Below are 221,453 nucleotides of genomic sequence, written 5' to 3' on the forward strand. Positions count from 1 at the left end.
GGGCAGCCCGGCGCGCTCGACCGACTTCGTCTCGTTGCTCTTCTACCGCACGGCCTTCGACTCCGGCGCGACGGACTCGATCGGCACCTCCTCGGCGCTTGCGACCGTGCTCTTCCTCGTGATCTTCGGCGGGGCGATGCTCGCGACGTCGGTCCTGCGCCGGCACGAGCGGAGGATGCGCGCATGAGGGGCCGCGCCGTCGGGGGCCCCGTGGCGTCGGTCCTGCTGTGGACCTACGCCGCCCTGGCCCTGCTGCCGCTCGTCATCATGCTGCTCAGCAGCTTCCGCACGAACGGCGACCTCATCCGCGACCCCATCGGGATCCCGTGGCCGCTGTCCGTCGAGAGCTACAAGGAGGCGTGGACCACCGGCAGCTTCGCGACATACTTCGGCAACAGCCTCGCCGTGACCATCGGCGCGGTCGTCGTCTCGACGACGGTGAGCACGATGGCCGCCTACGGGCTGGCGCGCTCGCGCTCGCGGGTCATGCAGGCCGTCGAGTCGCTCTTCATCTCCGGCCTCATGCTGCCGATCCACCTCGCGCTGCTGCCGATCTTCTACCTCTTCGACTCGGTGGGGCTCGTCGACTCCCGTCTCGGCCTGTCGCTCATGTACGGCGCGTCGGGCATCCCCTTCTCGATCTTCGTCCTCACGACCTTCTTCCGGCAGCTGCCCGAGGAGCTCGAGGAGGCCGCACGGCTCGACGGGGCGAACGCCTGGCAGACCTTCTGGCGGATCATGGTGCCGCTCGTCAAGCCCGCCGTGGCCACCGTCGCGGTCTTCCGCTTCGTGCCGATCTGGAACGACTTCCTCTTCCCGCTGGTACTCCTGCGCGACGAGGCGAAGTACACGCTCCCGGTCGGCCTGACCCAGTTCTTCGGCGAGAACGCGACGAACTTCGCCGCGGTCTTCGCCGGGCTGGTCATCACGACGGTGCCGCTCATCATCCTCTTCCTCGTCGCGACGAAGCAGATCGTCGCCGGCTTGACCGCCGGCATGAGCAAGTGATCCGCTGCGCGCCATGAGGTGCCTCGCGGTCGACGTCGGCGGCTCCGGCCTGCGGGTGACGTGGGCGGGGGAGCGCCGTGGACCCGTGGGCCGGTCCGGGGGAGTGCGGCTCGGCCCGACGGGGATCGACTCGGCCGACCTCGTCGAGCGCGCCCTGGCGCTCGCCGGCGATGTCGACGACGGACGGGGCGAAGGGGTGGACCGCCTCGTGTGGTCGACCCGCGGCCTCATGCTCCAGGACCCCGGACCGCTGCGGGAGATGCTCGTCGCCCGCACCGGGTGCGCGCACGTCGCGATCGTCAGCGACGCCGTCGGCTCGCTCGTCGGTGCTCTCGGGGCGGTCGAGCCGGGCGCGGTCGTCGCCGCCGGCACGGGTGCGGTCGCCTTCGCGACAGACCTCGACGCGACGTGGCGCCGGGTGGACGGCTGGGGGCACGTGCTCGGCGACGAGGGCTCCTCCGCGTGGCTCGGGCTGGCCGGGATGCGTGCGGCGCTGCGGGCGGTCGACGACCGGCCCAGGGGCTCCCGGGCCCTGCTCGACGCCGCCCGCGAGCTGCTCGGCGAGCCCGCGACCTGGCCCCGCCAGACGATGACCGGACCCCACGCCCCGGCGCTGCTCGGCTCGATGGCGCCGGCCGTCACGGCTGCGGCGGACGGGGGTGACGAGGTCGCGGCCGAGCTGTGCGCCCGGGCCGGCACCGCGCTCGCCTGCTCGCTCCTCGACGCGGCGGCCGGGCTGCCCGACGTGCCCCTCACGGCTGTGGGCGGGCTGCTCGGCGCCGCCCGGGTCCGCGCCGCCCTCGAGGAGGAGGTGGCGCGTCACGGACGGGTCCTGCGACCGGCCGCCGGTGACGCCCTCGACGGGGCGCGGCTGCTCGCCCTTCGCTGGCGGACGCACCAGCTGCCGCACCACGAGGCGCACCTGCGCTCCGCGGGCGCGCCCCCCGGCCAGGTGGCACGATCGGGGTCGTGACGACGACGCGGACCTCGTGGGCGGCCCGGTGCGCCGCGGCCATCCTCGTGGCCACGGCGGCCCTCGGCGCGACCGCGTCGGCGGGCCGGGCGGTGGAGGACGTCCCCTGGACGGGGCAGACCTGCGAGGCGGCCTTCGTCAGCCGGCACGCGGTGAGCGTCCTGCTCGAGGACGACGTCTACGGCCATCCCGCCGTCCTCGTGCCCGAGGCGCTCGTGACGAGCGACGTCGACTGGCAGACCAAGGCGCGCAAGCGCGACCACCGGCTCGCGCGCTCGGTGACGACGCGCACCGGTGAGCACGAGCTGCGGCCTGGGCGTGTCCTCTCGGTGATGATCCCGTGCGCCCTCACCCGCAGCTGGGTGACGCCGGCGGGGATGCTCGCCCGCTCGAAGCTCTACGTCTCGGCGACCGGCGGCTCCGCGGCCACCCCGGTGTGGGGTCGGGACCTCTACCCGACCTCCTCGCTGGGGGTCGTCAAGGTCGCGACGACACCCCGCGGCGACGCGCTCTACGAGATCGGCTGAGCCCGCCCTGGAGGACGCCCGGGCTCGATTCGGTCGCGACGCGAGGGTCGGGTACCCTCCCCGGTGGAGGATTCGCATAGTGGCCTAGTGCGCACGATTGGAAATCGTGTTGGGGATGAAACCCCTCATGGGTTCAAATCCCATATCCTCCGCCACCAGCTCCCCGAGCCCCTCCAGGGCCGGGGAGCTCTTCGTTGCCCGGGCCTGGCCGTCTCGCTCAGGCCGCGCGGGCCCGCCGTCCCCGCAGCCGCACGAGCGCGAGCAGCGTGCCGCCGGCGACGAGGCCCCAGAAGGCGCCGCCGATCCCGGCGATGCTCACCCCCGACGCGGCGACCGCGAGGGTGAGGGCCGCGGCCTCGCGGTGCTCGGTCGGCCCGAGGGCGGCCGCGCCGGAGGCGGCGAGAGTGCCGAGCAGGGCGAGCCCGGCGATCGACTCGAGCAGCCCGGCGGGGGAGGCGGAGGCGACGGCGACGACGAAGGGGGTGAGCGCCCCGCACACGAGATAGGTCACGCCGCACGCCACACCCGCGGGCCAGCGTCGACGGGGGTCTGGCCCGGCCTCGGGGCCTGCGGCCAGGGCGGCGGAGATCGCCGCGAGGTTGATGGCGTGGGCGCCGAAGGGGGCGGCCGCCGCCGTCGCGGCGCCGGCGTAGAGCAGGGGCGGGCGGGGGTCGGGCTCGTAGCCGAAGGAGCGGAGCACGGCCAGGCCGGGCAGGTTCTGGCTCGTCGTCGTGACGACGACGAGCGGCACGGCGATGGCGAGCAGGGCGCCGGGGTCGAGCACCGGGGTGGTCCAGGTGAGCACCGGGGTGAGGTCGTGCAGGCCGAGGTCGCCGGGCGACCCGGCGACGAGCACGACGACGACCGCGGCGACGAGGGCCAGGGGCACCGCCCATCGGCGCACGAGCACGAGGGCGAGCGCCCACACCACGACGACGGGGGCGATGACGGCCGGGTCGGCGGCGAGGGCGCGGAAGGGGGCGACGCACAGGACGAGCAGGACCCCGGCGAGCATCGCGCTCGCGAGCTCGGTGGGGATCGCCGCGACGAGCCGGGCCAGCGGGCGCACGAGCGCGAGCAGGGCGAGCAGCAGGCCGGCGGCGAGGAAGGCCCCGACGGCTGCCGGCCACCCGCCCGCAGGGACGGCCGCGCTGGCCAGGAGGGCGGCCCCCGGGGTCGACCAGGCGAGGGTGATCGGCATCCGCGTGCGCCAGCTGAAGACGACGCAGCCCAGCCCCATCGTCAGCGAGAGCAGGGTGAGGCCGGAGGTCGCCTCGGCGGGGCTCGCCCCGACCGTGCGCAGACCGGCGAGGACGACGGCGAAGGAGCTCGTGTAGCCCACGAGACCGCAGACGACGCCGGCCACGAGGGCGTGGCTGCGCGTGGTCTCGGCGGCCTCGGCGGCGGGTGCGGTGCCGGTCATGCGGGCAGTCTCGCGCGTGCGGCGCGGGGGAGGGGCACGCGTCCGGCCGGTCGTCCGCCTGGTCGGGCGCCCGGCCGACGATCAGTCGAACACGTGTTCGACCGGGTGTGGGAGCATCGGGCGATGAGCAGGGCGCGGTGGCACGAGCAGTGGCCCCCGCAGCGCCCCCGGCACGTGTGGGTCCGCCCCTCCGGCGAGCCGGGGGCGCAGCCGCGCCAGGGGCTGCTCCTGCGGTGGGAGCGAGACCGCCCGCGGGGCAGGTGGCTCGCGCTCGTCGTGGTCGTCGACGGGGGCGAGCTGCGCCTCGTCGTCGTCGCCGCCGACCGCCTCGCCCCGGTCGAGTCCGACCCGAACCGCGTGCTGTCACGGGATGCCGCCGTGGTGCGCGGCCTGCGCCGACCGGGCCGGTGACGGGGCATGTCGGCGTGGGTGGTGGATCCTGGCGACGAAAAAGGTGGGCCGAGGGGGTCCCGCACGACAGCCGTCCTGTCCTATCTTTGTCCAATCCTTTCGTGGGTGCTCACGAGCCGACCTGCGGCGGGACCCTCCCCCCGGGAGCAGGTGGGCCCGTGGCTCGACACGGGCCCACCTGCTCCGCGGTCAGCCCCGGGCCGGGGCGACGTCAACCACCCAGGTGACCCCGAAGCGGTCGGTGAGCATCCCGAAGCCGGGGCTCCACGCGGACTCGGCGAGGGGCTCGATCACCTCGGCTCCCTGCACGAGCGCCTCCCAGCACGTCGTGATCTCCTCGAGCGTGCCGCCGCGCACCGACTGGAAGAACGTGCGGTCGGTGACGGTCGCCCCGTCCTCGCGCGTCGTCGTGCCCGCCGTCGGCGCGACGTCTGTGCTGTCCTGCCCGGGGATGTCGTACGCCATGAGCCGCACGGGCCCGTCGAGCTGGCCGAAGACGACCTTGTCGGCGCCAGGTGCCCCTACCGGCATCCCCGTGTCGGCGTACGTCGCACGGGTGACCTCGCCGCCGAAGACCTCCTGGTAGAAGTCGAGGGCCTGGCTCGCGGTGCCCCGGAAGTTGAGATGGGTCGTGGTGGTGAGGGTCATGCCCGTCCTCCGTCTGGTCGTGGTGGCGGCGACCTGCCGCCGAGGACGACGGTGCCAGGGGTAGAGGTCAGATCCGGTCCGCTACCTGCGCGAGGATGGCGTCATGACCGCGAGCCCCTCTCGGATGCTGTCCCTGCTCTCGCTGCTCCAGACCCGTCGCGACTGGTCGGGGCAGGCGCTCGCCGAGCGGCTGGGCGTCACCCCTCGCACGGTGCGTCGCGACGTCACCCGGCTGCGCGACCTCGGCTACCGCATCTCCGCGACGAAGGGGCCGGACGGGGGATACCGCCTCGCAGCGGGCTCTCAGATGCCGCCGCTGCTCCTCGACGACGAGCAGGCCGTGGCCGTCGCCGTGGCCCTGCGCGCCGCCGCCACGACGGGCGTCGACCTCGAGGAGGCCGCTGCCCGCGCGCTCGCGACGGTGCAGCAGGTGATGCCCGCGCGGCTGCGCCACCGGGTGGAGGGCATCCGCTTCGACGGTGTCGGGCCGGGTGCGCAGGTCGCGCCCGCGGTGCTCGAGGCGGTGAGCGTGGCCGTGCGGGAGCAGCGGGTCCTGCGGATGCGGTACCGGGGTGCGCTGGAGGGCCGGCGTGTCGAGCCGCACGCGGTCGTCATCCGGGCGAGCCGCTGGTACCTCGTCGCGTGGGACCTCGACGTGGCGGGCTGGCGCATCTTCCGTCTCGACCACCTCGAGCCCCGCTCCCCGGCGGGTGCTCGCTTCGTGCCGCGCGCGATCCCCACCGGCGACGCCTCGACCTTCGTCCAGGCCCGGGCGAAGGGGGCGCAGACCGAGGACGTCTGGCCGTGCAGCGGGCAGGTCCTCGTCGACCTGCCGCTGGCCGCGGTGGCCCGGTGGGCGGGCGACGGGCAGGTCGAGGCGGTGTCGCCGACACGCACACTGCTCACCGTCGGGTCGTGGTCGTGGACGGGTCTGCTGGCCCACGTCCTGAAGTTCGACGCCCCCTTCGCCGTCGTCGGTCCCGAGCCGCTGCGGCTCGCCGCGGCCGAGCTCTCCGGGCGCCTCGCGAGCGCGTCCTCGCCGCCCTGAGCGCCCCCCTTCGCGAAGGGGGTCCGCTCAGCTCTTCGGGACCGGAGGGCCGACGAGGAGCAGGACCGCGGTCACCGCGGCGATGCCGACGAGCGCGACGACGAGACCCAGGAGGGGGCGCGCCAGCGCGGCGGCGAGGACCCGCTCGGGGGCGGAGGTCGGGCGCTGGCCGCCCGCCCCGAGCCGCCACTGCTGCCCGACGAGGTGGTCGCGCTCGACGCGGCGCTCGAACCACAGGGTGAGCCACGGCGGGATCGCACTCGCGAGCGCCGTGAGGGCGGTCCGGGGGCTCCACCGCTGGTCGACCCACAGGGCCACGCAGGTGAGGACGTAGGCGATGAAGACGACGCCGTGGAGCATCCCGCCGACGCGCACGCCGAGCTCGGTGGTCTTCGTGACGTACTTGAGCACCATCCCGACGACGAGGAGGGTCCACGTCACCGCCTCGGCGGTCGCGACGATCCGGAAGAGGCGCAGGGGAGAGGGCAGGTGCACGCCCCCATCCTCCCGGACCGCCCCTGGCCGACGGCGGCTGGGTCCTCGCGGCCCGCTCGGGTTAGAGTGGGCGCGGCACCCCACGTGGTGGTACCTCACTGAACTCCCCCAGGGCGGGAACGCAGCAAGGGCAGGTGAGCTCTTCCAGGTACGTGGGGTGTCTTCTCATGTCCGGGGACGTCCGCCGGGGGCTCGGGTGGGTCACGTCACCCTGGGCGGAGCCCGAAGGGGGAGCGCGTCACCGCGCGACATCGCCGCGCGGCGCCTAGTTTCTCCCCTATGACGGCTCTCGCGCCGGGAGCCAGCGCTCTCCGGCCCCTCGACTCCCCGGCGCGGCCCCGGTACCTGCCGCTGTGGTCCTGGCCGGTCGTCGCGCTGCTCGTCGTCGTGGCCGGTGTCGTGGGGGTCGGCCTCGCCCCGCAGGGCAGCCGCGTCGCGGTCTGGTGGCCGGCTGCCGGGATCGCCGTCCTCTTCCTCGTGCTCACGCAGCCCCGGCGCCGGTGGGCGGGGCTGCTCCTCGTCCTCGGCGCCACGGCTCTGGCGAACGCGATCGGCGGGCGCCCCCCGCTGGCCGCCCTGTGCTTCGGGGTGGCCAACGCGGCGGAGGCCTTCGTCGTGACGGCGCTGCTGGCCCGCCGCAGCCGGCCGCGCTTCGAGCTGCGCAGCCTCGCCTCGGCGATCTACTTCTGCCTCGCCGTCGTCGCCGGCGCCGTCGTCGTCGGCCTCCTCGCGGGCGCGACCATCGCCGGCCTGGAGGACGGGGCCTTCTGGTCCACGGCGGCGTACGTCGCCGCGTCCCATGCCGCGGCGGTCGTCATGATCGCCCCCTTCGCGCTCTTCCCGCGGCGGGTGCCGGTGCGGGCCGGCCCGCTCGAGCTCGCCCTGCACGTCGTCGCCCTCGCGGCCGTCATCGCCCTCGTCTTCCGCGACGGCGCCGACCTGCCGCTGGCCTTCCTGCCCTACCCGGTGCTGGCCTGGGCGGCCTTCCGCTTCCCCGTCCGGGTCGTCGCCGTGCAGACGCTGCTCGCGTCGTGCGCCATCCTCGCGCTCACGATCGCCGGCGGCGGGCCCTTCAACCACGAGGGGCTCGACCTCGCCGTGCGGGCCGCGCTCGCCGAGACCTTCCTCGTGACCTTCGCCGGCTTCTCCGTCGTCATCAGCGCTGCTCAGTACGAGCTGCGCGACGCGACCCGTCGGCTTGCCGCGACATCCCGGCTCCTCTCGGGCAGCCTCCTCGAGGCGTCGGTCGGGCTGGCCATCGCGCAGCGGCGTGCGGACGGGCGGGTGCGGGTCGGGTGGTCGAACCCGACGGCGGCAGCCCTCGTGGGCGAGGGAGCCGACAGGTCCTGGCAGGGCCCGCTCGCCGATGCCGCGGACGAGGCCCTGCGCTCGGGCGACCCCGTGACGGTCGAGCTCGACGATCGCACCCTCACCGTCGCCGCCAACCTCGTCCCCGACGAGCCCGACCACTTCTCCGTCCAGCTCGTCGACGTCACGGAGCCGCTGCGGATGCAGGCGGCGACGCTGGCGGCCGAGCAGGAGCAGCAGGCCGCTCGGGTCACGCGGGCGGACCTCGAGCGCCAGCGCGAGGACTTCGTCGCCACGACGAGCCACGAGCTGCGCACCCCGATCGCGAGCATCGTCGGTTACGTCGAGCTCCTCGAGGACTCGCCAGGGCTGACCGAGCGGGAGCGGGGGTGGCTCGAGGTCGTCACGCGCAACGCCGACCGGCTCTCGGCCCTCGTCGAGGACCTGCTCGCCATCGGGCGGATCGAGGCGGACCGCGACGGGGTCGAGCCCCGGGAGATCGCGCTCGGGCCCTTCGTCACCGAGGTGCTCGGCAACGTCCGGGTGCTCGCCGACCGCAAGGAGATGACGCTCGACGTCGCCGGGTGCTCGGGGACGGCGTACGCCGACCCCGACGACCTCACGAGGATGCTCACCAACCTGCTGGCCAACGCGGTGAAGTTCACCCCGCCCCACGGGCGGGTGACGACCCGCACCGTCGAGCACGAGGACGGCACGGTGGGCGTCGTCGTCAGCGACACCGGGCCTGGCATGGCACCCGACGAGCTCGAGCACGCCTTCGACCGCTTCTACCGCGCCCCGGTGGCCGAGCGGGACGCGGTGCCGGGCACCGGGCTCGGGCTGGCGATCGTCTCCGAGCTGGCGGCCCGCAACCACGGCTCGGTCGCGCTCGTGTCGCCCGAGGGCGGCGGGCTCGTCGCCACGCTGACCCTTCCCGGTCGAGCTGGCGCGGGGGTGCCTGAAACGGGGTGACGCTCGCCCGTCCTCGGGGGTCCCTGCTCGTTAGCGTGGCAGATCACGAGGTGGCCGACCGGCCACCCAGGACGGAGCAGGTCATGAAGTGGATCCTCATCGGGCTGGCGATCCTCGCCGTGCTCGTCATCATCGGGTTCGTCGTCTCCAGCGCGAAGAAGAAGCAAGCCGAGTCCAAGCGTCACGAGGCAGCCCGCATCCGGGATCGGGCCGCGGACCAGGAGATCGACCTGCGAGAGCAGCAGGCCGCTGCCGCGCACACCCAGGCCCAGGCCCAGGCGGCTCGCGCCGACGCCGAGCTCAAGGCTGCGGAGGCCGAGCGTCAGCGCGTCGAGGCCGAGCGTCTGGAGGGTCGCGCCGCAGAGGAGGGCGACCGTCACTCGGTGCTGCAGGACTCCCGCGACGAGGAGCTCCGCCGGGCCGATGCCCTTGACCCGGACGTCCGCACCGACAAGCACGGCAACCGTGTCGACGACGGGGTCGCCGACGAGCGTCACGACGGCGACCGGGACGGCGACGGCTACCGGGACGGGGTCGTCGAGAGCGAGGACTCCTACGCCGACGACTCCTCGTCCGACTCCACGTCCCACCGGGCCGACCTCGCCGACGACCGCCGCGGGCCGGGTGCCGGCACGGCCGGCGCCGCCAGCGTGACGGGCGTTGCCGCGGGCCCGACCGGCGCCGCGACCGGCGAGTCCGGGCCCGACACCTGGACCGCCGACCACGAGCAGCGCGTCGACGGCCCGCCGGTCCAGGACAGGGCCGCAGCCCAGGACGGCCCGCCGCCGCCCGCGACTCATGACGTGCCCCCGCCGGTGCAGGACGGCCCGCCGCCGCCCCCGCCCGGCCAGGGCGAGGCGCCGCCGCCCCCGCGCGAGGAGGGCTACGACGTCACCCGCACGAGCGACGCGACGGCTCCCTCGGGCACCCCCGCGGACCACGACCTCGGCCGCGACGAGCACGACCTGCGCCGCGACGAGGACGGTCTGCGCCGCGACGAGCACGGCCGGCACGCGGCCGACGGGCACGACGACCGCGGGCTCGGCGAGCGCATCAAGGACGGCGTCGACGACCTGCGGCACCGCGACGACGGCACGCCGCGCTGATCCCCCTTCGCCCTCGGCCCGCCGCCCACCCGCGGCGGGCCGAGGCACGTCCGGGGCCAGGTGGGCCCACCCCCCGGTCCTGCGGCACGATGGCCCCACCAGCGACGCGGCGCACCGCCGCAAGGAGGCACGGATGAAGATCGGCATCATCGTCGGCAGCACCCGACCGGGTCGGCTCGGCGCCCAGGTGGCGCAGTGGGCCTACGACACCGGGCAGGCCGCCGACCTCGGAGACGTCGAGCTCGAGCTCGTCGACCTCGCCGACTACGACCTCGACCTGCTCGACGACCCGGCCGTGCCCGGTGGCGCGAAGCGGCAGTACGCGAGCGAGAAGACGCGTCGGTGGAGCGAGAAGATCGACTCGCTCGACGCCTTCGTCTTCGTCACCCCCGAGTACAACCACGGGGTGCCCGCCGCCCTGAAGAACGCGGTCGACGTCATCTGGCCGGAGTGGAACCACAAGGCCGCGGGCGTGCTCGCGTACGGCTACGACGGCGGCACGCGTGCGGTCGAGCAGTGGCGCACGATCCTCCCGGCGGTCCACGTGCACGTCGTGCGCTCGCAGATCTCGCTGTCGCTGCACGGCGACTTCGAGGACGAGCAGACCTTCGTGCCGGCGGAGCGCCGCGCGAAGGAGCTGCGCATCCTGCTCAAGGCCGTCGCCAAGCTCGGCGCGGCCGTCTCCACGCTGCGTGCATGAGCCCGCGGCGCTGACGGCCCGCCCGGATAGCCTCGCCCTGTGAGCACCGCCCTCTACCGCCGCTACCGGCCCGAGACCTTCGCCGACGTCATCGGGCAGGAGCAGGTCACCGAGCCGCTCATGCAGGCGCTGCGCACCGGCCGGGTCAACCACGCCTACCTCTTCTCTGGCCCGCGCGGCTGCGGCAAGACGACGAGCGCGCGCATCCTCGCCCGCTGCCTCAACTGCGAGCAGGGCCCGACTCCCGAGCCGTGCGGCGAGTGCGACAGCTGCGTCGCGCTCGCCCGCGGGGGAGCGGGCACCGTCGACGTCATCGAGATCGACGCGGCGAGCCACGGCGGCGTCGACGACGCCCGTGACCTGCGCGAGCGGGCGTCCTTCGGGCCGGCGCAGAGCCGCTACAAGATCTACATCATCGACGAGGCGCACATGGTGACGCCGCAGGGCTTCAACGCCCTGCTGAAGATCGTCGAGGAGCCCCCGGAGCACGTGAAGTTCATCTTCGCGACGACCGAGCCCGAGAAGGTCATCGGCACGATCCGCAGCCGGACCCACCACTACCCCTTCCGCCTCGTGCCGCCGGCCCGGCTGCAGGACTACCTCGAGCACCTCTGCGAGCGCGAAGGGGTCCGGGTCGAGCCCGGCGTCCTGTCCTTCGTCGTGCGCTCCGGTGGCGGGTCCGTGCGCGACTCGCTGTCGGTGCTCGACCAGCTCATCGCCGGCTCCGGTCCGGAGGGGCTGACCTACGAGGGCGCGTCCTCGCTGCTCGGCTTCACCGACGTCGAGCTGCTCGACGCGGTGGTCACCGCCTTCGGCGCGGGCGACGCGGGCGCGGTCTTCCGCCACCTCCACGACGTCATCGAGACCGGTCTGGACCCCCGCCGCTTCGTCGAGGACCTCCTCGAGCGCCTCCGTGACCTCATCGTCGTGCTCGCCGCGCCCGAGGGCGCACGGGCGATCCTGCGCGGGCTGCCCGAGGACCAGGTCGAGCGCATGCGCACCCAGGCCGCGGCCTTCGGCGGCGCGTCGCTCACCCGGGCGGCCTCGATCGTCAACGAGGGCCTCACCGAGATGTCCGGGGCGACCTCGCCGCGGCTGCAGCTCGAGCTCATCGCCGCCCGGGTGCTCCTGCCCGGCGCGGCGGGGGAGAGCGGCTACGCCGCGCGGCTCGACCGCCTCGAGCGTCGGATGGACGTCGGCGGGGTCCCGACCCAGGCGAAGGGGGACGCCCCCTCCCCGGTCGCCGCAGCAGTCCCGCCGGCACCGGCACCCGACCGATCGGCGCAGCCGCAGCGTCAGCCCGAGCCGCAGCGCGCCCCAGAGCCGCAACGTCAGCCCGAGCCGCAACGTCAGCCCGAGCCGCAGCCCGAGCCCGAGCCCGAGCCCGAGCCCCAGCGTCAGCCTGAGCAGCGGCGCGAGCCCGAGCGACCCGCCGCCGCCGCGCGGGAGAGCGCACCCGCGGCCGCTGCGGCACCTCCGGCCGCCGCACCTCAGGCGCCCGAGACCCCGACCCCGGGCACGATCGACGTCGAGGCGCTGCGTCGGTCGTGGCCCGACGTCCTCGGCCGGATCTACCAGATGCGCCGGGCGACGTGGACCTTCCTGTCCGAGCACGGGCAGGTGCTCACCTACGACGGGCGCCGGCTCGTCATCGGCATCAGCACGGTCGGGCTGGCCAACGCCTTCCGCGCCGGCTCGCACGCCGACGTCGTGCGCCAGGCGCTCATCGACGCCCTCGGCGTCGAGGCCATGGTCGAGGGCATCCCGACCCCCGAGGGCTCCCCGCCGGTGCAGGCCACGCCGCCGCCGTCGAGCGGCGGGTCCGGCCTCGGCCCGGCACCCACCCCGGCGCCGGCCCGCGCGGCCCAGCGACCCTCGGCTCAGGACCCCGCTCCGTCTCGCGCCGCGTCGGCCGACCTCGGCGTCCCCTCCTCGGTGCCCGCCTCGGACGGCCGACCCGACTGGTCGAGCGCCCCGGCCGACCCGTCGTCGGCGCCGAGCTGGGCGACTGCCGACCCCTTCGGCCCCGGTGGTGGTGCACCTGCGCCCGCCCGTGACGACTCACCCGCCCCCGACCCGACCTCAGGCGCCTCGTCGCCGGTCGGCGTCGAGACGCGCGAGGAGGTCTCCGAGGCCGCCCACGCGCCGCGCCCGCCGCTGCGCCGGGGTGCGCTCGACGAGTACGGCGTGAGCGAGGACGACGAGGACATCGTCGAGGCGGGCGACGCCGGGCCCGCGGTCGTCGAGCGGATCCTCGGCGGCACGGTCATCCGCGAGGACCAAGCCTGACGGGCGGTGCGAGTAGGTCGCGCCCGTCTTCGGGCGTAGGGTCGCTGACGTGTACGAAGGCGTGGTCCAGGACCTGATCGACGAGCTCGGCCGCCTCCCCGGCGTCGGGCCCAAGAGCGCGCAGCGCATCGCCTTCCACCTCCTGCAGTCCGACCCGCAGGACGTCGCCCGGCTCGTCCAGGCCCTCACCGAGGTCAAGGCCAAGGTGTCCTTCTGCGAGACGTGCGGCAACGTCGCCGAGGGCACCCAGTGCCGGATCTGCGCCGACCCGCGCCGCGACCAGAGCGCGATCTGCGTCGTGGAGGAGCCCAAGGACGTCGTCGCCATCGAGCGCACCCGCGAGTTCCGCGGGCGCTACCACGTGCTCGGTGGGGCGATCAGCCCGCTCGACGGCATCGGGCCCGACGACCTGCGTCTGCCCCAGCTCATGGCGAGGCTGTCCGGCGGAGAGATCGGCGAGATCATCATCGCCACCGACCCCAACCTCGAGGGCGAGGCCACCGCGGCCTACCTCGCCCGGCTGCTGCAGCCCTTCGACCTGCGGGTGACGCGCCTGGCTTCCGGCCTGCCCGTCGGCGGCGACCTCGAGTACGCCGACGAGGTGACCCTCGGCCGCGCCTTCGAGGGGAGGAAGCTGCTCAATGCCTGACACCACCGACCCGACCCGGCTGCTCGCCGACGAGTGCGCCGCCGAGGCCCGCACCTTCGTCGAGACCGTCGCCGGTGTCGCCTCCGGGGCCGCCCCGGAGTCCGCGATCCCGTTGCTCCTGCTCGCGACGAGCCAGGTCCAGCTCATGGGTGCGCGGCTCGGCGCGATCGCCGACGTCCTGCCTGCCGAGCGCTTCGAGCCCGACATCGGCCCGGAGGTCGAGGTGGAGCCCCTGCGCGAGGGCATCGGGCGCCTCTTCGACGGGCTCGACTCCTACGTCGACCTCCAGGACCCCGTCACCTCCGTCGAGGTGACCTCCGGCAGCCTCGCCGACGACCTCGCGATCATCACCGAGTCCCTCACCCACGGCCTGGCCCACCACGCCGCCGGTCGCACGACCGAGGCGCTGTGGTGGTGGCAGTTCAGCTATCTCTCCGCCTGGGGCGAGCGCGCCGCGATGGCCGTCCGCGTCCTCCACGGCCTGCTCGCGCACGTGCGTCTCGACGCCGACGCCGACGAGGTCGCCGAGGCGGAGTTCGACGCCCTCCACTCCTGACCCCTTCGCCTCGCCCGGGTCACAGCTTTCCCGCCCAGGGCGGGAAAGCTCGACCTCGGGAAGGAACATTGCCTTCCCGAAGTCGAAGCTTCTTTCCCGATGTGGTCGTCAGGCCTCCCGGACGGGGATGCCGGGCGGCTCGGTGCGCCGGTGCCCCGTTCGCCTGCCCGGTGCCACACCTTTCCCGCCCTGGGCGGGAAAGTTCGACCTCGGGAAGGAACATTGCCTTCCCGAGGTCGAAGCTTCCTTCCCGAAGTGGTCGCCAGCCGGCCGAAGGGGGAGTCCGGGCGGGTCGGTGACCGCAGGCCCCCTTCGCCCGGCCCCGGGTCAGGCGATGCGGGTGCCCGACGGCAGCCGGCGCACGGGGGTGCGGGTGCGCTGCACGGCGACCGCGGTCGCGCCCCCGCCGATGAGCACGAGGAAGGCGATGCCGTAGGGCCAGACCGGCCCGGCGTCGTCCGCGCCCTCGGTGAGCGAGTCGGCCGGCATGGCGTCACCGGTCCAGCACTCGTCGATCGTCTCCTGCGGCCCGGCCTTGGCCAGCCGGGCGCCCTGGGAGATCCAGCGCAGCGGCGTGAAGCCGCTCATCCCCTCGGCCTCGTCGTCGCCCTGCGGGGCCGCGTCGGCGACGATGACGAAGGGGTTGAGGGCGAGCACCGGCCAGATCCGCTCGGTGTGGACCGTCTCGCGGACCTCGGTGCGCGTGGTGCACCGGGGCTGCGTGTCGGACACGCTGCCCTCGGTGATGTAGTCGACGCCGTAGACCTGACGCTCCTCCTCGCCGGAGACGAGGAAGGCGAGCATCCCGAAGACGATCGTCGTGAGGAAGCACAGGCCCGCCACCGTGAGGTAGGTGAGGACCGCCGACCCGACGGGCCGCGCGGTGAGGGTGCTGAACATCAGGCCGAGGGCGCACACGACGGCGAGCACGACGACGATGACGACGAGGGAGCGCAGCGCGCCGAGCAGGTCGACCCCGCCCTTGACGTAGCCGAAGAGCAGGAAGGGCAGCGCGGTGGCGAGGAAGGCGAGGGCGATGAGCCACGCGGCGAGCAGCTTGCCCAGGACGATGTCGGCCGCGCTGAGCAGGGTCGTCTGCAGCGTCGCGAGGACGCCCTGGTCGCGGTCGCCGTTGACCGACGTCGACGTGAGGGCGGGCATGACGAGCATGCCGAGCCCGAGGACGAAGAAGAGGACGACGTCGTAGACGGTCGAGCCGAGCTGCTCGTCGCCGGCCTTGCGCAGCCCCAGCCACGACAGCCCGGTGACGCCGGCGATGACGCACACCCACGCGACGAGCACGACGACCCAGCGGGCGCCGCGCACACGCTGGAGCAGTTCGAGGCGGGCGATGGTGAGGACTCCGTGGACGCTCATCGGCGGTCCTCCGTGACGGCGAGGTAGGCGGCCTCGAGGGCGCCCTGGGCGGGGGCGAAGGCGGTGAGCGGCACGTCGGCGCGCACGAGCCGGCGCAGGAGGTCGGTCGCGGCGCCCTCGCCGGCGACGTGCACCTCGACGCCGGTGCCGGCCCGGGTGCTGCGCACCCCGAGCTCGGTGAGCGCGGACATGAGCGCGGCGGGGTCGGACGACGCGAGCCGGTAGGCCGTCGACGTGGTCGCGGGGGAGAGGGTCTGCCCCTCGATCGTGCGGCCGCGCGCGACGATGACCGCGCGGTCGGCGATCTCCTGCAGCTCGGTGAGGATGTGGCTGCTCACGAGGATGGTCCGGCCCTGCGCGGCGAGGTCGCGCATGATGTCGCGCAGCTCGATCCGGCTGCGGGGGTCCAGGCCGTTGGCCGGCTCGTCGAGGACGAGCACGGACGGGTCGTTGACGAGCGCGCGGGCCAGGCCGAGGCGCTGCTTCTGGCCGCGGGAGAGCACGCGGGCCGGGCGGTCGGCGAGGTCGTCGAGGTGGACGAGCCGCAGGAGGTCGGCGATCCGCTGCTGGGCGGCGGTGCCGCGCGGCCCGTAGGCGCTGGCGATGATCTCGAGGACCTCGCGCACCTTGAGGGCGTCCCACGTGCCGAAGCCGTCGGGCATCCAGCCCAGCCGGGCCCGGACCTCGCGAGGCTGGGTCACCGGGTCGTAGCCGTCGACGCGCACGCTGCCGCTGTCGGGCACGAGGAGGGTCGCGAGCATGAGCATGAGGGTCGTCTTGCCCGACCCGTTGGGGCCGATGAGCGCGGTGATCTCGCCCGGCCTCGCGTGCAACGTCATGTCCTCGACGGCGAGCACCTGGCCGAAGGCTCGGCGCACCCCCTGGACGACGACCCCGCCGACCGGCGGCCCGCTCCCCGGCCCGGGCGCGCCCGGACCCCCTGACATCCCCACCTGCTGCGTCATGGTGGGCAGGCTAGCCCGCGCGGTCCCCCTTCGCTGAGACGCCGACCGGTGCCTGCGCGCCACCGACTACCCTGGGCTGCGGTCCTCGCCCGGTCCCGACCGGGCGTCCTGCCTCGTCCTGTCAGGAGTGTGTGGTGAGTCTGGTCGTCCAGAAGTACGGCGGGTCCTCCCTGTCCGATGCCGAGAGCATCAAGCGGGTGGCCCGTCGCATCGTCGACGCGCGCAAGGCCGGTCACGACGTGTGCGTCGTGGTCTCGGCCATGGGCGACACCACCGACGACCTCCTCGACCTCGCCAACGAGGTGAGCCCGCTCCCGCCCGCGCGCGAGATGGACATGCTGCTCACCGCGGGCGAGCGGATCTCGATGGCCCTCGTCGCGATGGCGATCGCCAACCTCGGCAGCACGGTGCGCTCCTTCACCGGCTCGCAGGCCGGCGTCATCACCGACGACACCCACGGCAAGGCGCGGATCATCGACGTCACGCCGGGTCGGATCACCTCCGCGATCGCCGAGGGGCACATCGTCATCGTCGCCGGCTTCCAGGGCGTGAGCCAGGGGAGCAAGGAGATCACGACCCTCGGCCGCGGCGGCTCGGACACGACCGCCGTCGCCCTCGCCGCGGCGCTCGACGCCGACGTCTGCGAGATCTACACCGACGTCGACGGCGTCTACACCGCCGACCCCCGGATCGTCCCCGCCGCCCGTCAGATCGGCCACATCTCCCACGAGGAGATGCTCGAGCTCGCGGCGTCCGGCGCGAAGATCCTGCACCTGCGGTGCGTCGAGTACGCGCGCCGCTTCGACATGCCCATCCACGTGCGCAGCTCCTTCTCCCATCAGGAGGGCACGTGGGTCGGTGGTAGCAACCCCGAAGGAGACAGCGTGGAAGACCCGATCATCGGCGGCGTGGCGCACGACCGCAGCGAGGCCAAGATCACCGTCGTCGGCGTGCCCGACAGCCCCGGCAAGGCGAGCGAGATCTTCCAGGCCGTCGCCGACGCGCAGATCAACATCGACATGATCGTGCAGAACGTCTCCGCGACCGAGACCGGGCTGACCGACATCTCCTTCACCCTGCCGAGCACCGACGGCCAGACCGCGATCCAGGCGCTCACCCGCCTGCAGGAGGGCGTCGGCTTCACCCAGCTGCAGTACGACGACCAGATCGGCAAGGTCAGCCTCGTCGGCGCCGGGATGCGTACCCACCCGGGTGTCTCCGCGACCTTCTTCCGTGCTCTCGCCCAGGCCGGGATCAACATCGAGATGATCTCCACCTCCGAGATCCGCATCTCCGTCGTCACCCGCGGCGACCAGCTCGACGAGGCCGTCCGCGCGGTCCACAGCGCCTTCGGGCTCGACTCCAGCCAGGGAGAGGCGGTCGTCTACGGCGGCACCGGCCGCTGAGACCCGCATGACGACCTCGCCCCCCGACGCGCGCACCCACGACCGCCCCACGCTGGCGGTCGTGGGCGCGACCGGGCGGTTCGCGCGGGCGCTCGTCGCCGCGATGGCGCTGCACGACGACCCGTGGGGCGAGATCCGGCTGCTCTCCCCACGGCTGACGACGAGCACCCTGCCCGTCCGTGGGCGTGAGCAGCAGATCGACGTGCTCACCGAGCACTCCTTCGACGGCGTCGACATCGCGCTCTTCAACCTGCCGACCGACCAGACCCGGCCGTGGTCGCGCTGCGCGGTCGCGGCCGGCGCGACCGTCGTCGACGCCAGCGGCGCGCACCGTCTCGACGACGACGTGCCGCTCGTCGTGCCGGGCATCAACGACGCCGCGCTCGCGCACCGCCCCACCGGGGTCGTCGCGATCCCGGGCCCGATCACCTGGGCGCTCGTCGACGCGGCGCACGTCCTCCACCGGGCGTGGGAGCTGCAGCTGCTCACCGTCACCGGCCTCATCGCGGCCGACAGCCGGGCCGAAGGGGGAGTCTCGCGCCTGCGCTCGGAGCTCTCGGCGCTCGCCGACGCGCCGAAGGTGGGCCTGTCGCCGGGTGACGTCCGGGCGGCCACGAGCGACCTGCCGCCGACATCGCCCTTCCCCGCGCCGCTGGGGATGAACGTCATCCCGTGGGTGGGCCGCCCGGCCGGCGACGGCTGGACGACGGCGGAGCGCGCCCTCGAGGCGGAGATCCGCAAGATCCTCGACATCCCCCACGTGCCGGTCATCGCCACGCTCGTGCAGGTGCCGGTCGTCTCGGCGCACTCGATGTCGATCCACGCCCGGCTCGCCCGACCGGTCCACCCGGACAAGGTCGCCCGGGTCTTCACCGAGGCGCCGGCGCTCGTCGTCGTCGACACCCCGGTCGGGGGAGAGGTGCCGACCCCGGTCGACGTCGTCGGGATCGACCCGCGCTTCGTCGGGCGGATCCGCCAGCCGGAGGGCCTGCGGCACAACGTCGAGCTCTTCCTCAGCTCGGACACGGTGCGCCGCGGCGCGGGGGCGATGCTCGACATCGCCGGTCAACTCGCGGTGACCGGGCCGGCGGCGTGACCGCCCGCCGGTCGTGACCGATCGGTGACCCCGACGTCAGCAAGCGGACACCTGCCTGCGGCGTCATGAGCGGGAGAGGGCCGGACAGCGATGCCCTCTTGTGACAAATGTGACTCATGTGACGACTGTGGTTCGTGTGACAATCTGGGGGACAGCTGATGACCGGGCGTGAGGAGCTCGAGATGGCCGATGGGGACGGGCGCTGGACTTCACGTCCGGCGGCGGGGTACGAGGTGCTGCGCGTCGACGAGCTCGACGACGACACCCGACGGGTGCTCGCGCGGCGACGACGTCGACGGGCGATCCTCTTCGTCACCCTCCCCGGGCTGCTCCTCGGCACCGCGACGGTGGCCGCTGCCTACAGCGCGAACCTCATCGGCGCGCCCGAGCCCGTGTGCATCCCCGAGCGGGTCGAGGCCCCGCAGCGCGACTCCTTCGAGATCGACCTGCAGAACTCCAACAGCACCGCGGGCCTGGCCCGCGACGTCGGCCGCACCCTCGAGGAGCGCGGCTTCGTCATCGCCGACATCGGCAACGCCGACGACCGCGTCTACGTCAAGAGCGCCGCGACGATCTACTACGGGCCGGACAGCCGCGACAACGCGCTGCTCGTGCAGCAGCAGATCCCCGGCTCGAAGATGTGGTCCGACGGCCGCGGCGGCAAGGACGTGCAGGTCGTCCTCGGCTACGGCTACAAGGACCTCAAGGACGAGCCGGAGCCCCCGCCGCCCGCGCCGAGCGAGATCCGGGTGTCGGTCTACAACACGACCTTCCGCGAGGGGCTGGCGGCGGACGTCGCCGCCGACCTGCGCTCGCGAGGCTTCCGCACCGGCGAGACCGGCAACGACCCCTCGGGCGCCTTCCTGCCCGAGGAGGCCGCGGTCATCCGCTACGGCCCGGACGGGCAGAAGGCCGCGAAGCGCCTGGCCGACCACGTCGAGGGCGCCGAGCTGCAGCGCGTCGAGGGTCGCAAGGGCATGAGCGTCGACCTCGTGCTCGGCAATGAATACAGTGACCTCGTCCCCGCCAGCGACATCCCCGAGGTCACGCCCTACGTGCGACCCGCGGACCACATCGAGAGGCCCTGCGAAGCCCGATGACAGTGCAGACCGTCGCCATGCTCACCGCGGGCGGTCTCGCCCCGTGCCTGTCCTCAGCAGTCGGCGGCCTCGTCGAGAGGTACACCGAGATCGCGCCGGACGTGCGCATCATCGGCTACCTCGACGGCTACGCCGGCCTGCTCACCGGACGCTCCGTCGAGGTGAGCGAGCAGGCCCGCCGTGAGGCCTCACGCCTGCACCACCTCGGCGGGACGCCGCTCGGCAACAGCCGGGTCAAGCTGACCAACGTCGAGGACGCGGTGCGCCGCGGGCTCGTGCCCGAGGGCTCCGACCCGCTGCAGGTGGCCGCCGAGCAGCTCGCCAGGGACGGCGTCGACGTGCTCCACACGATCGGCGGCGACGACACGAGCACGACGGCGGCGGACCTCGCGGCCTACCTGCACGAGCACGGCCACGAGATGCGCGTCGTCGGGCTGCCGAAGACCATCGACAACGACATCGTCCCGGTGCGGCAGAGCCTGGGGGCGTGGACGGCGGCGGAGCAGGGCGCGATCTTCGCCCGCAACGTCGTCGCCGAGACCTCGTCGAACCCGCGGATGCTCGTCATCCACGAGGTGATGGGTCGGCACTCCGGCTGGCTCACCGCCGAGACCGCCCGGCGCTACCACGCGTGGGTCGCCGAGCAGGACTGGGCGCCCGCGATGGGCGCCGACCGCCGACGCTTCGACGTGCACGCGGTCTACGTGCCCGAGCGGCACGTCGACCTCGCCGCGGAGGCCGAGCGGCTCCGCGCGACGATGGACGAGATCGGCTGCGTCACCGTCTTCCTCAGCGAGGGGGCGGGCCTCGAGGACGTCGTCGCCGACCTCGAGGCGACGGGCGCCGAGGTGCCGCGCGACCCCTTCGGCCACGTCCAGCTCGACAAGGTCAACCCCGGGCAGTGGTTCGCCGGACGCTTCGCCGAGCTCGTCGGCGCCGAGAAGGTCATGGTGCAGAAGTCGGGCTACTTCGCCCGCTCGGCCGCCGCCGGTCCCGAGGACCTCGCGCTCATCCGCGAGTGCGTCGAGCTCGCCGTCGACACCGCCCTGTCCGGGGGTTCCGGGCTCGTCGGCCACGACGAGGAGCGCGGCGGCGAGCTGCGCGCCATCGAGCTCGACCGGGTCGCCGGCGGACGCCCCTTCGACGTCGAGGCGCCGTGGTTCGCCGAGCTGATCGACGACCTCGGCCAGGTCAGCTGATCCAGCCCCACCGCAGCAGCGATACGTCGAGCTCGTGGCCCTTGGTCACGGCGCCGTAGATCTCGACGCGGTCGGCCGTGCGGATGTCGCCGTCCACGGGCGACGGGGTGAAGTACGTCCCCTTCGAGCCCTCCCGCAGGACGAAGGTGGGCCGCGCCCGCTTGGGGCGGTGCTCCTGCGGCTTCCAGCTCCAGCGGGCGACGGCCTCGCCGTCGCGGGTGAACTCCACGGAGATCTTCTCGACCTGCTCCGGGTGGGGGACCTCGAGCTCGAGACGCACGCCGAGCGTGGGCCGGTGCTCCGGCGGGATGGGGAAGGCCAGGCCGAAGTACTGCGGGCCGGTGCGGTCCGGGCGCGGGGTCCCGGTGATGCGCAGACCCCTGACGTCTCCGAGCTCCTCGTCCTCGGAGACGACGTGCTCGGTGCCGAGGTCCATCCGCTTGTTCCAGATGCTCTTGACCTGCTCGAGGTCGTGGGGGTCGACGTTGGTCACCCGGCGGGCCCGGTAGGGGTCCCGCTCCTGGACCGCGGTGGGGTCGGTGACGGCGGCAGCAGCCGCCCGGGCCCGCGGGGAGGGCGCCGTGCCGCGTGAGGCGAGGACGAGCACCCACGTGTTGTCGACGGCCTCGACGTGGTGGGCGACGAGCCCGGCGGATTCGATCATCGCGCGCAGCCGCTCGACGCCGAAGATCGCCGTGTGCCCCCAGATGCCCTCGAGGCGCCCGAGGAGGGGCGTGGAGAAGAGGAGGTCGGCGCCGTCGGGCAGGGCGTCGGCGAGGGCCCGCAGGGCCGCCTCGGCGTCGGGGACGTGCTCGATGACCTCGCAGCAGATGACGAGGTCGGAGTCGCCGACCCGCTCGCGGGTGAGGTCGTAGAGGTCGAGCTCGGTGACGTCGGCGCGGTCGCCGAAGCCGTTGACCCCGAGCAGCTCGCGGGTCGTCCGGGCGTACGCAGGGACGAGCTCGCCCCCGCGGTAGCCGCCGACCTGCCCGTCGCGCAGGAGCAGCGTCGCGAGGAAGCCCTTGCCCGTGCCGACCTCGAAGACGCTCTCGCCCGGGGTGATGAAGTCCAGGGTGCGGCGGAAGCGGGTGATGTTCGACGGCGACTCGTACATCGCCCGGAAGGAGCCGAGCAGGCCCTCGTCGGGCGGGGAGACGAACCACTCCTTGGCGCGCGCCCGCTCGGCGTCCCAGCGGTGCGCGAAGAGGCGACGGGCGGCCCCTTCGCGAAGGTCCTCGAGGTGCTGCACGTCCTGCCAGCCCCGGCGCACGGCGGCGCGCTCGTGGGGGTCCTCCGCCTCGCGGGTGGTGATGGTGGTGTCTGTCATGGCCGTCCTCGTCCTCGTGGGGTCGGCTAAGGATATGGCAGAGACCTCGCCGGTGGCTGGGAGGCGCGACGAAGGGGGCGTGCGGCCGGGTCAGGGTGAGGAGACGACGAGAGCCCCCGGACCGGTGGTCCGAGGGCTCTCCTCGCGGTGGTCGGGGTGACAGGATTTGAACCTGCGGCCTCTTCGTCCCGAACGAAGCGCGCTACCAAGCTGCGCCACACCCCGTGGCTGACGCCGTCTCGAGGACGGCGACACGTGAGGATAACTCAGTCCCCGGCGCTGCCCACAATCGGGCCCGAGGACCGGCTGCCGGTGGGTCGTGGAGAGGGCGTCTGCGTGCCCGTGCCGGGGTCCTGCGTGCCCGGGTCGTCGGAGGTCTGCGTCGGGCTCGTGCTCGACGGGTCGGGCTCCGGGCTCTCGTCGGGCGTCTCGTCGACGGTCGGCGGAGGGGTCCAGGTCGGCGTGGGCGTCCACGTCGGCGTCGGGGTCCAGGTGGGCTCCGGCGTCCACGTCGGTGTCGGGGTCCACGTCGGGGTCGTCGTCGTGCTCGTCGGCTCCGGCGTCCACGTCGGCTCGGTCGTCGTGGGGGTGGGTGTCTGGGTCGGGAGCGGGGTCGTCGTGCTGGAGGTCGTCGTCGAGCTCGTCGTGCTGGTGCGCGTGCGGGTCGTCGTCCGCGACGTCGTCGACGAGGTGGGGGTGGAGCTCGTCGTCGCCGGCGCGGGCACCGCGACGGGCTCCTGGCCCAGTCCGAGCGCGACGACCGAGGTGCCCGTGGCGAAGATGCCCGCGAGGGCCAGGGCCACGCCCTCGACGACCCTCATGCCGCGCGCCCGACGGCGGGGACGAGCGTGAGCAGGCTGGCCTCGGGGCGGCAGGCGAAGCGCACCGGGGCGAAGCGGGAGGTGCCCAGCCCGGCCGACACGTGCAGCCAGGACGCGTCCTGCAGGGCCTCCACGTCGGGACGGTCGGCCGCGCCGGGCCACCAGCGCGACACCCCCTTCGCCCGACGCCGGTCGAGGTCGCAGTTGGTGACGAGCGCCCCGTAGCCGGGCACGCAGAGCTGGCCGCCGTGCGTGTGGCCGGCGAGGACGAGCGACGCCCCGTCGGCGTGCATGGCGTCGAGGACGCGCTGGTAGGGCGCGTGGGCGACGCCGAGGAGCACGTCGGCCCCGTCCGCGCGCGGTCCGGCGACGTCCTCGTAGCGGTCGCGGCCGATGTGCGGGTCGTCGACCCCGACGAGGTCGAGCGCGAGGTCACCGACCTGCAGCGTCGTGCGGGCGTTGTCGAGATCGGCCCAGCCCCCGGCGAGCATGCCGTCCCGCAGCTCGTGCGTCGGCAGCTCGACACGGGTGCGGGGGGCCTCGCCGTAGCGCGGGGTGAGGTAGCGCGCGGGGTTCTTCGGCGCCGGCGCGAAGTAGTCGTTGGACCCCATGACGAAGGCGCCCGGCAGCTCGAGCAGCGGGCGCAGCGCGTCGAGGACGCCCGGCACCGCTCGCTCGTGGCTGAGGTTGTCACCGGTGTCGACGACGAGGTCGGGGCGCAGCCCGGCGAGGTCGCGGATCCATCGCGCCTTGCGCTCCTGGCCGGGCACGAAGTGGATGTCGCTCACCTGGAGCACCCGCAGCGGGCGGGCACCCTCCGGCAGCACCGGCAGGGTCCACCGTCGCAGCGTGTAGAGCTGGCGCTCGACGACGCCGGCGTAGGCCAGCGCACCCGCTCCGGTCGCGGTCAGGGCGAGGGCGCTGCGCGTCAGGGGGTGGGTCACGCCGCCATTGTCGCCCACGGCCTGCGGGATACCTGGTCGCCCCCGCCGGGGAGGCGGGGGAGAATGTCACCATGACCGACACGCTCAAGGCCACGATCCAGCACGACCTGCACGACTCGATGCGTCAGCGCGACCAGGTGCGCTCCTCGACGCTGCGCATGGTCCTCGCCGCGATCACCACCGAGGAGGTCTCGGGCGACACCGCCCGCACGCTCTCCGAGGACGAGACGCTCAAGGTCGTGGCCAAGGAGGCCAAGAAGCGCCGCGAGGCGTCCAGCGCCTACACCGACGCCGGTCGCCCCGAGCTCGCCGCGAAGGAGGACGCCGAGCTCGAGGTGCTCCAGGGCTACCTGCCCGAGCAGCTCGACGACGCCGCCCTCGCCGCGATCGTCGACCGCGCGATCGCCTCGACGGGTGCGACGGGCATGGCCCAGATGGGTCAGGTCATGAAGGTCGCCCAGGGCGAGGTCGCCGGGCGGGCCGAGGGCGGTGCCGTCGCCGCGATGGTCAAGGCGCGCCTCGGCTCCTGATCGCCCGAGCACGACGAAGGGGGTGACCCACCAGCTGGTGGGTCACCCCCTTCGTCGGTCGGCTGGGCTCAGCCGTCGTTCTTCTTGGGCTTGTCGCCGGTGTTCTTGGGCTTGCCGTTCGTCTTGGGGTTCTCCGGCCCCTTCGTGCGGGTGGGCGCCGCGCTCGTCGACGTGGAGGTCGGCGAGGGCGGGGCCGCCTGGGCCTGGGTGGTTGTGCTCGGGGGAGCCGCCTGGGTCTGGGTGGGCGCCGGGGGCGCGGTCACCGGTGCGACGCCGTTGGAGACGTAGTACTCGACGAGGCCGCCCTTGATCGCCTTGCCCGAGGGCGAGGTGCTCGCGACGGTCCCGGCCGGTGCGGTGCTGGAGGTGACGCCGGCGTTGCGCGGGTCGAAGCCGGCGCCCTTGAGGATGGAGTCGGCCTCGGCCGGGGTCTTGCCGATGACCGAGGGGATGTCGACGTAGTCGCCGTCGACGACCTTGCCGCTGGGGGCCTGGAAGGCCTTCTTGGGCATCTCCGCGCTGGCGTCGTCCATGATCTGCTTCCACAGCGGTGCGGCGATGGTGCCGCCGAAGACGCTGGGGTAGTACTGGCCGCCGATGGTGATGTTGTCCATCTCCATGTTCGGGCCGTCGCCCAGCGGCGTGCCGACCCAGACGGCGGTCGCGAGCTGCGGGGTGTACCCGGCGAACCAGGACTCGCCGTGGTTCTCCGTCGTGCCCGTCTTGCCCGCCGCGACGCGGCCGTCGGCCAGGCGCTGGGTGGCCGCGGTGCCGCCCTGGTCCTCGAGGGTGCCGCGCAGGAGGTGCGTCACGCCCCGGGCGACGCCGGTCTCGAGGGCCCGGGTGCACTTCGGGGGCTTGATCTTGATCTGCTTGCCGTTGGCCTTGGTGATCGACTCGATCGGCGTCGGAGGGCAGTACATGCCGTCGGCGGCCAGGGTGGCGTAGCTCGAGGCGAGCTGCAGGGGCGAGGTCGAGTCCGAGCCGAGGACGATGTTCGAGATCGCGTAGTCGTCCTTGATCTTCTTGCCCGTGGAGTAGTCGATCGACAGCCCGTAGGTCTGGCCGTTGCCGTCGGACAGGCCCATCTTGGCCATGACGCCGGGGATCTTGCATGAGCCGATGTCGGAGGCGAGCTGGGCGAAGGCGGTGTTGATGGACTGCGCGGTGGCCTTGCGCAGGGTCATGACGCCACCGGTGAGGAAGTCGTTCTGCACCTTCCAGGTGGGCTCGCCGACGGTGCAGCCGGGGTTGAACGCGGTCTTGGGGAACGCGTGCTGGTTGCCCGGGGCCGCGGTGGGGGCGTTGACGGTGCCGTTCATCGGCTTGCCGTTGGCCAGGGCCGCGGCGAGGACGTACATCTTCGCCGTCGAGCCGATGGCGAAGCCGTTGGTGCCGCCGTAGCGGGTGGGGTAGGTCCAGGCCTGCTCGGAGTAGGTCGTCGTCGCCCGGTCGAGGCCGACCTTGTAGCGCGAGGTCTGCGCGATGGCGCGCACCTTGCCCGTGCCGGGCTCGACCATCGCGGCGCCGGCGCCGACCTTCGGGTCGCCGTTGGGGACCTTCTTCGTCAGCTCCTCGTGCATCTTCTTCTGCCAGTCACGGCGCAGCGTGGTCTTGATCTTCAGACCACCGGTGTTGACCGCCTGGAGCCGGGCGTCGGGGTCGGGCCCGAGCTCCGGCATCGTCTTGAGGTACTCCATGACGTAGTTGCAGAAGTACGGGTCGACGGCCTTGGTGCAGGTGCCGCCCTCGCTCTCCTTGATCCGGAGCATGTCCGAGACCTTCTGCTTCGTGTACTTCTTGTGCTGGCCCGGGGTGATGTCGCCGAGCGACAGCATGCGGTCCAGGACGAGGTCGCGGCGCTCCTGGACCTCCTTGGGGTTGGTCCGGATGTTCAGCCGGCTCGGCGACTGCACGACCCCGGCGAGGGTCGCGGCCTCGCCGACGGTGAGCTTGCGCGCGGAGGTCGAGAAGAAGTGCCGGGCGGCGGCCTCGACGCCGTAGGCCTGGTCGCCGTAGTAGACGAGGTTGAGGTAGTTGTTGAGGATCTGGCCCTTCGTGTGCGTCTTCTCGACGTCGAGGGCGTACTTCATCTCCTGCAGCTTGCGGCTGTAGGTCTGCTCGACCGCTTCCTTCGCCGCCTCCTGGTCGTCCTCGCGGATCGCCTTCTCCTGCAGCATGATCTTCACGTACTGCTGGGTGATCGACGAGCCACCCTGGGTGGCTCCGCTGGAGATGTTGGAGAAGAAGGCGCGGCTGGTGCCGCGCAGGTCGATCCCGCCGTGCTCGTAGAAGCGGCTGTCCTCGATCGCCAGCTGGGCGTTGATCATGTTCTTGCTGATCTTGCTCATCGGGACGATGATCCGGTTGGCGTCGTAGGGCGTCGCCAGGACCTTGCCGTCGGCCGAGTAGATCTTCGACTGCTGCGCCAGTGAGATCGCGGTGAACTCGCCGTCGAGGTCCTCGAAGGCCCCGACGGTGCCGCGTGCGGCGCTGCCGGACGCGCCGGCGAAGGGCATGAGCAGCCCGGCGCTGATGAGCCCCATGCCCACCGCGACGGCGACGAAGGCCCCGAGCAGCCGGACGAGGTTGGGCATGGCAGATCGCGACATGTCCTCCAGGGTAACGGCGCCCCCTGAGAGCGCCAGGGAGGCTGACGAAGCGGCCCGTCGGGGTCCGCGGAGGACGGCCGTCGGCGGCTCAGTTAGGCGTTGGTTCAGGTTTGGTCAAGAAATGGTCAAGAAGTAGTCCTTTCGGGCCATGTATCTCGGACCGTTCCGGTGCCTACCATGAATCCGGCTCGTACCGGGGAGTAAGAGCCAGTGTGAAGTCAAGGAGTGGGGATGACCGTCGCAGCGCAGCGAACGATGAGCTGGACCGACGACTGGGCGAAGGAGGGTCGGTGCCGGGGGATGGACCCCGACGCTCTCTTCGTCCAGGGCAAGGACCAGCGGGCCGCCAAGCTCACGTGCCGGGGATGCCCCGTCGTGGCGGAGTGCCTGGCGGATGCTCTGGACAACCGGACCGAGTTCGGTGTCTGGGGCGGGATGACGGAGCGGGAGCGCCGCGCGCTGCTGCGTCGTCGCCCGGATGTGGCCAGCTGGTCCGACCTCTTCCAGAGCGCAGCTCGGGGGGCCGCCGTCAGCCGGTGATCGACCGGCTCCGATGACGTCCAGGACCCCGACGGGTCAGCGCACCAGGTGGTGAGCGAGCTCGTCGAGGGCCTGGACGTCATCTGCGTCGTGGGGGGAGTCGGGGACGACGACGACCGGCACCTGCTCGTCCGCGACGAGGTCTCGCAGCGTGCGCAGGACGCTCGCGTGGCGCCGCGCCCTCCGGGTCCGCTCCACGTGGACCGCGAGGGCGGCCCGGCCCAGATCGGTCTCGACCGCGTCAGCGGCGGCGAGCGCCTCTCCGGTGCCCACCGTCGAGGTGGCCCGCACGACCCGGTTGACGACGAGAGCCCGCGGTCGCACCTCGTCGTCGGCCAGCCGGGCGAGCAGGCGGCGGCTCTCGACGACGGAGGCGTCGTCGGGTGCCCCGACGACCACCCAGGCGGTCGTCGGCGAGGTCAGCGCCGCGTACGTCGCGTCGGCGCGCTCGCGGAAGCCGCCGAGGACCGTGTCCAGCGCACCGAGCAGGGTCTGCACGTCACCGACGAGCGAGGGGCCGAGCACCGCGGAGACCACCCCGCGTCCGAGCGCGACGCCCTGCCCGGCGACCTTCCGGCCGAGACGGCCGCCGGCTCGCGCGGGGGCGGACAGCACCCGCAGCAACCGGCCGTCGAGGAAGCGGCCGAGCCGCGCGGGCGCGTCGAGGAACTCCAGCGCGGAGCGCGACGGCGGGGTGTCGACGACAAGCAGGTCCCAGCGCCCGGTACGCGTCATCTCCTCGCGCAGCTGACCGATGCGCTCGACGGCCATGTACTCCTGCGTGCCGGCGAGCGAGGTCGACAGGCTCTCGTAGAGGGGGTGGCCGAGGATCGCGGCGGCACGGTGAGGTCCCGCGTGCTGGCGCACGAGGTCGTCGAAGGTCCGGCGCATGTCGAGCACGAGCACGTCGAGGCTGCCGGGGGAGCCGTCGCCCACGAGCCCGGCGACCGGGTGCGGCTCGCTGCTCGAGGGGTCGGCGCCGAGGGCCTGGGCGAGCCGTCGCGAGGGGTCGATGGTCAGCACGACGACCCGACGTCCCTGCCGCGCCGCCCGGACGCCGAGGGCGGCGGCGGTCGTCGTCTTGCCGACGCCGCCGGCCCCGCAGCACACGACGACGCGCACCGACGGGTCCTCGAGGACGTCGCCGAGGGGTCCGCTCACGTCAGCCCCTCGAGGTCGTCGGCCAGCCGGTCGAGGTCGTCGCGCTCGACCTCCTCACCGAGATGACGAAGGGGGATCACCTCGCGCCCGAGGTCGTCGAGCCGGGCGCGCAGCGCGGCCCGGTCCTCGTCGCGCTCGACGCGGTCGAGCAGCTCGCGGTGCAGGGCGCTCACCGCGCCCGTCCCGAGGTCGAGACCTGCTCGGGAGAGGTCGTCGGCGAGCTGGCCCACGGCCGCGTCGGACCGGGCGGCGGCTCGTCCTGCGTCGTCGAGGGCCGGGTCCTGCCAGCGGGAGACGAGCACCGAGCCGAGCGGCCAGCCCGCGGCGGCGAGCTCGGCGCCGGACTCGAGGCTCTCCTGCACGGGCAGCTCCTCGAGCAGGGCGACGAGGTGCACCTGCGTGCCCGGGCCGCGCAGCCAGGAGAGCACGCGCTCGGCCTGCCGCCGCACCGGGCCGCTGCGCACCATGACGGTGGTCTGCCCCGGTGCGCCGAGGAAGCGTGCGACGCGGCCGGTCGGCGGGGCGTCGAGGACGACGACGTCGTAGTGGGGGCCGTCGCGACCCGCCAACTCGCGCCCGGCCGCCTCGTGGATCGCGCCGAGGACGAGCACGTCGCGGACGCCGGGGGCGACCGCGGTCGCGAAGTCGACCGCCCCGACCGCGGTGAGCACCCGCGCGGCTCCGGGCACCCGCACCTTGAGGCGGAGGTAGTCGTGCAGCGCGGTGCGGGCGTCGACGTCGAGGACGTGCACCGACCCGCCGGCGCCGGTCGTCAGCGCCGGACGTTCGCCCTCGCCGGGCGGCACGTCGAGCAGGCGGGCCAGGGCGTCGCGCCCCTCGACCTCGACCGCGAGGACCCGACGACCCCCCTTCGCCAGGGCGAGAGCGAGGGCTGCGGCGGTCGTCGACTTGCCGGTGCCCCCCTTGCCGGTGACGACGTGCAGGCCGACCTGAGGTCGCTGCGGTCTCGAGGGCACCTCCGCAGCGTAGACGGCGCGAGGGCGTCGCTAGGGTGGCGGCATGACCCAGTGGGAGTACGCGACCGTGCCGCTCATGATCCATGCCACCAAGCAGATCCTCGACCAGTGGGGCGAGGACGGCTGGGAGCTCGTCCAGGTCGTCGCCGGCCCCGACGGCAACGGTCTCGTGGCCTACCTCAAGCGACCCAAGGGCCAGTGATGGGTCGGGTCGCCGACCGTCTCGCCGAGCTCGGCATCGACCTGCCCGAGGCGGCGACGCCCGCCGGCTCCTACCAGCCCGCCGTCATCAGCGGCGACCACGTCTACACCTCCGGCCAGCTGCCCGTCGTCGGCGGCGAGCTGCCGCAGACCGGTCAGGTCGGCGAGGGCGCCGGGCTGGTCAGCCCGGCCGCGGCGCAGGAGATGGCGCGCACGTGCGCGATCAACGCCATCGCCGCCGTCGCCTCGGTCGTCGACCTCGACCGGGTGCAGCAGGTCGTCAAGGTCGTCGGCTTCGTCTCGAGCGATCCCGGCTTCACCGGGCAGCCAGGGGTCGTCAACGGCGCGAGCGACCTGCTCGCCGAGGTCTTCGGCGACGCCGGGCGGCACGCCCGGTCGGCGGTCGGGGTCGCCGTGCTCCCGCTCGGCGCCAGCGTCGAGGTCGAGGTCTGCGTGCGCATCTCGTGAGCCGTCGATGACGACCCGGGACTTCCCCTTCGCCGCGGGTCGCGAGCTGCTCGAGGTGCCCCTCGACCCGGCCCCGGTGCGCCAGGCCGCGACCGTCATGCTCCTGCGCGACGGCGCGCACGGGCTCGAGGTCTTCATGCTGCGGCGGGTGAGCACGATGGCCTTCGCGCCGTCGATGCACGTCTTCCCCGGGGGCGGGGTCGATCGGCGCGACGCGACGGACGACCTCCCGTGGGCCGGCCCGGACGTCGACGACTGGGCCCGCACGATGGACTGCCCGCCCGACGAGGTGCGCGCCCTCGTCGCGGCCGCGGCGCGCGAGGTCTTCGAGGAGACGGGCGTGCTCCTCGCCGGTGACGACGAGGGGTCCGACCCGGTCGAGCTGCTCGGCGGCACCGACGCGGCGGCCCGGGCCCGCCAGGCCCTCGTCGGGCGCGAGCTGAGCTTCGCCGAGCTGCTCGGCGGGGCCGGTCTGCGGCTGCGCTCAGACCTGCTCGGCTACCGCGCGCACTGGATCACGCCCGAGATCGAGCCCCGTCGCTACGACACCCGCTTCTTCGTCGCCGAGGTGCCGCCCGGGCAGGAGCCCGACGGCGAGACGACCGAGGCCGACCGCGCCGAGTGGGTGCGACCGCAGGACGTCCTCGCCGCCGCCGAGGCGGGCGATGCCCGGCTCATGCCGCCGACGATCGTGTGCCTCGAGCAGCTGCAGGCCGCGGGCTCGGTCTCGCGCGCGCTGGAGGAGCGGCCGGCGATCGCGCCGGTCATGCCCGTGCTTGTCGACACCGGCGCCGGGACCGTCATGCGCGCCGAGCTGCCGTGAGCGCCACCGCGCCGCAGCCCTCTGCCCCCTTCGGGCAGTGGGCGGGCGGCCAGGTGAGCCCGCACGCGTACTGCCTGCTGCAGGGCAACCCCGGGCCGATGACTCTCGACGGCACGAACACCTGGGTCGTCATGGCGCCCGGGTCGAGCAGTGCGCTCGTCGTCGACCCCGGTGAGGACGACGCGGCCCACCAGCAGCGCGTCGTCGACCACGTCGCCGCGCTCGGTGCCCGGATCACGCAGGTCGTGCTCACGCACGGCCACCACGACCACAGCGAGGGGGCGCCGCGGCTCGCCCGTCTCACCGGAGCGGGGGTCCGGGCGGTCGGGAGAGGGCACGACGACCTCGCCGACGGAGACGTCCTCGACGCCGGTGGTGTCGAGCTGCGCGTCGTCGCCACCCCCGGGCACACCTCGGACTCGGTGTCCTTCGCCCTCGCGGCCGATCATGCGCTGCTCACCGGCGACACGGTGCTCGGCCGGGGCACCACCGTCGTCGCGCACCCCGACGGCGAGCTCGAGGCCTACCTCGGCTCGCTCGAGCGGATCGCCGCGCTCACCGGCGGGGGAGCGGTGACCTCGATCCTGCCCGGGCACGGGCCCACGGTGCCCGACGCGTCGGCGATGGTCGACTTCTACCGGGTGCACCGCGCCGAGCGGCTCGACCAGGTGCGGGCGGCGCTCGCCGACGGGGCGGACGGCGCCGACGCGGTCGTCGAGCGGGTCTACGCCGACGTCGACCGGTCCGTGTGGCCCGCCGCGCGGATGTCGGTGCTGGCTCAGCTCGCCTACCTGCAGGGGCGGTAGCGCAGGGCTGATCCCCTTCGCCCCGCTCGGGCTCGCCGGACCCCACCCCCTTCGGTCACGAAGGGGGCGTCAGCGGGGGTGGCGAAGGGGTGCGAGCGGGCGACGTGGTCTCGAGGCTCCTTCGTCGCACCTCGACCAGCGAAGGACTCGTCGCACCTCGACCAGCGAGGGACGACCGATCAGCGGGCGCGACGCTTGAGGCGCTCGACGTCCTGGAGGAGGACGGCGCGGGCCTCGAGACGCAGCCAGCCGCGGGAGGCGAAGTCTGCGAGGGCCTTGTTGACCGTCTCGCGGGAGGCGCCGACGAGCTGGGCGAGCTCCTCCTGGGTGAGGTCGTGGGCGACCATGACGCCCTCCTCGACGGGGCGGCCGAAGCGCTGGCTCAGCTCGAGCAGCGCCTTGGCCACGCGGCCGGGCACGTCGGTGAAGACGAGGTCGGCGAGGTTCTCGTTCGTGCGGCGCAGCCGGCGGGCGAGCGCGGCGAGCAGGGTCACCGCGATGCGCGGGTGGTTGCCGAGCAGCTGGCGCAGCTGGTCGTTGCCGAGACCGATGAGCTGGGTCTCGGCGACCGCCGTGGCCGTCGCGGTGCGGGGGCCGGGGTCGAAGAGGCTGAGCTCGCCGAACATCTCGCCGGGGCCGAGGATCGCCAGGAGGTTCTCGCGGCCGTCGGTGCTCGTGCAGCCGAGCTTGATCTTGCCCTCGGTGATGACGTAGAGCCGATCGCCCTGATCGCCCTCGTGGAAGAGGACGTCGCCGCGCTCCATCCGGAACGCGTCCATCGAGGACATGATCTCGCGGGCTGCCTCGTCGTCGAGGGTCGCGAAGAGAGGGGCGCGTCGCACTGCTTCGAGGTCCACACCGGGCAGTGTGCCATGCACCGTCGGTGGCGGCCCGTAGTGTGCGAGATGTGTCTGCGCCCCTCGAGACGCCCCTCGCCCGGACCCGCCGCGCGCGCAAGGGGTACCGCCTGCTCCACGACCGATACCCCTACGCCCACTGCGAGCTCGACTTCGAGACGCCGCTCCAGCTGCTCGTCGCGACGATCCTCTCGGCGCAGACGACGGACGTCGGGGTCAACAAGGTGACGCCGGTGCTCTTCCGTCGCTACCCGACCGCCGCCGACCTCGCCGCGGCCGTCCCGGAGGAGATGGAGGAGATCCTGCGCCCGACCGGCTTCTACCGGGCCAAGACGCGCTCCGTCATCGGTCTGGGCCAGGCGCTCGTCGCCGACCACGGCGGTGAGGTGCCCGGGCGGCTCGACGAGCTGGTCAAGCTCCCGGGCGTGGGGCGCAAGACCGCCAACGTCGTGCTCGGCAACGCCTTCGGGGTGCCGGGCATCACCGTCGACACCCACTTCGGCCGGGTCGCCCGGCGGCTGGGCTGGACCGACGAGAGCGACCCCGTCGTCGTCGAGCAGGAGATCGGCGCGATCTTCCCCCGGCGCGACTGGACGATGCTCAGCCACGTCCTCATCTTCCACGGCCGGCGCACCTGCCACGCCCGCAAGCCCGCGTGCGGGGCCTGCCCCGTCGCGCGCATCTGCCCGTCCTACGGCGACGGCGAGACCGACCCGGCGAAGGCGGAGAAGCTGCTCAAGTACGAGCTCGCCCCGAAGAAGGACGCATGAGCCGGCCCCCCGCATGGGTCGAGCAGATCGTCCCGAGCATCCTGGACGACCTGCCCGAGTGGTTCACCCGCTTCGCCCCGCCGGACGACCCCGGCCGCAGCTCGGCGGTCCTCATGCTCCTCGGCCCGCGCCCCGGCAGCGACCCCGACGACCCGGTCGTCGAGGTCGTCCTCACCGAGCGCTCCGCCGAGCTGCGGTCGCACGCGAGCCAGGTCTCCTTCCCTGGCGGGCAGGTCGACCCCGGCGAGGACGCCCCGACGGCGGCCATCCGCGAGGCGCAGGAGGAGGTCGGCCTCGACCCCGCGAGCGTCGACGTCGTCGGCACCCTGCCCCCGCTCTACCTCACGCCGAGCCGCAACTCCGTGACCCCGGTGCTGGCCTGGTGGCGCGAGCCGCACGAGCTGCACGTCGCGTCCCCGGTCGAGGTCGCGAGCATCGAGCGCGTCGCCGTCGCCGACCTCGTCGACCCGGACAACCGCTTCACCGTCCGGGTCGGCGACGAGTACGAGGGCTTCGGATTCGGCGTGCACGACCTCTACGTGTGGGGCTTCACCGCGCACCTGCTCGACATGCTCCTCACGGCTGGCCGGCAGACCCGTGACTGGGACGCCGAGGTCGTGCGCCCGCTGCCGTGGAAGTACCTGCGCCCCTTTGTCGAGCGCCGCGCCTGACCTGATCCGAGGCCCGGGACCTCGGGCTCAGACGGGCTCGGGGTCAGGCGGGCTCGGGCGGGCGCACCGTGGCCAGCCAGGACAGCAGGGTGGCGGTCAGCTCGGCGGGCCGCTCCTCGTGCACGAAGTGCCCCGCGCCCGGCACGGTGACGAGCTGCAGCGGCCCGCGCACGAAGCGGGCGCTGTCGTTGGCGAGCGAGGGCAGGACCGCGGGGTCCTCCTGCCCGTGCACCGAGAGCACCGGCACGGTGATCGGCGCCTTGATGCGGTGCATGTAGCGCCAGCCGTTCGGCGTGACCCGTGAGCGCACCATCCACGAGTGGTACTCGTCGGCGGCGTGCTCGACGAAGGGCAGGGTCATCATCTCGGCGCACCGGGAGACCACCTCGTCGTCGAGCCAGTCCTGCTGCGGACCGGACCACTGGCGCAGGTGCTGCTCGACGGTCCGGGTGCCCGAGATCCACCGGTCGGGGGCGAAGGGGGAGCCGAGCGCCCGGGCGTAGATCGTCGCCTGGCGGTGACGACCGATCCGCCACGCGGCGGCCCGGAAGACCGCTGGGTGGGGCATGCCGAGGGAGGCGACGGCGGTGGTGACGCGGGGGTGCATGCCCGGCATCGACCAGGCCATGCTGCCGCCGAGACCGTGACCGACGACGACCGCCTCCGACGCCCCGAGAGAGCGGATGACGGCCGCGACGTCGTCGCACACGGTGAGCGGGTCGTACCCGCCGGGGGGCTTGTCGGAGGCGCCGAAGCCGCGCAGGTCGAGCGCGGCGACGCGGTACCCGGCCTGCGCCAGCGCCGGGATCTGCGCGCGCCAGGCCCACCAGAACTGCGGGAAGCCGTGCAGGAGCAGCACGAGGGGCCCGCGCCCGGCGACGGCGAGGTGGAAGCGCGCGCCGTTGGCGGCGACGAAGCGGTGCTCCCAGGGACCCTCGACGAGAGCCGCCTGGGAGTCGGGCGTGCTCAGCGCCCCGGCTTGATCGCCTCGACGGTCTCCTGGGCGTTGCGGATCGCCTTCTTCGGCACCGGCTTGGCCTTGGTCACCGTCTTGTAGCCGACGAGGCCGAGGACCCCGGCGACGACGAAGAGCAGCGCGGTGGTGATGAGGTAGCCCGCCCACACCGGCAGCCAGATCGCGATGACCTGGGCGATGGTGTGGAAGAGGAAGATCAGGCCGAGCAGTCCGATGAAGGCCGCCGCGCCGAGCAGACCGGCGCCCTTGCCGCCGATCTTCAGGCCGGCGGTGACCTCCGACTTCGCGAGCTGGATCTCGTTGCGCACGATGGCGGAGACGTCGTGGCTGACGTCGGCGACGAGCTGGCCGACGGTGCGCTCGCCCTCACCGGGGGCGGGCTCGCCGACGAGTCGACGCGCCGAGCGGTCGATGGTCTCCTGGCGGTCGTGGTCCATGCGGTCGAGGGTGCCCAAGGCTCTCTCCTGGCGTGAGGTCGTGCGTGCGACGGACCGGGGTCCGTCCTGTCTTCGGCGCAACCCTACCCGCGAGCCCCCACCTCGTCGGGCCAGCCGATCCGGCCTTCTCCCGGCCACGACCCGCGCTCGATCATCACCTCGCTGAGCACGTCCGGGCGGTCGCTGATGAGCCCGTCGACACCCATGTCGAGCAGGTGGTGCATCTGCGCGGGGTCGTCGACGGTCCACACGACGACCCGCACCCCGAGGCGGGCGGCGCGGCGCACGAGGGCGGCGGAATGCACGGGCACCCGGCCGAGGTGGAGCGGCACGTGGGCGAAGCGTCCCTGGACGAGCCGGGCGGGGACCGGGGCGCCCGCGCGGCTCGTCGAGATGAGCGTCGTCAGCGAGCGCCACCCGAGCGCGGTCTGCACGTGCGGCGCCTGCGAGCGCAGCAGCTCGAGCCAGCCGTCCCAGGCGCCGGCGACGCACACGCGCCGCCCGTAGTCCTCGCGCCGCAGCAGCCGCGCCATCGGCGCGATCGCCGCGCGGTCCTTGAGGTCGACGGTGAAGCACGCCTCGGGGAAGGTCTCGAGGGCCTCGGCCAGCGAGGGGATGGGGGCCAGGGTGCCGTCGGCGCCGCGGACGAGCACCGCGTCGAGCTCCGCGCGGGTGCGCTGGGCGAAGGGGCCGGAGCCGGTCGTCACGCGCTGCAGGCCCTCGTCGTGGAAGCACATGAGCTCGCCGTCGGCGGTGAGCCGCACGTCGGTCTCGAGGTAGCGCACGCCGAGCACGACGGAGCGGCCGAAGGCGGCGAGGGTGTTCTCGGGGGCCAGCGCGGCGCCCCCGCGGTGCGCGATCGCCAGGGGGGCGTGCTGATCTCCGTACCGAGGGACAGGGCCGCTCATGGCACTCATGCTCCCGGGCGCGAAGGGGGAGGCGCCACCCCTTCGCCCCCGGGCACCGAGGAGTTCACCCAGGGTTCGGCGGCTGCTCGCACGGACCACCCCGCACGGGCGGTGGTTGACTGACGAGACCACCCACCGACGGCAGGAGAGCCCCATGAGCGAGCGCCCCGAGCAGCACGAGACCGCCTACTCCGAGCACGCCGACGACACGGAGGCACCCCAGCCGCCGCAGCCGGGTCCGGGCGAGGACCAGCCCACCCGGGCCGAGACCTCGTACTCCGAGCACGCCGACGACGAGAGCGCGCCGGAGGGGCCCGAGGCCCACCCGTCCTGACCCGCCCCCGAGCACCCGCGAGGTATGGCAGAAGGCCCCGATCCGTCGCCGGATCGGGGCCTTCTGCCATACCTCGGCGAGGCTACTTCTTCAGGCCGTCCTGGATCTGGCCCATGACCGAGGAGTCGGCGAGGGTCGTCACGTCGCCGACCTCACGGTTCTCGGCGACGTCCTTGAGCAGGCGGCGCATGATCTTGCCCGAGCGGGTCTTGGGCAGCTCCGGCACGACGAGGACCTGGCGCGGCTTGGCGATCGGGCCGATCTCCTTGCCGACGTGGTTGCGCAGCTCCTGCACGAGGGCGTCGCCCTCCTCCTCCGCGCGCTGCGCGGCGTCGCCGCGCAGGATGACGAAGGCGACGGGAGCCTGGCCGGTCGTCTCGTCGTTGGCACCGACGACCGCCGCCTCGGCGACCGCGGGGTGGGAGACGAGCGCCGACTCGATCTCGGCCGTCGAGAGGCGGTGGCCGGAGACGTTCATGACGTCGTCGACGCGGCCGAGCAGCCAGATGTTGCCGTCCTCGTCGTACTTCGCGCCGTCGCCGGCGAAGTAGTACTTCGGGCCGAAGCGGCTCCAGTACGTCTCCTTGTAGCGCTCCTCGTCACCCCAGATGCCGCGCAGCATCGACGGCCACGGCTTGGTGAGCACGAGGTAGCCGACCTTCTCGGGCTCGGTGAAGGGCTTGCCCTCGTCGTCGAGGATCTCGGCGCTGATGCCGGGGATCGGGCGCTGCGCCGAGCCGGGCTCGAGCGAGGTGACGCCCGGCAGCGGGCTGATCATGATCGCGCCCGTCTCGGTCTGCCACCACGTGTCGACGATCGGGGCCGAGCCGCCGCCGATGTGCTCGCGGTACCAGCGCCAGGCCTCGGGGTTGATCGGCTCGCCGACCGAGCCGAGGACGCGCAGCGAGGACAGGTCGTACGTCGCGGGGATGTCGTCGCCCCACTTCATGAAGGTGCGGATCGCCGTCGGCGCCGTGTAGAGGATCGAGACGCCGTACTTCTGCACGATCTCCCACCAGCGGCCCTGGTGCGGGGTGTCCGGGGTGCCCTCGTAGATGACCTGGGTCGCGCCGTTGGCGAGTGGGCCGTAGACGATGTAGCTGTGGCCGGTGACCCAGCCGATGTCCGCGGTGCACCAGTAGACGTCGGTCTCCGGGTGCAGGTCGTGGACGACGGAGTTCGTGTACGCCGCCTGGGTGAGGTAGCCACCGGTCGTGTGGAAGATGCCCTTCGGCTTCCCGGTCGTGCCCGAGGTGTAGAGGATGAAGAGCGGGTGCTCGGAGTCGAAGGCCTGCGCCTCGTGGGTGTCGGCCTGGCGCTCGACGAGCTCGTGCCACCACACGTCGCGGCCCTCGGTCCACTCGACGTCGCCCTTCGTGCGCTGGACGACGAGGACCTTCTCGACCGGGCTCTCGTCGTCGCCGTGGTCGATCGCGGCGTCGACCGCGGCCTTGAGGGGAGCGGGCTTGCCGCGGCGGAACTGGCCGTCGGCGGTGATGACGACGCGGGCGTCGGCGTCGGCGATGCGGGTGTGCAGGGCCTCGGCGGAGAAGCCGCCGAAGACGACCGAGTGCGGGGCGCCGAGACGCGCGCAGGCGAGCATCGCGAAGACGGCCTCGGGGATCATCGGGAGGTAGATCGCGACCCGGTCACCGGTGCCGACGCCGAGCTCGACGAGGGCGTTGGCGGTCTTGGCCACCTCGCGCTGGAGGTCGGCGTAGGTGATAGTGCGGGTGTCTCCCCCTTCGCCCTCGAAGTGGATGGCCACCCGCTCGCCGTTGCCCGCGTCGACGTGCCGGTCGACGCAGTTGACGGAGGCGTTGAGCTCGCCGCCGACGAACCACTTCGCGAAGGGGGCGCCGCTCCAGTCCAGGGTCTGGTCGAAGTCCTTCGACCAGGTGATCCGCTCGCGGGCCTGCGCGGCCCAGAAGCCCTCGAAGTCGGCCTCGGCCTGATCGAACAGGTCCGCCTGCCCGTTGGCCTGCGCGGTGAGCTCTGCGCTCGGTGCGTAGCTGTCCGACACGTGTCCTCCTCGTTGAGTCCCGTGCCCGGTCGGCACGGCGTCAGTGTGCTGGCCTCACCCTGCCGCGCCTCCCGGCGAGCGCACAACACGGTCTCGGCCCCGGGCGACGGGCGGACCGCCCGGCGCGCCCAGCGGCCCAGACCGCCGGGCAGGGGGGGCCTCTGCAGGCACATCTCGACCATGTGACCGGGGGGTTGCCACTGGCGTGGACTCGAGGTGACGCGGGTCACCCTGTGGTGCACCATGTCCCGCATGCCTGGACAGATAGCGCGACGCAGCCTCCTGCTTGCAGGACTCGCTGCGCCGCTCGCGGCGTGCGGGGTCACCCGTCGCGAGGAGGGCGGCCCCGAGCGGCTGCGGATGATGATCCCCAACAAGCCCGGAGGCGGGTACGACGAGACCGGTCGCGCAGCGGTGAAGACCCTGGAGGACGCCGATCTCACCGCGCGCTTCGAGGTCTTCAACGTCACCGGTGCCTCCGGCACCGTGGCGATGGCCCAGCTCATCAACAACGCCGAGGCCACCGACCTCATGATGACGATGGGCCTCGGGGTCGTCGGTGCGGTGCGGACGAACAAGTCCGACGCGACCGTCGGTCGCGCCACCCCCATCGCCCAGCTCATCGAGGACGCCGAGGCCATCTACGTGCCGGCGGACTCCCCCTTCGCCACCATCGACGACCTCGTCACGGCGTGGACGAAGGACCCGGGCAAGGTCAGCGTCGGCGGCGGCTCCTCGCCGGGTGGCCCGGACCACCTCTTCCCGATGCAGCTCGCCCAGGCGCTGGACATCCCCGCCCGCCAGGTGAGCTACACCCCTTACGACGGCGGCGGCGACATGCTCCCGGCGCTGCTCGGCGGCAAGGTCGACATCGCGGCCTCCGGCGCGACCGAGTTCGACAAGGAGGTCGAGGAGGGGCAGCTGCGCGTCCTCGCCGTCTCCGGCGCGAAGGCCGTCGAGGGTCTCGACGCCCCGACCCTCAAGCAGAGCGACATCGACCTCGAGTTCACCAACTGGCGCGGCATCATCGGCCCGCCCGGGCTGCCCGCCGACCGCCAGGCGGAGTTCATCGAGCTGCTCACGACGATGCATGACGAGCCCGCCTGGGGCGAGGTGCTCAAGCTGCGTCAGTGGACCGACCGGTTCGTCACTGGCGACGACTTCGGCACCTTCCTGCAGGAGCAGGACACCCGCGTCGAGACGACCCTCAAGGAGCTGGGGCTGGTATGAGCACGAACGACCCGGCGGACGTCACGACGACGTCCGAGCAGCCCGCGCGGACGGGGGAGCGTGACCTCGGCCAGCTCGTCGTCGTGGCGGTGCTCGTCGTCCTCGGTCTGTACATGATCATCAGCACCTGGGACGTCGTCGCCGGCTTCGAAGGGGGAGACCCCCTCGGCCCGCGCTTCTTCGCCCTCTTCGTGGGGATCGGCCTGCTCGTGCTCGCCGCCCTCTACACGGTCTCGATCCTGCGCGGCGAGCGCGGCGAGGAGGAGGCCGGTGAGGACGTCGACCTCGAGGGCGGTGCGCACTGGCCGACGGTCGTCCAGCTCGTCGCCCTCGTCGCACTCAACGTCCTGCTCATCGACTTCCTGGGCTGGGCCATCACCGGCGCCCTGCTCTTCGCCGGCGGTGCGTGGATCATCGGGTCCCGCACGCCGGTGCGTGACCTCGCCATCGGAGCCGTCCTGTCGGTCGGCTCCTGGTACGCCTTCTACGTCGGGCTCGGGGTGCCGCTTCCCCCCGGTGTGCTCGACGGGATCCTCTGACAGGACGCCGCATGGACACCCTCAACCTGCTCATGGACGGCTTCAGCACCGCGCTGACGCCCCAGAACCTCATGTACGCCGCCATCGGCGTGCTCCTCGGCACCGCCGTCGGCGTGCTCCCGGGCATCGGCCCGGCCATGTCGATCGCGCTGCTCCTGCCGGTCACCTACTCCGTCGCGCCGGAGAGCGCGCTCATCATGTTCGCCGGCATCTACTACGGCGGCATGTACGGCGGCTCGACGACCTCGATCCTGCTCAACACCCCCGGTGAGTCGAGCTCGGTCATCACCGCGATCGAGGGCAACAAGATGGCCAAGGCCGGCCGCGCCGCCCAGGCCCTGGCGACCGCCGCGATCGGCTCCTTCCTCGCCGGCACGATCGGCACCCTGCTCATCGTCCTGTGCGCGCCCTTCATCGCCCGGGTCGCGGTCAACCTCGGCTCGCCCTCGTACTTCGCGCTCATGGTGCTCGCGATGGTCGCCGTGACCTCGGTGCTCGGCGCGAGCAAGCTGCGCGGGATGACCTCGCTCTTCCTTGGTCTGTCGATCGGGCTCGTCGGTGTCGACAAGCTCACCGGCCAGTCGCGCATGACCCTCGGCCTGCCCCTGCTGAGCGACGGCATCGACATCGTCGTCGTCGCGGTGGCGATCTTCGCCGTCGGCGAGATGCTCTGGGTCGCGGCCAACCTGCGCCGGGCGCCGGCCGAGATCATCCCCGTCGGGCGTCCCTGGATGGCGCGCAGCGACTGGGCGCGCTCGTGGAGGCCGTGGCTGCGCGGCACCGCCTTCGGATTCCCCTTCGGCGCGCTGCCCGCCGGTGGCGCCGAGGTGCCGACGCTGCTGTCCTACATCACCGAGCGCAAGCTCTCGAAGCACCCGGAGGAGTTCGGCAAGGGCGCCATCGAGGGCGTCGCCGGCCCCGAGGCCGCGAACAACGCGTCGGCGGCGGGCACGCTCGTCCCGATGCTCGCGATCGGCCTGCCGGTCAACGCGACCGCGGCGATCATGCTCGGCTCCCTCGAGAGCTACGGCATCGAGCCGGGGCCGGGGCTCTTCACCTCGAACCCGACGCTCATCTGGGGCCTCATCGCCTCGCTCTTCATCGCCAACACGATGCTGCTCGTGCTCAACCTGCCGCTCGCGCCGGTGTGGGCGAAGCTGCTGCGCACCCCCCGGCCCTACCTCTACGCGGGGATCCTCTTCTTCGCCTCGCTCGGCGCATACGCGGTCAACCTCCAGGCCTTCGACCTCGCGCTGCTGCTCGTCTTCGGTCTGCTCGGGCTGCTCATGCGCCGCTTCGGGCTGCCCGTGCTGCCGCTCATCATCGGCGTCATCCTCGGCCCCCGCCTCGAGCTCGAGCTGCGCAAGTCGCTGCAGCTGAGCGGTGGCGACTGGGGGACGCTCGTCGGCGAGCCCGTCGCGGTCGTCGTCTACATCGCCATCGCGCTGCTGCTCGTCATCCCCGTCGTGCTCAGCCGCCGTCGTCGTCCGACCACCGAGGCCTGAGGAGGCCCCATGCCCACCATCGTCGTCGCCTACACCCCCAACGAGCAGGGCGAGGCCGCCCTCGAGCGAGGCATCGAGGAGGCCGGGCTGCGCTCGGCCCGCCTCGTCGTCGTCAACGCGACGAAGGGGGAGGCCCTCGTCGACCCGCGCTACCTCTCCGACAGCGACGCGCCGCTTCTCGACGCCCGGCTCGCCGAGGCCGGGGTGGAGCACGAGATCGAGCGCGACCTCTCGGGCGACCCGGCCGACATCGTCGTCGACCGTGCTCGCGAGCTCGAGGCCGAGCTCGTCGTCATCGGCCTGCGCCGGCGCACCCCCGTCGGCAAGCTCGTCCTCGGCAGCGTCTCGCAGCGCATCCTGCTCGACGCGACCGTGCCGGTGCTCGCCGTGCACGTCTGAGGTCGCAGAGCGCGAGCTACGGCGCAGTACTGGTCGTGATCACGACCAGTACTGCGTGGTAGCCGGCACGCGACCACGCCCGGACCCGTCGCAGGCAGGACCTGCGGCGGGTCCGCGCGCGTCCGGGCGCGCACGCCGCCCGGCCTGGTCACCGTGACCAGCCGCGATGGCTCCCCCTTCGCCCCACCCTGGTCAACCTGACCACCGATCTCGCGCACACTCGCGCAGATCGTCCAGGAGTGGCACGGTGCACCCCACCGATGAGGTCACGACGGCGTGACCGGCGAGGAGGACTGCGATGTTCGAGGACGGCCAGCTGTACTCGCCCGTGACGATGCACGACGACGGGAGCGTCGAGGTCCACCTCGCCGACTCGCACCCGGGCAAGGACGACCCCGAGTACCTGCGGCGCCGTGGCGAGATCGCCGCCGCCGCGCTCACCTGGGACCGGGCCGGCGGTGCGCCGCTGCCCACCATCGACTACACCGACGCCGAGCACGAGATCTGGCGCGTCGTGAGCGCCGAGCTCGCCGCGAAGCACGAGCATCACGCGCACTCCGAGTACCTCTCGGCGAAGTCCGCCCTCGGCCTGCCGACCGACCACGTGCCCCAGCTGCACGAGGTGGGGGAGCGACTCGAGCCGCTCACCGGCTGGTCCTACATCGCCGCCCCCGGTCTGGTGCCGCTGCGCGACTTCTACGGAGACCTCGGTCGGAGCACCTTCAGCTCGACGCAGTACCTGCGGCACGCGAGCCGCCCGCTCTACACGCCCGAGCCGGACATCATCCACGAGGTCATCGGTCACGGGAACCAGCTCGCCAGCCCCCGCTTCGCCGCGATCACGCAGGCGGCCGGCGCGGCACTGACGCGCATGGAGAGCGAGACCGCGGCGAAGCTCGTCGCCGACGTCTTCTGGTTCTCCATGGAGTTCGGGGTCATGCACGAGGACGGCGACCTCAAGGCCTACGGCGCCGGGATCCTGTCGAGCTACGGCGAGATGGACGAGTACGCGCACATGGAGATCCGCGAGCTCGACCTCGCCGACATGGGCACGCTGAACTACGACATCACGGCCTATCAGCCGGTCCTCTTCGCCGCCCACGACCTCGGTCACCTCGAGGACGTCGTCGGTGCCTTCTTCGACAGCGCCGATGACGAGGCGTGCGAGCGGCTGCGTGCAGAAGCCCGGCGCCGAGGCCTGCTCGGAGAGGTCGCGCACGCCTAGGTTGGTGCTATGACGAGCGCCGAGGACCGCCCCGACCCGCAGCACGAGCGGCCGGAGGGCGTCGACGACGCGACGGTCTCGGCCCTGGGCAAGATCTCCGAGGCGCTCGAGGCCGTCGAGGTGGCTCGCGGCCACCTCTACACCTTCCACCGGATGAGCGGCACGGCCGACCTCACCCTCGGCGAAGGGGTGGACGCGCTGCGCGAGGCCGGTCATGGCGAGCTCGCCGACCGGGTCGAGCGCGAGATGGTCGGGCGCAACGTGCTCCACGGGCGCTGGAGCTTCCAGATCGTCGAGGAGTACGACGACGGCTACTACGAGACCTTCCGCCGGGTCGAGCGCGAGCTGCGCGAGGAGCTCGTCGGTGGCCGGCGACACCTCTTCGAGGCGGAGATGAAGGAGGACCGGCGCACCCACGGGAAGGCCGGTCACGAGGCCCGTCCCGTCGAGGGCGACGAGGGCGATCAGCCCGGCTGAGACCCGCCCGGTCGGCCGTCCTCGGCCAGCGCCCGCACCCCGGCGAGGACGATGCCCAGGCCGGTGGCGAAGTCGGCGGGGGTGTCGGCCGTGACGATGCCGGCGCGGGCCGCCTGGGCTCGGGACTGCTCGTCGTAGGCGTGCCCGTAGACGAAGTGCAGCACCGTGCGCCCCGCGGTCGTCACGTGCTCGGGCGGCACCCCCGCGGACTCGAGCAGCGCGTCGACCTCGGCGACCGGGGAGCGCCCACCCAGGCCGAAGGCCCACATGCTCATGACGACGTCGGCGCCGTCGGGGTAGGCGAGCACCGCCGCCCGGACGTCCTCGCAGCGCAGCCGCAGGGCGTCGAGCGGTCCGTCGTCAGCGCGTGGGCGCCGACGTGGACCGCGGGCGAGGATCTCGTCCGCGACGGCTCCGAGGAGGGCCTGCTTGCTCTCGACGTGGTGGTAGATCGCGCTCTGCTGCACCCCGAGCTCGGCGCCGAGAGCGCGCATCGTGAGATCGGGCAGCCCGACCCGGGCCAGGAGGTCCAGCGCCGCGGCGACGACATCGGCACGTCGGCGGACCGGGCGTCGGGTCGCTCCGGGCACGGGTCCCCCTTCGGATGGGTCGCGGGCGGGTGCGCGCCGCGTTGACGCCGCGCTCCGGTGACTCTAGCCTGAACGCCGTTCACCCCCGACTGAACGCCGTTCAGCCAACCGACAGGCAGATGATGACCACCCTCTCGAAGTCGCCGGTGCAGGCGCGCTCCACCACCGTCGACCTGGCGCTCGTCGCCTCCTTCGCCGCGCTCGTCGCGGTGTGCTCGATCCTCCCGGCGATCAACGTCTCGACCTTCGCGCCGATCACCCTGCAGACCTTCGGGGTCCTGCTCGCCGGTGCCGTGCTCGGGGCCCGGCGCGGTGTCCTCGCCGTCCTGCTGTGGATGGCCGTCGGCGCGATCGGCATGCCGGTCTTCGCGGGCGGCAAGGCGGGGCTGGGGGTCTTCGCCGGGCCCACCGGCGGTTACCTCGTCGGCATGGTCCTCGCCGTCGCGACCTGCGGTCTGCTTGTCGAGCGCCTCGCCCGTCGCGGGCGCGCGACCCAGCCGGTCCTCGTCGCCGCCGCGGGGATCCCCGCCCTCGTCGTCCTCCACGTCCTCGGCATCGTCGGGCTGCACCTGCGCGCGGACCTCTCCTGGTCGGCCGCCGCCGCCGTCGACGTCGTCTTCGTGCCCGGCGACCTCGTCAAGCTCGTCGCGACGGCGCTCGTCGCGGCCGCCGTGCACCGCGCCTTCCCGGCGCTGCTGCGCCGCGGCGCCTGATGGCCCGCATCACCCTCGACGGGGTGAGCGTGCGGCGCACGACCGCCGACGGCGAGATCGTCGCGCTGCACGACACGAGCGTGGTGCTCGCCGAGCGCCGGGTAGCGCTCGTCGGGCCCAACGGCGCCGGCAAGTCGACGATGGCGCGGCTCGTCAACGGTCTCGTCCCCGCGAGCAGCGGCACCGTGCGCGTCGACGACCTCGACGTCGCCGAGCACGGCCGCGAGGTGAGGCGCCGGGTGGCCTTCGCCTTCACCGACCCGCGGGCCCAGCTCGTCATGCCGACGGCGGGGGAGGACGTCGCCCTGTCGCTGCGCCGCTCGCACCGCGACAAGCACGCCCGGGCCGAGGCGGCGCGCGAGGCGCTGCGCGGCTTCGGTCTCGAGGACCTGCACGACCGCAGCGTCCACGCCCTCTCCGGGGGCCAGGCCCAGCTGCTCGCCCTGGCCAGCGTCCTGGCGACCCGGCCCGACGTGCTCGTGGCCGACGAGCCGACGACCCTGCTCGACCTCGGCAACGCCCGGCACGTCGCCGAGGTGCTCCTCGGCCTGCCGCAGCAGCTGCTGCTCGTCACCCACGACCTCGAGCTCGCCGCGCGCTGCGACCGCGCCCTGCTCGTGCGCGACGGGCGGGTCGCCGCCGACGGCGAGGCGGCCGAGGTCGTCGAGCACTACCGGCGCACCGCGTGAGCACTCTGCTCCTCGGGGCGCACCGCCCGGGCCGGACCGTGCTCCACCGGACCCCGGCGGGCGCGAAGCTGCTCGCCCTGGTCGTCGTCAGCCTCGTCCTCGCGGTCGTGCGCAGCTGGCAGCTCGCGGTGGTCACGCTCGTGGTCGCGCTGGCCCTCGCCGTGCTCGCGCGCACCCCGCTGCGCGAGCTCGGGCGCAGCCTGCGGGGCCTCGTCCTCGTCGCCGTGCTGCTCGGTGGCTGGCTCGTCGTGCAGTCCGGGTGGCCGCGCGCGGTCGAGACGGTCGGCGACCTGCTCGCCCTCGTCGTCCTCGCCGGGGTCCTCACGACGACCACCCCCGTCGACGCGATGCTCGACACCCTCGTCCGGGTGCTGCGCCCCCTTCGCCCGCTCGGCGTCGACGCCGAGCGGGTCGCCCTGGCCTGCTCGCTCGTGCTCCGGGCGGTCCCCGCGACCGTCGACCTGGCCCACGAGACCCGCGACGCCGCCCTCGCCCGCGGTCTCGAGCGCGACCTGCGCGCCCGGCTCACCCCCTTCGTCGTCCGGGTCGTCGCCGACGCGCACGCGACCGGCGAAGCCCTCCACGCGCGCGGCATCGGCGACGACTGACCCGCCCGACCTGCCGCGGGCACGACGAAGGGGGAGGCCGTGGCCTCCCCCTTCGCCCGTCCGATCAGGGACGATCAGTGCTCGATCGCCTCGGCCACGCCGTGACCGGTGAGGCTGCGCACCTCCATCTCGGCGTACTTCGCGCGGTTGAACTCGCGGCTCGTCACCGTGCCCAGCCAGCCGAGGAAGAACCCCAGCGGGATGGAGACGAGGCCCGGGTTGTCGAGCGGGAAGAGGTGGAAGTCGACGCCCTGGAGCATCGACGGGCTCTTGCCCGTCAGCGGGTCGACCGGCTTGCCGGAGACGACCGGGCTGAAGACGATCAGGCCGATCGCGGAGATGAGACCGCCGTACATCGACCACAGCGCGCCGCGGGTGTTGAAGCGTCGCCAGAAGAGGCTGTAGAGGATGGTCGGGAGGTTCGCGCTCGCGGCGACGGCGAAGGCCAGCGCCACGAGGAAGGCGACGTTCTGGTCCTTGGCGAGCATGCCGCCGAGGATCGCGATGATGCCGCCGCCGAGGGCCGCGTAGCGCGCCACCTTGACCTCCTGCTCGGAGGTGGCCTTGCCGTTCTTGAAGACCTGGTTGTACAGGTCGTGGGCGAAGGTCGCGCTCGTCGTGATCGTCAGACCGGCGACCACCGCGAGGATCGTCGCGAAGGCGATGCCCGAGACGATGCCGAGCAGGACCGATCCGCCGAGGGCGTTGGCGAGCAGCGGTGCCGCCGCGTTGGCCTTGCCCGGGGCGTTGGCGATCTCCTCCGGGCCGACGAGGGCGCCGGCGCCGTAGCCGATGACGAGCGTCAGCAGGTAGAAGCCGCCGATGAGCCAGATGGCCCACTCGACGGACTTGCGGGCCTGGCGGCTCGTCGGGACGGTGTAGAAGCGCTGGAGGACGTGCGGCAGACCGGCGGTGCCGAGCACGAGGGCGAGCGAGAGCGAGATGAAGTCGATCTTCGTCGTCGTGTTGACGCCGTACTTCAGCCCCGGGGTGAGGAGCTTCTCGCCGGCCGCGGGGTTGCGGTCGACGGCCTGCTGCATGAGCGAGGAGAGGTTGAAGCCGAACTTGCCGAGCACCCAGACGGTCATGATCGCCGTCGCGGTGATGAGCAGGACGGCCTTGATGATCTGCACCCAGGTGGTGCCCTTCATGCCGCCGATCATCACGTAGGCGATCATCACGACGCCGACGACGGCGATGACGATGTTCTGCGCGGCCGCGCCGTCGACGCCGAGGAGCAGCGAGACGAGGCCACCGGCGCCGGCCATCTGCGCGAGGAGGTAGAAGAAGGAGACCGCGAGCACCGAGGTGGCGGCGGCGACCCGGATGGGGCGTTGGCGCAGGCGGTAGGACAGGACGTCGGCCATGGTGAAGCGTCCGGTGTTGCGCATGAGCTCGGCGACGAGCAGCAGCGCGACGAGCCAGGCGACGAGGAAGCCGATGGAGTACAGGAAGCCGTCGTAGCCCTGCAGCGCGATGGCGCCGGCGATGCCGAGGAAGGACGCCGCCGAGAGGTAGTCGCCGGCGATGGCGATGCCGTTCTGGCGACCCGAGAAGGACGCGCCGCCGGTGTACATCTGCCCGGCGGTCTTCTTGCCGCCGGCGACCTTGATGACGATGGTCAGCGTCACGAGGACGAAGACGGCGAAGATCGAGATGTTGAGGGTCGGGTTGCCGACCGAGGTGGCGGCGACGGGGGTCAGTGCGATCACGGTGCTCACCTGCGGTCCTTGTCGTCGAGGCGCTCGGCCTCGAGCGCGCGCTCGACGTCACCCGGGGCCCAGTCGCCCGAGCCCTCGAAGTCGCGGCTCGCGCCCTGCTCCATCATCGCGCCGACGGCGTCGGCCTTCGGGTCGAAGGTGCGGTTGGCCCAGCGGGCGTACGCGAAGGTGATCGCGAAGGTCGTGACGAACTGGAGCAGGCCGAAGATCAGGCCGATCGTCACGTTGCCGGCGACCTTCGTGCCCATGAAGCCCGGGGCGAAGATCGACAGGAGCACGTAGGCGAAGTACCACGTGATGAAGAACGCGGTGACGGGGAAGACGAAGCCTCGGAAGCTGCGCCGCAGGTCGGCGAACTCCTTCGACTCCTGGACGGCGATGTAGCGCTCGCCGAGATCATGAGCCTCGTTGCTCATGGGGGATCACCTCCGGGTGTGGGTGACGCGCGCACATCGGCGTGCGCGGCTGGGCTCACCCTGACGGCGAGGGCAGGTCCGTGTCTCCTGCTGTGGCGCGTGGCGCGCCCGGTGGGCGCCGCCGCACGCCGTACGGCTGGTGGGTCGGCGACGAGCGGTCGGTCCGACGCGCTCAGCGGTCGGGGAGCACGGCCTCGGGGGTGTGCAGCCGGGCCATGACCGACGCGGTCGCGGCCGGCACCGAGCGTGGTGTGGCCAGCGAGACGCCGATCATGACGACGACCGCCAGCGGCGCCGACCACGCCGCGGGCGCCTCGAGCAGGGGGGCGGACCAGCCGCTCGTGCCGCCGCCGAGGATGTTCAGGCTCGCCGCGCCGATCGAGCAGACGCCGCCGACGAGGATGCCGGCCGCCGCGCCGGGCGGGGTGAGCCGGCGCCACCACACGCCGAGGATGACGAGCGGCGCGAAGGTCGAGGCGGCGATGGCGAAGGCGTGGCCGACGGCGAGCGAGATGCCGACCGGGTCGACGAGCTGGCTGATGACGAGCGGCACGAGGACGCCGACGACCGCGGCGACGCGGAAGGTCTGGACGGGGTGCGCGTCGCCGGCGGTGCGCCGCAGCACGACGCGGCGCAGGACGTCCTGGTCGAGGGCGCCGGCGACGGACAGGGCGAGCCCCGATGCGGTGGAGAGGAAGGCTGCGAAGGCCCCGCCGGCGAGCATCGCGGTGAGCACGTCGGCGCTCAGCCCGGGGACGACGGCCTGCGGCAGGCCGAGGACGACCTCGTCCGCGCGCACCCCGCCGGCCGGCAGGTACACGCGGCCGAGCACGCCGTAGACCGGGGGGAAGACGTAGAAGAGGCCGAGCAGGGCGAGCACGGCCACGGTCGTGCGGCGGGCGGCCCGGCCGTCGGGGTTGGTGTAGAAGCGCACGACGATGTGGGGCAGACCCATCGTGCCCAGGCACAGGGCGAGCAGGGTGCTGTACGTCGTGTAGAGCCGGTGGTCCTCGCGCGGGCCGGTGAGCGGCTCCCACCAGTGGTCGTCCGCCACGGGGGAGGGGGCGCCGTCGCGCAGCCAGACGAAGACGAGGACGAAGGCGGGCACGGCGATCGCCGAGAGCTTGATCCAGTACTGGAAGGCCTGGACGAGGGTGATCGAGCGCATGCCGCCGCCGACGACGCCCGCGGTGATGACGGCGGCGACGACGACCCCGCCGACCCACGTCGGCAGCCCGCTCACGTGCTGCAGCGCGAGCCCGGCCCCCTGCATCTGCGGCAGGAGGTAGAGCCAGCCGATGCCGACGACGAGACCGGCGCTCAGCAGGCGCACGGGCTGGGAGCGCAGCCGGACCTCGGCGAAGTCGGGCAGCGTGTAGGCGCCCGACCGGCGGAGGGGGGCCGCGACGAGGACGAGGAGGACGAGGTAGCCGATGGTGTAGCCGACCGGGAGCCACAGCATGTCGGCGCCCTGGGTGTAGACGAGACCGGCGACCCCCAGGTAGCTCGCGGCCGAGAGGTACTCGCCGCCGATCGCGCTCGCGTTGCGCCACGGGCTCACCGCCCGCCCCGCGACGTAGAAGTCGCTCGTGCCGCGGGCCAGGCGCATGCCGAGGACGCCCAGCGTCAGCGTCGCGACGCACACGAGGACGATGGCGCCGACGCTGGGCAGGCTCGCCCCCGTCGCCACCTCGGTCAGGCGCACCGCACCACCCCGTCGCCCCCGCTCACCGGTCGGCGACGACGTCGGCGAACTGCGCCTCGATCCGCTCCGCGGCCCGCGTGTACTGGCGCGCCGAGAGCACCGCCGCGGGGTAGACGAGCAGGCCGAGGACGAGCCACGGCAGCGGCAGACCGGCGACCTGGGCACCGCGCACCGCGGGCACGAGGGCGAAGAGAGCCGGCAGCAGGCCGAGGACGAGCGCGAGGCTGGCGACGACGGTGAGGGCCAGGCGCAGCTGCGCGCGCACGAGGGAGTCGAGGTAGGCGGCGCCGAGCGGGCTCTGCTGCCCGATCTCCTCGTGGAGGGAGGGCCGGCGCGGTCGGGTGGTACCCGTCCGGGTCCGGGTGACCCGGACCCGTTGAGGAGGATGGGTCACGGTCGCTCGCCGAGGCGCAGCAAGGTCGAGCGCAGGGCGCGGGTATGACGTCGTGAGACCTGCAGCTCGACGTCGCCGTCGACGACGACGGTGCACCGGCCCTGGTCCATGCGCACCTGGGTCACGTGGCGGGTCGAGACGATCGTGCTGCGGTGGATGCGCACGAAGCCGGCCTCGGACCAGCGCTCCTCGAGCGAGGCGAGCGGCACGCGCACGAGATGCGAGCCGGTCGCCGTGTGCAGCCGCGCGTAGTCGCCGTGAGCCTGGACGTAGCGGATGTCGGCCCGGGAGACGAAGCGGGTGACCCCGCCGAGCTCGACGGGGATCGTCTCGTCGTCGTCCTCGCCCGTGCGGTCGGCCCGCTCGATGCTCACGAGGCAGCGGCGCACGGCCTCGCCGATCCGCTCCTGGCGCACCGGCTTCATGACGTAGTCGACGGCGTCGAGGTCGAAGGCGTCCACCGCGTGCGCGTCGTGGGCGGTGACGAAGACGACGGCGGGCGGGTCGGCGAAGCGCTTGATGACCCGCGCGAGCTGCATGCCGTCGAGCCCGGGCATGGAGATGTCGCTGAAGACGACGTCGATGCTCTCGTGCTCGAGAGCCGCCAGCGCGGCGGTGCCGCTGGGGGCTGCGAGCACACGGGACACCCGTGGGTCCTGGTCGAGGACCCACGCGAGCTCGCCGCGAGCAGGCGCCTCGTCGTCGACGACGAGGACGACGAGGCCGTCGCCAGGTGCTTCGCTCCCTCCGGCCATGGGTGTCACCCTAGGACGAGCCGGTGACGGCCGGGGAGAACTTCGGCACCCGGAAGGACACGCGCATGCCGGCACCGGGGGCCGTCTCGACGACGAGCCCGTAGCCCTCGCCGTAGACCTGGCGCAGCCGGGCGTCGACGTTGCCCAGGCCCACGGAGTCGCTGCGGCTCTGCCCGTCGAGGATCTTGCGGATGGCTGACGGGTCCGCCCCGACCCCGTCGTCCTCGACGCTGATCTCGGCCTCGGAGCCGAGGTCGGCGACCGACAGGGTCACCGTGCCGGGCCCGTCCTTGGCGGCCAGGCCGTGCCGGACGGCGTTCTCGACGAGCGGCTGGATCGCGAGGTAGGGCAGCTGGACCGGGAGCACCTCGGGGGCGACGCGAAGGGTGATCCCCAGGCGCTCGCCGAAGCGTGCCTGCTCGAGGACGAGATAGCGCTCGACGTTGCGCAGCTCCTCCTGCAGGGTCGTGTACGCGCCACCACGACGCAGCGCGTAGCGGGTGAAGTCGGCGAACTCGAGGAGCAGCTCGCGTGCCCGGGCGGGGTCGGTGCGCACGAAGGAGGCGATGGCGGCCAGGGAGTTGTAGATGAAGTGCGGGCTGATCTGGGCACGCAGCGCACGCAGCTCGGCCTCCATCGCCCGCGTGCGCTCGAAGGAGAGCTCGGCGAGCTCGACCTGCGTCGCGACCCACCCGGCGAGCTCCTCGACCGCGCGCGTCAGCCCCGCGGAGGTGCGGGGCGCGTACACCGCGAGGGCTCCGACGACGCCGGTGTCGAGCTGGATGGGGGCGATGACGGCGGCCCGGACCGGGCACTCGGTCGAGGTGCACGTCACCTCGTCGGGCCCGAGGACGACGGTGCGCCCGGACAGGGCTGCCGCGGCCTGGTCGACGACGGCGGGCAGGTGATGACGGCCCTCGCCCTCCCAGACGATGACGGAGGTCCGGTCGCAGATCGCCAGGGCAGGGGTGGCCATGAGCGCGCGGAGGAAGGGCGCGGCCCGGGTGCAGCCGTCGTCGGTGAGGCCGTCGGCGAGATGACGAGCGGCCAACGAGGCGGTGTGGAGGGTCTCGTACGTGGCCTGGTCGCCGACGGAGATGAAGCCGCGGGGCTTCGAGCGGGCGCGGTACAGCGTGACGAGCGCGACGAGCGCGGCGGCCGCCGCGGCCACCACGAGCGCCGTCGGCAGGTCGAGCCCCGTCATGGGCGGACAGCCTACGGGCGAGCCCACCGTAGGGTGTGCGTCGTGCCCGAGATCGTCTCTGCCCTGCATCGTCTCGCCGAGCTCGAGGACGTCGCGGCGGCCAGCGAGCGCGCCCGCGAGGCGTGCACCGCGCTGCGCTGGCACGAGGGCCTGCGCCGTCGCACCCCGGAGGCCGCCGCCGAGTCGCGGGTGCGCGGTGCCTGGGCGAGCGCCGAGCTCGACGGGGCGCGGTCCAGCGCCACGATCGTGCGCGACCTCATGCGCGGTGCCCGGGAGCGCTCCCCGCACCCCGACCCCGCCGAGCGCGTCATCCACGGCGCCATGGCCGCGACCGCGGAGACCGAGCACCTCGGCTCGCTCGCCCTCTCCGCGCCCGGTCAGGTGCTGGCCCGTCTGCACACCGTCGCCGCCGCCGAGCTCGTGACGGACCGCGAGCAGCTCGGCCGGCCGCGGCGCGCCGACGAGGGCTGCGACGAGCTCGTCGATCTCGGCCCCGCCCCCCAGGGGGAGGAGCTAAGGGTGCGCCTGGCGGGCGTCGTCGAGCTCATGAGCAGCGCCGACCAGGCGCCCGCGCTCGTCGTCGCCGCGGTGGTCCATGCCGAGATCGCGACGATCCGCCCCTTCGTCGTCGGCAACGCCCTCGTCGCCCGCGCCGTCGAGCGGGTGCTCGTGCGGGCCACCGGGCTCGACCCGACGGGGGTCGCCGTGCCCGAGGCCGGTCACGGCTCGCAGGGCGGGCCGGCCTACCTGGGTTCGCTCACCGGCTACGCCCAGGGCGGCAGCGACGGGGTGCGCCTGTGGCTGCGCCACTGCGGCGACTCGATGGTCGAGGCCGCCCAGGAGGGGGCCCGGGTCGCGGACTCCGTGCGCGCGGGTCGCCTTGTGTGACAGCGGCTTTACCAAAGCCTTACAAACGGATTGTGCCCCTCTCTGATGCGGATCCTTCTGCGAATGTAGAGTCGATGACGTCGCTCCCTCCTCGGAGGTCGCAGCGGCGAGCGCACCAGAGCTCCCTCCCCCCGGGGTCTGGCGCGTGAGGTGGCCCCGGTCGATCCCCCCCGACCGGGGCCACCGCTATGTCTGCCCCCTGCCGACGTGCCGCGTCTTCGACCGGCTCGTCCACAGGGGCGACGGCGCCGTGTCCGCCGTCCACAGGCTCGGCGGCGGGCGCGCGGGGCCTGCGGCGGCCGGGGGAGCGTGTCGGGCATGCATCCCGTCCTGCTGCTCATCGGCGCCTCGGGCGGTCTGGGCGCCTCGACGCTCGCGGCGGTCCTCGCCGAGCACCTCGACGGCACGCTCGTCGACGGGCTGCTCGACGGGTCTGGCGCCGACTCGACCCTCGTGCTGGAGGACGAGCCCGGGCTGCGCTGGCCCGATCTCGCCGGTCTCGACGGTGACGTCGACCCCGCCCGGCTCGTGCGTCACCTGCCCGGCTCCAGGCCACCCGTGCTCTCGGCGGCCGGCCCGGGCCGGGTGGGGCCGGACGCGGTGCGGTGCGCGCTCGCCGCCCTGCGCCAGGCGGCCCCCGTCGTCGTCGACCTGCCCGCGGCCGTCCACCGGGCCGAGCCGTGGCTCGCCCTCGCGGACGTCGCCGTGGTGCTCTGCGGCCTGCGCCCGCGACAGGTGCGTGACGCTGCGGCCGTCGTCGGGTCGCTGCGCGAGCACGGCCTCGACGCCCATCTCGTCACCCGAGGCTCGCGCCGCGCAGAGCCGGCGGGGCAGGAGGTCGCAGGGCACCTGCAGGCGCCCTGGCTCGACCACCTCGAGGACCACCCGGGCGTGCCGCGCGACGAGGGTGCCGGCTGCCCCCCGCGGGCCCGCGGTCCGCTCGGACGGGTCGCCCGCGAGATCGGCGAGGTCGTGCCCGGGGCGGACGGGAGCGGAGAGCTGCGATGGCTGCGCCGGGCGGGCTGAGCGGGTCGGGCGCGCCCGACGAGCTCATCCGGCGCGGGGCGACGCCGAGCGTCCCGACGATCGGGCAGGTCGCGCGCGCGGAGTCGGTGCGCCTGGGCGACCGGGGCGTGCGGCGTCGCGAGCACGAGCTGCGCTCGGCCCTCGTGGGTCTCGGCCCGCTCGAGCCCGTGGTCGCCGATCCCTCGGTGACCGACGTCCTCGTCAACGGCGACGGGCAGGTCTGGGTCGACCGCGGCGAAGGGGTGGAGCGCGCCCCGGTGGTCGTCGGCGACCCCGTCGACGTACGGCGCCTGGCGACCCGTCTCGCCGGGCTGGCCGGCCGACGTCTCGACGACGCCCAGCCGTGGGTCGACGGCCTGCTGCCCGACGGGTCCCGCCTGCACGCCGTGCTCCCGCCGCTCGTCGACGGGGGAGCCCACGTCAGCCTGCGCATCCCGCGCCACCGCCACCGCGACCTCGACGACCTCGTCGGCACCGGCATGCTCGACGACGAGACCGCCGAGCGGCTGCGCCAGGCCGTCGCGCAGCGTCGCTCGGTCGTCGTCAGCGGGGGCACCGGCACCGGCAAGACCACCCTGCTCGCCGCGATGCTCGCCTGCGTGCCCGCCGAGGAGCGGATCCTGCTCGTCGAGGACGTCGCGGAGATGAGCGTCGATCACCCGCACACGGTCCGGCTGCAGTCGCGCAGCGCCAACACCGAGGGCGTGGGGCGGGTCAGTCTCGACGAGCTCGTGCGCCAGGCGCTGCGGATGCGGCCCGACCGGCTCGTCGTCGGCGAGGTGCGTGGCCCCGAGGTGCGCGAGCTCCTCATGGCGCTCAACACGGGCCACGAGGGCGGCTGCGGGACCGTCCACGCGAACGCCGCGGCCGACGTGCCCGCCCGTCTCGAGGCGCTCGGGACCCTCGCCGGCATGGCACCCGAGGTGACCCGCGCCCAGGTCGCCCTCGCCGTCGACCTCGTCGTCCACCTGCGCCGGGGCCCGCGGGGGCGCCGGGTCGAGGAGGTGGTCGCCATGGGCGACCTCGTCGGCCGATGACCCCGGCCGTCGTCGTCCTGCTCGTCCTCGCGGCGCTGACCTGGCCGGGCCGGGCGACGCCGGGCGGGCGGACGTGGTCGGCGGCGGGCCTGCGGCGGGTGCGCCGACGCGACGAGCTCGGCCTCGAGGAGGCCGCAGCGCTCGCCGAGCTCCTCGCGATGGGCCTGCGCAGCGGGGGAGCGCCCGCCCGGGTCGTCGAGGTCGTCGCCCCGGACGTCCCGGACGCCGCTCGGGTCCTGCTCGACGAGCTGGGCCGTGAGCTGGCCGCGGGCCGGACCGGCGAGCAGACGTGGGTGAGGTGGGCCGGTGAGCACCCGGCGCTGGCACCGTGCGCCTCGGCCTGGCGGCTGAGCCAGCGGTGCGGCGTGCCGCTCGCCCCTGCGCTGGAGCAGGCGGCGTGCTCGGCACGAGCGGCCCTGTCGGCCCGGCGCCGGCTCGACGCCGCGAGCGCCGGTGCCCGGGCGACGATGGGGCTGCTCACCCTGCTGCCCGTCGTCGGCCTGCTGGCGGGGCTGGCCCTCGGCGTCTCGCCGGCGGCGCTTCTCGGCTCGCCCGCGGCCCTCGTCAGCCTCGCGACCGGCGTGGTGCTCACCGTGCTCGGCTGGGCCACGAGCCGGGCCGTCCTGCGTCGCGCGACGAGACCGAGACCGGCGTGACACCCGCGCTCGTGGCCCTCGTGCTCGCCGCGGCCCTCGTGTGGCCGCCCCGGGCGCGGGCCGCGCCCGGACCCCTTCGCCCGGGTGACGACGCCCCGTCGCCCCTGCTCTCCCAGGTCGCCGACGCGACCGACCTCCTCGCGCTCTCGCTCGTCGCCGGCCGCGGCATCACCGAGGCGCTCGACGCCGTCGCCGACGTCAGCGAACCGGCCGTGGCGCTCGACCTCAGACGGGTGGGCGCCGCGCTGAGGTGGGGGCGCGAGATGCGCGCCGCATGGTCCTACGCGAGCCCGGGCTGGGCCCCGGTCGCCACGGCGCTCGTCGTCTCCTCGGAGTGCGGGGCCCCCGCGAGCGAGGTGCTCGCCGGGGCGGCGGCGCGGATCCGAGAGGGCGAGGCCCGCCGGCTCGAGGCCGCGGCTGCGCGCGCCGGCGTGCTGCTCGTCGTGCCGCTCGGGCTGTTCTTCCTGCCCGCCTTCGTCGCCATGGCCGTCGTGCCGATGCTCCTCGTCCTGCTCGGGCAGAGCCTGCGCTGAGCCGGCGCCCACCCCTCGCCTCGCGGGTCGTCCGCAGGTCTCGCGCGGTTCGGGGTGCCCGGGGGAGCCAGGGCACGCCCGATCACCTCGACCGGGTGCCGGCACCGGGGTGCGCCGTCCACACCCCGTGCTCGGCGCGGGCCCCGGTCCACAGGAGCGCGACGGGGGCGGCTTCGCCGTGGCTCACCGACTTCGCTGGAGGTGCCGCGGCGCACCAGGTGCCGCGCGACCCGATGGAGGAGACATGAGAGCGACACTGACCCGCGCCGTGCGGCGCGGACGGCTGGCCTGCGAGGCCGGCATGACCACCGCGGAGTACGCGGTGGGGACCCTGGCGGCGGTGACCTTCGCCCTCGTCCTGCTCGCCGTGGTGAAGTCTGGCGCGGTGAAGTCCGGGCTCGCCGGTGTCATCACCGAGGCGCTGGGCCTGCGCTGAGCGGTGGCGGGGCGCCGCCGGGACGGTCACCGCGGAGATCGCGGTCGCCGTCCCGGCCGTCGTCCTCGTCCTCTCGCTCGCGCTGTCCGGCATCGCCCTCGGCGCCGACTCGGTGCGCTGCCAGGACGCAGCCCGCGTCGGCGCGCGCGAGCTCGCGCGCGGCGAGAGCGAGCAGCGGGCGATCTCAGACGCCCGACGCGCGCTGCCGCCAGGGTCGAGCGTCACAGCCAGCCGGTCGGGCGACCGGGTCGTCGTCGCCGTGAGCGTCCCGGCGCCGTCCGCCCTGCGTGGCATCGGGGTGGGGTCGGGACCGCGGTGCTCGTCGACGGCGCGGGTCGAGGAGGTCACCTGATGCGGGGCGGTGCGGGCGAGCGGGGATCGGGGAGCGTCCTCGTCCTCGGCGTGGTCGCCGCGGTGCTCGTCGTGCTCACCGCGACCCTCGTGCTGTCAGGCGCGCTCTCCGCGGCCCACCGCTCGCGGGGGGCGGCCGACCTCAGCGCGCTCGCGGCCGCGGGCGAGGCGGTCGACGGGGCGTCGCCGGCAGCAGCCTGCGGGGTGGCCGAAGACCTTGCGCGTGCCAACGGCGCGAGGTTGCGGTCGTGCGTGGTGGGGCCCGACGGTGTGGCGGACGTCGACGTCGTCGTCGCCGTCCCTGTCCACGTCGCGGGGATCACGCCCCGCGCGATGCCGGGGCGGGCCCGTGCCGGTCCGGCGCCGGGGCAGCGGTGACGACGTCGTGCGCCCGGGCTCAGGCGCGGGGCGGGAGACCGCCGTCGGGACGGCCGCGGCGGGCGTCCTCCTCGGCGACCGTGGCACGCTCGCGCGCCGTCTCGGTCGCCAGGTGCTGGTCGTGCAGCTCGCGCTCGTGCTGACGGTCGAGCTCCTCGCGCTCGCGCACCCGGGCGGCCTCGTCCTCGGCGCGACGCTGCTGGGCCTCGCGCTCGAGGTCCTTGCGCTCGCGCCGCAGCCGCGCCTTGCGGGCGAGGGCCGAGCGCATGAGGACCAGACCGAGCCAGGCGAGGAACATCACGGCCATGCCGGCGACGACGAGCGCGAGCGGGTTGAGCGAGACGGTGACGGTGTCGAGCAGCGATATGTCGACCTTCTGGCCGGCGACGTCGGGCGAGCCCGTGCCCATGACGAGGACGACACCGACGAGGATCGCGACGACGAGGATGATCAGACCCAGGACGACCATGACGAGAGCTCCGTTCGGGGGAGGCGTCGGCCTCCCGGGACCGGGGGCCGTCGTGCGGGCGGTGCGTCGAGCACACTAGCCCCGCTCGGCAAGGATCGCGCCCAGGAGCGCGACCGCAGCATCCTTGTCCAGGGGCTCGTTGCCGTTGCCGCACTTGGGCGACTGCACGCACCGCGGGCAGCCCCGCTCGCAGGGGCAGTCACGCACCAGCTCGAGGGTGGTGCGCCACCACGTCGGCGCCATGTCGTGCGCCCGGTGCGCGAAGCCCGCGCCGCCGGGGTACCCGTCGTAGACGAGCACCGTCGGCAGCCCCGTGTCGGGGTGGACGTCGGTCGAGACCCCGCCGATGTCCCACCGGTCGCACGTCGCGAGCAGGGGCAGGGTCGCGATGGCGGCGTGCTCCGCCGCGTGGGCCGCCCCGGGCACGTCGGCCTCGTCGACCCCGGCCTCGGTCAGCAGGTCGGGCCTCATCGTCCACCACACGCCACGTGTCGTGAGGACCTGCTCGGGCAGCTCGAGCTGGTGGGTGCCGATGATCTCGCCGCTCGGGAGCCGGCGCACGAAGGAGGTCACCTGGCGGCGCACCCGCACGACCCCGCGGCACAGCCGCATACGGCCGAAGGTCGCCGAGGACTCCTCGCGGACGATGTCGAAGGAGGAGCGGGACTGCGCCGTCGTCGACCACCCGGGGTCGCCGCGCACCACCGTGGCGGTCGACCCGTCGAGGTCGAGGTCGGTGACGACGTAGGTCTGACCCTGGTGCACGTGGACCGCGCCGGTGTGCACGGAGGTGTGCGCGGCGGCCGCGTCCACCGTGCCGACGACCCGGCCCGTGCGCCCCTCGACGACGCTGACCACCGGGCCGGCACCGCGCAGCGAGAGGTGGTCGCCCGGGCGGTCCTCCCGGGCCCAGAACCATCCCGCGGGTCTGCGGCGGAGCACCTTGCGGTCCGTGAGCACCTCGAGCACGCCCGCGAGACCGGGCCCGAACCACCGCTCGTCCTCGAGGGTGACCGGCACCTCGGCGGCGGCCGCGGCCACGTGCGGCGCGAGCACGTGGACGTTGCCCGGGTCCATGACGATCGCCTCGACCGGGTCGCCGAAGACGTACTCGGGGTGCTGGAGCACCCAGCTGTCGAGGGGGTCGTCGGCGGCGACCGAGACGACGAGCGCGTCGCGTCCGGCGCCGCCCCCGTCGCGCCCCGCTCGTCCGGCCTGCTGCCACCACGAGGCCCGGCGCCCGGGCCAGCCGGCGACGACGACGGCGTCGAGGCCGGTGATGTCGACGCCGAGCTCCAGCGCGTTCGTCGCGGCGACCGCCATGAGGTCGCGCGAGCGCATCCGCTGCTCGAGCTCGCGGCGCTCCTCCGGCAGGTACCCGCCGCGGTAGGCCGCCACCCGCCCGACGAGATCGGGGCGGGCGAGCTCGAGACGGTCGGTGACCTGGGCGGCGAGCGACTCCACGCCGGCCCGCGAGCGGGCGAAGGCGAGGGTCTGCACGTCGTCGCCGACGAGGGCCGCGACGACGTCGGCCGCCTCCGCGGTGAGCGAGCGGCGCGACCCGTCGGCCTGCTCCGGCGGCTCCCACAGGACGCAGGTGCGGCCGGCGCGCGGGGAGCCGTCGTGGGTCACGGCGACGACCTCGCGCCCGACGAGGGCGTGCGCGTGCCGGGCGGGCTCGGCGACGGTCGCCGAGGCGAGGACGACGCTCGGGTGCGCCCCGTAGCGCTCGGCCACGCGCAGCAGGCGCCGCAGGACGAGCGAGACGTGGGTGCCGAAGACCCCGCGGTAGGCGTGGCACTCGTCGACGACGACGTAGGACAGGGACCGGAAGAAGGGCGCCCACCCGCGGTGCCCGGGCAGCATCGAGTGGTGCACGAGGTCGGGGTTGGTGAGCACGACCTGGGCGTGCTCCCTGATCCAGCGCCGCTCGTCGGTCGGGGTGTCGCCGTCGTAGGTCGCCGCCCGCACACCGGGCACCGCCATCGCCTCGACCCGGGCCAGCTGGTCGGCGGCGAGCGCCTTCGTCGGCGCGAGGTAGAGGGTCGTCCCCCCGCGGATCGAGTGCCGCCCGCTCGGCGGTCCCTCGATCGCGGCGGTGAGCGCCGGCAGCAGGTAGCCGAGCGACTTGCCCGAGGCCGTGCCCGTCGAGACGACGACGTCGTGACCGGCGTGCGCGAGCTGGGCGACCTGCTCCTGGTGCGACCACAGCTGCTCGACCCCGGCGCCCGCGAGCGCCCCGCGCACGGCCGGCGCGACCCACCCCGGCATCGGTGCGTGCTGGGCCGCCCGGGCCGGCAGGTGCTCCGCATGGCGGACCCGTCCCGGCAGCCGGCTCTCCAGGGCGCGCAGACGCCCGTCCTCCCGGGCCGCGCCGGCGTCGGCGGGACCGGGCGCGGTCCCCCTTCGCCCTGGACAGGGGCCGCCCGTCTGCGCTCTGGGCTCGGTGCTGCCGCTCACGGTGGTCTACGGTAAGCGCGGACGAGCAGGGCGGGACCGACACCCCGCGCGACCTGCGCAGACGTCCGTACGTGAGGCGCCCGCCCGGGCGCCCTGGCCAGGAGGCGGTACCAGTGGCTCTGACGATCAGCACCAGCAACAGCAATGGAGCGGTCGTCGTGCACTGCACCGGCGAGATCGACGTGTCCACGGCGTCCCAGCTGCGCGACGCGGTCCAGCAGGTCATCCTCGGCGGCAGCCGCAGCGTCGCCATCGACATGACCGGCGTGAGCTTCATGGACTCGACCGGTCTCGGCGTCGTCGTCGGCCGGCTGAAGACGCTGCGCCGCGAGGGCGGCACGCTGACCATCGCCGCGACCGCCGAGCGGGTGCGCCGGGTCTTCGAGATCACCGGTCTCGACAAGGTCTTCGTGCTCTACCGCGACCCCGCCGACGCGGCTCGCGCCGCCGCCGAGACGACGGGGTGACCTCGGAGTAGGGTGACGGCCACTCGCCCACCTCAGCCGGTGGGCGCTCGTGCGCGCGAACCATCGAGGAGGATGGGATGGCGGTCCACCCCTACGCCGTAGCAGCTGACACGCTCGACCTGTCGAGCGGCAACCTCTACCTGACCGCCGGCGTCGCCCTCATCGGCGTCGTGTGCATCGCGATGGGGCTGGTCTTCCGCTCCCAGGTGCTCGCCGCCGACCCCGGCACCGAGCGGATGCGCGAGATCGGCGCCGCCGTCGAGGAGGGCGCCCACGCCTACCTGCGCCGGCAGTTCCGCACCCTCGGCGTCTTCGTCGTCATCGTCTTCGTGCTCCTCCTCGCCCTGCCCGCGGACTCCGCGGGGGTGCGCTGGGGCCGCTCCGGCTTCTTCCTCCTCGGCGCCGGCTTCTCCGCCGCGATCGGCTACCTCGGGATGTCCCTGGCGGTGAAGGCCAACGTCCGCGTCGCCGAGGCCGCCCGGACATCAGGGCGCGACGAGGGCATGCGGATCGCCTTCCGCACCGGCGGCGTCGTCGGCATGTTCACCGTCGGGCTCGGCCTGCTCGGCGCGGCCGTCGTCGTCATGGCCTACCAGGGCGACGCCCCGAAGGTCCTCGAGGGCTTCGGCTTCGGCGCCGCGCTCCTCGCGATGTTCATGCGCGTCGGTGGCGGCATCTTCACCAAGGCCGCCGACGTCGGCGCCGACCTCGTCGGCAAGGTCGAGGCCGGCATCCCCGAGGACGACCCGCGCAACGCCGCGACGATCGCCGACAACGTGGGCGACAACGTCGGCGACTGCGCGGGCATGGCCGCGGATCTCTTCGAGTCCTACGCCGTCATGCTCGTCGCCGCCCTCATCCTCGGCTCGGCGGCCTTCGGCGAGAGCGGGCTCGTCTTCCCGCTGCTCATCCCCGCCGTCGGCGCCCTCACCGCGCTGCTCGGCGTCTTCATCACCAGGGCGGCACCCGGGGGCGACGCCCTCGCGGCGATCAACCGCAGCTTCTACATCACCGCCGCGATCTCCGCCGTGCTCACCGCGGTCGTCGCCTTCGTCTACCTGCCGAGCAGCTACGCCGAGCTCGGGAGCCGCAACCAGGACATCGCCGCGATGTCCGGAGACCCCCGGCTCGCCGCGCTCCTCGCGGTGCTCCTCGGCATCGTCCTGGCCGCCGTCATCCTGTGGCTCACCGGCTACTACACCGGCACCGACAAGCGTCCGACGAAGGACGTCGCCCGTACGACGCTCACCGGCGCCGCGACGGTCGTCCTCTCCGGCATCGGGCTCGGCCTCGAGTCGGCGGTCTACAAGGTCACCACGATGGCCATCGCCATCTACCTCGTCTTCCTCCTCGGCGGCGGGTCGGTGACGCTCTCGCTCTTCTTCATCGCGCTCGCCGGCTGCGGCATCCTCACGACGGTCGGCGTGATCGTCGCGATGGACACCTTCGGCCCGGTCTCGGACAACGCCCAGGGCATCGCGGAGATGTCGGGGGACGTCGACGCGGAGGGCGCCCAGGTGCTCACCGAGCTCGACGCCGTCGGCAACACGACGAAGGCGATCACCAAGGGCATCGCCATCGCCACCGCGGTCTTCGCCGCCACGGCGCTCTTCGGCTCCTACACCGACGCCTGGAGCTCCCAGCTGGAGACCACCGCGACCGCGCTCGGCGACGAGATCTCCCAGGGGTCCATCGACGCCGGCGCCATCCCCGGCATCCAGCAGAGCATCGATGACTTCAACGTCAGTGCCGCCTCCGAGATCGTCAGCCCCCACACGCTCGTCGGGCTGCTCCTCGGCGCGGCGGTCGTCTTCCTCTTCTCCGGCCTGGCCATCAACGCGGTGACCCGCGCCGCCGGTGCCATCGTCTTCGAGGTGCGCCGTCAGTTCCGCGAGCACCCCGGCATCATGGCGGGCACGGAGAAGCCCGAGTACGCGCGGGTCGTCGACATCTGCACCAAGGACTCGCTGCGCGAGCTCGCGACCCCCGGCCTGCTCGCCGCCCTCACCCCCGTCGTCGTCGGCTTCGGCCTCGGCATCGGGGCGCTCGCCGGCTTCCTCGCCGGCGCCATCGCGTGCGGCGCGCTCATGGCGGTCTTCCTCGCCAACTCCGGCGGGGCGTGGGACAACGCGAAGAAGATCGTCGAGGACGGGCACCACGGCGGCAAGGGCTCTGACGCCCACGCGGCCGCCGTCATCGGCGACACCGTCGGCGACCCCTTCAAGGACACCGCCGGACCGGCGATCAACCCCCTCATCAAGGTGATGAACCTCGTCTCGGTGCTCATCGCCCCCGCGATCGTCGTGCTCACCGTGCGCGAGGAGCCGATGACGTGGGCGCGCCTGCTCATCGCCGGGGTCGCGCTGGCGATCATCGTCGTCGCGCTGATGATCACAAAGCGGCGCGACCTGGCCATCGCCGGCGACGACGCCCCGGACGACGACGGCCGCGAGGTCTACGCCGCTCCCACCCAGGCCTGAGCGGGTCCCCCCTTCGCCCGGTCCCGCGGCGAAGGGGGAGCGCCCGCCCCGCCCGTAGGCTGGGTCGTCGTGACGTCCGCCGCGCCGATGACCCCCGACCACCCCGCGACCGCCCTCGACCTCGAGCTGCTCGGCCGGCTGCGCGCCGACCTCGACCAGGCGGGCGTCGACGTCGACGCCCTCGAGGAGCTGCTCGGGCCGGTCGCCTCCGGCGCGCTGCACCGCGAGGACCCGCTGCCCGCCCGGTGGCGGCTGCGCGAGGTCGACGGCTCGCTCGCAACCTTCGTGCGCCTCTTCACCCTCGGCGACCCGGTCGACCCCGCCGAGGTCGACGAGCTGCTGCCGACCCTCACCGCCGCCGGTCTCGTCGAGCTCGGTCTGGCCCGGGAGGACGGGACCTCGCTGCGCTCGACCGCCGAGGTGCGCCCCTACGGCGACGAGAGCCGCACCTGGTACGTCCTGTCCGACCACGGCGAGACGGCGCTGGGGACCTCGCTGCCCGTCGACCACGTCCTCGGCATCGGTGGCGCGTCGACGACCCTGGCCGCGTGGACCCCTCGGCCGGAGGTGCGCCGTGCCCTCGACCTCGGCACCGGCTGCGGCGTGCAGTCGCTCCACCTGTCGACCCACGTGGACGAGGTCGTCGCGACCGACCTGTCGCAACGGGCCCTCGGGTACGCCGCGGTCAACGCCGCGCTCGCCGGGCTCGACCTCGACCTGCGGGCGGGCTCGATGCTCGAGCCGGTGGCGGGGGAGCGCTTCGACCTCGTCGTGAGCAACCCGCCCTTCGTCATCACCCCCCGACGTGCCGACGTGCCGCTCTACGAGTACCGCGACGGCGGGGCCGTCGGCGACGAGGTCGTCGCCTCGCTCGTGCGCGACCTCGGCGCGCACCTCGAGCCGGGGGGCCTGGCCCAGCTGCTCGGCAACTGGGAGGTGCGCGAGGGGCAGGACTGGCGCGACGTCGTCGGTGGCTGGCTCGACGCCGCCGAGGCGGCCGGTCATCCCGTCGACGCCTGGGTCGTCCAGCGCGAGGAGCAGGACCCCGCCGAGTACGCCGCGACGTGGTCGCGCGACGGCGGGCAGCGTGCGGGCACGCCCGAGCACGAAGGGATGAGCCTGGCCTGGCTGGAGGACTTCGCGGCCCGGGGGGTCGAGCGGGTCGGCTTCGGCATCATCACCCTCCAGCGGCCGGTGGGGGAGCGTCCGACCTTCCGCGACCTCGTCGACCACCGCGGACCCGTCGCGACGCCCATGGGTGCGTCGGTGCTCGCCGGGATGCGGGCCCGGACCTGGCTCGCCGAGCACGACGACGCCGCCGTCCTCGACGTCGCGTGGAGCTGCCCGCCCGATGTCACCGAGGAGCGGCACACCCGGCCGGGCGAGGCGGACCCGACGGTCATCGTCCTGCGCCAGGGCGGCGGTCTGGGGCGGGTCATCCAGCTGAGCACGGTGACAGCGGCGCTCGTGTCGGTGTGCGACGGCGAGCTCACCGCCGGGGTCGCCGCGGGGGCGATCGCCGGGCTGCTCGACCTCGACCCCGACGCGGTGCGCGCGGAGGTCGTGCCCTTCGTGCGCGAGGCGGTGGCGGACGGGCTGCTCGTGCGCTGACCGCCCCGGCCCGACGCTTGTGAGTGAGCACTCACTCATCTATCGTCGACCGGGTGACCCCCCGCGCCCCCGCGATGAGCCCCGACGACCGGCGGGCGGCCATCGTCGACGTCGCCATCCCCCTCCTCCGCGAGCACGGCCCAGGCCTGACGACCCGGCAGGTCGCCGAGGCGGCCGGCATCGCCGAGGGCACGCTCTTCCGCGCCTTCGGCAGCAAGGACGAGCTCGTCCAGGCCTGCGCGACGGCTGTCCTCGACCCGGCGGCGGCGGTCGCCGAGCTCGGCGAGGTCGACCCGTCGCTGCCGCTCGACGACCGGCTCGTCGCCGGCGTGGCCGTCGTGCAGCGCCACGTCGAGCAGGTCGTCGCGCTCATCTCCGTCCTCCACCACGTCGGTGTCGTCCCGCCGGTGGACAAGGCCCGGCACCGCGGGCCGGGCGACCCGGCGCTCGACGCGGCCTTCACCGCTCTCGTCGGAGACGACGCCGGCGCCCTGCGCAAGCCCGTCGACGAGGTCGTCGGGCTGCTCCAGCTGCTCGCGCTGTCGAGCGTCCACCCGCTGATGTCGGCCCGGCGCCTCGACGCGGCCGAGATCGTCGACGTCGTCCTCGACGGCACCCGGAGGTCCTCGTGACGCTCGTCCGCCTCGTGCGCACCCACCTGCGGCCCTACGCCGCCGTGCTCGTGCTCCTCCTCGGCCTGCAGCTCGCCGGCACCCTCGCCTCGCTCTACCTGCCGAGCCTCAACGGCCGGATCATCGACGAGGGCGTCGCCGTCGGCGACACCGGCTTCATCCTCGCCGCCGGCACGGCGATGCTCGTCGTCTCGCTCGTCCAGGTCGTCGCGACGATCGGGGCCACCCGCATCGGCGCGCAGACCGCGGCCTCGCTCGGGCGTGACGTGCGGGCCTCGGTCTTCGCCCGGGTCGGCGCCTTCTCCGCCCAGGAGCTCTCGCGCTTCGGGGCGCCGACGCTCATCAGCCGCAGCACCAACGACGTCACCCAGGTGCAGCAGGTCGTCTACATGGCGCTGGCGATGATGGTCACGGCACCGCTGACGATGGTCGGCGGCATCATCATGGCGCTGCGCGAGGACGCCGGGCTGTCCTGGCTCGTCGCGGTCGCCGTGCCGGCGCTCGCCGTCGCCATCGGCGTCATCATCGCGAGGATGATCCCGCACTTCCAGGCGATGCAGCGGGCCGTCGACTCGGTCAACCGCATCCTGCGCGAGCAGATCACCGGCGTGCGGGTCGTGCGGGCCTTCGTGCGCGAGGACGTCGAGCGCGATCGCTTCGCGCGGGCCAACGAGACGTACACGGGCACGGCGCTCGCGGTCGGGCGGCTCATGGCGCTCGCCTTCCCCCTCGTCATGGTGATCTTCAACGCCTCGACGGTCGCCGTCATCTGGTTCGGCGCCATGCGGGTCGACAGCGGTCAGATGCAGGTCGGGGCGCTCACCGCCTTCATGGCCTACCTCATCCAGATCCTCATGTCGGTGATGATGGCGACCTTCATGGCGATGATGGTGCCGCGCGCCGCGGTCTCGGCCGGGCGCATCACCGAGGTCCTCGAGACCGAGCCCACGGTGCGCGCCCCGGACGAGCCGGTGGCGTTGCCCGCCGGGCCGGTCGGGGTCGAGCTGCGCGGCGTGAGCTTCGCGTACCCGGGGGCGCAGGAGCCCGTGCTGCGCGAGATCAGCGTCCTCGCCCGACCCGGCACGACGACCGCGGTCGTCGGCTCGACCGGCGCCGGCAAGACGACCCTCGTCGGCCTGGTGCCCCGGCTGCACGACGTCACCGGGGGCCAGGTGCTCGTCGGCGGGGTCGACGTGCGCGACGCCGACCCCGAGGACCTGTGGAGGCGGCTCGGCCTCGTGACCCAGCGCCCCTACCTCTTCACCGGCACCGTGGCGAGCAACCTGCGGCACGGCGACCCCGACGCCACCGACGACGACCTGTGGCAGGCGCTGCGCGTCGCCCAGGCGGAGGACTTCGTCCGGGCGCTGCCCGAGGGCCTCGACGCCCCGATCGCCCAGGGCGGCACGAACGTCAGCGGCGGCCAGCGCCAGCGCCTGGCCATCGCCCGCGCGCTCGTGCGCCGTCCGTCGGTCTACCTCTTCGACGACTCCTTCTCGGCCCTCGACGTCGCGACCGACGCCCGCCTGCGCGCGGCCCTTCGCCCGGTCACCCGGGAGGCGACCGTCCTCGTCGTCGCGCAGCGCGTGTCGAGCATCGTCGACGCCGACTCGATCGTCGTCCTCGACGCCGGGGTCGTCGTCGGGCAGGGCACGCACGACGAGCTGCTCGCGTCGTGCCCGACGTACGTCGAGATCGTCTCGAGCCAGCAGGCGACGCAGGAGGCAGCATGAGCGAGCTCGGCACCGCGGAGGAGCGGGCGGCCAAGGAGCGGCGCGGACCGGGGTCGGCCCACCGCGGCGGCCCCCCGCACGCCGCGATCGGCGTCCCGACCGACACCTCGCAGGACTTCGTCGCGGGCGCCCGGAGGATCCTGGGGCTGCTGCGTCCCGAGCGGCTCGTCGTGTGGACCACCGTCGTCCTCGCCGTGGGCAGCGTCGTGCTCAACGCGATCGGGCCGAAGGTCCTCGGCCGCGCGACCGACCTCGTCTTCGCCGGGTCCTTCGGGCGGCAGATCCCGGCCGGGGTCAGCCAGGAGCAGGCCGTCGAGCAGCTCCGGGCCCGTGGCGAGGACCTCGTCGCCGACGTGCTCGCCGCGATGGACCACGTCGTGCCCGGGCAGGGCGTCGACACGGGAGCGCTCGGCCGGGTGCTGCTCGGCGTCCTCGCGATCTACGTCGTCGCGGCCGCGCTCCAGCTCGTCCAGGGCCGGCTGCTCACCGGGGCGGTCAACCGCACCATCTACCGGCTGCGCGAGGACGTCGAGGACAAGCTGCACCGGCTGCCGCTGCCGTACTTCGACGGCCAGCCCCGCGGCGAGCTGCTGAGCCGGGTGACCAACGACATCGACAACGTCGCGCAGAGCCTGCAGCAGACCCTCAGCCAGCTGCTCACCTCGCTCCTCACCGTCGTCGCCGTCGTGTCGATGATGCTGTGGATCTCGCCGCTGCTCGCGCTCATCGCGCTCGTGACGATCCCGGTGACGATGCTCGTCACCGCCGCCATCGGCAAGCGCAGCCAGCGACACTTCGTCCAGCAGTGGAAGAGCACGGGCGAGGTCAACGCCGTCGTCGAGGAGACCTTCACCGGGCACGAGCTCGTCAAGGTCTTCGGTCGTCAGGAGCAGTCGGCACGCGACTTCGCCGTGAAGAACGACGAGCTGCACCACGCGAGCTTCCGGGCCTCCTTCATCAGCGGCGTCATCATGCCGACGATGATGTTCATCGGGAACCTCAACTACGTCGCGATCGCCGTCGTCGGCGGGCTGCGGGTGGCCAGCGGCACGATGAGCCTGGGCGACGTGCAGGCCTTCATCCAGTACTCGCGCCAGTTCACCCAGCCGCTCACCCAGGTCGCCTCGATGGCCAACCTCATGCAGAGCGGGGTCGCGTCCGCCGAGCGCGTCTTCGCGGTGCTCGACGCGCCCGAGCAGGAGCCCGAGGCGCGGACGCCGACGAGCATCGAGGACCCGCACGGCCGGGTCGCCTTCGAGGACGTGTCTTTCTCCTACACCCCGGGCACCCCGCTCATCGAGCACCTCGACCTCGTCGTCGAGCCGGGGCAGACCGTCGCCATCGTCGGCCCCACGGGCGCGGGCAAGACGACCCTCGTCAACCTCGTCCTGCGCTTCTACGAGCTCGACGGCGGGCGGATCACCCTCGACGGCGTCGACATCACCGAGCTGACGCGCACGGGCCTGCGCAGCCGGATCGGGATGGTGCTCCAGGACACCTGGCTCTTCGCCGGGACCATCCGCGAGAACATCGCCTACGGGCGCCCGGGGGCGAGCGACGAGGAGGTCCTCGAGGCGGCCCGGGCCACCTTCGTCGACCGCTTCGTGCACGCGCTGCCCGACGGCTACGACACGGTCCTCGACGCCGAGGCCGGCAACCTCAGCGCGGGGGAGCGTCAGCTCGTCACCATCGCGCGGGCCTTCCTCGCCCAGCCCTCGCTGCTCATCCTCGACGAGGCGACGAGCTCGGTCGACACGCGCACCGAGCTGCTCGTGCAGCAGGCGATGGCCGCGCTGCGCAGCGACCGGACGAGCTTCGTCATCGCCCACCGGCTCTCGACGATCCGCGACGCGGACCTCATCCTCGTCATGGAGGAGGGACGCATCGTCGAGCAGGGCTCGCACGCCGAGCTGCTCGCCGCCGACGGCGCCTTCGCCGCGCTGTACGCGGCGCAGTTCTCCGGGGCGGTCGACCCGGACGCAGCAGTGGGCGCCGGCTCCGCGGTGTGACCCGCGGTGCCGACGCCCACCGGTCGGTCACATGCCGAGCGTGATCTTCCAGGCGTCGTCGACCTTGATGAGCTTGACGTCGCTGTCCTTGCCGTCGTAGGTCGTCTTCACGGTGGCGCTGTTGCCGTCCTCGGAGACGGTGGCGTCGCCGATGTCGAGCTTGTCGGGGTCGGCGACGAGCTCCTCGCCGCCGCCGCCCTCCTCGACCGACTTCTTCATCGTCTCGGCGCAGCCGCCCTCGCCGGCCGACTCGACGGTCTTGACGAACTCGGGGTCGAGCATCTCGCAGACCTTCGAGTAGTCCTTGTCCGCCGCGGCGTTCGCGAACTCCTCGACCGCGTCCTCCGGGCCGTCGCTGCTGCCGCAGGCGCTGAGGCCGAGGGCGAGCACGGCACCGAGGCCGGCGGTCATCATCGTCTTGGTCATCGCTGTCATACCCCTGTCTCGTCACCGACCACGGCGGCCGGTCTGCGGCGAGGATAGCCACGATCCGGCCCGCGGTAACTGGGGAGGACTCCCCGGTCGCCGGGGCCGGGACATGGGCGTAGGTTGCCAGGGCCGTCCCCCGGGGACGCGACCTGGAAGGAGACCCATGACGCCGCCACTGACGTCACTGCCGGCGCTCATGCCGCCGGCTGCAGACACCCTCATCGACGCGAACGCCGTCGACTACCTGCTCGTCGCCCTGTACTTCGCCTTCGTCCTCGGCGTCGGCATCATGGCCCGTCGCTCGGTGAGCGACTCCGTCGACTTCTTCCTCTCCGGCCGCTCGCTGCCGGCCTGGGTCACCGGCCTGGCCTTCATCTCGGCCAACCTCGGTGCCGTCGAGATCATGGGCATGTCGGCCAACGGCGCCGAGATCGGCATGCCGACCTTCCACTACTTCTGGGTCGGCGCGGTCCCCGCCATGCTCTTCCTCGGCGTGGTGATGATGCCCTTCTACTACGGCTCGAAGGTCCGCTCGGTCCCCGAGTTCATGTACCGCCGCTTCGGCACCGGGGCGCACGTCGTCAACGCCTTCTCGTTCGCGCTGGCCCAGCTGCTCATCGCAGGCGTCAACCTCTACCTGCTCGGCTCGATCGTCCAGGCCCTGCTCGGATGGCCCCTGTGGGTGGCGCTCATCGTCGCGGCCGCGATCGTCCTGTCCTACATCACCCTCGGCGGGCTGTCGGCGGCGATCTACAACGAGGTCCTGCAGTTCTTCGTCATCGTCGCCGCGCTGCTGCCGCTGACCCTCATCGGTCTGCACCGCGTCGGCGGCTGGGGCGGGCTCAACGACAAGATCACGGCCGCTGCGCAGAACGCGCCGTCCGACGCGGGCGTCGCCTCCGCGAGCCAGCAGCTCGACTCGTGGCCCGGCCAGGCGCTGTCCGGCTTCGACTCGCCGGTCCTGTCGGTCATCGGCATCGTCTTCGGCCTGGGCTTCGTGCTCTCCTTCGGCTACTGGACGACGAACTTCGTCGAGGTGCAGCGCGCGCTCGCCTCGGACTCGATCTCCTCGGCCCGCAAGACGCCGATCATCGGCGCCTTCCCGAAGATGTTCATCCCCTTCATCGTCATCATCCCGGGCATGGTCTCGGCGGTGCTCGTCACCGAGATGATCGACCTCAAGAACGGCGGCACTCCCACCGGTGGGGCGAGCGGCGACGTCAAGTACAACGACGCGCTCCTGCTCCTCATGCGCGACGTGCTGCCCAACGGTCTGCTCGGCCTGGCGATCGCGGGTCTGCTCGCGGCCTTCATGGCCGGCATGGCGGCCAACATCTCGGCCTTCAACACCGTCTTCAGCTACGACATCTGGGAGCGCTACGTCCGCAAGGACCGCAGCGACGACTACTACCTGCGGATCGGCCGTCTGGCCACCGTCGCGGCGACGATCATCGCGATCTTCACGGCGTCCATCGCGGGTGGCTTCTCCAACATCATGGACTACCTGCAGACGCTCTTCGGGTTCTTCAACGCACCGCTCTTCGCGACCTTCATCCTCGGCATGTTCTGGAAGCGGATGACCCCGACGGCCGGCTGGACCGGTCTCGTCGCGGGCACCCTCTCGGCCGTCACGCTGTGGGTCTGCGGCAACCCCGACATGCTCGCCCTCTTCGAGCTGCCGGGGCAGGGCCTGGCCTTCGCCGCCGCGAGCACCGCCTTCGTCGTCGACGTCGTCGTCAGCGTCGCGGTGACGATGGTGACCAAGCCCAAGCCCGCCAGCGAGCTCAAGGGCCTGGTCTACTCGGAGACGCCGAAGGAGGACCTCGTCGACCCGCACGAGGCCGGTCGTCCCTTCTACCAGCGCACCGTCCCGCTCGCCGGGATCGCGCTGGTCATCGTCGTCGTCCTCAACTTCGCCTTCTAAGGAGCGCTGACCGTCATGGCAGACACCGCAGGCCGCAAGACCGCCGGCGCCTTCGACATCCGGACCTTCATCGGCTCCCTGCTCGGGCTGTACGGCCTCATCCTCACCCTCATGGGGATCTTCGGGGACAAGGAGCTCGAGAAGACGGGTGGCATCAACGCCAACCTCTGGACCGGGCTCGCCCTCCTCGTGATCGGCATCGCCTTCATCACCTGGGCGCGGCTGCGCCCGATCGTCGTGCCGGAGCACGTCGAGCCGGCCGGGGACGACCCGACCCGGCCCGCGCCGCGGCGCAAGCAGCGCGGCCACTAGCCGGCCGCCGGACCGGCAGCGCGAAGGGGGACCCCGGGCGGGGTCCCCCTTCGTCATGCCCGCGGCGGCTCAGCTGAAGGTGAAGGACCGCTTGCTCAGGCCGTACCAGAAGCCGTCGACCGTGCTCTCGACGTCCGTCGCGCCGGAGGCGTGCGCCGCACCGAGGGCGAGGTAGAGCGGCGCCCAGTGCTCGGTGCGCGGGTGCGCCTCGTGGGCGGCGGGGGCGACGTCGAGCATGTTGACGAGGGCGTCGACGTCCTGCGCCTCGACCGCCTCCTGGGCCCAGTGGTCGAACTCGGCGGAGGCGGCCGGCGGGGGCGCGTCCGCCCCGCCCCGGGGGTTGAACCACCGCAGGTTGTGGGTCGTGAAGCCCGAGCCGACGACGAGCGTGCCCTGGTCGCGAAGGGGGGCGAGCGTGCGCCCGATCTCGAAGAGGGTCGCCGGGTCGAGGGTCGGCATCGACATCTGCAGGACCGGGACGTCCGCGTCGGGGTACATCTCCACGAGCGGCACGTACGCGCCGTGGTCGAGGCCGCGCGTCTCGTCGCGGCGCACCTGCAGGCCACGGCCGCCGAGCAGGCCGGTCACCTCGTCGGCGAGAGCAGGGGCGAGCGGGGGCGCGTACTCGACCTCGTAGTAGTGCTGCGGGAAGCCGTAGAAGTCGTAGGTGAGCGGCACCTGCCGCTGGGTCGGGCTCACCGTCACCGGCACGTCCTCCCAGTGCGCCGAGATCATGAGGATGCTCGTCGGCTTCGTAAAGCTCGAGGACCAGTCGGCGAGCTGCTGGGTCCAGCGGGCGTCGTCGGCCAGGGGAGGGGCGCCGTGGCTGAGGTAGAGGACGGGAGCGGTCATGACGGCCAGGATAGTTGACCCATCAAGTTAAAGCAACAACCCTGTCCCGCGCCGTGACCTCGGCTGCGGGCCCGTCCCCGCCGTGGGCTACGGTTCGGATCGCGCACCCCGCCGAGAGCCGCGACGAATCCGCGGCACGGGGCGCGAGGCAAGGAGTCCCCCATGAGCGCCCCCAACCTCGTCATCGTCGAGTCGCCGGCCAAGGCCAAGACCATCGCCGGCTACCTCGGCCCCGACTACGTCGTCGAGGCCTCCGTCGGTCACATCCGCGACATCCCGCAGCCGCGCGAGCTGCCCGCCGACATGAAGAAGGGTCCCTTCGGCCGCTTCGGCGTCAACGTCGAGGACCGCTCCTTCGAGCCGTACTACGTCATCGACGCGGACAAGAAGAAGAAGGTCACCGAGCTCAAGCGCCTGCTCAAGGACGCCGAGACCCTCTACCTCGCCACGGACGAGGACCGCGAGGGCGAGGCCATCGCGTGGCACCTCCTCGAGGCGCTCAAGCCCAAGGTCCCCGTCAAGCGGATGGTCTTCCACGAGATCACCAAGGAGGCCATCCAGCGCGCGGTGCAGTCGACCCGCGACATCGACATGGACCTCGTCGACGCCCAGGAGGGGCGGCGCATCCTCGACCGTCTCTACGGCTTCGACATCAGCCCCGTGCTGTGGCGCAAGATCAAGCAGGGCCTGTCCGCCGGCCGCGTGCAGAGCGTCGCGACCCGCGTCGTCGTCGAGCGCGAGCGCGAGCGGATGGCCTTCCGCTCCGCGAGCTACTGGGACGTCACCGGCAGCTTCACCCCGACGAGCTCGCGCGAGGACTTCTCCGCCCGGCTCTCGGCCGTCGACGGCTCGCGCGTCGCGAGCGGTCGCGACTTCGCCGACGACGGCACGCTGCGACGCAGCGACGTCGTCCACCTCGACGAGGCTGCCGCGACGGCCGTCGCGAGCGCGACGAGCGCCGCCAGCGCGAGCGTGGCCTCGGTGAGCGAGAAGCCGTACACCCGCCGCCCGTACGCCCCCTTCACCACCTCGACGCTGCAGCAGGAGGCCTCGCGCAAGCTGCGCCTGGGCAGCCGCGAGGCGATGCGCGTGGCCCAGCGGCTCTACGAGAACGGCTACATCACCTACATGCGCACCGACAGCACGAACCTGTCGCAGTCGGCCGTGAGCGCGGCCCGCGGCCAGGCGCGTGACATGTACGGCGCGGACTACGTGCCCGAGTCGCCCCGCGTCTACGGCAAGAAGGCCAAGGGCGCCCAGGAGGCGCACGAGGCGATCCGCCCCGCCGGCGACCGCTTCCGCACCCCGGCCCAGGTCCAGGGCGAGCTGCGCGGCGACGAGTTCCGCCTCTACGAGCTCATCTGGAAGCGCACCATCGCCTCGCAGATGGCCGACGCGAAGGGGTCGACCGCGACGATCAAGATCGTCGCCGACATCACCGGCTGCCCCGCGGGCAGCAGCGCCGAGTACACGGCTTCGGGCACCGTCATCACCTTCAAGGGCTTCCTCGCCGCCTACGAGGAGGGCCGTGACGAGAGCCGCGGCGCCGCGGAGGACGAGGAGCGTCGTCTGCCCCGCCTGTCCGAGGGCGTCGCCCTCGACGTGCTCGACGCCGTCGCCGCCGGCCACGAGACCTCGCCGCCCCCGCGCTACACCGAGGCCAGCCTCGTCAAGCGGATGGAGGAGCTCGGCATCGGCCGGCCCTCGACGTACGCCGCGACGGTCGCGACGATCCAGGACCGCGGCTACGTGCGCAAGGTCGGCTCCGCGCTCGTCGCGACGTGGCTCGCCTTCGCCGTGACGCGTCTCATGGAGGTGCACTTCCCCCGTCTCGTCGACTACGACTTCACCGCCCGGATGGAGGAGGACCTCGACCAGATCGCGGCCGGCCAGGCCGACCGCGTCGCCTGGCTCGCCCGCTTCTACGACGGCGACGGCGACGCCGAGGGCCTGCGTCAGATGGTCGAGGACCTCGGCGAGATCGACGCGAAGGGGATCAGCACGATCGAGATCGGCGACGGCGTCGTCGTGCGCGTCGGTCGCTACGGCCCGTACGTCGAGGAGGTCGCGCCGCAGGGCGTCGACCCGAGCACCGGTGAGGTCGCCGAGGGCGCGAGCCTGCCCGACGGCGAGGCGGACAAGCCCCGGCGCGCGAACGTCCCCGAGGACATCGCCCCCGACGAGATGACCCCGCAGAAGGGTCGCGAGCTGCTCGCCCAGTCCGCCGAGGACGGCCGCGAGCTCGGCACGAACCCCGAGTCGGGTCGCGTCGTCGTCGCCAAGGCCGGTCGCTACGGCCCGTACGTCACCGAGGTCCTCACCGACGAGGAGGCCGAGCTCAAGGGCAAGGCGAAGGTCAAGCCGCGCACCGCCTCCCTCTTCGCCGACATGGACATCGCGACGATCGAGCTGCCGACCGCCCTTCGCCTGCTCTCGCTGCCGCGCGTCGTCGGCACGGTCACCGAGACGGTCACCGGCGACGACGGCTCGACCTCGGAGCAGCAGGTCGAGATCACCGCGCAGAACGGCCGCTACGGCCCGTACCTCAAGAAGGGCACGGACAGCCGGTCGCTGACGAGCGAGCAGCAGCTCTTCGACATCACGCTCGCGGAGGCCGAGGCGATCTACGCCCAGCCCAAGCAGCGTGGCCGGGCGGCCGCGAAGCCCCCGCTGCGCGAGTTCGCCGAGGACCCGGCGAGCGGCAAGAAGGTCGTCGTCAAGGAGGGTCGCTTCGGCCCGTACGTCACCGACGGCGAGACGAACGCGACGCTGCGCCGCGACGACGAGCCCGAGACGATCACCCAGGAGCGCGCCTTCGAGCTGCTCGCGGAGAAGCGGGCGAAGGGGCCGACGACCCGCAAGAAGTCGACGACCAAGAAGACGACAGCCAAGAAGGCGACGACGAAGAAGGCGGCGACGAAGAAGACCGCCGCGAAGAAGACGTCGACCCGCACGAAGGCGACCGCGAAGAAGGCGTGATGCTCGCTACGGGCGGGGGGCGAGCCGGCTACCGGCCGGTAAGGTCGGCCGGGTCGTCGACTCGAAGGTGAACCGATGAACCCCCTGACCGTTGTCAGCACGATGGCCCGGCGCGGCATGCTCGCCCCGGGGCCGCCCCACCAGCAGGTGAGCCAGCTCGCGGCGCTGCGGCGCTGGGGGTTCGGGCTCGCCGGCGAGCTGCGCCAGGCCGCCGCGCGCAGCCCGAAGGTCGTCGCGGTCGTCGACGAGGGTCGTGGGGCGGTGACCTACGCCGAGCTGCTCGCCCGCTCCGAGCGCGTCGCCGCGGTGCTGCTCGACCGCGGCTACGGGCCCGGCGACCGGCTGCTCCTCCTGGCGCGCAACCACGTCGGCGCGATCGAGGTCATGTGCGCGACCGCCGCCATCGGGGTCGACGTCGTCCTCGGCAACACCGGCCTGCCCCCGCAGCAGCTCGCGCTCGTCGCCGGCCAGCAGGACGTGCGGGAGGTGGTGCACGACGACGACCTCGCCGAGTGCGTCACCGGGCTCGGCGCCGAGGTCGAGCGGATCGGCGAGTCCGAGCTCGAGGCGCTCGTCGAGCGCACGCCGCAGCCGGGCCCCCTTCGTCCGCCGGCGCGCGGTGGCCGCACGATCATCCTCACCTCGGGCACGACCGGGACGCCGAAGGGGGCGGCCCGCAAGACCCCGGGCGGCTTCGGCCCGCTCATCTCGATCATCGAGCGCATCCCGCTGCGGGCGCGTGACCGCATCCTCGTCTCCGCCCCGCTCTTCCACACGTGGGGCTACGCCGCGATGCAGCTCTCCGTCGCGATGCGGGCGACGATCGTCCTCCAGCGCCGCTTCGACCCGCTGGCCGCCCGCGTCGCCCTCGAGGAGCACGAGGTCGACGCGATGTTCGCCGTGCCCGTGATGCTCCAGCGGATGATGGAGCTGCCGTCCGACCCCGGCGCTCGCGAGCGTCGGCGGCTGCGGGTCGTCGCGACGTCGGGGTCTGCGTACCCCAGCGGCTTCACGACGACCTTCATGGACGAGTACGGCGACGTCCTCTACAACCTCTACGGGTCGACCGAGGCGTCGTGGGTGTGCATCGCGACCCCGCAGGACCTGCGCCGCGACCCCGACACGGCCGGCACCCCGCCGCTGGGCACCCGGGTCCTCGTCCTCGACGACGACGGCCGCGAGGTGGCGCCGGGGGAGACGGGGCGGATCTTCGCCGGCAACGAGCTCGTCTTCGACGGCTACACCGACGGCCGCACCAAGGAGCGCCTCCACGGCCTCGTCTCCACCGGTGACATGGGCTCGGTGCGCGACGGGCTCTACTTCGTCGCCGGGCGAGACGACGACATGATCGTCAGCGGCGGCGAGAACGTCTACCCCAGCGAGGTCGAGTCGCTCCTCGTCCAGCACCCGGCGGTGCGCGAGGTCGCGGTCGTCGGGGTGCCCGACCCCGACTTCGGGCAGCGCCTGGCCGCCTTCGTCGCCGTGCGGCCCGGGCACTCGATCGACGCCGACGAGGTCAGGGCCATGGTGCGCGCCGAGCGGGCCCGCCACTGCGTGCCGCGCGACGTCGTGCTCGTCGACGAGCTGCCGCGCAACGCCACCGGCAAGGTCCTGGCGCGCGAGCTGCGCGAGCGCCTCGCCTGAGCCACGTGCGCGAAGGGGGCCGTCGCGACGGCCCCCTTCGTCATGCCCCGCTCGGGCGAGCGGTCAGAGCCACTGCCCGAAGGCGAGGGGCTCGCGGGTGAAGCGGTAGGTCGCCCACGTGAGGTGGCTGACGCCGCCCGACGCGTCGCGGTGGACGTGCAGGCGCTCGCCGCGCTCACGGCCCGAGACGGTCCGGTAGGAGTCCTCGCCGGCCGGCTCGAAGACCGAGGGCGGGGTCCCCTTCGGCGCACCCACGGCCTGCGCCTCGAGCGCCCCCTCGCGGACCGAGAGGACGAAGCCGCTGCCTTCGGAGAACCAGTGGCCGAGGAGCGGGAGGAGCTGCTCGGGCACGCTCGTGCCGGGCACCCACGCCTTCGGGGCCACCGGCTCGAGCTCGATCGCCCGGGTGCCCATGCCGATCGCGGCGACCGAGGGCGAGACCGGGGCGGTGTTGTTCATGAGGACGACGCCGGTCGTCGCGCTCTCGCGCTCGGTGAAGACCCCGGTGACCGAGCCCGGCCACCCGCCCGTGTGACCGACCCACGTGCGCCCCTCGTGGCGCTGGAGGATCCAGCCCAGGCCCCACGCGAGGGTCCAGCCGCGGGGGTCGGCCATCGTCTGCGGCTGGCACATCTCCTCCATCGTGTCGGGGGAGAGCACCTCCCCGACGGGGTCGGCGACGAAGCCGCCCCAGCGGGCCAGGTCGGCGGCCGTCGAGCGCAGCCCGCCGGCGGGGTCGAGGGCCTTCGCGTCGAAGTCGGGCTCGGGCAGCGGCACGTCGGTGAAGGGCGGCACGTAGTACCCCCTCGCCCGGCGGCCGCTGCCTCGCGTGGAGGTGCGGCGCATCTCGAGGGGGTCGAGGATGCGGCGCTGGATCGCCTCGTGCCACTCGCAGCCGTCGAGCCGGGCGACGATCTCGCCGAGGAGCGAGTAGCCGAGGTTCGAGTAGTGCCAGCGGTCGTGCGGGCGACCCACGCGCTCGGCCTGGCTCCAGCCCGCGACGAGCTCGTCGCGCTCCGGCATGACCATCGTGTCGAAGACGCCGCCGACGGGCTCGCGCTGCATCCCCGAGGTGTGCGAGAGGAGCTGGCGGATCGTCACCCGCTCGTGGGTGCTGCCGGGCACGTGCGCGTCGACCGTGTCATCGAGGTCGAGCCGGCCCTCGTCGCGCAGCGCCATGACGGCGACCGCGGTGAAGGTCTTGCTGTTACTCGCCACGGGGTATTGGGTGTCCTCGTCGGGCGTCGCGTCGGGCTGCTCGAGGTCGGTGGTGCCGATGCCGCGGAACCACTGCAGCTGCCCCGCGCGCGCCACCCCGGCGGCCAGCCCGGGCACGCGCCCGTCGCGCTGGGCGTCGTGGGCGAGCAGGTCGAGCGAGCGGGCGGTGGTGTCGGCGAAGGGCATGGCGCCACGGTATCCGTGGGCCGTCGGCCCCGTGGCCTAGGCTCGGCCGGGTGAGCGACCCCACCCGACCTGGCCTCTTCATCGCCTTCGAAGGGGGAGACGGGGCCGGCAAGTCGACGCAGGTCGGGCTGCTCGCCGAGGCGCTGCGTGCCGCCGGCCGGGAGGTCGTGACGACCCGTCAGCCCGGGGGCACGGCGCTCGGCTCCCAGCTGCGCGACCTCGTGCTCCACGGCTCGGCGATGGCCGCCCGTGCCGAGGCGCTGATCTTCGCCGCCGACAAGGCCCAGCACGTCGCCGAGGTGGTCCGTCCGGCCCTCGAGCGGGGCGAGGTCGTCGTCACCGACCGCTACACCGACTCCTCCGTCGCCTACCAGGGGGCCGGGCGCGAGCTGCGGCACGACGAGGTCCACGCCGTGCAGATGTGGGCCGTCGGCGACCTCCTGCCGGATCTCACCGTCGTCGTCGACGTCACCGCCGAGCAGGGCAGGGCTCGACGCGGCGAGGTGCACGACCGGCTCGAGTCCGAGGGCGACGCCTTCCACGAGGCGGTGCGCGCGCACTTCCTCGCCATGGCGCAGGGCGAGCCCGAGCGCTACGTCGTCGTCGACGGCGGGCAGGACCCGCAGGACGTCCATGGCGAGGTGCTCGCCGCGCTCGAGCAGCGCGGGCTGGCCGACGGGCTGGTGACGGCGTGAGCGTGACGACCGGGGCTGCGCCCGGGGTGTGGCGCGACGTCGTCGGGCAGGAGCCGGCGCTCGAGGTCCTGCGCCGGGCCGTCTCCGACGACGCGGCGATGACTCACGCCTGGCTCTTCACCGGGCCGCCCGGGTCGGGGCGATCCGTCGCCGCCCGAGCATTCGCCGGGGCGCTCATGTGCGCCGCGGGCGGGTGCGGGGAGTGCCGCGAGTGCCGCACGGCGCTCGACGGCACCCACGCCGACGTCGACGTGCTCGCCACCGAGGCGCTGTCGATCGGTGTCGCCCAGGCCCGTGAGCTCGTCCAGCTCGCCGGCCGCTCGCCGTCGGTCGGGCGCTGGCGGGTCATCCTCGTCGAGGACGCCGACCGGCTCACCGAGCAGTCCGGCAACGCCCTGCTCAAGGCGCTCGAGGAGCCGACGCCGCGCACGGTGTGGCTGCTGTGCGCGCCGGCGACCGACGACGTGCTCGTCACCGTGCGCTCGCGCGCCCGGCACGTCCGTCTGCGCACCCCGTCGGTCGAGGACGTCGCCGACCTGCTCGTGCGCCGTGACGGCGTCGAGCGCCAGGCCGCGGTCCACGCCGCCCGGGCAGCCCAGAGCCACATCGGCATGGCCCGCCGGCTCGCGACCGACGAGGGCACCCGGACCCGTCGCTACGACACGATCTCGCTGACGACCCGGATACGCGGGGTCGCCGACGCCGTCTCCGCGGCCGCCGATCTCGTGCGCATCGCCGAGGAGGAGCGCGACAAGGTGCTCGTCGACCGGCACGCCGAGGAGAAGGCCAAGCTGCTCGCCACCCTGGGCGCCGAGGCGGGGGCGCGCACCCAGCCCCCTCACGTCCGCTCGCAGATCTCCGGTCTGGAGAAGTCGCAGAAGACGCGAGCCACCCGCTTCACCCGCGACATGATCGACCGCTCGCTCACCGACCTGCTGTCGGTCTACCGCGACGCGCTCGTCCTGCTCACCGGCGAGGCCGTCGCGCTCGTCAACGAGGACTCGCGCGAGGTCGTCGAGGACGTCGCGCGCGCGCTGAGCGCCGAGCGGCTGCTCCTCGCGATGGACGCGATCGGTGTCGCCCGCCGGCGGATCGAGGCCAACGTCGCGCCCCTGCTCGCGCTCGAGGCCATGGCGATCGACCTCACGCTGCCTTAGGTAGCGTGCTCGCATGAGCCGCCCCCTCCTCGCCCGTCTCGTCGCCACGGGCGCCGCGTCCGCGCTGCTCCTGTCGGGCTGCTCCTTCCTGCCCGGCCAGGACGAGCCCACGGCGGCCGACCCGAGCGCGACCGTGCCGCCGCAGGGGCAGGAGGACCTCGCGCGCTACTACGAGCAGGACCTGTCGTGGGGCGACTGCGAGGGCGGGGCCGAGGGGGAGTGCACCGAGCTCGAGGTGCCCGTCGACTACGAGGACCCCGAGGGCGAGACGCTGAAGATCGCGGTGCTCAAGGTGGCGGCGAAGCGCAAGAAGCAGGGCAGCCTCGTCGTCAACCCGGGCGGTCCCGGCGGGTCGGGCACCGAGTACGCCAGCTATGCCGACTACGTCGTCAGCGGCGACGTGCGCGACCGCTTCGACGTCGTCGGCTTCGACCCGCGTGGCGTGGGGCGCTCGGCGCCGGTCGACTGCCTCGACGACGGCGCGCTCGACGACTTCCTCGGTCAGGACCCGACGCCGGACGACGCCGCCGAGGAGCAGGCCCTCGTCGACTCGGGGAAGGCCATGGGTCAGGGCTGCGAGCAGAAGTCCGGGACCGTGACCCCGCACGTGTCGACACCTGAGGCGGCTCGTGACATGGACGTGCTGCGGGCCGCGCTCGGCGAGAGCCAGCTGACCTACCTCGGCAAGTCGTACGGCACCTACCTCGGCGCGACCTACGCCGAGCTCTTCCCCGAGAAGGTCGGCCGCTTCGTCCTCGACGGCGTCGTGGCCCCCGACCTCACGACGGCGGAGATGAACATCGGTCAGGCGAAGGGCTTCGACACCGCGACGCGGGCATGGGCCCGCTCGTGCGCCGAGGACGACTGCGCCCTCGGCAGCACCGAGGACGAGGTGATCGAGACGATGCAGGGCATCCTCGACGACCTCGACGAGTCCCCGATCCCCGGCGCCGGTGATCTCGAGCTCACCGAGGGCTGGGCCAGCCTCGGCATCGCCCAGGCGATGTACGACCAGGGCGCGTGGAGCACGCTGACCGACGCGCTCGTCGCGGTGCAGGGCGGCGACGGCAAGGACCTCATGCAGCTCGCCTTCCAGTACGCCGACCGCAACCCCGACGGGCAGTACGCCGGCAACATCATGGAGGTCATCTACGCGGTCAACTGCCTCGACCACCCCGAGCCCGAGGGCGACGAGCGCGAGCAGATGATCGAGCAGGCGAAGAAGGACGCCCCGATCTGGGGAGAGGTCATCGCCGGCGGGTCCGGCCCGTGCGCGAGCTGGCCCTACGAGCCGGTCGTCGAGCCGCACACGATCTCGGCGAAGGGAGCCGCCCCGATCCTCGTCATCGGCACGACCCGCGACCCGGCGACGCCGTACGAGTGGGCGGAGCGGCTGCACGACCAGCTCGACGAGAGCCGTCTCGTCACCCACGAGGGCGACGGGCACACCGCGTACATGCGGCAGAACTCGTGCGTGGACTCGGCCGTCGACGACTTCTGGCTCACGGGCGAGCTGCCCGAGCAGGACATCACCTGCTCCTGATTTCGCGCGGCCGGGGGCCGTCCGTATACTCGCACTCGCGTCCTGGCGATCCCATGGCGCACCCGCCGCCTTAGCTCAGTCGGCTAGAGCGATTCACTCGTAATGAATAGGTCGTCGGTTCGACTCCGACAGGCGGCTCCACGCAGGACAGCACGACGAAGGCCCCCGGCTCCGGCCGGGGGCCTTCGTGCTGCCCGGGGTCGTACAAAACCCTGCTGGCTGCCCTTCGTCGTGCCAGGTGCCTTTCGAAGGGGTCCTGGCACGTCAAGAGGCAGCCAGCAGGGTCTTGTCAGTCTGGGTGTCCGGTCGGGGTGGGGTCGTCGTCACATCTGTGCCGGCGGGGCGGGGCCGGTCTCGACGAGGTGGACGCTCACCCCTTCGGCGCGGACCTGGGCGAGCGCCGCGCCGTCGGCGTCCGTCGTCGTCACGAGGTCGGTGAGGTCGGCGATCTCGCCGAACCGGAAGGTCGAGGTGCGGGAGAGCTTCTCGGGGGTGATGACGAGGACCCGGCGCGCGCCCGCGGCCAGGCAGGCCCGCTTGACCTCGGCGTCCTCGTACGTCGTCGAGGTCAGCCCGAAGCCCGGGCGCGCGGAGCACGTGCCGATGATCGAGACGTCGACGTTCGTGTCCCCGAGGGCGCGCACCGCGGGGTGGCCGGTGAAGGCGAGCGTGTCGTTCTCGACCGGCCCGCCGGGCACGACGACGGAGGCACCGGGCAGCGTCGCCATCGCCGCCGCCGCATGCAGCGACAGGGCCAGCGCCGTCACAGGGCGCCCGGCGAGGTGCGTCGCGACGGCGTAGCAGGTCGTTCCGTTGTCGAGCACGAGGGACGAGCCGTCCTCGACGAGGGATGCGGCCGCGGCGGCCAGGGCGGCCTTGCGGTCGCGGTCGGCGTCGAGCCGGACGGCGAAGGGCATGGGTGTCCCCCGGGCGTGTGCCCGGGTGACCCCGCCCCGCACGCGCCGCACCGCGTCCTGCGCGGCGAGCTGGGCGAGGTCGCGGCGGACGGTGATCGCGGACGCGCCGGTCAGCTCGCACAGGGCCTCGACCGAGACCGTCGCACCGGACTCGACGGCTCGGATGATCATCCGGTGTCGTTGTGATCGTTGCACGTGATCATCCAAGCACCTACGGTCACGGCCGTGCCCAGCCTCCTGCTCCGTCCCGCCTCGCCGGCGCGTGCCCGCACGGGCGTCTCGCTGATGTTCCTCACCAACGGCGTGCTCTTCAGCGCCCTCCTGCCCCGATACCCGGAGATCAAGGCGGCGTTCGACCTGACCAACAGCCAGTTCGGGCTGCTCGTCGTCGCCTTCCCCACGGGGGCGCTCGTCGCCGCCGGTCTCGGAGGGCGGGTCATCCGCCGACTCGGCGTCCTGCGCACGAACGCGGTCGGCTCGGTGCTCCTCGCCGTCGCGCTGGCGGTGGCGGCGGCGAGCGGCTCGGTGTGGTCCTTCGCGGCCATGCTGCTCCTCGCGGGTGCGGTCGACGCCCTCGTCGACGCGGCCCAGAACGTCCAGGGTGTCCTCGTCGAGCAGTGGCGCGGTCGGTCGGCGATGAACTCCTTCCACGCCCTGTGGTCGGTCGGAGCCACGACCGGTGGTCTCGTCGGCGCGACGGCGGCTGCCGCCGGGGTCTCGATCTCGACGCAGATGGTCGTCAACGGTTCCGTCTGGGTGGTCGTGGCCCTCGTCGCGTGCCGTCTCGCGGTGGTGCCGGAGCACGTGCGCTCGCAGCTGCGCGCCGCCGAGGCTGTCCCTGCCGGCGAGGACGCGGACGGCCGGTCCTCCTCGGTGCGTCGGCACGCCTGGCGCCTGCTCGTCCCCTTCGTGGTGCTCGCCATCTGCGGCACCCTCGTCGAGGACGTCGCGAACAACTGGGCCGTCCTCTACCTCGGTGACGTCGTCGCTGCGCCGACCGCGGTCGCCGGGCTCGGCCTGAGCGCCGCCCTCGGCGCGCAGTTCGTCGGCCGCGTCCTCGGAGACCCGATGACCGACCGGTGGGGCCGCATCGCCGTGGCTCGCGCAGGCGGTCTGCTCGTGGCGGCGGGCTCGTTGCTCGTCGTCCTCGCCCCGACGTACGTCGTCGCGCTCGGCGGCTTCGCGGTCGCAGGGTTCGGCAGCGCGACCCTCGTGCCGGCAGCCTTCGCCGCCGCGGGACGGGTCCCGGGGCTGCCGGAGGGCACCGGCATCGCCGTCCTCGGGTGGCTCATGCGGATCGGCTTCCTCGTCACCTCCCCGGCCATCGGGTCCGTGGCCGACCTCACCAGCCTGCGCGCCGGGCTGCTCGTCCCGGTCGTCGCCGGCCTCGTCGCCGCCGCCGTGGCGCACGGCCAGCGGCGGGCTCAGGTCCGGATCTGATGCGGCCGCCGGCACCGACGGGACCCGTGGAGGCGCTGCCCCCGTATATGCCGGGCGACGACCCGGGGAGTCCCGTTACTGCCGGGTAGCCACGGCGACGGTCGGCTGTCCGCAGGGGTGACCCGATCTCCGGCATGGCCCGCGTCCCGGAGGGACCCGGGCGCCCGCGCCGCTTCGACGATGCGTGAGGTCTCGACGCGTCAACCGGCGGGGTCGGGGCAAGATTCCGCGCTGACACCGACGGGCCTCACCTCGGCGCACCTCTGCAACGGGGTGCCGTCGGCGCCGACCACCCGCCGGGAACCCAGTGGCGCGTCGAGCTGCACGTGCTCGGTGAGGTACGTGATGACCGCTGCACAGTTGACGTCGTCGTCCGTCCTCGTCTCCAGAGCGGGCGCGACGACGACCTCGCTGTCGCTCTCGCGCACGTCCAGCGAGACGAAGCGCAGGTCTTGGCACCCCTTCGTCACCGAGACCGCCAGGGTGCGGTCCTGATCCGAGTACCCGTACTCGTACGTGCCGGTCAGGGACACCTGGTCCCACCCGCCGACGAGCCCGCAGCCGGCAAGCGGGAGCAGCGCGGCGCCCAGCGCTGCCGCAATCGCTCGCACCACCTCAGGCCAGCTCGTCGCGCAGCTGGCGCTTGAGGATCTTGCCGGAGGTGTTCTTCGGCAGCGCGTCGACGACGTGCACGGACTTCGGCACCTTGAAGCCCGCGAGCCTCGTGCGGGCGTGCTCGAGCAGGTCGGCGGTGCTCACCTCGTCCTGCAGCACGACGACCGCGGTCACCGCCTCGACCCAGCGCTCGTCCGGGATGCCGATGACGGCGGCCTCGGCGACGGCGGGGTGGCTGAAGAGGGCGTCCTCGACCTCGCGCGAGGCGATGAGGACGCCGCCGGAGTTGATGACGTCCTTGATCCGGTCGACGACGGTGATGTACCCCTGCTCGTCGACCCGCACGAGGTCGCCGGAGTGAAACCACCCGTCGACGAAGGCCTCCGCCGTCTCCTGCGGCTTGTCCCAGTAGCCCAGGCACAGCTGGGGCGAGCGGTAGACGACTTCGCCCATCTCGCCCGGTGCCACGTCGCGCCCCTCGCCGTCGACGACGCGCATCTCGGTGAGCAGCACAGGGCGCCCCGCCGAGTCGGGTCGCTCTGCGTGCTCCTCGGGCCGCAGCACCGTGCACAGCGGTCCCATCTCGGACTGCCCGAAGCAGTTGTAGAGACCGAGCTCGGGCATCTTCGCCTGGAGCCGCTCGACGACCGGGCCGGGCATGATCGACGCGCCGTAGTAGGCCTTGCGCAGCGAGGCCAGGTCGCGCCCGGCGAAGTCGGCGTGGTTCGTCATCGCCACCCACAGCGTCGGGGCGGCGAAGAAGGCCCGGTGCCCGTCGCGCTCGATGCGCGCGAGGATCTCGCCGGGGTCGGGCACCTCGAGCAGCGTGCTCCGGGCGCCGACCGCGAGCCACGGCAGGAGGAAGACGTGCATCTGCGCCGAGTGGTAGAGCGGCATGACGTGCAGCGGCTCGTCGTCCTGCGCGAGGTCGAGCGCGACGACGCAGCTGAGGTACTCGGCGACGAGGGAGCGGTGCGTCATCATCGCGCCCTTGGGCCGCGACGTCGTGCCCGAGGTGTAGAGCAGCTGGGCGAGGTCGTCGTCGGCGACCTCGACGTCGACCTCCGGCACCTCACCCGTGCGCGCGGCGTCGAGCAGCGAGCCCTCGGCGTCGCGAAGGGGGAGCGAGGGCACGGGCGCCTCGAGGTCGTCGAGCCGGGGCGCGAGGTCGGGGTCGGCGAGGACGAGCGAGCTGCCGGACTGCGTCACGAGGTACTCGAGCTCGTACCCGGTGAGGTTGTAGTTGAGCGGCACGTGGACGAGCCCGGCGCGGGCGCACGCGAGGAAGCCGAGCAGGTACGCGTCGCTGTTGCGCCCGAAGGCGGCGACGCGGTCCCCCTTCGTCAGGCCCTGCGCGAGCAGCGCCGCGGCCGCCCGGCTCGTCGCGTCCTCGAGCTCGCGGTAGGTCCACTCCCGCTCGCCGAAGACGAGGGCCACCCGGTCGCCGAAGGCGCGGGCGCTGCGTCGGACGACACCGTCGATCGTGCTGCTGCGCATGAGGCTCATGGCCCGAAGGGTGCTCGATCGGGCAGGGCCTGACAAGGGGTCGTCAGGACGAGACCGAGCGCACCCGCGACAGGATCGCCTCGGTGACCTCCTGCGGGCGCTTCTCGGGCAGCCAGTGCCCGGCGCTCACCTCGACGAAGCGGTACGCCGCGCCGGGGTCGACGCCGGCCTTCTCCGCGGCCCGGCGCACGACGACGCCGGTGCGCTCCGCGGCCGCCCGCCCGAGCGCCGCGTCGCGCGTGCCCCAGACGAAGGTCGTGGGGACGACGTCGGCGGCGGTGCGCACGCGCTCGGGGCGAGCCGGGCTCTTCGACCCGCGGACTCGCTCGGCGACCATGTGCTTGAGGGGCAGCGCGGCGCGGTACCAGTTGAGGCTCGCCTGCGCCGCGCCCGGCTGGGCCATCCGGTCGGCGTACTGCTGCGCGAGGTCCTGCGGGAGGCCGGTGCGCACGAGGAAGGGCCGGGTGAGCCGGCGGAAGAGGGCGGCCGGCACGACGGGCAGCGCGAAGAAGGCCATGTAGGCGCTGCGCCGGGCCTGGTCGCCGTGCTTGAAGGCCCACGCCATCGCGGCCGGGTGCGGCGTCGAGAGCACCGTGAGGCTGGCCACGCGGTCGGGGTGTCGCGAGGCGACGGTCCACGCGAGCGCGCCGCCCCAGTCGTGACCGACGACGTGCACGCGCTGCGCGCCCACCGCGTCGGCGAGGGCGATGACGTCGGCGACGGACTCGCCGATGACGTAGTCGGAGGCCCGGGGCGGACGAGCGCCGGGGGAGTATCCGCGCAGGTCAGGGGCGAGCACGCGCAGGCCGGCCTCGACGAGCGCCGGCGTGATGCCCCGCCAGGCACGGCGGTCCTGCGGCCAGCCGTGGAGCAGGACGACGACCTCCTGGCCGTCGGTCACGGCAGCGGCGTCGTCGCCGGCGGAGTCGTCGAGGTCGAAGGTCAGCCCGTCGCGGGAGAAGTAGCGCACCCGCTCAACGTACAGATGGGCCTTCCCGTGAGGCACCCTTGCCCTCATGATCTCCCGCCTGGCCTTCACCGACGCCTGGGAGATGGACCACCCCGCCGACGAGGTCCTGCGCGTGCTCGCCGACGTCGACTCGTACATGCGGTGGTGGCCCCAGGTGAAGGAGGTCGAGCGCGTCGACTCCGAGCACGGGCAGCTGCGCGTGTGCTCGCGCATCCCCATCAGCCTGCGCATGACGATCACCCGCGAGGCCGAGCTGCCCGAGATCGGCCTGCTCCGCGTGCGCGTGCAGGGCGACCTGCGCGGGTGGAGTCAGTGGCACGTCGCGGCCATCCCCGGCGGGTGCCGGGTGGCGTACACGCAGGAGGTCTCGATCGCTCACCCCTTCTTCAAGCTCGTCGCCGCCGTGCCCCTGCTCGGGGTCCGGGCCATCCGGGCCAACCACGACGCGATGATGCGCGGCGGTCGGCAGGGCCTGGGCGAGTACCTCGCCGCCTGAGGGCGGCCCGACGGCGGACGCACGAAGGGGTGCCGACCAGCTGGTCGGCACCCCTTCGTCGTCCCGCGGCGGCGTCTCAGTCGTCGGAGAGCGGCTTGTCCTTCGTCGCGAGCTCCTCGCGCGCACGCTGCGAGGCGACCGCGTGGTCCTCCTCGGAGCGGGCGACGCTGTGCGCGGCGGCGCTGAAGGGCGCCTTCCAGCGCGCGGTGCTCATGCCGGCGTCGGTCGCACGCTGGATGGCCTCGTCGATCGTCGCCTCGGCCTCGACGCGGCCGGCCCAGTGGGCGCCCTCGACGGACTTCCCGGGCTCGAGGTCCTTGTAGGTCTCGAAGAAGTGCTGGATCTCGAGGCGGTCGAACTCGGAGATGTCCTCGAGCTCCTTGATGTGGTCCTTGCGCGGGTCGCCCGCGGGGATGCACAGGATCTTGTCGTCGCCGCCGGCCTCGTCACGCATGTGGAACATGCCGATCGGCCGCGCGCGCACGAGGCAGCCGGGCCACGTGGGCTCGTCGAGGAGCACGAGCGCGTCGAGCGGGTCGCCGTCCTCGCCGAGGCTGTCCTCGATGTACCCGTAGTCGCTCGGGTAGGACATCGCGGTGAAGAGGAGGCGGTCGAGACGGATGCGACCGGTCTCGTGGTCGACCTCGTACTTGTTGCGATGACCCTTCGGGATCTCGATGGTGACGTCGAACTCCATGAACTGCCCCTTCACGTGGATGACCTAGGCTCGGGGATCAGTTTCCACCATCACCGACCGCTCCGGCACCAGGGGGGAGTCCACGTGCGCCGACTCGCTGCGGCCGCCAGCGCCGTCGTCGTCGGCGCGATCGCCTACGGCGCAGCCGATGTGGCCGACGTCGTGCCCGGTGTGCTCACCCGTGACGTGGCCGCCGACGTGGCCCAGATCACCCCCGGCCCGCAGCCCGGCCCGGTGGGCGCGGTCGCCCCTGCCGCCTCGACGAAGGCCCCCCGCCCGTCGGCGGGCACGCTGGCCCGCGAGCTCGACCCCCTCGTGGAGGACGCCTGGCTGGGCCGCCGCGCCGGCGTCGTCGTCCGCGACGCGCTCACCGGCGAGGTGCTCTACGACCACCGGGGCAGCGCGCCGATGGTGCCCGCCTCGACGCAGAAGATCCTCGCCGGCGCTGCCGTCGCCGAGACCAGCGACCTGTCGAGCACGATGACGACCCGCGTCGTCACCGGCGCCTCGGCCGACGAGGTCGTCCTCGTCGCCGGGGGCGACACGATGATCGCGAAGGGGGCCGGCGACCCGACCGCGGTCGAGGGCCGCGCCGGCATGCGCGACCTCGCCCGTCAGGTCGCCCGCTCGCTCGGCCCGGAGGCGAAGGGGGAGCGGCTCACCCTTCGCCTCGACGCGACCTACGCGGCCGGACCTCGCGTCCCCTCGACGTGGGACCCGACCGACGTGACGAACGGCTTCACCCAGGCCGTGACGATGATCGGCCTGGCGGGGGAGCGCCCCGAGCCCTACCAGCCCTCGCCCCGTTACCCCGAGCGCTCCGCCCTCTCCGCGCTGCGCGCCGAGCTGACGCGCGCCGGTCTCGACGTGCGCGTCGACGACAGCGCGTCGACCTGGCGCACGGCCGCGCCCGAGGGCGCCACGGAGCTCGGCTCGGTCGAGTCGGCGCCGCTCGGCGAGGTGCTCGCCGAGGCGCTGTCGAGCAGCGACAACGCCCTCACCGAGAACCTCACCCGTCAGGCGGCGCTCGCCGACGGCGCGCGCAGCGGTGACGCGAAGGACGTCGCGCGGTGGGTGCGCTCGACCCTCACCGACGCCGGCGTCGACATGTCCGGCACGCGGCTGCTCGACGCCTCCGGGCTGAGCCGCGGTCAGCGGGTGCCGGCCGACACGATCAGCGAGGTCATGCAGCTGGGCATCACCGGCAGCGCGAAGAGCCTGCGCGGCGTGCTCCTCGGCCTGCCCGTCGCCGGCTTCACCGGCACGCTGCACGAGCGCTTCACCGAGCCCGAGGCCGTGCCCGCCGTCGGCGTCGCGCGGGCCAAGACCGGCACCCTCACCGGGGTGTCCGGTCTCGCCGGGACGACGACGACCGCCGACGGCCGCGTGCTCACCTACGTCCTGCTCGCCGACCAGGTGCCGAGCACGACGGGAACTCTCGGGGCCCGCGCGGTGTTGGACGAGATCGTCGGCACCCTCACGACGTGCGGGTGCCGCTGACCGACGCGGCACCGCCACGTCCCCACCACGGAAGGGCCACTGATGACCCAGTACGTCGACTGGAGCTTCGCGACGAGCACGGGGGCCCGCCTCGCGCCCTCCGGGCCCGACGTCTCCGCGGCCGAGGCCGTCGAGATCGTCGAGCAGATCCGCTCGCTGGCCGCCCGGGCGGTCGAGCCGGTGGCCGAGACATCCCGGCTGCGCGCGCCCGGTGACGCCCCGCCGCCCGTCGTCGTCGACCGCCCCACGTGGATCGCGGTCAACGCGGACTCCATGTCGGCGATGCTCGACCCCGTCGTCGCCCGGATCAGCGCCCGGCAGAAGCAGGCGCCGGGCCCGGTCGCGCAGGCGATCGGCAGCAAGGTCACCGGTGCCGAGGCGGGCGGGCTGCTCGCCTTCCTCAGCACGAAGGTCCTCGGCCAGTACGACCTCGCGCCGGGCGGCACCCCGTCGCTGCTGCTCGTCGCCCCGAACCTCGTCCACACCGAGCGCGAGCTCGGCGTCGACCCGACCGACTTCCGCTTCTGGGTGTGCCTGCACGAGGAGACCCACCGGGTGCAGTTCACGGCCGTGCCGTGGCTGCGCGACCACGTCGTCCAGCGTGCTCAGGCGCTGGCGAGCGACATGGTGCCCGACGTCGACTCGGTGCGCACCCGCCTGGAGCAGCTCGCCAAGGAGCTGCCGCGCGCCTTCCGCGGGGACGGCGCGGGGCTGACCGACGTCTTCGCCACCCCGGAGCAGCGGGCCGAGATGGCCGAGCTCACCGCGGTGATGTCCTTGCTCGAGGGGCATGCCGACGTCGTCATGGACGACGTGGGCCCGGAGCACGTGCCGAGCGTCGAGGAGATCCGCCGCAAGTTCGACGTGCGCCGACAGGGCGCCGGGTCGGTCGACCGCGTCCTGCGCCGGCTGCTCGGGCTCGAGGCCAAGATGCGCCAGTACCGCGACGGCGCAGCCTTCGTGCGGGGGGTGCAGGAGCGCGTCGGCGTCGAGGGCTTCAACGCGATCTGGACCTCGCCCGACACCCTCCCGCGCGCCGCCGAGATCACCGACCCCGGGGCCTGGGTCCGCCGCGTCCACGGCTGACCCCCTTCGCCCCTGTCGCCACTTTCCCGCCCAGGGCGGGAACATTCGACCTCGGGAAGGAACATTTCTTTCCCGAGGTCGAGCTTTCCCGCCCTGGGCGGGAAAGCTGAGGCGGTGGGATCAGGCGGTGCGGGCCCAGACGACGACACCGCGGTCGTCGGTGCAGCGGAAGACCTCGACCTGCATCCCGTCGGGGTCGTCCTGCTCGACCTCGCACTCGAAGCCCTGCGCCGTGAGCGTCGCGGGGGCCTCGCCGACGGGGTGCAGCGCGTTGATCGCGGTCACCACGGGCACCGCCTGCGCGCAGGTGAGGTCGGGCTCGACCGAGGCCGACAGCACCTGCCCCGAGCCCTCCTCGCCCTGCATCTGCGACAGCTCCGCCTCGCACGCGACGTCGAGGTGGTCGTCGGCCTCGTGCTCGTGGCCGTCCTCGCCCTCCTGCTCGTGGTCGTGGTCCTCCTCGGCCGTGGGGGCCGAGCTGCTCGACGCCGAGGTCGGCGACGTCGAGCTGCTGCTCGACGAGCCCGTCGCGGCGGGGGCCGGGTCGTCCGTGCCGCAGCCCGCGAGGGCGACGGCGGCGAGGACGAGGACGAAGGGGGAGCGGACGCGCATCGGCAGGCCTTCACTGTGACGGGTCATCATGGGGCGGTGGCAGCAGGACATCCGGCGCAGGCAGCGCTCCGACGCGCGGTGCGCACCTGCGTGGCCGGTCACGACGCTACCGAAGGGTCGGACCCCCTCGTCCTCGCGGCCGTCAGCGGGGGAGCGGACTCCCTCGCCCTCGCCCACGCCCTCCTGCACGAAGGGGGACCCACCCGCACCGGCGTCGTCGTCGTCGACCACGACCTGCAGCCCGGGTCGGCCGAGGTCGCCGAGCGTGCCGCCGAGCAGTGCCGGGCGATGCGCACCCCCGACGGCCGCGCCCACGAGGTCGTCGACGTGCGCCGGGTCCGCGTCGTCAGCACCGGTGCCGGCCCCGAGGCCGACGCCCGCGAGGCCCGCTACGCCGCGCTCGCCGCCGCGGCCGGCGACCTCGGCGCCGCCCTCGTGCTCCTCGGCCACACCCGCGACGACCAGGCCGAGCAGGTCCTCCTGGGGCTCCTGCGCGGCTCCGGCGCCCGCTCCCTCGCCGGCATGCCCGTGACGACGACCCGAGGGGGCGTCCCCTTCGCCCGCCCGCTCCTGCACGTCGACCGGGCGACGACCCGCGCGGCCTGCGCCGCCGCCGGCCTCGACCCCTGGCACGACCCGACGAACGTCGACCCCGCCTTCGCCCGCTCCCGGGCGCGCGCGGTCCTCGCGACCCTCGCCGAGGACCTCGGGCCCGGTCTGCCCGAGGCACTCGCCCGCACCGCCGACCTCCTGCGCGCCGACGCCGACCACCTCGACGCGCTCGCCGACGAGGCGTCCGCCCCCTTCGCCGCCGTCGCCGAGCCGTGCACCGCCGACCTCGCCGTCCTGCCGACGGCCCTGCGCACCCGCGTCCTGCGCCGGCTCCTGCTCGCCGGCGGCGCCCGCCCGGGCGACCTCTCCGCCGCTCATCTGGCCGCGGTCGACGCCCTCGTCACCGTGCCGCGCGGTCGTGGCCCGCTGCACCTGCCGGGGGTCGAGGTCACCCGGGTGGGCACCGGTCGGCAGGCCCGGCTGTCCATCACCGGTGCAGGTCTGGTCTGATAGCCCCGTGGACGCCAAGAGCATCGAGGCCGATCTCGTACGGGTGCTGTGCACCGAGGAGCAGATCCAGGAGCGCCTGGCCGAGCTGGCCCAGGAGGTCTGGGAGCACTACGAGGGCGAAGACCTCCTCCTCGTCGGGGTGCTCAAGGGGGCGGTCATGGTCATGGCCGACTTCATGCGCCACCTGCCCGGCTCCGCGCCGATGGACTGGATGGCGGTGAGCTCCTACGGCTCCGGCACGAAGTCCTCGGGCGTCGTGCGGATCCTCAAGGACCTCGACGCCGACATCACCGGCAAGCACGTGCTCATCGTCGAGGACATCATCGACTCGGGCCTGACGCTGTCGTGGATCCGCACCAACCTCCTCTCGCGCTCGCCCGCGTCGGTCGAGGTCCTCACGCTGCTGCGCAAGCCCGACGCCGCGAAGGTCGAGGTCGAGACCCGCTGGGTCGGCTTCGACATCCCCAACGAGTTCGTCGTCGGCTACGGCCTCGACTACGCCGAGGGCTACCGCGGCCTGCGCGAGGTCGCCACCCTCGCGCCGCACGTCTACAGCTGACCTCCCGCGAAGGGGGACGGCGCGAGGGGGTGGGGAACACCCCCGTCGGCCCGCGCGTTGGCCCTGGAGGTGGGACGGATCCTGACCACGTGGTCGGGTAGTTTCGTCTCTTGATCCTGTCGCCCGAGGGGCGGCCGTCGTCGACCAGGAAGATCGGGCAGACCCGAAGCCGCATGAACGCCAAGAAGCTCTTCCGCGCCCCGCTCTTCTGGGCGCTCGCACTGCTCGTCATCTTCATGCTCGTCTTCCAGCTGGGCAGCGGGGGTGACTACGCCCGCATCGACACCTCCGCCGCCGAGAAGCTCATCGACGACGGCAAGGTGCAGGAGGCGCACTTCACGAGCGACAACACCCTCCAGCTCGACCTCAAGGACGGGCAGACCTACTCCGACGGCGACGCGGTCACGGACGCCAAGCAGGTCGAGACGGAGTTCGTCGAGGCGCGCGCCGAGCACATGGTGACCCTCGTCGACGAGAAGGTCCCGGGCACGATCAACGACACGATCGAGGAGCCGAGCATCTGGGGCTCGCTGCTCTTCTCGCTGCTGCCGCTGCTCCTGCTCGTCGGCCTCTTCTGGTTCATGATGAGCCAGGCCCAGGGCGGCAACCGCGTCATGCAGTTCGGCAAGTCCAAGGCCAAGCTCGCGAGCAAGGAGGCGCCGAAGGTCACCTTCTCCGACGTCGCCGGTGCCGACGAGGCCGTCGAGGAGCTGCACGAGATCGTCGAGTTCCTCAAGGAGCCGAGCAAGTTCCTCGCGGTCGGCGCGAAGATCCCCAAGGGCGTGCTGCTCTACGGCCAGCCCGGTACCGGCAAGACCCTCCTCGCGCGCGCCGTCGCTGGCGAGGCGGGCGTGCCCTTCTACTCGATCTCCGGCTCGGACTTCGTCGAGATGTTCGTCGGTGTCGGTGCCTCGCGCGTGCGCGACCTCTTCGAGCAGGCCAAGACCAACGCGCCCGCCATCGTCTTCGTCGACGAGATCGACGCCGTGGGTCGCCACCGCGGTGCGGGTCTCGGCGGCGGTCACGACGAGCGCGAGCAGACGCTCAACCAGCTGCTCGTCGAGATGGACGGCTTCGACGTCAAGACCAACGTCATCCTCATCGCGGCGACCAACCGCCCCGACATCCTCGACCCGGCGTTGCTGCGACCGGGCCGCTTCGACCGCCAGATCGGGGTCGAGAACCCCGACATGATCGGCCGCCACCGCATCCTCGAGGTGCACTCGGCCGGCAAGCCCATGGCCCCCGACGTCGACCTGCTCGCCGTCGCCCGTCGCACCCCCGGCATGACCGGCGCCGACCTGGCCAACGTGCTCAACGAGGCGGCGCTGCTCACCGCCCGAGGGGGCGGTCAGTTCATCGACGACCACGTCCTCGACGAGGCGATCGACCGCGTCATCGCCGGTCCGCAGAAGCGCACCCGGATCATGAGCGCCCAGGAGCGCAAGGTCACCGCGTACCACGAGGGCGGTCACGCGCTCGTCGCCGCGGCGATGAACCACACCGACCCCGTCGCGAAGGTGACGATCCTGCCCCGCGGTCGCGCGCTCGGCTACACGATGGTGCTGCCGACCGACGACAAGTACTCGACGTCACGCAACGAGATCCTCGACCAGCTCGCCTACGCGCTCGGCGGCCGCGTCGCGGAGGAGATCATCTTCCACGACCCGACGACCGGCGCGGCCAACGACATCGAGAAGGCCACCGCGATGGCCCGCAAGATGGTCACGGAGTTCGGCATGAGCGAGCGCATCGGTGCGGTCAAGCTCGGCCAGAGCCAGGGCGAGGTCTTCCTCGGCCGCGACATGGGTCACCAGCGCGACTACTCGGAGGAGATCGCGAGCGTCGTCGACGACGAGGTGCGCCGCTTCATCGAGGCCGCCCACGACGAGGCCTGGCACGCGATCAACGACAACCGCGACGTCCTCGACCGTCTCGTCCTCGAGCTGCTCGAGCACGAGTCGCTCGGCCCGAAGGAGATCGCGGCGGTCTTCGCCGACGTGCGCAAGCGCCCGCGCCGCCCCACGTGGCTCTCCGCGGAGAACCGCACGATCTCCGACAAGCCCCCGGTCCTCACGCCCGCCGAGGAGGCCGCACTCGCGGCCCGCTCGAACGGCTCGGCACCGGCCCCGAGCCCGACCGGCGCCCCGCCGGCCGGTGTCGGCGCCCAGCCGGGCGACCCGGGCACGGCGGCCGCCATCGACAAGGCGGCGGAGGAGGGGGCTACCCCCTACCCGGAGGAGCACCCGGCGGCCGAGGTCCGCGAGGTGCCCGACGGCGGCCAGGTCGACCCCGACGGCCGTCACTGAGGTGACGATGAGCCAGCACGAGGCCGAGGCCCTCGAGGCCGGGGCGGGCACCGGCCCGGTCGCCGCGGCGATGGACCTGCCGCGGATCGAGGCCGCGGTGCGCGAGATCCTCATCGCGGTCGGGGAGGACCCCGACCGCGAGGGGCTCCTCGAGACCCCCGCGCGGGTCGCCCGGGCCTACGCGGAGACCTTCGCCGGGCTGCACCAGGACCCGGCCGAGATCCTCGCGACGACCTTCGACATCGACCACGACGAGCTCGTCATGGTCCGTGACATCCCGCTGTACTCGACGTGCGAGCACCACCTCGTGCCCTTCCACGGGGTCGCCCACGTCGGGTACGTCCCCGGGCGCAGCGGCCAGGTGACCGGGCTGTCCAAGCTCGCCCGGCTCGTCGACGTCTACGCGCGCCGCCCCCAGGTGCAGGAGCGCCTCACCTCGCAGGTCGCCGACGCGCTCGTCGAGTGCCTCGACGTCACCGGCGTCATCGTCGTCGTCGAGGCCGAGCACCTGTGCATGTCGATGCGCGGCGTGCGCAAGCCGGGTGCGCGCACCCTCACCTCGGCGGTGCGCGGCCAGCTGCGCGACCCCGCGACCCGTGCAGAGGCGATGTCCCTGCTCATGGGGGCTCGCTGACCGTGCTCCTGCAGCGAGGCGAGCGCCCCGCGATCATGGGGATCGTCAACGTCACCCCGGACTCCTTCAGCGACGGGGGACGGTGGTACGACGAGGACGCCGCGGTCGCGCACGGGCTCGAGCTCGTCGCGCAGGGCGCGACGCTCGTCGACGTGGGCGGTGAGTCCACCCGTCCGGGCGCGCACCGCCCGGACGAGGACGAGGAGGTGCGCCGCGTCGTGCCCGTCGTGCGCCGCCTCGCCGACGAGGGCGTCGCGGTCTCGGTCGACACCATGCGCACGCGGGTCGCGGCTGCTGCGGTCGAGGCCGGTGCCGCGGTCATCAACGACGTGAGCGGCGGGCTCGCCGAGCCCGAGATCGCCTCCGTCGTCGCCGGGAGCGACATCCCCTTCGTCGTCATGCACTGGCGGGGCCACTCGACCGACATGTACGCGGCGGCGAGCTACGACGACGTCGTCGGCGAGGTGTGCACCGAGCTCGAGCAGCGCGTCGAGGTCCTCCTCGCGGCCGGTCTCGGCGAGCACCAGCTCGTCCTCGACCCCGGCATCGGCTTCGCGAAGACCGCCGAGCACAACTGGGAGCTCCTCGCCGGCCTCGAGCGCGTCGTCGCGCTCGGCCGCCCGGTGCTCCTCGGCACCTCGCGCAAGGGCTTCCTCGGCAAGGTCGGCCGCGCCGCCGGCGCCGAGCGCCCGCCCGTCGAGCGCGACACGGCGACCGCCGTTACGACGGCCCTCGCCGCCCGCACCGGCGTGTGGGCCGTCCGCGTGCACGACGTCGTCGCCTCGGTCGACGCCCTCGACGTCGTCGACGCCCTGGAGGCCCACCGTGCCTGATCGTGACGTCATCGAGCTGCTCGGGGTCCGGGCGAAGGGGTACCACGGCGTCCTGGACTTCGAGCGGCGCGACGGGCAGGACTTCGTCGTCGACGTGCTCATGGGCACCGACCTCTCACGCGCGGGGGCGAGCGACGACCTCGCCGACACCGTGAGCTATGCCGAGATCGCCGCAGCGGTCGTCACCCGCATCGAGGGCGAGCCCCTCGACCTCATCGAGGCGCTCGCCGAGCGCATCGCCGGTGACGTCCTGCTCCGCCCCGAGATCGGCGACGTCGAGGTCGTCGTGCACAAGCCGCAGGCGCCGGTCGGCGTCCCCTTCGGCGACGTGCGGGTCCGGGTGCGCCGCACCCGACGCAGCGCCGTCGTCGTCGCCCTCGGCAGCAACCTCGGCGACTCGACCCAGACCCTCCACGACGCGGTCGACGCGCTGCGCGCGCACGTCGACCTCACCGCGGTGAGCCGCAGCTACGCGACCGACCCCGTGGGGGGCCCGGAGCAGCCCGACTACGTCAACGCCGTCGCGGTGGGCACGACCTCGCTCACGCCGTGGGCGCTCCTGGCGGCCCTGCACGGCATCGAGGCCGGCCACGGGCGCACCCGTGAGGTGCGCTGGGGGCCTCGCACCCTCGACCTCGACCTCGTCGCCTACGGCACGACCGGCGGGGCCGACGAGGCGTGCCTCGACGCCCCGGTCCTCACCGTGCCGCACCCCCGCGCGCACGAGCGGGCCTTCGTCCTCGTGCCGTGGCTCGACGCCGACCCCGACGCCCGGCTGCGTGTCGACGGCGAGGTCCGTGCCGTCGCCGAGCTCGTCTCCGCCCTCGACACGACCGGTGTGCGGGCGGTGGACGGCCGATGATGATGATCGAGGGCCTGCGCTGGCGCACGACGCTCGTCACCGGGCTCGTCACCACCGTCGTGTCGTGGCTGCTCAGCCGCTGGTGGGTGGCATCGGGGGAGCGGGTCGTCCAGACGCCGTGGCTGGCCGCCGCGCTCCTGGTCGTCATGGCCCTCGCGCTGCTCGTCGTCGCCTGGCCGATGCGTCGCTACCGACGCGAGGGCACCGCGGTCGCCCCGCTGCGGGCCGCCCGGATCCTCGGTCTGGCCCAGGCCGGAGCGCTCACCGGCGCGGTCGTCTGCGGGCTCTACCTCGGGCACGCGCTCGTCCTGCTGCCCGACCTCGGCTTCGGCAGCCACGCCGAGCTCGCGCTGCGTCTCGGCGCCGCCGCCCTGGCCGGTGCGCTCGTCGCGGTCGCCGGGCACGTCGCCCAGGGCTGGTGCCGCATCCGCGACGAGGACCGCTCCGACCCCGCCGAGGGGTCGACCGGACGCCGCTGAGGCGGCCCCGTCGCTCAGGCCGGGTCGGCCCAGACGACCCAGTTGCCCTCGTAGTGCCCGCCCTGCAGCGGGGTCGTCGGGTCGCACGTGATGAGGCGCAGGACCGGCCGCGGGTTGTCGTGGTCCCAGATCGTGTCGTCTTGGGGCACCTCGGTCTTGCTCGCGGCCGACGAGCGGGTGATCCGCCAGGCCACCTCGCGCCCGCTGCCGTAGGTGACGGTCACGCGGTCGCCGATCTTGACCTGCGGGAGGTTCCAGAAGACGTCGGGCTCGCTGCCGTGGTTGATGTGGCCGACGAGGATGCTCGCGCCGGTCTGGCCGGGCTTGGGCCACCCGGACTCGGCGTACCAGCCCGCGGTGCCGAAGGGGGGTGCGAGGACGTCGTCGGCGTCGAGGTAGGTCGCCTGCAGCGACGCGTCGACGAGGGTGCGCCCGCCCGAGGTGACGGTGACGCGGGTCGGGTCTCCGGACGGGGCGGCGGTGGCCGACGGGGCCGGCGGGGGCGTCGTCGACGTGGATCGGCGCGCGGGGGTCGTCGAGGACGAGGGCGAGCGGCGGCTCGTGCGGCTCGAGGTCGCGGAGGGCTCGCTCGTGCTCGACGAGGTGGAGATCTCGCTCGGGGCGACGTAGGTGCCCGGCGCGACGCTGTCGTCGCTCGTCAGCCACCACGCGCCGAGCGCGATCGCGCCGAGGGTGCCGACGCCGAGCAGGCTCGCGAGGACGCGGATCGCGAGGGTCTCGCCGTGCTGCGGGCTGCGGGGTGTACGGGCCACGCTTCGGGCTCCTGGGGTCGGCGCGGGTCACGCGTCGGGGACGGACCGGTCAAGTATCGCAGGGGCGGCGACCGGCACGAAGGGGGCGACCCACCGGTGGTCCGGGTGGTCGCCCCCTTCGTCTCGGGCGGGTGCCCTCAGTGCCGCTAGGAGGGCGGGTGCCCTCAGTGCCGCGCGGAGGCCCGGCGGCGGGTGAGGGTCAGGCCGAGGCCGCCGACCGCGGCGAGCAGACCGCCGCCGAGGAGCAGCGCCGGGCTCTGGCCGGACCCGCCCTGGCTCGCGTCGGTCTGGACCAGGGCCGGGGTCTGCACGCTCGTCGGGCTGCCCGAGGTCGCCGTCGGGTCGGAGCTCGTCGTCGGGTCCGGGTCCTCGCTCGTCGGCTCGTCGGTGGTGGGCTCGTCGGTCGTCGGCTCGTCCGTGGTGGGCTCGTCCGTCGTCGGGGTCGGCTCGGAGTCGGCCTCGGTGACCTCGATCGTGCCGACGGAGGTGCTCTCGGAGACGTTGGTGCACCGGAGGGTGACGTTCGTCGTGTACGACTGGCCGTCGGCGTCGGCGTACCCGCGGATGAAGGCGGTGAGGTCGGTGGCCTCGACGTCGTAGGTCCCGGCGCTCGGGGCGGGCACGGAGACCGAGCCGGTCGCGGTGACGACGAGCTCGCCGGACGCGGGCACGTCGGTGAGGGGAGAGGTGAAGGCGATGTCGCCGTCGACGCTGTCGGTGCCGTCGCTCACGGAGACGCCGGCCGCGTTGAGCGGGTCGCTCGGCGCGTCGACCGCGCGGACGTTGAGCAGGGAGTACAGCGAGTCGCGGCGGGACTCGGGGATCGTCACGACCGCGGTGACGTCGGAGGTAATCTGCTCGCCCTCCTCGACGCTCGTCGGCAGGTCGACGGTGTAGCTGACGCTCACGTCCGGGTCGCCGGCGATCTGACCCAGGTTGAGCACCTCGTAGGTGCACTCGTAGTCCTGGGTGATGGTGACGGCCTGGGCCGGAGCGGCCAGGCCGACGGCGGCGATGCCGATGCCGGCGAGGGCGGCGGCCCCGGCGGACGTGCGGACGTGGCGACGTGCCATGCGATGAGCTCCCCTGCGAAGTCGAGCGGACGCCTGCTCGTCCCCCTCGGTCGGGCACAACCTACCGGCTGCACCATCCGGGGCGGAAGGAGGTCGGTCGGCTACTTGTCGACGTCGCCGACGACGAAGAACATCGACCCGAGGATCGCGACGAGGTCGCCGACGAGCTCTCCGGGCAGCAGCTGCGAGAGCACCTGGACGTTGTTGAAGGACGCCGAGCGCAGCTTGAGCCGCCACGGGGTCTTCTCGCCGCGGCTGACGAGGTGGTAGCCGTTGATGCCCAGGGGGTTCTCGGTCGCGGTGTACCGCTCGCCCTCCGGCACCTTGAGCACCTTGGGCAAGCGCTGGTTGACCGGCCCCGGGGGGAGCTCGCGCAGGCGCTCGACGCACGCCTGGGCGAGGTCCAGGCTCACGTGGGTCTGCTCGAGCAGCACCTCGAGGCGCGCGAGGCAGTCGCCGTCGGTGCGCGTGACGACCCGGCCGGGCCCACCGGGCGCGAAGAGCTCGCCGTACGCGAGGTACGGGGCGTCACGACGCAGGTCGAGGTCGACGCCGCTCGCCCGGGCGATGGGTCCGGAGACGCCGTATGCGCAGGCGAGCTCGGGGGAGAGGACGCCGACCCCCTTCGTGCGGGCCTGGAGGATCTCGTTGCCGACGAGGAGACCCTCGAGCTGCGGCAGCCGGCCCCGCACGGCGGCGACGGCCGCCTCGACGCGGTCGAGCCAGCCGGCCGGGAGGTCCTCCTTGAGACCGCCGACGCGGTTGAACATGTAGTGCATGCGCCCGCCGGAGATCTCCTCCATGACGGCCTGGATCTCCTCGCGCTCGGTGAAGGCGTAGAAGATCGGCGTGATCGCGCCGAGCTCGAGCGGGTAGGAGCCGAGGAACATCAGGTGGTTGAGCACGCGGTTGAGCTCCGCGAGCAGGGTCCGTGCCCACACCGCGCGCTCAGGCACCTCCATGCCGAGCATCGCCTCGACGCCCATGACGACGCCGAGCTCGTTGCCGAAGGCGGAGAGCCAGTCGTGACGGTTGGCGAGCACGGTGATCTGGCGGTAGTCGCGGACCTCGAAGAGCTTCTCCGCGCCGCGGTGCATGTAGCCGACGACCGGGTCGGCGTGCAGCAGCCGCTCGCCGTCGAGCACGACGCGCAGGCGCAGCACGCCGTGGGTCGCCGGGTGCTGCGGGCCGATGTTGAGCACCATGTCGGTGCTGTGCACGGCGGACCCGACGCCGAGGGTGACCTCACGGGGCTCGGTGGTCGGCGGGGTGGGCATGCAGCCGAGCATGCCACCGGTGCCGGGGGGCCGGGACGAGCGGCGCGTGGTTATCGTCGGGTCATGGACCTCCGGCCCGCCGCGGCTCGGTGAGCTCGGCCCGCGCCCTGCTCGCCGGGGCTCTCGCGGCCGTCGGGCTGGCCCTCGTCGTCGCCGCCCCCGGTCCGCCGGAGCGTCGCGAGGGCGCGACGGTCGCCCACGCCGCCGTCCTGCAGCCCTGGTACACCGCGCTCGCCGAGGCCGACCGGGCGCCGGCCACCGTCGTCGTCATGGGCGACTCCGTGAGCGAGGGCTACGGGCTCGGCGAGGACCTCTCCGTGCGCTGGGTCTCGCGGCTCCAGGACGCGCTGCGCGGGCAGGGCGCGACGAGCGACTGCCCGACCGGGCCCAGCGGCTTCCACGGCACGACCTCGCTCGTGCCCGCGTGGTACGCGGCGCCGACCCTGCCCGACGCCCGCACGACGGGTCAGGTGCGCGAGATCGGCACCGTCGGACCCGGCGGGCGCGCGCTCGTCCTCGGGCCGGGCGCCACGGTCTCGTGGCGGGTGAGCGCGAGCGAGGTGGCCGTCGGCTACCGGACCGGGCCGGCGGGTGGCGACCTCGAGATCACCGCGGACGGCCAGGAGACCCTCGCGGGGCGCCGGGTCGTCACCCAGGACCCGGTCGACGAGCGCCGGGTCTGGCACTCGCAGAGCCAGGACCTCGACGAGCGCACGTGGACCGTGCGCAACCTCAGCACGGACCGCACCGTCACGGTCACCGACCTCACGCCCTTCCGCGGGGACCGCGACCGGTGCGTGCACGTCGTCGACGCGTCGCACTCGGGGATCTCCGCCCGCTCGGTGAGCGAGCGTGTCGAGTACATCCGCGACTCGCTGTCGATGAACCCCGACCTGCTCGTCGTCCCGCTCGGCTTCAACGACGCCCGCGCGGGCCAGACGCCCGACGAGCTGCGCGAGAGCCTGCGCACGATCGTCGCGACCTCGCGGCGGATGGGCTACGAGGGGCCGGTCCTGCTCGTCTCGTGGCACGCGCCGCCGCCGGCCTTCTTCGACCGCTCGTGGTCGGGGTACCGCGAGGCGCTGCGCTCGATGTCCGAGGAGGACGGGGTGGCCTACGTCGACGCCGGCGCCGCGATGCCCCCGGTCGTCGGTGCCCCGCGGGGGGTCTACCTCGACGCACTGCACCCCGGACGGGCCGGTCAGGTGATCATCGCCGAGACCCTCACCCGCGTGCTCACCCCGCCCGGCCCGGTGCTGCCGGTGCCGTCGACGACGCGCTGAGCGATCCCCCTTCGCCGGGCCCCCTCGCCGAGGTATGGCAATCCGTCGCCACGAAGGGGTGGGCACCGGCCGATCTCCATACCTCGGCAGCCCCCCTTCGCCGGGCCCCCTCGCCGAGGTATGGCAATCCGTCGCCACGAAGGGGTGGGCGCCGGCCGATCTCCATACCTCGGCAGCCCCCTTCGCCGGGCCCCCTCGCCGAGGTATGGCAATCCGTCGCCACGAAGGGGTGGGCGCCGGCCGATCTCCATACCTCGGCAGCCCCCTTCGCCGGGCCCCCTCGCCGAGGTATGGCGATCCGTCGCCACGAAGGGGTGGGCGCCGGCCGATCTCCATACCTCGGCAGCCCCCCTTCGCCCGGGTCCGTCGCCGAGGTATGGCAATCCGTCGCCACGAAGGGGTGGGCGCCGGCCGATCTCCATACCTCGGCGGTACCCCTTCGCCCGGTCGTCAGGGTCGTCGCGAGCGGCGGCGGGAGGCGTGGCAGGCTCCCCCCATGGCGACGCCGAGCGAGCTCCTCGACCTCTCCGACCCCGAGGTCCTGCGCGACCCCTACCCGCACCTCGCGGCGCTGCGGGCGCACGACCCCTTCGTCTGGCACGAGGGGCTGCAGGCTCACGTCGCGAGCGGCCACGCGCAGGTCAGCGCGGCGCTGCGCGACCGCCGGCTGGGTCGGGTCTACCGCGACCGCGAGCCGGCGCAGGACTGGGCGACCTTCAACTGGCTGCACGCCGACTCGATCCTCGACAGCGAGCCGCCGAAGCACACGCGGCTGCGCCGCCTCGTCGCCGGGGCCTTCGGGCGGGGGCACGTCGCCCGGCTCGAGCCGCGGATCCGGGCGATCGCCGAGGAGCTCGTCGACGCGGCCGGCCCGGGCCCCTTCGACCTCGTCGAGGCCGTCGCCGAGCCGCTGCCCGTGACGGTCATCGCCGAGCTGCTCGACTGGCCGCACGCCGACCGCCACCTGCTGCGCCCGTGGAGCCAGGCCATCGTCGCGATGTACGAGGTCGACCCGGGCGAGCAGGCGCGCGCGGAGGCCCTGCGGGCGTCCTCGGACTTCGCCGCGTACGTCGACGAGCTCGCCGCGCACCGGGCCCGCCACCCCGGTGAGGACCTGCTCACCGATCTCGTCCAGGCGCGCGACGCCGGTGACGCGCTGAGCCGGCACGAGCTCGTCGCGACCGTCGTGCTCCTGCTCAACGCCGGCCACGAGGCGAGCGTCAACGGGCTGAGCAACGGCATCCACTCGTGGATCACCGCGGGCTCGCCCGCCGTCGACGTCGAGGACGACGCCGCTCTCGCCCTGCTCGTCGAGGAGCTGTTGCGGCACGACAGCCCGCTCCATCTCTTCGAGCGCACGGCCACCGCCGATCTCGAGATCGACGGCCGGCCGGTGGCCGAGGGGGAGCGCGTGCACGTGCTGCTCGGCGCGGCCAACCGCGACCCGGCGGTCTTCGCCGAGCCCGACCGCTTCGACCCGCGACGCGACCCCAACCCGCACCTCGCCTTCGGGCTCGGGATCCACTTCTGCATCGGGGCGCCGCTCGCGCGTCTGGAGCTGCAGCAGTCGGTGCGCGCGCTGCTGCGGCGCCACCCACGCCTCGAGGTCGTCGAGGCGGTGCGTCGCCCGACCTTCGTGCTGCGGGGCTTCGAGCGCCTCGTCCTCGCCGACGCCTGACCTGGCAGCACCTCGTCGGCCCGGCCGCAGCACGAGGTGCTGCCGGCGCTACGAGGTGATGCCTGCAGCAGCTCGTGCGGGGGCGCCGACGGCGTCGAGGAGGGTGCGAAGGGGGAGCCACACGTCCCGGCCCTCCTGGTGCACGGCGTACGCGGTCATCTCCACCGGGGGGTCGAGGGTGACGAGGGCGACGCCGGCGGGCAGCGGGTACCACTGCGGGACGAGCCCGACGCCGTGGCCGTCGCGCACGAGGTCGCACACGAGGTCGAGGCTGTCCATGCGGTGGGTGACGCGGGGGGCGATCCCGGCGAGCCCGCCGAGGAATCGGACGGCGATCTCGTCGGCGGTGTTGCGCGAGTTGGTGATCCACGCCCGGTCGCCGAGATCGGCCAGACCGAGGTGCGCGTCCGCGGCGGGCACGGCGACCCCCCACCGCGCCTGCCACAGCGGGTGGGTGACGAGCCGGGTGGGCACGCTCGCCGGGGCCACCTGGTAGTCGTAGGTGAGCGCGAGGTCGAGGTCGTCGTGGAGCAGCAGCTCGTAGGCCTCGGGCGGCTCGCACTCGGTGAGCTCGAAACGCAGGCCCGGTGCGCTCTCGCGCAGCGCCTCGACGGCGGGCAGGGCGGTGCGACGCAGGGCCGACCCGAAGCCGCCGACCCGCACCGTGCCCGTCGGCTCGGCGTGCGGGTCGAGCTCGCTGCGGGCCGACTCGACCTCGGCGAGGATGCGCACAGCGCGCTCGGCGAGACGGCGCCCTGCGGGCGTGAGGCGCACGCGCCGGCCGTCGGGCTCGAGCAGCGTCGCGTCGACGTCGCGGGCGAGGGCGGCGAGCTGCTGCGAGACGGTCGACGTCGTCGTCGCGTGCTCGTGCGCCACCGCGCGCATCGAGCCCAGGCGGGAGAGGTCGACGAGCAGCTCGAGCCGGCGCAGGTCCATCACCCGATCGTCACGGATCGGCGAACGACATGTCCAGCCATCTCACGTGGACGCGGACGGTCGGTGCGCGCTTCACTTCGAGTCATGACCGACACCGCGACCCGTCCGGCTCCCGCCACGCCGGCGACCTCGTCCCGCCAGGGCGCGCTCATGGCGCTCGCCGCGATGCTCAGCGTCCAGGTCGGCGTCGCCCTGGCCGTCGACCTCTCCCACGACGTGGGGGCCCTCGGCGCGGCCTGGCTGCGTCTGGTGTGGGCCGGCCCGATCATGCTCCTCGTCCTGCGCCCGCGGCTGCGCGGCCTGAGCGGCGAGGCGTGGCGCGCGTGCATCACCTTCGGGGTGGTCATCGCCGGCATCACCATGCTCTTCATGGCGGCGCTCACCCGGCTGCCGATGGGCACGGCGAGCGCGCTGGAGTTCCTCGGCCCGCTCGGCGTGGCCGTCGTGCGGGGTCGGGGACCGGCCCGGGCCTGGGCACTCGTCGCCGCTCTCGGCGTGCTGCTGCTCACCCGGCCGTGGGCCGGCGACGTCGACCTCGTCGGGGTCGGCCTCGCGCTCGCCGCGGCCTGCTGCTGGGCGGCCTACATCATCCTCAGCCAGCGGGTCGGCGACCTCGTCGGCGGGGTGACCGGGCTGGCGATCGCGCTCCCCGTCGCCGGGCTCGTCTCGACGCTCGTCGCCGCGCCGTCGACGGTCGAGCATCTCACCTGGCAGCTCGCCGTCGTCGGGATCGGCCTGGCGCTCCTCGTGCCGGTCGTCCCCTTCGCGCTCGAGATGCTCGCCCTGCGCCGCCTGACGACGGCAGCCTTCGGCACGCTCATGAGCGTCGAGCCGGCCATCGCGGTCGTCATCGGGCTCGTCGTGCTGCACCAGGTGCCGCACCCGCTCGCCGTCGTCGGGGTCGCGTGCGTCGTCGCCGCGGGCATCGGGGCGGAGCGCTACGGCGCCCGCGAGCTGCCGCCCGCCTCGACCGGGGCCTGAGCCAGCAGCACCTCGCCGCGCGGGCAGCCGCACGAGGTGCGGCACGGGCGACGAGGTGCTGCCTGCAGCAGCTCGTCGCTTGGGGGCGAAGGGGAGTCAGCCCCGCGCGACGACCCACCAGAAGTCGCCGTAGGGCGGGCCGAGCAGGGCTCCGGCGGCGCTGGCCCGGGCGAGCGCATCGAGGTAGCCGACGGGGTCCCGCCGCGCCATGTCGTGCTCCGGCGAGGCGGCCGAGGGACCCCACCGGCGCACGGCGTCGGCGCCCATGACGAGCTCGTCATGGCGCAGGGAGTCGACGGCCACGTGAGCGGTGACGTCGCAGGAGCCGTCCGGCGTCGGAGCGGTCACCGCGCCGTCGCGGTACCCCGAGAGGGTGCCCGACTCGGGGCGCTGGGTGCGGACGTGGCCGTAGTCGACGGCGACCGCCGCTCGGGGCCGCCAGGCGTCGAGCATCCCCGACCAGGCGTCGTCACGGGCTCGTCCGACCTCGACGCGCTGACCGGGCTCGCGGGCCGGCCACCACCGCTGCGCCCAGGCGAGGTCGTCCGCCCCGACGTCCTCGCCGAGGGTCTCGGCGCCGTCGGGACCGACATGCACCTCGCGCAGGCGGCCCTCGTCGTCGACCTGGGCGACGACGCACGGCACGACGTCGAGCCACTCGTGCGCGACGACCAGTGCGCCGTCGAGGGGTGCCCCCAGGGACTCCTCGACGTGACGGGCGCTCGGCAGCGCGGCGCCACCGGGGGAGCGGACCCACCCCGATGACGGGTCGAGGCCTGCCGGGCGCTCGACGACGTCGACCCCGACGAGCGGTCCCTCGTGGCCCCCCTCGCGCAGGGCGTGCAGCAGCTCGCCGCGGCCGGCGCCGACGTCGACGACCGCGTGCGCGCCGGCGTCACGCGCCAGGCCGAGCACGGTCGTCGCGAGGGCTCGCCCCACCGGCCCGTGGGTCGCGGTCTCGAAGTGCCCGGACGGTCCCTCCGCGCGGCGGTAGAAGCCGTCCTCGCCGTACAGCGCGTCGTGCCACGCGCGGGCCCAGGTGCTCATGCGCGATCAGCCTAGGCCCGGCCCGGCGGGTACCGTCTGCCCGTGATGGCACCCGACCCGATGCAGCACCCGCGCCCCTGGCTGCGGGTCGGCGTCGTCGGCGCCGGGCGCGTCGGCGCCGTCCTCGGCGCCGCGCTCGCCTCCGCCGGGCACCGCGTCGTCGCGGTGAGCGCCGTGAGCGAGGCCAGCCGCGAGCGCGCCGAGCTGCTCCTGCCCGACGTTCCGGTCCTGCCCGTCGAGGAGGTCGTCGCCGCGGGCGACCTCGTCCTGCTCGCCGTGCCCGACGACGCCCTCGCCGGTCTCGTCACCGGTCTCGCGGCCACCGGGGTCTGGCGCCCCGGGCAGATCGCCGCCCATACCTCGGGAGCGCACGGCATCGCCCCCTTCGCCCCGGCGACGCAGATGGGCGTCGTGCCCCTCGCCCTGCACCCGGCGATGACCTTCACCGGCACCTCGCTCGACCTCGCGCGGCTGCACGAGGCGTGCTTCGGGATCACCACCCCTGGGCCGCTGCGCGCCGTCGCCGAGGCCCTCGTCATGGAGATGGGTGGCGAGCCGGTGTGGGTGCCCGAGGAGGCCCGGCCGCTCTACCACGCGGCTCTCGCGCACGGCAGCAACCACCTCGTCACCCTCGTCGCGCAGGCCCGCGAGATCCTCGCCGAGGCCGGCATCTCCGCCGGGGAGCGGCTGCTGCGCCCGCTCCTGCAGGCCAGCCTGGACGGCGCCCTCGCCTCGGGCGACTCCGCGCTCACCGGCCCCGTCGCCCGCGGCGACGTGGGCACCGTCGAGACGCACCTGCGGGTCCTCGCCGACCTCGCCCCCGACATCCGGCCGGCCTACGCCGCTCACGCCAGCGCGACCGCCCGTCGTGCCCAGCGGGTCGGGCGGCTGCGCCCTGACCTCGCCCGCCCGATCCTCGACCGCACCGAGCGCGCGGTCACCTCCCCCGACCCCGAGGAGAACCCATGACCGCCGCACCGGTCGTCGCCCGCACCCGCGACGAGCTGCGCACCGCGCGGGTCGCCCTCACCGGGCAGACCGCCGTCGTCATGACGATGGGCGCCCTCCACGAGGGGCACGCGACCCTCATCCGCGAGGCGCGGCGCGAGGCCGAGCACGTCGTCGTGACGATCTTCTTGAACCCCCTCCAGTTCGGGCCGAAGGAAGACCTGTCGAAGTACCCGCGCACCTTCGACGACGACATGCAGATCTGCCGTGCCGAAGGGGTCGACGTCGTCTTCGCCCCCACCCCCGACGTCATCTACCCCGATGGCGACCCCGGCGTGCGCATCTCCGCCGGCCCCCTCGGCGACGTCCTCGAGGGGCAGGCCCGCCCCGGCCACTTCGACGGCATGCTCACCGTCGTCGCCAAGCTCATGCACCTCACCGGCGGTGACAGCTTCTACTTCGGGCAGAAGGACGCCCAGCAGCTGCTCCTCATCCGCCGCATGGTCCGTGACATCGACTTCCCGGCGCGGGTCGTCTCGGTACCCACGGTCCGTGAGGCCGACGGACTGGCCCTGAGCAGCCGCAACACCTACCTCACCGACACCGACCGCGAGGTCGCCCTCGCCCTGTCGCGTGCCCTGCACGAAGGAGCTCAGCGCGCCGAGGAGGGCCCGTCCGCCATCCGCCGCGCCGCGCGCGAGGTCCTCGTCGCCGAGCCGCTCGCGCTCGTCGACTACCTCGTGCTCGTCCACCCGACGACCCTGCAGGACGTGCCCGAGTGGTACCACGGCGAGGCGCTGCTGGCGGTGGCTGCCCGCGTCGGCACGACCCGGCTCATCGACAACACCCCCGTGCTCGTCGGTCCCGGTGGGGGAGCGCGGCAGGTCTTCAGCGACACCGCGAGCGCCGCCGCCGCCGTCTGACCGACCCGCCCCACCGCCACGACCCCCGCCCGACGACGAAGGACCTCCCGTGCAGCGCTTCATGCTCCACAGCAAGATCCACCGCGCCACCGTCACCCAGGCCGACCTGCACTACGTCGGCTCCCTGACGATCGACCGCGACCTCATGGACGCGGCCGACCTGCTGCCGGGCCAGCAGGTCGACGTCGTCGACGTCGACAACGGCAACCGCCTGACGACCTACGCCATCGAGGGCGAGCGGGGCAGCGGCATCCTGTGCATCAACGGCGCCGCCGCCCGTCTCGTCGCGCCCGGCGACGTCGTCATCGTCATCGCGTACGCGGCGATGGACGACGAGGAGGCGCGCACCTTCGAGCCGCAGGTCGTCTTCGTCGACGCCGACAACCGGGTCGTCGAGGTCGAGCACGACCCGGGCGACGTGCCCGACGGCTTCGGGCTGTCGACGTCCGCGGTCACCGCGCGCCCGCACCCGCACGGACCCGGGGCCGGCGCCTAGCCCGACCGGGCGGGCGACGGGAGGGGGTTTTCCCTTCGATATCCTCGGGGGGTGACCGACACCCCCGCTGCACCCGCTCCCGACGTCGACCTCCCCGAGCAGATGCGGGTCCGCCGGGACAAGCGCGACCGGCTCCTGGCCCAGGGTGTCGCCCCCTACCCCGTGAGCGTGGGCCGGACCCACTCCCTGCGCGAGGTCGTCGAGGGCTACGCCCACCTCGAGACCGGCGAGGAGACCCAGGACGTCGTCACCGTCGTCGGGCGCGTGATGTTCGTCCGCACCACCGGCAAGCTCGCCTTCGCCTCGCTCCAGGAGGGCGTCGGCGACCGCCTCCAGGTCATGCTCTCGCTCGCCGAGGTGGGCGAGGACGCCCTCGCCGCGTGGAAGTCCGACGTCGACCTCGGCGACCACGTCGCCGTCACCGGTCGCGTCATCCGCAGCCGCCGTGGCGAGCTGTCGGTCATGGCGACCGGGTGGACGATGGCGAGCAAGGCGCTGCGCCCGCTGCCGGTGCTGCACAAGGAGCTCTCCGAGGAGGCCCGCGTGCGCCAGCGCTACGCCGACCTCGTCGTGCGCCAGGAGGCCCGTGACGTCGTGCGCACCAAGGCCACCGTCCTGCGCGCGGTCCGGGCCACCCTCGACGCCGACGGCTTCGTCGAGGTCGAGACCCCGGTGCTCCAGCTCGTCCACGGCGGTGCCGCCGCCCGCCCCTTCGGCACGCACATGAACGCCTTCGACCAGGACATGTCGTTGCGCATCGCGCTCGAGCTCAACCTCAAGAAGGCCGTCGTCGGCGGGGTCGACCGGGTCTACGAGATGGGCCGGATCTTCCGCAACGAGGGCGTCGACTCCACGCACAGCCCGGAGTTCACGATGCTCGAGGCGTACGAGGCCTACGGCGACCAGCGCACGGTCGCCGAGCTCACCCGCCGGATCTACCTCGCCGTGGCCGACGCCCTCGGCTCGCGCCAGGTCGAGACGCCGAAGGGGGTCGTCGACCTCGACGGCGAGTGGCGCTGGCTGTCGGTCTACCCGGCCCTCGGCGAGGCCGTCGGCCGCGAGATCACCCCCGACACCCCGCTCGCCGAGCTCGTCGCGATCGCCGCCGAGCACGACGTCGAGATCGACCCGGCGTGGCCGGCGGGCAAGGTGGTCATCGAGCTCTTCGGCGAGATCGTCGAGCCGGGCATCCTCGCGCCGACCTTCGTCCACGACTACCCGGCCGAGGCGCAGCCGCTGGCCCGCCGCCACGACGACGACCCGCGTCTCATCCATGCGTGGGACCTCATCATCGCCGGGGTCGAGCGCGGCACCGGCTTCACCGAGCTCGTCGACCCGGTCGTGCAGCGCGAGGTGCTCACCGCGCAGTCCCTCGCGGCCGCCGCGGGCGACCCCGAGGCGATGCAGCTCGACGAGGACTTCCTGCGCGCGCTCGAGTACGGCGCCCCGCCGATGGGCGGGATCGGGATCGGCATCGACCGCATGGTGATGTTCTTCACCGGGGCCTCGATCCGCGAGACCCTGCTCTTCCCGCACCTGAAGCCGGAGGCGTGATGTTCGACGCGATCTCGCCCTATCTCGCGACGCTCCTGCCGACCGTCGGGGTGGCATTCCTCTTCTACTGGATCATCAGGTACATGATCGAGGCCGACCGCCGTGAGCGGAAGGCGCTCGCGTCGTGGCGCAAGGAGCACGAGCGCAACGACCCCAACCGCGGCACGGTGGCGCGGGGCGCGGAGTCCGAGGCCGGATCGACGCAGGACCTTCAGGAGCGTCCCGAGGACGACGGGGCTATTTCGGCGGACGGCTCGGCGTCGGTCGACGACAATTCGACAAATGCGCCCACGGACGACCCGAAAGCCTGAACGCTCCCACCTGCACGTTTGTCAGGAAATGGCTTTTCGACCCCATCGGTAATACATTGCTCGTGCCCCACATAAATGGTCGGTGCCCGTTCGGGCGCTGACGCACGAGAATGATCGGTGGAAATCCATGGCTCAGCGAGTCCAAGTCATCCTCGAGGACGACATCGACGGCGGTCCCGCCGACGAGACCGTGACCTTCGGTCTCGACGGGGCGACCTACGAGATCGACCTCAACGAGCGCAACGCCGCCGCCCTGCGTGACGCGATGGCGGCCTACGTCGGCGCCGGTCGCCGGTCGGGCGGGCGTCGCAGCACCCGTCGCAAGAGCAGCGACAGCGGCTCGAGCAGCAGCAGCAGCGGCACCAGCGAGATCCGCGAGTGGGCCCGGGCCAACGGCTACGAGGTCAGCGAGCGCGGACGGATCAGCGCGGAGGTCAAGGAGGCCTACGAGAAGGCCACCAGCTGACCCATCAGCAGCAGCAGACCGGCGCGGTGCCTGACTTCGCCGCCGGTCTGCTGTCGTTGCGGGGGCACCTGGCCTATCTCGACGTCGTCCCCGACGGGCCGGCGGCCCGGGGGCCGGGCTGGTTGCCCCTCGACGCGCCCCTGCACGACCCGGACCTCACCCGACGATGGGTCGAGCGCTACGCCGAGATCACCCGGGCGCAGTCCGGCGTCGCCCCGCCCGGGATGCCGTCGGCCTTCGTCCTGCAGCACCACCTCGACCCCCTTGCCCAGGTCGTCGCCACGGCCGCCGTGCGCGGCACCTGGGTCCTCGACGCCGACCCCGCCCGCTGGGCCGTCCGGCTCGAGCCCACCTTCGGCTACCCCGTCGCGGTGCGGGTGGCGAAGGGGGAGTCCGCCGAGGTCGCGGACCTGGGGGAGCGGGTCCGCCGTGCGCAGGCCGGCTACCTCGTCGCCGCGGCCGAGATCGCGACGGCCTTCCCTGCGGCGCACCGCATGTCCTCTCGTCAGCGCCTCGGGATGGGTCGCGACATGTGGCGCGGAGCGCTGCGCCGCCTGCTCGGCGGCCCGCTGCCCCGACGCGAGTCGTGCTGCCTGCTCTACGCCCTGCCCGCCATGCACCCCTGCGGCGGCTGCCCCCGCGTCTGATCGCTCTCGCAGGGCGAGGTTCGAAGGCCGCCGCGGCCCGAGCCTCTTGCTGGTCGAGGTGCGAAGGCCGCCGCGGCCCGAGCCTCTTGCTGGTCGAGGTGCGAAGGCCCCCAGGGCCTGAGCCTCGAGACCATCTGCCGACGTCGTGGTCTCGAGGCTCCTTCGTCGCACCTCGACCACCGAGCGGCTCAGCCCAGCAGGTCCTCGAGGAGGTCGCCGTCGCGGTCGAGGCGCTCGAGCACCTCGTGGGTCTCGAGCTGGCGCAGCGCCTCGGGGTCCTCGGCGCCCTCCTCGACCTCGTCCCACGTCCGGGGGGCGGCGACCCACGGGTCGTCGCGGCCACGCATCGAGTACGGGCTGATCGTCGTTTTCGCGGCGACGTTCTGGCTCCAGTCGAGGAAGACCTTGCCCGGGCGCAGCGTCTTCGTCATCCGCCACAGCAGCAGGTCCGGGTGCTCGCCGGTCAGCTCTTGCGCGAGCTGCTGGGCGAGGTCTCGCACCTGCGCCGAGCTGAGGTCGCCGCCGAGCCCGGCGTACAGCTGCATCCCCTTGCTCCCGGAGGTGACCGGGTAGAGCTCCATCCCCAGGCGCTCCAGCCGCTCCCGGACGACGAGCGCCGCGCGCGCGCACTCGTGCAGCCCGGCGGGCGGGCCCGGGTCGAGGTCGATGACGAGCCTGTTCGGGTGCTGCGGCTCGCCGTCGACGACGGTCCACTGCGGCACGTGGAGCTCGAGCGCGTTGAGGTTGACGAGGTAGGTGAGGGTCGCCTGGTCGGGCACGAGGGGGTACGTGACGTCGTCGACCTGCACCCGCGGCAGCCAGCTGGGCGCACCAGATGGCACGTTCTTCTCGAAGAAGGACGCGTCTCCGGTGCCGTGCGGCCAGCGCACGCGGGTCACCGGCCGGTCGGCGAGGTGCGGCAGGAGGACCGGGGCGACCTGCGCGTAGTAGGCGAGAACCTCCCCCTTCGTCGTCTCGGTCGCCGGGTACATGACCTTGTCGAGCGAGGTGAGCCGCAGGGTGCGACCTTCGACCTCGACGCGGGTCACCTGCGGGTCAGGCATCGAGGTCCTCCGGGTCGAGGTCGGGTCGCACGCGCTGGAAGGCGGGCTGGCGCAGCCGGCCGCCGTCGGTGTGGCCGAGAGAGGCGACGTCGACGACGACCCGCGGGGTCACCCAACGTGCCCCGCGGGCGTCGAGCCGCGGCAGCTCCTCGGCGAAGGGGGACCCCGCGGAGGCGAGCGGGTCGAGCAGCTCGCGCAGCCGGTCGCCCGCCCGTCCGCCGAGCCCGGACCCGACCCGCCCCGCGAAGTGCAGGCCTTCCGGCCCGGGCACCCCGACGAGGACCGCGCCGAGACGGTCGGCGCCCGACGTCTCCGGCCGCCACCCGCCGACGACGACCGAGGTCGTGCGCCGGTGCGGCATCTTCTGCCAGTCCGACGAGCGGCGGGCGGCGACGTACGGCGCGTCCCGTCGCTTGCTGACGATGCCCTCGAGCCCCTGCTCCGCGGTCGCGGCGAGCAGCTGCTCGCCGTCGTCGAAGACCGGGGGGACCTGCCACCGGGCGGTGTCGATGTCGAGCTGCTCGAGCAGCGCGCGACGCGCGCTCCAGGGCTGGGCGGTGATGTCCTGACCGAGCACCCGCAGCAGGTCGAAGGCCATGAAGGTCACGGGGGTGGCGGCGGCGAGCTGCTCGGCCCGGCGGGCGGAGCTCACGTGCATCCGGTCGGCGAGCGCGGCGAAGGAGGGGACGCCGTCACGCAGCGCGACGACCTCGCCGTCGAGGAGCAGGTCGTCGTAGAGGTCGGCGAGCCCGGCGAGCTCGGGGTAGGCGGTCGTCACGTCGCGCTCGGTCCGCGAGCGCAGGGTGAGGTGCCCGTCGTGGACGTCGGCGAGCACCCGCATGCCGTCCCACTTCACCTCGTGCACCCACGCCTCACCCCGGGGCACGTGGTCGGCGGTGACGGCGAGCATCGGACGCATGTCGTCATCGTGCCGCACGGCTGGTGAGATGCTGGCGCCATGGTGCGTGCGGGTGCGGGCGAGACGTCGGGGCTCCCGGCTCGTCGCGCGGTGCTCGCCGGTCTCGGCGGAGTGCTCCTGCCCGGGACCGCCGGGTGCCTCGGGCCCTCGTGGCAGGAGGTCGCGGCCACGAGCGTCACGATCGCGACCGGCAACCGACGCGGGGTCTTCGACCTGTACGGCGAGGCCCTCGCCGAGGTGCTCCACCGCCGCCTGCCCACCGTGTCGGTGCGCACCCTGCGCACGGACGCCTCGGTGACGAACCTGCGCGAGGTGCACCGCGGACGGGCAGACCTCGGCTTCTCGCTCGGCGACGTCGCGGCCGACGCGATCGCCGGACGTGGCAGCACCGACGAGCCGCTCGACCTCGCCGCCCTCGCCCGGACCTACGACAGCTTCGTCCACCTCGTCGTGCGCGCCGGCTCCTCGATCAGCGAGCTGCGCGACCTGCGCGGCCGCCGGGTGAGCATCGGGGCGCCGGGGTCGGGCACCCGCGTCGTCGCGTGGCGGCTCATGTCGTCGGTCGGGCTGCGCGAGGACGACCTCGACCCCGTCGAGGAGAGCCTGCAGCCGTCGGCGGACGCGCTCGCCCAGGGCGAGCTCGACGCCTTCTTCTTCGTGAGCGGCCTGCCGAACACCGCGGTCGTCGAGCTCGCCGAGCGCCGCGACATCCGCCTCGTCGACCTCGGAGACCTCGTCCGCCCGCTGTCGCGGCGCTACGGCGCGGAGTTCACCCCGGGCGGGGTGCCCGCCTCCACCTACGACGTGCCCGCCGTCGAGACGGTGAGCGTCAAGAACTACCTCGTCGTGCGGCCCGGTCTCGACGAGGCGCTCGCCTACGCCATCACCCGCGTCGTCTTCGAGGACCAGGCCGCGATCGACCGCATCGCGCCAGGGGTCCCGCAGCCGAACGTCGGCGCCGCGATCTTCACCTCGCCCCTGCCCCTGCACCCCGGTGCGGCCCGCTACTTCCGCGAGCAGCGTGCCTAGCCGACAGCCCGCAGGAGCAGCACGACCGAGAGACCGCCGCTCTCGGGCGCGGTGACGTGCATCCGGCCGCCGACGTCGGCCAGCCGCGCCTGGACGATCGCCAGACCCAGACCGGTGCCCGCGACGTTCTGGTGGGTGCGCCCGCGGAAGAAGCGGGCCCCCACCTTCGGCACGTCCTCCGGGTGCAGCCCGGCGCCGTGGTCGCGCACGTTGACGCGCACCCATCGGCCCTCCGGGTCGCTCACCTCGTCGACGGCGACGCGCACGAGAGAGGCGGGGGCGAACTTCGCCGCGTTGTCCAGGAGCGCGTCGAGGGCCACGTCGAGGACCTCGGGCGTCGCGAGCGCGAGGGCCTGCGCGGGCACGTCGACGTCGAAGGGGTCGAAGACCGGCGCCCACATCTCGCACCGCCCGCGCACGACCCCGGCCACGTCGAGCGGCGTCGGGGTGACGGGGACCGCGCCGACCTGGCTGAGGTGCAGCAAGGACTCGACCGTGGCGCTCAGCCGGTCAGCCTCCTCGAGGACGAGCCCGACGGAGCCCGGCTCGGCGCCCTCGTCGGCCAGACCCTCCGCGCGCAGCCGCAGCGCGGTGAGCGGGTTGCCGAGCTGGTGGGCGGCGTCGGCGACGAGCTCGCGCTGCTGGCGCTGCGAGGCCTCGACGCTGTCGACCATGACGTTGAAGGAGCGCGCGAGGTGGCGCAGCTCGGGCGGACCGTCCTCGGTGGCCCGCGAGGTGAGGTCTCCGTCGGAGAGGCGCACGGCGGCCTCGTCGAGCCGCCGCACCGGCCGCAGGACCCAGCCGACGAAGGGGATGACGACCCCGTAGCTCGTGACGAGCAGGGTGACCAGGCCGAGGACGGCCAGCCACGTCATGCCGCGCGAGAGGTCCTCGTGCACGCCCTGCGTCGGTGCCGACAGGACGACCGCGCCGAGGACCTGCGAGTCGCGGCCGACGGGGGAGCCGATGACGATGGAGTCCTCCCGCCAGGGCCAGGCGGTCGGCGGGGGCTGCGCCCCGGCGCCGTCGAGCGCCTCGGCGGTCGCGGCCCGCACCCGGGGGTCGTCGCCACCGGGTCCGGCCTGGGCGACGACCTCGCGGTTGGCGTTGACGACGACGACCGAGCCGCCGTAGACCTCGGTGTAGCGCTGCAGGTCGGCCGACAGCCCGGTGAAGGTGTCCTCCTCGAGCGCGTCCTCGGCGACGACGGCGAAACGGGTCGTGTCACCCAGCCGTTCGGCGAAGAGGTCCTGGGTGCGCTCGGCGGCATGGGTGACGACGAGCGGGGTCATGAGCGCCACGAGCATCGCGCCGACGAGCACGAGCGAGACGATGAGCATGCGTCGCCGCACGGCTCACCCCTTCGCCGCGATGCGGTACCCGACGCCGCGGACCGTCTCGATCATCGCCGGGCAGCCCAGCTTGGAGCGAAGGGCGGAGACGTGGACGTCGAGGGTGCGGGACGCACCCACCCACGCGGTCTCCCAGATCGAGGACATGAGGGCCTCGCGGGTGACGGCCGCGCCCTCGGCCTGGACGAGCATCCGCAGCAGGTCGAACTCCTTGCGGGTGAGGCGGATCTCCTCCTCGCCGACCCACACCTGCCGCGAGCCGTGGTCGAGCCGGATCTCGCCGACCTGCTCGACGGGGTCGGGGAGGTGGACGAGCGAGCGCCGCATGACGGCGTCGATGCGAGCCATGAGCTCGGCGAGGCGGTAGGGCTTGGTGACGTAGTCGTCGACCCCGGCGCGCAGCGCGTTGACCACCGTGGCCTCGTCGCGTCGGGCCGTCACCGCGATGATCGGGATGTCGGTGGTCTCGCGCAGGTGACGGCACAGGACGAGCCCGTCCTGGTCGGGCAGGCCCATGTCGAGCAGGACGAGGTCCGCCTCGCCCACGGCCTCGAGGGCGCGAGCGGCGGTGGGCGCGCGACGCACGTCGAGGTTGGCCCGGCGCAGGGCGGGGGTGAGGGCCGCGACCACCCGGTCGTCGTCCTCGACGAGCAGGACCCTCATGGCGCCTCCTCGCGCTCCCCGCACCCCCCGGTCGGGCGTGCCCAGCCCCGGGTGACGAAGGTCAGATCTGTGTAAAGTCTCGCGGCCGGCGAGATGACCCGACCTGGCTCGCTCCTACGGTACCGGGCATGACAACGTCGTCTACCACGAGTCGGGATCCCGAGCCGGGCACCCCCGACGTCGATGCACTCACCGCCGAGTACGACGAGGAGAAGCCCTCCCGGACCCTGTCCCGGGGGCTCGAGCGCCTCGTCGTCCTGTGGTGCTTCGGCGTCGCGATCTTCGTCATCCGTCAGGTCTTCGCACCGCTCGAGCTGGGCAGCCAGTACTACCTCGTGTGGTTCCTCGGGCTGACCCTGCCGCTGGTCTTCCTCACCTACCGCATGCGCGGACGGGCCGAGGGCAGCGACGTCGACCCCGGAGCGGCACGCACGTCAGGGGCCACGGACCGCTCCGACAACCCGGGCGTCGTCGACTGGGTCCTCGCCGCGGTCGCGCTCCTCGTCGCCCTCTACCCGGTGCTGCCCATCCCGCTGTCGGAGATCGGCTTCGGCGGGTACAAGGGCTTCCTCGACCGCCAGGGCTCGCTCGTCACGCTCGACGTGGTCGCCGGCGCCCTGCTGATGCTCCTCGTGCTCGAGGCCACCCGCCGCACGACCGGCCTCGTCCTGCCCGCGGTCTGCGTCGCCTTCTTCGCCTACGCGTACTACGGCGGCTTCCTGCCCGTCGACTGGCGGATCAGCCACCTCGGCCTCGACCTCTCCCAGATCGTCAACGCGCTCTACAACGAGGCGTCAGGCTTCTTCGGGGTGCCGCTCGACGTTGCCGCCACCTACATCGTGCTCTTCACGATCTACGGCGCGGTCATCGACAAGATGGGCGCCGGACGCTTCTTCGTCGAGTTCAGCTTCTCGCTCTTCCGCCGTTCCGGCTCGGCCCCCGGCCGCACCGTCGCGACCTCCGGCTTCCTGCTCGGCACGGTCTCCGGGTCGGGCACGGCGACCGCCGTGACTCTGGGCTCCTTCGCCTGGCCGATCCTCAAGCGGGCGGGCTACCCCCGTGAGGCCGCCGGTGGCATGCTCGCCGCCTCCGGCATCGGCGCGATCCTCTCGCCGCCGACGATGGGCGCCGCGGCCTTCATCATCGCCGAGTACCTCAGCGTCCCCTACGTCGAGGTCCTCATCTGGGCGATCGTCCCGACCCTGCTGTACTACCTCGGCATCTTCCTCGCCGTCGAGATCGACGCCCGACGCTTCGGCGCCCGGCGGGTCGAGCTGGCCATCGGCAACCCCCTTCGCCTCCTCGCCCGCTCCGGCTACCACTTCATCAGCCTCGGCGTCATCGTCTTCTTCCTCGCCATCGACGTCCCGCCCTTCAAGGCGGTCGTCTACGCGACCGGCGTCGCCGCCCTCTTCGGGCTCGCCGAGGCCGTCCTGTCCCGTCGTCGCGTCGTCACCGGCTTCGACGACTACGACGCGGAGCTCGAGCGCATGCCGCTCGGCGTCTCGCTGCGCGACTACGCCACCCGCCTCTTCATGGCCCTCAGCTCGGGCATCCGCTCGGCGCTGCCGGTCATCGCGGTCTGCGCCGCGGCGGGCGTCATCACCTCGGTCATCGCCAAGACGGGTCTCGGCCAGATCCTCTCGGAGCTGCTCGTCGCGGCTGCGGACGCGCTGTCCTTCAACCAGGCCTCGCTCATCGTCCTGTCGGCGCTCTTCTCGGCCGTCGCGATCCTCGTGCTGGGTCTCGCGGTGCCGGTCACCGCGTCCTTCATCCTCAGCTGGGTGATCATCGGGCCGGCGCTCATCACGCTCGGCGTGGAGGCCCCCCAGGTCGCGATGTTCATCTTCTACTACGCGGTCCTGTCGGAGGTGTCGCCGCCGACAGCCCTGGCGGCCGTCGCGTCGGCGGCCATCACCGGAGGACGGGTCATCCCCACGATGATGCAGGCCTGCAAGTACACGCTGCCGGCCTTCCTCGCCCCGATGGCCTTCGTCGTCACCGACAACGGCGCGCTGCTCATCGCCGAGGGAGACCTCCTCGACATCGCCTGGGCCTTCGTCGTCGCCGGGTGCGCGGTCGCGGCACTCGCGATCGCCACGACGGGCTGGGTGCTCGGGCCGACGACGAAGCTCGAGCGGGCACTGTGCGTGCCGGCGGCCCTGCTGCTGCTCTACCTCGTGCCGCTCTCCATCGCCATCGGCTTCGCGCTGCTCGCCCTGGCCCTCGTCATCCACGTCGTGCGGATCCGCTCCGGCAGGGGCCGACCGGCCGCGACCGGCGACCGCGCCGCCGAGCCGGCACCGGCCACCTGAGACCTCCCGACACCCGATCACCGTCGATCACCCAACAGAGAGAAGTCCTGACATGCGCATCACCACCATCACCGGCGCCGCCGCCGTCGCCGCCCTGCTGCTCAGCTCGTGCGGAGGCCAGCAGGACCGCAGCGCCTCCAACGGCGCGGACGAGTCGAGCTGCGACGCGGGCCAGGGCCGTCTGAACATCGCCACCGGCAACTCCACCGGCGTCTACTACGTCGTCGGCGGCGGGCTGGCCAAGCTCGTCAACGACGAGACCGAGCTGCGGGCCACCTCGGCCGAGACCGGCGCCTCCGTGCAGAACATCGAGCAGGTCGTCGCCGGCGACTACGACATCGGCTTCTCGCTCGCCGACTCCGCCGCCGACGCCGTCAACGGCAAGGGGGACTTCAAGGAGAAGCAGAGCATCCGCACCCTCGGTCGGATCTACTCCAACTACACCCACGTCGTGGTCAGCGAGTCGTCGGGCATCGACTCCGTCGAGGACTTCAAGGGCAAGCGCATCTCGACCGGCTCGCCCAAGTCGGGCACCGAGGTCATCGCCAACCGCCTCATCGAGACCGCCGGTCTCGACCTCGGCGACGTCAAGCGCCAGCGCCTCGACCTCACGAAGACCGTCGACGGCATGAAGGACGGCTCGATCGACGGCCTCGTGTGGTCCGGCGGTCTGCCGACCCCCGCCGTCACCGACCTCTTCACCTCGATGGGTGACAAGGTGAAGTTCATCGATGTGACCGACCAGCTCAAGGACATGCAGGCCGTCAACGAGGTCTACGAGGAGGCGACGATCCCCGCCGCCACCTACGAGCTCGACGAGGACGTCCCGACCATCGCCGTGCCGAACGTGCTCGTCGTGCGCGAGGACATGCCCGCCAACATGGCGTGCGCCCTCACCTCGCTCATGGTCGACAAGAAGGACGAGCTCGTGAAGGTCCACCCGGCCGCGAAGGAGATCGACGCGAAGACGATGAGCGAGACCGGCCCGATCCCGCTGCACGACGGCTCGGAGCGCGCGCTCGAGGACAAGAGCTGACCCCCGTGACCCAGACGAAGGAGCACCACCAGTGAGCACCCGCGCCCAGACCCCCCTCGGGCTCTTCGGGACCGACCACCTCATCGGCGAGGAGGAGCGCGACATCCGTGACACGGTGCGCCGCTTCGTCGACGACCGGATCCGCCCGGAGGTCGCGGGCTGGTTCGAGTCGGGGCAGATCCCCGCCCGTGACCTCGCCCGCGAGCTGGGCTCGCTCGGGGTGCTCGGCATGCACCTCGAGGGTTACGGCTGCGCCGGCACGAGCGCGACCGCGTACGGCCTCGCGTGCATGGAGCTCGAGGCGGGGGACTCGGGCCTGCGCTCCCTCGTCTCCGTGCAGGGCTCGCTGGCGATGTACGCCATCTGGAAGCACGGGTCGGAGGAGCAGAAGCAGGAGTGGCTGCCGAGGATGGCCTCCGGCGAGGCCATCGGATGCTTCGGCCTCACCGAGCCCGACTTCGGGTCCGACCCCGGCGGCATGCGCACCAGGGCGGTGCGCGACGGGGACGACTGGGTCCTCGACGGCGCGAAGATGTGGATCACCAACGGGTCCATCGCCGACGTCGCCGTCGTGTGGGCGCAGGCCGAGGGCACGATCCGCGGCTTCGTCGTGCCGACCGACACCCCGGGCTTCAGCGCGCCGGAGATCAAGCGCAAGGTCTCGCTGCGGGCGAGCGTCACCTCCGAGCTCGTGCTCGACGGGGTCCGGCTGCCCGCCGACGCCGTGCTGCCGGAGGTGACCGGGCTGTCGGGACCGCTGTCCTGCCTCAACGAGGCCCGCTTCGGCATCGTCTTCGGCTCGCTGGGCGCCGCGCGCGACTGCCTCGAGTCGGCCCTCGCGTACAGCGCGGACCGGTCGATCTTCGACCGCCCGCTCTCGGCCTACCAGCTGACCCAGGCCAAGCTCGCCGACATGACCCTCGAGCTCGGCAAGGGCATGCTCCTCGCCCTGCACCTCGGCCGGCTCAAGGACGAGGGCCAGCTGCGCCACGAGCAGGTCTCGCTCGGCAAGCTCAACAACGTGCGCGAGGCGATCGCCATCGCCCGCGAGGCGCGCACGATCCTCGGCGCGGCCGGCATCACCCTCGAGCACCCGGTGATGCGGCACGCGAACAACCTCGAGTCGGTCCTCACCTACGAGGGCACGAGCGAGGTGCACCAGCTGATCATCGGCCGGGCGCTCACCGGCGAGGCAGCCTTCCGGTGACCGACGAGCTCGTCCCCGGGGCCCTCGCGGGGGTCCGCGTCGCCGACTTCGGCCGGGTGCTCGCCGCGCCGTACGCGACGATGCTCCTCGCCGACCTCGGGGCCGAGGTCGTCAAGGTCGAGCGCCCCGGGGTGGGCGACGAGACCCGCTCGTGGGGCCCGCCGTGGTCCGACGAGGGGGAGTCGACGTACTTCCTCTCGGTCAACCGCAACAAGGAGTCACGGGCGGTCGACCTCGGCAGCCCCCAGGGCCGGGAGGAGGCGCTGGCGCTCGTCGCGAGCTGCGACGTCGTCGTCGACAACTTCCGCGCCGGCACGATGGACCGCCTGGGTCTGGGGCCCGACGAGCTGCTCGCCCGCCACCCCGGTCTCGTCGTGTGCTCCGTCACCGGCTTCGGCTCCGGCGAGGGTGCGCACCTGCCCGGGTACGACCTCGTCGTGCAGGCGGTCGGCGGGCTCATGTCGGTCACCGGGTCGCCCGAGTCGGGCCCGACGAAGGTGGGTGTCGCGCTCGTCGACGTCATCACCGGGCTGCACGCGGTGACCGGCATCCTCGCGGCGCTGCGGTACCGTGACCGCACGGGTGAGGGCCAGCGGGTCGAGGTCAACCTGCTGTCCTCGCTGCTCTCGGCGATGGTCAACCAGTCCTCGGCGCACGCGGTCACCGGCCAGGTGCCGCAGGCGATGGGCAACGTCCACCCGAGCATCGCGCCGTACGAGGTCCTGCGGACCGCGGACCGCCCGCTCGCCGTCGCCGCGGCGAACGACAAGCTCTTCGGGCTGCTGGCGAAGGGGGTGGGCCGGCCCGCTCTCGCGCAGGACGAGCGCTTCGCCCGCAACAGCGACCGCGTCGCCCACCGTCAGGTGCTCGTGGCCGAGCTCGAGGACGTGCTGCGCGAGCAGCCCGCGGACCACTGGTTCGAGGTGCTCTCGCAGCTCGGCGTGCCCTGCGGCCCGATCAACGACCTCGGGCAGGCCTTCGCGCTCGCCGACCGGCTCGGGCTGGCCCCGGTCCACGAGGTCGCCGAGCCCGGTCGGGCGCCGGTGCCCACCGTCGCCCACCCGATCACCCTGTCGCGGACCCCGGCGACCTACCGGACCCCGCCGCCGCGCCTGCCGAGCTGACGCAGCACGGGTCGAGGTGATCCACTCTGACGACGTCGGCGTGGATCACCTCGACCCGTTCGTGCTGCCTGATCGCGTCAGTTGCTGTAGGTCGGCAGGTCGGCGACCTGCGTGCTCGCGAGGCGCCCGCTCGGCTGGTAGGCGTCCTTGGTGTAACCGTCACGGTCGTAGTAGGCGTAGATCTTGCCGGCGCCCGAGACTCCGATGAGGGCGGCAGCGCTGGAACCGTCGCAGCCACCTGCGGACAGCGCCTTGAAGCCGAGGAAACCGGAGGAGCGCATCACCGTGCGGGTCGCGGTGTCCTTGGCGAACGAGGTCTTGATGCGCAGCAGGCTGCCCCCCTTCGTCGTCGCGACGAGGGTGTCGCCGTAGCTCGACCACGACGCGAGAGCGAGCGTCTGCACGTCGGCGAAGTCCGTCGACAAGGTCGTGCCGTCGACGAGCGAGCCGGTGCTCGAGACGTCGTAGCGGCGCAGCTTGTCGCCGATGACGGCGTAGACGACGCCCTGGCCGGCCGACAGGGCCCGGGCCCTGGTCCAGCCGCTCTGCACCGTGCGGCGGGTCGTGCGCATGACGTTGCCGTCGGACCAGTCGCGCACGACGTGCTGGACGGTGCCGCCGGGGCTCACCGCGTAGCCGTCGAGGCGGATGCCCGTCCGGGTCTCCTCGGACCACCGCGTGACCTGGGCGATGGGGGTGTAGGTCAGCTTGCCCGTCTCCGACGTGGGGTAGGCGAAGGTGATCCGGCTGCCGCTCAGGCCCATCTCCGAGTAGATGCGGTTCGGCTGGAGGTAGGACGCGAAGGCCCAGCAGCTCGAGGGGATCCCGGCGATCGAGGCCGACGCAGAGCCCCCGGCCACGCGGGGCGCACCGGGGACGACAGGGGCCGCGGTCGCGCTGCCCGCGGTGGCGAGAGCGGCGGCGGCGGCGAGCAGGCCGACGGCGGCGCTGCGGAGGTGGCGGGGCATGGGGCATCCGTTTCGTGTGGAGGGGAGGGCCGACGAGGGCTCGCCGGATGCTAGGCGGACGACGGGGTGCGTGGCTCCCCCTTCGCCATCGTGGTGACGCGATCGTGACCTCGAGGCGGCCCGGGAGGGCATGCTGGACCCATGCGAGCGATCTGGAAGGGTGCGGTCTCCTTCGGGCTGGTCAACGTCCCCGTGCGGCTGTACTCCGCGACCGAGAACCACGACGTGCAGTTCCGTCAGGTGCACGTCGCCGACGGCGGGCGCATCCGCTACAAGCGCGTCTGCAGCATCGACGGCGACGAGGTCGCCTACGACGACATCGCGAAGGGGTACGAGACCGAGGACGGCGAGATGGTCGTCCTCACCGACGAGGACTTCGCCGACCTGCCGACGCGCAGCAGCAAGGAGATCAGCGTCGAGAAGTTCGTGCCGAGCGACCAGATCGACCCCATCTACTTCGACAAGACGTACTACCTCGAGCCCGACAAGTCCGCGGTCAAGCCCTACGTCCTGCTGCGCGACGCGCTCGAGGGCGAGGACCGCATGGCCGTCGCGACGGTCGCGATCCGCACCCGGATGACCCTCGCCGTGCTCCGCGTGCGCGAGGGCATGATCGTCATGCAGACGATGCTGTGGCCCGACGAGGTCCGCGACGCCGGCGCCTTCGGCGACCTCGGCGCGGACGAGAAGGCCACCGAGAAGGAGATGTCGATGGCGCAGGTCCTCATCGACCAGCTCGCCGACGACTTCGAGCCCGACGACTACGAGGACGACTACGCGCTCGCCGTCAAGGAGCTCGTCCGGGCCAAGGTCGAGGGCGGTGAGGTCAAGGCCGCCCCCGAGGAGGAGGACGAAGGGGGAGAGGTCGTCGACCTGCTCGCGGCGCTCGCGAAGTCGGTCGAGCGGGCCAAGACCCGGCGCGGCGAGTCATCGTCGGCCACGGGCTCCGACGGCGGGTCGAAGGACAGCAGCGAGTCGGGCGCGAAGGGCTCCGGCGCGAAGAAGACCACGGCGAAGAAGACGACCGCGAAGAAGAGTGCCGCGAAGAAGGCCCCGGCGAAGAAGACCGCGGCCAAGACCACCACCAGCAAGAGCACCGCGAAGAAGTCGGCGCCGAAGAAGAAGGCCGGCTGAGGTGCCCGAGGGTCACACCCTGGCGCGCATCGCCGACGCGCTCGACGCCGCCTTCGCCGGCAGCGAGGTCCAGGTCAGCTCGCCGCAGGGCCGCTTCGCCGCGGGCGCCGAGCTGCTCGACGGGGGAGTGGTGCGCGAGGCCCGCTCGCACGGCAAGCAGCTCTTCGTCGAGGTCGAGCCCCCGGGGTCGCCCGAGCCGCGGGTGCTCCACGTGCACCTCGGTCTCATCGGCACCTTCACCATCGACGAGGTCGCCTTCGTCGGCGAGAAGCCGGTGGTCGGGCAGGTGCGCTGCCGCATCGAGGGCGAGGGCCACGTCGCCGACCTGCGCGGCCCGATGGTGTGCGCCGTCATCACGCCGGAGGAGGAGGCGGGCATCCGCGACCGGCTCGGGCCGGACCCCCTTCGCGAGGAGTCGGGCGAGCGCGGGTGGGAGCGGGTCACCCGCTCACGCAAGGAGGTCGCCGCGCTGCTCATGGACCAGTCCGTCGTCGCGGGGATCGGCAACGTCTACCGCTGCGAGGTCCTCTTCCGCCACCGCGTCGACCCGGCGACGCCCGGTCGCGCCCTGGCCCGCGACACGTGGGACGCGATCTGGGCGGACCTGCGCCGCCTCATGCCGCTCGGCGTCGTCACCGGGCGCATCGTCACCCGCGAGGACCAGGTCGAGGTCGTCGAGGAGGCGATGGCGAAGGGGGAGACCCCTCACCTCACCGAGCGCACCTCGTACGTCTACCGGCGCACCGGCGAGCCCTGCCGGGTGTGCGGCACACCGGTGAGCATGCGCGACCTCGCCGGTCGCAAGCTCTACTGGTGCACGGTCTGCCAGACCGGCACCTGAGCGGGCTCAGGCGCTGCCGGGACGCTCGAGCCGGATGACCTCGGGCGGCAGGCCCCACTCGTCGCGGCCCAGGCGCGACATCGGCCGCAGCGCCTCCATCGTCGGGCGCCCGTCGTCGAGGGCGTCGGTGCGCACGGTGACGGCGACGACGCTGCCGAGCACGAGATGGCTGTCGCCGAGCTTGATGCTCGAGTGCAGCCGGCACTCCACCGAGGCCGCGGACCCGGCGACACGGGGCACGGGCACGAGGTCGCTCGGCTCGAGGGCGATGCCGAGCTCCTGCGCCTCGTCGGCCTCGGGGTCGAAGGGGGCGCTGCTCGCGTTCGCCAGGTCGCGCTGGTCCTCGCCGACGACGCTGACGACGAAGTGGCCGGTCGCGAGCACGTTGCGCAGCGTGTCCTTGCGCCCCACGGAGGTGAAGCTGATGATCGGCGGTCGCGCGCACGCGACGGAGAAGAAGGAGTGCGGTGCGAGGTTGCCGACCCCGTCCGCGCCCACGGTGCTGATCCACGCGATCGGGCGGGGCACGACGACCGAGGTGAGCAGGTCGTAGGCGTCGGTCGCCGGGTCGCTGACGTCGAAGACGGTGCGCATGGTCAGACGCTACGACGGGGCTGTGGAGGATCTCGCGCGGGATGCCCGCTCAGCCGCTAGGTTTCGCGCCATGTCGACCACGCCGCCGCTCGGGGTGCCGCTCGCGCGACCTCTGCCCGGCCTCACGGTCCGCCCTCCGGGTCGGGTCCTCCTCGCCGCCGTGGTGTCGCTCGCGGTCCTGTGGACCGCTGTCCGGGTGGGCGCGGCCGTCGCCCGCCTCGTCTCGCTCCGCGCGATCGAGCGGTGGGTCGTCGACGGCGGGGGCGAGCCGATGGTGGCGGTGACGACGGTCGACAGCTGGGTGCCCGCTGCCGTCGAGGCGTGCCTGCTGGTCGTCCTGTGGGCGTGCACCTCGGTGTGGCTCGCGCGCTCACGACGCGTCTGCGACGCGATGGCGCCGACGACGCACTCGCTGTCCCGGCGATGGGCCTGGTGGGCATGGGTGACGCCCGTCGTCTGCTGGTGGTTCCCCTTCCGGTACGTCCGTGACGTGCTCCGGGCGGTCGGCGAGCGGCCGCGCCGGCTCCTCGCCTGGTGGTGGGTCGCCTGGCTCGTGGTCGTCGTCGTCGACACCGCGGGCCTGTGGCTCGTCGACGAGCAGCCCACCGTCGAGTCGCTGGTCCTCGCGGCCCGGCTCGACCTCGTCGCCGGCCTCGCGCTCGCCGTCGCTCTCGTGCCGTGGCTCGTCCTCGTGCGCCGGGTGGCCTCCGGGACCGGGCGTCTGGCGGCCTCCCGGCTCGCCGGTCCTGTCCGCTGACAGCGAACACGCGGACCCGCTGTCCCCCGGCGGAACAGGGGAGCGCCCGGTGACGTTGTGCAGAGCAGATCGACTCGACCCCCTCCTGGGTGCGGACGCACCAGGGATCTGGGGCAGAGCCAGTTAGCATTTCAGGCAGCCAAGCCAGAAGGGGTGTCCCCATGTTCGAACGGTTCACAGACCGAGCCCGGCGCGTGGTCGTGCTCGCCCAGGAGGAGGCCCGCCTCCTCAACCACAACTACATCGGGACCGAGCACATCCTCCTCGGACTCATCCACGAGGGCGAGGGAGTCGCCAGCAAGGCGCTCGAGTCCCTCGGTATCTCGCTCGAGCAGGTCCGCGAGCAGGTGCAGGACATCATCGGCCCGGGTCAGCAGGCCCCCAGCGGCCACATCCCCTTCACCCCGCGGGCCAAGAAGGTCCTCGAGCTCTCGCTGCGCGAGGCGCTCCAGCTGGGTCACAACTACATCGGCACGGAGCACATCCTCCTCGGCCTCATCCGTGAGGGCGAAGGGGTGGCCGCCCAGGTCCTCGTCAAGCTCGGCGCCGACCTCGGTCGCGTCCGTCAGACGGTCATCCAGCTCATCTCGGGCTACCAGGGTGGCTCGAAGGAGGGCGCCGCGGCCGGTGCCGGTGTCGGCGCAGGTCCCGCCGAGGGCCAGCCCGCGGGCTCGCTCGTGCTCGACCAGTTCGGTCGCAACCTCACGCAGGCCGCCCGCGACGGCGGTCTCGACCCGGTCATCGGGCGTGAGAAGGAGATCGAGCGGGTCATGCAGGTGCTCTCGCGCCGCACGAAGAACAACCCCGTCCTCATCGGCGAGCCCGGCGTCGGCAAGTCCGCCGTCGTCGAGGGCCTGGCCCAGGACATCGTGCGCGGCGACGTGCCCGAGCCGCTCAAGGACAAGCAGCTCTACACCCTCGACCTCGGCTCGCTCGTCGCGGGCAGCCGGTACCGCGGTGACTTCGAGGAGCGCCTGAAGAAGGTGCTCAAGGAGATCAAGACCCGCGGCGACATCATCCTCTTCATCGACGAGATCCACACCCTCGTCGGTGCGGGTGCCGCCGAGGGCGCGATCGACGCCGCGAGCATCCTCAAGCCGATGCTCGCCCGCGGCGAGCTGCAGACCATCGGCGCGACGACGCTCGAGGAGTACCGCAAGCACATCGAGAAGGACTCGGCCCTGGAGCGCCGCTTCCAGCCGATCCAGGTCGCCGAGCCCTCGCTGGCGCACGCCATCGAGATGCTCAAGGGCCTGCGCGACCGGTACGAGGCGCACCACAAGGTGACCATCACCGACGCCGCGATCGTCGGCGCCGTGACGATGGCCGACCGGTACGTCAACGACCGCTTCCTGCCGGACAAGGCGATCGACCTCATCGACGAGGCGGGCGCGCGCTTGCGCATCCGTCGGATGACCGCGCCGCCGGACCTCAAGGAGTTCGACGAGAAGATCGCCGGCGTGCGGATGGAGAAGGAGTCGGCCATCGACGGCCAGGACTTCGAGCTCGCCGCCCGTCTGCGCGACGACGAGAAGACCCTGCTGCGCGAGAAGGCCAAGCGCGAGGAGGAGTGGAAGGCCGGCGACATGGACGTCGTCGCCGAGGTCGACGAGGAGCTCATCGCCGAGGTGCTCGCCGCCTCGACCGGCATCCCCGTCTTCAAGCTCTCCGAGGAGGAGTCCTCGCGGCTGCTCAACATGGAGGGCGAGCTCCACAAGCGCGTCGTCGGCAACGACGAGGCGATCAAGGGTCTCTCGCAGGCGATCCGTCGCACCCGCGCCGGTCTGAAGGACCCGCGTCGCCCCGGTGGCTCGTTCATCTTCGCCGGCCCCACGGGCGTCGGCAAGACCGAGCTCGCCAAGGCGCTCGCCGAGTTCCTCTTCGGCGACGAGGACAGCCTTATCACCCTCGACATGTCGGAGTACTCCGAGAAGCACACGGTCAGCCGTCTCTTCGGCAGCCCGCCCGGGTACGTCGGCTACGACGAGGGCGGTCAGCTCACGGAGAAGGTGCGCCGCAAGCCCTTCTCGGTGGTCCTCTTCGACGAGGTCGAGAAGGCGCACCCGGAGATCTTCAACAGCCTGCTGCAGGTGCTCGAGGACGGCCGTCTGACCGACAGCCAGGGCCGCATGGTCGACTTCAAGAACACCGTCATCATCATGACGACCAACCTCGGCACCCGGGACATCTCCAAGGGCACCATGGGCTTCGCCCCCGGCAACGACGGCCGGACCGACTACGAGCGGATGAAGGCCAAGGTCACCGACGAGCTCAAGCAGCACTTCCGTCCGGAGTTCCTCAACCGTGTCGACGACACCATCGTCTTCCCGCAGCTGAGCCAGGACGAGATCGTCGAGATCGTTGACCTGGAGATCGCCAAGCTCGACGTGCGGCTCAAGGACAAGGACATGGGCATCGAGCTCACGCCCGCGGCCAAGGCCCTGCTCGCCAAGCGCGGCTACGACCCGGTGCTCGGCGCCCGCCCGCTCAAGCGGACGATCCAGCGCGAGATCGAGGACGTGCTGTCCGAGAAGATCCTCTACGGCGAGATCGGTGCCGGCGAGATCGTCGGTGTCGACGTCGAGGGAGAGGGCAAGGAGGCGCGGTTCACCTTCGCCGGTGCGCCGAAGGCCACCGCCATCGACCTGCCGATCACGGTCGGCGGAGAGAGCGACCCTCGCTCGGAGTGACCCCCGCCTGACCCCATGACGAAGGGGGCGACGCACCACGGTGCGTCGCCCCCTTCGCCGTCCCCGCAGGCCCTTCGCCGGTCGAGGTGCGACGAAGGAGCCTCGAGACCACCCGCCGACCCTTCGCTGGTCGAGGTGCGACGAAGGAGCCTCGAGACCACTCAGGGTCAGGTCGGGGAAGACCAGCGGGGGTCGCGGCCGATGAAGGCGAGGAAGCGCTCCTGCTCGCTCGCGCCCTCCGGCTCGGGGTGCTGCTCGCCGTACTGCCCCGAGCCCCGGATCATCGGCTCCATGGAGAGCATCCCCGCGTGCGCCTCACGCACGAAGGCCGGGTCGATGGTGTCGTCCTGACCGCTCGAGCGCGCGAGGTCCCAGGAGTGCATGACGACGTCGGGCGTGTAGTACGTGTCGACGAGGCGCTCGAGCGGCAGGGTGCCCAGGTGCTCCTGGGTGACCTCCTGCCCGGCCCGCCCCGGGTCGTCGAGGAGGCCCTGCACCTGCCCCCGCACGTGCTCCCACGCGGCGGTGGGGTCGTCCTGCGCCGACGGCCCCGGGTCGAGGGCGACCCCGCAGCCGGCGAGCATGCCCGGCAGCCAGGTCGTCAGGTGCTCGACGACGTCGCGCGCCCGCCACTGGTCCACGGGGGTCGGCGCCGACCAGTCGGTGGTGCCGCCCACGAGCGTCGAGAAGCGCTCGGCGGCGGAGCGGAAACGGTCGGCAGCGGTGTCGCTCATGTCGTCCTCGTCTGCGGGTGGGCCGGCTCAGAGCCGCTTGCGCATCTGCTGCATCTGCTCGATCTGCTTGGTCTGCGTGACGTTGATGTCGTCGGCGAGCTCGCCGGTGCGCTCGTCCATGCCCTTCTCGCCGTGGGTGTCGCACATCGTGAGCGCGCCCTTGTGGTGGGCGACCATGAGGTCGAGGTACTGGCGGTCGAGCTCGGTGCCGCTCGCGTTCTCCAGCGCGGTGAGCTGCTGCTGCGTCGCCATGCCGGGCATCGAGTGGTGAGAGCCGTGCTGGGTGACGAGCTTGGGGTTCTTGGCCTCGGGCGGCACCTCCTCGCCCCACGAGCGCAGGGTCGTCGCCATGCCCTCCATCTCCGGCTTCTGCTCGTCGGCGATGCGGCTGGCGATGCCCTTGACCTTGCTGTCGGTGAGCCGCCCCTTGACGATGTCGCTCATGACGATGGCCTGCGCGTGGTGGCTGATCATGTCGGTGAGGAAGGTGACGTCGGCGTCGTTGTGCGAGACCGACGGGGTGGCGATCGCGTCGCTGCCGGTGAGCGTCGAGTTCGGCTGACCGGGGGAGCCCGGCTCGAGGACGGGCGCGTCGGGGGAGGTCGCCGACGCCGTCGGCACGGGCTCGGTGTCGCCGCCCGAGCAGCCGGCGAGAGCCAGGGCGAGGGCGGACGCGATCGCGGTCGTTCGGAGGCTGCGCACGAGCCGACGGTAACCGGGGCGGGGGTGCTCTGCGAAGGGGTGGCGGCATCTTCACGCCGCGCGACCGGGGGTCTTGACCCAACGCTGACCCATCCCTGACCTTCGTCACCTTTCGGCCGACTCACAGGTCAGGAGAGGCTGAGCGAACCTTGAAGACCCGTCCAAGGGCCGCCACCCTCGTTCGGGAGCCACCGAGCGGAGGAAACATGCGTAAGCCACTACTGGCCATCGCTGCGGCAGCAGCCCTGGTCACCTCGGGCGCCGGCGCCGCACTAGCCGTCGGACCCGATGACCGGGTCGGCGTGTCCGGCACCGACCTCAAGACCGATGAGATCGGGCGCAGCGCCAACGTCAAGCACCTCGCCAACATCGCCCCCTCGGGCGTGCTGGCGCAGGGGGTCGGGACCGACCTGGCCTTCCAGGACGACAAGGCCTTCGTCGGCAACTACGACGGCTTCTCGATCATCGACATCCGTAACCCCAAGAAGCCCAAGACGATCGTCCAGGTCAGCTGCCCCGGCAGCCAGAACGACATCTCCGTCTCCGGCGACCTGCTCTACCTCTCGACCGACTCCTCTCGCAGCGACGACTCCTGCGCCTCGACGTCGCAGTCCGCGACGATCAAGGAGAGCTGGGAGGGCATCAAGATCTTCGACATCTCCGACGTGAAGAACCCGAAGTACATCAAGTCCGTCGAGACCGCCTGCGGGTCGCACACCCACACGCTCGTCCCGGGCAAGGGCAAGAACAACAAGACCGACTACCTCTACGTGTCGAGCTACTCGCCGCGTGACACCTTCCCGGACTGCAAGACGCCGCACGACCTCATCTCCATCGTCAAGGTCGACACGAAGAACCCCACCTCGGCCGCGGTCATCGCCACGCCGAACCTCTTCCCCGACGGCGGCAACCCCGGTGGCCCCGGCCCGACCCCGATCGCGAGCCGCTCGGCCACGACGGGCTGCCACGACATCACCGCGCTGCCGCACAAGGACCTTGCGGCCGGTGCGTGCATGGGTGACGGCATCATCATGGACATCGAGAACCCCGAGAAGCCGCGGGTCATCGAGCGTGTCCGTGACGACGAGAACTTCGCCTTCTGGCACTCGGCCACCTTCAACGCCGACGCCTCCAAGGTGATCTTCACCGACGAGCTCGGTGGTGGCGGCGCCGCCACCTGCAACGCGGCCATCGGCCCGAACCGTGGCGCGAACGCGATCTACGACATCTCGAAGTACGGCCGTCTCGACTTCAAGTCGTACTACAAGATCGACCGCCACCAGGGCCCGACGGAGAACTGCGTCGCGCACAACGGCTCGATCATCCCCGTCGCCGGGCGCGACCTCATGGTCCAGTCCTGGTACCAGGGCGGCGTGAGCATCTGGGACTTCACGGACTCCGAGAACCCCAAGGAGCTGGGCTACTTCGAGCGCGGTCCGCTCCCCGAGGGCGCCGGCACCGGCGGCACGTGGTCGACGTACTACTACAACGGCCACATGTACTCCTCGGACATCGCCCGTGGCTTCGACGTCCTCAAGTGGGTCGACCCGTCGACCAAGAAGATCGACAAGCAGATCATGGACGAGCTCAACGTCCAGAGCCAGCCGAAGTACAAGGTCCGCTGAGCCCCGCTCGACGAGACGATCACTGACGCGACGGGGGCGTCCCGGCCAGGTGCCGGGGCGCCCCCTTCGTCGCGCCCTGCGGCGCCGAGGACGGCCCCGGCCGCGCGTACATTGGGCCGGTGCCCAGCCAGCCCGAGATCCGTCGCGCCCGAACCCCCGACGTCCGCGCCATCCGCGACCTCGTCGCGCCGCTCGCCGAGAGCCGGGTGCTCGTGAGCAAGGACGCCGTCGCCTACTTCGAGGGCATCCAGGAGTTCCGCGTCGCCGAGATCGACGGCGTCGTCGTCGGCTGCGGGGCGCTGCACGTCATGTGGGAGGACCTCGCCGAGATCCGCACGCTCGCCGTCTCGCGCGACCACCTCGGGCACGGCGTCGGCGGGGCGCTGCTGCGCGCGCTGCTCGAGGACGCCCGTGAGATCGGGGTCGAGCGGATCTTCTGCCTCACCTTCGAGACCGACTTCTTCACCCGGCACGGCTTCACCGAGATCGAGGGCCGCGCGGTCGACCCGGAGGTCTACGCGGAGTTGCTGCGCTCCTACGACGAGGGCGTCGCCGAGTTCCTCGACCTCGAGCGGGTCAAGCCGAACACCCTGGGCAACACCCGGATGCTTCGTCAGCTCTGAGGTCCTGGGTAGGTTGGCGCGATGAGCACCGACGCGCAGCCGATCCGTCACGTCGTCGTCATGGGGGTGTCCGGCGCCGGCAAGACGACCCTCGCCGAGGGAGTCGTCGCGGCGACCAGCTGGGCCTTCCTCGAGGGCGACCGGCTGCACCCCGAGGCCAACATCGCGAAGATGGCCGACGGCCACCCGCTGACCGACGAGGACCGCTGGCCGTGGCTGCGGGCGATCGGGGAGTGGATCAGCGACCGCGAGGCGAAGGGGGAGAGCGCGGTCATCGCGTGCTCGGCGCTCAAGCGCTCTTACCGCGACCTCCTGCGCGAGGGCCGCGAGCACGTCGAGTTCTTCCTCCTCGACGTCCCCGAGGAGGAGTTGTACCGGCGGCTGGAGACCCGCGAGGGCCACTACATGAAGGCGTCGATGCTGCGCTCCCAGCTCGACACCCTCGAGCCCTTCGGGGCGGACGAGCCCGCGCGCACCCTGCGCTCCGACGGCGACGAGGACGAGGCCCTGCGCGAGACCCTTGAGCTGCTCGGGCTGCCCGAGCAGCCGGCTCACACGGGCAGCCGGTAGCCCTCGCCGTCGGGCTCGACGAGCCCGTCCTCGACGAGACCGGCCAGGCAGCGGTCCACCTTCGCCGGGTCCTGCGGCCATACCTGCGCGACCTGCTCGCGGCTCACCGAGCCGGTGCTCTCCCGCAGGAGCTGCACGACCCGCCCGCGCACCTGCCGGTCGGTGCCGTGCCACGCCTGACCGCGCCGCACGGGTCCGTCGTGGGCCGGTGACCCCGCCCGGCGCCAGGCGCACAGGTCGCTCACCGGGCACTCCTCGCAGCGCGGGGCGCGGGCCGTGCACACGAGCGCCCCGAGCTCCATGACCGCGGCGTTCCACGCGTTGGCGTCGTCCGTCTCGGGTGGCATCGCGCTCGCGGCAAGCCGGGCCTCGCGGGCGGTGAGGGCAGGAGCGGCCTGGGCGTCCCCCTCGAGCGCCCGGGCGAGGACCCGGCGCACGTTCGTGTCGACGACGACCTCGGGCAGGCCGTGCGCGAAGGACGCCACGGCGGCCGCGGTGTAGGCGCCGACACCGGGCAGGGCGAGGAGGTCCTGCGGGCTCGTCGGCACCTCGCCGTCGTGCCGCTCGACCATGGCGACCGCCGCCTCGCGCAGCCGCAGCGCGCGGCGCGGGTAGCCCAGCCGCCCCCACAGCCGTACCGCGTCACCGGGACCAGCGGATGCCAGGTCGGCGGGCGTCGGCCACCGACGCATCCACTCCTGCCAGATCGGCACCACCCGGGCGACCGGGGTCTGCTGCGACATCACCTCGGAGACGAAGACCTCCCAGGGCGTCGTGCCGGCTGCCCGCCACGGCAGGTCGCGGGCGTGCTCGTCGAACCAGCTCAGCACCCGTCGGTGGACGTGCGCCAGCTCGGTCTCAGCGGTGCTCACGACGGACCTCGGCCTCGACCGGGTCAGACGTAGCGCTCGAGGATGGAGGTCTCGGCCAGGCGAGACAGCCCCTCGCGCACGAGGCGGGCGCGGCCCTCGCCGACGCCCTCGACGGTCATGAGGTCGTCGATGCCCGCGGCGAGCAGGCGCTGCAGCCCGCCGAACTGGTGGACGAGCCGCTCGATGATCAGGCCCGGCAGACGGGGGACCTTCGACAGGATGCGGAAGCCGAGGGGGCTGACCGTCGCGTCGAGGTTCTCGCCGACGATGGAGAAGCCGAGGGTCTTCGCGCACGCGCCGAGGTCGAGCAGCGCGGTCGGGTCGAGGGCGGCGAGCGAGGCCATCATCTCCTCGACCGTCGGCGGGTTCGAGGCGCTCGGCGCGTAGTCGCGCGCGACCCACATGAGGTCGTCCTGCAGGCCGGCGGTGAGCTCCTCGAGCTGGAGGGTGAGCAGACGACCCTCGGTGCCCAGCTCGACGACGTAGCTCTCGATCTCCTCGCTGATGCGGCGCACCATCTCGAGGCGCTGCAGCACCGAGGCGACGTCGCGGACCGTGACGAGGTCCTCGATCTCGAGCGCCGAGAGGGTGCTCGTCACCTCGTCGAGCCGGGCCTTGTAGCGCTCGAGGGTCTGCAGGGCCTGGTTGGCGTACGACACGAGCTCGGAGGCGGGCTTGACGACGTGGCGACGTCCGCCGACGTAGAGCGCGATGATGCGCATCGACTGGCTCACCGAGACGACGGGGTGACCGGTCTGGCGGGCGACCCGCTCGGCGGTGCGGTGCCGGGTGCCGGACTCCTGGGTCTCGATGCTCGGGTCGGGCAGCAGCTGGGTGCCGGCCCGCAGGATGCGGTTGGAGCCGCGGTCGAGGACGATCGCGCCGTCCATCTTGGCCAGCTCACGCAGACGCGTCGAGGAGAACTCGATGTCGAGGGGGAATCCGCCGGTCGCGATCTGCTCGACGACCCGGTCGTGACCGAGGACGACGAGGGCCCCGGTGTTGCCGCGCAGGATGCGCTCGAGGCCGTCGCGCAGCTCGGTGCCGGGCGCGACCGCGGCCAGGGTCGCCCGGAGCAGGTCGTCGTCGTGGTCGGACACGAGCGTGAGTCTAGGTCCCCGCGGGTGCGCTCGCCGACGAGCGCGAGCGGGCCTGCTCGATGGCGCTCGAGAGGTCGCTCACCTCGACGACCTCCATCCGGGGCGGGGGCGTGCTGTCGGCGAGCGCCCCCACCGGCACGAGCGCCGTCGTGAAGCCCAGGCGCGAGGCCTCGAGGAGACGGCGGGACACCCCGACGGCCGGTCGCACCTCGCCCGAGAGCCCGACCTCGCCGAGCGCGAGCAGGGTGTGCGGCAAGGGCCGGTCCTGGACGGCGCTCGCGATGGCCAGGGCGACGGCGAGGTCGCTCGACGGCTCGGTGATGCGCACCCCGCCGACGGTGCTCACGTAGGTGTCGGCACGCCCGACGGGGGCACCGGCGCGGCGGTCGAGCACCGCCATGATCATCGCCACCCGCGAGGAGTCCAGCCCCACGCTCGCCCGGCGCGGGGTGGGGATCTCCGAGGGGGCGACGAGGGCCTGGATCTCGGTGACGAGCGGACGGCGCCCCTCGAGGGTGACGGTCGCGCAGGTGCCCGGCACGGTGACGTGCCGCGAGGACAGGAAGAGCCCGCTCGGGTCCTCGAGCCCGTGGATGCCGGTGTCGGTGAGGTCGAAGCACCCGACCTCGTCGGTGGGGCCGTACCTGTTCTTCACCGCCCGCACGAGCCGCAGCCGCGAGTGGCGGTCGCCGTCGAACTGCACGACGACGTCGACGAGGTGCTCGAGCATCCGTGGCCCGGCGATCGAGCCGTCCTTCGTCACGTGGCCGACGAGCAGCATCGCGATGCCCGCGGCCTTCGCCCGCTGGATGAGGGCCCCGGCGACCTCGCGCACCTGGCTGACGTTGCCCGCCGCGCCGTCGACCTCGCCCGAGGCGAGGGTCTGCACGGAGTCGACGACGGCCAGCGCCGGGGCGCGCTCGTCGAGGTGCGCCAGCACGGTGCCCAGGTCGGTCTCGCTCGTGAGGTAGAGCTCGTCGGCGAGGGCGCCGATGCGCTGGGCCCGGGCCCTCACCTGTGCCGCTGACTCCTCGCCGCTCACGTAGAGGACGGGCCGGTGGGCCGCTGCGCGCGCGGCGACGTCGAGCAGCAGCGTCGACTTGCCGATGCCCGGCTCGCCGGCGACGAGGACGACCGAGCCGGGCACGATGCCCCCGCCGAGCACCCGGTCGAACTCGCCGACCCCGGTGCTCCACGACTGCGCGTCCTCGGCGGCGACCTGCGCGATCGGCTGCGCGGACCGCTCGACCCGCCGGGCCGCGGTGGTGCGCACGGTGGCCGCGCCGATCTCGACGAGCGTGCCCCAGGCCTGGCACTCGCCGCAGCGGCCGACCCACTTCACGGTGGTCCACCCGCACTCGGAGCACCGGTACCCGGGAGACTTCGTCGCTGCCATGCCGGTCAACCTACGTGGGCGGCCCGACAGCCCCGGCGGCCCGGGCGAAGGGGGGGGCTCACCCCTTCGCGTCGGCCGCCAGCGTCGCCGGGTGGACGAGGAGGGGGAGCAGGGCTCGGCCCTGCGGCGAGGTGCGTCCGGAGGGGGCGCGCACCGCGTCGACGAGGGCGAGGTGGGCCTCGCAGTGCTCGACGAGGGCCGCGTAGGCCGGGGCTCCCATGAGCTCGACGAGACCGTCGCGCTCGGTGACGTACACGGGGTCGGCGGCGACGTGGGCGTCGGGGCTGCCCGAGCAGTACCAGTCGAGGTCGTGCCCGCCGGGGCCCCAGCCGCGCCGGTCGTACTCGCCGATGCTCACCTCGAGATAGCTCGTCTCGTCGGGCAGCTCGACGGTGCGGTAGGTGCGCCGGATCGGCAGCTGCCAGCACACGTCGGGCTTGACGGTGTGCGGCGGCACGCCCTCGAGCGCCGCGTGCTGGTGCAGGGCGCAACCCGCGCCGGCGGGGAATCCCGGGCGGTTCAAGAAGATGCAGCCGCCGTCGACGACCTTGGTCTTGCGGGCGCCGTCCTCGCGCTCGGTCCACGCCGTGAGGCGGGTCGAGCCGGGGTGCAGCTGCCACTCGTCCTCGCCGAGCCGCTTCGCGACCGCGCGGACCCGCTCGACGTCGTCGTCGTCGGTGAGGTGCGCGCCGAGGGTGCAGCAGCCGTTGTCGGGGTGATCGGCGTCGATCCCGCAGCAGCCCTGCCCGAAGATGCAGGTCCACCGCGAGGTCAGCCAGGTGAGGTCGCAGCGCATGCGCTGGCCCTCCTGCCCGGGGTCGTCGAACTCGACCCAGGTGCGCGGGGTGCCCAGCGGCGTCTCGCCAGCGTGCTCGCTCATCGCGGGTCACCCTACGGCCCGTAGGGTGTCGACCCATGCGCCTCGGGGTCATCGACGTCGGATCCAACACGGTCCACCTGCTCGTGGTCGACGCGCACCGCGGCGCGCAACCGCTGCCGGCGACGTCGCACAAGATCGAGCTCCGGCTCGCCGAGCACGTCCTCGACGACGGCCGCGTGCGCGACTCGGGCACCGAGCGCCTCACCCGCTTCGTCGCCGAGTGCCTCGAGGTGGCCGACGAGCAGGGCGTCGAGGAGACCCTCGCCTTCGCCACGAGCGCGATCCGTGAGGCCCCCAACGGCGAGGAGGTCCTCGCCCACGTGCGCGAGCGCACCGGGGTCGAGCTGCGGGTCCTCTCCGGCGAGGACGAGTCGCGCCTGACCTTCCTCGCCGCGCGGCGGTGGGCCGGCTGGTCCGCGGGCAAGCTCCTCGTCCTCGACATCGGCGGCGGCTCGCTCGAGGTCGCGGTCGGCACCGACGAGGACCCCGACGTCGCCCTGTCCTTCCTCCTCGGCGCCGGTCGGGTGACCCGAGAGCTGCTCGCGGGGGACCCCCCTTCGCCCGCCGAGGTGCGCGCCGCGCGCAAGGCGGTCCGGGCCGAGCTGGCCCGCCACATCCGCCCGCTCGCCAAGGCGGGCGCCCCCGACCGGGTCGTCGGCACGAGCAAGACGATGCGCTCGCTCGCGCGCATCGCCGGCGCCGCCCCCTCGGCCGAGGGCCCCTACGTCAGCCGCGTCCTCACCCTCGAGGACGTCACCCGCACGATCGCGACGATCACGCCGATGACCTCGGCCGAGCGCACCGGGCTGCCCGGCGTCTCGGCGTCTCGGGCCCATCAGCTCCTCGGTGGTGCGGTCGTCGCCGAGGCCGCCATGGGGCTGCTCGGCGTGGACAGCCTGCAGATCTGCCCGTGGGCCCTGCGCGAAGGGGTCATCCTGCGTTACCTCGACCACCTCGACACCTGAGCCGGGGGCTGCCGGTCTACGCTCGGCAGATGCCGCGCATCCCCGTGGCGCTGTCCTCGGCGTCCGTGTACCCGCAGACGACGTCCTCGGCCTTCGAGACCGCAGCGCGGCTGGGCTACGACGGGGTCGAGGTCATGGTGTGGACCGACCCGGTGAGCCAGCAGGCGGCCGCGCTGCGCGGTCTGTCCGAGCATCACGAGCTGCCCGTCGTGTCCGTCCACGCGCCGACCCTGCTCCTCACGCAGCGGGTGTGGGGGCCGGACGCGTGGACGAAGGTCGACCGGTCCATCGACCTCGCGCACGACGTCGGGGCGCCCGTCGTCGTGCTCCACCCCCCCTTCCGGTGGCAGAAGGAGTACGCGCGCGCGTTCGCCGACGGGGTCGCCGAGCGCGAGCACGACCGCGACATCGTCCTCGCCGTCGAGAACATGTACCCGTGGACGGCCCGCGGCCGCCAGGTCGAGGCCTACCTGCCCCACTGGGACCCCGTGCCCCAGCCCTACGACCACGTGACGCTCGACCTCTCCCACACGGCCTCGGCCGGCTCGGACGCCCTGCAGATGGTCCGTGACCTCGGGGCACGGCTGTCGCACCTGCATCTCGCGGACGGCAGCGGCGAGACGATCCGCGACGAGCACCTCGTGCCGGGGCGCGGGGGGCAGCCGTGCGCGGAGGTCCTCGGCGAGCTCGCGACGAGCGGCTTCGAGGGGGCGGTCGTGCTCGAGGTCGGCACCCGTCGTCGCCCGCAGTCCGAGCGCGAGAGCGATCTCGCCGAGTCCCTGCGCTTCGCCCGGGAGCACCTCGGTCAGCTCGTCGGATGAGCGCGCGACCGCCCGCGCGGCGCGGCCGCCGCGGCGGTGACGCCGACACCCGCGCCGAGATCCTCGCCGTCGCCCTCGAGCACTTCGCGGCGAAGGGGTACGACGCGACCTCCCTTCGCGGCATCGCGCGCGAGGCCGGGGTCGACCCGGCGCTCGTGCACCACTACTTCGAGGGCAAGAGCGCCCTCTTCGCCGAGGTCATCGGGATGCCGGCCGACCCCGCGGCGCTCGTCTCGCACGTCCTCGCCGGTCCGCAGGAGCACGTCGGCGAGGCGCTCGCCCGGACCTTCTTCTCCGTGTGGGACCCGCCCGAGGGCCGGATGCGCTTCCAGGGGGTCATCCGCGCGGCCGTGGGCTTCGAGGGGGCGTCGCGGATGGTGCAGGAGTTCGTCGTGCGGGAGATCTTCGGACGGGTCGCCGGCGAGCTCGCCGCGCGCACGGGGCGAGGCGCCGACGACGCCGCCCTGGGCGCCGGTCTGGCCGCCGCGCAGGTCGTCGGCGTCGGGCTGCTGCGCTACGTCCTCGAGGTGCCGGCCCTCGTCGACGTCGAGGTCGACGAGCTCGTCGCCCGGCTCGCGCCGGTGCTGCAGCAGCACCTCGTCGGGGGCTGACAGCGACCGGGGGCGGTGCTACTTTTCATCACATGATGAAAAGCGCGGTGGAGGTGCGCCACCTCCGCGTCGCCCGGGGCGGGCGCACCGTCCTGGCCGACCTGTCCTTCGCCGTCGGCCGCGGCGAGGTCGTCGGTCTCCTCGGGCCGAGCGGCGGGGGCAAGTCGACGGTCATCCGTGCCGTCGCGGGGGTGCAGCGGGTCGCCGGGGGAGAGGTCGAGGTGCTCGGCCGACCCGCCGGGTCACCTGACCTGCGCGACCGGGTGGCCTACGTGACCCAGGCGCCCAGCGTCTACCCGGACCTCACCGTCCGGGCCAACGTCGTGCACCTCGCCCGGCTGCTCGGCGTGCGCGACGCAGCAGGGGCCGCCGAGCGCGCGATCGCCCAGGTCGACCTCGGCTCGCACGCCGACCGGCTCGTCGCGACCCTCTCCGGCGGCCAGCGCAGCCGGGCCTCGCTCGCCGGCGCGCTCGTCGGCGACCCGCAGCTGCTCCTGCTCGACGAGCCGACGGTCGGCCTCGACCCGGTGCTGCGCCGCGACCTGTGGGAGCTCTTCCACCGGCTCGCCGCCGACGGCGCCGCGCTGCTCGTCTCGAGCCACGTCATGGACGAGGCGGCCCGCTGCGACCGCCTGCTCCTGCTGCGCGACGGCGCGCTCCTCGCCGACGACACCCCGGCCGGGCTGCTCGAGCGCACCGGTGCCCACGACGCCGAGGGCGCCTTCCTCGCCCTCGTCGAGCAGGGGAGCGCACGATGAGCCCCCGGCGCGCGGTCGTCACGGCGGCCCGGGTGCTCGCCCAGCTGCGCGGCGACCACCGCACGGTGGCGCTCATGCTCCTCGTGCCGTGCGTGCTCATCGGGCTGCTCGCCTGGGTCTACGAGGGCGGCCCGCTCTTCGACCGGGTCGGCCCGATGCTCGTCGGGATCTTCCCCTTCGTCGTCATGTTCGTCGTCACCTCGGTGACGACCCTGCGCGAGCGCACCTCCGGCACGCTCGAGCGCCTGCTCACCACCCCGCTCGGCAAGGCCGAGCTGATGACCGGGTACGCGCTCGCCTTCGGGCTCATGGCGCTCGTCCAGGGGGTCGTCGTCACGGCCTTCGCGCTGTGGGTCTGCGGGCTCGACGTCGCGGGGCCGGCGTGGGCCCTCGTCGGCCTCGTCGTCCTCTCCGCCCTGCTCGGCACGGCGCTGGGCCTGCTCGCCAGCGCCTTCGCCCGCACGGAGTTCCAGGCGGTGCAGCTCATGCCCGCGCTCGTCCTGCCGCAGCTGCTCCTGTGCGGGCTGCTCGTGCCGAGGGCGCAGCTGCCGCGGGTGCTGGAGCTCGTCTCGGACGTCCTGCCGCTGTCGTACGCGGTCGACGCCGGACGGGTCATCGCCACGCAGGCGCAGCCCTGGTCCGACCTCGCCGAGCCCGTCGTCGTCATGCTCGGGTGGGTCGTCGCGGCGCTCGTCGTCGGCTCGCTCACCCTGCGCCGCCGCACCGCCTGACCCCCGCCCCAGCTTTCCCGCCCAGGGCGGGAAAGTGCGACCTCGGGAAGGAACTGTTCCTTCCCGAGGTCGAAGCTTCCTTCCCACGGCCGGGGTCGAGGTCCCATGGGCCGGTGCCGCCGGCGCCCCTAGGCTGCGCTCATGCGCCGACTCCTCATGATCGTCAACGACGCCGCGGGCACGAGCCAGGACGACGTCGTCGAGACGGCGCGGCAGGTGCTCGCCGAGCGGGCGCACGTCGACGTCGTGCGGACCTCGTCGATGGACGACCTCACGAGCGCCCTCGCCGCGCGCGAGGACGCCGAGGTCGTCGTCTGCGGGGGCGACGGGTCGCTGCACGCGGTGCTCACCGCCTTGTGCCTCGAGGACCGGCTCGACCCCGAGGACGACACCGCTCCGGTCGTCGGCCTCGTGCCCCTCGGCACGGGCAACGACTTCGCCCGGGCGGTCTCGATCCCCACCGACGTGCGGGCGGCGGCGGGCATCGTCCTCGACGGGCCGCTGCGCCCCATCGACGTCATCCGCGACGACGCCGACCGCGTGATCGTCAACGCGGTGCACGTCGGCGCCGGTGACGAGGCCGGGCGGCTCGCCAAGCCGTGGAAGGAGCGCCTCGGCAAGGTCGGCCTCGGCCCCCTCGGGTACGTCGTCGGCAGCGTCATGGCGGGCGCCCGCAAGGGAGGGTGGAAGCTGCGGGTCACCGTCGACGGCACGGTCGTCAGCGACGGGCAGACGCGACTCATGCAGGTCGGCATGGCGAACGGCACGAGCATCGGCGGGGGAGCCGAGCTCGCCCCAGGGGCGGCGCCGGGCGACGGCCTGGGCGACGTCGTCATCGCCGAGGCGCGCACCCGCGCCGAGCGGCTGCGCTACGCGCTGCGCCTGAAGTCCGGACGGCACGGGAGCCTCGAGGGCGTGCGCCGGCTGCGCGGATCCGAGGTGCGCGTCGAGTCGATGACCGGTCGCCACTTCGGGGTCAACGCCGACGGCGAGCTGCTCGACCCGGTGCTGCGCACGACGTGGCGCGTGCAGGCCGCGGCCTACCGCCTGCACGTGCCGGCCGGCGTCGAGCCGACGGTGCCCGACACGGAGCCGCCGGCGTGACGCCCGTGGGCTTCGACCCGGCCCGCGGCGCCGTGCTCGACGTCCTCACCACCGCGCCCGTGCGGCGTCGGCTCGAGCGCTCGGCGCCGCTCGTCGCCGCCCGCGACCGCTTCGTCGCCGGCCCGGAGGTCGACCAGGCGGTCGAGGTCGCCCTCGGCCTCGGCACGACCGGTCGGCGCGCCTCGATCCAGCCGTTGTGCCGCCCGGTGGTCGACGAGGCCACGCGCCGCGAGGCCCTCGCCCGGGCGCTCCAGGCGGTCGCTGCGGCCACCGCGGCGAAGGGGGACGCTCGCGCCACCTCTCCGCTCGGCGTCGTCCTCGTGCCCGCCGCCCTCGGCCTCGGGTCGCACCCGACGAGCACCGTGCGCTCCGCGCTCGAGGAGGTCGTCGGACGGGCTGCGGACGGCGGGGTCGGCGTCACCCTGCGGACCGCCGCGACCGAGCACGAGGACGACCTGCACGGGTGCGTCCAGGCGATGTGGGCCGCGAGCTCCCAGCCGCTCCCGCTGCGGGTCTCGGTGCTCGCCCGCCGTCATCGTGGCGAGCACGACTGCGCCCGGCTCAGCGACCTCGGCATCCCCGTGCGGCTCGTGCGCGGGGGACCGCGCGAGAGCGCCCGGACGGCGTGGTCGGACCGTCACGAGGCCGACCTGGCCTACGTGCGCTGCCTCAGCACGCTCATCGCCGCCGGCCCGCGCCCCATGGTCGCCACGCACGACCCGGCGCTGCTCGAGGTGACCGACGCGCTCGCCGAGCACCGCGGCCGGGCGCACGACATCGAGTACCAGATGTACCTCGGCGCCCAGCCCGAGCGGCAGGTCCTCGCCGCCGACGCCGGGCAGACCGTGCGCGTGCTCGTGCCCTACGGGCGCGAGTGGTACGACTACCTCGCCGACCTCGCGGAGCGCCCCGCGACGCTGCGCCGGCTCGTCGGGGTCCTCGGCGGGCAGGGGTGAGCGGGCCGCCACTACGCTGCCCGGGTGACTGAGCAGCGAAGTGCGGCCATCTACGGCGTCGGCTCGATGGGGGGCGCGATCCTCGACGGGCTGCTGTCCGCCCGCGACGCGCACGACCCCGAGGTCCTCGCCGTCGTCCGGCGTGCGGACCAGGCGGCCGAGCTCGACAGCCGGGACGGCGTCCGCGCGGTCGGCGCCGAGGAGGCCGCGGCGCAGGCCGACGTGCACCTCGTCACCGTCAAGCCCTACGACGTCCTCGACCTGCTGCGCCCGCTGCACGACGCGCTGCGCCCGGGGTCGGTCGTCGTGAGCCTCGCTCTGGGCATCAGCCTCGCGGACCTGCGCAGCGCCCTCCCCGACGGCGTGGCCGCGGTGCGCGGCATGCCGAGCACCCCGGCCCGCGTCGGTCAGGGGATGACCGTGCTGTCCGTGGGCGACGACGTCTCGGACGACCAGCTCGACGCGGTGCGCACGCTGCTCGCCCCCACGGGGCGCTCGGTCGTGCTGCCCGAGGCCCAGCAGGACGTCGCGACCGCGCTCTCCGGCTCGGCGCCGGCCTACTTCTACCTCGTCGTCGAGGCGCTCGTCGACGCCGGCGTCGCGGGCGGCCTGCCGCGGGCGACCGCGACCGACCTCGCCGTCCAGGCCGCGCTCGGCGCCGGGTCGATGATGCGCGAGAGCGACCTCGAGCCGGTGCTCCTGCGCGCCCAGGTGACCTCGCCGGGCGGGTCGACCGCAGCCGCCCTGCGCGAGCTCGAGGCGGGCGGCCTGCGCGAGACCTTCGCCCGGGCCGTGCGCGCCTGCACCGACCGCTCTGCCGGACGATGACGGTCCGGCGCACCCGCGAGGAGGACTGGGCCGACCTGCGCGCGCTGCGCCTGGCGATGTTGCTCGACTCGCCCCTCGCCTTCGGCAGCACCTACGCCCGCGAGCGCGACTACCCGGAGTCGCTGTGGCGCGAGCGTGCGGCCGGCACGACGTGGGTCGCGCACGAGACCGGGGCGACCGGCGACGTCCTGCCCGTGGGTCTGGTGACCCTGTGGCACGCCCCTGACCAGGCGCCGGACGAGAGCTGGCTCGTCGGCATGTGGGTGGCACCGCACGCCCGGGGGCGCGGGGTCGCCGACGAGCTCGTCGGCGCCCTCCTCGAGCACGCGCGGCGTGCCGGTCTGCAGCGGGTGCTCCTCGAGGTGGCGGAGGCGAACGCCCGTGCGGCGCGGGCGTACTCGCGCCTGGGCTTCGAGCCGACGGGGGAGAGCGGGGCGTCGCGCACGCACCCGCACATCTGCGAGATCACCATGGCGCACCGGCTCTCGCCGCCCGCCATGTGAACTTCCGGTGACTGCCCAGGCCCCCTTCGTCGCGGCATGACAGAGTAGGGCCCATGAGCGAGATCACCGTGCGCGCGCTGACCGAGGACGAGTGGGAGACCTACCGTCAGGTCCGTCTGGCCGCGCTCGAAGAATCTCCGGATGCCTTCGTCGCGACGCACGCCGAGGAGTCCGACGAGCCGGAGGACTTCTGGCGCGAGCGGATGACCCGCAGTCAGCGGCTGCTGGCCGAGGTCGACGGCGACGCCGTCGGCGTCGTGAGCCTGGGCGCCGCCCCGGAGTCCGGCTCCGACGAGGTCGGCCAGCTCTTCGGCCTGTGGGTCGACCCCGACTGGCGCGGTCGCAGCGTCGCCGCCTCGCTCGTGCGCGAGGCCGCGAAGGAGGCCACCGGCCGCGGTCTCACCCACGTCTTCTACTGGGTCGGCACGGACAACGCCCGCGCCGTCGCCTTCGCGAGCAGCTTCGGCTTCCGCCCCTCCGACAAGCGTCGTCCGATGCGCGTCCAGGGCGACAGCGAGGAGGAGATCGCCATGGTCCTCCCGCTCGGCGAGGACCGGGGCTGACGCCCCCTTCGCCCTCGTCGTCCCGCGTCGGCTGACGCGAGATCCCTATGGCCGTGCGGCCATCCGGTCGATGAGGGTCGTCGGGCCGCTGACGATGAGCGTGTCGCCGGAGTGCACCTTCGTGTCGGGCTTGGCGTAGGTGAAGTCCTCGCCCGGCGACTTCACGCCGACGACGGTCACGCCGTACTTGCTGCGGATCGCCGACTGCTCGAGCGTGAAGCCGATGGTCTCCTGCGGCGGGAGCATCTTGACGATGGCGAAGCCGTCGTCGAACTCGATGTAGTCGATGAGCTTGCCGCCGATGAGGTGAGCCGTCCGGCGCCCCGACTCGATCTCGGGGGAGAGGACCTGCTGCACGCCGATCCGGTCGAGGATGCGCGCGTGCTCTGGGCTCACCGCCTTCGCCCACACCTTCGGGCAGCCCGCGTCGATGAGGTTGACCGCGGCGAGCACCGAGGTCTCGACCGAGGACCCCACGCCGAGCACGGCGGCGGAGAAGTCCTGCGGGCGCAGCTCTTCGACGAAGCTCACCGACGTCGCGTCGCCCTGGACGATCTTGCCGACCCGTCCGAGGTAGGACTCGGCGAGCTCGTGGTCGAGCTCGACGGCGGTCACCCTGTTGCCGAGCCGGTGCAGCTCGGTGGCGACAGCGCCGCCGAAGCGACCCAGCCCGATGACGAGGATGTCCTCGTTGTGCAGCCGCAGCCTGCCCACGGCGTCCTCCGCTTCCATAGGTGCGTGATCCGGGCCGAGCCTAGTGCGGGTAGCGTGCCGCGCATGAGCACACAGGCGTGCGTGGTCTGGGGGCAGGACTTCACGCGGTACGACTTCGGCGTCGGTCACCCGATGGCGCCCCTGCGCATCGACCTCACGGCGCGGCTGGCCCGCTCCCTCGGCGTGCTCGACGACGTCGAGGTCATCGACCCCGGCGTCGCCGACGACGAGACCCTGCTGACGGTCCACGACCCCGCCTACGTGCGCCGGGTCGAGCAGCTCGCGGCCGACCCCTCGCTCGCCGACACCACCTTCGGCATCGGCACCGACGACGTGCCGGCCTTCGCCGGGATGCACGAGGCGAGCGCCCGGATCGTCGCCGGCACGCTCGCGGTCACGCAGCGGGTGTGGCGCGGAGAGGCCGAGCACGGGGTGAACTTCACCGGCGGCATGCACCACGCGATGCGCGACCGGGCCTCGGGCTTCTGCATCTACAACGACATCGCCGTCGCCATCCAGTGGCTGCTCGACCAGGGCGTCGAGCGGGTCGCCTACGTCGACGTCGACGTGCACCACGGCGACGGCGTGCAGGAGATCTTCTACGACGACCCGCGCGTGCTCACCTGCTCGGTGCACGAGTCCGGTCGCACGCTCTTCCCGGGCACCGGCTGGCCGGCCGACACCGGTGGCCCGGCCGCGGAGGGGAGCGCGGTCAACGTCGCGCTCCCGCCCGGCGTGCGCGACTCCCCGTGGCTGCGGGCGATCTCCTCGGCGATCATCCCCGTCGTGCGGGCCTTCCAGCCCCAGGTGCTCATCACCCAGCACGGCTGCGACACCCACGAGGCGGACCCGCTGTCGAACATGGCGCTCTCGCTCGACGCGCAGCGGCACGCGATGGTCCTCATGCACCGTCTCTCGCACGAGGTGAGCGAGGGGCGGTGGATCTCGCTCGGCGGCGGCGGCTATGACCTCGTCAGCGTCGTGCCCCGGGCCTGGACCCATCTCACGGCCATCGCGGCCCACGCCCCGGTCGACCCCGCGACGAGCGTCCCGCAGGAGTACGCGGAGCACGTGCTGCAGGTCGCCGGCTCGGAGCCGCCGCGCACGATGGGTGACCTGCCCGCGGGCGAGCTGCCCATCTGGGTGCAGCCGTGGTCGATGGGCTACAACCCGCACAGCGACGTCGACCGGGCGATCATGGCGACCCGCGAGGCCGTCTTCCCCGCGCACGGTCTCGACGTCTGGGTCGACTGACCGCCCGATCCCACCGGGACTTTCTCGGCGCTCCACGGCGTGTCGGGTGGACGTGGGCCCACCGATTTCTCACACCCACTTCCCAGCCGTCACATGTGCCCCTATGGTTACCCTGCACAGGACGTAGCCGTCCGTTGGTGACGTGCGCCAACGCTACGACCGTGCAGAGACCGAGGTGGCCACATGTCCGACGACCGACTCAGTGAGGTCCGATTCCTCACTGTTGCCGAGGTGGCCTCGATCATGCGGGTCTCGAAGATGACCGTCTACCGGATGGTCCACAACGGCGAGCTGCCCGCCGTGCGCGTCGGTCGCTCCTTCCGCGTCCCGCAGGACGCGGTCAACGACTACCTCGACTCCTCCTTCGTCGAGACCGCCTGAGCGAAGGGGGACCGGTCGCGGCCCCACGTTTGGGGCACGGAGCGGGGCCGGATAGGCTTGGCGACCGACTCTCACGACTACCGGTCGGCACGGCGTGCTGCAGCACATCGCGCGCCTGCACCGCCGCCGGCCGAGGAGCACCAGAGGTCGCCTCACGGCGGCCGACCGACCACGAAGGACGTTGCATGGGTTCTGTCATCAAGAAGCGCCGCAAGCGGATGGCGAAGAAGAAGCACCGCAAGCTGCTGCGCAAGACGCGTCACCAGCGCCGCAACAAGAAGTGAGCGCCCGAAGGGGCCCCGACCGCCGGTCGGGGCCCCTTCGCGCACCCGGCGTGGGACGACTCACGCAGCCCGTGCCCGCGCGCGGCGCACATCGTGGCGTGCCGCTGGTTACGCTCGACGCGTCGTCGACCAGAAGGAGTGATCCGTGGCGAGCACCGTGCTCATCACCGGGGTGTCCCGCCACCTCGGAGGCGCCTACGCCCGCCGGCTGAGCGCGGAGGAGTCCGTCGGGCGGATCATCGGCGTCGACGTCGTGCCCCCGCGCCACGGCATCGGCCGGGCCGAGTTCGTCCGGGCCGACATCCGCAGCCCCCTCATCGCGCGGATCATCGCCGACCACGACGTCGACACGGTCGTGCACATGGCGGTCATCGCCACCCCGGCGGCGAGCGGCGGGCGCACGACGCAGAAGGAGATCAACGTCATCGGGACGATGCAGCTCCTCGCGGCCTGCCAGAAGGCGCCCGCGCTGCGTCGTCTCGTCGTGAAGTCGACGGCGGCGATCTACGGGTCGAGCCCGAAGGACCCCGCGATGTTCCGCGAGGAGTACTCGGCACGCCGGCTGCCCTCCGGGGGCTGGGGCCGTGACTCGGTCGAGGTCGAGGGCTACGTGCGGGGCTTCGCCCGCCGCCGCCCCGACGTCGAGATCACCATGCTGCGCTTCGCCAACGTCATCGGGCCCCGGGTGCGCACGGCGATGACCGACCACTTCTCGCTGCCGGTCGTCCCGCTGCCGCTGGGCTACGACGCGCGTCTGCAGTTCGTCCACGAGGACGACGTCACCGACGCCCTCGCGCACGCCGTGACCGCACCCGCCGTCGGCAGCGTCAACATCGCCGGCGACGGGATCATCACCGCCAGCCAGGCCGCGAACATCGCCGGTCGCCCCTTCGTCCCCGTGCCCCGCATCGGCACCGGTCTCGTCGCGGGGGCGCTCCAGCGCGCCGGGGTCGTCGACGCGAGCGTCGACCAGCTCGACCTGCTCGCCTTCGGGCGCGGTCTCGACACGACGAAGATGCGCCGCGAGCTGCACTTCGAGCCGCGGTACACGACGCGAGAGGCCTTCGAGTCCTTCGCGCAGACCCTGCGGCACCGGATGGTGCTGCCCGGCGGGGGCACCCGCTCGAGCTGGCGGGCCGCCGAGGCCGCCGAGCGCGCCATGTCCGTGATCGACCGCCCCGGGAAGAAGGACTGATGGCGCAGCGCACACCGTCGAGCACGACGAAGAAGACCGCGCGGGCTGCGACGCCCGCGAGGAGCGCGACGAAGACGGCGGCGACGAAGGCCGGCACGCGGAAGACCGCCGCCGCGAAGAAGACCACCGCGAAGAAGGCCACCGCGCAGAAGACCACCGCGAAGAAGACCACCGCGAAGAAGGCGTCGACCACGAAGACCGCCGCCCCGCGCTCCGCGGTCGCCGCGGCGGCCGAGCGCGCCGGCGGCGAGCGGGCCCGACGCCGCTCGACCCCCCTGCTCGCCGGCAGCGAGACGACGGCGCCCCCGACGAAGAAGACCACCGCGTCGTCGGCCTCGCGCCCGACCGCCTCCCGCCGGGCGAGCCGCCCGGCCGCCGCGGTCGGCGGCTCCGCCCCGACGTCAGGGACGACGAAGGGGGCGTCGCGACCGGCCCGCACGACGCGCAGCACCACCCGCGCCGCGGGCGCCCCGGCCCTGCGCGTCGTCGACGGCGAGGGCACGGGCACCCGTCGCCCCCGGCGCACGACCACCCCGAGGCCGCGCGTGGCCACCGCGCCGACGACCCCTTCGCCCGCGTCGGCACCCGCCGAGGGCACCCCGAGCAGCGGCACCGCGCTCGCCCCGGGCGTCGCCGAGCTGCTCTCCGTCGCGCTCTCGGCCGGCCAGGTCGCGTCGCGCACCATCGGCGGGGCGGTGAGCAACGCGGCGGGCGAGGAGTGGGAGCGCCGACTCGGCGAGGTCCTGTCCTTCCTGCGCCGCCGGGTCCAGGGCGACTACAGCGTCGACGACTTCGGCTTCGACGAGGACTTCACCCTGCACACCGCCTTCCCGGTGCTGCGCCTGCTCAAGGACCGGTGGTTCCGCGTCGAGGTCCGCGGCATCGAGAACATCCCGGCCACGGGCGGCGCGCTCGTCGTCTCCAACCACTCCGGCACCATCGCCCTCGACTCGGTGATGACCCAGCTGGCGATCCACGACGCGCACCCGCAGCACCGCTTCCTGCGCATGCTCGGGGCCGACCTCGTCTTCGCGCTGCCCGTCGTCGGCGACTTCGCGCGCAAGACCGGCGCGACGCTCGCGACGAACCCGGACGCGGAGCGCCTCATGACCTCTGGCGAGCTCGTCGGGGTGTGGCCCGAGGGCTTCAAGGGCGTCGGCAAGCCCTTCCGCGAGCGCTACAAGCTGCAGCGCTTCGGCCGGGGCGGCTTCGTCGCGGCGGCGATCCGCAGCGAGGTGCCGATCATCCCGTGCTCGGTCGTCGGGGCCGAGGAGATCTACCCGATGGTCGGCAACGCCAAGACCCTCGCCCGGCTGCTCGGCGCGCCGTACGCACCGATCACGCCGACCTTCCCGCTCCTCGGCCCGCTCGGCCTCGTGCCGCTGCCGAGCAAGTGGATCATCGAGTTCAGCCCGCCGGTCGACACCGCGAGCCTCGGTCCCGCGGCCGCCGACGACCCCGCGCTCGTCTTCGACCTCACCGACCAGGTGCGCGAGACGATCCAGCAGACGCTGTACTCGGTGCTCATGACCCGTCGCTCGGTCTTCTTCTGATGGCCTGGGCTCCTGCCGGTCGCCTGGCCGTCGTCACCCGTGAGGGGTGCCAACTGTGCGTCGTCGCGCTCGAGACCGTGCGCCGGGTCGCCGCCGAGCACGACCTCGACGTCGAGGTCGTCGACGTCGACCGCGACCCCGAGCTGCTCGCCCGCTACTCGGAGGAGGTCCCCGTGACCTTCGTCGACGGGGCGCAGCACGACTACTGGCGGGTCGACGAGACCCGCCTCCGGGCGGCCCTCGAGCGGTCCTGACGGGCCCGAAGGGGGAGCCCGCCCACCCCTTCGGGCGTGGCCGCGACCACGGGTCGTCGCGACTTTGTGCAAATGTTCACAAGCCGTTAGCCTGAGTTGGTCGCCGCTCGCGCCACCTGTGCTCGCGGCGCAGAGAGGAGCAGCGAGTCGATCGTGACCGCCACCAGCGCAGCCAAGCGCGGGATCCCCGACGCGACCGTGGCGCGCCTGCCCGGGTACCTCAGGGCACTCGACGGGCTCGTGGCGCAGGGCGTCGGCTCGGTCTCCTCGGAGGAGCTCGCGACGAGCTCGGGGGTGAGCAGCGCGAAGCTGCGCAAGGACCTCAGCCACCTCGGCTCCTACGGCGTGCGCGGCGTCGGCTACGACGTCGGCCACCTGCGCTACCAGATCTCGCGGGCCCTCGGCCTCACCCAGGACTGGCCGGTCGCCATCATCGGCATGGGCAACCTCGGCCGCGCGCTCGCCTCGTACGGCGGCTTCGCGCCCCAGGGCTTCACCGTCGTCGCCGTCCTCGACCGCGACCCCGCGCTCGTCGGCCAGCGGGTGGGCGACCTCGTCGTGCAGCCGATGGAGGTGCTGCCGAGCCTCACCGAGGGCGGCCAGGCCGCGATCGGCGTCATCGCCGCCCCCGCCGCCTCCTCGCAGGACGTTGCCGACCAGCTCGTCGCCGCCGGCTTCTCCTCGATCCTCAACTTCGCCCCCGGCGTGATCTCGGTGCCCGACCACGTGCAGGTCCGCAAGGTCGACCTCGCGACCGAGCTGCAGATCCTCGCCTACCACGAGCAGCGCCGCACCAGCCCCGGTGCCGACCTGGAGGTCGCCCGATGAGCACCGTCGTCTTCGGTCTCAACCACCACCGCACGCCCATCCAGCTGCTCGAGCGGGTCTCGCTCGGCCAGGACGTCGCGGCCCGGCTCACGGAGTCGGCCCTCGAGAGCCCGGACATCAGCGAGGTCGTCGTCGTCTCGACGTGCAACCGCACCGAGGTCTACGCGGAGGTCAGCGCCTTCCACGGCGCCGTCGCCGATCTCACCACCGCCCTCACCGGTGTCACCGGGGTCACCCAGGACGACCTCGTCGAGCACCTCGAGCTCCAGTACGGCGAGGCCGCCGTCGCCCACGTCTTCAACGTCGCCGCCGGGCTGGACTCCATGGCCGTCGGCGAGGCCCAGATCGTCGCGCAGCTGCGCGACGCGCTCGCCGTCGGGCAGGACAGCGGCGCGGCCGGCCCGGCCCTGAACCACCTGCTCCAGCAGGCCCTGCGCACGGGCAAGCGCGTGCGCACCGAGACCGGCCTGGACCGCGTCTCACGCTCCCTCGTCGAGGTCGGTCTCGAGCTCGCCCGTGACCTGCTCGGCGCGGTCGAGGGGCTCGACGTGCTCGTCGTCGGGGCGGGCTCGATGAGCTCGCTCGCCGCGACGACCGCCTCGCGCCTCGGCGCCGGCTCGATCACCGTTGTCAACCGCACGCACGAGCGGGCCGTCTCGCTCGCCGCCCGGCTCGACGCGCAGGCCCGCCCGATCGCCGAGATCGAGGCCGCCCTCGCCCAGGCCGATGTCGTCATCTCGTGCACCGGCTCGACCGGTCTCGTCGTCGACCTCGCCGCCGCCGCCGACGCGCAGGTCGCCCGCTCCGGTCGCGCGCAGGTCTACCTCGACCTCGCGATGCCCCACGACGTGGCCGCCGAGGTCGGCGGGCTGCGCGGTGTCACCCGTCTCGGGCTCGCCGAGCTCGGCCAGGCCCTCGGCCGCGGCACCGAGCTGCCCGAGGTGAGCGCCGCGCGCGGTGTCGTCGCCGACGCCGTGCACCGCCACCTCAGCGACCGCGCCGCGCAGGTCGCCGCCCCGACGGTCACCGCGATCCGCGCCGCGGCCGCCGAGGTCGTCACCCGTGAGCTCGAGCGGGTCGACCAGCGCACGCCCGACCTCACCGACGCCGAGCGCGCCGAGGTCCACCTCGCCATCCACCGGGTCGTCGAGAAGCTCCTCCACCGCCCGACGGTGCGGGTCAAGGAGATGGCCATCGACGGGCGCATCGTCGAGTACGAGGACGCGATCCGGGCCCTCTTCGACCTGCACGGGAGCGAGCTGTCGTGACCTTGCGGATCGGGACCCGTCGCAGTGCCCTCGCGACGACGCAGACCGGCCACGTCGCCGACGCGCTGCGCGCGGCCGGGCACGACGTCGAGATCGTCGAGATCACGACGGAGGGTGACGTCACGAGCGCTCCGCTGAGCCTGCTCGGCGGCACCGGGGTCTTCGCCTCCGCGCTGCGCCACGCCCTGCGCGACGGCCGGGTCGACGTCGCCGTGCACTCCCTCAAGGACCTGCCGACCGCACCCGAGCAGGGCCTGACCATCGCCGCGATCCCGCCCCGGGTCGACCCCCGCGACAGCCTCGTCGCCCGCGACGGGCTCACCCTCGGCGAGCTGCCGGAGGGCTCGGTCGTCGGCACCGGCTCGCCCCGTCGCCGGGCCCAGCTCGCGGCCCTCGGCCTCGGTCTCGAGTTCCGCGACATCCGGGGCAACGTCGGGCGCCGCCTGGACATGGTCGGGCGCGAGGTCGACGCGGTCGTCCTCGCCGCCGCCGGGCTCACCCGTCTGGGCATGACCGACGTCGTCACCGAGCACCTCGACCCCATCCAGATGCTCCCCGCGCCGGGCCAGGGCGCCCTCGCCGTCGAGTGCCGCGAGGACGACGAGGCGACGATCGCGGCCCTCGCGCCGCTCGACGACCCGGACACCCGCGCGGCCGTCACCGCCGAGCGCGCCCTCCTCGCCCGTCTCGAGGCCGGCTGCGCCGCGCCGGTCGGGGCCCTGGCCGAGGTCGTCGATGACGTCGACGGCGCGGTGATCTCCATGCGCGCCGTCGTCGCCTCGCTCGACGGCGAGCACGACCTGCGGCGCTCGCTGACCGGCCCGGCCCACGAGGCCGATCGCATCGGGCGCGAGCTCGCCGAGATCTTCCTGGCGGACGGCGCCGGCGACGTCGCCGACGTCGGGCCGACCACCCCTTCGTCCACCGACCACCCCACCAGCTCCACGGAGAGTGCACAGTGAGCCCCCGCGCAACCCAGCCGCCCGACCCCGCCAGCGCCGCCTCGCGACGCCCCGCGAGCGTCACCTTCGTCGGGGCCGGGCCCGGCGACCCCTCGCTGCTCACCCTCGCCGCGGTGCGTCACCTCGGTCGGGCCGACGCGGTGATCATCGACACCTCCGCCCGCGACGACCTCGTCGCCGCGCACCTGCCCGAGGGCGTCGAGGTCGTCGACGCCGGTCACGGCGAGCACGGTCAGCAGCTGACCCACGCCTCCCGCGCCAAGCTCGTCGTGCGGACCGCGAAGGCCCACAAGGGCGGCCACGTCGTGCGGCTCATGGACGGCGACCCCGCGACCTTCAACGGCCTCGCCGAGGAGGCCAAGGCCCTGGCCAAGGCCGGCATCGACTACGAGGTCGTGCCGGGCGTCTCCGCGGTGAGCGCCGTGCCCACCTACGCCGGCGTCCCCCTCACCACCGGCGCGGCGACGAGCATCCACGTCGTCTCGGTGACGAGCGGCCGGGTCCCCGACCTGTCCGGCTCTGTCGCGCCCGACGTCACCGTCGTGCTGCTCGGCACCCCCGACAACCTCGGCGCCGCCCTCGTCGCGCTGCGCGAGAGCGGTCGCCCCGAGACGACGTCGGTCGCCGTCACCGAGCGTGGCACGACGACCCGTCAGGCCACCGTCACCGGCACCCTTGCCGACGCGCCCGGTCTGCTCGCCGGTCTCGAGGTCCCGGCGCTGGCGATCGTCGGCCCGCCCGTCGACCTGCGCGAGCAGCTGTCGTGGTTCGAGACCAAGCCGCTCTTCGGCTGGCAGGTGCTCGTGCCGCGCACGAAGGAGCAGTCCGGCTCGATGCAGGAGCGCCTGTGCGACTACGGCGCGACGAGCGAGGTCGTGCCGACGATCTCCGTCGAGCCGCCGCGCACCCCGCAGGCCATGGAGCGCGCCGTGCGCGGCATGGTCACCGGCCGCTACGAGTGGGTCGGCTTCACCTCGGTCAACGCCGTGCGCGCCGTGCGCGAGAAGTTCGAGGAGATCGGGCTCGACGCCCGTGCCTTCTCCGGTCTGAAGATCGCGGCCGTCGGCGGCACGACCGCCCAGGCCCTGCTCGACTGGGGGCTCGTCGCCGACCTCGTCCCCGAGGGCGAGATGTCCGCGGCCGGTCTGCTCGCCGAGTGGCCGCCGTACGACGAGGTGCTCGACCCGATCAACCGGGTCTTCCTGCCCCGCGCCGACATCGCGACCGACACGCTCGTCGCCGGGCTGCAGGACATGGGCTGGGAGGTCGACGACGTCACGGCCTACCGCACCGTGCGCGCCGCCCCGCCGCCCGCGCCGATCCGCGACGCGATCAAGGCCGGCGCCTTCGACGCCGTCGCCTTCACGTCGTCGTCGACGGTGCGCAACCTCATCGGCATCGCCGGCAAGCCGCACCCGAGCACCGTCGTCGCGTGCATCGGCCCCGCGACCGCGAAGACCGCCGAGGAGCTCGGGCTGCGCGTCGATGTCGTCGCGAGCGAGGCCAGCGCCATCACCCTCGTCGACGACCTCGCCGAGCACGCTCGCGGCCTCATCGCGGCGGCTGTCGCCGACGGCGAGCCCGTGCGCCGTCCGAGCGAGCGCGTGCAGTCCACGTCGCGGCGCCGGGCCAAGGCGAAGGGATGAGCGCCCCCTCCGGGGAGGTCGACCCGATCCTCGTGCGGCCGCGCCGGCTGCGCGTCTCGTCCCCGATGCGCCGCCTCGTCGCCGAGCACCGGCTGCACCCGGCCGACCTCGTCCTGCCCGCCTTCGTGCGCGAGGGCATCGACGCCCCGGTCGAGATCTCGAGCATGCCCGGGGTGCAGCAGCACACGCTCGACAGCCTCGTCGAGCTCGCCCGTGAGTGCGTCGCCGCCGGCATCGGCGGGATCATGCTCTTCGGCGTGCCCGAGCACAAGGACGCCCGGGGCTCGGGCGCCGACGACCCCGAGGGCATCCTCAACGTCGCGACCCGCGCGGTCGTCGACGCGGTCGGCGACTCCCTCGTCGTCATGACCGACCTCTGCCTCGACGAGTTCACCGACCACGGCCACTGCGGGGTGCTCGCCCACGGCCCGGACGGCTCCGTCGTCGTCGACAACGACGCGACCCTCGAGCGCTACGCCGACATGGCCCTCGCCCAGGCCCGCGCCGGCAGCCACGTCCTCGGCATGTCCGGGATGATGGACGGCCAGGTCGGCTTCGTGCGCGGGGTCCTGGACCGCGAGGGCCTGACCTCCGTGTCGATCCTCGCGTACTCGGCGAAGTACACCTCGGCTCTCTACGGGCCCTTCCGCGAGGCCGTGCAGTCCTCGCTGACCGGTGACCGGGCGACCTACCAGCAGGACCCGGCGAACGCGACGGAGTCGGTGCGCGAGCTCGAGCTCGACATCGCCGAGGGCGCCGACATCGTCATGGTCAAGCCGGCCGGCCCGCACCTCGACGTCATCGCCGCCGCCGCGGCGATGTCGCCCGTGCCCGTCGCCGCCTACCAGATCTCCGGCGAGTACAGCCAGCTCGTCGCCGCGGCCGAGCGCGGCTGGATCGAGCGCGAGCGCAGCATCATGGAGTCCGTCATGCACATCCGACGGGCGGGCGCGGGCATCGTGCTCACGTACTTCGCCCTCGAGGTGGCGGACGTGCTGCGTCGCGACTTGGCATGATGCGCAGATGAGCCCGGCCCGAGACCCCTGGCTGCGCCACGACGAGCAGCTGGCGTGGCGGGCCTACCTGCGCGGGTCGCGGCTGCTCGAGGAGGCGCTCGACGACGACCTCGGCGGCACCTGTCAGCTCACCGAGTACGAGCTCATCTCCATGCTCTCCGAGGCGCCCGGGCGCCGGATGCGGATGTCCGAGCTCGCCGACACGATCATCCAGTCGCGCAGCCGCGTCACCCACACCGCCAGCCGTCTCGAGCGCCGAGGGTGGGTGCGGCGCGAGCGCTCGCACGACGACGGCCGCGGTGTCGACATCATGCTCACCGATGCGGGCATGCGTGCCCTCCTCGAGCTCGCCCCGAGGCATGCCGCCTCGGTGCGCGCGCGGCTCGTCGACGTCCTCGACCACGAGCAGCTCATGGTGCTCGGCGAGGCGATGGCCGCGATCCGTGACCACCTCGCGCCGGACCACCACGAGATCGGCATCGACGACTGAGCGAGCGGCACCCCGCAGCCGTGCGTCGTCGTCCGTGGGCAAGACTGGGGGCATGAGCGACACGAGCCAGTCCGCCGCACTCTTCGAGCGCGCCCGGGCGGTGACGCCGGGCGGGGTCAACTCTCCCGTGCGCGCCTTCCGCGGCGTCGGCGGCACCCCGCGCTTCGTCGCCTCGGCGAAGGGGGCCTGGCTCACCGACGTCGACGGCACGCGCTACGTCGACCTCATCAGCAGCTGGGGGCCGATGATCCTCGGTCACGCGCACCCGGACGTCCTCGACGCCGTCGCGCAGACCGCGTCCCGTGGTTTTTCCTTCGGCACGCCGAGCGAGAACGAGGTCGCCCTCGCCGAGGAGATCGTCGCGCGGGTCGAGCCGCTGGAGCAGGTGCGTCTCGTGAGCAGCGGCACCGAGGCGACGATGTCGGCGCTGCGCCTCGCGCGCGGGGCCACCGGTCGCAGCGCGGTCGTGAAGTTCGCCGGCTGCTACCACGGGCACGTCGACGCCCTCCTCGCCCACGCGGGCTCGGGGGTGGCCACCTTCGCCCTGCCGGACTCCGCCGGGGTGCCGGCGAGCGCGGCGGGGGAGACCATCGTCCTGCCGTACAACGACCTCGCCGCCGTCGAGGCCGCCTTCGCCGAGCGCGGCGAGGAGATCGCGGCGGTCATCACCGAGGCCGCCGCCGGCAACATGGGGGTCGTGCCGCCCGCTCCCGGCTTCACCGAGGGCCTGCGTCGGATCACCGCCGCGCACGGCGCGCTGCTCATCAGCGACGAGGTGATGACCGGCTTCCGCTGCAGCCCGTCGGGCTGGTACGGCCACGAGACCCGCGCCGGGGGAGAGCACCCCGGCGGCTACCCGTCCGGCGCCCCCGACCTCTTCACCTTCGGCAAGGTCATGGGCGGCGGCTTCCCCGCAGCGGCCTTCGGCGGCCGGGCCGACCTCATGGCCCAGCTCGCGCCCGACGGGCCGGTCTACCAGGCGGGCACCTTGTCGGGGAACCCCGTCGCGACGGCCGCCGGCCTGGCGACCCTGCGCGGGTGCACCCCGTCGCTCTACGAGCACCTCGCCGAGGTGTCGCAGACGATCGGGGCGGCCGCGTCCGACGCGCTGACGCAGGCGGGCGTGCCCCACACCCTCCAGCGGGCCTCGTCGATGTTTTCGATCTTCTTCACCGACGGCCCGGTCGAGCGGTACTCCGACGCGCAGGGCCAGGACACGGCCGCCTTCGGACGCTTCTTCCACGCGATGCTCGACGCCGGGGTGCACCTGCCCCCGAGCGCCTACGAGTCGTGGTTCGTCAGCGGTGCCCACGACGACGAGGCCGTCGAGACCGTCCTCGCGGCCCTCCCCGGGGCGGCCCGGGCAGCGGCAGCGGGCTGAGCCGGCGAATTACGCGCTACCGGCGTTGCTCATTACACGTCGGTAACCGGGGATTTGTCACACCGCGACGGGCGTCACCGGGTCCGTGAGCCCGCTCACGTCGGGGTATCTTGACGCCGTGGCTTCTTCGACAACGCACGCGCCGGCGCAGCGGGGGGTGACCCGCTCCACCATCGGCCTGAAGATCATGATGGCGGTCTCGGGGATCGTCTTCGTGCTGTACGTCCTCCTGCACATGTACGGCAACCTCAAGGTGCTCGCCGGGCAGCAGGCCTTCGACGAGTACGCGCACCACCTGCGCACCTTCGGCGAGCCGATGCTGCCCTACGGCGGTCTGCTGTGGCTCGTTCGTGTCGTGCTCATCGTGGCTCTCGTCGCCCACGCCTACTCCGCCTTCGCGCTGTGGAAGCGCGCGAGCGCCGCGCGACCGCAGCGCTACGCGGTGCGAAAGGCCGTCAGCTCCTCGCTGGCCAGCCGCACGATGCGCTGGGGCGGGGTGGCGCTGCTGCTCTTCGTCGTCTTCCACCTCATCCACTTCACGCTCGTCAAGCCGAACTTCAACAGCTCGGCCGACGCGGCGGCGATCAAGGACAGCCCCTTCGTCATGGTGTCCGCGAGCTTCTCGCTGCTGTGGGTCGTCGCGATCTACACGCTGGCGATGATCGCGCTCGGGATGCACCTCTTCCACGGCGTGTGGAGCGCCCAGCAGACCCTCGGCCTCACGAGCAGCGTCGCGGCGCGGGCCCGGGCCAAGACGATCGCCGCCGTGCTGGCCGCGCTCGTCGTCGTCGGGTTCCTCATCCCGCCCTTCTACCTCTACTTCACGAACCTCTGACCGGGGGAGAGACCCACACACCATGACTGACCTCATCGACGGCCTGTACCGCACCGGCGAGCCCATCGCCGACACGAAGGCCCCCGACGGTCCCATCGAGACCCGCTGGGAGCGTCACCAGTTCAGCAACAAGCTCGTCAACCCGGCCAACCGCCGCAAGCTCTCCGTCATCATCGTCGGCACCGGTCTGGCCGGCGCGTCCGCCGGGGCGACCCTCGGCGAGGCCGGCTACCACGTGAAGTCCTTCTGCTACCAGGACTCCCCGCGCCGTGCGCACTCGATCGCGGCCCAGGGCGGGATCAACGCGGCGAAGAACTACAAGGGCGACGGCGACTCCGTCTACCGGCTCTTCTACGACACGGTCAAGGGCGGTGACTACCGCGCCCGCGAGAACAACGTCTACCGCCTGGCCGAGGTCAGCCCGAACATCATCGACCAGTGCGTCGCCCAGGGTGTCCCCTTCGCCCGCGAGTACGGCGGCCTGCTCGACAACCGCTCCTTCGGCGGCGTCCAGGTCTCCCGCACCTTCTACGCCCGCGGCCAGACCGGTCAGCAGCTGCTCATCGGGGCCTACCAGGCCCTCGAGCGCCAGATCGCCAAGGGCACCGTGGAGATGTACAACCGCCACGAGATGCTCGAGCTCGTCGTCGTCGACGGCAAGGCCCGCGGCATCATCGCGCGCGACATGGTCACCGGCGAGATCGAGACCCACCTCGCCGACGCGGTCGTCCTCGCCAGCGGCGGCTACGGCAACGTCTTCTACCTCTCGACCAACGCGATGGGCTCCAACGTCACCGCCGCGTGGCGAGCCCACCGCAAGGGCGCCCACATGGCCAACCCCTGCTACACGCAGATCCACCCGACGTGCATCCCGCAGCACGGCACGAAGCAGTCGAAGCTGACCCTCATGTCGGAGTCGCTGCGCAACGACGGCCGGATCTGGGTCCCCAAGGACGCGGCGGACTGCGACAAGGACCCCCGCGACATCCCCGAGGAGGACCGCGACTACTACCTCGAGCGGATCTACCCCTCCTTCGGCAACCTCGTGCCCCGCGACATCGCCTCGCGCCAGGCCAAGAACATGTGCGACGAGGGCCGCGGCGTCGGCCCGTCGGTCACCGAGGTCGGCCCGGACGGCGAGGAGCGCCAGGTCCGCCGCGGCGTCTACCTCGACTTCGCCGAGGCCATCTCGCGCCTGGGCCGTGACGCGGTCGAGAGCAAGTACGGCAACCTCTTCGACATGTACGCCCGGATCACCGGCGAGGACCCGTACGAGACCCCGATGCGGATCTACCCGGCCGTCCACTACGTCATGGGCGGGCTGTGGGTCGACTACGACCTCGAGTCGACGATCCCCGGTCTCTTCGTCACCGGCGAGGCCAACTTCTCCGACCACGGTGCGAACCGTCTCGGCGCCTCCGCGCTCATGCAGGGGCTGGCCGACGGCTACTTCGTCCTGCCGAACACCATCCGCAACTACCTCGCCGACGGGCCCTACCAGCCGATCACCGAGGACTCCCCGGAGGTCGTCGAGGCCCGGGCCGACGTCGAGCGACGCATCCAGCACTTCCTCAGCTGCGACGGCGAGCGCACCGTGGACTCGATCCACCGCGAGCTCGGCGCGATCATGTGGGAGTACTGCGGCATGGAGCGCACGGAGGAGGGCCTGAAGAAGGCGATCGGCCTCATCCGGGACCTCAAGCACCAGTTCTGGACCAACGTCAAGGTCCTGGGCACCAACGAGCAGCTCAACCAGAGCCTCGAGAAGGCCGGCCGCGTCGCCGACTTCCTCGAGCTCGGCGAGCTCATGTGCATCGACGCGCTGCACCGCCGCGAGTCCTGCGGCGGTCACTTCCGCGCCGAGTCGCAGACGGAGGACGGCGAGGCCCTGCGTCACGACGACGAGTACGCCTACGTGGCGGCGTGGGAGTACGCCACCCGGGGCGACGACACCGATCTCGAGCCGGTCCTGCACAAGGAGGACCTCGTCTACGAGTTCATCGAGATGAAGCAGCGGAGCTACAAGTAATGCGACTGACACTGAAGATCTGGCGCCAGGCCGGCCCGCAGGACAAGGGCGGCTTCGAGACCTACACGGTCGACGAGATCTCCGAGGACATGAGCTTCCTCGAGATGCTCGACGAGCTCAACGAGCAGCTGCAGGACGCCGGCCAGGAGCCGGTGGCCTTCGACAGCGACTGCCGTGAGGGCATCTGCGGCATGTGCGGCCTGATGATCTCGGGCCAGGCGCACGGGCCGGAGGTCACGACGACCTGCCAGCTGCACATGCGCAGCTTCCGCGACGGCGAGGAGATCACCGTTGAGCCGTGGCGGGCCTCGGCCTTCCCGGTGATCCGCGACCTCGTCGTCGACCGCGGGGCCTTCGACCGCATCATCCAGGCCGGCGGCTTCATCTCCGTCGACACCGGCGCGGCTCCCGACGCCGCCGCGACCCAGGTCCCGAAGGTCCAGGCCGACCGGGCCTTCGACTCCGCGACCTGCATCGGCTGCGGCGCCTGCGTCGCCGCCTGCCCCAACGCGTCGGGGATGCTCTTCCTCGGCTCGAAGATCACCCACCTCGGCGAGCTGCCGCAGGGCCAGGCCGAGCGCAGCGCGCGCGTCGTCGACATGGTCGCCCAGCACGACCACGAGGGGTTCGGCGGGTGCACGAACATCGGCGAGTGCGCGGCCTCCTGCCCCAAGGAGATCCCGCTCGACGTCATCTCGCAGCTCAACAAGGACCTGCGGGTCGCGTCGCGCGCGCGTCGCTGACGACGATGAGCCGGCGCACGGTGGTGGTGCTCGCTGCGGCGGGCGCCACCACCGTCGTGCTCTCCGCGTGCTCCGTCCTCGGCGGCGGGGGCCCCCAGGCCGAGCCGACCTACGTCGCCCCGTCGACGACGACGACGGCCCCGAGCGCGGACACGGCGCCGGTCGGCCAGCAGCCCGCGACCCTGCCCCTGGCCAGCCAGGTCCTCGAGAGCGCGAAGAGCAACGCCCAGGAGGGAGGGGCGAGGTCGGTGACGATCTCCGCCGTCTACCCTCTCGCGGAGGACCTCGGCGTCGAGGGACCGATGACGGTCCGCAGCAGCGGGAGCACGGGCGGCAACAGGAGCGAGCTGACGATCTCGATGCCCGACGGCTCCTCGCTCGAGCAGCGCGACCTCGGCAACGGCGAGCTCTACCTGCGCCTCGAGGACGGCGACGTCCGCAAGCCCTTCGACATCGACCTGCAGTCGCAGCTCGTGCGCAACGAGGGCCGGTGGGTGCGGACGTACAGCCAGAAGCGATACGTCGAGGCGTACACCCCGAACCGCGTCATCCGGGACAGCTTCCTCGCCGGCGAGCTCGAGAAGCAGGACATGCGCTACGCCATCCTCGACCAGCGCGAGCTCGACGGCGAGCAGGTGTACGGCGTGCTCGTCCGCCCGGCGACCGACGAGACCAAGGACGTCGTCCGCACGGTGTGGGTGACGAAGGACGCCCCCTACCGCTTCCTGCGCTACGAGACCGGAGACGTGCAGACGCGCACGAGCATCGTCTTCTCGAAGTGGGGCACGACCCCGCTGCCCTCGGAGCGTCCCAAGGACGCGAAGAAGGTCGACTTCTCCGACCTGTGAGATGTCGACCACCCTCAGGGGTGAGTCTGGACAAACCCGGGACGTGGGGCGAGAGGTCCACGTATCGTCACGGGGTCGAGCACCTGAGGCAGGAGGGCGGCCCCGTGACCCCGACAGACATCTCCTCTGCGCGCCACGCGCCGCTGTCACCGCGCATGCGCGAGATCGTCGACGCCGGGATCGAGGTCACCGCGCGGGGCGGTCTGCGCGGTCTGACGCACCGGGCGGTCGACGCGGAGGCGGGCCTGCCGCCGGGCAGCACGTCGAGCTACCTGCGCACCCGGCTCGCCCTCACCGTGGCGGTCACCGAGCGGGTCATGGCGATCTTCGACGAGAGCGTCACCGGTCTGGCGCACCGTCTCGACGCGCGTCCTCTCACCGACGAGCAGGTCGTCGGCGAGGTCATCGAGCTCTTCGCGAGCTGGCTGGCCCACCCCGCGCTCCTCCTCGCCCGCCAAGAGCTCGCGGCCGAGGCCAACCGGCATCCCGAGGTCGCCCGGGTCGTGTGCCCGGCCCGGGACACGACCGAGCAGCTCATCGCCGTCATGCTCGAGCGGCTCGGCGCCCCGCAGCCCGAGGTCCGCGCGCGGGCCGTCCTGGCCGCGGGCGAAGGGGTGCTCAGCGCGGCGATGTCCTACCCCGAGGACATCCGCGGCGACTACGCCCGCACCGTCATGCGCACGATCGTCGAGGCCTTCGCGGCGACCGAGCGCTCGCTGCGCGCGGTCTGAGGCGCCCCCCTTCGCCTAGACGGCCACCCGCCGTCCGGCCCGTCGGCGGCGCAGCCGCAGCCAGGCCCGGGCGACCCACCAGACCATCACGGCGAGCACGACGAGCACGACGACGACGAGCACCGGCGCGAAGACCGCGAGCAGGCTCACGGTGATCGCGGCGCCGTCCTCGGCGGTCGAGACCACCGGGGCTCCCAGGCCCGCGGTGCCGGCGTTGACGACGGGGCGGGCGGCCGCCTTCGTGCCGTGCACGACGGCGGCGACGACGATGCCCAGGACGACGCCGACCCAGGGGTTCTCCTGCATGAAGGCCGAGCCGTCGAGGTCCTGGGCGCTCGCGGCCGCGGCACCCATGAGCCCGCCCATCCCGGGGCGGATGGCGGTCTGGACGGCGTCGTTGAGCGAGTCCACCGCAGGGATCTTGTCGAGCGTCATCTCGGTGAGCAGGAGCACCGCGCCGATGCCGATCGCCCACCACGACTGCATCCACTCCCAGCCCGCCGGGAGGGCGACGACGTCGGTGAAGCGCGCGAGCAGGGCCATGACGAGGAAGGGGACGTAGGCGTTGAGCCCGGCGGCCGCGGACAGCCCCATGCCGGTGAGAGCAGCGATCACGAGGTCACCTCGAGGTCGGGCGGCACCTGTGCGGTCCCGCGTCTGGTGCCAGAACGCTACGCGCAGACGGCGTCATCCCGGGGGAGGGGCGCCGCCTAGGATTGCCGTCATGAAGGTCCTCTCCGCTGTCGCCTGGCCCTACGCGAACGGCCCCCGGCACCTCGGCCACGTCGCCGGTTTCGCCGTCCCGTCCGACGTCTTCAGCAGGTACATGCGCATGGCGGGGCACGACGTGCTCATGGTGAGCGGCTCCGACGAGCACGGCACCCCGATCCTCGTCCTCGCCGACAAGGAGGGCACGACGGCCCGCGACCTCGTCGACCGCAACCACGCGATCATCGCGGGCGAGCTCACCGACCTCGGCTGCTCCTACGACCTGTACACCCGCACGACGACGGCCAACCACACGGCGGTCGCCCAGGAGCTCTTCGAGCGCTGCTGGGAGAACGGCTACATGGTCGAGCAGACCCAGAAGGGGGCGATCTCGCCGTCGACCGGGCGCACCCTGCCCGACCGCTACATCGAGGGCACCTGCCCGATCTGCGGCTACGAGGACGCCCGCGGCGACCAGTGCGACAACTGCGGGAACCAGCTCGAGCCCGAGGACCTCATCTCGCCGCGCAGCAAGATCGACGGCGAGACCCCGCAGTTCGTCGAGACGCAGCACTTCTTCCTCGACCTCCCCGCGCTCGCCGACTCCCTGCGGGCCTGGCTCGAGGAGCGCGAGGCGTCGGGCACGTGGCGCCCGAACGTCATCAAGTTCAGCCTCAACATCCTCGAGGACATCCGTCCGCGCGCGATGACGCGTGACATCGACTGGGGCATCCCGGTGCCGCTCGACGGCTGGCGCGACAACCCGAGCAAGCGGCTCTACGTGTGGTTCGACGCGGTCGTCGGCTACCTCTCGGCGTCGGTGGAGTGGGCGCGCCGCATCGGCGAGCCCGAGCGGTGGCGCGAGTGGTGGGTCGACGGCGCGGTCCCCGACGCCCAGGAGTCGTACTACTTCATGGGCAAGGACAACATCACCTTCCACTCCCAGATCTGGCCCGCCGAGCTCCTCGCGTACGCCGGCCGGGGGACGAAGGGGGGAGAGCCCGGGGACTTCGGCGTGCTCAACCTGCCGACGGAGGTCGTCTCCAGCGAGTACCTCACGATGGAGGGCAAGCAGTTCTCCACCTCGCGCGGGTACGTCATCTACATCCGCGACGTCCTCGAGAAGTACGGCCCGGACGCGATCCGGTACTACATCTGCGCGGCCGGCCCGGAGAGCCAGGACGCGAACTTCACCTGGGCCGACTTCGTCCAGCGCAACAACTCCGAGCTCGTCGCCGGCTGGGGCAACCTCGTCAACCGCACCGCGTCGATGATCGCCAAGAGCTTCGGCGAGATCCCTGCGCCGGGCGCCCTCGAGCCGGTCGACGAGGCGATCCGCGAGCGCACGCTCGCCGCCTTCGACGAGGTCGGCTCGCTGCTCGAGCGCCAGCGGATCAAGGCCGCGGTCGCCGCCGCGATGCGCGCCGTCGGCGAGGTCAACAAGTACGTCACGGACACCGAGCCCTTCCGGCTCAAGGGCGAGGACCAGCGCGAGCGGCTCGCGACGGTGCTGCACACGCTCGTGCAGTGCGTGAGCGACCTCAACACGATGCTCGCGCCGGTCCTGCCGCACTCGTCGAACGTCGTCCACGGCGTCATCGGCGGCGAGGGCGCCTTCATGCCGATGCCCGAGCTGCGCGAGGTCACGGGTCTCGACGCCGGCGACGAGGGTCGCACCTACCCGGTGATCACGGGTGAGTACAGCTCGACCCCCGCGTGGGGGTCCCGGCCGGTGCGCGTGGGAGCCCCGGTCGCCAAGCCGACCCCGGTCTTCACCAAGCTCGACGAGTCGGTGGTCAGCGAGGAGCTCGCCGAGGTCGAGGGCACCTGAGCCCGATGGCCCCTCACGACCGCTCGCACGGCGAGCCCGCGCCCGTCCCCGACCCGCTCCCGGTGCCCGTCGTCGACAACCACACGCACCTCGACATCGTCCGCGACGACCTGCCGGAGCCGCTCGTGGCCGACGGGCACGAGCGCGTCGCCGGGGCGTTCGCGCTCGCGGCGAGCGTCGGCGTGGACCGCGTCGTGCAGGTGGGGTGCGACCTCGAGAGCGCCCGCTGGACGGTGTCGGTCCTCGACGACCACCCGGCGATGCTCGGCGCCGTCGCCCTGCACCCCAACGAGGCTCCTCGCCTCGCGGCCCAGGGCGCGCTCGCCGAGGCCCAGGCCGAGATCGAGGCGCTCGCCGCCCACCCCCGCGTCCGGGCGATCGGCGAGACCGGGCTCGACTACTTCCGCACCGGCGAGGACGGGGTGGCTGCGCAGCACGACTCCTTCCGCTGGCACATCGACCTGGCCAAGCGCACCGGCAAGGCCCTGCAGATCCACGACCGCGACAGCCACGACGACGTCCTGCGCATCCTCGCCGAGGAGGGCGCGCCCGAGCGCACCGTCCTGCACTGCTTCAGCGGTGACGTCGCGATGGCCCGCGAGTGCGCGGAGCGGGGCTACTACCTCTCCGTCGCCGGGACCGTGACCTTCAAGAACGCCCGGGGCCTGCGCGACGCGGTCGCGATCACCCCGCTCGACCGGCTCCTCGTCGAGACCGACGCGCCTTATCTCACCCCGTCGCCCTACCGCGGGTCGGCCAACGCCAGCTATCTCGTGCCGCACACCGTGCGGCGGATGGCCGACCTGCTCTCGGTGGACGTCGCGACCCTCTGCGCGACCCTCTCGGACACCTCGGAGACGGTCTACGGACCCTGGTGAGGTGGCCGTTCGTCGCGCGCCCGTTATCAAAACTTGACCTTCGACCGGCTCGCAGTGCACCGTAGATGACTGATGGCCGGGGCCGGTTCCCCTGACAGCGCCTCGACCACCGTCGGTCCACGCCCGTGCTCAGCACGGGCGTGCTCGTGCGGGAGGCGCTGCACCGGTGCCCGGGACGCACGACGAAGGATCACTCTTGTCTTCAACCGCGGTTCGCCGTATCACCCAGGCCGGCGTCGTCGGCGCGCTCGTGCTCGGCGTCTCCGGAGTCGCCGTCATGGACAAGTCCGTCGCGCTCGACGTCGACGGCCAGCAGAGCTCGGCCCACGCCTTCGGCGGCACGGTCGCCGACGTCCTGGACAAGCAGGGCGTCGACCTCGGCGAGCGCGACCAGGTCACCCCGTCGCTCGACACCCCCGTCGCGGACGGCCAGGAGATCGTCGTGCGGTACGCCCGCCAGCTGACGATCACCGTCGACGGCGAGAAGAAGACCTACTGGACGACGGCGAGCACCGTCGGCGAGGCGATGGACCAGCTCGGTCTGCGCGGCGAGGGCGCGATCCTGTCCGCCTCGCGCAGCAAGAGCGTCGGCCGTGACGGCCTCGCCTTCTCCATGGCCACCCCGAAGGACGTCACCCTCGTCGTCGGCGGCAAGAAGTCCGCCAAGACGACGACCGGCCAGAACGTCAGCCAGGCGCTGCGCGGCATGGAGGTCACTGTCGACGGCAACGACCAGATCAAGCCCGGCAAGTGGACCGACGTCACCGACGGCATGACCATCCGCGTCGACAAGGTCGACCGCAAGGGCACGAGCCGCACCGTGGCCATCCCCTTCGACACGGTCGTCCAGAAGGACTCCTCGCTCACGGTCGGCACGACGAAGGTGAAGACCGAGGGCAGCGCCGGGTCGCGCACCAACCGCTACACGGTGACCTACAAGAACGGCAAGCCCGTCTTCACCAAGCGCACGGGCAGCACGGTCACCGCGAACCCCGTCGACCGCGTCGTGCTCCAGGGCACCAAGCCCAAGCCGCAGCCCAAGCCGGCCCCGGCCCCCGAGTCCGCGCCGGAGCCCTCGGCCCCGAGCACCCCCGCCCCGAAGCCCTCGACGCCGAGCCCGGCGCCGACGACGACGAAGAGCAGCGGCGCGGGTCTCGACACCTCGAACGCCGCGATGTGGGACCGGATCGCCCAGTGCGAGTCGACCGGCAACTGGTCGATCAACTCGGGCAACGGCTACTACGGCGGCCTGCAGTTCGACATCCAGACCTGGCTCGGTGCCGGTGGTGGCGACTTCGCCCAGCGCGCCGACCTCGCCAGCCGCGAGCAGCAGATCACCGTGGCCAACCGCGTCTACGCCGACCGTGGCCTGCAGCCCTGGGGCTGCGCCCACGCGGCCTGACCGCAGCACCACCGCAGCGACCCCCGTCGACCACCCGGTCGGCGGGGGTCGCCGCGTCCCCGCCGCCGCTCCGGGCGCGACGCAGCGGCCCTCGGACCACGCAGGACGGCCCACGCCCGCGCAGGCCGTAGGGTTCGGGGCATGACCGGCTCGGACGTGCAGCTCCTCGGCGCCGCGGCGATCCGCGAGCTCGCCGGGCGGCTCGGGGTGGCCCCCACCAAGCAGTGGGGGCAGAACTTCGTCGTCGACGCCAACACCGTGCGCCGCATCGTGCGGGCCGGTGACGTCGGCGCGCAGGACGTCGTCGTCGAGGTCGGGCCCGGTCTGGGCTCCCTGACCCTCGCCCTGCTCGAGCAGGCGCGCCGGGTCGTCGCCATCGAGATCGACCCCCGCCTGGCCCGGGCCCTGCCCGAGACCGTCGCGGCGATGGCACCGTCGCGGGCCGACGACCTCGAGGTCGTCCACGGCGACGCCCTGAGGGTCGCCGAGCTGCCCGGACCGGCGCCGACCGCTCTCGTGGCGAACCTGCCCTACAACGTCTCCGTGCCCGTCGTGCTCCACCTGCTCGCGACCTTCCCGAGCATCGAGCGGGTGCTCGTCATGGTCCAGCTCGAGGTCGCCGAGCGGCTGGCCGCCCGGCCCGGGTCGCGCACGTACGGCGTGCCGAGCGTCAAGGCCGCCTGGTACGGCGACGTGCGGCTGGCCGGCACCGTCTCGCGGAGCATCTTCTGGCCGGTGCCCAACGTCGACTCCGGTCTCGTGCGCATCGACCGGCGCGAGCCACCGGCGGTCGAGGTGAGCCGCGCCGAGGTCTTCGCGTGCGTCGACGCCGCCTTCGCCCAGCGCCGCAAGACCCTGCGCGCGGCACTCAAGGGCTGGGCCGGCTCGGCCGACGCCGCCGAGGCCGCCCTCGTCGAGGCGGGCATCGACCCCCGGACCCGTGGCGAGCAGCTCGACGTCGAGCAGTTCGCGGCCCTGGCCGCCGCCCGCACTAGGGTGACCGCATGACCTCGGTGCTCGAGACGGCCTCCGCCGTCACCGCTCGGGCGCCCGCGAAGGTCAACCTCGAGCTCGGCGTGGGGGCGCTGCGCCCCGACGGCTTCCACACCCTGTCGACCGTCTACCAGGCCGTCGGCGTCTTCGAGGAGGTCACGGTCGCGACCGCCGACGAGTGGGGCGTGAGCGTGCGCGGTCGCGACGCCGAGCTCGTGCCCACCGACGAGAGCAATCTCGCGCTGCGCGCTGCGATGATCCTCGCCGAGCGCGCCGCCGTCGAGCCGGTGCATGTTTCGATCCACAAGGACGTCCCCGTCGCGGGCGGGATGGCCGGCGGCTCCGCCGACGCGGCCGCCACCCTCGTCGCCTGCGACGCCCTGTGGGACCTCGGCCTCGGCCGCTCGGGCCTGGACCCGATCGCCGCCGAGCTCGGCAGCGACGTCCCCTTCCTCCTGCACGGCGGAACGGCCGTGGGCTCCGGCCGCGGCGAGCTCGTCACCCCCGTGCTCGCGCGGGGCAGCTACCACTGGGTCTTCGTGCCGACGCCGGCCTCGGGGCTGTCCACGCCCGAGGTCTACGCGGCCTTCGACGAGCTCTCCGCCGGTCACGACGTGCCCGAGCCGGAGCCGAGCCCGGCGATGATGGCCGCGCTGCGCCAGGGCGAGCCCGAGGCGCTCGGCGCCGTGCTGTCCAACGACCTCCAGGCCGCCGCCGTGCGCCTGCAGCCCCAGATCGGCGACGTCATCGACGCCGCGATGTCCTTCGGCGCCCTGGGCGCGATCGTCTCCGGGTCCGGCCCGACCGTCGCGCTGCTCGCTGCCGGGCAGGAGGGGGCGATCGACCTCGCCGTCTCGCTCACCGCCTCGGGCGCGGCCGCCGACGTCATCCGGGCGATCGGCCCGGTCGCCGGCGCTCACGTCATCCCCGCCCCCCGACTCACCTGATGGCCAACCTCCTCTCCCTCGAGCGCGGCCGTCTGGCGCTCGGGACGGCGCAGCTGCTCGACGGGATCACGCTGGGCATCAACGAGGGCGCCCGCATCGGCGTCGTCGGGCGCAACGGCGGCGGCAAGTCGACCCTCCTGCGCGTCCTCGCCGGTGAGCTCGAGCTCGACGACGGCCGGCTGACGCGCAACTCGGTGACGACGGTCCGCCTGCTGTCGCAGGCCGACGTCCTCTCGCCCTCCGCCACGGTGCGCGAGGTCGTCCTCGGCGGTCTCGCGGAGCACGAGTGGGCGGGCGACCCCCGGGTGCGTGACGTCCTCGACGGCCTCCTCGGTGGTCACGAGGGCGAAGGGGTCGGCGGTCTCGACGCGACGATCGGCCCGATGTCCGGCGGCGAGCGCCGCCGCGTCGCGCTCGCGGCCGCCCTCGTCGAGGACCCCGACGTCCTCATGCTCGACGAGCCGACCAACCACCTCGACGTCGAGGGGGTCGCCTGGCTCGCCGACCACCTCACCCGGCAGCGCACGGCGCGCGGCAAGGCGCTCGTGACGATCACCCACGACCGGTGGTTCCTCGACGCCGTCGCCGACCGGACGTGGGAGGTCATCGACGGGCGGGTCGAGCAGTACGAGGGCGGGTACGCCGCGTACGTGCTCGCCAAGGCCGAGCGCCAGCGGATCGCCGCGGTGACCGCGGAGCGGCGCGACAACCTGCTGCGCAAGGAGCTCGCCTGGCTGCGCCGCGGCCCGCCCGCTCGCACCTCGAAGCCGAAGTTCCGCATCGACGCCGCCAACGCGCTCATCGCCGACGAGCCGCCGCCGCGCGACGACGTCGAGCTCGTGCGCTTCGCGTCGACCCGTCTGGGCAAGGACGTCGTCGACCTGCTCGACGTCACCGTCACCGTCGGCGAGCGCACCCTGCTCGACCGGGTCACCTGGCATCTCGCGCCGGGGGAGCGCGTCGGCGTCGTCGGCGTCAACGGGGCGGGCAAGTCGACGCTGCTGCGCGTCATCGGCGGCGAGATCCCGCTCGACTCCGGCAAGCGCAAGGAGGGGGTCACCGTGCAGGTCGCCCACCTCTCGCAGGAGGTGCGCGAGCTCGACCGCCTGCGCGAGCACCGCGTCATCGAGGCGGTCGAGGAGATCCGCAAGGTGACGATGCTCGACGGCAAGGAGGTCTCGGCCTCTCAGCTCGCCAAGCGCCTGGGCTTCAGCGGCGGGCGTCAGCAGACCCGCGTCGGCGACCTCTCCGGCGGCGAACGACGCCGCCTGCAGATCCTGCGCCTGCTCATGTCCGAGCCGAACGTCCTGCTCCTCGACGAGCCGACGAACGACCTCGACATCGAGACGCTCACCCAGCTCGAGGACCTGCTCGACGGCTGGGCCGGCACGCTCGTCGTCGTCAGCCACGACCGCTACCTCCTCGAGCGCGTCGCCGACCACCAGGTCGCGCTCCTCGGCGACGGGCGGGTGCGTCAGCTGCCCGGCGGGGTCGAGGAGTACCTGCAGCTGCGCGGCGCCGCCGGACCGGTCGCGGCGATGCGCGGGTCCACGGCACCCGCCCCGGCCGCTGCGTCGGCCCCGGTGGTCGACGGGCCGAGCCCCGCCGAGGTGCGCGAGGCGCGCAAGGTCATGGCGCGGGTCGAGAAGCAGCTGGCGAAGATCGAGGAGCGCGAGGCGAAGGTCCACGCGCAGATGGCCGAGCAGGCCGGGGACCACCAGCGCCTGCGCGAGCTGCACGAGACCCTGCGGGCGGCTGCCCAGGAGCGCGAGAGCCTCGAGCTCGAGTGGCTGGAGGCCGCCGACGTCGTCGGCTGACCCCCCTTCGTCCTACCCCTCGTTCGTCCTAGCCCTCGAAGGGGGCGAGGAGGCGGCGCAGCTGCGCCACGAGGTCGGCCTGGTCGCCCGGACCGAGGTCGGCGAGGATGTCGCGCTCGCGCTCGAGCAGGTCGGCCAGGGCGGCGTCGACGGCGGTGCGCCCGTCGTCGGTGAGCCGGACGATGACGCTGCGACGGTCCCGCGGGGATGGTGCGCGCTCGACCCAGCCGCGGGCGGTGAGCCGGTCGATCCGGTTGGTCATCGTGCCGCTCGTGACGAGCGTGGCCCGCACGAGGTCACCGGGGGAGAGCTCGTAGGGCGGGCCGGCGCGGCGCAGCGTCGACAGGACGTCGAACTCCCAGCCGTCCATCCCGTGGCGGGCGAAGGCGCTGGACCGGTCGAGGTCGAGCCGGCGGGCCAGCCGCGAGATGCGCGACATGACGTGCATCGGCTCGGGGTCGAGGTCGGGGCGCTCACGACGCCAGGCGTCGACGATCTCGTCGACGTCGTCGTGGATGGGGTGACGTTCGGGCACCCGTCAAGAATACGGCCTGCCAAGTATCTTCACGTCGAGAGACATCTCTCCTAGGATCGGGGCAGACGACGCAGGAGGCCGACGATGCCGAGCTGGGACCCCACGCTGTACGAGAAGTTCGCGAGCGAGCGGACACGACCCTTCGCCGATCTCACCGCCCGGGTGGGCGCGCGCGAGCCGCGGCTCGTCGCCGACCTCGGGTGCGGCAACGGGATCGCGACCCTCACCCTCGCGCAGCGCTGGCCCCAGGCCCGCGTCGTCGGGGTCGACAGCAGCACCTCGATGCTCGAGTCGGCCCGGGCGAAGGACCTCGACGGCCGCGTCGAGTGGGTCGAGGGCGATCTGTCGACGTGGACGCTCGAGTCGCTGGGCCAGGCGCCCGACGTCGTCGTGAGCAACGCGACGCTGCAGTGGGTGCCGGGCCACCTGCGCGTCGTCGAGGGCTGGGCCGACGCCCTCGCCCCCGACGGCTGGCTCGCGCTGCAGGTGCCGGGGAACTTCGCCTCGCCGACGCACGCGATCATGCGCGAGATGGCGGTCGCGCACCCACGGGCGGCCGAGCTCGAGGCCGCGACGAAGCGCTTCGGTGCGGGGGAGCCGAGCACCTACCTGCAGATCCTCGCCGGGCGCGGTCTCGAGGTCGACGCGTGGGAGACCACGTACACGCACGTCCTCGACCCGGCCGGTGAGCAGGACAACCCTGTCCTGGACTGGGTGAGCGGGACCGGGCTGCGCCCGATCCTCGACGTCCTCACCGACGACGAGGAGCGCTCGGCCTTCCTCGCCGAGTACGGCGAGCGCGTCGCCCAGGCGTACCCCCGCACCCCGGCCGGGGTGCTCCTGCCCTTCCGACGGGTCTTCGCCGTCGGCCACAAGGTCGCCTGATGGTCGCCGTCGGCCTCCACCACGTGCAGATCGCCTGCCCGCGGGGCAGCGAGGACGACCTGCGCGCCTTCTACGGCTCCGTGCTCGGTCTGCCCGAGGTCCCCAAGCCGCCCGTCCTCGCCGCCCGCGGAGGGGTCTGGTTCGCCGTCGGCGACCAGCAGCTGCACTGCGGTGTCGAGGAGGTCTTCGCGCCCGCCCGCAAGGCGCACCCGTGCCTGCTCGTCGAGGACGTCGACGAGGTGGCTGCGGCCGTCGAGGTCGCCGGCCGGCCCGTGCGGTGGGACGAGGCGATCCCCGGTGTCCGGCGCTTCCACACCGACGACCCGGTGGGCAACCGCGTCGAGATCCAGCAGGTCTGAGGGGTCGGCGACCCGTCAACTACCCTGGGGGCGCCGCCGCACGGCGGCGTTCCCCGGTTGGTCTGCCGGCAGGGCCCGCCTGACTTTGAATCAGGACAAGCGACGCAGGTTCGACTCCTGCCCGGGGAGCGCAGGTGCGGGCGCGTCGCGCCCTGGGCGTCCCCCCTTCGCCCGGGGTCCCGGTCAGGTCGGCGGGGGCAGTCGCGGGTGGTCGGTCGGGTAGATCCCGACCGCGAAGCCGTACGTCGTCTCGCCGGAGCGCGGGAGGCGGTCGAAGTCGTCGACGAGCTCGCTCATCCGCTGCCAGAAGGCCGATGCCTGCTCGGGCGCGATGCGTGCGTGCCGGACGAAGCCCCACAGCTCGCCACGCTCGAAGGCCGGTCCCGACTCGGCGGCCGCCACCTCGAAGTCGTTGAAGTCCCGCGGCATCTCCTCGCCCGACGAGCCCTGGGGGGCGACGTAGAAGAGCCGTGCTGTCCGCCCGTAGAGGCGCTCCTCGACGGCCCGGACGCGCCGGGTGCTCACGACCCGGAGCAGGTCGGCGCGCACGAGGACGGCGACGTGGTGGGCGACGGTGCTCTTCGGGCGGTCCAGGGCGCTCGCCAGCTCGGTCACCGACGCCGCGCGCTCGAGGAGCAGCTGGAGGATCGTCGTGCGCAGGGGGTGGGCGAGCGCACGCACCTGGGCGGGCTGGGTGAGCGCCATCCGGTCGGCGAGCTCGTGGCCCGGGGGGTTGTCCTCCATGCCGCACGAGACTACCGTCGTCGAACGTTCCACATCAGTGGATCATTCGTCGAGGAGGACGTCATATGGCCGAGGTGCTGCTCTACCACCACATCCAGGGGCTGACGCCGGGCGTCGTCGCCTTCGCCGACGCCCTGCGCGAGGCGGGGCACGCCGTGCACACGCCCGACCTCTTCGAGGGGCGGACCTTCGCGAGCATCGAGGAGGGCTTCGGGTACGCCCGCGAGGCCGGGCTCGACGTCGTGCGCCGCCGGGGTGCCGACGCCGTCGACGGGCTGGGGGAGGCGCTCGTCTACGCCGGGTTCTCCTTCGGCGTGACGATCGCCCAGCAGCTGGCCCAGACGCGACCCGGCGCCCGCGGCGCCCTGCTGCTCTGCTCGTGCATGCCCGTGGCCGAGTACGGGGAGCGGTGGCCGCAGGACGTGCCCGTGCAGGTGCACGGCAAAGAGGGGGACGAGTTCTTCGACGAGGACCTGCCCGCCGCCCGCGAGCTCGTCGCGTCGAGCGAGTGGGCCGAGCTCTTCGTCTACCCCGGCGACGAGCACCTCTTCGCCGACTCCTCGCTCGACGCCTACGACCCCGACGCGGCCGCGCTGCTGCTCGAGCGGGTCCGCGCCTTCCTCGCCCCGCTCTGAGGGGCGAAGGGGGGCCGCCTGGCATCGTCGGTTCGGCCGCTCCCTTCGCCCCTGGGTAGAGTGTCGAGGTCCCGACGGGACATCCCTGACCCGAGCAGCTGGGAGCAGCACGTGAGTGACGCCCGCCCGTCCGCCGTCATCATCCTCGCCGCCGGCGAGGGCACGAGGATGAAGAGCAAGACCCCGAAGGTCCTCCACCCGATCGGCGGCGACACCCTCCTCGGGCACGCGATGCGGGCGGCCAGCGGTGCTGGTGCCGACTCGACCGTCGTCGTCATCCGCCACCAGCGCGACCGGGTCGCGGCCTACGTCGAGGAGCGCAACGCCTCGTCGGGCACGCCGGTGATCGTCGCGGACCAGGACGAGGTCAAGGGCACCGGCCGTGCCGCCGAGTGCGGTCTCGACGCCCTCCCGGCGGACCTCACGGGCACCGTCGTCGTGACGATGGGCGACGTCCCGCTGCTCACCGCCGAGACGATCTCCGCCCTCACCGCCGCGCACGTCGAGGCCGGCGCGGTCGCGACCGTCATGACCTCCGTCCTCGAGGACGCGAAGATGTACGGCCGGATCATCCGCGGCGCCGACGGCTCGGTCGAGCGGATCGTCGAGTTCAAGGACGCGACGGAGCCCGAGCGCGCGGTCCGCGAGATCAACTCCGGCATCTACGCCTTCGACCTCGACGTGCTGCGTCGTCAGCTGCCGCGCGTCGGCACCGACAACGCGCAGGGCGAGAAGTACATCACCGACGTCATCGCGCTCGCCCGCGAGGAGGGCGGCCACGTCATCGCGCACGTCCTCGAGGACCTGTGGCAGACCGAGGGCGTCAACGACCGCACCCAGCTCGCCCAGCTCGGCCGGGTGCTCAACGACCGGGTCTGCGAGCGGCACATGCGGGCCGGCGTGACGATCGTCGACCCCGCGACGACGTGGATCGACGTCGACGTGACGATCGGCGCTGACACCGTGATCCGCCCGGGCACCCAGCTGCTCGGCGCGACGAGCATCGGCGAGGACGTCGTCGTCGGCCCCGACGTCACACTCGTCGACACCGAGGTCCACGACGGCGCCGAGGTCAAGCGTGCCGAGGCCCACCTCGCCGTCATCGGCGCCGGCGCGACCGTCGGCCCGTACAGCTACCTGCGCCCCGGCACCGAGCTCGGTGCGAAGGGCAAGATCGGCGGCTTCGTCGAGACGAAGAACGCGAAGATCGGCGACGGGGCCAAGGTCCCGCACCTCACCTACTGCGGCGACGCGGTCATCGGCGACGGGGCCAACATCGGCGCCGGCACGATCTTCGCCAACTACGACGGGGTGAGCAAGGGCCGCACGAACGTCGGGGCCCACTCCTTCGTCGGCAGCAACTCCGTCCTCGTCGCACCGCTCGACATCGCCGACGGCGCCTACGTCGCCGCCGGGTCCGCGATCACCGGGGCCGTCGAGCCCGGCCAGATCGCCATCGCCCGCGGCCAGCAGCGCAACGTCGACGGCTGGGTCGAGCGTCGCCGCGCCGGCACCGCGACCGCCCAGGCGGCGCAGGCGGCGCAGTCCGCCCCGCACACCAGCTGACCCCCTCCGCACACCCCCTGCAGCACCGCACGAAAGTCGAGGCACCGTGACCGGCATCCAGAAGACCCCCGAGAAGAACCTCATGGTCTTCTCCGGGCGCACCCACACCGCGCTCGCAGAAGAGGTCGCGGCCTCCCTGGGCACCGACCTCGTGCCCACGAGCGCCTACGAGTTCGCCAACGGCGAGATCTACGTGCGCTACGAGGAGTCGGTGCGTGGCTGCGACGCCTTCGTCATCCAGAGCCACGCGACGCCGATCAACGAGGCGATCATGGAGCAGCTCATCATGGTCGACGCCCTCAAGCGTGCGAGCGCGAAGCGGATCACCGTGGTGCAGCCCTTCTACGGCTACGGGCGCCAGGACAAGAAGCACAAGGGGCGCGAGCCGATCAGCGGCCGGCTCATGGCCGACCTCTTCAAGACCGCCGGTGCCGACCGGCTCATCTCGGTCGACCTGCACACCGACCAGATCCAGGGCTTCTTCGACGGCCCCGTCGACCACCTCATGGCGATGCCGATCCTCGCCCGCCACGTCCGCGAGAAGTACGGCGACCGCCAGCTCGCCGTCGTCTCCCCGGACGCCGGCCGGATCAAGGTCGCGGAGCAGTGGTCGCGTCAGCTCGGCGGGGCACCGCTGGCCTTCATCCACAAGACGCGTGACATCTCGCGCCCGAACGAGACCGTCGCCAACCGCGTCGTCGGCGAGGTCGAGGGCCGTCTGTGCGTGCTCGTCGACGACATGATCGACACCGCCGGCACGATCACCAAGGCCGCCGACGCGATCATGGCCGAGGGCGCCGCGGGCGTCGTCATCGCCGCGACCCACCCGATCTTCTCCCCGCCGGCCGTCGAGCGGATGACCGCGTGCTCGGCCGAGGAGATCATCGTGACCAACACCCTCCCGCTGACGCCCGAGCAGCACTTCGAGGGGCTGACCGTCCTGTCGATCGCGCCGCTCATCTCGGCCGCGATCCGTGAGGTCTTCGAGGACGGGTCGGTGACCTCCCTCTTCGAGGGCCGCGCCTGACCTCCCTTCGCCCCACCTCGCAGAGGTGAGCACGAATCGCCGCTACGCCCAGGACGTAGCGGCGATTCGCGCTCACCCGGCCGCTCCGCCGAGCAGGCCCCGCAGCAGCGACACGAGGTCTGCGAGGCGAGACCCCCGGAGGTCGTCCGCAGTGATCCGCAGGACGCGCCAGCCGAGGGACTCGAGCCGTCGTACCCGGGTGATGTCCAGCCGCCACTGTGCCCGATCTGTCCGGTGGTGGTCGCCCTCGTACTCGACCACGACCTTCGCATCCGGCCAGACCAGGTCGCAGCAGGCCACCTCCTCGCCGTCGTCGGTGCAGATCCGTGCGTTGAGGAGCGGCTCCGGCAGGCCCGCCTGAGCGAGCGCGAGCCGCGTCCTCGTCTCCATCACCGAGCGTGACCCGACGCGGACGAGCGCAGCCGCGTCGCGCAGACGAGCCGATCCGAGACGCCGCGTGCGGGCGACCCGGTGCAAGCCAGCGAGCAGCTCGGGCCGACCGCGCACGACGCAGTCGCCGACGGCGACCAGGTCGTCGCGGGTCAGGCCCACGGCACCCAGGTCCGCCCACGTCTCAGCACGGGTCGTGACGGGCAGCCCGCGCACTGACGTCGTGGCCCGCGTCTCGAGACCACGGTGCCCGGTGATGCCGGGTCGGCGCACCTGAGCCTGCGCCGTGGGCCTGATGACGTGGAGCCGCTCGTCGGCGTCGGTCCAGGTCGGGAGGGGCAGAGCCCAGATCCGTGCGGCGGTGAGGTGCGAGTAGGCGAAGGGGGCGGGCAGCCCGAGCGCGACGGCGGCGAGCCGGGCGTCGCCGTCGAGGCGATCGAGGCTGTGGACCCCGTGGGTCACCGCGACGAGGTCACCTCGGCGCAGCCTCTGGTCGGCGACGCCGGCGACGCCGGCATCAGCGCTCGTGAAGGCCCGTCCCAGTGACCTGGGGAGCGGCCGCGGTGCGCGGGGCATGCCCTCGATGGTGCCGAGAAGCCCGGTGGGCGCCGACGGGCTGTCCACAGCAACTCCCGGTGAGCGCGAATCGCCGCTACGCAGTCGTCGTAGCGGCGATTCGTGCTCACCCCCGGGAGGGTGGACGGGCGAGCCGGGGTGGGGGTGCCCGGGCGAAGGGGGAGTCAGTCGCCCTGGCGGGAGCGGTAGGCGGCGGCGGCGAGGCGGTTGCCGCAGCCCCCCTCGCAGTAGCGCTTCGAGCGGTTGCGCGAGAGGTCGACGACGACGTCGTCGCAGTCGTCGGCCGCGCAGATGCGCAGCCGGCCGAGCTCGTCGGCCCGGATGACGTCGACGAAGGCCATCGCCGCCTCGACCTGCATGCGGCGGGCGAGCGGCGCGTCGGGCGAGGTCGCGTGGATGTGGAAGCCGTAGCCGTCGTGGTCGACGAGCTGGGGGAGTGCCTGGCCGTCGCGCAGCAGCGCGTTGACGAGGTCGACGACGCGCTCCGGGTCGTCGGCGGCCAGCCACACCTCGCGCAGCCGGGGCCGCAGCGCCCGCACCTGCTCGAGCTCGGCCTCGTCGCCCACCCGGCGCCCGGTCCAGCCCCAGTGCCCGAAGAAGTCCTCGAGCTGCGCGACGCTCGAGAGCGTGTCGCCGTCGGCGTCGGGGAAGGCCCCGACGGCGGTGTTGACCAGGGCCGCGGTACCGCGCAGCGCATCGTTGGTGTCATGACCAAAAGACATCTTGACTCCTGACGTCGGGGGCGCATATCGTCATCACCATCAGTCTATGTCACTCATGACGACCACTCGAGGAGGTCCCCGTGACCCAGCGTTCCACCCCCTTCGTCGCCGGTCTCGCGGTGGCCCTCTTCTCGGCGGCGACCTTCGGCTCGTCGGGCACCTTCGGCGCCTCGCTCATGCAGGCCGGCTGGACGCCCGGGGCGATCGTCACCGCGCGCATCACCGGCGCGGCGCTGCTCATGCTCGTGCCGGCGCTCGTGGCCCTGCGCGGCCGCTGGGCCCTGCTGCGCCGCAACCTGCCCAAGGTCGCCGCGTACGGCGTCGTCGCCGTCGCCGGCTGCCAGCTCGCCTACTTCAACGCCGTCGACCACCTCTCGGTCGGCGTCGCGCTGCTGCTCGAGTACCTGGCGCCTGTCCTCATCGTCGGCTGGATGTGGCTGCGCCACGGCCGCCGCCCGAGCCGGCTGACCGTCGCCGGCGTCGCCGCCGCGGTGCTCGGTCTCGTGCTCGTCCTCGACGTCTTCTCCGGGGCTCGCGTCGACCTCGTCGGCGTCGTGTGGGGCCTGCTCGCCGCCGTCGGGCTCGTCGTCTTCTTCCTCCTGTCCTCCGACGAGGAAGACGCGCTGCCCCCGATGACCTACGCCGGTGCCGGTCTCGTCATCGGTGCGCTGAGCCTGGGTGCCGCGGCCCTCGTCGGCGTGCTGCCGCTCGCCGCCCCGACCGGCCGGGTCGACCTCGCCGGCTGGTCGGCCCCGTGGTGGGTCGCCATCGCAGAGCTCGCCGTCGTCGCGGGCGCGGTCGCCTACGTCAGCGGCATCGCGGCCGCCCGGATGCTCGGGGCGACGATCGCCTCCTTCGTCGGCCTCAGCGAGGTGCTCTTCGCCATCGTCTTCGCCTGGGTGCTCGTCGGCCAGGCCATGGCAACGATCCAGGTCCTCGGCGGTCTGGCCATCCTCGCCGGGGTCGCGGCGGTCAAGCTCGGCGAGGGAGAGCCGCCGGCTCCCGCGAGCGAGGCCGGTGCGACCGACGTCGCCGTGAGCGAGGCCGACGAGACGGCGCAGGACCACCCGGCCGGTTTTGGCCCCTCCGCGCAGGTCCACTAGGATCACCGGGTTGCCTCGGCGAGGGACGTTGCACAGTCGCAGCGATCCGTGATCGACGCGGTGGACCTCCGTGTCCTGCTGCCGTCCGTGCTGCGCCCCACGTCGAGGCCCACCGCCCGATATGACGCGACCCGCTGACACGGGTCGTCCCCCAGCTGAAGGAGCCCCGCATGTCCAGCGACGAGATCCGCATCGACGCCGAGATCCGCACCGAGTTCGGCAAGGGCGCGGCCCGCCGCATCCGCCGCGCCGACAAGATCCCCGCCGTCATGTACGGCCACGGCGAGGAGCCCCGCCACATCACCCTCCCGGGTCACGACACGATGATGGCGCTGAAGTACAACGCCAACGCGCTGCTGACGATCGTCGTCGACGGCCAGCAGGAGTACGCCCTGGCCAAGGACGTGCAGCGCCACGTCCTCAAGCCGTGGATCGAGCACGTCGACCTCGTCGTCGTCAAGAAGGGCGAGAAGGTCACCGTCGAGGTCCCCGTGCACGTCGAGGGCGAGGCCGGTCCGGAGACCATCGTCACCGTCGACGCCCAGACCCTCGAGGTCGAGGCCGACGTCACGAGCATCCCCGAGTCGATCGTCGTCTCCGTCGAGGGCCTCGAGGCCGGCACCCAGGTCCTCGCCTCCGAGGTCGAGGTCCCCAAGGGCTCCACCCTCGTCACCGACCCCGAGACGCTCGTCGTCAACATCACCGAGCAGATCTCCGCCGAGGCCCTCGAGGCCGAGCTCGCCGAGGCCGAGGCCGAGGCCGGTGTCGAGCGCGACGAGTCCGAGGACGAGACCGAGGGCTCGCCGAGCGACAAGCAGCTCGCCGAGGGCGACGCCCCCATGGAGTCCCCCGAGGACGGCAACCCGGAGGCCTGATCCTCCGACACGCACCTCGACGAAGGGGGAGCCGAGCCCGAGCGGGTTCGGCTCCCCCTTCGTCATGTGTCTACGCTTGCGCCTCGTGAGCGAGCAGACGTGGCTGGTGGTCGGCCTGGGCAACCCCGGGGAGAAGTACGCGGGCAACCGCCACAACGTCGGGGCGATGGTCGTCGAGGAGCTGGCCCGGCGGGCGGGGACGAGCCTGCGGGCCCACAAGGCCGGGGCCCGCGCCGAGTCCACCCGCCTCGCGCCGCCCGGCGGCGGTCTCGGGCCGCGCGTCGTGCTCGGCGTGCCGACGGCGTACATGAACGTCTCCGGCGGCCCGACGAAGGCGCTCGCCAGCTTCTTCTCCGCCGACGTCGACCATCTCGTCGTCGTCCACGACGAGCTCGACATCCCCTTCGGCGAGGTGCGGCTCAAGCAGGGCGGCGGCGAAGGGGGCCACAACGGCCTGCGCTCGATCACGAGCTCCTTCGGGACGAAGGACTACCTGCGGGTGCGGGTGGGGATCGGCCGCCCGCCGGGCCGCATGGACCCGGCGAGCTTCGTCCTCAAGGACTTCTCGAGCACCGAGCGCCCCGAGCTGCCCTTCCTGCTCGACGACGCCGCCGACGCGGTCGAGCTGCTCGTGCACCGCGGGCTCACCGACGCCCAGCAGGTCGTCCACGCCCCGCGCCCCTGACCTCGTCCGGGGCGCAGCCCGGACGAGGGGTGGCTCAGGCGCCGCCCTTGAGCTGCTGGAGGCGGGCCTCGATCTCGGCGTCGTGCGAGTGGTCCTCGAGCTCGGCGAACTGGTCCTCGATGCTCGTCGACTGGGCCTCCGCGCGGCCGGCGACCATCGCCTCCTGGTGCTTGATCTTGTCCTCGAAGCGGGACAGCTCGCTCGTGGGGTCCATGACGTCGATCGAGCGGATCGCGCCCTGCACCCGCTCCTGGGCCTCGGCCGAGCGGGCCCGCGCGACGAGCTGGTCGCGACGGCCCTTGAGGTCCTCGAGCTTCGTGCGCATCTGGGTCAGCCCACCCTTGAGCTGCTCGACCGTCGCGTTCTGCGCCTGGATGCGCGGCTCGGCCTCGGTGACCTCTCCCTCGAACTGGATCTGGCGCTGCAGGGCGACCCGGGCCAGCCCGTCGAACTTGTCGGCGCCGGCGGTGTCGCCCGCCCCGCGCAGCTGGTCGGCCTTGCTCGACGCGGCGCCGGCCTTGCGGCCCCACTCGGTGGCTGCGGCGCGGTCCTCCTCGAGGTCGGCCTCGGCCAGGCGCACCCCGGCGATGGTCTGCGCGACGGCCTCCTCGGCCTCGGCGATCGAGCTCGTGTAGTCGCGCACGAGCTGGTCGAGCATCTTCTCGGGGTCCTCGGCCCGGTCGAGCATCGAGTTGATGTTCGCCTTCGCCAGCTGGGCGACGCGGCCGAGGAGGGTCTGCTTCTGGGTCATCGTTGGCCTTCCTGTCTCGGCGCGGTCGCGCCGGTGGTGGTGCTGCGGATGGGTGTGGTGCGCTCGAGGTGGTGGGTCGTCGTGGTCGTCCGGCGAAGGGGGTGCCGCGCCGGCGGGCCGGGGGAGCGGGTCAGAAGCGACCACCCCCGCCGAAGCCGCCGCCTCCGCCACCCCCGCCGCCGAAGCCTCCTCCGAAGCCGCCGGAGCTGCCGCCCCAGCCGCCCCCGCGGCTGCCGCCTCCGAAGCCCCCGGAGAGGATGCCGCCGAGGATGATCGAGGTGGGGTCGAGCCCACGGCTGCCGCCCCCGAAGCCCCCGCCGTAGCCGCCCCGGCCGCCGCTGCGCCAGTCGTCGACGTCGCTCCGGGCGGTGGATAGGGCCCGCTCGCCGAGGCGCTCGGCCTGGCCGAGGAGGTCGTCCGCACGGTCGGCGTCCGTGGCGGTGGCCTGCTCTGCCTGCGCGAGGAGCTGGTAGGCCTGGTCGATGTCGGTGCGGGCCTCGACGGACACGGCGCCCCGGGTGCGCGAGATCGTCGCCTGGACCGAGTCGAGCCGCGCGCGCACGGTCTGCGCCCGGCGTGCGACGAGGTCCGCGGCGCGCCGGCGCACCTCGTCGGCCTCGCGGTGCGGGGCGAGCGCGGCGTCGAGGTCGCGCTCGGCGCTCGTCAGCGCGCTGAGGGCGGCGAGGGGGTCGCCGCCGGAGCGGGCGCGCACCCCGTCGTCGATCGCCGTGCGGGCCGCGGCGAGCGCGGTGGTCGTCAGCTGGTCGTGCGCGCCGAGGCGCTCGGCGTCGGCGACGTCGGAGGTGATCGAGGCGAGCGCCCGGTCGAGGTGCCCCGCCGCGTCGGCGAGCACGCCCTGCGCGCCGGAGACGGCGTCAAGAGCGGCCACCGCCTGCCCGAGGGCGTCCTCCGCCGCTCGGGCGGCAGCGACGGCGGCGGGTCGGTTGTCGCCCTGGGCGAGGTGCTCGCGCCCGGTGGCGACGAGCTCGCGGGCCGAGGCGACCAGGCCACGGGCCTGCTCGACGTCGTGCCCGACCGAGACGAGGGCCTCGGGCGGGTGGGTGGCGCGCAGCCCGGCGAGCTCCTGCTCGGCGACGGGGATGCGCTCCTCGACCTCGCCGGCGCGCACGCCGAGGTCGGCGAGCACCTCGGGCACCCGCGACTGCAGGTCGCGCAGCCGGACGAACTCCTCCTCCTCGGCGTCGAGGCGGGCGTCGGCGTCGGCGGCCAGGGCGAGGATGCGCTCGTAGCCGGCGCGGGCCCGGGCGGGGTCGAGGGTGCCCTGACGCTGCGCGTCGTCGAGCTCGCGCTGCACGCCGAAGGCCTCGCTCGCCTGGGCGCGGGCCGCGGCGAGGGTCTGCTCGAAGCGCAGGGTGGCCTGGGTGCCGAACTGCGCCTGCGCGAAGGTCAGCTCCTCGGCCGAGGCGCGCAGGGCGTTGTCGAGGTCGACGAGCGCGGTCCCCGCCCGCGAGCGGACCGACTCGAGCGGCTCGGCCTGCTCCGGCGGCGCGTCGACGCCCGTGCCGCCCGCGGCGCCGGCCCGCGAGCGGCGGCGGCTGAGCAGCAGCCCGCCCACGCCCGCGGCGCCCGCGATCCCCGCGAAGGGCAGCCAGCCCGGGATGCTGCTGCCGGTGAGGGCGTCGGCATACCCGTCGGCGGCCGCGACGACCGCCCCGCCCCAGTCGTCGCGGCCGAGGGCCGGCTCGATGTCCTGCGAGCGGACCTGCTGGTCGTCGCTCTCGGACAGGCCCGACTCCTCGCTCGCCCACGTGCCGTAGCGCCGGTCCTCGACGGCCACGGCGAGGAGCACGTCGTCGCCGCCCATGCCCGAGCCCTCGTAGGTCTGCTGCGCCCAGGCCGAGCCCTCAGTGCCGTCGAAGGAGTCGACGTAGACGACGAAGAGCTGGATGCCCGCGTCACGGGCGCGCTGCAGGGCCTCGTCGTACTGGCCGAGGTCCCCGAGGACGCCGGCCTCGTCGGTGACCTGCTCGCGCAGGTCCATCGGCTCGGTCGTGGGGGCAGCGGGTGCGGCGCTCACGGGTGGGGGAGCGGCGGCGGCTGCGGCGCACGCCGGACCTGCCCCGAGGGCGATCATCACGGCGGCTGCGGCCGGCCAGCGGCGCACGCCGCCCGCCCCGCGCTCGGTCGTCCCTGTGCGTGCCCGGCACCCCATGCCCTGACCCTGCCACACCGCACGGGCGCTGCAGGGCCGGGCGTGCGGCAGACTGGACCCCGGTATGAGCGAGACCCTGACTCCCCTTCGCGCAGCTGTCGCCGATCTCCCGGTCGTGACCGAGCTGCTGTCCCACGCACACCGCACCGACGAGGTCGACCTCTCCGTGCCCCCGGGCCTGCGCGCGCCGGTCGTGTCCCTCCTGAGCCGTCCGGTCGACCCCGGGGCGAAGGGGGTGGCCCCCCTCCTCGTCGTCACGGCCACCGCGCGCGAGGCCGACGACCTCGCGAGCGCCCTGCGCTGCCTGCTCGACGAGCCCTCCGTCCTCACCTTCCCCAGCTGGGAGACGCTGCCGCACGAGCGGCTCAGCCCGCGCAGCGACACGGTCGGACGTCGCCTCGCCGTGCTGCGCCGGCTGGCCCACCCCTCGCCGGACGACGCCGAGCACGGCCCGGTGCAGGTCGTCGTCGCGTCCGTGCGAGCCGTCCTGCAGCCGATCGCGAAGGGGCTCGGCGACCTCGAGCCCGTGCGCATCGCGGTCGGTGACGAGCGCCCCCTCGCCCAGCTCGTCGACGCCCTGGCGGCCGCGGCCTACACGCGCACCGACCTCGTGCAGCGGCGCGGCGACTTCGCGGTGCGCGGCGGGATCCTCGACCTCTTCCCCCCGACGGAGGAGCACCCCGTCCGGGTCGAGCTCTTCGGCGACACGGTCGAGTCCATCCGGCACTTCAAGGTCGCCGACCAGCGCAGCCTCGGCGAGGCCCCGGCCGTGTGGGCCCCGCCGTGCCGCGAGCTGCTGCTCACGCCGGCCGTGCGGGCCCGGGCGGCCGAGCTCGCCGAGCAGCTGCCCGGCGTCGCCGACATGCTCCACAAGGTCGCCGAGGGCATCGCCGTCGAGGGCATGGAGTCCCTCGCGCCCGCCCTCGTCGAGGGCATGGAGTCCGTCCTCGACGTGCTGCCCGAGGGCGCACGGGTCGTCGTCAGCGACCCCGAGCGCGTGCGCACCCGCGCCCACGACCTCGTCTCGACGAGCGAGGAGTTCCTCCAGGCCTCGTGGGCGAACGCCGCGAGCGGCAACGCCGTGCCCGTCGACCTCGAAGGGGTCCTCGGCACCGCCTCGCACTGGACCCTCGCCCAGGCCCGCGACCACGCGGTCGACCTCGGGCTCGGCTGGTGGACGCTCACCCCCTTCGCCGCCGACACCGAGCTCGCCGACCAGATGGCTGACGCCGTCGAGCACGAGCACGTCGCCCTCCACGTGCCCGCGGTGGAGCCGCCGCGCTTCCGCGGCAACACCGACGCCGCGGTCGAGCAGCTGCGCACCTGGCACGACGCGGGCTGGCGGGTGCTCGTCGCGACCGACGGCACCGGCCTGGCCGACCGCGTCCGCGAGGTCCTGCGCGACCACGACATCCCCACCCGTGAGGGCACCTCGCTCGAGCCCGGCGTCGTCGCGGTCGCGGTCGCCTCGCTCGGGACCGGCTTCGTCGCCGAGGAGGACCGCCTCGCGATGCTCACCGAGGCCGACCTGCTCGGCTCGAGCGGGTCGACCGGCTCGACGCGCGACATGCGGCGCATGCCCTCGAAGAGGCGCAAGCAGGTCGACCCGCTCGAGCTGCAGCCCGGCGACTACGTCGTGCACGAGCAGCACGGCGTCGGCGCCTTCGTCGAGATGATCCAGCGCACCGTGCAGGGCGCGACCCGCGAGTACCTCGTGCTCGAGTACGCACCGAGCAAGCGCGGTCAGCCCGGCGACCGGCTCTTCGTGCCGACCGACCAGCTCGACCAGATCACCCGCTACGTCGGCGGCGAGACCCCGACGGTCAACAAGATGGGTGGCAGCGACTGGAAGGCGACGAAGTCCAAGGCGCGCAAGTACGTCAAGCAGATCGCCGGTGAGCTCATCCGCCTCTACAGCGCGCGGATGGCGACGAAGGGGCACGCCTTCGGCCCCGACACCCCGTGGCAGCGCGAGCTCGAGGAGGCCTTCGCCCACGTCGAGACGCCCGACCAGCTCGGGACGATCGAGGAGGTCAAGACCGACATGGAGCGCGCGGTCCCGATGGACCGCCTCATCTGCGGCGACGTCGGCTACGGCAAGACCGAGATCGCCGTGCGCGCCGCCTTCAAGGCGATCCAGGACGGCAAGCAGGTCGCCGTCCTCGTGCCGACGACCCTGCTCGTCCAGCAGCACCTCAACACCTTCTCCGAGCGGTACGCCGGATTCCCCGTCGTCGTGCGCTCGCTGAGCCGCTTCCAGAGCGACAAGCAGGCGAAGGAGGTCATCGCCGGGCTCGCCGACGGGTCCGTCGACCTCGTCATCGGCACCCACCGCCTCCTCGGCTCCGAGGTGAAGTTCAAGGACCTCGGCCTCGTCGTCGTCGACGAGGAGCAGCGCTTCGGCGTCGAGCACAAGGAGCAGCTCAAGGCGATGCGCACCGCCGTCGACGTCCTCGCGATGTCGGCGACGCCGATCCCGCGCACGCTGGAGATGGCGGTCACCGGCATCCGCGAGATGTCGACCCTGGCCACGCCGCCCGAGGAGCGCCACCCGGTGCTCACCTTCGTCGGTCCGCACGAGGACAAGCAGGTCGCCGCCGCGATCCGGCGCGAGCTCATGCGCGAGGGCCAGGTCTTCTACGTCCACAACAACACGAGCTCGATCGAGCGCACGGCCGCGCACATCCGCGAGCTCGTGCCGGAGGCCCGGGTCGAGACCGCCCACGGCAAGATGGGCGAGCACCGTCTCGAGCAGGTCGTCCTCGACTTCTGGGAGCGCCGCTTCGACGTGCTCGTGTGCACGACGATCGTCGAGACCGGCCTGGACATCTCCAACGCCAACACCCTCATCCTCGACCGGGCCGACCGCCTGGGCCTGAGCCAGCTGCACCAGCTGCGCGGCCGCGTCGGTCGAGGCCGCGAGCGGGCCTACGCGTACTTCCTCTACCCGAGCGAGGCGCCGCTGACGGAGACGGCGCACGACCGGCTGCAGACCATCGCGGCCAACACCGATCTCGGGGCCGGCATGCAGGTCGCGATGAAGGACCTCGAGATCCGCGGCGCGGGCAACCTGCTCGGCGGCGAGCAGTCCGGGCACATCGCCGGCGTCGGCTTCGACCTCTACGTGCGGATGGTCGGCGAGGCCGTCGCCGACTTCAAGGGCGAGGGCGAGGCCGCCCCGGCCGAGGTGCGCATCGAGCTGCCCGTCGACGCCCACCTGCCGCACGACTACATCCCGGGGGAGCGGCTGCGGCTCGAGGCCTACGCGAAGCTCGCCGGCGCCCAGACCGAGACCGACATCGACGAGATCGTCGAGGAGGTCGTCGACCGCTACGGGCCGCTGCCCGAGCCGGTGCGCAACCTCGTCGCGGTCGCCCGGCTGCGCGTCGTCGTGCGTCGCGCGGGCCTCACCGACGTCGTCGCCCAGGGGCAGAACGTCCGGCTCGCGCCGGTCCGGCTGCGGGAGTCCCAGCAGCTGCGCCTGGCCCGGGTCTACCCGAAGTCGCTGTACAAGGAGGGCACCGGCACGGTCCTCGTGCCCCGCCCGACGACGGCGCGGATCGGGGGGTCCCCCCTTCGCGACCAGGCGGTGCTCGACTGGGCCGCCGAGCTGATCCGTACGGTGATGCTCGATGATGTGATGGACACTGGGGCGCAGAGCCCCCGACGCGCAGCACCCGAAAGGACCTCGTCGTGACCCGACGCCCCCGTCTCGCCCTCGCGCCCCTCGCGCTGGCCCTCGCCGTCGGCCTGGCCGGCTGCGGCTCCGAGCAGGTCGAGGAGGTCGGCCAGACCTGGCCGTCCGAGGCCGCCGCGACGGTGGGCGACCACACGGTCACCGTCGGCGACGTCCAGGAGGCGACGAAGGGGACGAACGCCTTCATCCGCGAGCAGGGCGGCCAGCAGCAGCTGACGACGCGCGACGTGCTCTCGACGCTGATGTTCGCGCCGCAGATCATCGAGGCGGCCCAGGGCGCGCAGGCGCAGGTCCCGACGAGGGCGACCGTCGAGCGCGTCCTGCGCGACCTCGGCATCGAGCCGTCGGCGGGCACCGTCGAGTTCATCCGGGCGCAGAGCGTGCGCGAGCAGCTCACCCCCGAGCAGTCGCAGCAGGTCGCGCAGCTGCTCGGCGACGCCGACGTCAGGGTCAACCCGCGCTACGGCACCTTCAGCGCCGACCAGGGCCTCACCCAGGGCTCGCCGGACTGGCTCGAGCCGCTGCCCGAGCCGGACGCCCAGCAGCAGGCACCGCAGCAGCAGGCGCCCGGGGCCCCCGAGCCCACGCCCGCTCCCTGAGCGTGACCGCCCGCGTCGTCCTCCTGGCGAGCAGCCCCCGGGTAGCCCCGGGCCTGCTCAGCCGTGATGCGTGGCGCTGCCTCGAGGGCGCGTCCTCGCGGTGGTGCCGCTCGGACGACGAGGCGCTCGCCGGCGCGGTGCGCTCGGCCGGTCTGCCCGTCGAGAGCGTCGACGAAGGGGTGACCCCTCCCGTCCTCGCCCGCCGGCTCGTCGCCGCGACGCAGGGCGGGCGCGAGGTCGTCTGGGTCGGGTCGGCCGACGGCGACCCCGGGCTGTCCGACGCGCTCGCCGCGGAGCTGTCGGCGCTCGCGGACCCGCCCGAGATCGAGGTGCTCGTCGGGTCCTGGGACGTGCCGGGCGCGCGGCTGCTCGACGCCGTCGCCGTCATGGACCGCCTGCGCAGCCCCGGCGGGTGCCCGTGGGACGCCGAGCAGACCCACGAGTCGCTCGTGCCGTACGCGCTCGAGGAGGCCGAGGAGGTCGCCGAGGCGGTCGCCGGCCTCGCCGACGGCAGCCACCGCTACGAGGACCTGCGCGACGAGCTCGGGGACCTCCTGCTCCAGGTGCTCTTCCACGCCCGGGTCGCGACCGAGGCCGAGCCGGGACCGACCGCGGCAGACGCCCCCTTCGACATCGACGACGTCGCCGCGACCCTCGTCGCGAAGATGGTCCGCCGTCACCCCCACGTCTTCGGCGACTCGACGGCGAGCACCCCCGCCGAGGTCGAGGAGCAGTGGGCGCAGATCAAGGCCCAGGAGCGCGCCGACCGCGCCGCCCGCCGCGAGGCCTAGCCCCCGTCAGCGCCAGTCGACGCTCGTAGCACGCGGGATCGGGAGGGGGCCGTCCGGCGTGTGCGCCCGAGACCGGCTGGGCCGCTCGATACCCTCGGCCCTAGGCTCGCAGGGGGAGCACCTGCCCCCTTCGCCCATCCGACAGGAGTGACAGACGTGGCCACCATCGAAGCCATCGGCGCCCGCGAGATCCTCGACTCGCGCGGCAACCCGACCGTCGAGGTCGAGGTCGCCCTCGACGACGGCAGCATCGGCCGTGCGGCCGTGCCCAGCGGTGCCTCCACCGGCGCCTTCGAGGCGGTCGAGCGCCGCGACGGCGACAAGAAGCGCTACCTCGGCAAGGGCGTCCAGGACGCGGTCCGCGCGGTCGAGGAGGAGCTCATGCCCCAGCTCCTCGGCTACGAGGCCAGCGACCAGCGCATCGTCGACAACGAGATGCTCGCCATCGACGGCACCCACAACAAGGGCACCCTCGGCGCCAACGCCATCCTCGGCGTCTCCATGGCCCTCGCCCACGCCGCGGCGCAGTCCAGCGAGCTCCCGCTCTTCCGCTACCTCGGCGGCCCGAACGCGCACGTCCTGCCCGTGCCGATGATGAACATCCTCAACGGCGGCAGCCACGCGGACTCCAACGTCGACATCCAGGAGTTCATGATCGCGCCGATCGGCGCCCCCTCCTTCCGCGAGGCGCTGCGCTGGGGCACGGAGGTCTACCACCAGCTCAAGGCCGTGCTCAAGGACAAGGGCCTGTCGACCGGTCTCGGCGACGAGGGCGGCTTCGCGCCGAACCTCGGCAGCAACCGTGACGCGCTCGACCTCATCATCGAGGCGATCACGAAGGCGGGCTTCACCCCCGGCAAGGACATCGCGCTCGCGCTCGACGTCGCGGCCAGCGAGTTCTGCGAGAAGGGGAAGTACACCTTCGAGGGCAAGAAGCGCTCCGCCAAGGACATGGTCGAGTACTACGCCGAGCTCGTCGACGCCTACCCGCTCGTGTCCATCGAGGACCCGCTCGACGAGGACGACTGGGAGGGCTGGGTGGCCATCACCGAGCGTCTCGGCTCGCTCGTCCAGCTCGTCGGCGACGACCTCTTCGTCACGAACCCCGAGCGCCTCGGCCGCGGCATCGCCGAGGGCGCGGGCAACGCCCTGCTCGTCAAGGTCAACCAGATCGGCACGCTGACCGAGACCTTCGACGCCGTCGCCCTGGCGCACCGCAGCGGCTACCGCTGCATGATGAGCCACCGCTCCGGCGAGACCGAGGACGTCACCATCGCCGACCTCGCGGTCGCGACGAACTGCGGCCAGATCAAGACCGGGGCGCCCGCGCGCTCCGAGCGCGTCGCGAAGTACAACCAGCTCCTGCGCATCGAGGAAGAGCTCGACGACGCCGCCGTCTACGCCGGCGCCGGCGCCTTCCCGCGCTTCCAGGGCTGACGGGTGGCTCGACCGACCGGTCGTCGTCCGGCGGGCTCCTCAGGGTCCGCCGGGCGCACCCCGCGCCCGACCCGCCCCCCTGGCCGAGGCCAGGGCGGGGCGGGCGCTCGTGCGTCCGGTCGTGGTCGCGCCACCTCGACCACCCAGGGCCCGCGGCGCCGCGTCGCCCTCACCCCGCGCCGATGGGTCGCGCTCGTCTCCGTGGGCTTCCTCATGACGATGATGCTGCTGCCCACGGCGAAGAGCTATCTCGACCAGCGCTCGCGGATGCACGCGCTCGAGACCCAGGTCGCCACCCAGGAGCGCGACGTCGCCGCGCTGCAGCGCCAGAAGGAGCTGTGGTCGACCGACGAGTACGTCGAGGCGCAGGCCCGTGAGCGGCTCAAGTTCGTCAAGGTCGGCGAGAAGTCGTACACCGTCATCGACGCCGACCCCGCCGCCAGCGACGTCGACCCGGAGACGGGCACCGCGACCGGCGAGGACCACGGCCCCTGGTACGAGCGCCTCGGCACCTCCGTCGAGGCGGCCGACGCACGCTCGGGGGCCGGCCGCTAGATGGCGACCTACGACGAGCACGGCAACGACCTCGACCGCGTGACCCAGGCCGACCTCGACGCCGTGACCGCCCAGCTCGGGCGACAGGCGCGCGCGGTCGTCGAGATCGCGGCCCGCTGCCCCTGCGGCTGCCCCGCGGTCGTGCGCACGGCGCCCCGCCTGCCCGGCGGCACGCCCTTCCCGACGTCCTTCTACGCGACCTGCCCCCGGCTCACCGGCGCCATCTCGACGCTGGAGAGCCAGGGCGTCATGGCCCAGATGAGCGCCCGGCTGCTCGAGGACGAGGACTACGCGGCCTCGTACCGGGCCGCCCATGAGGACTACCTCGCCCGCCGCGGCGAGCTCGGCGACGTGCCCGAGGTCGCCGGCATCTCCGCGGGCGGCATGCCGACCCGCGTGAAGTGCCTCCACGTCGTCGTCGCGCACTCGATGGCGGTGGGCGAAGGGGTGAACCTCCCCGGCGACGAGGCGCTGGCCATGCTGCCGCCGTGGTGGGAGAACGGCTGCTGCGGCGTCGTGCCGGGTGCCGCCGGCGCCGATGCCGCCGAGCAGACCACCGACGAGGAGTCACGATGAGGGTCGGCGCCGTCGACTGCGGCACGAACTCGATCCGTCTGCTCGTCGCCGACGTGGGGGAGCCGGACGAGGACGGCCGCTGCGCCCTCGTCGACGTCGTGCGACGCACCGAGGTCGTCCGGCTGGGCCAGGGCGTGGACCGCACCGGCACGCTCGACCCCGAGGCGCTGCGCCGCACCCTGGCGGTCACCGACGAGTACGCGCGGACCTGCGCCGAGCACGGTGTCGAGGCGATGCGCTTCGTCGCCACCTCGGCGTCGCGGGACGCGAGCAACGCGGCGGACTTCGTCGTGGGCGTGCAGCAGGCCTTCGCCGCGCACGGCCTCGAGGTGAGCCCGGAGGTCGTCTCCGGCACTGAGGAGGCGCAGCTGTCCTTCGCCGGTGCGACGGCGGGGCTCGCCGAGGCCGGGGTCGAGGGGCCCTACCTCGTCGTCGACCTGGGCGGCGGCTCGACCGAGCTCGTCCGCGGCACCGACGCGGTCTACGAGGAGATCTCGCTGGACATCGGCTCGGTGCGCCTGTCCGAGCGGCACTTCTTCTCCGACCCGCCCCAGCCCAGCGAGGTCGAGGCGGCCCGCTGGGACATCGCCGAGGCGCTCGACCGGGCCGAGACCCGCGTCGGCGTCGGCGGTCTGGGCGCGATCATCGGGCTCGCCGGCACGATCACGACGGTGACGGCGCACGCCCTTCGCCTCGATCGCTACGACTCCGCCCGCATCCACCTCGCCCGGCTCACCCCGGAGCAGGTGCTCGTCGCCGCCGCGGAGATCGTCTCGGCCGACCGCGACACCCGGGCCGCCATGCCGTACATGCACCCCGGCCGGGTCGACGTCATCGGTGCGGGCGCTCTCATCTGGCACGACCTCGTCGCCCGCGTCGTCGAGGTGACCGGCCCGGGCATCCCCGTCGTCACCAGCGAGAAGGACATCCTCGACGGGATCGCCCTCTCCGCCGCCAGCGCCCCCGCCTGAGCTGCCCCCCGTCCCAGCTTTCCCGCCCAGGGCGGGAAAGCTCGGCCTCGGGAAAGAAAAGTTCTTGCCCGAGGTCGAATCTTCCCGCCTTGGGCGGGAAAGTGGCTTAGAGCCCTTCCATCTAGGCTGGGTCTCGCCCCCGTGGCCCAACTGGCAGAGGCAAGCGACTTAAAATCGCCCCGGGTGCGGGTTCGAGTCCCGTCGGGGGTGCGAGGGCCGGTAGGGGCTCGTGCCACGATGTGGACATGCAGATCGCAGACCACATCTCCGAGCTCATCGGCAACACCCCGCTGGTCAGGCTCAACGCCGTCGTCCCGTCCGGGTCCGCCCTCGTCGCCGCCAAGGTCGAGTACCTCAACCCCGGCGGCAGCATCAAGGACCGGATCGCCAAGAAGATGGTCGACGCGGCGGAGGCCGAGGGGCTGCTCAAGCCCGGCGGCACGATCGTCGAGCCGACGTCGGGCAACACCGGGGTCGGCCTGGCCCTCGTCGCGCAGCAGCGCGGGTACAAGTGCATCTTCGTGTGCCCCGACAAGGTCGGCCAGGACAAGATCGACGTCCTGCGCGCGTACGGCGCCGAGGTGCGGGTGACCCCGACGGCCGTCGCCCCCGAGCACCCGGACAGCTACTACTCCGTCTCCGACCGGCTCGCCGCCGAGACCCCCGGCGGCTGGAAGCCGAACCAGTACGAGAACCCCAACGGCCCGGCGAGCCACTACGAGAGCACCGGCCCGGAGATCTGGGCGCAGACCGACGGCGAGATCACCCATCTCGTCGCGGGCATCGGCACCGGTGGCACGATCACCGGCACCGGTCGCTACCTCAAGGAGATCTCGCAGGGCCGCGTCAAGGTCATCGGGGTCGACCCCGAGGGCTCGGTCTACTCCGGCGGCAGTGGCCGCCCCTACCTCGTCGAGGGCGTCGGCGAGGACATGTGGCCCGGCGCCTACGACCCGTCCGTCCCGGACGAGGTCATCGCCGTGAGCGACGCCGAGTCCTTCGCGATGACCCGCCGTCTCGCCCTCGAGGAGGGCCTGCTCGTCGGCGGGTCCTGCGGCATGGCCGTCGTCGGCGCGCTGCGCGTCGCCGAGCGCGAGCCCGACGCGAAGATCGTCGTCATCCTCCCCGACGGCGGCCGCGGCTACCTCGGCAAGATCTTCGACGACGAGTGGATGGCGAGCTACGGCTTCACCAGCGGCGAGGAGGACACGACGACCGTCGGCGACGTCCTGCGCGTCAAGAGCGGCGACATGCCGGCCCTCGTCCACACGCACCCCACCGAGACCGTCCGCGACGCGATCGAGATCCTGCGCGAGTACGGCGTCTCGCAGATGCCCGTGGTCAACGCCGAGCCGCCCGTCGTCCTCGGCGAGGTCGCCGGCGCGGTGACCGAGCGCGAGCTGCTCGACGCCGTCTTCGAGGGGCGCGCCACGCTCGCCGACCCGGTGAGCAAGCACATGAGCCGCAAGCTGGCGCAGATCGGGACCGGCGAGAGCGCCGCGTCCGCGGTCGAGGCGCTCGAGCACGACGACGCCCTGCTCGTCGTCGACGGCGGCAAGCCGATCGGGGTCGTGACCCGCGCCGACCTCCTCGGGCACATCTCCGCGCGGACGAAGGGCTGATCATGGGAGAGCACGAGAGCGCGCTCGACGCGCACGCGAGCCAGGGCTTCTCGACCCGGGCCATACACGCCGGGTACTCCCCGGACCCGCTGACCGGGGCGGTCAACGTCCCGATCTACGCGAGCTCCACCTTCGCCCAGGACGGCGTCGGCGGGCTGCGCGGCGGCTTCGAGTACGCCCGCACGGGCAACCCAACCCGTCAGGCGCTCGAGGCCAACGCCGCCTCGATCGAAGGGGGACGCCACGGGCGCGCCTTCGCCTCCGGCATGGCGGCGACCGACGCGCTCCTGCGCGCCACGCTGCGCCCGGGCGACCACCTCGTCATCCCCGACGACGCGTACGGCGGCACCTTCCGCCTCATCGACAAGGTCTTCTCGCAGTGGGGCGTCGAGCACACGCCGGCACCGGTGGGTGACCTCGACGCCATCCGCGCAGCGATCCGCCCGACGACCAAGCTCCTGTGGCTCGAGACCCCGACCAACCCGCTGCTCACCATCGGCGACATCGCCGCGAGCGCGGAGCTGGCCCACGAGGCGGGCGCGCGACTCGTCGTCGACAACACCTTCGCCAGCCCGTACCTGCAGCAGCCGCTCTCGCTCGGCGCGGACGTCGTGCTCCACTCGAGCACGAAGTACATGGGTGGGCACAGCGACGTCGTCGGCGGGCTGCTCGTCACCGACGACGAGCAGCTCGACAGCGACATCGCCTTCATCCAGAACGGCTCGGGCGGCGTGCCCGGGCCCTTCGACGCGTACCTGACGATGCGGGGCATCAAGACGCTCGGCGTGCGCATGGAGCGGCACTGCGACAACGCCGAGGCCGTCGTCGACCTGCTCTCGTCGCGCCCGGAGATCTCCTCGATCCTCTACCCGGGGCTCCCGGAGCACCCGGCCCACGAGGTCGCGGCCCGGCAGATGCGCCGCTTCGGCGGCATGATCTCGGTGCGCATGGCCGGTGGGCCCGAGGCCGCGCAGCGGCTGTGCGCGCGGACGGAGATCTTCACCCTCGCGGAGTCGCTCGGCGGCATCGAGTCGCTCATCGAGCACCCGGGCGCGATGACCCACGCGTCGACCGCGGGCTCGATGCTCGAGGTGCCGGACGACCTCGTGCGCCTGTCCGTCGGCATCGAGGACGAGGCCGACCTGCTCGCCGACCTCGTCCAGGCGCTCGACGGCGTCTGACGCCCGCTACCCCGCCGGCTACCACGCAGTACTGGTCGCGATCGCGACCAGTACTGCGTGGTAGGTCGCACCGGGGAGGGGCGGGGCGAAGGGGGAGTCAGTCCCCGACCTCCTTCGCGGCCCAGCGGCGGCCCTCGTCGCCGCCCCAGGCGTCCCACGCGACGCGACCGGGGGAGGGGAATCCGTCCTCGCCCTGCGACCAGCCCTCCGCGTCGGCGTCGCCCGCGTGCCGCTCGAAGTACGCGTGCATCTTCTTCAGGTCGGCCTCGGGCACGTCATCTCCCCTCGCCAGCTGGTGGGCCCGGTCCCGGCCGGTGTCGGTGAAGCCCTGGCCGGCCTTGCCGTCCTCGATCCATCGCACGGCACGCTGCGCCGCCTCCTGCACACCCTTGGGGGGAGTGGTCATGACGTCCTCGTCTCTGCTCGGGGAGGACGAGCGTGGCACGGCCGACGAGCCCGGCTGTGGCGACGGCCGGGGTCTGTCCAGGGCCGGCGGGGGTCACGGCACCGCAACACCTGGCATCCCGCGGAATGCCGCGGGTACGGGGACCCTTAGTCTTGGTAAGACCTCACGGACCTACAGGAAGGCCCGACCCATGTCCAACCCCATCCTCGGCCGCGTCGAGCAGGACGCTCGCAACGGGTACGTCGGATTCCGCGACGACGCCCGGGCCCAGCAGGGCGGCTACCAGCAGACCCAGTACCCCCAGCAGGGATACCCGCAGCAGGGTTACCCCCAGCAGGGCGGCTACGGCCAGACCCAGCCCGGCTTCCCGCAGGAGCCCCCGATGCAGGGCGGTGGCTGGGGCGGTGGCGGCGGCGGTCGTGCGCTCACCATCGACGACGTCATCATGAAGACCGGCGCGCTCTTCGCCGTCATGATCGCCGTCGCGGTCCCCGCGTGGTTCCTCTCCCCGACCTTCGGCCCGATGATCTGGGGCGTCGGCCTGGTCGGCGGGCTCGGCATCGCGCTCTACCTCATGTTCTCGAAGAAGGCCGTGCACCCGGCGGTCGCCGTCGCGTACGCCGCCTTCCAGGGGCTCTTCGTCGGCGCGATCAGCCAGAGCTACTCCCGCATCTTCGACTACCAGGTGACCGGCGCGACCAACGTGCCGATCCACCAGGGCATCGTCTTCCAGGCCGTCCTGGCGACCGTCTGCGTCTTCGGCGCGATGCTCTTCCTCTACCGCAGCGGTCTGGTCAAGGTGACCCAGAAGTTCCGCGCCGTCGTCTCGATGATGATGCTCGGCTACTTCGTCTTCGCGCTCATCAACCTGGGCTTCGCGATGATCACCGACACCCCCTTCGGCATCGGCGGCTCCGGCCCGATCGGCATCGCGATCTCGGTCTTCGCCGTCGGCCTGGCCTCGGTGACCCTCATGCTCGACTTCGACAGCATCGAGACCGCCCTGCGCACCAACGCCCCGGAGTCCTACTCCTGGACCCTCGCGCTGGGTCTGCTCGCCACGCTCGTGTGGCTCTACCTCGAGATCCTGCGGCTCCTCGGCCGCCTGCGCTCGGAGTGACCTCGGTGCTGCCCCGTTCGCCCATCCCGGACGACGTGGCAGCCGAGCTCGACCGCGCGGTCCGACGGTGGCACCAGCTGCCGTTGGACCGCGCGGTCGCTGCGTCTGCGGGCGTGCGCGAGCTGCTCGGCGAGCTCGCCGGCGACATCCCGCCGGATCTCGGTCCAGCCGTCCTCATGGACCAGCTGCGGGTCGTCGTGCACGACCGGTGCGACGAAGGGGAGGTCCCGGGTCTCGCGGAGCGGCTCGCCGCGCTGCGGCTCGGGTGGTCGGCGTAAGGTCCGGTGGTCTCGAGGCTCCGGCCCCAGGGGGCCGTCGCACCTCGACCAGCGAGAGCGGGGCCGACGCACCTCGACCAGACATGGGCCGCCGCAGCTCGACCACCACGACGAAGGGCCCGGATCCGACCGGATCCGGGCCCTTCGTCGTGCCTGCGGGTGGGCTCAGGAGAGGCGCTCGTAGACGATCGCCATGCCCTGACCGCCGCCGACGCACATCGTCTCGAGGCCGAAGGTGCCGTCGGTCTCGCGCAGCCCGTTGAGCAGGGTCGCGGTGATGCGGGCACCGGTGGCGCCGAAGGGGTGGCCCAGCGCGATCGCGCCGCCGTGGACGTTGAGCTTGTCCTCGTCCATGCCGAGGTCGTCGGCGCTGGCGAGCACCTGCACGGCGAAGGCCTCGTTGATCTCGTAGAGGTCCATGTCCGAGATCGACATGCCGGCCTTGGCCAGCGCGCGCCGGCTCGCCTCGACCGGGCCCATGCCCATGATCTCGGGCGAGAGCGCGGAGACGCCGGTGGAGACGACGCGGGCGAGGGGGGTCAGGCCGAGCTCGGCGGCCTTCGTGTCACTCATGACGACGAGCGCGGCCGCGCCGTCGTTGAGGGCGCAGCAGTTGCCGGCGGTGATGACGCCGTCCTCGCGGAAGACCGGCTTGAGGGACTGCACGGCCTCGAGCGTGACGCCGGCGCGCGGGCCGTCGTCGGTCGAGACGACCGTGCCGTCGGCGAGGGTGACGGGGGTGATCTCGCGGGAGAAGAACCCGTCGGCGATGGCCTGCTCGGCGCGGTTCTGGCTGCGCACGCCCCACTCGTCCATCCGCAGGCGGTCCATGCCGCGCAGGGTCGCGACGTTCTCGGCCGTCTGACCCATGGCGATGTAGATGTCGGGGACGAGGCCCTCCTCGCGCGGGTCGGACCACGGGGAGTTCTCCGCCGCGATGCGCGCGGTGCGGGCCCGGGCGTCGGCGAAGAGCGGGTTCATCGCCTCCTCGTCGGAGCCACCGGCCCCGGAGAAGCTCTGGTACTGCGAGACGCACTCGACGCCGCCGGAGATGATCGCATCGGCCTCGCCGGCCTTGATCGCGTGGAAGGCCATCCGCGTCGTCTGCACCGACGAGGCGCAGAAGCGGTTGACCGTCGTGCCGGGCAGGTGGTCGTGCCCGCCGAGGACGGCGACGACGCGGGCCATGTTCGAGCCGTGCTTGTGGCTGGGCTCGGCGCAGCCCCAGTGCAGGTCCTCGATGTGCGAGGCGTCGATCCCGGCGCCGTCGAGCGCCGCGGCGACGACCTGCGCGGAGAGGTCGTCGGGTCGCACGTCCTTGAGGGAGCCCTTGAAGGCGCGTCCGATGGGGGAGCGGGCGGTCGAGACGATGACGGCGTCGGTCACTGGTCCTCCAGGTGTCAGCGGAGCCGGGCGGTCGCGCCGCGGCCCCACCGATACTAAGCGCCCGCTCAGCCCCTGACGAGGGGGCCGTGGGCACGCTCACCCGCGGGGGTGCCCGACCTCGCGCCGCCGACGAGCGGAGCGCTCAGATCGCGCCGTCGTGCACGGGGCCAGGCAGACGGCGGCGCAGCATCGCCCAGCGGCCGCGGGGCCCGGCCTGACGGCCGTCGACGGTCGCCGCGCTCACCTCGGTGCCGGGCCGGTGCACGGCCCGCCCGGCGGCGTCGTCGATCGTGCCGACCCCTTCGCCCCGGGCCGCCTCCGGCTCGGTGTCGCCGCTCGCGCCGGCCGGCCACGCACCGACGGCGGCCGCGACCGAGGGCAGCAGCGCGCTCGCCACGCGGGCGTACCCGGCCGGCGAGGGGTGGAAGCGGTCCTGGCTGAACATCACGGCCGGGCTCGCCTCGAACTCCGCGCCGAGCAGACCGCCGACGGACACGCTGCGCGCGCCCGCCTCGACGACGGCCACGGTCTGGGCGGCGGCGAGCTCACGGCTCCAGCGCCGCAGCAGCGCGCTCAGCGGGAAGGGGATGGGCTCGACGGTCCCGAGGTCGGGGCAGGTCGCGACGACGACGGGCACGTCGAGGGTGCGCAGGTAGCGCACGGTGCGCTCGAGGTGGCCGACCGAGGTGCTCCGGTCGATGCGGTGGGTGACGTCGTTGGCGCCGACGAGCACGACGGCGACGTCGGGGGAGTCGACCCGGCCGAGCGCCTTCGACAGCTGACCGGTGAGGTCGCTGGACTCGGCGCCGATGACGGCCTCGTTGGTCAGCCGCACCGGGCGGCCCATGATCGCCGCGAGACCGGTCGCGAGGATGCCGCCGATCGTCTGGAAGCGGTGGTCGGCACCCATGCCCGCCGCCGTCGAGTCACCGAGCACGAGCAGCTCGACCGGCTCGCCGGGGGCGGCGCCGTAGAGGCCGTCGTCGTCCGGGGCCCCCTCGAAGGGCTGGCCGACGATCTTGCGCGCGATCCTCGCCTCGACCTGGATGAGGGCGTACCCGAGCCCGGCGAGCGTGGCGAGCCCGGCGGCGGTCGCGCCGGACACCGTCGCGGTGCGCGCTGCGAGACGGGTCACGCTGGTCATCGGTTTCCTTTCGGGGCTGGTCCGGCCAGAGTAGGCACGCTGACATCCTCGGGGTCGATGATGCCAACGAACTGCTGCTGCACGGCGTTCCGCTCCTCATGACCTCCGGCACGCCTGACGAGAAGGACCCATGACTGACTACCCGCACCTCTTCGAGCCGCTCGACCTCGGCTTCACCACCCTGCCCAACCGCACGATCATGGGCTCGATGCACACCGGTCTGGAGGACCGGGTGCGGGACTTCGAGCGGCTCGCGGCCTTCTACGCCGAGCGGGCGAAGGGGGGAGCCGGCCTCATCGTCACCGGCGGCTTCTCGCCCAACCTCGAGGGCTCCTTCTACCCCGGGGCGTCGAAGCTGACGACGCACCGCGAGGCGCGCCGGCACCGCCAGATCACGCAGGCGGTGCACAAGGAGGGCGGCAAGATCGCGCTGCAGCTGCTCCACGCGGGCCGCTACGCCTACTCCCCGCTCAAGGTCGCCCCGTCGGCGATCAAGAGCCCGATCACCCCCTTCGTGCCGCGGGCGCTCTCCGAGCGCGGGGTGCGCCGGCAGATCCGGTCCTACGGCCGGGCGGCGGAGCTGGCCCGGGAGGCCGGGTACGACGGCATCGAGATCATGGGCTCCGAGGGCTACTTCATCAACCAGTTCCTCGCGCCGCGCACGAACCACCGAGAGGACGGCTGGGGCGGGTCGGCGGAGAACAGGCGGCGGATCGCCGTCGAGATCGTGCGGACGGCACGGGCGGCGGTGGGCGACGACTTCGTCATCCTCTACCGCCTCTCCGTGCTCGACCTCGTGCCCGACGGGCAGACGTGGGAGGAGGTCGTGGCGCTCGCCCAGGAGATCGAGGCGGCCGGCGCGACGATCATCTCGACGGGCATCGGCTGGCACGAGGCGCGGGTCCCGACGATCGCGACCTCGGTGCCGCGGGCCGCCTTCGTCGACGTCGCCGCGCGCCTGCGCGAGCACGTGCGGGTGCCGGTCGTCACCTCCAACCGGATCAACATGCCCGACGTCGCCGAGTCGGTGCTCGCCGCGGGCAAGGCCGACCTCGTGCAGATGGCCCGGCCCTTCCTCGCCGACGCTGAGTGGGCGATCAAGGCCCAGGAGGGTCGTGCCCAGGAGATCAACACGTGCATCGGGTGCAACCAGGCCTGCCTCGACCACACCTTCGAGCGCAAGACGGCCAGCTGCCTGGTCAACCCGCGCGCCGCGCACGAGACCGAGCTCGTCATCGGCCCGACCCGCACGGTCAAGCACGTCGCCGTCGTCGGCGCGGGCCCGGCCGGGCTGGCGAGCGCCGTCACCGCGGCGCAGCGCGGCCACCGTGTCGAGCTCTTCGAGGCCGGTGACGACATCGGCGGGCAGTTCGCTCTCGCGATGCGCATCCCCGGCAAGGAGGAGTTCGCCGAGACGATCCGCTACTACCGCACCCAGCTCGACCTCGCGGGGGTCAAGGTGCACCTCGGCACCCGCGCCGACGCGGACACCCTCGCCGACTTCGACGAGGTGGTCCTCGCGACCGGTGTCGAGCCGCGCGTGCCGCAGATCGAGGGCATGGACCACCCGAAGGTCCTCACCTACCCCCAGGTCGTGCGCGGCGAGGTCGAGGTCGGTCGACGGGTCGCCGTCATCGGCGCCGGTGGCATCGGCGTCGACGTCACCGAGTACCTGACGACGGGGGAGTCGACGACCCTCGACCTCGACGCCTGGCAGCGCGAGTGGGGCATCGACGCCCAGTCCGGCACCCGCGGCGGTCTCGTCGACCCCGTGCCCGAGGTCCCCGTGCGCGAGGTGTACCTCGTGCAGCGCAAGACCTCGAAGATCGGCGCCGGTCTGGGCAAGACGACCGGCTGGGTGCACCGGGCGGCGCTGAAGACGAAGGGGGTGCACCAGGTCGTCGGGGCCACCTACGAGCGGGTCGACGACGCCGGTCTGCACCTCCTCGTCGACGGCGAGCCACGCGTGCTCGAGGTCGACCACGTCGTCGTGTGCGCCGGGCAGGAGTCGGTGACCGACCTCGTCGAGCCGCTGCAGGCGAAGGGGGTCCACGTCACCGTCATCGGCGGCGCGGACGTCGCCGCCGAGCTCGACGCGAAGCGGGCGATCAAGCAGGGCACCGAGGTGGCGGCGGCCCTCTGAGCCCTGCGGGACCCGCGCCTGGCGCATCATCGAGGGATGCAGCGCTACGAGTCGTGGGTGGAGAAGCAGATCCGCGAGGCCACCGAGCGGGGCGACTTCGACGACCTGCCGGGGGCCGGTCGCCCGCTGACGGGTCTGGACGACCCGGACCCGGACTGGTGGGCGAAGCGGAAGATGGCCGCCGAGGGGCTCGACACCGTCGACGTGCTCCCGCCGGCGCTGCTCCTGCGCCGCGAGCGCGCCGGGTACCCCGAGAGCCTGCTCGACCTGACCAGCGAGGACGCGGTCCGCGCGGTGCTGCGCGACTACAACGCGCGGGTCGTCGACGAGCGTCGGCGACCCGTCGTGGGCCCGATCCCGCCGGTGCTCGCCCCGACCGTGGACGTCGACGAGGTCGTGGGGCAGTGGCGGGAGCTGCGCGACCGGCGGGCCGCGGCGCCCCCGGAGGTCACCGAGGGCACCGCCGAGCGCGTGGTCACAGCGCCCCGGCGCCGGTGGTGGCGTCGGGGCTGAGCGGGTCGCGCTGCGGTCAGCTCGCGCCGGTGTCCGTGGCGCCCTCGTAGACGCCGAGGACGTTGCCGTCGGGGTCGGTGAAGACCGCCCACCAGCTCGTCTCGCTGATCGGGGACTTCTCCATGACCACCGCACCGCCGCTCTCGCGGACCTTCGCGAGGGTCTCCTCGATGGAGTCGACCTCGACGTAGCTGCGGGGCTGGGTGAAGCCCTCGCCGCGCGGGGCGAGACCACCGCCGCTGATCTTGTTCGGCGCCTGCCACATCGGGTAGCCCTCGTAGCCGGGGATCTCGGCGATCTGCCAGCCAAAGAGGCCGTTGTAGAACTCGCTGGCCCGGGCCAGGTCGCTCACCGGGATGTCGATGTGGGTGATGTCTCCGTGGGGCATGACGGGCACTCCTGACTCGGGTCGTCGCTGACCCCGGTCAACCTAGGGCCCCGCACCGACAGCCCGCCAGGGCCGGTCAGGCAGGCGGCTCGACGTCGACCTGCGCGGGCACCTGGTCCTGGCGCACGAGGCCGACCTGGCAGGTCAGCCCGTTGGGCCCGTGGTTGCAGTAGCCGCCGGGGTTCGCGTCGAGGTACTGCTGGTGGTAGGGCTCGGCGTAGTAGAAGGTGCCGACCTCGCTCGCCGGGCGCTCCTCGGTCGTGATCTCGCCGTGGCCGTGCTCGGTGAGCTCGCGCTGGAAGGACGCGTGGGTCGCCTCGACGGCGGCCTGCTGCGCCGGCGTCGTCCAGTAGATCGCCGAGCGGTACTGGGTGCCGACGTCGTTGCCCTGACGGTTGGCCGTCGTCGGGTCGTGGTTCTCCCAGAAGGCCTTGAGGACTTGCTCGGGCGCGATCGTCGCGGGGTCGTAGGCGACGAGGACGCTCTCGGTGTGACCGGTCTGGCCGGTGCACGTCTCCTCGTAGGTCGGGTGGGGGGTGAAGCCGCCCATGTACCCGGCGGCGGTGGTGAGCACCCCGGGCAGACGCCACATGATCCGCTCCGCGCCCCAGAAGCAGCCCATCGCGATGTACATGACCTCGGTGCCCTCGGGCCACGGGCCGGTCGGGCTGACGTCGAGGACGCGGTGGGTGGTGGGGAGGGGGTAGCCGTACTCGGCCCGGCCCGGCAGGGCGGTCTCGGATGTGGGCATGGCGGGAGTCGATCGGAAACCGAACATGCCCTCATCATCTCACCCGCGCCTGGACCCGACCTGGGCGAAGGGGGGTGGGCAGTGCTCCCCATCGACCCTGTCGGCACCGCGGCCTACCCTGAGGGCAGTCACGTCAGGGAGGTGCGATGGGCCAGCGGGTGAGTCACGGTGCAGATGCCGAGGTGCTCGACGACGTCGCCGTGGCGCTGCGGCGCCAGGGCGACCTCATTGACGACGTCGGGGGCCGTGGGTCGGCGCACCTGGAGAAGCTGCGAGCGGCCTGGGACGGGCCGGACTTCGAGGATTTCGCCAAGCGCTGGCGCCGGGCGCACCGCCAGGTCGACGAGGCGGCTCAGGGCATCCGCGCCTACGCGAAGCTGCTATCGATGGAGTCGGACGACCAGCGCCGCTCCTCGAGCAGCCCGTCCGGCGGCACCGCTGACCTCGGGCACCGCAGCGGCGGGGGCACCGGCAGCGGCGGGGGCCGCGACCACGGCGGACCGGTCCAGGGCGGCGGCCACGCCACCGACGGCGGTGGTCACGGCGGCGGTGGGCGTGACCATGGGGGACCGGTCACCGAGATCGGCCGGGCTGGTGACGGCGGCGGTCGTGACCACGGCGAGCCGGTCACCGAGATCGGCCGTGCCGGCGAGGCGCACTGGGCCCCGGCGCACGAGGCGCACCTCGTCGCCGACGTCCCGGTCGTCGGCATCGGCGAGTGGGAGCCCGCAGACATCGGTCGTCCCCCCTTCGGCCAGCTCGAGACGATGCCCGCGGTCGCCGACACCGGCGAGGGCTTCTGGGACGACGTGCGCACAGGTGACATCTCGTGGACGGGTCCTGGCCGTCCGGTCATGGACCTCGTGGCGTGGGACCCCCTCGAGATCACCCGGTGGGACGACGTCGTCGGCGACCCGACGTGGCTCGCGACCGGCGACTGGCGCGGCCCGCGCTAGCCGCGGGCACGACGAAGGGGTGGCCCCACCAGCTGGTGGGGCCACCCCTTCGTCGCTCCCGGCGCGGCCGGGCTCGTCTCAGCCCGCGTAGGGCGTGGCCGACACGATCTCGACGTCGACGCTCTTGCCGTTCGGCGCCTCGTAGGTCGCCGTGTCGCCGGCCTTCTTGCCGTTGATGGCCGCGCCCAGCGGCGACTGCTCGGAGTAGACGTCGAGGTCGCTGTCGCCGGCGATCTCGCGCGAGCCGAGGAGGAACTTCTCCTCGTCGCCGAACATGCGCACGGTGACGACCATGCCGGGCTCGACGACGCCGTCGTCCGCCGGGGCCTCGCCGACGACCGAGGTGTTGAGGATCTGGGTGAGCTGGCGGATGCGGGCCTCCATCTTGCCCTGCTCCTCCTTGGCGGCGTGGTAGCCGCCGTTCTCCTTGAGGTCACCCTCCTCGCGGGCCGCCTCGATGCGCTTGGCGATCTCGGTCCGGCCCGGGCCGGAGAGCTCGCGCAGCTCGGCCTGGAGACGCTCGTACGCGTCCTTGGTCAGGTATGACGCCGTGGTGGCGGTCTCGCTCACGGTCTCGCTCCTCACTCACGATGACCCCGCTCACCGGGGCCGTATGCACGAAGGCCTGGACCGCGTGGTCCAGACCTCGTCTTCGGTATTCGCACGAGTTTACCCCGTCGGGGGTGACAACCCCAGCCACGAAGGGGTGTACCCCCGGCCCGTCGGGCCTGCTCAGAGGGGTCGGCAGCCGTCGACGGTCGCGGTGACCGCCTGCGTCGTCGTACGCACGACGACGCTCTCGCGGGTCGAGCGCTCCTGGCTCGCCGGGATCTCGACGTCGGTGGACCCGACGGTGGCGTAGTCGGAGTCGAGCGCCTTGACGTGGCAGGTGACGACGGTGCCGACGGGGCGGTCGACGTCGAAGACCATCGTCACCTCGCGCGGCTCGCGGGTGAAGGCGACGTCGGTGGCGGTCACCGCCCCCTTCGTCCCCGACAGGCCGAACCACACGACGAGGGCGACGCTCGCCGCGACGAGGACGCTGCCGAGCACCCACCAGAAGCGGGGCGAGCGCCCCTGCTGGGCGGGGGTGTCGACGGGGGCGGTGCTCATGCGGGGGCTCCTGGTGGTGAGAGAATCGAGACCATCGTCCCAAACCGAGGAAGTGAAGAGTGGAACCACTGCGCCTGATGGCCGTGCACGCCCACCCCGACGACGAGTCGAGCAAGGGTGCCGCGACCACTGCGAAGTACGTCGCCGAGGGGCACCGCGTCCTCGTCGTGTCGTGCACCGGCGGGGAGCGCGGTGACGTGCTCAACCCCGCGCTCAAGGACAACCCCCACATCACCCGTGACCTCGCCCAGGTGCGTCGCGACGAGATGGCCCGCGCCCAGGCGATCCTCGGCTGCGAGCACACGTGGCTGGGCTTCGTCGACTCCGGTCTGCCCGAGGGCGACCCGCGTCCGCCGCTGCCCGCCGGCTGCTTCGCGCTCGAGGAGCTCGACGCCCCGGTCGAGGCGCTCGTGCGAGAGATCCGTCGCTTCCGCCCGCACGTGCTGACGACGTACGACGAGAACGGCGGCTACCCCCACCCGGACCACATCATGACCAACCGGGTCTCGGTCGAGGCCTTCCTCGCCGCCGGCGACCCCGAGCGCTACCCGCACGCGGGCGAGGCGTGGCAGCCGCTGAAGATGTACTACAACGCCGGCTTCCACCGCGAGCGCCTGCAGACCTACCACCGCGCGCTGCTCGACCGGGGGATGGAGTCCCCCTTCGCCGACTGGCTCGCGCGCTGGGAGGACCGGCCCGACCGGCGGATCACCACGCGTGTGCCCGCGTCGGAGTACTTCGACGTGCGAGACGACGCGCTGCGCGCCCACGCGACGCAGGTCGACCCCGGGGGCAGCTTCTTCGCGGTGACCAACGACATCCAGGCCGAGGTGTGGCCGACCGACGACTTCGAGCTCGCGATGTCGTACGTGCCGACCGACGACTCCGAGGACGACCTCTTCGCCGGCATCGACCCCCAGCGCGCCGACGAGCTCGCGACGGGCCGCCCGACCCTCCTGCGCGACGACCGCGTGGAGCCGACCGTGAAGGACTGGCGATGAGCTCTCCGAGCACCGAGGTCGGCCCCGGCTGGTGGGCCTTCGTGGCCTTCTTCTTCCTCGCCGTCGGGCTGTGGCTGCTCATGCGCAGCATGTTCACGCGGCTGCGCCGGATGCGGCTGGCCGAGGCGGACCGTCAGGCCCAGGAGCGCGGGCGTCGCGCCGAGAGGGAGGTCTCAGGCGCCCTGGGCGACCGGCCCGTAGAGGGCGAGCGCCGCCGCCGCGAAGTGGGCGACGAAGGCGAGGATGGTGAAGGCGTGGAAGATCTCGTGGAACCCGAACCACCGCGGTGACGGGTTGGGCCGCTTGAGGCCGTACACGACGGCGCCGAGGGTGTAGAGCAGCCCGCCGGTGATGATGAGGCTCATGATGAGCACCCCGCCGTGGGTGAGCAGCGGGCCGATGTAGAAGACGGCGACCCACCCCAGCGCCATGTAGACCGGCACGTAGAGCCAGCGCGGGGCGCCGATCCAGAAGACGCGGAAGAGCACGCCGAGGATCGCGCCGGACCACACGATGCTCAGCAGGGTGATCGCCTGGTCGCGTGGGAGCAACATCGCGAAGGGCGTGTAGCTGCCCGCGATGATGAGGAAGATGTTCGCGTGGTCCCAGCGGCGCAGCACCGCGCCGACCTTCGTCGACCAGCGACCGCGGTGGTAGACCGCGGAGGTCGTGAAGAGCAGGCCCGCGGTGATGGTGAAGACGAAGGCCGCGACCCGGCCCTGCATCGTCGGGGCCGTCGTCATGAGGATCATCCCGCCGACGAGCGCCAGCGGCGCCATGACGAGGTGGAGCCAGCCGCGCAGGTGCGGCTTGACCGCGTCGACGATCTCGTCGACGTGCTCGGAGACGTCACGGGCCATCTCCTGGGCGCGTCCGCGCAGCTCGCCGTCGAAGGTCATGGGGAGACGGTATCGGACCTGGCTGTGAGACGGCTGGCCCGTGGGACGGGCAGCACGTCGGCAGGGGAGGCGGCGACGGCGTCGAGGAGCCGCGCGATAGGTTGACCCGGTCCGCGCGAGGCTCGCGTCATCGACCACGAAGGGAGGCGAGAGCGGGTGCGCAATCCCCTCTACGCCGCCTACGAGGCCCGCCTCGCCAAGGAGGTCGCCCGTGTCGGGGTGCCCCGCCACGTCGGGATGATCGTCGACGGCAACCGTCGCTTCGCCCGGGCCCGCGGGGCCCGCACCGACGACGGCCACCGGGCGGGGGCGGCGAACATCGCCAACTTCCTCCAGTGGTGCGAGGAGGCCGGTGTCGAGGTCGTCACGCTGTGGCTGCTCTCCACCGACAACCTCACGCGCTCGCAGGACGAGCTGCAGCCGCTGCTGCGGATCATCGAGGGGGTCGTCGGCGACATCGCCGCGAGCGCCCGCTGGCGGGTCCACCCGGCCGGCGCGCTCGACCTCCTGCCCGTCGAGACCGCCGCGGCCCTGCGCCGGGCCGCCGAGCAGACCGCCGACGTCGAGGGCCTGCACGTCAACGTCGCCGTCGGCTACGGCGGTCGCCAGGAGATCGCCGACGCGGTCCGCGAGATGCTGCGCCGGGCCGCCGAGCGCGGCGAGAGCCTCGAGGACGTCGCCCGCTCGGTGACGACCGAGACGATCGCCGACCACCTCTACACGGCCGGCCAGCCCGACCCCGACCTCGTCATCCGCACGTCCGGGGAGCAGCGGCTCTCGGGCTTCCTGCTGTGGCAGAGCGCCCACAGCGAGTTCTACTTCTGCGAGGCCTACTGGCCCGACTTCCGCAAGGTCGACTTCTTGCGCGCGCTGCGCGCCTACGGAGAACGCCAGCGCCGCTTCGGGTCCTGACCGCTGGTGCGCACGGGGCGCGTGCGCCTCGTGAGACAGATGGGGCGACCCCCGTTGTGAACCCCGGGTCAGCACCCGGTGAACTTCGCGACACGCCCGTGTCGTGGGGTCGCCCGCCGAGGTCGTCGACCTACTGTCACGAATGACGGGCACCGCACTCCCGCGGGACCCGTCCGGGAGGCCTTCGATGGAGCACTCGCTTCGAGGACGGGGCCGGACCCGGCCCCGGCTCCAGCCCGCGGCCCGGTCCCGGCACTCGCACCGATACTGACGGCGCGCTGGCGCCGGTCGGCGCGAGCGTGCGGAGGAGATCGCAGTGGCCATGATGACCCACCTCGCCCCGTCCGAGCGCCTCGCGGCTGACCCGGTCCCGCTCCCCGACCAGGACGAGGCCACCCGCACCTACGTGCTCGACACCTCCGTGCTCCTGTCCGACCCGCGGGCGCTGCTGCGCTTCAAGGAGCACGACGTCGTCCTCCCGGTCGTCGTCATCACCGAGCTCGAGGCCAAGCGCCACCACCCCGAGCTCGGCTACTTCGCCCGCACCGCGCTGCGCCTGCTCGACGACCTGCGGGTCGAGGCCGGCGGTCTCGACGCACCGATCCCCGTCGGCGACGACGGCGGCACGCTGCGGGTCGAGCTCGGCGACGCCGACCCGGGGGTGCTGCCCGCGGGCTTCCGCCTCGGTGACAACGACACGCGCATCCTCGCCGTCGCGCAGGACCTGTCGGTGCACGGCGGTCGCGTCACCGTCGTCAGCAAGGACCTGCCGATGCGGGTCAAGGCCTCGGCCCTCGGGCTCGACGCCCAGGAGTACCGCGCCGAGCAGTCGGTCATCGACTCGGGCTTCACCGGCATCACCGACCTCGACGTGACGGTCGAGCAGGTCGACGAGCTCTTCGAGCACGGGCGGATGAGCCACGACGACCTCGGCGACCTGCCGTGCCACACCGGCCTGCGGCTCATCTCCCCGCGCGGGGGCGCGCTCGGGCGGGTCACCGCCGACCGCCAGGTCCGCCTCGTGCGCGGCGACCGGGACGCCTTCGGGCTCCACGGCCGCAGCGCGGAGCAGCGGATCGCCCTCGACCTCCTGCTCGACCCCGACGTCGGCATCGTCAGCCTCGGTGGGCGGGCCGGCACCGGCAAGAGCGCGCTCGCGCTGTGCGCGGGCCTCGAGGCGGTCATGGAGCGGCGTCAGCACCGCAAGGTCGTCGTCTTCCGCCCGCTGTACGCCGTCGGCGGCCAGGACCTGGGCTACCTGCCCGGCTCCGGCGACGAGAAGATGGGGCCGTGGGCCCAGGCGGTCTACGACACCCTCGGCGCGCTCGTCTCGCGCGAGGTCGTCGAGGAGATCATCGACCGCGAGATGCTCGAGGTCCTGCCGCTCACGCACATCCGGGGGCGCTCGCTCCACGACGCCTTCGTCGTCGTCGACGAGGCGCAGAGCCTCGAGCGCAACGTCCTGCTCACCGTGATGTCGCGCATCGGGCAGAACAGCAAGATCGTCCTCACCCACGACGTCGCCCAGCGCGACAACCTGCGGGTCGGGCGTCACGACGGCGTCGCAGCGGTCATCGAGCGGCTCAAGGGTCACCCCCTCTTCGCGCACGTCACCCTCACCCGCAGCGAGCGCAGCCCGATCGCCGCGCTCGTGACGGACCTGCTCGAAGGGGGCGAGCTCTAGCCGATTTGAGTCCTCCCCGGGGCTGACGGTAAGGTCTCGAAACGGTAACGGAGCGTCCCGCACGACGAGGACGCCCACCGGCACGGCAGCCGACCACCCACGAGCGCGGGTGGTCGCTGCATGAGGGAGGACCTGTTGAGCACGGACTACACCCCGCGGCACGGAGTGACGCGCACCCGCGGTCGGCGCATGCCGTCGGCCGCCGCGATGAAGCGACCCGTCGTCGGGTCGGGCATCGCCGTCGCCCTCATCGCCTCGGTCGGCGCAGCCGTCGGCACCGGTGAGACACCGGCCACCGCCGCGCCGCAGTCCGACGTCGCCCTCACCGGGCGCGCTGCCCCCGTGGGCGACGCCTTCACCGCGCTCACCGACAGCACCGGCTCGGCCGACGCCCAGCGCCTCGCCGACGAGCGGCGCTCCGCGGCCGCCAGCCGCAGCGAGAGCCGCGAGCAGGAGCGGATCGCCGAGGCGAAGAAGGCCAAGGAGCAGGCTGCGGCGAAGAAGAAGGCCGCCGCGCAGAAGGCGCTCGCCAAGCGCAAGGCCGCCGCGAAGGCCAAGACCGACCGGCTCAAGGCGGTCCAGGCCAATCCCAAGCCGTACGCGATCGAGATCATGCGCGACCACGGCTTCTCCGACGACCAGTGGGGCTGCCTGCAGTCGCTGTGGATCGGCGAGAGCGACTTCGAGTGGGACGCGACGAACGCGAGCTCGGGCGCCTACGGCATCCCGCAGTCCCTGCCCGCCGAGAAGATGGCGACCGCCGGCCCGGACTGGCGCACGAACCCCGAGACGCAGATGCGCTGGGGCATGAAGTACATCAAGGACGCCTACGGCTCGCCCTGCGCGGCCTACCAGTTCTGGAGCAACAACGACCCGCACTGGTACTGAGACCGGCTCGCAGCCGGCACCGGGCCCGGCTCGCAGCTGACGAAGGGGGACCGCCGAGCGGTCCCCCTTCGTCGTGCCCGGGGGCGCCGGGTGTCACCCCAGGAGCAGGGCGCCGGTGAGCGCGAGGGCGAGGACGAGGAGCGTCGCGAGGACGGCAAGGAGCACCGGACGGGCCCCGACCCGGCGCAGGGTCTCGCGCCGCAGGCCGCAGCCGAGGGCGAACATCGCGGCCGCCATGGCCACGCCCTGGACCTCGCCGGCTACGGCGAGCGCGGGCGGGGGCACGTCGAGGAGGCTGCGCCCGGCGGCCAGGACGAGGAAGCCGGCGACGAACCACGGCAGCAGCGGCGGGCGGGCCGCGACCGCGGCGCCCCGCCGTGCGGTCGTCAGGCGCAGGGCGAGCAGCGTCGGCGCGAGGAGGACGACCCGGGCGAGCTTGGCGACCACGGCGGCCCCGAGGCCGGCGCCGCCGACGAGGCCCCCGGCGACGACGACCTGGGCGACCTCGTGGACCGACGCGCCGACGACGACGCCGCGGGTCCGGACGTCGAGCGGGGTGAGGGCGAGGCCGAGAGGGAGGAGCAGCATCGTCGTGGTGCCGAGGACGACGACGAGCGCGACGGCCGCCGAGACCTCCTCGTCGTCGGCGTCGGCGAGATCGCGCACGCCGGCGACGGCGGCCGCGCCGCAGATGGAGAAGCCGCACGCGAGCAGCAGGCGCATCGCCGGAGGCACCCCGAGCGCGCGACCCATCGCCAGGGTGCCCACGACGCCGCCGGTCACGACGACGGCGGCGACGACGAGCACGCCGGGGCCCAGGCCGACGACCTCGGTGAGCGAGAGCTGCAGCCCGAGGAGCACGACCGCCCAGCGCAGCACCGTGCGTCCCGCGACGGCCACCCCGGGGGCGGCGACGCGGGGGACGAGACCGGCGAGCCCGGCGGCCCCGCCGACGGTTACGGCCACGAGAGACGGGTGCGCCGCCGGCACCGTGGCGTGCAAGCCGTGCGCGAGGAGCGCGACCGACAGGGCCAGCAGGAGGCCGGGACCGGCGCCGGTGCGGTGACGGGTGGCGGTCGGCGCGCGGTCCGGGACGAGCACTGCCTGGGTCATGCACCCCACGCTCGTCTCGTGGCCGGGGGTGCGCCAGGCCCCGGTCTGCCATGGACCCATGCCCACGGGGCATGGGCGAGGGCTACGGTGGCCGCGTGACCACCTGGCCCGACCTCGCCGTGCTCGAGCTGCTCGTCGCCGTCGCGGAGACGGGCAGCATCGGCGCGGCCGCCGCCGCGGTGGGCACCGGTCAGCCGAGCGCGAGCCGCTCGCTGCTGCGCCTCGAGCGCCGGACCGGGGTCACCCTGCTGCAGCGCACGCCGTCCGGGACCGTGCTCACCGCGCAGGGCGCTCTCGTCGTGGACTGGGCCCGTGACCTGCTCGCCGCGGCGGCCCGCTTCTCCGACGCCCAGCGCACCCTCGTGTCGGGCCGCAGCGCCGTCACCGTCGCCGCGAGCATGACGATCGCGGAGTACCTCCTGCCGCGGTGGCTCGTGCCGCTGCGCACCGCCCATCCCGACGTCGAGGTCGCCCTCGTCGCGGCGAACTCCACGGAGGTGGCCCGTGCGGTCCGCGGCGGCGAGGCCGACATCGGCTTCGTCGAGGACGGGCGGGTGCCGAGCGGGCTGCACAGCACGGTCGTCGCGAGCGACCGGCTCGTCGTCGTCGTGGCTCCGGGGCACCCGTGGGCGCGACGACGTCGCCTCCCGGTCACGGCGTCGGAGCTCGCCGCCACCGCGCTGCTCGTCCGCGAGGCCGGGTCGGGCACGCGGGTCGCGCTCGAGGACGCCCTCGAGCAGCACGGCCTCGCGGTGCGGCCCGCGCTCGAGCTGACGACGAGCACGGCCGTGCGCATCGCCGCCCTGTCGGCGCAGTCGCCCGCGGTGCTCAGCGAGCTCGCGGTCGCCGGGCTGCTCGCGAGCGGCGAGCTCGTCGAGGTGCGCGTCGACGGCGTCGACCTCACCCGCGAGCTGCGCGCCGTGTGGACTGGCTCGCGCCGCCCGACGGGCATGGTCGCCTCGGTCCTCGCGGCCGCGGTCTAGCCCGCGACCGGCCGGCCGGCGGACGCGGACCCGACGGGGCCGGGTCCCCCTTCGCCCGCCCTCAGAGCTTGCGCAGGCGGATCCGACGGACCTGGTGCTCGCGGTCCTTGGACAGCACGAGGGTGGCTCGGCTGCGCGTCGGCAGGACGTTGTCGACGAGGTTGGGCTCGTTGATGTCGCGGAAGATCTGCAGCGCGCGCTCGCGGGCCTCGTCGTCGGACAGGGCCGCGTAGCGGTGGAAGTAGCTCGCCGGGTCGGCGAAGGCGGTCTCGCGCAGGTGCAGGAAGCGCTCGACGTACCAGGCCCGGATGTCCTCGACGTGCGCGTCGACGTAGACCGAGAAGTCAAAGTAGTCCGAGACGGCCATGCCGGGCCGGCCGTCGCCGCGCGCCATGGGGGGCTGCAGGACGTTGAGCCCCTCGACGACGAGCACCTCGGGCTGGCGCACGACGACGTGCTCGCCGGGGACGATGTCGTAGGTGAGGTGCGAGTAGACGGGGGCGCGGACCTCGCGGTGGCCGGCCTTGACCGAGGCCATGAAGCGCAGCAGCGCGCGCCGGTCGTAGGACTCGGGGAAGCCCTTGCGCTGCAGCAGGCCCCGTCGCTCGAGCTCGGCGTTGGGCAGCAGGAAGCCGTCGGTCGTGATGAGCTCGACGTGCGGGGTGTCGGGCCAGCGGCGCATGAGCTCGCGCAGGATGCGGGCGGTCGTCGACTTGCCGACGGCGACCGAGCCGGCGACGCCGATGACGAAGGGGGACTGCGGGGGGCGCTCGCCGAGGAAGGTCGAGGTGATGCGGTGCAGCCGGGTCGTCGCCGAGACGTAGAAGGTGAGCAGTCGCGACAGGGGGAGGTAGACCTCCTCGACCTCCTCGAGGTCGATCGGGTCGCCGAGCCCGCGCAGCCGGGCGAGGTCGGCCTCGTCGAGGCTCAGCGGGTGGTTCTCGCGAAGTCGCGCCCAGTCGCGTCGGTCGAGCTCGACATACGGGGAGGGGACGGGCGCCGGTGACACGCGGTCAGTGTGCCCCACCGGCGGGCCGGGACGGCTGACCGGCCGCGTCGGCACGGCGGCGCGTCCCCCCGCGCGTCGTGATGAGACCCCTTCGGGCCGTGGCAGATACGCTTCGGCCCATGTGTGGAATCGTGGGATATGTCGGCCCGGACACCGACGGCAAGGCGCTCGGCGTCGTCATGGAGGGGCTCGCACGCCTCGAGTACCGCGGGTACGACTCCGCGGGCGTGGCGCTCGTGTCGCAGGACGAGGTCTTCACCGCCAAGCGCGCCGGCAAGCTCGCCAACCTCACCGCCGCCCTCGAGGGCGCGACGGTGCCGACGTCGCGCACCGCGATCGGGCACACCCGGTGGGCCACCCACGGCGGCCCGACCGACGCCAACGCGCACCCGCACCGCGGCGGTCCCGACGGCAAGCTCGCCGTCGTGCACAACGGCATCATCGAGAACTTCCACGCGCTGAAGAACGAGCTGCTCGCCGAGGGCGTCACCTTCACCTCCGAGACCGACACCGAGGTCTCCGCCCACCTCCTGGCCCGTGCCTTCGCCGCCACCGGTGACCTCACCGAGGCCATGCGTGACGTGGTCAACCGGCTCGAGGGCGCCTTCACCCTCCTCGCCGTGCACGCCGACGACGCCGACACGGTCGTCGCCGCCCGCCGCAACAGCCCGCTCGTCGTCGGCGTCGGCGAGGGCGAGAACTTCCTCGGCTCCGACGTCGCGGCCTTCATCGGCTACACGAAGCACGCCGTCGAGCTCGAGCAGGACCAGATCGTCACGATCACCCCGCAGGGCTACTCGATCGTCGGCTTCGACGGCACGCCCGCGCAGGGCAAGGACTACGAGGTCACGTGGGACGCCGCGGCCGCCGAGAAGGGTGGCTACGAGACCTTCATGGAGAAGGAGATCCACGACCAGCCGGCCGCCGTGCGGGACACGCTGCTCGGTCGCACCGACGAGGACGGACGGCTCGTCCTCGACGAGCTGCGCATCTCCGAGGAGGAGCTGCGCGAGGTCAACCGGATCTACGTCGTCGCCTGCGGCACCGCCGCCTACGCGGGCATGGTCGCGAAGTACGCCATCGAGCACTGGACCCGGATCCCGGTCGAGGTCTCGCTGGCCCACGAGTTCCGCTACTGCGACCCGATCGTCGACGCCCGCACCCTCGTCGTGTCGATCAGCCAGTCCGGCGAGACGATGGACACCCTCATGGCGGTCAAGCACGCCAAGGACCTCGGGGCCCGCACGATCTCGATCTGCAACACCCACGGCAGCACGATCCCGCGCGGCTCCGACGCCGTGCTCTACACGCACGCCGGCCCGGAGATCGCCGTGGCGTCGACGAAGGCCTTCGTCGCCCAGATCACCGCCTGCTACGTCCTCGGCCTCTACCTCGCCCAGCTGCGCGGCCAGACCTACGCGGACGACGCGAAGCAGGTCATGGCCGAGCTGCACGAGATGCCCGAGCACATCGAGACCCTGCTCGCGTCGACCGACCGCGTCGAGGAGATCGCGCGCTTCATGGCCGACTCCCGCTCGGTGCTCTTCCTCGGGCGCCACGTCGGCTACCCGATCGCCATGGAGGGCGCGCTCAAGCTCAAGGAGCTCGCCTACATCCACGCCGAGGGCTTCGCGGCCGGTGAGCTCAAGCACGGCCCGATCGCGCTCATCGAGCCCGGCCAGCCGGTCTTCGTCGTCGTGCCCGGACCGGACACCCCCCACGGCCTGCACAAGAAGGTCGTCTCCAACATCCAGGAGATCCGGGCGCGCGGGGCGCGCACGCTCGTCATCGCGGAGGAGGGCGACGAGGACGTCGTGCCCTTCGCCGACGAGGTGATCCGGGTGCCGAAGACCTCGCCGCTGCTCCAGCCGCTGCTCACGGTCATCCCGCTGCAGGTCTTCGCCCTGCACCTGTCGACGGCCAAGGGCCTCGACGTCGACCAGCCGCGCAACCTCGCGAAGTCCGTCACCGTCGAGTGACGCGGGCTCTGCCGCGAGCTACCACGCAGTACTGGTCACGATGACGACCAGTACTGCGTGGTAGCTCGCGTCGCAGCGGGGCCGGTCGCGTCGGGGCGGGGGCCGGTCGCACGGCGCGAAGGGGGATAGCGTCGGCGGGGTGATCCACGGATACCGAGCCGACCAGGTCCGCGCCGCCGAGCAGGGGGAGCCCGAGCTCCTCGAGTCCGGCGAGCTCATGCGCCGCGCCGCGAAGGCGCTGGCGAAGGTGGCCCGCCACCGGCTGCGCGAGCAGGACGGCCAGCGCGTCGTCGCGCTCGTCGGCCCCGGCAACAACGGCGCCGACGCCCTGTGGGCCGTGCACCGGCTCGCGAAGAAGGGGCTCGACGTCGCCGCGGTCGTCCACGACACGACCGCGGTGGCGGCCCAGCAGGAGGCCGCCGACGCCGCGGCCGCCGCCGGCGCACAGCTCCATGCGGGTGACGGTCCCGAGGCGCTCGCGACGATCTCCGCCGCGCACGTCGTCCTCGACGGCATCACGGGCCTCGGGGGACGCCCGGGGGTCCCGCTCTTCGCCCGGCACTGGGTCGACGCGATCTACCCCGGCGCCTACGTCATCGCCGTCGACGCCCCCTCCGGGCAG

219 protein-coding genes, 5 tRNA genes, 1 other RNA gene and 1 pseudogene (2 of these 226 only partly in view) are annotated in these 221,453 nt (G+C 73.2%); 157 read left to right on the forward strand and 69 right to left on the reverse strand.

What is annotated here, in order from left to right; genetic code table 11:
- From EEW87_RS15080 to EEW87_RS15100, 5 genes are all read left to right on the forward strand, one after another.
- Window positions 1-187, forward strand: the end of a protein-coding gene (locus EEW87_RS15080; protein ID WP_123091385.1) for a carbohydrate ABC transporter permease. Its footprint begins 713 nt before the window's first position; 187 of the gene's 900 nt are visible here — the last part of the coding sequence; its start codon lies off the left edge, out of view; it ends in the stop codon at window positions 185-187.
- Window positions 184-1,008: a carbohydrate ABC transporter permease gene (locus EEW87_RS15085; protein WP_123091384.1), complete on the forward strand. Its 825-nt coding sequence runs from the start codon at window positions 184-186 to the stop codon at window positions 1,006-1,008. The genes EEW87_RS15080 and EEW87_RS15085 overlap by 4 nt, the downstream gene beginning before the upstream one ends.
- 13 nt (window positions 1,009-1,021) lie before the next feature.
- Complete coding sequence (locus EEW87_RS15090; protein ID WP_225985066.1) at window positions 1,022-1,981, forward strand: N-acetylglucosamine kinase; 960 nt, start codon at window positions 1,022-1,024, stop codon at window positions 1,979-1,981.
- The gene (locus EEW87_RS15095) at window positions 1,978-2,508 is read left to right on the forward strand and encodes a hypothetical protein (protein WP_123091382.1); all 531 of its coding nucleotides are present in this window, start codon (window positions 1,978-1,980) and stop codon (window positions 2,506-2,508) included. The genes EEW87_RS15090 and EEW87_RS15095 overlap by 4 nt, the downstream gene beginning before the upstream one ends.
- 65 nt (window positions 2,509-2,573) lie before the next feature.
- Window positions 2,574-2,663 (forward strand) — tRNA-Ser (locus tag EEW87_RS15100).
- A gap of 62 nt (window positions 2,664-2,725) precedes the next feature.
- Here EEW87_RS15100 and EEW87_RS15105 read toward each other — a convergent pair.
- The gene (locus EEW87_RS15105) at window positions 2,726-3,931 is read right to left on the reverse strand and encodes a benzoate/H(+) symporter BenE family transporter (RefSeq protein WP_123091381.1); all 1,206 of its coding nucleotides are present in this window, start codon (window positions 3,929-3,931) and stop codon (window positions 2,726-2,728) included.
- Window positions 3,932-4,054: 123 nt separating this feature from the next.
- On the opposite strand from EEW87_RS15105, the gene EEW87_RS15110 reads away from it, so the two are divergent.
- Window positions 4,055-4,342 (forward strand): hypothetical protein, encoded by a 288-nt coding sequence (locus tag EEW87_RS15110; protein WP_148041546.1) that lies wholly within the window; start codon window positions 4,055-4,057, stop codon window positions 4,340-4,342.
- 189 nt (window positions 4,343-4,531) lie between these two features.
- On the opposite strand, the gene EEW87_RS15115 is transcribed toward EEW87_RS15110, so the two are convergent.
- Window positions 4,532-4,990: a VOC family protein gene (locus tag EEW87_RS15115; protein ID WP_123091379.1), complete on the reverse strand. Its 459-nt coding sequence runs from the start codon at window positions 4,988-4,990 to the stop codon at window positions 4,532-4,534.
- 103 nt (window positions 4,991-5,093) lie between these two features.
- Here EEW87_RS15115 and EEW87_RS15120 point away from each other — a divergent pair, with 103 nt between their 5' ends.
- Complete coding sequence (locus EEW87_RS15120) at window positions 5,094-6,038, forward strand: helix-turn-helix transcriptional regulator (RefSeq protein WP_123091378.1); 945 nt, start codon at window positions 5,094-5,096, stop codon at window positions 6,036-6,038.
- 27 nt (window positions 6,039-6,065) lie between these two features.
- Here the strand turns inward: EEW87_RS15120 and EEW87_RS15125 are convergent, their stop codons facing one another.
- Window positions 6,066-6,533, reverse strand: coding sequence for a DUF3817 domain-containing protein (locus tag EEW87_RS15125; protein WP_123091377.1), 468 nt, complete (start codon window positions 6,531-6,533; stop codon window positions 6,066-6,068).
- A 71-nt stretch (window positions 6,534-6,604) separates the two neighbouring features.
- On the opposite strand from EEW87_RS15125, the gene ffs reads away from it, so the two are divergent.
- From ffs to EEW87_RS15160, 7 genes are all read left to right on the forward strand, one after another.
- Window positions 6,605-6,701: signal recognition particle sRNA small type (ffs, locus tag EEW87_RS15130), an RNA gene on the forward strand.
- 111 nt (window positions 6,702-6,812) lie between these two features.
- Entirely contained in the window at window positions 6,813-8,813 is a 2,001-nt protein-coding gene (locus EEW87_RS15135) for an ATP-binding protein (RefSeq protein ID WP_123091376.1), read from the forward strand.
- Between the two features lie 83 nt (window positions 8,814-8,896).
- Window positions 8,897-9,919 (forward strand): hypothetical protein, encoded by a 1,023-nt coding sequence (locus EEW87_RS15140; RefSeq protein ID WP_123091375.1) that lies wholly within the window; start codon window positions 8,897-8,899, stop codon window positions 9,917-9,919.
- A 133-nt stretch (window positions 9,920-10,052) separates the two neighbouring features.
- A complete protein-coding gene (locus EEW87_RS15145; RefSeq protein WP_123091374.1) occupies window positions 10,053-10,619 on the forward strand; it encodes an NADPH-dependent FMN reductase in 567 nt (188 codons plus the stop codon).
- Window positions 10,620-10,658: 39 nt separating this feature from the next.
- Window positions 10,659-12,908, forward strand: coding sequence for a DNA polymerase III subunit gamma and tau (locus EEW87_RS15150; RefSeq protein ID WP_123091373.1), 2,250 nt, complete (start codon window positions 10,659-10,661; stop codon window positions 12,906-12,908).
- Window positions 12,909-12,957: 49 nt separating this feature from the next.
- Window positions 12,958-13,557, forward strand: coding sequence for a recombination mediator RecR (gene recR / locus EEW87_RS15155; protein WP_068272833.1), 600 nt, complete (start codon window positions 12,958-12,960; stop codon window positions 13,555-13,557).
- The gene (locus EEW87_RS15160; RefSeq protein WP_123091372.1) at window positions 13,550-14,113 is read left to right on the forward strand and encodes a DUF5063 domain-containing protein; all 564 of its coding nucleotides are present in this window, start codon (window positions 13,550-13,552) and stop codon (window positions 14,111-14,113) included. Before recR ends, EEW87_RS15160 begins: the two co-directional genes overlap by 8 nt.
- A 327-nt stretch (window positions 14,114-14,440) precedes the next feature.
- On the opposite strand, the gene EEW87_RS15165 is transcribed toward EEW87_RS15160, so the two are convergent.
- Window positions 14,441-15,490, reverse strand: a complete 1,050-nt coding sequence (locus EEW87_RS15165; protein ID WP_123091371.1) for an ABC transporter permease — start codon at window positions 15,488-15,490, stop codon at window positions 14,441-14,443.
- A complete protein-coding gene (locus EEW87_RS15170) occupies window positions 15,487-16,455 on the reverse strand; it encodes an ABC transporter ATP-binding protein (RefSeq protein WP_225985065.1) in 969 nt (322 codons plus the stop codon). Before EEW87_RS15170 ends, EEW87_RS15165 begins: the two co-directional genes overlap by 4 nt.
- Before the next feature lie 134 nt (window positions 16,456-16,589).
- Here EEW87_RS15170 and EEW87_RS15175 point away from each other — a divergent pair, with 134 nt between their 5' ends.
- From EEW87_RS15175 to EEW87_RS15195, 4 genes are all read left to right on the forward strand, one after another.
- On the forward strand, window positions 16,590-17,861 hold the full coding sequence (locus EEW87_RS15175) for an aspartate kinase (protein ID WP_068272844.1): 1,272 nt from the start codon (window positions 16,590-16,592) through the stop codon (window positions 17,859-17,861).
- 7 nt (window positions 17,862-17,868) lie between these two features.
- Window positions 17,869-18,957 (forward strand): aspartate-semialdehyde dehydrogenase, encoded by a 1,089-nt coding sequence (locus EEW87_RS15180; protein WP_123091369.1) that lies wholly within the window; start codon window positions 17,869-17,871, stop codon window positions 18,955-18,957.
- Between the two features lie 182 nt (window positions 18,958-19,139).
- Complete coding sequence (locus EEW87_RS15190) at window positions 19,140-20,057, forward strand: LytR C-terminal domain-containing protein (protein ID WP_240341615.1); 918 nt, start codon at window positions 19,140-19,142, stop codon at window positions 20,055-20,057.
- Window positions 20,054-21,256: a pyrophosphate--fructose-6-phosphate 1-phosphotransferase gene (locus tag EEW87_RS15195; RefSeq protein WP_123091367.1), complete on the forward strand. Its 1,203-nt coding sequence runs from the start codon at window positions 20,054-20,056 to the stop codon at window positions 21,254-21,256. Before EEW87_RS15190 ends, EEW87_RS15195 begins: the two co-directional genes overlap by 4 nt.
- Here EEW87_RS15195 and EEW87_RS15200 read toward each other — a convergent pair.
- Together EEW87_RS15200 and EEW87_RS15205 are read right to left on the reverse strand one after the other, a co-directional pair.
- Window positions 21,249-22,583: a methyltransferase domain-containing protein gene (locus EEW87_RS15200; protein ID WP_123091366.1), complete on the reverse strand. Its 1,335-nt coding sequence runs from the start codon at window positions 22,581-22,583 to the stop codon at window positions 21,249-21,251. The genes EEW87_RS15195 and EEW87_RS15200 overlap by 8 nt on opposite strands.
- A 148-nt stretch (window positions 22,584-22,731) precedes the next feature.
- Window positions 22,732-22,808 (reverse strand) — tRNA-Pro (locus tag EEW87_RS15205).
- Window positions 22,809-22,940: 132 nt separating this feature from the next.
- On the opposite strand from EEW87_RS15205, the gene EEW87_RS15210 reads away from it, so the two are divergent.
- A complete protein-coding gene (locus EEW87_RS15210) occupies window positions 22,941-23,435 on the forward strand; it encodes a hypothetical protein (RefSeq protein WP_123091365.1) in 495 nt (164 codons plus the stop codon).
- On the opposite strand, the gene EEW87_RS15215 is transcribed toward EEW87_RS15210, so the two are convergent.
- Window positions 23,401-24,348 (reverse strand): metallophosphoesterase, encoded by a 948-nt coding sequence (locus EEW87_RS15215; protein ID WP_123091364.1) that lies wholly within the window; start codon window positions 24,346-24,348, stop codon window positions 23,401-23,403. The two genes, EEW87_RS15210 and EEW87_RS15215, sit on opposite strands and share 35 nt — an antisense overlap.
- A 71-nt stretch (window positions 24,349-24,419) precedes the next feature.
- On the opposite strand from EEW87_RS15215, the gene EEW87_RS15220 reads away from it, so the two are divergent.
- Window positions 24,420-24,878 carry a GatB/YqeY domain-containing protein gene (locus EEW87_RS15220; protein WP_123091363.1) on the forward strand — a complete coding sequence of 153 codons (459 nt, stop codon included), beginning with the start codon at window positions 24,420-24,422 and terminating at the stop codon, window positions 24,876-24,878.
- A gap of 68 nt (window positions 24,879-24,946) precedes the next feature.
- Here EEW87_RS15220 and EEW87_RS15225 read toward each other — a convergent pair whose 3' ends face one another.
- Window positions 24,947-27,490 carry a transglycosylase domain-containing protein gene (locus tag EEW87_RS15225; protein WP_224766758.1) on the reverse strand — a complete coding sequence of 848 codons (2,544 nt, stop codon included), beginning with the start codon at window positions 27,488-27,490 and terminating at the stop codon, window positions 24,947-24,949.
- Between the two features lie 231 nt (window positions 27,491-27,721).
- On the opposite strand from EEW87_RS15225, the gene EEW87_RS15230 reads away from it, so the two are divergent.
- A complete protein-coding gene (locus tag EEW87_RS15230) occupies window positions 27,722-28,030 on the forward strand; it encodes a WhiB family transcriptional regulator (protein ID WP_083968493.1) in 309 nt (102 codons plus the stop codon).
- Window positions 28,031-28,066: 36 nt separating this feature from the next.
- On the opposite strand, the gene EEW87_RS15235 is transcribed toward EEW87_RS15230, so the two are convergent.
- Both EEW87_RS15235 and EEW87_RS15240 read right to left on the reverse strand, forming a co-directional pair.
- Window positions 28,067-29,191: an ArsA family ATPase gene (locus EEW87_RS15235; RefSeq protein ID WP_123091361.1), complete on the reverse strand. Its 1,125-nt coding sequence runs from the start codon at window positions 29,189-29,191 to the stop codon at window positions 28,067-28,069.
- Window positions 29,188-30,168: an ArsA-related P-loop ATPase gene (locus EEW87_RS15240; RefSeq protein WP_123091360.1), complete on the reverse strand. Its 981-nt coding sequence runs from the start codon at window positions 30,166-30,168 to the stop codon at window positions 29,188-29,190. The genes EEW87_RS15235 and EEW87_RS15240 overlap by 4 nt, the downstream gene beginning before the upstream one ends.
- A 43-nt stretch (window positions 30,169-30,211) precedes the next feature.
- Here EEW87_RS15240 and EEW87_RS15245 point away from each other — a divergent pair, with 43 nt between their 5' ends.
- From EEW87_RS15245 to EEW87_RS15260, 4 genes are read left to right on the forward strand one after another with little or no spacing between them, the layout of a single operon-like run.
- Window positions 30,212-30,370, forward strand: coding sequence for a Sp36 family protein (locus EEW87_RS15245; RefSeq protein ID WP_123091359.1), 159 nt, complete (start codon window positions 30,212-30,214; stop codon window positions 30,368-30,370).
- Window positions 30,370-30,837: a RidA family protein gene (locus tag EEW87_RS15250; protein ID WP_068272880.1), complete on the forward strand. Its 468-nt coding sequence runs from the start codon at window positions 30,370-30,372 to the stop codon at window positions 30,835-30,837. The genes EEW87_RS15245 and EEW87_RS15250 overlap by 1 nt, the downstream gene beginning before the upstream one ends.
- 7 nt (window positions 30,838-30,844) lie before the next feature.
- The gene (locus EEW87_RS15255) at window positions 30,845-31,660 is read left to right on the forward strand and encodes an NUDIX hydrolase (protein WP_123091358.1); all 816 of its coding nucleotides are present in this window, start codon (window positions 30,845-30,847) and stop codon (window positions 31,658-31,660) included.
- Window positions 31,657-32,466: an MBL fold metallo-hydrolase gene (locus EEW87_RS15260; protein ID WP_396326580.1), complete on the forward strand. Its 810-nt coding sequence runs from the start codon at window positions 31,657-31,659 to the stop codon at window positions 32,464-32,466. The genes EEW87_RS15255 and EEW87_RS15260 overlap by 4 nt, the downstream gene beginning before the upstream one ends.
- A gap of 179 nt (window positions 32,467-32,645) precedes the next feature.
- Here EEW87_RS15260 and EEW87_RS15265 read toward each other — a convergent pair whose 3' ends face one another.
- The gene (locus EEW87_RS15265) at window positions 32,646-33,323 is read right to left on the reverse strand and encodes a Crp/Fnr family transcriptional regulator (protein ID WP_068272886.1); all 678 of its coding nucleotides are present in this window, start codon (window positions 33,321-33,323) and stop codon (window positions 32,646-32,648) included.
- Between the two features lie 50 nt (window positions 33,324-33,373).
- On the opposite strand from EEW87_RS15265, the gene nth reads away from it, so the two are divergent.
- Both nth and EEW87_RS15275 read left to right on the forward strand, forming a co-directional pair.
- Complete coding sequence (gene nth, locus EEW87_RS15270; protein ID WP_224766759.1) at window positions 33,374-34,093, forward strand: endonuclease III; 720 nt, start codon at window positions 33,374-33,376, stop codon at window positions 34,091-34,093.
- A complete protein-coding gene (locus EEW87_RS15275) occupies window positions 34,090-34,764 on the forward strand; it encodes an NUDIX hydrolase (RefSeq protein WP_123091356.1) in 675 nt (224 codons plus the stop codon). Before nth ends, EEW87_RS15275 begins: the two co-directional genes overlap by 4 nt.
- Before the next feature lie 43 nt (window positions 34,765-34,807).
- On the opposite strand, the gene EEW87_RS15280 is transcribed toward EEW87_RS15275, so the two are convergent.
- From EEW87_RS15280 to EEW87_RS15290, 3 genes are all read right to left on the reverse strand, one after another.
- Window positions 34,808-35,623 carry an alpha/beta fold hydrolase gene (locus tag EEW87_RS15280; RefSeq protein ID WP_236571928.1) on the reverse strand — a complete coding sequence of 272 codons (816 nt, stop codon included), beginning with the start codon at window positions 35,621-35,623 and terminating at the stop codon, window positions 34,808-34,810.
- 107 nt (window positions 35,624-35,730) lie between these two features.
- Window positions 35,731-36,177, reverse strand: a complete 447-nt coding sequence (locus EEW87_RS15285; RefSeq protein WP_123091580.1) for a phage holin family protein — start codon at window positions 36,175-36,177, stop codon at window positions 35,731-35,733.
- Window positions 36,178-36,260: 83 nt separating this feature from the next.
- Complete coding sequence (locus EEW87_RS15290; protein ID WP_123091355.1) at window positions 36,261-37,085, reverse strand: glycerophosphodiester phosphodiesterase family protein; 825 nt, start codon at window positions 37,083-37,085, stop codon at window positions 36,261-36,263.
- A gap of 154 nt (window positions 37,086-37,239) precedes the next feature.
- Between EEW87_RS15290 and EEW87_RS15295 the strand changes: the two genes are divergently transcribed.
- Window positions 37,240-37,419, forward strand: coding sequence for a hypothetical protein (locus tag EEW87_RS15295; protein ID WP_123091354.1), 180 nt, complete (start codon window positions 37,240-37,242; stop codon window positions 37,417-37,419).
- An 82-nt stretch (window positions 37,420-37,501) separates the two neighbouring features.
- Here the strand turns inward: EEW87_RS15295 and acs are convergent, their stop codons facing one another.
- Window positions 37,502-39,442 (reverse strand): acetate--CoA ligase, encoded by a 1,941-nt coding sequence (gene acs / locus EEW87_RS15300; RefSeq protein WP_123091353.1) that lies wholly within the window; start codon window positions 39,440-39,442, stop codon window positions 37,502-37,504.
- Window positions 39,443-39,694: 252 nt separating this feature from the next.
- On the opposite strand from acs, the gene EEW87_RS15305 reads away from it, so the two are divergent.
- From EEW87_RS15305 to EEW87_RS15330, 6 genes are all read left to right on the forward strand, one after another.
- On the forward strand, window positions 39,695-40,672 hold the full coding sequence (locus tag EEW87_RS15305) for a Bug family tripartite tricarboxylate transporter substrate binding protein (protein ID WP_123091579.1): 978 nt from the start codon (window positions 39,695-39,697) through the stop codon (window positions 40,670-40,672).
- Window positions 40,669-41,211 (forward strand): tripartite tricarboxylate transporter TctB family protein, encoded by a 543-nt coding sequence (locus EEW87_RS15310; RefSeq protein ID WP_123091352.1) that lies wholly within the window; start codon window positions 40,669-40,671, stop codon window positions 41,209-41,211. Before EEW87_RS15305 ends, EEW87_RS15310 begins: the two co-directional genes overlap by 4 nt.
- A gap of 11 nt (window positions 41,212-41,222) precedes the next feature.
- On the forward strand, window positions 41,223-42,716 hold the full coding sequence (locus EEW87_RS15315) for a tripartite tricarboxylate transporter permease (RefSeq protein ID WP_123091351.1): 1,494 nt from the start codon (window positions 41,223-41,225) through the stop codon (window positions 42,714-42,716).
- Window positions 42,717-42,725: 9 nt separating this feature from the next.
- Window positions 42,726-43,115, forward strand: a complete 390-nt coding sequence (locus EEW87_RS15320) for a universal stress protein (RefSeq protein WP_123091350.1) — start codon at window positions 42,726-42,728, stop codon at window positions 43,113-43,115.
- A 298-nt stretch (window positions 43,116-43,413) separates the two neighbouring features.
- Entirely contained in the window at window positions 43,414-44,340 is a 927-nt protein-coding gene (locus EEW87_RS15325) for a phenylalanine 4-monooxygenase (RefSeq protein WP_123091349.1), read from the forward strand.
- Window positions 44,341-44,349: 9 nt separating this feature from the next.
- Window positions 44,350-44,817, forward strand: a complete 468-nt coding sequence (locus EEW87_RS15330) for a hypothetical protein (RefSeq protein ID WP_123091348.1) — start codon at window positions 44,350-44,352, stop codon at window positions 44,815-44,817.
- On the opposite strand, the gene EEW87_RS15335 is transcribed toward EEW87_RS15330, so the two are convergent.
- On the reverse strand, window positions 44,805-45,407 hold the full coding sequence (locus tag EEW87_RS15335; protein ID WP_240341616.1) for a TetR family transcriptional regulator: 603 nt from the start codon (window positions 45,405-45,407) through the stop codon (window positions 44,805-44,807). The two genes, EEW87_RS15330 and EEW87_RS15335, sit on opposite strands and share 13 nt — an antisense overlap.
- A gap of 119 nt (window positions 45,408-45,526) precedes the next feature.
- On the opposite strand from EEW87_RS15335, the gene EEW87_RS15340 reads away from it, so the two are divergent.
- From EEW87_RS15340 to EEW87_RS15350, 3 genes are read left to right on the forward strand one after another with little or no spacing between them, the layout of a single operon-like run.
- A complete protein-coding gene (locus EEW87_RS15340) occupies window positions 45,527-46,120 on the forward strand; it encodes a biotin transporter BioY (protein ID WP_123091347.1) in 594 nt (197 codons plus the stop codon).
- The gene (locus tag EEW87_RS15345; RefSeq protein WP_123091346.1) at window positions 46,120-46,809 is read left to right on the forward strand and encodes an energy-coupling factor ABC transporter ATP-binding protein; all 690 of its coding nucleotides are present in this window, start codon (window positions 46,120-46,122) and stop codon (window positions 46,807-46,809) included. Before EEW87_RS15340 ends, EEW87_RS15345 begins: the two co-directional genes overlap by 1 nt.
- The gene (locus tag EEW87_RS15350) at window positions 46,806-47,417 is read left to right on the forward strand and encodes a CbiQ family ECF transporter T component (protein WP_224766761.1); all 612 of its coding nucleotides are present in this window, start codon (window positions 46,806-46,808) and stop codon (window positions 47,415-47,417) included. The genes EEW87_RS15345 and EEW87_RS15350 overlap by 4 nt, the downstream gene beginning before the upstream one ends.
- A 74-nt stretch (window positions 47,418-47,491) precedes the next feature.
- Here the strand turns inward: EEW87_RS15350 and EEW87_RS15355 are convergent, their stop codons facing one another.
- The 6 genes and pseudogenes from EEW87_RS15355 to EEW87_RS15380 form a co-directional block, all read right to left on the reverse strand.
- A complete protein-coding gene (locus tag EEW87_RS15355; RefSeq protein WP_123091577.1) occupies window positions 47,492-49,129 on the reverse strand; it encodes a solute symporter family protein in 1,638 nt (545 codons plus the stop codon).
- A 95-nt stretch (window positions 49,130-49,224) separates the two neighbouring features.
- Window positions 49,225-49,554 (reverse strand): annotated as a pseudogene (locus EEW87_RS15360) (DUF485 domain-containing protein); the annotation flags it as partial.
- Between the two features lie 172 nt (window positions 49,555-49,726).
- Entirely contained in the window at window positions 49,727-51,259 is a 1,533-nt protein-coding gene (locus EEW87_RS15365) for a sodium/solute symporter (RefSeq protein ID WP_318825920.1), read from the reverse strand.
- Window positions 51,260-51,281: 22 nt separating this feature from the next.
- Window positions 51,282-51,653 (reverse strand): hypothetical protein, encoded by a 372-nt coding sequence (locus EEW87_RS15370; protein ID WP_192826138.1) that lies wholly within the window; start codon window positions 51,651-51,653, stop codon window positions 51,282-51,284.
- Window positions 51,650-52,408, reverse strand: coding sequence for a LytR/AlgR family response regulator transcription factor (locus tag EEW87_RS15375; protein WP_123091345.1), 759 nt, complete (start codon window positions 52,406-52,408; stop codon window positions 51,650-51,652). Before EEW87_RS15375 ends, EEW87_RS15370 begins: the two co-directional genes overlap by 4 nt.
- A 10-nt stretch (window positions 52,409-52,418) precedes the next feature.
- Window positions 52,419-53,612, reverse strand: a complete 1,194-nt coding sequence (locus EEW87_RS15380; protein ID WP_123091344.1) for a sensor histidine kinase — start codon at window positions 53,610-53,612, stop codon at window positions 52,419-52,421.
- A gap of 42 nt (window positions 53,613-53,654) precedes the next feature.
- Here EEW87_RS15380 and EEW87_RS15385 point away from each other — a divergent pair, with 42 nt between their 5' ends.
- The 8 genes from EEW87_RS15385 (at window position 53,655) to EEW87_RS15420 (ending at window position 58,917) form a co-directional block, all read left to right on the forward strand.
- A complete protein-coding gene (locus EEW87_RS15385) occupies window positions 53,655-54,500 on the forward strand; it encodes a Fic family protein (protein WP_123091574.1) in 846 nt (281 codons plus the stop codon).
- A gap of 318 nt (window positions 54,501-54,818) precedes the next feature.
- Window positions 54,819-55,526, forward strand: a complete 708-nt coding sequence (locus tag EEW87_RS15390) for a CpaE-like family protein (protein ID WP_123091343.1) — start codon at window positions 54,819-54,821, stop codon at window positions 55,524-55,526.
- On the forward strand, window positions 55,505-56,563 hold the full coding sequence (locus tag EEW87_RS15395; RefSeq protein WP_123091342.1) for a TadA family conjugal transfer-associated ATPase: 1,059 nt from the start codon (window positions 55,505-55,507) through the stop codon (window positions 56,561-56,563). Before EEW87_RS15390 ends, EEW87_RS15395 begins: the two co-directional genes overlap by 22 nt.
- Window positions 56,560-57,219 (forward strand): type II secretion system F family protein, encoded by a 660-nt coding sequence (locus EEW87_RS15400; protein WP_163562482.1) that lies wholly within the window; start codon window positions 56,560-56,562, stop codon window positions 57,217-57,219. Before EEW87_RS15395 ends, EEW87_RS15400 begins: the two co-directional genes overlap by 4 nt.
- Window positions 57,216-57,752, forward strand: a complete 537-nt coding sequence (locus tag EEW87_RS15405) for a type II secretion system F family protein (protein WP_163562483.1) — start codon at window positions 57,216-57,218, stop codon at window positions 57,750-57,752. Before EEW87_RS15400 ends, EEW87_RS15405 begins: the two co-directional genes overlap by 4 nt.
- A gap of 244 nt (window positions 57,753-57,996) precedes the next feature.
- Window positions 57,997-58,188, forward strand: a complete 192-nt coding sequence (locus tag EEW87_RS15410) for a DUF4244 domain-containing protein (protein ID WP_068272951.1) — start codon at window positions 57,997-57,999, stop codon at window positions 58,186-58,188.
- Window positions 58,157-58,540, forward strand: a complete 384-nt coding sequence (locus EEW87_RS15415; RefSeq protein ID WP_123091340.1) for a TadE family type IV pilus minor pilin — start codon at window positions 58,157-58,159, stop codon at window positions 58,538-58,540. The genes EEW87_RS15410 and EEW87_RS15415 overlap by 32 nt, the downstream gene beginning before the upstream one ends.
- The gene (locus tag EEW87_RS15420; RefSeq protein WP_123091339.1) at window positions 58,540-58,917 is read left to right on the forward strand and encodes an Rv3654c family TadE-like protein; all 378 of its coding nucleotides are present in this window, start codon (window positions 58,540-58,542) and stop codon (window positions 58,915-58,917) included. Before EEW87_RS15415 ends, EEW87_RS15420 begins: the two co-directional genes overlap by 1 nt.
- 19 nt (window positions 58,918-58,936) lie before the next feature.
- Here EEW87_RS15420 and EEW87_RS15425 read toward each other — a convergent pair whose 3' ends face one another.
- Both EEW87_RS15425 and EEW87_RS15430 read right to left on the reverse strand, forming a co-directional pair.
- Window positions 58,937-59,386: a hypothetical protein gene (locus EEW87_RS15425; RefSeq protein WP_123091338.1), complete on the reverse strand. Its 450-nt coding sequence runs from the start codon at window positions 59,384-59,386 to the stop codon at window positions 58,937-58,939.
- A 75-nt stretch (window positions 59,387-59,461) separates the two neighbouring features.
- Complete coding sequence (locus tag EEW87_RS15430; protein WP_420810338.1) at window positions 59,462-61,657, reverse strand: DEAD/DEAH box helicase; 2,196 nt, start codon at window positions 61,655-61,657, stop codon at window positions 59,462-59,464.
- A 302-nt stretch (window positions 61,658-61,959) separates the two neighbouring features.
- Between EEW87_RS15430 and EEW87_RS15435 the strand changes: the two genes are divergently transcribed.
- From EEW87_RS15435 to EEW87_RS15460, 6 genes are all read left to right on the forward strand, one after another.
- A complete protein-coding gene (locus EEW87_RS15435; protein ID WP_068272960.1) occupies window positions 61,960-62,313 on the forward strand; it encodes an STAS domain-containing protein in 354 nt (117 codons plus the stop codon).
- Window positions 62,314-62,390: 77 nt separating this feature from the next.
- Entirely contained in the window at window positions 62,391-64,793 is a 2,403-nt protein-coding gene (locus tag EEW87_RS15440; protein ID WP_123091337.1) for a sodium-translocating pyrophosphatase, read from the forward strand.
- A 69-nt stretch (window positions 64,794-64,862) separates the two neighbouring features.
- A complete protein-coding gene (locus EEW87_RS15445) occupies window positions 64,863-66,404 on the forward strand; it encodes a class I SAM-dependent methyltransferase (protein ID WP_318825922.1) in 1,542 nt (513 codons plus the stop codon).
- A gap of 53 nt (window positions 66,405-66,457) precedes the next feature.
- Entirely contained in the window at window positions 66,458-67,036 is a 579-nt protein-coding gene (locus EEW87_RS15450; protein ID WP_123091335.1) for a TetR/AcrR family transcriptional regulator, read from the forward strand.
- Window positions 67,033-68,769 carry an ABC transporter ATP-binding protein gene (locus tag EEW87_RS15455; protein WP_123091334.1) on the forward strand — a complete coding sequence of 579 codons (1,737 nt, stop codon included), beginning with the start codon at window positions 67,033-67,035 and terminating at the stop codon, window positions 68,767-68,769. Before EEW87_RS15450 ends, EEW87_RS15455 begins: the two co-directional genes overlap by 4 nt.
- Window positions 68,766-70,778 carry an ABC transporter ATP-binding protein gene (locus EEW87_RS15460; RefSeq protein ID WP_123091333.1) on the forward strand — a complete coding sequence of 671 codons (2,013 nt, stop codon included), beginning with the start codon at window positions 68,766-68,768 and terminating at the stop codon, window positions 70,776-70,778. Before EEW87_RS15455 ends, EEW87_RS15460 begins: the two co-directional genes overlap by 4 nt.
- Window positions 70,779-70,805: 27 nt before the next feature.
- Here EEW87_RS15460 and EEW87_RS15465 read toward each other — a convergent pair whose 3' ends face one another.
- Complete coding sequence (locus EEW87_RS15465; protein WP_123091332.1) at window positions 70,806-71,213, reverse strand: DUF4878 domain-containing protein; 408 nt, start codon at window positions 71,211-71,213, stop codon at window positions 70,806-70,808.
- 157 nt (window positions 71,214-71,370) lie between these two features.
- Here EEW87_RS15465 and EEW87_RS15470 point away from each other — a divergent pair, with 157 nt between their 5' ends.
- Together EEW87_RS15470 and EEW87_RS15475 are read left to right on the forward strand one after the other, a co-directional pair.
- On the forward strand, window positions 71,371-73,131 hold the full coding sequence (locus EEW87_RS15470) for a sodium:solute symporter family protein (RefSeq protein WP_123091331.1): 1,761 nt from the start codon (window positions 71,371-71,373) through the stop codon (window positions 73,129-73,131).
- A 15-nt stretch (window positions 73,132-73,146) separates the two neighbouring features.
- The gene (locus tag EEW87_RS15475; RefSeq protein WP_123091330.1) at window positions 73,147-73,443 is read left to right on the forward strand and encodes a hypothetical protein; all 297 of its coding nucleotides are present in this window, start codon (window positions 73,147-73,149) and stop codon (window positions 73,441-73,443) included.
- Between the two features lie 69 nt (window positions 73,444-73,512).
- On the opposite strand, the gene EEW87_RS15480 is transcribed toward EEW87_RS15475, so the two are convergent.
- Entirely contained in the window at window positions 73,513-74,295 is a 783-nt protein-coding gene (locus tag EEW87_RS15480; RefSeq protein WP_123091329.1) for a dioxygenase family protein, read from the reverse strand.
- A 162-nt stretch (window positions 74,296-74,457) separates the two neighbouring features.
- On the opposite strand from EEW87_RS15480, the gene topA reads away from it, so the two are divergent.
- Window positions 74,458-77,274 (forward strand): type I DNA topoisomerase, encoded by a 2,817-nt coding sequence (gene topA, locus EEW87_RS15485; RefSeq protein WP_123091328.1) that lies wholly within the window; start codon window positions 74,458-74,460, stop codon window positions 77,272-77,274.
- A gap of 75 nt (window positions 77,275-77,349) precedes the next feature.
- Window positions 77,350-78,918, forward strand: a complete 1,569-nt coding sequence (locus EEW87_RS15490; RefSeq protein ID WP_123091327.1) for an AMP-binding protein — start codon at window positions 77,350-77,352, stop codon at window positions 78,916-78,918.
- Between the two features lie 63 nt (window positions 78,919-78,981).
- Here the strand turns inward: EEW87_RS15490 and EEW87_RS15495 are convergent, their stop codons facing one another.
- Window positions 78,982-80,322 (reverse strand): serine hydrolase domain-containing protein, encoded by a 1,341-nt coding sequence (locus EEW87_RS15495; RefSeq protein ID WP_123091326.1) that lies wholly within the window; start codon window positions 80,320-80,322, stop codon window positions 78,982-78,984.
- Between the two features lie 50 nt (window positions 80,323-80,372).
- Between EEW87_RS15495 and tmk the strand changes: the two genes are divergently transcribed.
- From tmk to EEW87_RS15515, 4 genes are all read left to right on the forward strand, one after another.
- On the forward strand, window positions 80,373-81,017 hold the full coding sequence (gene tmk, locus EEW87_RS15500) for a dTMP kinase (protein WP_123091325.1): 645 nt from the start codon (window positions 80,373-80,375) through the stop codon (window positions 81,015-81,017).
- Window positions 81,014-82,174 (forward strand): DNA polymerase III subunit delta', encoded by a 1,161-nt coding sequence (locus tag EEW87_RS15505; RefSeq protein ID WP_240341617.1) that lies wholly within the window; start codon window positions 81,014-81,016, stop codon window positions 82,172-82,174. The genes tmk and EEW87_RS15505 overlap by 4 nt, the downstream gene beginning before the upstream one ends.
- A gap of 13 nt (window positions 82,175-82,187) precedes the next feature.
- A complete protein-coding gene (locus EEW87_RS15510) occupies window positions 82,188-83,717 on the forward strand; it encodes an alpha/beta hydrolase (protein ID WP_123091323.1) in 1,530 nt (509 codons plus the stop codon).
- 64 nt (window positions 83,718-83,781) lie between these two features.
- Window positions 83,782-83,858 (forward strand) — tRNA-Thr (locus EEW87_RS15515).
- A 182-nt stretch (window positions 83,859-84,040) separates the two neighbouring features.
- Here the strand turns inward: EEW87_RS15515 and EEW87_RS15520 are convergent.
- A complete protein-coding gene (locus EEW87_RS15520) occupies window positions 84,041-84,805 on the reverse strand; it encodes a DeoR/GlpR family DNA-binding transcription regulator (protein WP_205473746.1) in 765 nt (254 codons plus the stop codon).
- Between the two features lie 54 nt (window positions 84,806-84,859).
- Between EEW87_RS15520 and EEW87_RS15525 the strand changes: the two genes are divergently transcribed.
- On the forward strand, window positions 84,860-86,074 hold the full coding sequence (locus EEW87_RS15525) for an MFS transporter (protein ID WP_240341618.1): 1,215 nt from the start codon (window positions 84,860-84,862) through the stop codon (window positions 86,072-86,074).
- Window positions 86,075-86,274: 200 nt separating this feature from the next.
- Here the strand turns inward: EEW87_RS15525 and EEW87_RS15530 are convergent, their stop codons facing one another.
- From EEW87_RS15530 to EEW87_RS15540, 3 genes are read right to left on the reverse strand one after another with little or no spacing between them, the layout of a single operon-like run.
- Window positions 86,275-86,688 carry a hypothetical protein gene (locus EEW87_RS15530; RefSeq protein WP_123091321.1) on the reverse strand — a complete coding sequence of 138 codons (414 nt, stop codon included), beginning with the start codon at window positions 86,686-86,688 and terminating at the stop codon, window positions 86,275-86,277.
- 1 nt (window position 86,689) lies between these two features.
- A complete protein-coding gene (locus EEW87_RS15535; protein WP_123091320.1) occupies window positions 86,690-88,195 on the reverse strand; it encodes a fatty acyl-CoA synthetase in 1,506 nt (501 codons plus the stop codon).
- Between the two features lie 43 nt (window positions 88,196-88,238).
- On the reverse strand, window positions 88,239-89,165 hold the full coding sequence (locus EEW87_RS15540; RefSeq protein WP_123091319.1) for an alpha/beta fold hydrolase: 927 nt from the start codon (window positions 89,163-89,165) through the stop codon (window positions 88,239-88,241).
- Between the two features lie 46 nt (window positions 89,166-89,211).
- Here EEW87_RS15540 and EEW87_RS15545 point away from each other — a divergent pair, with 46 nt between their 5' ends.
- Window positions 89,212-89,661, forward strand: a complete 450-nt coding sequence (locus EEW87_RS15545; protein ID WP_123091318.1) for an SRPBCC family protein — start codon at window positions 89,212-89,214, stop codon at window positions 89,659-89,661.
- A 76-nt stretch (window positions 89,662-89,737) separates the two neighbouring features.
- On the opposite strand, the gene EEW87_RS15550 is transcribed toward EEW87_RS15545, so the two are convergent.
- Window positions 89,738-90,358 carry an inorganic diphosphatase gene (locus tag EEW87_RS15550; RefSeq protein WP_123091317.1) on the reverse strand — a complete coding sequence of 207 codons (621 nt, stop codon included), beginning with the start codon at window positions 90,356-90,358 and terminating at the stop codon, window positions 89,738-89,740.
- 84 nt (window positions 90,359-90,442) lie between these two features.
- On the opposite strand from EEW87_RS15550, the gene dacB reads away from it, so the two are divergent.
- Both dacB and EEW87_RS15560 read left to right on the forward strand, forming a co-directional pair.
- Entirely contained in the window at window positions 90,443-91,858 is a 1,416-nt protein-coding gene (gene dacB, locus EEW87_RS15555) for a D-alanyl-D-alanine carboxypeptidase/D-alanyl-D-alanine endopeptidase (RefSeq protein WP_163562484.1), read from the forward strand.
- Window positions 91,859-91,900: 42 nt separating this feature from the next.
- Window positions 91,901-92,944, forward strand: a complete 1,044-nt coding sequence (locus tag EEW87_RS15560; RefSeq protein ID WP_068273002.1) for a zinc-dependent metalloprotease — start codon at window positions 91,901-91,903, stop codon at window positions 92,942-92,944.
- Window positions 92,945-93,064: 120 nt separating this feature from the next.
- On the opposite strand, the gene EEW87_RS15565 is transcribed toward EEW87_RS15560, so the two are convergent.
- Window positions 93,065-93,556: a hypothetical protein gene (locus EEW87_RS15565; RefSeq protein ID WP_123091315.1), complete on the reverse strand. Its 492-nt coding sequence runs from the start codon at window positions 93,554-93,556 to the stop codon at window positions 93,065-93,067.
- Between the two features lie 36 nt (window positions 93,557-93,592).
- Here EEW87_RS15565 and tilS point away from each other — a divergent pair, with 36 nt between their 5' ends.
- The 7 genes from tilS to EEW87_RS15600 all read left to right on the forward strand — a co-directional run bounded on the left by tilS (window position 93,593) and on the right by EEW87_RS15600 (window position 100,294).
- A complete protein-coding gene (gene tilS / locus EEW87_RS15570) occupies window positions 93,593-94,618 on the forward strand; it encodes a tRNA lysidine(34) synthetase TilS (protein WP_123091314.1) in 1,026 nt (341 codons plus the stop codon).
- 7 nt (window positions 94,619-94,625) lie between these two features.
- The gene (gene hpt, locus EEW87_RS15575; protein WP_068273010.1) at window positions 94,626-95,177 is read left to right on the forward strand and encodes a hypoxanthine phosphoribosyltransferase; all 552 of its coding nucleotides are present in this window, start codon (window positions 94,626-94,628) and stop codon (window positions 95,175-95,177) included.
- A 173-nt stretch (window positions 95,178-95,350) separates the two neighbouring features.
- Complete coding sequence (gene ftsH, locus EEW87_RS15580; RefSeq protein ID WP_123091313.1) at window positions 95,351-97,486, forward strand: ATP-dependent zinc metalloprotease FtsH; 2,136 nt, start codon at window positions 95,351-95,353, stop codon at window positions 97,484-97,486.
- A gap of 70 nt (window positions 97,487-97,556) precedes the next feature.
- Window positions 97,557-98,120, forward strand: a complete 564-nt coding sequence (gene folE / locus EEW87_RS15585; protein ID WP_224767024.1) for a GTP cyclohydrolase I FolE — start codon at window positions 97,557-97,559, stop codon at window positions 98,118-98,120.
- A 35-nt stretch (window positions 98,121-98,155) separates the two neighbouring features.
- Entirely contained in the window at window positions 98,156-98,953 is a 798-nt protein-coding gene (gene folP / locus EEW87_RS15590) for a dihydropteroate synthase (RefSeq protein WP_123091571.1), read from the forward strand.
- The gene (folK, locus tag EEW87_RS15595; protein ID WP_123091312.1) at window positions 98,946-99,815 is read left to right on the forward strand and encodes a 2-amino-4-hydroxy-6-hydroxymethyldihydropteridine diphosphokinase; all 870 of its coding nucleotides are present in this window, start codon (window positions 98,946-98,948) and stop codon (window positions 99,813-99,815) included. Before folP ends, folK begins: the two co-directional genes overlap by 8 nt.
- A complete protein-coding gene (locus EEW87_RS15600; protein ID WP_123091311.1) occupies window positions 99,812-100,294 on the forward strand; it encodes a DUF3180 family protein in 483 nt (160 codons plus the stop codon). The genes folK and EEW87_RS15600 overlap by 4 nt, the downstream gene beginning before the upstream one ends.
- A 14-nt stretch (window positions 100,295-100,308) precedes the next feature.
- On the opposite strand, the gene EEW87_RS15605 is transcribed toward EEW87_RS15600, so the two are convergent.
- The 3 genes from EEW87_RS15605 to EEW87_RS15615 all read right to left on the reverse strand — a co-directional run bounded on the left by EEW87_RS15605 (window position 100,309) and on the right by EEW87_RS15615 (window position 103,417).
- A complete protein-coding gene (locus tag EEW87_RS15605) occupies window positions 100,309-101,067 on the reverse strand; it encodes a class F sortase (RefSeq protein WP_123091310.1) in 759 nt (252 codons plus the stop codon).
- A 164-nt stretch (window positions 101,068-101,231) separates the two neighbouring features.
- Window positions 101,232-102,140: a DUF6801 domain-containing protein gene (locus EEW87_RS15610; RefSeq protein WP_123091309.1), complete on the reverse strand. Its 909-nt coding sequence runs from the start codon at window positions 102,138-102,140 to the stop codon at window positions 101,232-101,234.
- Between the two features lie 101 nt (window positions 102,141-102,241).
- Window positions 102,242-103,417: an NADH-quinone oxidoreductase subunit D gene (locus tag EEW87_RS15615; protein WP_123091570.1), complete on the reverse strand. Its 1,176-nt coding sequence runs from the start codon at window positions 103,415-103,417 to the stop codon at window positions 102,242-102,244.
- Window positions 103,418-103,506: 89 nt separating this feature from the next.
- Between EEW87_RS15615 and EEW87_RS15620 the strand changes: the two genes are divergently transcribed.
- Window positions 103,507-104,700, forward strand: coding sequence for an SGNH/GDSL hydrolase family protein (locus EEW87_RS15620; protein WP_123091308.1), 1,194 nt, complete (start codon window positions 103,507-103,509; stop codon window positions 104,698-104,700).
- Between the two features lie 496 nt (window positions 104,701-105,196).
- Window positions 105,197-106,378, forward strand: coding sequence for a cytochrome P450 (locus EEW87_RS15625; RefSeq protein ID WP_123091307.1), 1,182 nt, complete (start codon window positions 105,197-105,199; stop codon window positions 106,376-106,378).
- 48 nt (window positions 106,379-106,426) lie between these two features.
- On the opposite strand, the gene EEW87_RS15630 is transcribed toward EEW87_RS15625, so the two are convergent.
- On the reverse strand, window positions 106,427-107,314 hold the full coding sequence (locus EEW87_RS15630; protein ID WP_123091306.1) for a LysR family transcriptional regulator: 888 nt from the start codon (window positions 107,312-107,314) through the stop codon (window positions 106,427-106,429).
- Window positions 107,315-107,398: 84 nt separating this feature from the next.
- Here EEW87_RS15630 and EEW87_RS15635 point away from each other — a divergent pair, with 84 nt between their 5' ends.
- A complete protein-coding gene (locus EEW87_RS15635; protein ID WP_123091305.1) occupies window positions 107,399-108,295 on the forward strand; it encodes an EamA family transporter in 897 nt (298 codons plus the stop codon).
- 96 nt (window positions 108,296-108,391) lie between these two features.
- On the opposite strand, the gene EEW87_RS15640 is transcribed toward EEW87_RS15635, so the two are convergent.
- A complete protein-coding gene (locus EEW87_RS15640; protein WP_123091304.1) occupies window positions 108,392-109,342 on the reverse strand; it encodes an SAM-dependent methyltransferase in 951 nt (316 codons plus the stop codon).
- Between the two features lie 45 nt (window positions 109,343-109,387).
- On the opposite strand from EEW87_RS15640, the gene EEW87_RS15645 reads away from it, so the two are divergent.
- From EEW87_RS15645 to EEW87_RS15675, 7 genes are all read left to right on the forward strand, one after another.
- A complete protein-coding gene (locus EEW87_RS15645) occupies window positions 109,388-110,311 on the forward strand; it encodes a Rossmann-like and DUF2520 domain-containing protein (protein ID WP_225985551.1) in 924 nt (307 codons plus the stop codon).
- Window positions 110,308-111,213 carry a pantoate--beta-alanine ligase gene (gene panC / locus EEW87_RS15650; RefSeq protein WP_068273034.1) on the forward strand — a complete coding sequence of 302 codons (906 nt, stop codon included), beginning with the start codon at window positions 110,308-110,310 and terminating at the stop codon, window positions 111,211-111,213. The genes EEW87_RS15645 and panC overlap by 4 nt, the downstream gene beginning before the upstream one ends.
- 49 nt (window positions 111,214-111,262) lie before the next feature.
- Window positions 111,263-111,709 (forward strand): aspartate 1-decarboxylase, encoded by a 447-nt coding sequence (panD, locus tag EEW87_RS15655; RefSeq protein ID WP_123091303.1) that lies wholly within the window; start codon window positions 111,263-111,265, stop codon window positions 111,707-111,709.
- A 102-nt stretch (window positions 111,710-111,811) separates the two neighbouring features.
- Window positions 111,812-113,263 (forward strand): lysine--tRNA ligase, encoded by a 1,452-nt coding sequence (gene lysS, locus EEW87_RS15660; RefSeq protein ID WP_123091568.1) that lies wholly within the window; start codon window positions 111,812-111,814, stop codon window positions 113,261-113,263.
- Window positions 113,263-113,574, forward strand: coding sequence for a hypothetical protein (locus tag EEW87_RS16875; protein WP_192826137.1), 312 nt, complete (start codon window positions 113,263-113,265; stop codon window positions 113,572-113,574). The genes lysS and EEW87_RS16875 overlap by 1 nt, the downstream gene beginning before the upstream one ends.
- 127 nt (window positions 113,575-113,701) lie before the next feature.
- Window positions 113,702-114,040, forward strand: a complete 339-nt coding sequence (locus tag EEW87_RS15670; RefSeq protein ID WP_123091302.1) for a histone-like nucleoid-structuring protein Lsr2 — start codon at window positions 113,702-113,704, stop codon at window positions 114,038-114,040.
- 26 nt (window positions 114,041-114,066) lie between these two features.
- Window positions 114,067-114,687 (forward strand): (2Fe-2S)-binding protein, encoded by a 621-nt coding sequence (locus EEW87_RS15675; RefSeq protein ID WP_123091301.1) that lies wholly within the window; start codon window positions 114,067-114,069, stop codon window positions 114,685-114,687.
- A 188-nt stretch (window positions 114,688-114,875) separates the two neighbouring features.
- On the opposite strand, the gene ligD (EEW87_RS15680) is transcribed toward EEW87_RS15675, so the two are convergent.
- Together ligD (EEW87_RS15680) and ligD (EEW87_RS15685) are read right to left on the reverse strand one after the other, a co-directional pair.
- Window positions 114,876-115,751, reverse strand: coding sequence for a non-homologous end-joining DNA ligase (ligD, locus tag EEW87_RS15680; RefSeq protein ID WP_123091300.1), 876 nt, complete (start codon window positions 115,749-115,751; stop codon window positions 114,876-114,878).
- Window positions 115,744-116,670 (reverse strand): non-homologous end-joining DNA ligase, encoded by a 927-nt coding sequence (ligD, locus tag EEW87_RS15685; RefSeq protein WP_123091299.1) that lies wholly within the window; start codon window positions 116,668-116,670, stop codon window positions 115,744-115,746. Before ligD (EEW87_RS15685) ends, ligD (EEW87_RS15680) begins: the two co-directional genes overlap by 8 nt.
- A gap of 39 nt (window positions 116,671-116,709) precedes the next feature.
- On the opposite strand from ligD (EEW87_RS15685), the gene EEW87_RS15690 reads away from it, so the two are divergent.
- Complete coding sequence (locus EEW87_RS15690) at window positions 116,710-117,699, forward strand: TAXI family TRAP transporter solute-binding subunit (RefSeq protein WP_123091298.1); 990 nt, start codon at window positions 116,710-116,712, stop codon at window positions 117,697-117,699.
- Here the strand turns inward: EEW87_RS15690 and EEW87_RS15695 are convergent.
- Window positions 117,696-119,051: a sensor histidine kinase gene (locus EEW87_RS15695; RefSeq protein ID WP_148041542.1), complete on the reverse strand. Its 1,356-nt coding sequence runs from the start codon at window positions 119,049-119,051 to the stop codon at window positions 117,696-117,698. The genes EEW87_RS15690 and EEW87_RS15695 overlap by 4 nt on opposite strands.
- 3 nt (window positions 119,052-119,054) lie before the next feature.
- Window positions 119,055-119,714 carry a response regulator transcription factor gene (locus EEW87_RS15700; protein ID WP_123091296.1) on the reverse strand — a complete coding sequence of 220 codons (660 nt, stop codon included), beginning with the start codon at window positions 119,712-119,714 and terminating at the stop codon, window positions 119,055-119,057.
- 128 nt (window positions 119,715-119,842) lie between these two features.
- Here EEW87_RS15700 and EEW87_RS15705 point away from each other — a divergent pair, with 128 nt between their 5' ends.
- The 4 genes from EEW87_RS15705 to EEW87_RS15720 are packed head-to-tail and all read left to right on the forward strand — an operon-like array spanning window position 119,843 to window position 125,396.
- Window positions 119,843-122,029, forward strand: a complete 2,187-nt coding sequence (locus EEW87_RS15705) for a TRAP transporter permease (protein ID WP_123091295.1) — start codon at window positions 119,843-119,845, stop codon at window positions 122,027-122,029.
- Window positions 122,030-122,081: 52 nt separating this feature from the next.
- A complete protein-coding gene (locus EEW87_RS15710) occupies window positions 122,082-123,065 on the forward strand; it encodes a TAXI family TRAP transporter solute-binding subunit (RefSeq protein WP_068273054.1) in 984 nt (327 codons plus the stop codon).
- Window positions 123,066-123,096: 31 nt separating this feature from the next.
- The gene (locus tag EEW87_RS15715; protein ID WP_123091294.1) at window positions 123,097-124,272 is read left to right on the forward strand and encodes an acyl-CoA dehydrogenase family protein; all 1,176 of its coding nucleotides are present in this window, start codon (window positions 123,097-123,099) and stop codon (window positions 124,270-124,272) included.
- A complete protein-coding gene (locus EEW87_RS15720) occupies window positions 124,269-125,396 on the forward strand; it encodes a CaiB/BaiF CoA transferase family protein (protein ID WP_123091293.1) in 1,128 nt (375 codons plus the stop codon). Before EEW87_RS15715 ends, EEW87_RS15720 begins: the two co-directional genes overlap by 4 nt.
- Window positions 125,397-125,473: 77 nt before the next feature.
- Here EEW87_RS15720 and EEW87_RS15725 read toward each other — a convergent pair whose 3' ends face one another.
- The gene (locus EEW87_RS15725) at window positions 125,474-126,364 is read right to left on the reverse strand and encodes a hypothetical protein (protein ID WP_123091292.1); all 891 of its coding nucleotides are present in this window, start codon (window positions 126,362-126,364) and stop codon (window positions 125,474-125,476) included.
- A gap of 141 nt (window positions 126,365-126,505) precedes the next feature.
- Between EEW87_RS15725 and ku the strand changes: the two genes are divergently transcribed.
- Together ku and EEW87_RS15735 are read left to right on the forward strand one after the other, a co-directional pair.
- Window positions 126,506-127,498 (forward strand): non-homologous end joining protein Ku, encoded by a 993-nt coding sequence (ku, locus tag EEW87_RS15730; RefSeq protein ID WP_123091291.1) that lies wholly within the window; start codon window positions 126,506-126,508, stop codon window positions 127,496-127,498.
- Between the two features lies 1 nt (window position 127,499).
- A complete protein-coding gene (locus tag EEW87_RS15735; RefSeq protein WP_123091290.1) occupies window positions 127,500-128,339 on the forward strand; it encodes an Fpg/Nei family DNA glycosylase in 840 nt (279 codons plus the stop codon).
- Between the two features lie 6 nt (window positions 128,340-128,345).
- On the opposite strand, the gene EEW87_RS15740 is transcribed toward EEW87_RS15735, so the two are convergent.
- Complete coding sequence (locus tag EEW87_RS15740) at window positions 128,346-128,933, reverse strand: flavin reductase family protein (protein WP_123091289.1); 588 nt, start codon at window positions 128,931-128,933, stop codon at window positions 128,346-128,348.
- A gap of 70 nt (window positions 128,934-129,003) precedes the next feature.
- On the opposite strand from EEW87_RS15740, the gene EEW87_RS15745 reads away from it, so the two are divergent.
- Window positions 129,004-129,690 carry a DUF4328 domain-containing protein gene (locus tag EEW87_RS15745; protein ID WP_163562485.1) on the forward strand — a complete coding sequence of 229 codons (687 nt, stop codon included), beginning with the start codon at window positions 129,004-129,006 and terminating at the stop codon, window positions 129,688-129,690.
- 161 nt (window positions 129,691-129,851) lie between these two features.
- Window positions 129,852-132,380 (forward strand): ATP-dependent Clp protease ATP-binding subunit, encoded by a 2,529-nt coding sequence (locus EEW87_RS15750; protein ID WP_123091287.1) that lies wholly within the window; start codon window positions 129,852-129,854, stop codon window positions 132,378-132,380.
- 167 nt (window positions 132,381-132,547) lie between these two features.
- Here the strand turns inward: EEW87_RS15750 and EEW87_RS15755 are convergent, their stop codons facing one another.
- Both EEW87_RS15755 and EEW87_RS15760 read right to left on the reverse strand, forming a co-directional pair.
- Window positions 132,548-133,114 carry a maleylpyruvate isomerase family mycothiol-dependent enzyme gene (locus EEW87_RS15755; RefSeq protein WP_123091286.1) on the reverse strand — a complete coding sequence of 189 codons (567 nt, stop codon included), beginning with the start codon at window positions 133,112-133,114 and terminating at the stop codon, window positions 132,548-132,550.
- A gap of 27 nt (window positions 133,115-133,141) precedes the next feature.
- Window positions 133,142-133,816: a DUF305 domain-containing protein gene (locus tag EEW87_RS15760; protein WP_123091285.1), complete on the reverse strand. Its 675-nt coding sequence runs from the start codon at window positions 133,814-133,816 to the stop codon at window positions 133,142-133,144.
- Between the two features lie 206 nt (window positions 133,817-134,022).
- Between EEW87_RS15760 and EEW87_RS15765 the strand changes: the two genes are divergently transcribed.
- The 3 genes from EEW87_RS15765 (at window position 134,023) to EEW87_RS15775 (ending at window position 136,634) form a co-directional block, all read left to right on the forward strand.
- Window positions 134,023-135,441: an LVIVD repeat-containing protein gene (locus tag EEW87_RS15765; protein WP_123091284.1), complete on the forward strand. Its 1,419-nt coding sequence runs from the start codon at window positions 134,023-134,025 to the stop codon at window positions 135,439-135,441.
- 119 nt (window positions 135,442-135,560) lie between these two features.
- Window positions 135,561-136,064, forward strand: a complete 504-nt coding sequence (locus EEW87_RS15770) for an amino-acid N-acetyltransferase (RefSeq protein ID WP_068273082.1) — start codon at window positions 135,561-135,563, stop codon at window positions 136,062-136,064.
- A gap of 21 nt (window positions 136,065-136,085) precedes the next feature.
- Window positions 136,086-136,634 (forward strand): gluconokinase, encoded by a 549-nt coding sequence (locus tag EEW87_RS15775; protein WP_123091283.1) that lies wholly within the window; start codon window positions 136,086-136,088, stop codon window positions 136,632-136,634.
- On the opposite strand, the gene EEW87_RS15780 is transcribed toward EEW87_RS15775, so the two are convergent.
- Genes EEW87_RS15780 through EEW87_RS15795 form a run of 4 tightly spaced genes read right to left on the reverse strand, consistent with a single transcriptional unit; the run spans window position 136,616 to window position 140,882 of the window.
- Window positions 136,616-137,506 carry an HhH-GPD family protein gene (locus EEW87_RS15780; RefSeq protein ID WP_123091282.1) on the reverse strand — a complete coding sequence of 297 codons (891 nt, stop codon included), beginning with the start codon at window positions 137,504-137,506 and terminating at the stop codon, window positions 136,616-136,618. The genes EEW87_RS15775 and EEW87_RS15780 overlap by 19 nt on opposite strands.
- 23 nt (window positions 137,507-137,529) lie before the next feature.
- The gene (gene disA, locus EEW87_RS15785; RefSeq protein WP_123091281.1) at window positions 137,530-138,606 is read right to left on the reverse strand and encodes a DNA integrity scanning diadenylate cyclase DisA; all 1,077 of its coding nucleotides are present in this window, start codon (window positions 138,604-138,606) and stop codon (window positions 137,530-137,532) included.
- Between the two features lie 10 nt (window positions 138,607-138,616).
- A complete protein-coding gene (gene radA, locus EEW87_RS15790) occupies window positions 138,617-140,002 on the reverse strand; it encodes a DNA repair protein RadA (protein ID WP_123091280.1) in 1,386 nt (461 codons plus the stop codon).
- Window positions 140,003-140,060: 58 nt separating this feature from the next.
- Window positions 140,061-140,882, reverse strand: coding sequence for a DUF3109 family protein (locus EEW87_RS15795; protein ID WP_123091279.1), 822 nt, complete (start codon window positions 140,880-140,882; stop codon window positions 140,061-140,063).
- Between the two features lie 35 nt (window positions 140,883-140,917).
- Here EEW87_RS15795 and EEW87_RS15800 point away from each other — a divergent pair, with 35 nt between their 5' ends.
- The 10 genes from EEW87_RS15800 (at window position 140,918) to EEW87_RS15845 (ending at window position 148,722) form a co-directional block, all read left to right on the forward strand.
- The gene (locus EEW87_RS15800) at window positions 140,918-141,847 is read left to right on the forward strand and encodes a Ppx/GppA family phosphatase (protein ID WP_123091278.1); all 930 of its coding nucleotides are present in this window, start codon (window positions 140,918-140,920) and stop codon (window positions 141,845-141,847) included.
- 29 nt (window positions 141,848-141,876) lie between these two features.
- Window positions 141,877-142,668: a sugar phosphate isomerase/epimerase family protein gene (locus EEW87_RS15805; protein ID WP_123091277.1), complete on the forward strand. Its 792-nt coding sequence runs from the start codon at window positions 141,877-141,879 to the stop codon at window positions 142,666-142,668.
- Window positions 142,665-143,279, forward strand: a complete 615-nt coding sequence (locus EEW87_RS15810) for a TetR/AcrR family transcriptional regulator (protein WP_123091276.1) — start codon at window positions 142,665-142,667, stop codon at window positions 143,277-143,279. Before EEW87_RS15805 ends, EEW87_RS15810 begins: the two co-directional genes overlap by 4 nt.
- Before the next feature lie 32 nt (window positions 143,280-143,311).
- Window positions 143,312-144,037, forward strand: coding sequence for an ABC transporter ATP-binding protein (locus tag EEW87_RS15815; RefSeq protein ID WP_192826136.1), 726 nt, complete (start codon window positions 143,312-143,314; stop codon window positions 144,035-144,037).
- Complete coding sequence (locus tag EEW87_RS15820; protein WP_123091275.1) at window positions 144,034-144,768, forward strand: ABC transporter permease; 735 nt, start codon at window positions 144,034-144,036, stop codon at window positions 144,766-144,768. Before EEW87_RS15815 ends, EEW87_RS15820 begins: the two co-directional genes overlap by 4 nt.
- Before the next feature lie 141 nt (window positions 144,769-144,909).
- A complete protein-coding gene (locus tag EEW87_RS15825; RefSeq protein WP_123091274.1) occupies window positions 144,910-145,872 on the forward strand; it encodes a diacylglycerol/lipid kinase family protein in 963 nt (320 codons plus the stop codon).
- Window positions 145,869-146,828, forward strand: a complete 960-nt coding sequence (locus EEW87_RS15830; protein WP_148041540.1) for a proline dehydrogenase family protein — start codon at window positions 145,869-145,871, stop codon at window positions 146,826-146,828. Before EEW87_RS15825 ends, EEW87_RS15830 begins: the two co-directional genes overlap by 4 nt.
- Before the next feature lie 24 nt (window positions 146,829-146,852).
- Window positions 146,853-147,656, forward strand: coding sequence for a pyrroline-5-carboxylate reductase (proC, locus tag EEW87_RS15835; RefSeq protein ID WP_205473747.1), 804 nt, complete (start codon window positions 146,853-146,855; stop codon window positions 147,654-147,656).
- Entirely contained in the window at window positions 147,653-148,159 is a 507-nt protein-coding gene (locus EEW87_RS15840) for a GNAT family N-acetyltransferase (RefSeq protein WP_123091271.1), read from the forward strand. Before proC ends, EEW87_RS15840 begins: the two co-directional genes overlap by 4 nt.
- Window positions 148,160-148,212: 53 nt before the next feature.
- Complete coding sequence (locus tag EEW87_RS15845; protein WP_123091270.1) at window positions 148,213-148,722, forward strand: GNAT family N-acetyltransferase; 510 nt, start codon at window positions 148,213-148,215, stop codon at window positions 148,720-148,722.
- Window positions 148,723-148,767: 45 nt separating this feature from the next.
- Here the strand turns inward: EEW87_RS15845 and EEW87_RS15850 are convergent, their stop codons facing one another.
- Window positions 148,768-149,454: a potassium channel family protein gene (locus tag EEW87_RS15850; RefSeq protein ID WP_068273113.1), complete on the reverse strand. Its 687-nt coding sequence runs from the start codon at window positions 149,452-149,454 to the stop codon at window positions 148,768-148,770.
- A 45-nt stretch (window positions 149,455-149,499) separates the two neighbouring features.
- Between EEW87_RS15850 and EEW87_RS15855 the strand changes: the two genes are divergently transcribed.
- The 18 genes from EEW87_RS15855 (at window position 149,500) to EEW87_RS15940 (ending at window position 167,134) form a co-directional block, all read left to right on the forward strand.
- Window positions 149,500-150,690 carry an acetoin utilization protein AcuC gene (locus EEW87_RS15855; protein ID WP_123091566.1) on the forward strand — a complete coding sequence of 397 codons (1,191 nt, stop codon included), beginning with the start codon at window positions 149,500-149,502 and terminating at the stop codon, window positions 150,688-150,690.
- 183 nt (window positions 150,691-150,873) lie between these two features.
- Window positions 150,874-151,071, forward strand: coding sequence for a helix-turn-helix domain-containing protein (locus tag EEW87_RS15860; protein ID WP_068273117.1), 198 nt, complete (start codon window positions 150,874-150,876; stop codon window positions 151,069-151,071).
- A gap of 185 nt (window positions 151,072-151,256) precedes the next feature.
- Window positions 151,257-151,355: a 30S ribosomal protein bS22 gene (locus EEW87_RS15865; protein WP_003792170.1), complete on the forward strand. Its 99-nt coding sequence runs from the start codon at window positions 151,257-151,259 to the stop codon at window positions 151,353-151,355.
- Between the two features lie 145 nt (window positions 151,356-151,500).
- Window positions 151,501-152,550, forward strand: coding sequence for an NAD-dependent epimerase/dehydratase family protein (locus EEW87_RS15870; RefSeq protein ID WP_123091269.1), 1,050 nt, complete (start codon window positions 151,501-151,503; stop codon window positions 152,548-152,550).
- Window positions 152,550-154,103 carry a lysophospholipid acyltransferase family protein gene (locus EEW87_RS15875; protein ID WP_123091268.1) on the forward strand — a complete coding sequence of 518 codons (1,554 nt, stop codon included), beginning with the start codon at window positions 152,550-152,552 and terminating at the stop codon, window positions 154,101-154,103. Before EEW87_RS15870 ends, EEW87_RS15875 begins: the two co-directional genes overlap by 1 nt.
- Window positions 154,103-154,357: a glutaredoxin family protein gene (locus EEW87_RS15880; RefSeq protein ID WP_123091267.1), complete on the forward strand. Its 255-nt coding sequence runs from the start codon at window positions 154,103-154,105 to the stop codon at window positions 154,355-154,357. Before EEW87_RS15875 ends, EEW87_RS15880 begins: the two co-directional genes overlap by 1 nt.
- A gap of 153 nt (window positions 154,358-154,510) precedes the next feature.
- On the forward strand, window positions 154,511-155,185 hold the full coding sequence (locus EEW87_RS15885; RefSeq protein WP_123091266.1) for a redox-sensing transcriptional repressor Rex: 675 nt from the start codon (window positions 154,511-154,513) through the stop codon (window positions 155,183-155,185).
- Entirely contained in the window at window positions 155,182-156,453 is a 1,272-nt protein-coding gene (locus EEW87_RS15890) for a glutamyl-tRNA reductase (protein WP_123091265.1), read from the forward strand. Before EEW87_RS15885 ends, EEW87_RS15890 begins: the two co-directional genes overlap by 4 nt.
- Window positions 156,450-157,415 carry a hydroxymethylbilane synthase gene (hemC, locus tag EEW87_RS15895; RefSeq protein ID WP_123091264.1) on the forward strand — a complete coding sequence of 322 codons (966 nt, stop codon included), beginning with the start codon at window positions 156,450-156,452 and terminating at the stop codon, window positions 157,413-157,415. The genes EEW87_RS15890 and hemC overlap by 4 nt, the downstream gene beginning before the upstream one ends.
- Complete coding sequence (locus EEW87_RS15900; RefSeq protein ID WP_123091263.1) at window positions 157,412-159,061, forward strand: bifunctional uroporphyrinogen-III C-methyltransferase/uroporphyrinogen-III synthase; 1,650 nt, start codon at window positions 157,412-157,414, stop codon at window positions 159,059-159,061. The genes hemC and EEW87_RS15900 overlap by 4 nt, the downstream gene beginning before the upstream one ends.
- Window positions 159,058-160,077, forward strand: a complete 1,020-nt coding sequence (hemB, locus tag EEW87_RS15905; protein ID WP_123091262.1) for a porphobilinogen synthase — start codon at window positions 159,058-159,060, stop codon at window positions 160,075-160,077. Before EEW87_RS15900 ends, hemB begins: the two co-directional genes overlap by 4 nt.
- A 7-nt stretch (window positions 160,078-160,084) precedes the next feature.
- Window positions 160,085-160,567, forward strand: a complete 483-nt coding sequence (locus EEW87_RS15910) for a MarR family winged helix-turn-helix transcriptional regulator (protein WP_123091261.1) — start codon at window positions 160,085-160,087, stop codon at window positions 160,565-160,567.
- 52 nt (window positions 160,568-160,619) lie between these two features.
- Window positions 160,620-161,948 (forward strand): glutamate-1-semialdehyde 2,1-aminomutase, encoded by a 1,329-nt coding sequence (gene hemL / locus EEW87_RS15915; protein WP_123091260.1) that lies wholly within the window; start codon window positions 160,620-160,622, stop codon window positions 161,946-161,948.
- A 118-nt stretch (window positions 161,949-162,066) separates the two neighbouring features.
- Entirely contained in the window at window positions 162,067-162,783 is a 717-nt protein-coding gene (locus tag EEW87_RS15920; protein WP_123091259.1) for a succinate dehydrogenase cytochrome b subunit, read from the forward strand.
- 22 nt (window positions 162,784-162,805) lie between these two features.
- A complete protein-coding gene (locus EEW87_RS15925; protein WP_123091258.1) occupies window positions 162,806-164,812 on the forward strand; it encodes a fumarate reductase/succinate dehydrogenase flavoprotein subunit in 2,007 nt (668 codons plus the stop codon).
- A complete protein-coding gene (locus EEW87_RS15930) occupies window positions 164,812-165,555 on the forward strand; it encodes a succinate dehydrogenase/fumarate reductase iron-sulfur subunit (protein WP_123091257.1) in 744 nt (247 codons plus the stop codon). Before EEW87_RS15925 ends, EEW87_RS15930 begins: the two co-directional genes overlap by 1 nt.
- 5 nt (window positions 165,556-165,560) lie before the next feature.
- The gene (locus EEW87_RS15935) at window positions 165,561-166,403 is read left to right on the forward strand and encodes a hypothetical protein (protein WP_123091256.1); all 843 of its coding nucleotides are present in this window, start codon (window positions 165,561-165,563) and stop codon (window positions 166,401-166,403) included.
- A gap of 104 nt (window positions 166,404-166,507) precedes the next feature.
- Entirely contained in the window at window positions 166,508-167,134 is a 627-nt protein-coding gene (locus tag EEW87_RS15940) for a TetR/AcrR family transcriptional regulator (RefSeq protein WP_123091255.1), read from the forward strand.
- A 15-nt stretch (window positions 167,135-167,149) separates the two neighbouring features.
- Here EEW87_RS15940 and EEW87_RS15945 read toward each other — a convergent pair whose 3' ends face one another.
- A complete protein-coding gene (locus EEW87_RS15945) occupies window positions 167,150-167,749 on the reverse strand; it encodes a DUF4126 domain-containing protein (RefSeq protein WP_068273149.1) in 600 nt (199 codons plus the stop codon).
- A gap of 109 nt (window positions 167,750-167,858) precedes the next feature.
- Here EEW87_RS15945 and metG point away from each other — a divergent pair, with 109 nt between their 5' ends.
- From metG to EEW87_RS15975, 6 genes are all read left to right on the forward strand, one after another.
- Window positions 167,859-169,673: a methionine--tRNA ligase gene (gene metG, locus EEW87_RS15950; protein ID WP_123091254.1), complete on the forward strand. Its 1,815-nt coding sequence runs from the start codon at window positions 167,859-167,861 to the stop codon at window positions 169,671-169,673.
- Between the two features lie 5 nt (window positions 169,674-169,678).
- Entirely contained in the window at window positions 169,679-170,551 is an 873-nt protein-coding gene (locus tag EEW87_RS15955) for a TatD family hydrolase (RefSeq protein WP_123091253.1), read from the forward strand.
- A gap of 196 nt (window positions 170,552-170,747) precedes the next feature.
- Window positions 170,748-171,953, forward strand: coding sequence for a resuscitation-promoting factor (locus EEW87_RS17185; protein ID WP_275898486.1), 1,206 nt, complete (start codon window positions 170,748-170,750; stop codon window positions 171,951-171,953).
- A gap of 141 nt (window positions 171,954-172,094) precedes the next feature.
- Window positions 172,095-172,961: a 16S rRNA (adenine(1518)-N(6)/adenine(1519)-N(6))-dimethyltransferase RsmA gene (rsmA, locus tag EEW87_RS15965; protein ID WP_123091252.1), complete on the forward strand. Its 867-nt coding sequence runs from the start codon at window positions 172,095-172,097 to the stop codon at window positions 172,959-172,961.
- The gene (locus EEW87_RS15970) at window positions 172,958-173,893 is read left to right on the forward strand and encodes a 4-(cytidine 5'-diphospho)-2-C-methyl-D-erythritol kinase (RefSeq protein WP_123091251.1); all 936 of its coding nucleotides are present in this window, start codon (window positions 172,958-172,960) and stop codon (window positions 173,891-173,893) included. Before rsmA ends, EEW87_RS15970 begins: the two co-directional genes overlap by 4 nt.
- A complete protein-coding gene (locus EEW87_RS15975) occupies window positions 173,893-175,710 on the forward strand; it encodes an ABC-F family ATP-binding cassette domain-containing protein (protein WP_123091250.1) in 1,818 nt (605 codons plus the stop codon). The genes EEW87_RS15970 and EEW87_RS15975 overlap by 1 nt, the downstream gene beginning before the upstream one ends.
- Before the next feature lie 28 nt (window positions 175,711-175,738).
- Here EEW87_RS15975 and EEW87_RS15980 read toward each other — a convergent pair whose 3' ends face one another.
- Window positions 175,739-176,245, reverse strand: a complete 507-nt coding sequence (locus tag EEW87_RS15980) for a MarR family winged helix-turn-helix transcriptional regulator (protein ID WP_275898487.1) — start codon at window positions 176,243-176,245, stop codon at window positions 175,739-175,741.
- A gap of 84 nt (window positions 176,246-176,329) precedes the next feature.
- On the opposite strand from EEW87_RS15980, the gene EEW87_RS15985 reads away from it, so the two are divergent.
- From EEW87_RS15985 to EEW87_RS15995, 3 genes are all read left to right on the forward strand, one after another.
- Window positions 176,330-177,130 (forward strand): methyltransferase domain-containing protein, encoded by an 801-nt coding sequence (locus EEW87_RS15985; RefSeq protein WP_123091249.1) that lies wholly within the window; start codon window positions 176,330-176,332, stop codon window positions 177,128-177,130.
- Complete coding sequence (locus tag EEW87_RS15990) at window positions 177,130-177,489, forward strand: VOC family protein (protein WP_123091248.1); 360 nt, start codon at window positions 177,130-177,132, stop codon at window positions 177,487-177,489. The genes EEW87_RS15985 and EEW87_RS15990 overlap by 1 nt, the downstream gene beginning before the upstream one ends.
- Window positions 177,490-177,539: 50 nt before the next feature.
- Window positions 177,540-177,618, forward strand: a tRNA-Gln gene (locus EEW87_RS15995).
- A gap of 54 nt (window positions 177,619-177,672) precedes the next feature.
- Here the strand turns inward: EEW87_RS15995 and EEW87_RS16000 are convergent.
- Window positions 177,673-178,233 carry an ArsR/SmtB family transcription factor gene (locus tag EEW87_RS16000; RefSeq protein WP_123091247.1) on the reverse strand — a complete coding sequence of 187 codons (561 nt, stop codon included), beginning with the start codon at window positions 178,231-178,233 and terminating at the stop codon, window positions 177,673-177,675.
- A gap of 65 nt (window positions 178,234-178,298) precedes the next feature.
- On the opposite strand from EEW87_RS16000, the gene EEW87_RS16005 reads away from it, so the two are divergent.
- From EEW87_RS16005 to EEW87_RS16015, 3 genes are all read left to right on the forward strand, one after another.
- Entirely contained in the window at window positions 178,299-178,868 is a 570-nt protein-coding gene (locus tag EEW87_RS16005) for a dienelactone hydrolase family protein (RefSeq protein WP_123091246.1), read from the forward strand.
- 111 nt (window positions 178,869-178,979) lie between these two features.
- Window positions 178,980-180,434, forward strand: a complete 1,455-nt coding sequence (gene glmU / locus EEW87_RS16010) for a bifunctional UDP-N-acetylglucosamine diphosphorylase/glucosamine-1-phosphate N-acetyltransferase GlmU (RefSeq protein ID WP_123091245.1) — start codon at window positions 178,980-178,982, stop codon at window positions 180,432-180,434.
- A gap of 46 nt (window positions 180,435-180,480) precedes the next feature.
- Entirely contained in the window at window positions 180,481-181,461 is a 981-nt protein-coding gene (locus EEW87_RS16015) for a ribose-phosphate diphosphokinase (protein ID WP_123091244.1), read from the forward strand.
- 72 nt (window positions 181,462-181,533) lie between these two features.
- Here EEW87_RS16015 and EEW87_RS16020 read toward each other — a convergent pair whose 3' ends face one another.
- Together EEW87_RS16020 and EEW87_RS16025 are read right to left on the reverse strand one after the other, a co-directional pair.
- Window positions 181,534-182,427 (reverse strand): endonuclease domain-containing protein, encoded by an 894-nt coding sequence (locus EEW87_RS16020; RefSeq protein ID WP_148041539.1) that lies wholly within the window; start codon window positions 182,425-182,427, stop codon window positions 181,534-181,536.
- A gap of 164 nt (window positions 182,428-182,591) precedes the next feature.
- The gene (locus EEW87_RS16025; protein ID WP_123091242.1) at window positions 182,592-183,149 is read right to left on the reverse strand and encodes a CGNR zinc finger domain-containing protein; all 558 of its coding nucleotides are present in this window, start codon (window positions 183,147-183,149) and stop codon (window positions 182,592-182,594) included.
- Between the two features lie 80 nt (window positions 183,150-183,229).
- On the opposite strand from EEW87_RS16025, the gene EEW87_RS16030 reads away from it, so the two are divergent.
- The 3 genes from EEW87_RS16030 to pth all read left to right on the forward strand — a co-directional run bounded on the left by EEW87_RS16030 (window position 183,230) and on the right by pth (window position 185,812).
- Entirely contained in the window at window positions 183,230-184,252 is a 1,023-nt protein-coding gene (locus EEW87_RS16030; RefSeq protein ID WP_123091241.1) for an EamA family transporter, read from the forward strand.
- 170 nt (window positions 184,253-184,422) lie between these two features.
- Window positions 184,423-185,127 (forward strand): 50S ribosomal protein L25/general stress protein Ctc, encoded by a 705-nt coding sequence (locus EEW87_RS16035; RefSeq protein WP_123091240.1) that lies wholly within the window; start codon window positions 184,423-184,425, stop codon window positions 185,125-185,127.
- 64 nt (window positions 185,128-185,191) lie between these two features.
- Window positions 185,192-185,812, forward strand: coding sequence for an aminoacyl-tRNA hydrolase (gene pth, locus EEW87_RS16040; protein WP_123091239.1), 621 nt, complete (start codon window positions 185,192-185,194; stop codon window positions 185,810-185,812).
- 34 nt (window positions 185,813-185,846) lie between these two features.
- Here pth and EEW87_RS16045 read toward each other — a convergent pair whose 3' ends face one another.
- Together EEW87_RS16045 and EEW87_RS17190 are read right to left on the reverse strand one after the other, a co-directional pair.
- Window positions 185,847-186,563 (reverse strand): PspA/IM30 family protein, encoded by a 717-nt coding sequence (locus tag EEW87_RS16045; RefSeq protein WP_123091238.1) that lies wholly within the window; start codon window positions 186,561-186,563, stop codon window positions 185,847-185,849.
- 130 nt (window positions 186,564-186,693) lie between these two features.
- Window positions 186,694-188,736 (reverse strand): TPM domain-containing protein, encoded by a 2,043-nt coding sequence (locus EEW87_RS17190; protein WP_123091237.1) that lies wholly within the window; start codon window positions 188,734-188,736, stop codon window positions 186,694-186,696.
- 64 nt (window positions 188,737-188,800) lie between these two features.
- Between EEW87_RS17190 and mfd the strand changes: the two genes are divergently transcribed.
- The 10 genes from mfd to EEW87_RS16100 all read left to right on the forward strand — a co-directional run bounded on the left by mfd (window position 188,801) and on the right by EEW87_RS16100 (window position 200,165).
- Window positions 188,801-192,433 (forward strand): transcription-repair coupling factor, encoded by a 3,633-nt coding sequence (mfd, locus tag EEW87_RS16055; protein ID WP_123091236.1) that lies wholly within the window; start codon window positions 188,801-188,803, stop codon window positions 192,431-192,433.
- A complete protein-coding gene (locus EEW87_RS16060; RefSeq protein ID WP_123091235.1) occupies window positions 192,430-193,032 on the forward strand; it encodes a hypothetical protein in 603 nt (200 codons plus the stop codon). The genes mfd and EEW87_RS16060 overlap by 4 nt, the downstream gene beginning before the upstream one ends.
- Before the next feature lie 2 nt (window positions 193,033-193,034).
- Window positions 193,035-193,823 (forward strand): MazG nucleotide pyrophosphohydrolase domain-containing protein, encoded by a 789-nt coding sequence (locus EEW87_RS16065; RefSeq protein WP_123091234.1) that lies wholly within the window; start codon window positions 193,035-193,037, stop codon window positions 193,821-193,823.
- 156 nt (window positions 193,824-193,979) lie between these two features.
- Window positions 193,980-195,260, forward strand: a complete 1,281-nt coding sequence (eno, locus tag EEW87_RS16070; protein ID WP_123091233.1) for a phosphopyruvate hydratase — start codon at window positions 193,980-193,982, stop codon at window positions 195,258-195,260.
- Window positions 195,261-195,263: 3 nt separating this feature from the next.
- The gene (locus tag EEW87_RS16075; protein ID WP_148041538.1) at window positions 195,264-195,815 is read left to right on the forward strand and encodes an FtsB family cell division protein; all 552 of its coding nucleotides are present in this window, start codon (window positions 195,264-195,266) and stop codon (window positions 195,813-195,815) included.
- Entirely contained in the window at window positions 195,816-196,391 is a 576-nt protein-coding gene (locus EEW87_RS16080; RefSeq protein ID WP_123091231.1) for a DUF501 domain-containing protein, read from the forward strand.
- Window positions 196,388-197,362, forward strand: a complete 975-nt coding sequence (locus EEW87_RS16085) for a Ppx/GppA phosphatase family protein (protein ID WP_123091230.1) — start codon at window positions 196,388-196,390, stop codon at window positions 197,360-197,362. Before EEW87_RS16080 ends, EEW87_RS16085 begins: the two co-directional genes overlap by 4 nt.
- A gap of 135 nt (window positions 197,363-197,497) precedes the next feature.
- A tRNA-Leu gene (locus EEW87_RS16090) sits at window positions 197,498-197,572 on the forward strand.
- A 35-nt stretch (window positions 197,573-197,607) separates the two neighbouring features.
- On the forward strand, window positions 197,608-198,984 hold the full coding sequence (locus tag EEW87_RS16095; protein WP_123091229.1) for a cystathionine beta-synthase: 1,377 nt from the start codon (window positions 197,608-197,610) through the stop codon (window positions 198,982-198,984).
- Window positions 198,985-198,986: 2 nt separating this feature from the next.
- The gene (locus tag EEW87_RS16100; protein ID WP_123091228.1) at window positions 198,987-200,165 is read left to right on the forward strand and encodes a cystathionine gamma-synthase; all 1,179 of its coding nucleotides are present in this window, start codon (window positions 198,987-198,989) and stop codon (window positions 200,163-200,165) included.
- Window positions 200,166-200,262: 97 nt separating this feature from the next.
- Here the strand turns inward: EEW87_RS16100 and EEW87_RS16105 are convergent, their stop codons facing one another.
- Window positions 200,263-200,571 carry a hypothetical protein gene (locus EEW87_RS16105; protein WP_123091227.1) on the reverse strand — a complete coding sequence of 103 codons (309 nt, stop codon included), beginning with the start codon at window positions 200,569-200,571 and terminating at the stop codon, window positions 200,263-200,265.
- Between the two features lie 190 nt (window positions 200,572-200,761).
- On the opposite strand from EEW87_RS16105, the gene EEW87_RS16110 reads away from it, so the two are divergent.
- Window positions 200,762-201,691, forward strand: a complete 930-nt coding sequence (locus tag EEW87_RS16110) for a Bax inhibitor-1/YccA family protein (protein ID WP_123091226.1) — start codon at window positions 200,762-200,764, stop codon at window positions 201,689-201,691.
- Window positions 201,692-201,726: 35 nt separating this feature from the next.
- Window positions 201,727-201,969: a hypothetical protein gene (locus tag EEW87_RS16115; RefSeq protein WP_148041537.1), complete on the forward strand. Its 243-nt coding sequence runs from the start codon at window positions 201,727-201,729 to the stop codon at window positions 201,967-201,969.
- Between the two features lie 165 nt (window positions 201,970-202,134).
- On the opposite strand, the gene EEW87_RS16120 is transcribed toward EEW87_RS16115, so the two are convergent.
- Both EEW87_RS16120 and EEW87_RS16125 read right to left on the reverse strand, forming a co-directional pair.
- Entirely contained in the window at window positions 202,135-203,355 is a 1,221-nt protein-coding gene (locus EEW87_RS16120) for an acetyl-CoA C-acetyltransferase (protein WP_123091224.1), read from the reverse strand.
- 142 nt (window positions 203,356-203,497) lie between these two features.
- Window positions 203,498-204,499, reverse strand: coding sequence for an SGNH/GDSL hydrolase family protein (locus EEW87_RS16125; RefSeq protein ID WP_068273214.1), 1,002 nt, complete (start codon window positions 204,497-204,499; stop codon window positions 203,498-203,500).
- A gap of 130 nt (window positions 204,500-204,629) precedes the next feature.
- Here EEW87_RS16125 and EEW87_RS16130 point away from each other — a divergent pair, with 130 nt between their 5' ends.
- Together EEW87_RS16130 and EEW87_RS16135 are read left to right on the forward strand one after the other, a co-directional pair.
- Window positions 204,630-206,642: an NADPH-dependent 2,4-dienoyl-CoA reductase gene (locus EEW87_RS16130; RefSeq protein ID WP_123091223.1), complete on the forward strand. Its 2,013-nt coding sequence runs from the start codon at window positions 204,630-204,632 to the stop codon at window positions 206,640-206,642.
- A 36-nt stretch (window positions 206,643-206,678) separates the two neighbouring features.
- On the forward strand, window positions 206,679-207,155 hold the full coding sequence (locus tag EEW87_RS16135; RefSeq protein ID WP_123091222.1) for a DnaJ family domain-containing protein: 477 nt from the start codon (window positions 206,679-206,681) through the stop codon (window positions 207,153-207,155).
- Between the two features lie 16 nt (window positions 207,156-207,171).
- Here EEW87_RS16135 and EEW87_RS16140 read toward each other — a convergent pair whose 3' ends face one another.
- Window positions 207,172-207,543 carry a VOC family protein gene (locus EEW87_RS16140; protein ID WP_123091563.1) on the reverse strand — a complete coding sequence of 124 codons (372 nt, stop codon included), beginning with the start codon at window positions 207,541-207,543 and terminating at the stop codon, window positions 207,172-207,174.
- A gap of 76 nt (window positions 207,544-207,619) precedes the next feature.
- A complete protein-coding gene (gene msrA / locus EEW87_RS16145) occupies window positions 207,620-208,294 on the reverse strand; it encodes a peptide-methionine (S)-S-oxide reductase MsrA (protein ID WP_225985051.1) in 675 nt (224 codons plus the stop codon).
- A gap of 158 nt (window positions 208,295-208,452) precedes the next feature.
- Here msrA and EEW87_RS16150 point away from each other — a divergent pair, with 158 nt between their 5' ends.
- Complete coding sequence (locus tag EEW87_RS16150; protein WP_163562486.1) at window positions 208,453-209,250, forward strand: WXG100 family type VII secretion target; 798 nt, start codon at window positions 208,453-208,455, stop codon at window positions 209,248-209,250.
- 78 nt (window positions 209,251-209,328) lie between these two features.
- Here EEW87_RS16150 and greA read toward each other — a convergent pair whose 3' ends face one another.
- Entirely contained in the window at window positions 209,329-209,820 is a 492-nt protein-coding gene (greA, locus tag EEW87_RS16155) for a transcription elongation factor GreA (RefSeq protein WP_068273224.1), read from the reverse strand.
- 162 nt (window positions 209,821-209,982) lie between these two features.
- Window positions 209,983-210,363, reverse strand: coding sequence for a DUF4307 domain-containing protein (locus EEW87_RS16160; protein WP_068273226.1), 381 nt, complete (start codon window positions 210,361-210,363; stop codon window positions 209,983-209,985).
- Window positions 210,364-210,440: 77 nt separating this feature from the next.
- Between EEW87_RS16160 and mca the strand changes: the two genes are divergently transcribed.
- Complete coding sequence (mca, locus tag EEW87_RS16165) at window positions 210,441-211,364, forward strand: mycothiol conjugate amidase Mca (protein WP_123091220.1); 924 nt, start codon at window positions 210,441-210,443, stop codon at window positions 211,362-211,364.
- Window positions 211,365-211,537: 173 nt separating this feature from the next.
- Here the strand turns inward: mca and trhA are convergent, their stop codons facing one another.
- Window positions 211,538-212,263 (reverse strand): PAQR family membrane homeostasis protein TrhA, encoded by a 726-nt coding sequence (gene trhA / locus EEW87_RS16170; protein ID WP_123091219.1) that lies wholly within the window; start codon window positions 212,261-212,263, stop codon window positions 211,538-211,540.
- Between the two features lie 156 nt (window positions 212,264-212,419).
- Here trhA and EEW87_RS16175 point away from each other — a divergent pair, with 156 nt between their 5' ends.
- The 3 genes from EEW87_RS16175 to EEW87_RS16185 all read left to right on the forward strand — a co-directional run bounded on the left by EEW87_RS16175 (window position 212,420) and on the right by EEW87_RS16185 (window position 215,747).
- Window positions 212,420-213,175, forward strand: coding sequence for an isoprenyl transferase (locus tag EEW87_RS16175; RefSeq protein WP_068273231.1), 756 nt, complete (start codon window positions 212,420-212,422; stop codon window positions 213,173-213,175).
- A gap of 325 nt (window positions 213,176-213,500) precedes the next feature.
- The gene (locus EEW87_RS16180; protein WP_123091562.1) at window positions 213,501-214,859 is read left to right on the forward strand and encodes a PhoH family protein; all 1,359 of its coding nucleotides are present in this window, start codon (window positions 213,501-213,503) and stop codon (window positions 214,857-214,859) included.
- 135 nt (window positions 214,860-214,994) lie between these two features.
- The gene (locus EEW87_RS16185) at window positions 214,995-215,747 is read left to right on the forward strand and encodes an aggregation-promoting factor C-terminal-like domain-containing protein (RefSeq protein ID WP_148041536.1); all 753 of its coding nucleotides are present in this window, start codon (window positions 214,995-214,997) and stop codon (window positions 215,745-215,747) included.
- Window positions 215,748-215,840: 93 nt separating this feature from the next.
- On the opposite strand, the gene EEW87_RS16190 is transcribed toward EEW87_RS16185, so the two are convergent.
- Window positions 215,841-216,860 (reverse strand): YeiH family protein, encoded by a 1,020-nt coding sequence (locus EEW87_RS16190; RefSeq protein ID WP_225985052.1) that lies wholly within the window; start codon window positions 216,858-216,860, stop codon window positions 215,841-215,843.
- A 95-nt stretch (window positions 216,861-216,955) separates the two neighbouring features.
- On the opposite strand from EEW87_RS16190, the gene EEW87_RS16195 reads away from it, so the two are divergent.
- A complete protein-coding gene (locus EEW87_RS16195) occupies window positions 216,956-217,843 on the forward strand; it encodes a LysR family transcriptional regulator (RefSeq protein WP_240341619.1) in 888 nt (295 codons plus the stop codon).
- Between the two features lie 61 nt (window positions 217,844-217,904).
- Here EEW87_RS16195 and coaA read toward each other — a convergent pair whose 3' ends face one another.
- Entirely contained in the window at window positions 217,905-218,852 is a 948-nt protein-coding gene (coaA, locus tag EEW87_RS16200; RefSeq protein ID WP_224766887.1) for a type I pantothenate kinase, read from the reverse strand.
- Window positions 218,853-218,971: 119 nt separating this feature from the next.
- Between coaA and glmS the strand changes: the two genes are divergently transcribed.
- The gene (glmS, locus tag EEW87_RS16205; protein ID WP_123091215.1) at window positions 218,972-220,831 is read left to right on the forward strand and encodes a glutamine--fructose-6-phosphate transaminase (isomerizing); all 1,860 of its coding nucleotides are present in this window, start codon (window positions 218,972-218,974) and stop codon (window positions 220,829-220,831) included.
- A gap of 139 nt (window positions 220,832-220,970) precedes the next feature.
- Window positions 220,971-221,453 carry the 5' portion of a bifunctional ADP-dependent NAD(P)H-hydrate dehydratase/NAD(P)H-hydrate epimerase gene (locus EEW87_RS16210; RefSeq protein WP_240341620.1) on the forward strand. Its footprint extends 987 nt past the window's final position, so the window shows 483 of its 1,470 coding nt (coding positions 1-483); it begins with the start codon at window positions 220,971-220,973; its stop codon lies beyond the right edge, outside the window.

The organism is Janibacter melonis (assembly GCF_003721155.3).
Lineage (GTDB): Bacteria > Actinomycetota > Actinomycetes > Actinomycetales > Dermatophilaceae > Marihabitans > Marihabitans melonis.

Coding starts and splice junctions, on each gene's coding strand:
- EEW87_RS15615 (WP_123091570.1), bottom strand. CDS start 103,417: ATGCCCACCCCGCCGACCACCGAGCCCCGTGAGGTCACCCTCGGCGTC.
- EEW87_RS16020 (WP_148041539.1), bottom strand. CDS start 182,427: ATGCCCCGCGCACCGCGGCCGCTCCCCAGGTCACTGGGACGGGCCTTC.
- EEW87_RS15935 (WP_123091256.1), top strand. CDS start 165,561: ATGAGCCGGCGCACGGTGGTGGTGCTCGCTGCGGCGGGCGCCACCACC.
- EEW87_RS16140 (WP_123091563.1), bottom strand. CDS start 207,543: ATGCCCCACGGAGACATCACCCACATCGACATCCCGGTGAGCGACCTG.
- EEW87_RS15135 (WP_123091376.1), top strand. CDS start 6,813: ATGACGGCTCTCGCGCCGGGAGCCAGCGCTCTCCGGCCCCTCGACTCC.
- EEW87_RS16135 (WP_123091222.1), top strand. CDS start 206,679: ATGCAGCGCTACGAGTCGTGGGTGGAGAAGCAGATCCGCGAGGCCACC.
- EEW87_RS15315 (WP_123091351.1), top strand. CDS start 41,223: ATGGACACCCTCAACCTGCTCATGGACGGCTTCAGCACCGCGCTGACG.
- EEW87_RS15400 (WP_163562482.1), top strand. CDS start 56,560: ATGACCCCGGCCGTCGTCGTCCTGCTCGTCCTCGCGGCGCTGACCTGG.
- EEW87_RS15170 (WP_225985065.1), bottom strand. CDS start 16,455: ATGACGCAGCAGGTGGGGATGTCAGGGGGTCCGGGCGCGCCCGGGCCG.
- EEW87_RS15955 (WP_123091253.1), top strand. CDS start 169,679: ATGGCCCCTCACGACCGCTCGCACGGCGAGCCCGCGCCCGTCCCCGAC.
- EEW87_RS15510 (WP_123091323.1), top strand. CDS start 82,188: ATGAGCCGCCCCCTCCTCGCCCGTCTCGTCGCCACGGGCGCCGCGTCC.
- EEW87_RS15220 (WP_123091363.1), top strand. CDS start 24,420: ATGACCGACACGCTCAAGGCCACGATCCAGCACGACCTGCACGACTCG.
- EEW87_RS15705 (WP_123091295.1), top strand. CDS start 119,843: ATGACAACGTCGTCTACCACGAGTCGGGATCCCGAGCCGGGCACCCCC.
- EEW87_RS16045 (WP_123091238.1), bottom strand. CDS start 186,563: ATGACCCAGAAGCAGACCCTCCTCGGCCGCGTCGCCCAGCTGGCGAAG.
- EEW87_RS15700 (WP_123091296.1), bottom strand. CDS start 119,714: ATGAGGGTCCTGCTCGTCGAGGACGACGACCGGGTGGTCGCGGCCCTC.
- mca (WP_123091220.1), top strand. CDS start 210,441: ATGGCCGTGCACGCCCACCCCGACGACGAGTCGAGCAAGGGTGCCGCG.
- EEW87_RS15120 (WP_123091378.1), top strand. CDS start 5,094: ATGACCGCGAGCCCCTCTCGGATGCTGTCCCTGCTCTCGCTGCTCCAG.
- EEW87_RS15460 (WP_123091333.1), top strand. CDS start 68,766: ATGAGCGAGCTCGGCACCGCGGAGGAGCGGGCGGCCAAGGAGCGGCGC.
- EEW87_RS16005 (WP_123091246.1), top strand. CDS start 178,299: ATGGCCGAGGTGCTGCTCTACCACCACATCCAGGGGCTGACGCCGGGC.
- EEW87_RS15160 (WP_123091372.1), top strand. CDS start 13,550: ATGCCTGACACCACCGACCCGACCCGGCTGCTCGCCGACGAGTGCGCC.
- EEW87_RS15820 (WP_123091275.1), top strand. CDS start 144,034: ATGAGCCCCCGGCGCGCGGTCGTCACGGCGGCCCGGGTGCTCGCCCAG.
- EEW87_RS15970 (WP_123091251.1), top strand. CDS start 172,958: ATGACCTCGGTGCTCGAGACGGCCTCCGCCGTCACCGCTCGGGCGCCC.
- EEW87_RS16095 (WP_123091229.1), top strand. CDS start 197,608: ATGCAGATCGCAGACCACATCTCCGAGCTCATCGGCAACACCCCGCTG.
- EEW87_RS15190 (WP_240341615.1), top strand. CDS start 19,140: ATGGCCGATGGGGACGGGCGCTGGACTTCACGTCCGGCGGCGGGGTAC.
- folE (WP_224767024.1), top strand. CDS start 97,557: ATGGACCTGCCGCGGATCGAGGCCGCGGTGCGCGAGATCCTCATCGCG.
- EEW87_RS15875 (WP_123091268.1), top strand. CDS start 152,550: ATGGCGCAGCGCACACCGTCGAGCACGACGAAGAAGACCGCGCGGGCT.
- EEW87_RS16190 (WP_225985052.1), bottom strand. CDS start 216,860: ATGACCCAGGCAGTGCTCGTCCCGGACCGCGCGCCGACCGCCACCCGT.
- EEW87_RS15775 (WP_123091283.1), top strand. CDS start 136,086: ATGAGCACCGACGCGCAGCCGATCCGTCACGTCGTCGTCATGGGGGTG.
- EEW87_RS15805 (WP_123091277.1), top strand. CDS start 141,877: ATGCCGCGCATCCCCGTGGCGCTGTCCTCGGCGTCCGTGTACCCGCAG.
- EEW87_RS15625 (WP_123091307.1), top strand. CDS start 105,197: ATGGCGACGCCGAGCGAGCTCCTCGACCTCTCCGACCCCGAGGTCCTG.
- EEW87_RS16000 (WP_123091247.1), bottom strand. CDS start 178,233: ATGGAGGACAACCCCCCGGGCCACGAGCTCGCCGACCGGATGGCGCTC.
- EEW87_RS15640 (WP_123091304.1), bottom strand. CDS start 109,342: ATGAGCACCTGGGCCCGCGCGTGGCACGACGCGCTGTACGGCGAGGAC.
- trhA (WP_123091219.1), bottom strand. CDS start 212,263: ATGACCTTCGACGGCGAGCTGCGCGGACGCGCCCAGGAGATGGCCCGT.
- metG (WP_123091254.1), top strand. CDS start 167,859: ATGAAGGTCCTCTCCGCTGTCGCCTGGCCCTACGCGAACGGCCCCCGG.
- EEW87_RS15845 (WP_123091270.1), top strand. CDS start 148,213: ATGAGCGAGATCACCGTGCGCGCGCTGACCGAGGACGAGTGGGAGACC.
- EEW87_RS15815 (WP_192826136.1), top strand. CDS start 143,312: ATGATGAAAAGCGCGGTGGAGGTGCGCCACCTCCGCGTCGCCCGGGGC.
- EEW87_RS16100 (WP_123091228.1), top strand. CDS start 198,987: ATGGGAGAGCACGAGAGCGCGCTCGACGCGCACGCGAGCCAGGGCTTC.
- EEW87_RS15325 (WP_123091349.1), top strand. CDS start 43,414: ATGTTCGAGGACGGCCAGCTGTACTCGCCCGTGACGATGCACGACGAC.
- EEW87_RS15840 (WP_123091271.1), top strand. CDS start 147,653: ATGACGGTCCGGCGCACCCGCGAGGAGGACTGGGCCGACCTGCGCGCG.
- EEW87_RS15340 (WP_123091347.1), top strand. CDS start 45,527: ATGATGACCACCCTCTCGAAGTCGCCGGTGCAGGCGCGCTCCACCACC.
- EEW87_RS15795 (WP_123091279.1), bottom strand. CDS start 140,882: ATGAGCGAGCACGCTGGCGAGACGCCGCTGGGCACCCCGCGCACCTGG.
- EEW87_RS16085 (WP_123091230.1), top strand. CDS start 196,388: ATGAGGGTCGGCGCCGTCGACTGCGGCACGAACTCGATCCGTCTGCTC.
- hemB (WP_123091262.1), top strand. CDS start 159,058: ATGAGCGCCCCCTCCGGGGAGGTCGACCCGATCCTCGTGCGGCCGCGC.
- EEW87_RS15390 (WP_123091343.1), top strand. CDS start 54,819: ATGCATCCCGTCCTGCTGCTCATCGGCGCCTCGGGCGGTCTGGGCGCC.
- EEW87_RS15230 (WP_083968493.1), top strand. CDS start 27,722: ATGACCGTCGCAGCGCAGCGAACGATGAGCTGGACCGACGACTGGGCG.
- EEW87_RS15610 (WP_123091309.1), bottom strand. CDS start 102,140: ATGGCACGTCGCCACGTCCGCACGTCCGCCGGGGCCGCCGCCCTCGCC.
- EEW87_RS15105 (WP_123091381.1), bottom strand. CDS start 3,931: ATGACCGGCACCGCACCCGCCGCCGAGGCCGCCGAGACCACGCGCAGC.
- EEW87_RS15475 (WP_123091330.1), top strand. CDS start 73,147: ATGGCAGACACCGCAGGCCGCAAGACCGCCGGCGCCTTCGACATCCGG.
- EEW87_RS15420 (WP_123091339.1), top strand. CDS start 58,540: ATGCGGGGCGGTGCGGGCGAGCGGGGATCGGGGAGCGTCCTCGTCCTC.
- EEW87_RS15425 (WP_123091338.1), bottom strand. CDS start 59,386: ATGGTCGTCCTGGGTCTGATCATCCTCGTCGTCGCGATCCTCGTCGGT.
- EEW87_RS15380 (WP_123091344.1), bottom strand. CDS start 53,612: ATGACGGGGCTCGACCTGCCGACGGCGCTCGTGGTGGCCGCGGCGGCC.
- EEW87_RS15225 (WP_224766758.1), bottom strand. CDS start 27,490: ATGTCGCGATCTGCCATGCCCAACCTCGTCCGGCTGCTCGGGGCCTTC.
- EEW87_RS15710 (WP_068273054.1), top strand. CDS start 122,082: ATGCGCATCACCACCATCACCGGCGCCGCCGCCGTCGCCGCCCTGCTG.
- EEW87_RS15810 (WP_123091276.1), top strand. CDS start 142,665: ATGAGCGCGCGACCGCCCGCGCGGCGCGGCCGCCGCGGCGGTGACGCC.
- EEW87_RS15165 (WP_123091371.1), bottom strand. CDS start 15,490: ATGAGCGTCCACGGAGTCCTCACCATCGCCCGCCTCGAACTGCTCCAG.
- hemL (WP_123091260.1), top strand. CDS start 160,620: ATGAGCGACACGAGCCAGTCCGCCGCACTCTTCGAGCGCGCCCGGGCG.
- EEW87_RS15375 (WP_123091345.1), bottom strand. CDS start 52,408: ATGGCCGGAGGGAGCGAAGCACCTGGCGACGGCCTCGTCGTCCTCGTC.
- EEW87_RS15395 (WP_123091342.1), top strand. CDS start 55,505: ATGGCTGCGCCGGGCGGGCTGAGCGGGTCGGGCGCGCCCGACGAGCTC.
- EEW87_RS15480 (WP_123091329.1), bottom strand. CDS start 74,295: ATGACCGCTCCCGTCCTCTACCTCAGCCACGGCGCCCCTCCCCTGGCC.
- EEW87_RS15645 (WP_225985551.1), top strand. CDS start 109,388: ATGGCACCCGACCCGATGCAGCACCCGCGCCCCTGGCTGCGGGTCGGC.
- EEW87_RS15310 (WP_123091352.1), top strand. CDS start 40,669: ATGAGCACGAACGACCCGGCGGACGTCACGACGACGTCCGAGCAGCCC.
- EEW87_RS15630 (WP_123091306.1), bottom strand. CDS start 107,314: ATGGACCTGCGCCGGCTCGAGCTGCTCGTCGACCTCTCCCGCCTGGGC.
- EEW87_RS15725 (WP_123091292.1), bottom strand. CDS start 126,364: ATGCCCCGCCACCTCCGCAGCGCCGCCGTCGGCCTGCTCGCCGCCGCC.
- EEW87_RS15290 (WP_123091355.1), bottom strand. CDS start 37,085: ATGAGCGGCCCTGTCCCTCGGTACGGAGATCAGCACGCCCCCCTGGCG.
- EEW87_RS15860 (WP_068273117.1), top strand. CDS start 150,874: ATGTCCGACGACCGACTCAGTGAGGTCCGATTCCTCACTGTTGCCGAG.
- EEW87_RS15410 (WP_068272951.1), top strand. CDS start 57,997: ATGAGAGCGACACTGACCCGCGCCGTGCGGCGCGGACGGCTGGCCTGC.
- EEW87_RS15765 (WP_123091284.1), top strand. CDS start 134,023: ATGCGTAAGCCACTACTGGCCATCGCTGCGGCAGCAGCCCTGGTCACC.
- radA (WP_123091280.1), bottom strand. CDS start 140,002: ATGGCAGCGACGAAGTCTCCCGGGTACCGGTGCTCCGAGTGCGGGTGG.
- folP (WP_123091571.1), top strand. CDS start 98,156: ATGGGGATCGTCAACGTCACCCCGGACTCCTTCAGCGACGGGGGACGG.
- EEW87_RS15880 (WP_123091267.1), top strand. CDS start 154,103: ATGGCCTGGGCTCCTGCCGGTCGCCTGGCCGTCGTCACCCGTGAGGGG.
- EEW87_RS15890 (WP_123091265.1), top strand. CDS start 155,182: ATGAGCACCGTCGTCTTCGGTCTCAACCACCACCGCACGCCCATCCAG.
- EEW87_RS15550 (WP_123091317.1), bottom strand. CDS start 90,358: ATGGAGTTCGACGTCACCATCGAGATCCCGAAGGGTCATCGCAACAAG.
- EEW87_RS15600 (WP_123091311.1), top strand. CDS start 99,812: ATGATGATGATCGAGGGCCTGCGCTGGCGCACGACGCTCGTCACCGGG.
- EEW87_RS15440 (WP_123091337.1), top strand. CDS start 62,391: ATGGCGGTCCACCCCTACGCCGTAGCAGCTGACACGCTCGACCTGTCG.
- EEW87_RS15145 (WP_123091374.1), top strand. CDS start 10,053: ATGAAGATCGGCATCATCGTCGGCAGCACCCGACCGGGTCGGCTCGGC.
- lysS (WP_123091568.1), top strand. CDS start 111,812: ATGCGGGTCCGCCGGGACAAGCGCGACCGGCTCCTGGCCCAGGGTGTC.
- EEW87_RS15635 (WP_123091305.1), top strand. CDS start 107,399: ATGACCGACACCGCGACCCGTCCGGCTCCCGCCACGCCGGCGACCTCG.
- EEW87_RS16160 (WP_068273226.1), bottom strand. CDS start 210,363: ATGAGCACCGCCCCCGTCGACACCCCCGCCCAGCAGGGGCGCTCGCCC.
- glmS (WP_123091215.1), top strand. CDS start 218,972: ATGTGTGGAATCGTGGGATATGTCGGCCCGGACACCGACGGCAAGGCG.
- EEW87_RS15990 (WP_123091248.1), top strand. CDS start 177,130: ATGGTCGCCGTCGGCCTCCACCACGTGCAGATCGCCTGCCCGCGGGGC.
- EEW87_RS15975 (WP_123091250.1), top strand. CDS start 173,893: ATGGCCAACCTCCTCTCCCTCGAGCGCGGCCGTCTGGCGCTCGGGACG.
- EEW87_RS16035 (WP_123091240.1), top strand. CDS start 184,423: ATGTCCAGCGACGAGATCCGCATCGACGCCGAGATCCGCACCGAGTTC.
- EEW87_RS15085 (WP_123091384.1), top strand. CDS start 184: ATGAGGGGCCGCGCCGTCGGGGGCCCCGTGGCGTCGGTCCTGCTGTGG.
- EEW87_RS15865 (WP_003792170.1), top strand. CDS start 151,257: ATGGGTTCTGTCATCAAGAAGCGCCGCAAGCGGATGGCGAAGAAGAAG.
- EEW87_RS15850 (WP_068273113.1), bottom strand. CDS start 149,454: ATGGAAGCGGAGGACGCCGTGGGCAGGCTGCGGCTGCACAACGAGGAC.
- EEW87_RS15495 (WP_123091326.1), bottom strand. CDS start 80,322: ATGCCCTTCGCCGACACCACCGCCCGCTCGCTCGACCTGCTCGCCCAC.
- EEW87_RS15110 (WP_148041546.1), top strand. CDS start 4,055: ATGAGCAGGGCGCGGTGGCACGAGCAGTGGCCCCCGCAGCGCCCCCGG.
- rsmA (WP_123091252.1), top strand. CDS start 172,095: ATGACCGGCTCGGACGTGCAGCTCCTCGGCGCCGCGGCGATCCGCGAG.
- EEW87_RS15330 (WP_123091348.1), top strand. CDS start 44,350: ATGACGAGCGCCGAGGACCGCCCCGACCCGCAGCACGAGCGGCCGGAG.
- topA (WP_123091328.1), top strand. CDS start 74,458: ATGAGCGCCCCCAACCTCGTCATCGTCGAGTCGCCGGCCAAGGCCAAG.
- EEW87_RS15740 (WP_123091289.1), bottom strand. CDS start 128,933: ATGCGCACCGTCTTCGACGTCAGCGACCCGGCGACCGACGCCTACGAC.
- msrA (WP_225985051.1), bottom strand. CDS start 208,294: ATGCCCACATCCGAGACCGCCCTGCCGGGCCGGGCCGAGTACGGCTAC.
- panC (WP_068273034.1), top strand. CDS start 110,308: ATGACCGCCGCACCGGTCGTCGCCCGCACCCGCGACGAGCTGCGCACC.
- EEW87_RS17190 (WP_123091237.1), bottom strand. CDS start 188,736: ATGGGGTGCCGGGCACGCACAGGGACGACCGAGCGCGGGGCGGGCGGC.
- EEW87_RS15465 (WP_123091332.1), bottom strand. CDS start 71,213: ATGACAGCGATGACCAAGACGATGATGACCGCCGGCCTCGGTGCCGTG.
- ftsH (WP_123091313.1), top strand. CDS start 95,351: ATGAACGCCAAGAAGCTCTTCCGCGCCCCGCTCTTCTGGGCGCTCGCA.
- EEW87_RS15250 (WP_068272880.1), top strand. CDS start 30,370: ATGGGTCGGGTCGCCGACCGTCTCGCCGAGCTCGGCATCGACCTGCCC.
- EEW87_RS15930 (WP_123091257.1), top strand. CDS start 164,812: ATGCGACTGACACTGAAGATCTGGCGCCAGGCCGGCCCGCAGGACAAG.
- EEW87_RS15305 (WP_123091579.1), top strand. CDS start 39,695: ATGCCTGGACAGATAGCGCGACGCAGCCTCCTGCTTGCAGGACTCGCT.
- EEW87_RS16130 (WP_123091223.1), top strand. CDS start 204,630: ATGACTGACTACCCGCACCTCTTCGAGCCGCTCGACCTCGGCTTCACC.
- EEW87_RS15295 (WP_123091354.1), top strand. CDS start 37,240: ATGAGCGAGCGCCCCGAGCAGCACGAGACCGCCTACTCCGAGCACGCC.
- EEW87_RS16875 (WP_192826137.1), top strand. CDS start 113,263: ATGTTCGACGCGATCTCGCCCTATCTCGCGACGCTCCTGCCGACCGTC.
- EEW87_RS16180 (WP_123091562.1), top strand. CDS start 213,501: ATGACCCACCTCGCCCCGTCCGAGCGCCTCGCGGCTGACCCGGTCCCG.
- EEW87_RS15750 (WP_123091287.1), top strand. CDS start 129,852: ATGTTCGAACGGTTCACAGACCGAGCCCGGCGCGTGGTCGTGCTCGCC.
- EEW87_RS15855 (WP_123091566.1), top strand. CDS start 149,500: ATGAGCACACAGGCGTGCGTGGTCTGGGGGCAGGACTTCACGCGGTAC.
- EEW87_RS15430 (WP_420810338.1), bottom strand. CDS start 61,657: ATGCCGGGGTGGGTCGCGCCGGCCGTGCGCGGGGCGCTCGCGGGCGCC.
- EEW87_RS15825 (WP_123091274.1), top strand. CDS start 144,910: ATGCGCCGACTCCTCATGATCGTCAACGACGCCGCGGGCACGAGCCAG.
- EEW87_RS16025 (WP_123091242.1), bottom strand. CDS start 183,149: ATGTCTTTTGGTCATGACACCAACGATGCGCTGCGCGGTACCGCGGCC.
- EEW87_RS15800 (WP_123091278.1), top strand. CDS start 140,918: ATGCGCCTCGGGGTCATCGACGTCGGATCCAACACGGTCCACCTGCTC.
- EEW87_RS16105 (WP_123091227.1), bottom strand. CDS start 200,571: ATGACCACTCCCCCCAAGGGTGTGCAGGAGGCGGCGCAGCGTGCCGTG.
- EEW87_RS15670 (WP_123091302.1), top strand. CDS start 113,702: ATGGCTCAGCGAGTCCAAGTCATCCTCGAGGACGACATCGACGGCGGT.
- EEW87_RS15560 (WP_068273002.1), top strand. CDS start 91,901: ATGACCCAGTACGTCGACTGGAGCTTCGCGACGAGCACGGGGGCCCGC.
- EEW87_RS15925 (WP_123091258.1), top strand. CDS start 162,806: ATGACTGACCTCATCGACGGCCTGTACCGCACCGGCGAGCCCATCGCC.
- ligD (WP_123091299.1), bottom strand. CDS start 116,670: ATGCGTCCGATGCTCGCCGTCACCGCCGACCACGTGCCCCGGGGTGAG.
- EEW87_RS15755 (WP_123091286.1), bottom strand. CDS start 133,114: ATGAGCGACACCGCTGCCGACCGTTTCCGCTCCGCCGCCGAGCGCTTC.
- EEW87_RS15545 (WP_123091318.1), top strand. CDS start 89,212: ATGATCTCCCGCCTGGCCTTCACCGACGCCTGGGAGATGGACCACCCC.
- EEW87_RS15255 (WP_123091358.1), top strand. CDS start 30,845: ATGACGACCCGGGACTTCCCCTTCGCCGCGGGTCGCGAGCTGCTCGAG.
- EEW87_RS15470 (WP_123091331.1), top strand. CDS start 71,371: ATGACGCCGCCACTGACGTCACTGCCGGCGCTCATGCCGCCGGCTGCA.
- EEW87_RS16080 (WP_123091231.1), top strand. CDS start 195,816: ATGGCGACCTACGACGAGCACGGCAACGACCTCGACCGCGTGACCCAG.
- ku (WP_123091291.1), top strand. CDS start 126,506: ATGCGAGCGATCTGGAAGGGTGCGGTCTCCTTCGGGCTGGTCAACGTC.
- EEW87_RS15140 (WP_123091375.1), top strand. CDS start 8,897: ATGAAGTGGATCCTCATCGGGCTGGCGATCCTCGCCGTGCTCGTCATC.
- EEW87_RS15690 (WP_123091298.1), top strand. CDS start 116,710: ATGGTGCGTGCGGGTGCGGGCGAGACGTCGGGGCTCCCGGCTCGTCGC.
- EEW87_RS15985 (WP_123091249.1), top strand. CDS start 176,330: ATGCCGAGCTGGGACCCCACGCTGTACGAGAAGTTCGCGAGCGAGCGG.
- EEW87_RS15285 (WP_123091580.1), bottom strand. CDS start 36,177: ATGGACCACGACCGCCAGGAGACCATCGACCGCTCGGCGCGTCGACTC.
- EEW87_RS15180 (WP_123091369.1), top strand. CDS start 17,869: ATGACGACCTCGCCCCCCGACGCGCGCACCCACGACCGCCCCACGCTG.
- ligD (WP_123091300.1), bottom strand. CDS start 115,751: ATGCCTGACCCGCAGGTGACCCGCGTCGAGGTCGAAGGTCGCACCCTG.
- EEW87_RS15245 (WP_123091359.1), top strand. CDS start 30,212: ATGACCCAGTGGGAGTACGCGACCGTGCCGCTCATGATCCATGCCACC.
- EEW87_RS15345 (WP_123091346.1), top strand. CDS start 46,120: ATGGCCCGCATCACCCTCGACGGGGTGAGCGTGCGGCGCACGACCGCC.
- EEW87_RS15745 (WP_163562485.1), top strand. CDS start 129,004: ATGTCGACCACGCCGCCGCTCGGGGTGCCGCTCGCGCGACCTCTGCCC.
- EEW87_RS15275 (WP_123091356.1), top strand. CDS start 34,090: ATGAGCCGGCCCCCCGCATGGGTCGAGCAGATCGTCCCGAGCATCCTG.
- EEW87_RS15200 (WP_123091366.1), bottom strand. CDS start 22,583: ATGACAGACACCACCATCACCACCCGCGAGGCGGAGGACCCCCACGAG.
- mfd (WP_123091236.1), top strand. CDS start 188,801: ATGAGCGAGACCCTGACTCCCCTTCGCGCAGCTGTCGCCGATCTCCCG.
- pth (WP_123091239.1), top strand. CDS start 185,192: ATGTGTCTACGCTTGCGCCTCGTGAGCGAGCAGACGTGGCTGGTGGTC.
- EEW87_RS15490 (WP_123091327.1), top strand. CDS start 77,350: ATGAACCCCCTGACCGTTGTCAGCACGATGGCCCGGCGCGGCATGCTC.
- EEW87_RS16110 (WP_123091226.1), top strand. CDS start 200,762: ATGTCCAACCCCATCCTCGGCCGCGTCGAGCAGGACGCTCGCAACGGG.
- EEW87_RS15115 (WP_123091379.1), bottom strand. CDS start 4,990: ATGACCCTCACCACCACGACCCATCTCAACTTCCGGGGCACCGCGAGC.
- EEW87_RS15195 (WP_123091367.1), top strand. CDS start 20,054: ATGACAGTGCAGACCGTCGCCATGCTCACCGCGGGCGGTCTCGCCCCG.
- EEW87_RS15565 (WP_123091315.1), bottom strand. CDS start 93,556: ATGCGCGTCCGCTCCCCCTTCGTCCTCGTCCTCGCCGCCGTCGCCCTC.
- EEW87_RS15910 (WP_123091261.1), top strand. CDS start 160,085: ATGAGCCCGGCCCGAGACCCCTGGCTGCGCCACGACGAGCAGCTGGCG.
- EEW87_RS15520 (WP_205473746.1), bottom strand. CDS start 84,805: ATGATCATCCGAGCCGTCGAGTCCGGTGCGACGGTCTCGGTCGAGGCC.
- EEW87_RS16125 (WP_068273214.1), bottom strand. CDS start 204,499: ATGACCAGCGTGACCCGTCTCGCAGCGCGCACCGCGACGGTGTCCGGC.
- EEW87_RS15535 (WP_123091320.1), bottom strand. CDS start 88,195: ATGAGCCTCATGCGCAGCAGCACGATCGACGGTGTCGTCCGACGCAGC.
- EEW87_RS15320 (WP_123091350.1), top strand. CDS start 42,726: ATGCCCACCATCGTCGTCGCCTACACCCCCAACGAGCAGGGCGAGGCC.
- EEW87_RS15090 (WP_225985066.1), top strand. CDS start 1,022: ATGAGGTGCCTCGCGGTCGACGTCGGCGGCTCCGGCCTGCGGGTGACG.